Origin of the sequence: Dysgonomonas sp. 25 (genome assembly GCF_010501075.1) — a bacterium.
GTDB lineage: Bacteria > Bacteroidota > Bacteroidia > Bacteroidales > Dysgonomonadaceae > Dysgonomonas.
Genome location: NZ_QVMN01000003.1, coordinates 57,672 through 288,357, shown reverse-complemented (window position 1 = coordinate 288,357; position 230,686 = coordinate 57,672). Strand labels below are relative to the sequence as shown.

The following is a 230,686-nucleotide window of genomic DNA, read 5'->3' as shown; positions in this document are numbered from 1 at the left end:
TCGCTCTTAAATCCATTCCTGCCGAATATGGGGTAGCGTATTCCGGCAAATTATGTCGTGAATGATTGATAATTTTGATTTTCATGTTATAATATATAATATTCCAAAGTTGCGAAATTAGTTAATTCTTTGCAATATATATCTGCAAATTGATAAAAATTAAGATATTAAATTAGGCATGGTATATATCGACAAAATATTTTTTTGAAATTTTTATCGGAATCTTTTGCGTATATAAAAAATTCGCTTACCTTTGCCACGCATTTGAGAGAAAATGCAACAATTCAAAAACAAGGGCGTTTAGCTCAGCTGGTTCAGAGCATCTGCCTTACAAGCAGAGGGTCGGCGGTTCGAATCCGTCAACGCCCACCAAGATAAAACAATGATAGTTAAGTGATTACAATAATAAGTAATCACTTTTTTTGTGTTTACACCCTATCTGTTGACACATGATGCACACCCTATTCTAAGCTATTCTAAGGTGGGTTGAGCAGAAATGTTTACCAATAGTTTACCAATAAAGTTCTGGAATAACTAATAGTTTACAGTCGATTTAGAAGTTTACAAATAATTATTTATTGTAAAATTTAATTCTAAAAATTATGGCAACTTTTAAAGCTGATGTGAAAACAAAGCGTAGTGATGGAACTTACCCTGTGTATATTCGTGTGACTCATAACCGAAAGATAGCATTTATAAGAACGGATATGTATGTACATGACCGTAGTTACAAAAATGGGGAAATTATCGACCAAATGGTATTAGCTCAATGTGGTATAAAAATTAAAGGGTATTTGGATAAACTAAATGCCAAAGAAATTGAAAGATGGACAGTGAAAGAAGTCGTGGAATTTATAACGTTGGAAAAAGAAACCATCTCTTTTACAACTTTCTGTGAAGGATTTATACAAGGTCTGAGAAATCAGGGAAGGGAAAGGACTGCGGATGGGTATAGAGATGCCTTAACATCGTTTAGAAAATTTTTTGGTGAGGATATTGCTTTTCAAGATTTAACTTCCGCAAAAATAAAAAAATGGATTGAATCCTTAAAGGACAGCGCAAGGGCTAAACAGAAATATCCTACAAACATAAAATCAATGTTTATGGCAGGGGATGAAGAATATAATGATTACGATAGCGGCAGGATTCGATTCTCAAACCGACCTTTTCATGGTATAAAGATACCGAAAGCCGATATTCCTCCAAAAAGGTCAGTAGATGTCGATAAATTAAGGGTATTATTTTCAACTACTCCTGACACGAAAAGGTCTGTATTTGCAAAAGATGTAGCTAAAATTATGATATATTTAGTTGGAATAAATGCTGTGGATTTATATTACATGGAAAAGATGCACTTAAAAGAGGGAAAACTTTGTTATTTCCGGCACAAAACAACTTCTACCAGAGAGGATAAGGCTTATTATGAAATAAGTATAAAACCCGAAATAATTGATTTATTTGAGAAATATAAGGGAAAAGAGGAAAGTGATTACTTATTCGATTTCAAGGAAAGATATTCTGATGAACAAGATTTTGTGAAAGCAATAAACAAAGGACTAAAGAGACTTTGCGAGATTGCGAATATTGAAAAAATGACTACCTACACATTACGTCATACATGGGCAACAGTAGCACATAGAAAATGTAAGGCTTCTGATGAATTAATAGGCTTTTGTCTGAATCATGCTTCGGCGCATAGAACAAGTCGAATATATATTGATGTGGACTTTAGCCCTATTGATGAACTGAATAATCAAGTTTTGGATGCGATATTTAGTCCGAAGGAGGAAAGACAGGAAGAAATAGGGGGAGCTAAGACTGGAGGGAGTGAAATAATAATGAAAAAGGCTAAGAAAGTCGCATAATATTATGTAGATATAAATGAATACAAAATAACAAGTAAGGAGAGCATATTTTGCTCTCCTTTTTTATTGGGAATAGTAATGTATTTGCATACTTCGATGTCGGACAAGGATTTTTACAGCTAATTACCTTTTTCTTGGTCTGGGCTATTTCCGAAGAAAAAATTATTAAAGTCAATATTCATGTCATTAAGTATTAGTTTGCGCCGTAACTTGCATGTCGGACAGTCGGGGTCGTCACAAAAATCCCTCTCCATAAATTTCTTTTTCAAGTCGGAGGGCATATTTTGTATTATTTCGTTTAGTAAATCTGGTGGTAAGTCGTCTAAATTCTGAATATCAATATTGTTGCTAATTATATTTTTCAATAGGTATAGTGCATCTAATGGGGAGTCCACCGATAGCTTTACGACTTTGACGTTTTTATTTGTATTATAAGTGTGATACGCTGTAAAAATGAGCTTGGCAATCAATTCGCTTTCCTTCATGGTATTTACAAGTGATTGCATAGCTGAGTCAAATATTGGGGGATTGTTCAGGTCGCCGACTACAACATTAATACAGTGCATCGTAGTTTCGTCTTTTAAAGCACCACCTAAAACTATCGAAAATGTAGTTTCATCGTCATTTGCCTGTATGTACTCGTGTAATAGCTTTACACTTTCAATTACATTATCAAATGCAATGTTACCTGTTCTTTCGTTTTGGTTTTCCATACCCATAATAATTCGTTTAAATTTTTTAATATATATCGAGTTTGATTCTCGGCTGCTTAATTATCCTTTAGTACCATGAAGGGATTGTTTATATAGCTATTTGGAACTGATTTACATAGTCCATAGCCAGATTGTTCTTCCTGAAAGCACAACATAGATAGCCTTGTGTAATTTTGACATCGCTATGCCCCATCAGCGTAGATACGAGAAAGAGGTCTAATGTTTTCAGGTATATGTTGGTTGCAAAGGAACGCCGTGCTGTATGACTGGAAACAAATTCCCACTTCTCGCCTGTTTCTGTTTCTCCACCTCGAACTACTTTCACCTTGCTATTGATTCCTGCTTTTTTGCAGATAATCTTAATTTGTTCGTTGAATTTCCATGCGGGATAGTATGTGTTTTCTTGTTCTGCTATCAGAAATTCGGTTACGGGACTACTTATGGTTGTTACGGCGGTCTTTGTTTTTATTGCTACATAAACGATTTCTGAATTGTTCAGATTGGTAGCGTCCAAATTTATCACATCGGAGAACCGCATACCTGTGAGGCAGGAAAGAAGAAATTGATTCCTGATAGCGTGTTCCATTTCGCTTTCAGGTAGATAGTCGATAATTTGTTGTATTTCTTCGGGTGTGAGGTAAGTATTGATTACACCTGTCTTTTTCAGCGAGAGTAATGGAGCATAATCTTTACAGGGGATTTCGATTTCTTCCGAGTATTTGTTCAGGAGGCTTTTTAGGTTCGCACAATATGTTCGTGCGGAGTTGGGTGATAATGTTTCTTTAAAATATTCTACTAATTCAATTAGGAAAACTCTCGTAAAATCACACCATTCGGCATGTTTATTATTATTGAATTTTTTTATATGGTCGAGTATATATTTCTCACGAGAGAATTTCCGATTAAATGCGTCTTTGAATGATATTTTTGTTTTCATTTGTTTTCATTTGTTTTCGCCAAGTTTCCAGTTGGAGAACTTGTACTAATTCAATAATTTTCGGATGATATTTTTCTGGCAATTTAATTGGCTTGTTGGTCTTAGCTTCTATGATTCCGTTCATTGCTGCGGATATATCCCTACGGCTACAACCTACAAATTCTGCTATTTGAGATTTCTGTAATCCCATATCGCATAAGAATTTCAAGTATTGCCATGCTTCGTCAAAGTTAAGTTCTATTTTCCTCATAATTAAAAATTTACGAAAAGTTGTTGGTAAAAATTTAGCTTACAATGTTTTAAGGTAAGCCATTTTGTTTATTTTCTTCCGTAAATTTAGCAAAGTTATTTCAGATATTCTTTTACGGAGGGGATTTATCATAGCTAATATAGTTGTCTGGGTTGCCTTTTTCGGGGTTAGTAGATAGTTTACCAAAGCGAAAGAGGTGGAAGGCTCGTTTCAGGGTAAAGCCGTATTGGGTTTTCCGTCCGTTCTTAGCCATAAAGAAATAACACATTGTATTGGTGTACTTATTGAAGCATGGCTGATATGTTCCGATTCGTTGTTTATAGTTCTGGTCGGTTGTTGAGCCGTATAGGGTTGGTTTTTCTTTTATAAATTCGAAGTAAGTCATAATCGTTCGGTTTAATGTGATATAGCGTGTATTTGTATCAATCGTAAGTCGCCGTCCCAACCGCAAGCCCATTGTGCAACTTCTTCTTCCGAATAGGCTTCGTTGTCGGTCATTATATCAAATGCAAGTCGCATTTCTTCCTCACTTCCTGAATGGATAGTGCCGTTGTTATCTATTATTTCCCACATCGTTTTATTGTTTTATCTGTCCTCAATATCTATTCCGTTATGATAAATTAGGTTGTCGGAGCTATTATTGTCAATATAGATTTCAATAGTAGCGAAGCCGTTGTTATCGTCCATCGTTAGTATTTCGGTTCGTTCGGAAAGTATCTCACTTTTTCCTTTTTCTGTTTCGTTCATATTTTCGATGTAAACAGCATTTTCGCTTTCGAACTTCTTAATTGCTTCTTCTTCGTTTTCTGCTTCTATTGTAAAGTGGGTACGTTCCCAGATGATTAATTTTCTATCTTGATAAAAATTGAATTGTGGCATAATTTTATATTTATGAAGGGCGATTTCTCGCCCTTCGGATTAATGATTATCGTTTTTCGAGGACAACGATTTCACAATGAACTTTTGTCCTTAAAAATTCTTCGGTCATTGGCTCGCTGTATAATAGCCTATATTTTGCCAATATATCGGCTGTTCTTTTGGGTCGGGTTTTATCAATAAAACCGTTCGGGATAAGCAGGATTAGTGTACCATCGTCCTCCAGAATATTGTATGTACACTCAAGAAACTCGGTAAGCAATGGCACTTCATACGGAGGATTCGACATAATATTTTTGTACTTCACATTGAAGCTCTGGAAGTCAGTGTGGGCTGCATCGCATTTGGTGTATTCTTTGAATAATTCTACCATTTCGTAAGAAAAATCATAGCCATAAGCCTGAAAGCCCTCTTTAAGCAATGCCCTTGTTAATTGTCCGAAACCGCAACAGGCATCGAGGACGGGCTTTTCTTCGTCAAAATAATCAAAAGCTATTTCAGCCATTCGCTCTGCGGTGGCATCGGGTGTAAAGAATTGCGAATGATATACACCGTTTCGTTTCTGATACTCGCAATAGCAGTCATAAAGCCAATTATCGCCATTGTAAGCGAACGGCAGTTCTCCATGTTGTTTGTAATACAACAATACTTCGTAAGGAGTAACAGGGCGTTGAGAATAGCCTCCATAGTTACCTTTGAAATACGAATTGTTCAGTGCATACTTCTTTTTTACTGGATTGAATGTTTTTGTTACCATTTTTGGTCGGGTTTAAAAAATTAATAAAATTGGTCGGGTTATTTATTTAATTCGCTTGCAGTGGCTAACATTACCATAAGCCCTGCTTCGTTTTTTGATTCTGTACTGTTAATTATTCCATTTAGTCGATTTAAGAAGGGGTCGCCTTCTCCGTGTTCGTTCATCGGGTCACAGGTAACACATTCGGGCATGAGGATTTTTATATCATACCATTTGCCAATCGTTCTTACTGATTCGGTATCGCCCCTACCTTTGGCTACCTTTTTGCCGTAGGCTATCGCTTCTTTGCGTTTATTGGCAGGGAAATAAGAGGTATTTCGGATATTGGAATTATACCAATTTGTGACAGACAATGATGTACCACCGTGATTGTGACCTAATCCGAAAGTATTAATTACATATCGTGGTTCTCCGACAGGTTGGCAAACATATTTGTCGATAATCAGATAGTTGCTTATATATTCCTGTAATGCTTTCATTTGATAAGCCTTGTCGCAAAGTATATCGCTGTCATTGCGAAGGACTCTGCCATGTTCAGCATAATAAGGAAGTGTCCGGGCGGTGTGTTGTACATACCATATCAGTTCTTTTAAGGGATAATAGCCATTTTTACTGTGATGCTTTTCGTGCCATTTAATTTTTCGCCAAAGTTGCTCATTGTGCGAGTAATAGCTTTCTTTTCCTCTGCTGCCTTTTACAATAAAGGCTATTTTTTCTTCGCCTTTTTCTACAATAGGAATACTAACTTTTAGCTTTTCCTCCTGTATTTGGGTATGTTGATATTTGTGTCTCTTACTTGGATAGTAAGGGACTTCGTATCGGAGGACGACTTCGATATTTAATTGCTTCATTTGGTCGGGTTTTTATAGTATTTTATTCAAAATCTTCTTCTATCAATTTTTCCAGTTCCTCATATTTCCTATGATACAATAGACCAACATAAGTATGAAAATTAATGTCGGTTAATCGGTATTCAATTAATGCTTTATCGTACTCATTCGCTATTTTATGCTTTCGAGTTAGTTCGATTATTTCTTCTTTAGAAATAGCCCATTTGTTTTTTTCGTTCAGATTGTTCATTTTTGTCATATCTGAATCTTTCAATTTTACTTCCATTATATTTTGTATTATAAATTCAGTACCAATACCCAGACTGTTAGGCAGAAAGCAATCTCTATGGTTAGTTATTTTAAATTGTCTGCCGTGTCTATGACTGTTGGTTCTGAATCGTTCTATTATTATTCGTACCGTATATCCATATTTTCGAGCATGGCTTTAACTCTCGGCTCTGCTGACATATATGCTTGCCAACAATCGTTGTTGTATGACCACCTGAAACCGTTGTTGCTTAGTTCCCGCCTGTTTTCCTTTACAGGTTTACGAGGAAAGAATAGTTTTACACGGTTTTCGGCAATATCAAGTTCTACCCGAACGCCTTTAACTTCGTATTCTTCGTTGTCTTGTCCTTCGGCTTCCAATCTGCGTTCGAGTTCTTTGATACGGGCTTTGGTGTTCCTGATTGTGGCATTGTTGTTTGACAGTTGCCAACCCTGAAAGCCTTTTTTCTCGTATGAATAGCGAGGATTGAGAAGTTTATGGATAGTTTGTTCGGAAAGCCCATATAAAACTGTCAGTTCTTCGTTAATCTCAATCTCAGACAGCTTTTTGCTTCGCACAATCTTATTGATTGCCTTCATTTTTTCTTGCCAATCTTGAAGCTCGGATAGCTTTTCATGTTTTTCTTCTATCTCGGAACTGAGGGAGTAGTTTTTCTTTTTCTCCCATCGTTTTACACGTTTGACAATGTTTTCACGCCAATCGGAAAAGTTTTTGTAATGATTGTCAGCCCATCCGTTTAGTTTCTGCATCCTTTTGGCAGGATAATTGGAACGTCCCGAAATGAAAGGGGAAAAGATAGAAGTTTGTGAGCTTAACCACTTACTCAGCAACGAAATATACTTTTCTCTTACCCACGAATGGTAATCGGAAGGGATTTGTTCGAGTAAGTCGTTCAGGTCGTTCGTATAATCCTCTACAAATTTGGTCGAAGTGTATTCGGGATTTGAGTAAGTACCTCTGTGAGCGTCATACGCTAATTGTTTTAAATCTTGAATTGTTTTCATTTTTTGGTCGGGTTTTTATTGATTAATAATTATTTAACCTTTGGTTTTAGTGATAATAATTCGTTTTTACTATCCTCGAAGCGTTCGGCAACGACATCGCAGATGGCTTGTAGTTGGTAATAAGTCGCCTCTTTTATCCAATCGTAATTATTATATACAGGAGTTACAACTACATTTCCACCTTCCCTCATGTCGAGAGCGATAGGCATTGCTCCGTCTCCTAAGTCGGCAATAATAGATACATACCTGTAATTGAGTTCGATAGCCAAAATGTCAACTGTAACAGGATTAATATCTGCATTTCTCCAAGTTGTACAGGTTTCATTATCTTTAAAATTGACACGGTATAATTGTGTCATTGTCAGGTTATAACCTTTTTCTTTCAGGTAATTTTCTAAAAAGTTTTGAACTGTGATTCCTGCATATCCCGTTTTCAAAGCTACATCGCCGTCTTTAACTTCATATTTGGATAGCTTTTGCAATGTGAATGTTTCTTTGTACAGATTTATTTCGTGATAAACGTGTGCTGTATCAATGGTGTTTATCGCATTTGATATACTTAAATCACTGTTTTTGTCAGCCCAGAAATCATATCCTGCTGCTTTGCATATTTCCCGAAGTTTTATTGTCTTATAATCTGATTGGCAGATGAAGTATTTATATGCTTCTATCCTGAGTTGCTTGTCAGCTTTGCTTTTTTCGTTGATAGCGTCTAATATCTTGTTGCAGAGGATTTTTTTATCCTCATAATATTGTTTGCTTTCGATATATTGTTCAACTGTTTTTCTAAAGCTGTCGGAGGCTGCTAATAATTCTTTGTATGTTATCTTTTTCATAATTTGGTCGGGGTTTTGTTGGTTATTTGAATGTTAGCCAGAATTTAATATCGGATTCGTCCAGATAATATTTTTCTTTTACAGAATGGATAAATGCGGTATATTGCTTAATATATTCGGCGTTGTGTTCCTCCAAGTTTTTCGGGTGCGGGTGTTTCTCTCTCCAATCGCTTATAAATTTTAAATTTTCCTCCAGAAATTCACGGTACAGGGTTATTTCCTGCGGTTCATCATCTTCTTCGGGCAAGTGGAAAACGCTTAATTTGTGGAGGTTTCCAGTGTCGGGGTGTCTTGACCAAAGGTGCTTACTGTCGTTCATTTGGATATAGGTATCAGTTATCCCGAAACGTTGTTCCAGTTTCGGGATAACGATATTTGAATACCAATATCCCTTTTCTTTTCTTGTCAGGTGTTTTGTGTACTCTGATTTTTTCAATACTACTTTTGGGTTTGGTAGTGGTTCGGTTTGATTGCAATATTCATCTAATGTCATTTGGTCGGGTTTTTAGTTTATTATTTTTCGAGTTGTTCTTTAATCTCTCTTTTTGAGATTGTTCGGATGATTAAGCCTGATTTTCTATGCTTTATCAATGTTGATTTGTACAAATCTTCAAAATCAGTGGTGTTGTAATTGTCGCCAGTGATTTTTTTTAACCTGATTGGATAAAGGGCTTTCATCACTGATTAGCAGTGTGCAGTCGGGAACGATTATATTCTCTGTAAGGAAAGAATTTTTAATATACTCGATTGCATCGGCTTCTCTTTCTGGCTCAAATTGTCCGTAGACTGTGCCGTCAATAATTGCCTGATATTTGCCCCATAATGGATTGAATTGTACTGACGCTTTGATAATTCCATCGGCTGTGTTTACAAAATATGTATTCATCGTTTTATTGTTTATTGTTATGACAATGTTACTCCATTGCTATTTTTGCAAATATTTTTCAAAATGGAAGTTTTCGGAATTACGAAATCTTTTTTTTATAACTTTGTCTTAATTAATTAATTCGTTTTGGTCGGGTTAGTTAGTTAATAAAAGAGGTGCGCTTCCTTTGGTCGGGTTTGCGCACCTTGTTTGTTTAAATATATGATTTGTAGTATTGAATAATTGAATCTTTATTAGTGTATAGAAATCCTTTTCCGTCTATTGTCATCGCCTGCATCCAATTATTATTTGCGTTCACACAAAATATATCGGAAGGCAAATTTTCAATTTCTTCCCATTTTGTAAAACCGTTGGGAGTTTTTTCTCGTTTGTAATATTTAATCCCTTTATTCATTTTTATATTCGATTGTTAGATATTGATATTTCCACTTTGCCACGTCCCCAATCGTCCAAACGGCTTTCGTACCTATTTTTACGTCAATTTGTTCAGGTGTTCGATTGGTTATTTTGTAGCTTTTTGTTTTGGGTAGATTGATTGCTTTCGTCCATCCTCTTTCGAGCATTTTTGTTATTGATTTTCGTTCGGCCGCCGTAAGATGATAACCTTTGATTATTTTTAGTTTCATTACAGTATGTTAGATTTAAGAAAGTTTTATTTCGGTAGATGTGTTTAAGTCGAATATTGCTAATTGTTCGTTATTTACTCCGAAAATTGCTGCATCGTTAAGGTTCTCAAATACTTGCGAACAATCAAAATAATATTGTCCGTTATCTGTGTTGTACCATCCACCGATAACAGAAGCACCAATTAACAAAGCGTATTTTATAACGTTTTGAAGCCCTGATACTCCAAAACTATTTTGTGTTTCTTTATAGGCAGCCACAAAGCCAGTATTGACAAGCTGCATTGTTTTTAAATTGAGGGTAAAGCCAGAAGGGTTGTTGTTGGCTATTCGATATACTTCGTTTGTCAATGAAGTAATTATGTCGGAAGTTTTTAAATTGGTAGAATTTTGCATAAATTTGCTCCGTGTAAGGCGGAGACTCGTTTTTCCCTTACATGAAAGTTAATAGCTTTCGCAGGGTTGACAGTCGCCAAACTTCGCAACCCTGCTTTTTTTATCTTTTATTTGTTCCCCAATGTTAAACCAATAACAGAAGGGAGGCAAGCGATTTAAAAAGTCGTTTTGTCGCTTTTTAGTCGTTCGGTTGTTCATCACAAGCCAGAACAAAAAGACTTAAACAAAGGAGTTTTTAATGCTGCATATTGGCAATATTTAAAAAATACAATACCCTATAATCATAAACGTTGCCAGTCGTTTGTATTTTGATAGCATGTATTTATAATAGTTCAAATAGTTAAATGTGTATTTTGTTCCGTTATAAGTCGTTACATTTGTAAGATGTTTACTTATACGTTTTGACTAAAGCAACCTAAACACACAAAATAAGTCGCTTTGCCCTCGCTTTTTAGAGTTGTTAGTCCCCCCCGTTGTTCTTTCTACATACGAGCCGTTAATATTTCTCACTTAACGATACGAGCCAGATGCGGTGGTCTGTTTATCTGCTTATATTCCGCCCAATACGATAAATAACGCTAACCTTCACGGAGGATAAACGGTTCAATCCGTTTTTTTCAGTCTATTGCTCGAATAGTCCGACATGAGAGTGTAACTGGTTTTAACGTGCTTGGCAGGTCGCACAGCCTGAAAGGTTTTTTGACGTTATATGTACCTTTAAAACGGACTTTGTTTTCATCAGTTACAACCGTGTAACTCTCTCATTTTGATAATATAAAGATACAACATAAACCCGAACAACCCAAACGATTTCGTTGGGGGTTTTTAGAGAAATAATCTGTATTTAATATTTCTTAACAATGTGGTATTTTCTTGATAATGAGCAAGTAAGCAATGCACGAGAATAGCCCGAAACAAGCCAAATAAGCCCCCTTGCAAGCCACCACAGAAAGAACTATCTTTGTTTAATACTAAAGAGGCACGCAGCCCGAAATGATGCATAAATGCACCGTTTCGGGCTTTATTCGTTAATAGCCCAAACAACACAAACCAAATAAGAAACACAGATGGCAAATATTAAAATTCCAAAGACAGCACAGGAGCGACAAAAGGAAATAGAGAAGCTTTCTATATTAGAGCGTTTTTGTTTAGATGCTTATATAGTTAGTAAGTTACCAACAAGCAAAAAAGTTGTAATTGCATACGAGCAGAGCAGACCGAGCAACAGCCAAGCCAACCGACAAAGCATATATACACAAGCTCGAAATTGGATAAATGCGGATAAATGCAAGTTCTATATAGAGGAACGAAAAAACGAACTATTTGCAACCGACCAGAACCGACACAGCACAACCCAGAACGAAGGGAACGGAGCAGGAACGGAACAGGGAAACAACACACAGGAAACAAACCGCACAAAGACCGAAACGATAAGCGAATTAAATAAACTTGCCGATAATACACACGATGCAAAATTGAAAGCTGAAATACTGTTAAAAATATCAGACTTGGAAGGGTGGAAGAAGGAAAAGGAACAGACAGACGACAATACAATAAGATACTATCTGCCGTTAAGATGCAATGTTTGCTCACTTTACAAGGCTGCACAGGAGAAAAAACAACAGGCAAATAGTTAAATAATTGATTTACTGTTTATCCTTGCTTATATGTATAAGCGAGGGAAGGAAAGAGACAAAAGGACAGGGAGCAACCCCAACCGAAAAGCGGCGCAAAGGGTAGCCCCCACCCCCTAACGAAATGAGCCAAAATCCCATTTCGATGTAGCTAAATTTTTTTGGTTTTTTTCTGGGAGAAATTCCTTTAGATTTTACCCATTTATTTTTCCAATGTAAAATGTTAAAAATATAGATAAACTGTGATAGTACAGATTAATGGCATGTATATAGTATGTTCTCTTTATTAAGATATATATAAGAAAAATGTAATTTATTGATAAACAATTATATGCATGTTTAAAATATGCTTGGTTTGTACATGTTAGCTCTACAAAATGAGCATAAAACCTGAGTGACATGAAAAAGTTTAATGAGAATAATCCTTTTATTGGTTATTTGGATAGCCTAAAGTTGGGAACAAGAACTGCGGTTTGTGCCAGAGGTAATACTGTCTCAATGGTAGATGAAGATACAGGAGAGATAAGAGGGCATGGCTATAATGCTGTTATCAGAGAGAAGCAATATGATTCGGAACGCTTTGTAAAGATGTATGCTGCGGGAAGAAAGGTATTACCGAAGCTCAGTGCGGCAGCTACAAGGATTTTATTGTTTATCATCGACCACATGGGCTATGATGATATAATAACACTAAATATGGCGAAGGCAAAAAAAGAAACAGGTTATAAAAGTGATGCGGCAATCTATCGTGCTATATCAGAACTAAAAAAACATAATGTATTAGCTAATGCTTATCGGAATGGAATTTATTATATAAATCCTACTATGTTTTACAGAGGAAACAGGCTAAAATTATTTTTATAATAATATCTTTATCTTTAGGTTTAGAAATAATTTTATACTATGGAAAATATAGACGACACTTTGACGAAAGCAATATCTAATAATGAACCAATTAAGGGAAAAGATATTTTAGTAGGACGGGTACTTGAAATTATACATAAAAGCTACAAAGGTTTTAGTGATAAGGAATTTCTTGATGTGATGAAGGAGAAAATCATGTCAGGCAAAGAACTTACAGATTATGAAAGACATATTTTTGTCGATGTTTTAATGTTTCATAGAAAGATGGAGGATGAATGTAGAGACGATACCGAAATTACGCCAAGAAAAGATAATTGAAATAAATAATTAATATTACTTTATGAATATTGCAATAATTAAGCCCATTTAACCGAAAACCCCTTTTGGAAATATGGACTTAACTATTGCGGTTCAAAGTATAAAATTGCCCCGTTATTGATTAGATTTTTCTTTAAAAATAGTATTGATTTCGATAGGTGACATTCCTGCAACTGACAATTTATCACGAATCGTTGCTATGCGATATTGCATATCTTCTTCATTATACTCAAAGCCGAGCATATTGGCAATGATTTCAGGAGGATTTTCCAAAAAAGCAAGGTGCATAATCCGTAGTTCTTCATTGGAAAGAGAAAACATAATATTGTTGCTGCATGGATGCGTTTTCAAATGATTTTTTAACCATTCATCAAAAAGTTCATCCGCATTTTTTCGTATTTTTTCGAAAAGTTCATCAATTTTTTTTCTCTCTTTTTCATTATATATCGCATTCCAAATCTCTTTACGACTCTTGAATATATCTTCATAAGTATTAAGCGTTGTTCGTAAACTTACACACTGTTGTTGGATTAATTCATTTTCCAGCTTGAAACGCATCTTTTCTTTGGTCAATAATTTATTTTCCAACTCAACCTGTCTTTTTTTATGTTTGAAATACATTATTATGCCGATAATAACTAATAGAGCAACCAACAATAAAGCACACGTCCAGATTCTTTGACGTGTCAGAGCTTCTTCTTGTAGGATTAGTGTAAATCTTGCATTGGCATCTATTAGCTTATCTGCACTCTGCTCATTAAGTATTTCATCATTTATTTGATTACGAAGTTCCATATAACGTCGTGATTCCTCATGGTTGCCGATTTTGGTATTGTATTCTGATACCAAACGGTATATTAGCCGTAAAGTAGGCTTATAGGTCACATTCTTAGCATTATTCGTGACAATTTTGGAAAAATATTGTACCGAATCAAGCTTATTTGTGCTATTATATACCCGTGCCAAATTCAGATATAGCCTTATCGAATCCGCACTATTAGTAGCTAAGGGCAATGCTTTGTAAAGATAATGCTTCGACTGAGTATAGTCGGTGGCATCACAATATACCGAACCTATATTATTCAGAAATTCGGCTAATAGCTTATTATTATTTTGCTGACTCGCCATTGATGCAGCTTGCTGATAAAGATTTATAGCTGTATCATAGTCACTATCCTTATAATGTAGCAATGCCATTGAGTTTAGGAGACTCATTTGCATATCTTGGGTATTGGGACAGGCTTTATATACCTCGATAGCTTTATCATAATAAACAGTTGCGCTGTCAGATAAACCCTGATAGAAATATATTACTCCGATACCATGTTGACTTTTACCCGTCAGTAGCAGATTCTTAGATTTAGCAGCCTTGTAATTTGCCATTAAATAGGATTCGAGGGCTTTATCATATTGCTTATTGTCATAATAGTATGCTCCTGTATAAAAATGGGCATAAGCTCCTTTCTCTATATTTCCTTCTTGGTCATAATAACTACTTATTCGCAGAATAATAGAATCATTTTTAATATCGTCATACGTCCTGTCTTTCGCTTCTATATAAGCCAGTTGGTATTGCATATAATCCGCTTCAACCATATTGTCAGGGTTCGGGATATTATTTAGAAGCTCTTTTGCTTTTTGAGGGTCATTTTCTAAAATACTAAGGGCTTGCTTCAGTTCATCTGGCGTTTGTCCTCGGTCTTTACATGAAAAAAATAGTAGTGTAGCCAGAATAGTAATCGTGTATAAGGAATTGAATCTATACATTTTGCTTGAGTCTTTTAATATAAAATAAAGGAAGGTTCGGGAAAAGTACCGAACCTTTGTGTATTAAGTAATATGATTAATTGATGAAGAAATTTGCAGAAAGAATTTCGCCACTCGCTTTTTTCTTAAACTTAATTTTGTATTCTCCATTTGATAAAGTAGAAATATCAATACGTAATTGGCAACCTGTCTCTACTGTATCAATAACTTGTCTGTCTCTTACAAAACCCATACTGTCTGTAATTTCTATTTCCACGACTCCGTTTAATTGGAAAATTACATCAATATATTTATTGGATTCAATGGTAGCGTTCACAAATGGGACAGAAAACATTTTCATTCTTGGTCTTGTTCCGGGACTTGCACCTCCAGTACCGTCATTATATAGTGATAAAGTTTCACCATATAGAGAAACGGAAGCTGAGGCATTGGTGAGGGTGAAGCTTATTGCCAATAGTAGTACAATTTTTTTCATAAATAATGAATTTTTAGGTATTGAAATGTAAAAATATGTTTTTTTCGCCCCAAAAGGGTGTATTGACAAATGTTATATAGTTTTTTTATCATAGAGAATTATTTACAGTGCTTATACATAGGTGATTGACTTTCGTTACTCTTTGACAAAACACAGTTTTTTCTTATCTCAATTCATATTCGAAAAGTGGTACACCAATCCTATATTTGTTGTATATATACTTTTGGAAAAAAGGGGTATGTTAATTTTAAGTTAAAACAGAATATCTTTACAGTGTTTTTGTAAATTTTGATACATTTGCTTTAACAAATTACAAAACGTTTGTTACCCAGAGTGGGCATTTGGCTTAATTTAAGCAGCACAATATAGAGAGAAAACTAATTGACCCACGACCTAAATAAGTTCTTATAAATACATTATTACACATTAAAGTATGGCTATTGTTAAAACCTCAAAAGAAAATAGTCGGTCGTATCCGTTTATTGATACACGTAGACTTACGAAAGCATTTTTGCAAATAGATGGTAAAGAGATTCAATTCAGGGAGCTATCAGTTGAACAGCCCTATGGAGAACATCACTCTTTCACCGTAGATGTCCCTTTCAATATTTTGAAAAAGGAACTGTTTATGAATAAAATCTCCGAAATCTTTGAACTGGTAGGGAAGAAAGTATTAATCACTTTTCAGAAAGGGGACGATATTAAGGATGACTATGCCTTCAAAGGCATTGTTACCCATGTCGAACTGAACAGCGTTGATGGTACGGACGGATTTATCCTTATCAGAGGCAAAAGCAGGACGGTACTCTTGGATTCAGGGAAGCGTTATGCCGTTTATTCAGGCTGGACGCTTAAAGGGATTCTTGCTCAAATAGAAAGGGGCTATCTATATTTAGAACAGAATTTGAGTATTGTGCATGACTTTGAAGATACCCCCTCTTTAGATATAGCCATTCAATACAACGAAAGCGACTGGGAGTTTATCAAAAGGCTATGCTACGAATACGGAATAAACATGTACTTCACAGGCTCTCAATTATTTATCGGAAATCCAGAAGAATGGAAACGACAAAGTTATGTAAACGGAGCAGATATATCAAGGCTCTCATTCGGCACTCGATTAATCCCTAACCAATACAAGTATATCGGTTATGACCCCCTGACCGATTACCAAATGGAAAAAGAGACAGGGCAATCACAATCCTTTCGCAATAAATATTTAGATTTTGCAGCAGACACCAATAAAAAGTTTGCCTCGAAATACATAGCTCAACAACCTTTTACTACACTCAATGCAGGATATGCAGACGGGGGAGAGCGAATCGAAATTGAAGAATCCCGTATTGCCGGAAAAACTGTTTATGTTAGCGGAGAATCCAAATCTTACTGGACTACTATCGGCAGACCTATACAGATTATCTCCGATGAGAGTAGTTTAGGAACTTTCAGAGTTACAAAATCAAAACATATAATTGATTCAAACCATGTTTACAGGAATGAATTTGAAGGTATCCCCGCATCCCTGAAATATATACCCATAGATGAACCCGAAAGACCTGTCGCCAACTCTTTACGAGGCATAGTAACCAGCACGGACGACCCCGATAATAAAGGACGGGTACAAGTGGAATTTCCCTTATTGGAAGATGTATCACGGGCATGGCTAAGAGTAATGACACTCGATGCAGGGTTGACGGAAGATAAAGAAGTGAACAGGGGATTAATCTTCGTACCCGAAAAAGGCACACAGGTTATAGTCGGCTTCGAAATGGGTAATCCGAATTTTCCTTACATCGCAGGAGCTTTGTTTCATGGTAAGAACAGAGAGGGAGGAAAAGAAAACAATTACATCAAAAGTCTAAGAACCACATCAGGACATACACTGGAATTTAATGACGGCAAAGACGGTTGGGGTATCGCCCTTTATGATAAGAATAAGAATCTCTTACATATAAATTCGAAAGATAATAAAATAGAAGTATCGGCAGTAGAGGAAATAATACTAAACTCAAAGAAAATCACAATTAACGCCACAGAGGAACTGAATCTTATCGGCAGTAAAATCGCCGAACATGGAAAAGAACACGAAATACTGACCGAAGGTACTTACAAAGTCGAAGCCAACGAGCAGAAACTAAAATCCAATAACTATACCCAATCCTCTACAAGCAATACGGAAATCATATCGGGTAACAACGTGGATATAAAAGGCAGTGCTATTAATCTGGATATGGGAGGCAGTGCGCAAAGCCCGAAAGCTCCGGCAGAAGCAAGGAACATGATTGCTTTCACTCCTGCCCCGCAAAGCATATTGGAAAGTGAAATCTTACCAGAAGAAACGAATGTAGAGGAACAAGGCAAGAATCCGCAGATAGTTTCCATTAAATTATTTGATAATAGCGGACAAGAGACTGAATTTCTGTCCCGTTCTACAAATGTGGAAGTAGAAACTAAGGATATGGCTGGACGAACAATCGAATTGAAGTTGAAAGATAAAGAAACTAATGAAGATGTTCATTTAGGAGATTTCTTTATCCCAACAAATGATTATATTTTGAAAACATCGGTGAAAAAGAAAGAGCATCATGTTGCAAAATCAAAGAAACGTTATAATTGAACACAAATAATACAGGACAGAATAAACATTAATTATGGAAAAAGGACTTGAAATAATAGCATGCGATACAAAAGATACATCACAAGAAGTAAAAACCAAACCGAAATCATTGGGGCGATTTCCGGGCGTTGTGACTTTTTATCATTCACAAGAACAACGGGAAGGAAAATATGGAAGTGATGATAGCATTGGAATCCCTCAATTTGGATTTGATACCTATATACCTAAACTATATGGGGTGAAAGATAAATTAAGAGAGGAATACAAAAAAAGTGACATAATCGTATCGGGATATACAGCAATTGATGAGAATAATAATGAGTCAAAGATTTGTGTATATCCTCCAGTGCATGAGATAGTTCACGGCACAACACGAACATTGGGAACGATAAAAAACGGTTTTGAATATGAATACTATTATCAATGGTTGAACCCTGTAAAAGAAACAATGGATTTATTCGTATTAGTAAACTACCCTGACCCACATACGGAAATATCGCCAAAAGATGAGTTTATCAGGTATAAGGATTTAGATACCGAAAATAAGGACATTGAAAAAATCTTCTTCAAATTGGTGAAGGTTACAAAAGATTGGAAACCTATTGAAATAAAAAAAGGAAGTTCCCAATATTTTGGGATTGCACAGGAATTAGAATTAACTAAAGAACAACAAGAAAAACGTAATACTTTGCCGAATAAAAAGGCTGAAATAGAGAATCTGAAAGCAGATGTTGAAAGACTAAAAAGCGAAGCAATAACAATACAAAAGTCTATTGACAATTTGGAAGCTCAAAGAGTACAGGAAGATGCAAAGAGGAAAAAGAAAATTACAGAGTTCAATGATGCTAAAAAAGAACATGGATATCCCAGTTCAAAAACGACATTTAGGTCGGATGAAGCGGGATATACGGAAATAGTAAAACTTAATGGTGATATAGAAACTATTAATAAAAGTTTAGTTACAATAGGGAATAAGAAAACAACAAAAGAGGGCGAGTTAAAACAAAAAAAGACAGCTTTAGATAAAGTTGAAAAAGAATTGGCACAAAAGAAAACTTCTGTTGATAAAATAGAAGCTGAAATAGCCGAAGAAAATAGTTTCAGAGAGAAAGATGAATATTTGAGTATTGACAGCCAAGATTACTTCGACTTTCATTTCAGAACAGCCACTAATTCCGAAAAGGAATTTAAGATAACACTAAAAAATAAAATGGATGACAAGAAAAAGCCATTAAATAGAAATGCCGCCCTTATCGCCTTTTGTAAAAGAGATGAAGAAATAGAAGTAACGGACGAAAATGGTACGAAAAAGAAAGAGAAGGTAAAACGGGAGATTATTGTCGGACAGGTCAATATATTAGCTGGCGATTATTACAAAAGTGTTCCATTAGAGGATGTAACAGAACATCGTACTATTGAAATGCTTTTTAACCCGATGCCTATACATTTTGTGAAAATTCGGGTAAAAGATGTAAACCAGAGAAATGATGGTAGTTTTGATATAGCTCCAACTTCAAGAAATTGGGAACCTCCTACTGATTATAGGAGTATTGTGACGAAAATTAATGACTATTTTGTATCAGCAAATATAAGTTTCAGCCTAACGAAGAATCGGCTATGTACGGAATTGGAAGTATTTAAGATTAAATACAGAAATCATAGCGATAATGACCGCCGAGTAAATGAAAAAACGGTTCTGAGGGTTGCTGGAACGGATTTTATACTTGACGAAAACTATTTAGCGCAAGGAGAAAGTGATAAAGGAGGTTTACTTGGGCAATTGAAGCTGTTATTTAGAAAATACCTGATGAATAACGACCTGTATGATAAAAGTGTAATTTCAGATGCTAATTTTTGGGAAAAAGATTATATCTTGCCAAATGGCAGTGTACCAACAAGTCCTAAATATAATAGTATAATAGATTCTTTCCCTGAGTTGTTCCCTCAAAAAATTGAACAGGGGATATTCAAGAACCGTAAAGTCCATGATGCCAAATTACTTAGGGAAAGAGCAAAAGCAATAACAGATTTTGTTGTGGAAAATACCTGTGTTGTATTTATGATAAATGATTTGGTAGCAGAAAGAGACAATAATTCGACATTTACAGCAGCTTATGCTTCATTGGGATATAATGGTGTCGTTATGTTTGGTAATGGTATCAATTCATGGGAAGATACCCTACCCCATGAATTAGGGCATACACTTGGACTTCAACATACGTTCCATGCCGACTGCCCGATGTTTCCCGATAGTGTCTGGTTTAATTCTTCTGACTGGAACAACAAAATAGTATTTAAAAAGAGTCTAAAAGATGCAACTAAAGATGATGATTCTGAGGCTTACGCTGCTACTCATACTAATATAATGGATTATGCAACATTGTCAAATGATAGTAATAAAAATACGTTGTTTAAGCGGACACAGTTTGTTAAATGGCAATGGTTAAAAATGATAGAGAATATAAAGAAAAAATCGTACAAAGTAACCATTCCAAGTGGTTATGATTATGGATTAACAGAAGATTTATCAAAAGTATATGGCATTAACTCAGAAGAAAATTTAAAGAAATTAGCAAAAAAACTTCAAAATATATTAGGATAATGAGACGATTAGTATTAGTAAGTTTATTTATAGTTTTTGCTGCTTATTGCAATGGACAACACAGGAATAGTCCAGAAGATGAAAAACGTATTAGGCTATTAGAAGAATGTTGGTGTCCGAGACAAACATTTAATACAGATTCGATATATAGCTTTTTTCAATCAAGCCCTATCTTCAAAAAAGGATATGTTTCTTTTGAAGTTGAAGATGAACCGATGCCTTGTGATACTGTAATAATGGAAATCGAAAAGCAGTATATGTTATTTTCATTATATCGGTACTATATGGAAGATAATGAAATAATACCTTCCAAGACTTTAAAAAAAATGCTTTCAGCAATAATGGACTCTACGACTCAATATACTGTCCCGATAAAGAAATGGAATTGTGCTGAGTTGGGAGAGGACTGGCTGACAAAATCGAATAAGCAATATTATGATATTTTATTAGATAAAAGAATGATGGAATCTAATAAAAAGAAATATGAAAACTTTATGTGGACTTATGGAGAAGCTAATTCACCTATTCGAATAAAGATGTCAATACCTGTATTCGATGAAGATTACAGATATGCTTTTATGGTTTTTAGAATGTATGGTGAATCTTATGCTAACTTTGCATTATTTGAGCGAAAAGAAGAGGGTTGGAAGCCAATATTAGTATCTAAATGTAAGCGAACGGGAAGAATAGACAAAGACTTTAGTCCTTGTGAAAAAATCATGCGATAAAACTTAGTAAAAGAACTCCAAAATATATTAGAATGAAAAAGAGACTAATGATAGGAATAATATTTTTCTTGACAATATATAATTGTTATAGTCAATTAACCATAGGGGATTATAACCAAGAGAACCCACTCGAAAAATCTGATAGTTCGGAGCAGATATATACGATTTTAGCTGTTCACTCCTTAGAAGATGAAAACTTATCAGAACATGATTGTTTGGAGCAAATGATTTTTAATACTGACTCAGTATATAGCTTTTTTCAATCTCGCCCATTTAAACCGATAGAGAAAAGACTTGTTTTTTTTGAGGTTGAAGATGAACCGATACCTTATGATACCATTATCGAAAAAGTAAAGAAAGTATCTCTTTTAAATTTTTCAGAGTCACTTTATAAAGATGATAGTAATAAAAAAATCCCGTTCCCAACCTTGCTTAAAATGATATTAGCGGCATCCGACTCTACTACTCAATATACAGTTCCAATAAGGAAATGGAATGCTGCCGAATTAGGAGAAGAATGGCTGACCCGTTCTAATCATAAATATTACGATTTTATATTAGATAAAAATATGGCTAAAGCTAAAAAGGAAGAATATAAGAATTTTTTATGGTCAATGGATAAAGCGAATCGTCCTATTCGAATAAAGATGTCAATACCTGTATTCGATGAAGATTACAAATATGCTTTTATGGTTTTCAAAATGAACAACAATACTTATGACTTTGCCATTTTTATACGGGATGAAATAGGTTGGATTCCTTACAGAGTGTCGAAAGCACACAAAATAAGTAATGATTTTAGTAACTATTAGGGTATTAATAACAAAACAATAGGCATTTGTTTGTCTTATATTTTTTAATTGTATAAATAATCATTATGTCAAAAATAATAACAAACGGGGCAAAAATGGAATGTACTCTTGGCGCATCGCCAGTGCCAATAATAGTGACAAGCCAAACCTTTGTAAAAATAAATGGCGGTATAGTTGCTACCGAAGCGGATAAAGCACCAATGGCAAACGTCCCTACATTCGGAGCTTGTAAATGTGCGTCACCCAATCCCCCATGTGTTCCCAGCCCAATAGCTTGGTTAAAGACATCGCTTATCCACAGCATCAATGGCAACAAGAGCCTTACACAAGAATCATTCTGCATGTGTGCCAATGGAGGAAAAATCACATTTGTAGATACAGGAAGCAATAATCATGTGGAAACAAAATAAGATGTTTTATACTTCAAGCGACCATCTAACAAAAAGTAATTACATTTGTTAGAATAAAAAATGAAGGGGAACTGAATTGTTCCCCTTCTGGTGCAAACTCATAAGTGATTACGGTAGCCTATGAGTTGCCCTTACAGAAGGTGTTACAAAGAAATTGTAGCACCTTTTCTTGTCTCACGACAATAATTATCAGGTTATCGTACACTTCCTGCGTTGGATTAGTACAAATTTATATGTCTTATGCTGACAAACCGAATTGCAGAATAGTAAGTTTTCGTAAATCCGAAAACTATCACAAACTTGCAATCAATTGTTGTTTTGAACTATAAATTTTACCCTCTGATACCCAAAAGCAATCTTCAAGTGTAGGGTTCTCTTTTTTTAAACACCAATCTTTGATAAAGCAATAAATGGTTTTTTGTTCCTGATTGATGGATTGGGTACGAAGCCCTGCGATTTCCCGTTCTACGACTCGCCCTGTTTTGGGATTTATTAGCCAAACTGTATCTCCTTCGTTGAATTGCGTTTGAAGTGTCATAATTATTGTCTCTTAAATAGGTTATACTTTTCTCTTTCTTCGTTAATAATCTGCCAATCGTCATTTTCAGATAATTCCTGATTAGCAGCAGAGATGCGGTCTATACTATTTTGGTAGGCTTTCAATATATCTTCGAAAAAGATATTGTCGGGAACTCCACTACATACAGCATAGTAGGCAGCAAAAACATATTGAAGTATCTTTTGTCCTTCTTCGGATTTAATCTGGTTTAAAATCCATTGATAAAGAGAATTGTCCTCTCTAAAGCGAATGTTCCAGTTACCCGAAGCTGCCATTATCTTGACTGACTGAAATTGTCCTTTCTCGAATGATACAAGAAAATTTCCGATTTGTGTAAATTTCCCTTTATTGGATTTTAATTTACTTGGTTTGTTACTCATAAATTGATGCGTTTTGTTGACGTGGAAAAATAATGTCAAATAAATGTAATATATAAATCTGGATGATGCAATTTGTGTTATTGACAGAAAAGAATTACATTTATAGAAACCATAACACAAACTATACTTTGAAAATAAGAGCCGCTTTCGATGTCGGAAAAGATGGGGCTATTGTTATTTTTCGGGAGGAAAAATTAGTATATAAGGGAGTAATACCAACCATAGGGAATCAAATAGATTTACAGGAAATCCGAAAGATATTATTAGCTGAATTTGACTGCGATAATTGCCATGTCGTAGTGGAAGATGTACATGCTATCTTCGGAGCTTCGGCAAAATCTACTTTTAATTTCGGTTGGTCACTCGGCATACTGGAGGGGATGCTTGCGGGTATGGGAATAGCTTATACGAAAGTGGCTCCGAAGGAGTGGCAGAAAGAAATGTGGCAGGGAATATCGCCCATATATAAATCAGGAAAGGCAATTGATACGAAAGCGACTTCATTGTTGGCCGCAAAACGGTTGTTCCCGAACGAAGATTTAAGGAGGTCGGAGCGAGCCGTAAAAGCACATGACGGGATTGTGGATGCTATGCTTATGGCTGAGTATTGTAGGAGGAAATTTTGAATTTTAACCCATCTGTTTTTGAGACAAATCAAAAAAAAGTTTATGTTTTGAGGACATAAACACTTGACACACAAGGAACGTTTTAAATAAAAACTGTGCACGCCTCTTTTAACCCAACATTTATCTCATCTATTTGATAAATTTGTGCCCCTGTTATCCGAACTACTAATTAGAAGTAGAGACAAACTTTATGAAACAACTATTTCCGGTCGAGATACAGCATAATACTGTACAGAACCTTTACGTCAAGAGACACAGTAAATCCAAGATAATATATCTGGTAGTAATAATTGTGCTTTTGTTAGTCTGCATAAGCCTTCCATTTATATATGTAGATATATCTTCGCAAAGCAGGGGGATTATACGAACACCACATGAAAACAACACACTCCAATCTGCTATTTACGGAGAAATAACTTCTATCAATATTTATGAAAATAAACCTGTTAGCATAGGCGATACCCTAATTTGTTTGAGGAGCGATGAATTAGAGGAACAGATTACACGGAACAGACAAAAGCAAATTGAAAATAATGAGTTCATTAGTGATTTATCCAATCTAATATCAGGTAGAAACAATCTCATTAGCCCCAAATACAAAAGTGAGTACGCCCAATATAAGGCTAAATTATCCGAACGTACCGTGTCACTAAATCAAGCAAAGAAAGAATATCAGGTTTCTAAAACGCTATATGAAAGAGGTGTAGAATCAAAATTTGACTTTGAACAGGTTGAAAGTAAATACCAAAGCGAACAATCACTGTTAAGCTCCCTGAAACAGCAACAAATTAACACATGGCAAGCGGAGAAAACCCGCCTTGAACATGAAAACAGGAACTTACAATCGGAAGTATTTCAATTAGAAAAGCGAAAAACACAATATTGTATAACCGCCCCCGTAAGTGGAAATATCGTTCAATATACAGGTTTGAAAGCAGGAAATTTCCTCTCCCCTTCACAACCAATTGCTTTGATAACGACAGGTGACAGCCTTTTAGTCGAATGTTATGTAAATCCTAATGATATAGGCTATATCTATAAAGGGCAAAACGTCAAGTTTCAAGTGGATGCCTATGACTATCAACAATGGGGACTTTTGGAAGGAGAAGTCATTGACATAATATCCGATGTGGCACAAATGGAAAATCAATCGTTTTTTAGGGTACGCTGTTCGCTGAATAAAGATTATCTGGAATTGCCGAATGGTTATAAAGGGACTCTAAAGAAAGGGATGTCCCTGACAGGCAGATTCTATCTGACCGAAAGAAGCCTCGCTCAATTATTATTTGATAGAATAGACGATTGGATAAATCCAAAAATTATTACAAATGGGAATTAAAATAAAACAACGGGATATAACAGATTGCGGCGCAGCGTGTTTGGCTTCCGTAGCAGAACATTACAAACTAAAAATGCCTGTTTCAAAAATAAGGCAGATTGCCGGAACAGACCGAAAAGGGACTACTATTAAAGGAATGATTCAAGCTGCCGAGAAGCTGGGTTTTGAAGCTAAAGCATTTGAGGGAAAAATTGATTTTTTATCAGAAATGCCACTTCCTGCGATAGCGCATGTTATTGTGCGTGATATGCTTCGACATTATGTTGTTATCTATAAAGTATCGCAAAAAAACATTACCTATTTAGACCCAGAGGATGGCAAAATACACACATTACCTATCAACGAATTTGAAAAAATATGGACAGGTGTTCTTATCCTGTTAATACCAAGTGAAGATTTTCAGGCGAAGGACGAAAAAATATCCAATATCAGTCGTTTTTTCTTCTTGCTTAAACCTCATAAAAGCATTTTAATACAATGCTTAGTCGGTGCGATTCTTTATACTGTATTGGGTTTATCTACGTCCATATATATAGGGAAAATAACCGATTACGTATTAGTTGGGGGAAATACCAATTTACTCAATCTTATGAGTATCGGTATGATTGTAATCCTGCTGCTTCGGGTATTCTTAGGTGTCGCACAAACGGTATTTATGCTAAATACGGGGCAACAGATAGATGCCCGTCTGATATTGGGTTATTACAAGCATTTATTAAAACTTCCGCAACAGTTCTTCGACTCCATGCGTGTCGGTGAAATTCTTTCCCGTGTAAATGATGCTGTTAAGATTCGTGCATTTATTAATGGTACTTCCATATCCTTAATTGTAAATATATTTATTTTAATCTTTTCGTTTATATTGATGTTTGTATATAGCTGGAAACTGGCATTAATGATACTGATAACAGTTCCATTATATCTTGCGATTTATTTGGCTGTAAATAAGCTGAATAAGAAATACGAGCGTAAAGTAATGGAAGATTCTGCCGACCTTGAAAGCCAGTTGGTAGAATCACTGAACTCAGTAAGGACAATCAAGCAGTTTGGAATAGAAGATTTTGAGAATCTTAAAACGGAAAATCGTTTTATTCAACTATTACGGACGGTTTACCGTTCTGCTATCAATTCTATATTTTCTTCTGAATCATCGGGGCTTGTCAGTTCTGTCTTTACCATCGTATTGCTTTGGGTTGGTTCGTATTTGGTATTGGATAATGAGATAACAGCAGGGACACTTCTTTCCTTCTATGCTATAATCGGATATTTTACAAGTCCTGTATTATCGTTAATCGGTGCAAATAAAACAATACAAAATGCGGTTATCGCCGCAGACCGTTTGTTTGAGATAATGGATTTGGAACGGGAAAGTGATGAAAACAAAATGGATTTTGCCAAACACTTGAACGGAGATATACGATTTGAAAAGATTTCTTTTTCGTATGGAGCTCGTGCCAAAGTATTTAAAAACTTTTCTCTACAAATCCCACAAGGGAAAGTAACGGCTATTATCGGGGAAAGCGGTTCGGGGAAAACAACTCTTGCCGTATTGCTGCAAAAACTTTACACTCTGAATGCAGGAAAGATTTATATAGGGGAGCACAACCTTGACTATTTCAGCAATAGTAGTATGCGGGAAAATGTAGCTACTGTACCACAACAACTCGATTTGTTTTCGGGAACAATAATCGAAAATATTGCTTTGGGTGAATATTCTCCCGATATGGAACGCATTGTGACAATCTGTAAAGAGTTAGGTATAATATCTTTTATCGAAAAACTTCCGAGTGGATTCCAAACGTATGTTGGTGAGCATGGAGTCGGATTATCGGGGGGAGAGAAACAACGGATAGCGATAGCCCGTGCCTTATACCGCAATCCTGAAATACTGATATTGGACGAAGCAACATCTTCGCTTGATTCTCAATCGGAGCATGATGTACAACAGGCTATCTATAATTTTAATAAACAAGGTAAAACAGTCATTATTATCGCCCATCGCCTTAGTACAGTGATGTCAGCCGATAAGATAGTTATTCTGGAAAAAGGGACGCTAATAGAAGAAGGAACGCATGCCGAATTATATACAGAAGGAACACGATACTATGCCATGTGGCAGAAACAAATACCCATTCTTGAATAAACACGTAATATTATGACAAAAATATTTGAAATGATTGAAAGGCTCGAGATCTTACACGACCTTATTAAAGGAGGCAGGACTGGAACGCCTGATGATTTGGCAAAACATTTAGACATCAGCCGTGCCACTTTATATAGATTATTTGATTACTTGAAGTCCAAAAATATAATCATCACTTATTCAAGGAGAAAAAGAAGTTTCGTATATGCAGAAGATATTGATGTAGAGATACTTTTTCCTATTAAAGTGATAAAAGACGAGGACAAATTAATGAAAATTAACGGAGGTAGTACACTTTTTTCGTTCCGTATGCATTATGAGACGGAAGGATGATATATTTGTAAAATAAGTAGAGTTCGAACATATACTTAAAACAAACTTATTTATTAATTTTAAAACTAAACAAATATGATGAATTTGGATTTAGAAAAGTTAGGGCTTAGAGAACTAACAGAAGAAGAAATGATTACAATTGAAGGTGGTAGCATTTTTACTAAAGCATGGGACGGTATCAAGAATGCAGCAGAAGCTGTTGCTGATTTTGTTGTAGATAAAATAGTTGCTCCAGTTGTAAAATGCGTAGTTAATAAGGTTGCTGACGATATGATGAACATGCCTTCATAATTCCTATTATTCTCGCATCCACGAGCATTCTTGGATGCGAGAATTTTATTCACTTAATTCCAATAATTATGAAAACAATTTATACCCTACTATTAATTAATTTACTGGCTATTAGTATTTCAGCTCAAGGAATAGATTGTGTTGTATGTGATATAAATGACAAGCCATTAGAAATGGTAGAGGCAAAAAATATTAGGTCTAATAAAATTTGTTTTTCGGATAAAAATGGTACTATCAAACTTGATGGAAATAATAGTGATACTATAATATTCATTTTAAATGGTTACTCTCCAACAGAACTAACAATTAATAATATTTTACATTCACAAAATACGGTTTATTTGTTTCCTCAAATGCAATTGACTCTATCGGAAGTAACTATTACACCAATAGATATATATGCAATATATGAAAAAGCGGTTATTAATTTGAAAGACAAACTAATTAAAAATAAAGAATATACCTACAAATGTATAGGTACAGAAAAAGAAGTAAATAAAGGTAGTAATCGGAATATCGAATTTCTGTACACTGCAAAACTAAAAAAAGCAAATATTAAAAAATCAGAATTGGATTATATATATATGTTGTCTCAACTAAAAAGTAGTGTTGACTCTGCAAACAGCGCAATTATGCAAAATAATAATCATCATATTTCTTTGTCTGCGGACTTTATCAGGAAAGATATAACTCGCTCCGAAAAAAATTCATTTCACATTTCCGATTCCTCAATTATAATTTATAATAAAAGCCATGATTCTGGTATTATTGCATATACAATTAATAAAGAAGACACTACACTTGTAGGTATTGATTATGAATTGATAAATTCTCAGAAGAAATATATGCAAAGAAGGACATTCGATGCAAAAAAGATGTATAGTTCCATATCTATCAGATATAATAAAAATGATGAAGGATATTATTTGCATGGCTTTACTCAAATATATGACACATCATTTTTATTAGGGAAACCTCAGAGGGAAGAAAGAATAATATGTACATATAAAACAGTTAGCATTGATGATGATATTAAAGCAGATTTAAAATTTATTCCTAATACTAAAAATTTATATAAAATGCAAAATTACGGTATTTCAGATGATGGTTCTTGAAATAGAAATGTTTGAAAATTTAATTCTCGATTATATCTATCCTATGGAGATAATATAGTAACTTTTTTTTTAGGATATATACAGGGTCTTTGTAGTCTTTTGGCTGTTTTATCATTTCTATAATCCGTTTTCCTTTTCTATTCCAATACATAATATCCACAGTAAGCGTTACACCAGCTTTTACACATATTTTTTTCGTCTCAGTCTTTATCTTGGTTTTGAGCCTTTTTTTTACGATTTTCTTCTTATATACTGGCTCTATAAGGGTAAAAGTAATATTACGCTTCAAATCTGAAATCATACCTTTTTCCTGCATATCGGAAAGATAGCTATACCTGTCTGCTTCTGCCTGTGATTTGAAAGGTAGATTGTCCTTTCCCTGCCTGATTTTAATTAGTTTCATATAATACGGTTATATAAATTGGTAACATAATACAGCAACAGCGAGGATGCCACCCATAGAAGAACTCGTCTTTGGAATGAAACTCTCCTATATGGTCGTCACAGACGGCACATGGATAGGAACTGCCCCTGACTGTGTACCAACCCGCAATGTTCTGATTGTTGAGCCAGATGGAATTGATAGCATGATTGTAGGCTCTCATAGTGGAATCCTGCCTAAGCCGAACGAGATTATTATGTGCTGATTTGTACTTATTCTTTTTGTTGAGATTCCCTTTCTGTAATATTACTTCGGCTTTATATCCCTGCTTTCTGATGGCTTCGAGAATCAATGGTGAGGCTAACGGATTTTTGAAAAAAGTGAGATAGTAATTGAGAATCTGTGTAGGATTCAGCCCCTTGCTAATGCCAATCGCTATATATGCTTCTATCTCGTCCCGGAACTGCCTTGCGTAAAGACTAATTCTATCTTCGATAGTCTCTCCTGCTACTTGCATGGCAAGGAACGCAAGCAAATATTTGTCGGTATGCTTCTCGTTCTCTTTTTCGTGCGCAATAGCATCGGCATTATAGCAATCCATGTAGATAGCATTGAATATCTGCCTTTGTGTTTGCCGCAATATATCTGTCGTTATCTGGTCTAAATCTTCATTAGCTGAAAAATGAAAAGCCGACCCCAGATCCTTATAGGAAAATGATTTCTCTATCAGCTTTTTTGCATTGTTGCGAATAATATCCTTTATGCCGGCATCGGATAGAGCCATAATATCTATGACTCTATCTATATACTTCTTTGCTTCTGCTTTCTGGGCTTCTATTTTGTAAACAGGAATCATTTAGCTACAATCTGCCGTTGTACATTTTTCTCATTCATACCGTTATTCGCCTGTTGGCTCGTGATAGCATCCCTTTCGTCCTGTATCTCCTGCTCCTTCTGTTTTTGCAAACGATTAGGCTCATCCTCTGCGGAATAGATAGAACGTTCCTGCGCTGTCTCAATAGAGGTGAATCCCGATGTAACACCCATGACCAAATTGTTGATTATCTCGCTATCATTCTGATGTACATAAATTGATATATCACCCCTAATATCCAGCTTCTCGAAATCGGAAACGGAATTGTCTTTTTCCAAAGCATAGCCTTCTTTGAACAACGATATAATATTGTCTATCGACTTGTTATAAAAATTCTTGTCATTAAGTCCCTGCTCAATGGCGGGAGAGTACATAATCTTAATGGTAACACTTGGAAGGTCGCCCTGTGGCGTGTCGGGTGGCAATACGGTAAAGCTACCCATAAGAATGTATTTGAGTGTTTCTTGTAGTTGAAGCTCAAAGGAGGAACTGGCATCGGCTTTCTCCATAAAGTGTGCATCGCCTTCGTCATTATTAAATAACATGGCTCTGGCTTGCCCTTTGAGGTCACCTTGTATTTCGACATCGCCTTTTACCACCATTATGCGGAAAGCATACGCTTTGTTATTCTCGAATAGCTGAGAGAGTGCCAGTTCGAGTTTGTCAATCAAATCCTGTACTGCCGACCAACATGCTCCTTCTTCGCATTTGAGATATACAATAGGTATTTTTCTAAAGCCATGTTTCTTCGGTTCTTCTACTACTACCCAACCATCGGTATCGGGTACGTCACTCAAAATCGGCTGAAAAGTCTTACTGTCCCACGCTATTGATTTGCCGTTTTTGTTATCGGTAGAGTATGTAAGTAATGTGCAATAGGTGTCGTCCCAGACTTCCATATAAGGGACTTCTTCTTTCCTTGCGTAATCGTAGGCACTGAAACCACGTCCGAACAAGCGGAGATTCCCTTTTGAGTCCCGTATAGGATGCAAGCTGTCGCCTTTCATATAAGAAAACACACGGTAGTTGAATTGCCTGTCATTCATATAGGCGCAAAATGCACCATCGCCAGTAGCTTTGATGGATTGACAAAACTCGAATTTAGCTGTCTCCATGTTCCGCTTTTTCCATCCCTGTTTAAATTTGATGTATGTCTGGGCTTCGGTTGTGGAAGGATTGAGATTGTGATGTATAAATTTGATTTCCTCACCGCAAAGATGTGTGAGGTGCTTTTGTAGGATAACCTTTTGCAATGGAACTGATACCCTCTCGATGGGAACTTCTACAATCTTTTTCTTTCCTGTCGGTTCGTTGTTACTGTCAAGAATCGGCATTTCCTTTTTTATATCCTCGTAGTATGTCGGGTCATTTATTTTATGACCATTCGGGTCTAATTCGGAGAGAAATTCCGATTGATATATTTCCTTACGGAATAGCTTATAGTTTTGCGTAATGCCCCGATTAGGGAGATTACGATAAAACCTCTCTCTTGTTCCATAGATTTCGTCTGGTGTAATAGTTTTGATTTCCATGTATAATGTGTTAAGTGTTATAAGAGCCATACGCCTGTGCGTCTGGCTTTGGCTGCTTTTATCTCGAAGAACTCACGCATGAAGAAACTTTCGATAAAGTCGGGGGAACGCCCAATGAGTTTTTTCATTTCGGGCTTTGATATGAGCTTCCAGTTCTTATCGGGGTCTTTGTCGTCTTGGGCTACTGCTTTTCGCTCTTTTAGCAGTATGTTCTCCAGTGATACATTTTTGTAGTTCTTGCCAGAGAATTTTTGTTTAAGTAGTGAGGCTTCGATGCTGTACCCTTTGGCTTTCATGCGTTGTACAAACTTGTAGGCACATTCAGCTTTCAGGTTCTCGAACATTGTCCTGTCGCCGTTGGTAGGCATTTCTTTATTATTGAATGGTCTGGCACGGGACATAAATCCTTTGAATACTTGCCCCAATCCGTTTACGTCATAGCAGAAGTTTTCCTCCAATACTCCATGCAGTTTCAGGAAATCTTTTGCATAAGCTACCGTAAGTTTGGCATCGACAGATATAACTCTTACGTCTCTGGCATGATAGCCTTCCCAATACCACATAACACATTTGTCCCCGCCCTCGAAAGCCACGTCACAGGTGACACAGCGTAAGCTATCATTCTGATACGAGTTGTTGAAGAAGTTTTCCATGTCCTCAAAAGTGAGTAGCCCGAATCCTGCCGTCTTAAACTTCCAGTTCCCGTCCAAGTCACGGGCGACTTGCTCGTCTGACTGATTGGCGAGGTTTCCGAGATAGTTGGGGTCGGATTTTAAGAGTTTTGTGTTTTCTTCCAGTTTACCGACAAGAAAGGTTACAGACTTTATAAATATGTCCTCTTTGTTACCAAAAGCCTCATATTCTTTACGCCAGAGCTTGTCGATACGCTCTTTCGCTTGCTCGTACACTTCCTCCTTAGTGTCACCCCAATAGATTTCAGATACAGTTTCACCATACATAAAGCAGTATCGAAGGACTCCGTTGCGTTCCGGCAATGGCATCCCGTCCTCACCAATCCACCAATCAATGAAATGCGCTACCCACGAGTCGGGGTCAGGGTTACAAGTTCCCCTAAAACGGTTCTTTATCTTATGTGCATTACGGTTGGAAGTAAGGAGGTATTTGAAATATTCGTATGGCATGTGGGTAATCTCGTCCACTCCAATAAAGGAAAGCTCCAAGCCCTGAAAACGCTTTTTGAAATCCTCGAAGCCATCCGAATAGTAGTCGAACTTTAGTTTTCCCCCTGCATGAAAGTTCCAAGTCATGTCTTGTTGAGACTTATTATATACGCCATATTGCGCATATATGCCATCGGACTTATCAATAATACCACCTGTCTTGCGGCTATCCTCTTTTTCCTTACGAAGCAATGAAGCATAGAAATTCGGATTGCGTACATCTGGTAAGGCTTCCATAAGTAAGGAAAAGGTTTTTGAACCTCCCCGCATGCCTCCGAATATGCAAATGTCGGCTTCGCACGCCAAGAATAGTTCCTGACTCCCTTTCTGGGCTATGATATTCAAAGATGAATCTTCCTCCCTCAGATGGTTTATATAATCTAAGGTGTAGACGGGTTCAGGAAAAGTGTTGTCAAGTTGTGTTATATTTTCCATGTGCAGAATAAAAAAGCCCGATACTCCCCCTAAAGGGAACATCGGGCTATCGTGCCTCTAAATGTATATTTATACATGCAAATATAGTAAATATTGTATATTTTTGCGAATATACAGTCTAAACCGCCCGATATTTGCATATTAATACATTTGTATGTATATTTGTCGAAACGAATGACCTTAAATGGATAGGTTCAAAAAGGATACAGAGACACAAACAGGAAAATGCAACTACACTTATTCCTATACGAAAAAACAAAATTGGGTAGTATGCCCGCAATGCGAGAAAAGGCTTTTTGAAGTCCTCAAAGGAAAAGATTTTGCAATAGAAATAAAATGCCGTAGTTGTAAGAGAGTAGTATTGATAGAACAATAGCGGGAGTATTGATTGCTGTTCTCCACCAGCAAGGCTTGTAATACATACCGCTAAGACATAAGGGAGTAGAATCCCAATTAAGAGGCTATAAGCCCGAATGTAACTGATAAACAGTTGTATTCGGGCTTTTTCGGTCTTAGACCGCAACATTTTACGAGTACAAACACAAACTTACAAACTACATGGAGAAAGAAAAACTTTCAACGGAACTAAAAGGAATGGTAGGAGAAAACAGCCTTTCCGAGAGAACATGGAACGATTATCTGGATAATTCAGTTATGCCCTTTCTTCCGAGCGAGGAAGATAAGAGAGGCGAGTATCTGGCTAAACATGCGAATGTGCTAAAGTCATTTAACGGACAACTGAATAATGAAGTGGCGACACGGGTCAATGATTTCAAAAAGAATTACAAACCGGATCCGCCGAAACAGACAATTGAACCACAGAAGCCAGAAAAAGAGGATGAAAAACTTAGTGACATCGAGTCACGCCTGAAAAAGTTTGAAGACGCTGAACTGGCTAAACAGACCGCCGCAAAGAAACAAAAAATGCTTGACGATGCAGTCATGCTAATGAAGGAGGACGGAGTTTTGGATGAAACAGTATTGGAACTAATACTTCCCTTGCTGGAAATAAACGAAAATACTACTGTTGAAGATTTAGCAAAAGCGGGAAAAACTAAGTATGACAAGGCTTACGCTAAATTGAATATCGACAGCTATGTCCCTGCTTATGGAGGCGGTTATGGGGGTGGAATAAGTAAAAAAGATAAAGATGCTTATATGGATCACCTCAAACAAACAGGTAGAATAACCGAATAAAAAACTAACACAAACTATTACAAAACAATGGGAACATTTAACACCTACGGTCAAAAAAAGAAAACCTACGGAGGCTCAAATCCCGTATGGCTGACCGTGAGCCAAAAAGAGAGAGGTGGGGGCGTTCTTGAAGAACTTCCTCCTATCGGAACTGTACTTCGGGCAGGAACATTGGTACATCTTGATGACAATGTGGCGAAGGTTATTGAAACCTTCGAAGTTGCCGAACCTGTGTCTGCGACAGATACAGAAGTGAAGGTATTTGCACACGGCAGCGTACTCAAAGACGGATTGAACCTGATGAAATCCCCTGCTGCGCTGACTACTGCCGGAACTGGCGTAACAGTTTCGGGGACTGCACTTGATTCTGGAAATAACCTGTACAAATTCACCATTGCTGCAAACGCTTTCGGCGTATTGGCAAAAGGGGACATTTTGGTAAAAGCATCCAAAGCGGGTACGGGAGCGAAAATTTTTGCCGTGCCGACAGGGATAACAGAAAATGACGTATGGGTAGAGGACGGAGATAAGGCTGCGACAGTTGCTTCCGTATATCACGGCGAGGTAATGGAGGACAGGATTCAGCCTGTTCCAGAGTGCGTAAAGGCAGTGCTGCCAATGATAAAATTCGTAAAAGGAATCTAAACTATGACACCAAGAGACAACACACATTATGACCTGATAAAGTATGGCTTCGCCAATGAATCTTATCAGGAATTTGTAGACACCTATCTTGCCAATCTACACAATGGAAAGAAAACTGATGGATTTGAATGGGATAGTGACATTCAGATTGACTTTACCTATCATCAGATACAGGCTGAATTGGGACTAAACACATTGCCTACTTATGTAGACGTGGATTCTCCAAGCGTGTATAAACACCATGAAGGTTTCGAGCTTAGTTCCGGCACAATACCGAGAATGAAGCACGGGTACGCATTGAACGAAAAGATACTCCGTGAGGAAATGATTTTCGCACAAAGAACAGGTAAGTTCTCTACGAACCTGAGTACGAAAATGCGTGACCTTGTGTTTGACCACACATCAAAACTAATTGGTGGGAACTATAACGCTATGACTTATCAGCGTGACCAAATGGTTTCGACAGGGACTTTCGTTCTGGATGCGACTAACAATCCTGCGGGAATCAAGAACATTACTTTCTCTGCAAGAATCCCAGACAAAAACAGAACTGTACTGACTGCGGCAAAACGCTGGTTTACGGATGATAACAACACGGAAGGTACAGCGTCAGACCCAATCAGAAACTTGAAAGACCAAGTGTATGACCTGAAAAAGCGTGGTGTAGCTGCAATGCACTTCGAAGTAGATTACCTGACTTTTCGTAGATGCATCGAACACTCGAAAATCAGAACTGCGGTAGCCCTGAATATCCATCCACTTGCCGACCCTGCTAATATTGCAGCATTAGGAGCAGTATTGGATGAATCCGTAATCAAATCGAAACTGGAAGGTATTATCGGCTGCCCTATTAAGGTAATTGACAATATCGTAGCAGTTGAGAAATTTGACAAGACAGAGGGTAAGGTAGTAAAAGACCAAATGAGGTCTTTCAAATCTGATGTATGGGTACTCGTCCCTGACGGAAAACTTGGAACGATAAAAGCAGTAGAGCCTATTGCCGTTCCTGACCCTGCGGCTCGATTCGCATGGTATGACAGAGGACGCACAATATTGAAACAATGGTATGATACCAAAACCAATACTCAGTATATCGAGTCCGAGCTTACTGCATTAGTTGTGCCTGATAAGCCACAATATATGACGTACCTAACTATTGCGTGATAAATGGCTTTAGTAATAGACATATTGGGAGAAGGAAAAGTGGAAAAGGTGGTGGAATCCAATTCTGCCACCCTCACCGCTACTCCTGATGATGGTTGGGAATTTAAACATTTCGTATGTGACGATACTATCATCCCTGAAAATCCGAAAACAATATCATTTACCTCAAATACCAAAATTGTAGCAGTATTCTATATCACAATCGAGGAATATCTGAGAGGTCTTGTTGGATTTGATGTGCCTGATAACGTCCTAAATTCAATCCGTGCTTATCGAGAGGTAAAAAAAGCTACTGATACAAACGACCTGACAGCAAAAGAGAAAGACTTGCTTTATGCAGACCTGTTGATGTGGGCGTCTACAAGCCCGACCTCTTATACGGGTACAAAGGAATCTGACGGAGGATGGTCGAGAACCGAATCAAACAAAACGGTATCGGTAACGGATAAAAAACGGTTTGAAAATCTGGCAATGTCTATTTACAAAAAGTATCTGGATAAGAAATACAATTCGAATATCAAGATAGTAAACCTATGGTAAGTCAATGGCTAATACGTCAATTTGAAAATTAGCAAATGACTATCATTTAGAGCCTAAAGTAATGGAGAATCCAAGATTTCCGCACCATATTGAAATAAAAAGAGCCAAAACCGACCTAAACGGGACACCAATAACCGACCCTGACACGGGAGAGGAAATATTTGAAACAGTGTTTGAGTCGGAATGTGGGCTTCGTGATATGGTAAGGGGATGGGATATTGACGTAGAGGTTCTGAAAGCTGATTATAAGTTGGCTTTGCCGAAGCATAGCTTCATTATAAAAAAAGGTGACTATGTGGTATTTACCAATAATATCCTGAATGAAGTGAAATATGGCAGGGTGGAAGAATCGAAGGTCTTTAATCTGGGTGCAAATATCTGGTTTAACGAAAACGGTAATGGCTAAGGATATAACGAAACAGTTTGAAGCAATAGAGAATGAAATACATAAGAGTATGTATTATTGCATCGTGCCTCAAATGACACAATTCGGAATACGGATGGTGAATCATATCCTACCGAATCAAACCGAGTTTCGAAACCTGACAGGAAATACTATCACATCTTTGGCTTTCGGGATTTATTATATGGGAAATCTTGAAATCATGGGATTCAATAAACATTACCCGCCCCCTATCAGGAATAAGCTGATTAAAGGTGAAGAATTATTCGATTTTGAGGACTATGACGGAGCAATACGAAAGTATTACTGCGCCAAAATACATACGGATGCAGGCTACGGTCAGAATACTTCGATGGATTTCCTGAAAAGCTATAAGTCTACAAGGCAGTTCGAAATGGTATTTACAACGGGAACTGAATACTCGGTATATCTGGAAAACAAACGCAAACTAAATGTCCTATCGGAAGGATATGAATATTCAATCTCTGCATTTCTAAAGAGTTTCAAACCAATCAAAAAGTGAATCTGAATTTCGACATAGGGAAAATAGAGGAAGTCCTTGCCAATGCAGTCAGGACAGGCAATGTTACCGAAAAGGTTTTCAAAGGTCAGCGACCGAATGTTGAAGCCAAGATGAATGATTTTGCAATCGTCTCGGTTGCAACACGAGTCACAGACAGGGGAGCTTTAGGAAGATGTACCTGTCGGATAGAACTTTTTGTCAAGAACCTGTCGAACGGGGAGAAGAATAGTACGAAACAAACAATCATGTATGAGAAACTATTATCCATATTTCCTATACAAGACAATACTTATTTATTCGACATTTATCCTGTTACCATTCCACTTGGAAATGACGGGTACGGGTATAATATCATAGCAATCCAATTCCATACACACATCAAAACTTTATAACACATGGCAGCAACATTAACCAAAGCGGCTTTAGACAAGGTATTTGTCGGAATCTCGAAAATACAACTCGCTCCAGTGGGTACACTGGCCGCAACGACTTTTGACAATTCGGATGAAATATTTACTGTAAAGGACAGTGTAAGCTTCTCTCAGGCACAACCTTCTAAAACAGAGATAAAGGTAGACCAATTCAGTGCGCCAATTGCAGCACTTTATGAGTCGGGCGAGTTTACCATTGAGGGGAGTATTCCTTCTGTGGCAAAGGAAATTTTGCAATATTTCTTTAAAACAAATGCAGCCACCAATCCGAGTATTACAGGATTTACCAAGAGTACAGCCGTAGACCTTGAAAATAAGATTATCAATGCGATGGTCAAAATTACAAGTGCTGACGGAACGATGGCAGTAGTAATTCCACGATGTGAGTTTATAGCGAACTTCGACTGGAGTTCCACTTCGTCCAATGCCTTTGCGGTAGCATTTACGGCAACGCCGAAAATCAATCCTGACGGAAAAGGTGATGTTCTTTTCTACGAGAAATAAGACTCCTAACCTTAACACAATCCCACAGGGGGAGGGAATCTTCCCTTCCCTTTTTCTTTTAACTCAAACTTCACAATCATGCAAGAACCAAGCATACAAGATGAAAAGGATTTACTGTCAATCCAAAACAATGAAAAAGAAGATATAGTCATTCCACGTACTAACAAAATATTGAAAGTAGGATGGATGAAAGGTTACACATTGGAAAAACTATCAAAACTGGAACTGAAAGAAGGTCTGAAAGAAAATGATGCCGATTCGGAAAAGGTTATCGAACAACGGTCAAAATTCATGGCGAAAGCGGCTTCTCTCTGCCTATTGAATGGTATAAAGATTTTCTTTTTCCATTGGTTCTACTGGCGATACTTCTACTACCTGAGAGGCTACACCTTTGACCAATTAGAGCCTATCCTTGTACTTGCTAAAAAAAAAGTTCCTGCGGCAAGTTGGTACATCGGTTTAGCGTTGGTCGCACGTATGAAAATAACGAATATGACAATGACGATGGAGGAAGCCGAGCGATTCCGACACGTACTTTCATCGGAAGCCGAGCAGCAATAGGAAAAGACCATGCTTGGGTGTTACAGCCATTAGTCCTCTTTTTCGGATTGATTGTCATTCCTGAATATATGTACAGATTTAAAGGGTCTGTGGCAAAATATGAATTGATGATACTTGATGTAACACGAGTGGTATATGACAAAGAAGATACACACAAACGAAAATTTGCTGACCAAGAAAGCATCCGGCTAAATGAGGAATCGCTGCGAAAAGCGAGAGAACGAAACAGAGATAATGAATGGCAGGAAAAGAAACTGTCTGAGCTTACCTAACACAAACACATAATATACGATGGCAAATATTGGAAACCTAAGTTTCGGTATTGGCGGGGATGATAAAGAGTTGCGAAAAATTCTGGAGGCAAGAAAAAAGGATGCGGTAGAACTGCAAAATATTCTATCCTCTCTGAATTTAAAAGGCAAAAATTCCATGACATCACAGTTAACCGATGCCGTAAGGAAGAAAGAGCAGTTGAACCGACTGGAACAATCGAACCTCAGACTACAACAGACACAGGACAAGGCAAATGCAAATTCTATCATCAATCAGGAGAAAGTCAATCAGGCTAAGGAAAAGACACGGAAACTGAATATTGGTAATCTTCGCCTTGATAATGAAAGAGTCGCATCGGAGGAACGAGCAAAAGCCGCAGCAGAACGAACCGAAGCCGTGAGAAAAAAGAGTGCTGCCGAGTTAGCCCGGATTGAACAAGCCCGAAGGAATGAAGAAAGGCTCAATAATCAGCGATTATTAACTGAGGTACAACGAACGGAAGCTGCCAGACGCAGGGCTGCTCTGATTGGTGTGCAGGGAGAAAACGACCTGAATAGAGCCGCTTTATTGGCAAACAAGACATTTTTCAGTCAAAAGGTTTTGTTGTCTCAAATAGCAACTCAATTGGGAGTCTATTTCTCTGTTTATCAGCTCGGGGCTTTCGTGAAGGAACTGGCAATGGTTTCGGGGGAATTTGAGAAACAACGATTATCCCTTGCGTCAATTCTACAAAACAAACTGGCTGCCGACAAATTATTCGGGCAGATAAAAGACCTTGCAGTATATAGTCCGTTCAACTTTAAAGAGTTGACAGATTATGCCAAGCAGCTTTCGGCATTTTCATTTCCGACTGATGAATTATTCGAAACCATGACACGCCTTGCAGATATATCGGCAGGGTTAGGCGTAGATATGGGGCGTATAATCCTTGCGGTGGGACAGGTACGTGCAGCCTCCGTTTTGAGAGGTCAGGAACTCCGACAATTTACCGAAGCGGGGATTCCGCTTGTAGACGAGCTTGCGAACAAATTTACCAAGTTGGAAGGACGGGTAGTTTCGGCAGGCGAAGTGTTCGACAAAATATCGAACAGGGAAGTTCCTTTTGCCATGATAAAAGAAATATTAGAGGATTTGACTAATGAAGGTGGCAAATTCTTCAATATGCAGATGATACAGGCAACGAGTTTGGCGGGTATGATTTCCAATCTTCGGGATGCCTATGATATTATGCTCGACAGTATAGGATCTGCCAATAGTGATATGCTGAAAGGTGCAGTCGGCGGTCTTGTGGAAATCATGGATAATTGGGAACGGTATTGGAATATCCTTAAAATGATAATAATTGGATATGGCTCATATAAGGCTGCAATAATCGCCGCAACTGTCGCCAGTCAGGGACTTGTGAAAACAATCCGAACTCTGACCATCGTACAGACTATATTTAACTCGTTATCGAAAATAAATCCTTATGCTCTTGCTTTTGCAGGGCTTATGGCTCTTATCGGTGGTTTGGTAACATTCATAAATCATCAGAATGAAGCTAAAGAGAAATTACTGGAAACCATTACAGTAATGAATAACCATGCCGAATCAGTCAATGAGCTAATAGACAAGTTAAAAGACCTGACTAAAGCCAATGAGAATGATAATGGTGCGGAAGCGGAAAGGGCAAAAATCATAAATGAACTGGCAAAGAAAGAACCTGAACTTGCCAAAGCCATTAAAGAACATGCCGATAATTTGGAGTATCTAACCGAAATTCAGGAGAGATACAATACTTTGATGGATGCCAAAAAGTTTGCCAAATATGCCATAGCAGAGACAGACGGTTTCTTCTCAAACGGTATTGTGGATAATCTAACTGATATGGAGAAAGCCAAGAACAAGGCAGACATGTTAGCTGTGTCATTAGATACCACCTATACAAAATTTACTGAGGCATGGAAAAAGATAAAAGAGAATGGTGGTGTAGATACTCCTTTAGGAAAAGCTGTGGTAAAGGAAGAAAGGATAAATCAGATAGACACTATCCTCGCATCACAAAAAACGCATGCCGAAAAAATGCTCGAAATCTATTCTCTGGTTGAATATGCAGGGGAAAGAGCTTTCAACTCCATGAAGAAAACTGATATTGGAGACGCTAATCTTGCCAAAAGGATTATAGGCGATGATAAAGATAAAATAAATGAATACAGTGCGTCATTATGGGATTTAGAACAAATTACCAAAACTACAAATGATGACCTGACCACTTTGGCTAATACTCTTTCAACACATTTCAAGAACAAGGGCATAGATGTCCTCAATCCAGAAAATGCGAGTATGCTCCGTGACTATATCAAAAGCATGGAAGAACTTGGAACATACGGACAAAAAGAAATCCTCTCGAAATGGAATATCGAATTTACAGTAAACGGAAAGAATACCGATAACCTTGACGGTTGGCGTAAAGAACTGAGAGATACACTCGGAACTGCGATTACCATAACTACCGACAGTAATTTCAATGATATAGTCAAAGAAATGAAAGAGAAGTACAAAGAGGTGAAAACCCGCATGGAAGAACAAAAGCCCATTTTAATCAAAGGTGAGTACGATTTCAAATTAAAAGCATTTGCTAAACCCGAAGAAATCAGCAACTCCTTAAAGCAAATGGCAGAGCAATTTGATTTGGATTCTAAAATAAAGGATGCCATCGAAGCCGCAGGGAAATTGATGGGTTTGACTCCGGCAGATTTATCTCCCAAACCCAAAGGGGGTAGCTCAAAGAAAGATGTTTATACCGAAGAACTGAAACGTCAGGTGGAACTTATTAAGGATGCCAAGAAGCGATACGAGGATTTGCGGAAAATAATGTCGAAAGAAGATGCTGTCAAAGCCCTGACTTCTGTCGATGAATATAAGCATGTGGATGAAAAGCATTTGAGCGATGAAGGATATGTAAGTTATCTGCGTGAACAACTGAAAAAAATAGAGAAAAGGAGTAGTGATGCTGCCAAAAATGTACGCATAGTATGGAACAAAGAAATCGGAGCTATTGAGATAGAAAAGCTAAGTAAAACAGCTTTGTTAGAAATCCAAAGATTAGAGAAGTATTTGTCCCAATATAAGGATAAATATAATCTATACCGCCAAATCTCTGATATTACCGGCGACAAAAAGCTGGCAAGCAGTATCGCTTTTGAGAACCCCGATGAAGTAGTGAAATCCTACATAGATGAATTAAAAGCAGCTTTTGAGGCTCAAAGCGGTATCTCCTATTCGGATTTTCTAAAACTGGAAGATGGAGATAGAGCGAAACTGTTTATCAACGAACAGGTGAAAAAACTTTATACATCTATCGAGGAAGCCGAAAAAGAAGAAAAGAAGCGGAAGCAGGATATTTATACTTCGACATTGAAGGACTATCTCAGTATGGAGTCGAAGCGATTGGCTATAACACAGGAATATGAGGAAAAAATCAGTATTGCCCGAAGCAATAATAATGAGCAACTGGCTCGAAAACTCGAATCCAAGTTAAAAGGAGAATTGATGAAACTCACGCCTGAGTATAACAAATTCTTCACTGCGATATATAGCCTGACAAAAAATGAAGCCTTGCAGATAGGCAATCTGATAAAAGCAAACCTAAAAGAACAGCTTGATAAGGGTGTAATTAGTGCGGATGAATATTACAATAGCATCAAAAAGATAGATGAGGAATTGAAGAAATCATCCAAAGGGATAAATCTTTTTATGAAGTATCAGGATGGAGGTTTGGAAAATGTCCTTAATGCGATTAAAGAGAAGGCAGATTCGGACTTTGCTTCATCTTCACAGGATTTACAAAATTTTACCAAGCAATATAATTCTGCTTTAGCCAGTGGCGATGAGAGTGCAGCTAATTTAGCTCAAAGTAATATGCAAGCAGCCGAAGGCTCAATGCAGGCAGCCGAAGGTATGCAGGCTTTCGCTGGTTCTGCGATGGGTGCTGTTTCTTTTGTAGATATGATTGTTAAAGCTATTGACCAAACGATAAGGGGATTACAGGAAATTATTGATAATATCGCTGAACTTGCCGAGTCGAGAGGTATTGATACGGATGATGGCACATGGGGAGACGTGAAAGGTTTTATGAGCGTTTTGAGTGCTGTTAACGGCAAAGCAAAGGCAGCTTGGGATTCTGCGAAGAACGGTGATGCGGTAGGTGCTTTGGCGAACACAGTGGGAATTGTCACAAGTGGGCTGAGTGCTATCAACCAATGGCATGATAATAAATTGAATAAAGCTATCCAAAAATCTCAGTTCGAAGTCAAAAAATTGGGAATAGCTTATAATGATATTTTGAAAACCATTGACCGTCAATTGGGTGCTGTCACACGTACTCAATCGGAGGATATGATAAAAAATCTCGAAAAACAAAGGGATGAAATCAAATCACAACTTCGTAATGAGGAAAAAAAGAAGAAAACGGATAAAAACGCAGTAGAAGATTACAAAGAGCAAATAAAGGAACTCGAAGAACAAATCAGATATTTCTACGAGGACTTAGCCGGAGAACAGTTTGGTGTAAAAATAAAAGATTGGGCTAAGAGTATTTCTGATGCGCTTGTAGATGCTTGGTCAAGGGGTGAAGATGCGGCAGAAGCATTTGACAAAACAGTAGCAGATATAATGAGAAGTGTGTTCAAAAATGTACTACAACTTCAATATATAGAGCCTGCTATGGCGAATCTTCGTAATTATCTATTCGGTAGTGATGGCAGAGGGGGGATTCTCGGTGACGGAGAAATGAGTAGATATGATATGAACGGCTTGGTCAATGAGTTAGCCAAACTAAAAGGTAATCTCAACGATTGGCAAAAGGCATGGGAGTATTTGTACGATGCGGCAAAACAAGCAGGGATTGACTTGGAAGAATCGACTTCGGGAGATACTTTATCGAAGGGCATACAGGGAGTCACAGAAGATACAGCAAACATTCTGGCAAGTTATATAAATGCTATGCGAGCCGATTTATCCATGCAGTTATCTTATGTCGGACGTATTATGTCGTATTTCGAAAATGGTAATACAAATTTTGCCCTGATGCAAGCTGATATTATGCTTATCCAAATGAATACGCTACGAACCGCAAACAATACCGACAGGCTTGTAGAATTATCGGAAGATACTTACTCTATCCTGCGAAATGCAAGCATTAACGGTAGTGGTGTTAAGTTTAATATCAATTAGTTTTTCACAATTACGGAATTGTGAAAGAGTCAAGAGCTTTATAATTCCCCTCCTATACTCGTTTTCATACTTTTGGTATGGTATTTCAAGAAGTAGATATTTCATAAGCAGAGCAGCCTCATCAGTGATTGTGTGGGCTGCTCGAAATTCTTAAAACCAAAGACACCCTTCTTATAACAAGTTCTGGGGAGTTAAATATTAGAACGAGATTCCTGAAGGAGTCAAAACCGAGTGGCAATACCCTTACTATAATGTCCTGCTCTGTCCTACAAGCCGACAACAGGCAACACCATAAAGCGTAAGCGAAAAAGTAAGGTCAGTGTGGGGACTGTGTGTATTGAACTCTGAAAATTTTGAGAAACAGCCATTTAGAGTGCTGAAACCAGACAAGAAAAGAGGTCACGGTGTTATTTCTCATCATTTTTCACCCTTATCCATATACTTATGGTGGGGAAAGGCTTGTCATATATAAATAGATAATATGAAAACAAAGGAGGTATCGAAAGTGCTGAAAAAAGAGGCCGTAAAGCTTGGTTTATGTGTTGCATGGACTAATAGTTGGGGCAGCCCGACTAAAGAACAAATGGCTGATATGTATATTGAAGGACTTGATTTCTGCATCCTGAATAATTATCCGTCCAATGAGTTTATTAAAGAACATTTCGGGGCAATTGCAGAAAGTAAAGGTGTCTTTACTGATACAAAGGTAAATTTGGTGAATCCCGACATTGCTATTTTGAACGGGAACTGCTCAGGAAAAATAGAACTGACGGGGTTTGCTTCCCGTGATATTCATGTACGCCATAATAGTAAGGTAAAGGTAATAATCCGTGATAATGCAAAAGCATTTATCCGAGTGTACAACAATGCACATGTAATAGTGGAGAACCTAACGCAAGGGAAATCGTATCTGTATTTCAGAGGTGGCGGTACTGCAACGATAAGCGGAAAAGTGAAAACACGAAATTACGAATTGAAGGACGGGGATTGGAAAACAATCTAAAAATTTGGGTTAATTTGGGTTAATTTTAACAAGAGGAGACATCTTCATTTTGTCCCACATTTAATTAAATTCTATGTGAAAATAGTGTAATATGCTTATTTTCAGTATAGCCTTTTATTAAAAATCTATATTTCGAACATACCAAATAGGATTGTTAACGTTTAGTTAATACATTTGTATTTAACATAAAATATTACAAAACGGATAAACTAAGCCTGTCATGCTAAGGAACAATTATCTTCATCTGCTAATAATCCTCCTGATTAATATAATCTATACCGCAGGATTTAATTATTTCATCCAAACGGATGATTTATATTATAGCTTCTTATTAGAAAATTACCCTGATGAAATAGCTGAAAGGGTATTTCAAGTATCACAGTCATATAATTTCTTGGTTTATTTACTTCCTCCAGTCTTAATCATTCTACGAACACTTATTTTTGCAACTATACTGGATGCGATATTAGCTTGCAAAGATATTTTCAGAGAAGGACAGATTAGCCAAAAGTATAAATTCGAACACTATTGGAGGATTTTTATTTGTGCAGAATGGAGTTTTATCATATTTCTTATTGTAAGGTTATATTGGTTTGGTTTCATCAACACAGAGTATGGCTATAAAGATTTGACCGATTTTAGCCCTTTGTCTTTATATAGCCTGATAGGTTATGAGGGTTTGGAAGATTGGCTCATATTTCCACTGAAAACCATAAACTTATTTGAAGTCATATATATCGTATTAGCTGTAATAGCATGTAAAAAAATATTGAAAATTAGTTATTTTGACAGCATATTTTATATAAATCTATCATACGTTATGCCATTTATTTTATTTATAGTTTTTATCGTTTATCTCTCTTTATATCTACAATAAAATGAAAAAAGTATTACTAATCATTTTTGCTTTATGTCTTGTAGGAGTAATGATATTACTTGTTGTTAAAATACAGGAAAAGAAAAATGATATGATGCTTACAGAGAGTGTAGTAGAAAAAGTACCACAAATAGAAGTTTATAACTTGAAAAACGAGGTTGTAAAACTGAATGATATTTGTACAGGAAATACTATAATTGTCTATTTCAATACCACTTGTGAAATCTGCCATATAGAAATAAAAGAGTTTTACAGATTGCGAGGGGAACTGAATGATAGCCAAGTTATTTTTATTTCAAATAATACAAATGAAGAAATTGGAGAATTTATTGCATCATATAATCTGGACGATAGTCAATTTCAATTCCTCCGTGATAAAAATTACTCATTCATAACCAGCTACGATATTCCTACTACTCCTTTTACCTTGTTGTATGTCGATGGAGAATTGTATAAAACATATAAAGGGGCTGTAAGAGTAGAACAGATAATAAAAGATAAGAATGATAGGAAAAGTTAAAAAATCATTGTTCTTCCAACACGATAAAGCCGATTGTGGTATTGCCTGCCTGATGATGGTTCTGAAATACTATAATAGGAGCAAATCTATTGAAGAACTCCGATATTTAAGTGGGACGACAAAGGAAGGGACTACTTTAGCGGGGCTATACCAATGTGCCAATAAAGTAGGTTTTAAATCGGAAGGTTGCATAGGAGATACCGAAGAACTCGAAAAAAGCGTCTATCCTATTATTTTGAGAGTATCAATAGATGGCTTTTTGCATTATGTCGTTTTCTTTTATTACGACAAGAAGAGTGAAAAATACATAATTGGCGACCCAGCGAGAGGAATACAGAAACTAAATAAAACCGAATTGGAAACAATCTGGGAAGGACAATATTGCCTGACGGTTATCCCCGATGAAGATTATGAGCATATATATGAAATAAAAAATTACAAAAAGGATAAACGTAAGTTTATCACCAATCTCATAACCAAAGACAAGAAAATTCTATTTCACGGACTCTTTTTCAGCCTTATCATTTCTATATTGGGGCTATCCCTTTCGGTCTATTCACAGCAGCTTGTGGATAATATTCTACCTTCTCAAAATTCAACTAAGATAATCGGGAGTATAATAGTTTTGGGTATATTACTAATAACTCGAACAGGCTTGGCTTATATAAAAGGTACTTTATTTAACTACCAAAGCCGCCAGTTCAATAATAGGATAACCAATACTTTTTATGAAAACCTCTTGCTCCTACCAAAACCATTTTTCAATACTCGGAAGGTTGGGGATTTAGTAGCCAGAATAAACGATACCACCAAAATACAATCTGTAATACAACTGTTTTTCAGTAACTATATAAACGATATACTTACGGTTATTGTTGCGGTTATATTAATATTTTACTATTCTGTTCCAGTAGGAATAATTGCTCTTTGTTTTATTCCTGTTTTGGTTTGTCTGATTATGATAAAAAGTAAAAATATTGTCAGCAGACAGCGAGAAGTTCAAGTATATTATGCTCTTACCGAAGCGAATTATATTTCCACAATTTCAGGAATATCGGATATTAAGAACATGAATCGAGAAGAATATTTTGCCCAACACAATGGTAAGCTATTTGAAGAATACCAAGCCAAGAGGTTTTCTTTAGCCAGTATCTATGTAAGTTTAAATGCAATAATCAGTATTTTTTCGACAGTTTTTTTAATTAGTATTATCAGTTTGAGTATTTATTATATTGGCTTAGGTTTGCTATCAATTGGCGATTTAATTGCATTATTGAGTATTTCAGGTCTTATTATATCTTCCACAACAAACTTTTCTTTACTATTTATTCCATTTACAGAAGCAAAAATATCATTCGAGCGAATGTACAATATAATGAATATAAAGAAAGATGAAGTTGACAATACTGAGGAAATCGCTGGGGTTATCGAAACAATAAAGGCAGAAAATATATCCTTTGGATATGCAGGCATTGCCAAAAGCTTATACAGTAAGGCGACTCTTGAATTGAAAAAAGGGACAATTACCACCTTGACAGGGAACTGCGGTGTTGGAAAAAGTACATTGCTCGATATATTATTAGGTAATTATCAGGTGAATGAAGGGCATATCTTTTACAATGATTTGAATTTATCTGATATAGATAAGAAATATATAAAAGATAGGATAAGAGTTGTGCCTCAGAATGTGCATATTTTTAATGGAAATATACTCTTTAATATTACAATGACTAAATCTTTAGATGTAGATAGGATTAATTCACTCATTCAAGAATTGAACCTGCTTACTTTTTTCAATGATTTTCCACAGAATATATATACAGAAGTTGGAGAAGAAGGGATAAGCCTGTCAGGAGGACAAAAGCAGATAATAGGAATACTCCGCGCTTTATATGATAATCCGCAAGTATTATTTCTGGATGAACCAACATCATCATTGGATAAAGATTCAGCAAAAATAATATACCAATTATTAGCAAAAATAAAGCCGAATCTTATTATACTATTTATATCACATGACATTTCAATATTCGATTCAATAGTAGACAAAACATATAGAATCGAAAATAACCGGATTATTGACTTGATTCAATAATATATCAATCTACTAATTTTTTAATTTAAAACTTACGGTGGTGGTTAACCGTAGATTATTATGAAAACTTTATCTTTGGAACAAATGGAAGTGGTACGTGGTGGTGCTTGTGCATCAGAATATGCGGGCTGTATGATTGCTGCTGTAGGCTGGGCTGCATCTTTTGGTACAGGAATTGGGGCTGTTATCGGGGCTGCTGGTTTTGGATATGCTTATTATCAATATATGAGTTGTATAAACCAAGCTGTTAGTTAATGTAAAAATGTCCTGTAAGGAGATTTCTCCTTACAGGATTTGATATTGAACATAAAATAAATGGGAAAAAGTCTTATTGGATTATTTATAATTTTAATTAAACATAGGTGTCTTTCTTCTTTTAGAAAAGAAGAAAAAGGTATGTTAGTGTTCAAAATATTATTAGTAATGATTTTATTCTTTGCTTGTTGTTACTCGTTAAAGATTATTACCTATTCAGTACATGGCTTTTTACTCCCTCTAATAGTTATAATATCAGATTATACCCTTAAATTCTTCTTTAAGAACACCTATATAAAAGTTATACCATATTGGACATTACCATTTAAAAGAAATAATTTTTTAAATTGTATATTATTATTAGAGATAATAAATGTATGGATATTCTGTGATATAGTGATTTTATTTTATCTAATGTCTATACTTTTTGAAGGAGATAGTACAACTGTTACACCATTGTTTTTCTTAAATTATTATTTTCTTATTATTGTAAATACCTACTGTATATTTTTTATTAATAATTTTGTTAGTAAGAATGTCTCTTTTCTATTATACTTAGCATTTTTACTCCTAATTGTTTTAGTTTATTCTTTAATTCTAATAGATGAGTTGTTTTTCTTTCTTCTAATCTTATTTGGAGTAGGAATTTTGTTGATTGACAGGCGTTTTTTAAAAAAAGCAATTTACACCCAATTTGAGGAATCAAATGTTTAATTTTTGAGTATATGAAATTCGAGTTAGCGTTAATATTAAGAAATAAAAGGCTCAAACAGACTTTGTTAATATCTGTTTATTTTATAGGTTTTATCTATTTTCAAATCTTTTCAAGTGATTTTTTTGCTAATTCTGCGATATGCAGAATTGTCTTTTACCCAATGGTTATTTCAATGGCTGGCTGTATATATGCTCAATATTTTTTTAGTATTGAAGCCAATTACATTAACAAATTATTAACTATACCTCTATCGTTAGAAATAATTTTGTACAAAAAATATTATTTATACTCTCTAATCTCCTTGATAATGGTGATATTATTACTCCCCACCTCCATACAAGGAGTGACAATTCTGGAATTTATTACATATTATATAATGGGTATCGGAATATTGTTATTTATTGCTTTTCAAACTTCACGTTTTAGCACTAAAAAATTAGACTTACAAATGGGTAATTTTATGAACTGGCAAGGTACAAATATGAGTCAATATTTAATATCCTGCATTGGATATATCATATTCTTTTTGATTGTGATAGGACTGAGTTTTTTGTTAACAACAGAAGAATTATATTATACGATGATTATTTTGTCCTTTCTTCTTATTATTACACACAGAATATGGTTGTCAAATTTGGCGAAATATTATATAAAGAATAGATATAATAAAATAAAGATGGGCAATGAGGATTGAATTAAAAGACATTACTAAAAAATTCCAACAAGAAGTTGAGAGCTTAAACATTCCGACTCTATCCATTCAAACCAACCAAACGGTAGGTTTCATAGGTAATAATGGTTCGGGAAAAACAACTTTGTTCAAATTAATTCTTGATTTGCTAAAACCGACAAATGGAGAAGTATTAATTGATGGTAAATCCGTCGGAGAATCAAATAAATGGAAAGAATATACAGGTTCGTATATTGATGAGAAGTTTTTAATAGATTTTCTTTATCCAGAAGAATATTTCCATTTAATAAAAGATGTATATAAGATTAGCGATAATGATTATGTTTCAAGAATAGAATTATTCGCGGATTTTATGAATAATGAAATCCTTGACAAGAAGAAATATATCCAATCCTATTCTAAAGGAAATAAACAAAAGATAGGCATCATAGGAGCCATGTTACCCTTTCCGGACATTCTAATATTGGATGAACCTTTTAACTTTTTAGACCCTACTTCTCAATCAATACTGAATAAAATAATAAATGCTTACGGCAAAATGAATAATAAGACAATCTTAATATCCAGTCATAATATTAACTATATAAATGATTTATGTGATAAAATAATTTTACTTGAGGCAGGAAAAATAAAATACAATATAGACAATATTAAACATGACAATTCTGAAATATTAAATGAATATTTCAGAATATAGTATAAACTATCTAAACTTAAAAATAATGTATATTAACCCAAACAGAATTGTTATAAGTAACTCTTTAAGTATGTAAGATATTTTATAGAGAAACAGCCTAATTATATTTTCAAGTTCTATTTCCATCAGTATAATACTTCAGGGTATTGTTTTTGTATATACAAAGAGGAGAAAGTTGAATTTGTGTTTCTCGAAGCAAATGTCGACAAATTGACAATAAGACCTCTTTCTAAAATAACAGATGTTAATCTATTAAATTCAGAATTTAGATTCAATTATTAATACGAATCAGCTTGAACCTATTTGTTATTTTAGTGAACATTGACTTTTTGAATATAAATAGAAAATAACTATCTTTGTATAGATAACAGAGGCACACAGCCCGAATTGGAGTAAAATCCGGTTCGGGCTTTTTTATTTGACACAAACGAACTTATGCAAAACTATAAACCTTGCTTTTTTCAAAAGTTGGCAGGAAACATGGCTGTAAGGGATAGTATGGAATGGGGTATTTATGTAAAGAGTATTCCATTCAAACTATTTCCCGACTTGAAAGATATTCCTTCCCGTAATTGGATGGACGAACAGGGGGATGATGAATATATCCCTGACACACCTTATTTCAAAGCCTACGAAATGGAATGTGAATTTGTCTATGTAGGAGTACATAGAACCGCTAATACCCGGATAAAACAATTCCTCACTTATCTGGCTTCGGGTGGGAGCTTCAATATATACGACACTTATACCCGAATAGGTAGAACCAATGTGCGATACATGGGTTATTCCGAAGATGTGTTATACAGGCGTGACGGTCAGGACGATATTGTCGTATTCTCTGTGAAGCTGAAAGTTAATAATCCTATTGCAGATATAGTCTTATTCAAATGAAAGTTACACTTTACTCAAAAGACGGGCTTACTCCAAAAGCCGAACTACACAAACTTACTTATAACGGAACTTTCTTAGGAGAGTGTTTTGTCTCGGCAAAATTTGAGTCTCCTACACCGATAGATTTTGAAATCGGAGATTACTTTCATTTCAGGAATGAGAAATTTGTCCTGAATTATATTCCTCCCAAACAGAAAAAAGCCCGAAAGGGTACTTACGGGGCAGCATTTGTCTATGATAACATAAAGTTCAACTCATTATCGGACGAACTGACACGAGTGGAATTTTTGGACGTTGTTCTTTTTGATAATAAAATCCATTATACCAGCCTTTCGGAATTTTCATTCTATGCGAACAGTGTGCAGGACTTAGCCGACAGGTTACAGGCAAACCTTGACAGGGTATATAGTGGCGATGAAAAATGGACTGTTATTGTTTCGCCTGACTCTGTTACTTCTGATAAAAATATTACAATCAATAAAATATCATGTTGGGAAGCATTGGGATTAGCCAACTCTGAGTTCGGTGCGAACTTTATTATCAGAAACCGTACTATAACAATCGGAACGGCGGGTATTGCGGTAGGAAAGGTTTTTGGTTACGGCAAGGGAAAAGGCTTATACGACATTCAGCAAACAACGAATCAGGACGCTCAAATAATAACCCGACTGAGAGCTTATGGCAGCACCCGAAATATTCCTCACAAGTATTATAACAAGCTAAAAGACGGAAGCGGGAAGCAATATATAAAGGATAGTGTGTATATCCCTAATTTGATGTTGCCTGAGTTTCCGATTGTGATTTCCGACCCTTCGAAAGTATATCTCGATTCGAATACTATTGCTGAATATGGCTTACGTGAAGGGAGTATCTATTTTGACGGTTCAGACAAAGAACTACCTGATATTTTTCCTTCGTTGGAGGGTATGACACAAACGGAACTAAACAATGCGGGAATAAGTGTAAGCCTGAAATATGGAGACAACGGCAATATTGATGAAGTGCTAAGTGCCGAGAATCCGACAGATAGCGGTGAGATTCCACAAAAGGGAGAAGGCGAAATTCCTGAATCATTTACTATTTACCTGAAAGATTTAGGTTTTGATATTGCCGCCAAAGACAGTGACGGGCAATACAAGTATGCTACCACCGATACAATGCAAATAGCGATGAAAAGCGGTATGTGTGTCGGAAGGACTTTCGATATATTGGAGAGAGGAATAACCAAAGATACATCACTTGGATATACCCGATATGTGGTAAGGTGTAAGCGTTTTACCGATGATGCGATTGGTGGCGGTGTCGCATTTCCTAACAACAATTATCAGATACATGCTGCCGACAAATTTGTTATTTTGGGAATTGAAATGCCCGATGTGTATATCAAAGCTGCGGCACAACGACTGAAAGTAGCGGCTGAGGAATATTTATCGGAGAACGACAAAACGAAATTCACCTATACGCCTAAGATAGACGAGATATTCATGGCTAACAATCCTGAATTGGGCGAAAGCATAAAGGAGGGCGATATTCTGAATTTCGATGATACAGACCTGAATATTGACGCTTCGGTTATTATTCAATCTTTAAAAATAAACATCGGCACTAAACTCATACCGACATACGATGTAACACTGAGCAACGAACAAGTGGCAGGAACATTGGATAAAATTCAAAATTCCATTAACCAGCTTATCACAAACAATACAGGGGTAACACTGGAGCAAGTAAAGTCGCTGATACTTTCATTGGGTACGCATTATTTTCTTAGCCGATTGAAAGATGATGATGCAGAGGGTAATCTGCGGTTTATACAAAGTTTATCTATTGAAAAGGATTTGACGGTACACAAGGACATCACGAGCAAAGGGCAAGTCATATCCAATCAGTTCGGGAACGATACATTTACGTCAGGTCAATTTGGCTCAGGTTTTCGTATCTGGAAAGATGCCAATAACGGTCAGTCATACGCCGAACTCGATAATCTGTTCGTAAGGCGTGAGACGACTTTCAGCACTCTTTCTGTCGCTGAAATAAAGAGCGTAGGAGGTCAGATTTTAGTTTCCCCTGCCAGTATGGTATGCTCCAAAGTGGAGATTCAGACTGATGGGTATAAGTGTTTCTTCGAGACAGATAACGGAAAAATACTAAATCAGTTTGTCATAAATGACCAAGCCATTTGCCGAAAATTCAACGGTCAGGACATGAAATATTATTGGAGGCGGGTTCTGGCTGTGGGAAGTGATTATATTGTATTATCAAAAACGGATGCTGACGGGTCGGACATACCGACTAAGGGGGATGATATAATCCAATTCGGGAACAGGACAGATGCTAAAAGGCAATCGGCTATCATCATTTCCTCTTATGGCTCTGATGCCCCTTCTATCAAACAATATGCTGGTATAAATTCCTTTAATCTGACAGGCAAAGAGGTTACTGTTATATCTCCTTCCGGGAATAAATTTAAAGGAAATTTTATCATTGAATCTACGGGTAAGTCTGTCGAATCGGAGTTGAAAGTCCTGAGTGATTCTGTTTCTTCGAAAGTAAGCCAAACCGATTTCAATTCCCTGCAAGGCAGAGTATCAACTACGGAATCGAAAATAGAGCAACAGGCAGGGCAGATTTCATCTACTATAACAAAAGTGGAAGGCAAAAATTCTGTCTACAAATCTTATACTTCTGCTGCCACAGACCGCCCGACAGTACCATACGCCAAAGGCGATTTGTGGGTAACTTATGACGGAACGATAAAGCAAAGCCAAAATACCCGTACATCGGGGGCGTTTGTCGATTCGGATTGGAAAATTACAACTAAATATACGGATGATACGAAAGCTAATGCAGCGCAAACAGCCGCTAATAACGCCCAGACATCGGCTAATACGGCAAATACTAAATTATCGGAAATAGCGAATGATAATCTGTTAACACCAAGCGAGAAGCAGGAAGCGTTAAAAGAATGGAATATAATCAAAGGGGAATATTCGACAGTGGTAGCACAGGCGAACACTTACGGCGTAGCGACTACAACTTACGTTAATGCCTACAATGCACTGAATAGTTATATTACCCCTTTGTTGACAAACCTTACAATAAACAGCACTATTGCAGGTACTACATTCCGAAATAATTTTAAAGTCTACTATGATGCTAAAATTGCATTATTGAAGGGTGTTACAGATAAGGCAAAGGCTTTGGTTGATACAGCACAAACAGTCGCTAACAACGCTCAGGCATCGGCTAATTCAAAGAATCGCACCTATTATTCTGATACGACACCCGCAGTTCCCGAAGGCGGTCACAGAGTTGGCGACCTGTGGTATAAGATAAGTCTTACTGATGGTTGTTATTTAACTTATCGCTGGAATGGCTCTACGTGGCAACAGATTAACGTATATGTCAGTAAGAGTCGAATCGAGCAGACGGATAGCCGCATAACATCGGTTGTCGAGAAAACAGGCGTAAATTCATTAGGTAATGGCGAAACTTTGTACTCGAAGATAAATCAGACAGCCAGCGACATACGCCTCGAAGTGAGTAAAATACAGGTGGGAGGAAGGAATTATGCTTTAAAGACATCGAAAGATTGGAGCAATATGGTAACTCTTACCAATACTATCAATCAGTGTCTTTTCGGGCATACTGTCAATGCCGAAAACTGGCAAGCTGGTGATGTAATAACGGTGTCTTTCGACTATAAATTCCAAAATATAGTAAAAAATGCAAACCCTTATTTAACCTTTCAAGGTTCTGGAAATGTGACAGGCTGGACGGCTGGATTTACAAGTCATAGTATAGTAAGTAGAGTTAGCGGAACGGGTGAGATAAAAGTAGCATATTCTTTTACCCTGTCTGCTCAACAAGCTACAAATGCCACTTTTAGCATTAATATGCGACATGATAATATGACAGGTTCGGTTGCTATAAAAAACCTGATGATAGAGAAATCGACCAAGCCTTCTGATTGGCAGCCAGCACCAGAAGATATAGGGCAAATTGCGGGTTCGAGCCTGACATTGACCGACAATAAAATTTCTTTAGGGGCTAAAACAATAGAGCTAAACGGACATACGATTGCTAAAGCTATTGAAGCACAAAATCTATCTGTAAAGACGGCTGACGGGACAAGTGTGTTCGAGGTACAGAATAATGGTCGTTTTTACTCCAAGAGTGTAGCGGATGGTCAATCATTGGAAATAGACAGCCAGAACAGAAAAATCGAATTTCAGAACAGCCAGACGATTTACACCGAAACTAATGGGCTAAAGACTGTAACACAGACTACTAAGATTGATGCTTCGAACGGGGTATTTGAATCGAGAGACAGTGATTACAATACGGCATATATGAGTTCACAGGGTATTTTGGCTAACCGTGCGGGGGTAAGTCCTTATTCCGCAACCACAGGCTATAATATAAAAGCTTCTATTGCAGGATTGGGGTTTGGGGCTATGAATAAATCTTACTTCAACAATTGGGGGCTTGTGGGCGTTTTTGGACGGGCAAGCAATTCAGCCTCGAATCCCGCCCCTGCATACGGAGGATGGTTTGATATACTGAAAGCTAATGGTTTGTGTTTCGGCGTAAGACGCATATCTGCGACAACAACATTAAATCAGGGTGATACTTATGTATCATGCTATAACAGCACGAGCGATATAAATCTTTTTTTGCCTGCTAATCCGTATGAGGGAACGTGCATACTTATTAGACGGGTTAATGCTAAAAATATTCATATTTACGGCAATGGCAAACAAATACATACTGATGGTAATATAGTTAATGATTTGTGGCACAGAAACGGAAGGGGAGACACGAGCGTAGTTATCTTTGACGGGCAATACTGGATGTTTAATTACTGGCCTCGATAACTAAATCAAAGAGCAACCCTTCACGGGTTACTCCATGATTATCTGCAATCGTTAGAGGGCGTGTGTAGCATTGAAAATTGGTATTAAGGTCTAAAGTTGAAAGAAATATCTGTATAGAGCAATAAAAGGGGCGCATTAATTGCGCCCCTGAGCTTAATCAATGTACCTTATCAATTAAGCGGTGCTTGTAGATATGCATAAAAAAAAGACCTCTTTTGAAAAGACCGTTGTAAAAAGGCAGTGAGCAAGCTCGACTATTTTGGTATATATTGACAGGCTGGATTATATGTTTTGCGTATGCTACAATCCTTCTACAACATCAGGGTTTCGACTCCGTATAAGCCATTTTGTTAATACTGACAAATGTAATTGAAATATTTTGATAATTAACTATTCGGTAAAAATGACTAATTGGTTGAGTTATAGCTGTTTAATTATTTTAACAATTTATGATTGCGAAATTATGTTAATTTCAGATTATATATAGTAATTTTGGAGTAAGCATATTATACTTTTATTGTATATATTTGAAAAAAAGAAAAAATATGAGTGAAATTGTAGAAAAACCAATAAATAAAAAAACTCATCAGGGCAGATTGTTGAGAGCAATGAGAAGTTATAAGGGAAGAACCCAATCACAAGTTGCCAAAGACAATAATATGACTCAAAGTAGAATTTACGAGCTTGAAATATCGGAGACTATTTCCGATGAAATATTACAACAATTTGCTAATTACTATGAAGTTCCAGTAGAGTTTTTAAAGGAATTTGATTTGGAAGAAGCAGCGAAGAATTTTACATACAACAATAGTGCTACATTGTCTGATAATGCTATGATGAACGCTCCCCAAGCGGATAGTTTGAATATTATCAATCCTGATTCTTCTAAGGATTTAAAAGAGGCTTATGACAAATTAAGTCAAGCAAACCTGAAAATCGGAAAATTAGAGGCGACAGTAGATTACCAGAAAAAAGATATTGATGCACTAAAAGAACAGTTGAAGAATACGCAAAAATAGATACTTGTAAAGCATAGAAAAAAGCATTATATTTACAGTATAAATAGAGGCACATAGCCCGATTTGGAGTAAAATCCGAGTCGGGCTTTTTTTACCTAACACAAACTACAAGACATTATGTTACAAATTACGAACATCGTCACAAACAAGGATGCTCAGGTGGTAAAGGGAAAGATAACCTATGCCATTCATTACATCATCACAAACGGGATGCTGACTTCTGTGCAGTGTGCTATTTCGGAAGAAACAGACGAACAGTTCTTGCAAATAGGGTATATAAGGAAGGAAAACGGGAGGATTAACACGGATTTCAACGATGATTACTCTATGTTAGACCATCTTTCAGTTTTTGATGAATTAATGACGGAAATAGAGGCTGATGCTACTCCAGTAGCTCCTGCTCCTACAAAAACAAAATAATAACCCATGCAAGAATTTCTCACTACATACTTAGAACCAGTCCTGACATTTATAGCGGGAGGCGGTATTGTTGCTTTAGTGAAATGGCGTTCTATCAAGAAACAAGCCGAAGCGGAAGCGATGAAAGCCGTACAGGAAGTGTACCAAGAGACGATAAAAGACCTTCGTGACGATAAGGAAATGATGAAACGGGACAACTCGGAACTGCGGGCTACCGTTGGGGAACTGCAAAAGATAGTAACCCAGAACTCGAAGGATATTAGCCTACTGAAACAGTTTAAGTGTGTTGTGACGGATTGTGCGTTAAGACGAAAGGAATGAAACTAAGTCCAAAAGTATTTGTCAATACCTATCTCCCATTTGCAAAGGAAACAGAACTGAAAACGGGAATAGATGCCATGTTTACGCTGGCACAGGCGGCTCTCGAAAGTGAGTGGGCGAACAAAGCCCCTCGAAATATGTTTTTCGGGGTGAAAGCAACAAAAGATACCCCTGCCGATAAGCGTCAACTGCTTACGACCAGAGAGGTACTGAGCCATGAAAACGGCGTATTTCCACAAATTATATCGAAGAAAAAAAGAAGTGACGGAAAGTGGGAGTATAAAGTAAAGGATTGGTTTAGAGCTTATGATTCGCCAGAGGAATGTTTCAGCGACCATGCGGAATTTTTCTTTAAAAATAAACGTTATGCTAAGGCTTTGGAGGTGCGGCACAATCCGTACAGATTTGCGGAAGAAATAGCGAAAGCGGGATATGCTACCGACCCCAACTATGCTACTATACTGAAAAATGTGATAAGGACTATTGAAAGGAATATGCCATGAGAAGGTTTCTTCGGAATGTATTGATTACTGCTTTACTTCTTGTATTGCTATGGTTTTTCGCTTCGTGTCGAAGCACAAAGAAAGAAAGGGCTGAACAGAAATATACAGGTTCAACCCAACAGAATAGTAATATAGAGGCGACTCAAGAACAGGAACTCCGAGCCGAAATTGAAAAAATAGTGAACAAGGCTTTGTCGGAACAAATGAATGTCAACTACAAAGAGACTGAATACGACACCGACAAGCCTGTTAATACTTTAACAGGTAAACCTCCAGTGAAGAAAGAAAAAGAGACTTTCTTCCAAAAGAAAACAGATAAAAATGCTCAAATGACAGAGCAAGCAAAGGTTAACCAACAAGGTTGGGAAAAAACCAATGACAAGTCAAAGTCTATAAGTAAAATTAATAGCACAAATTCGACAAAATCCGAAACCAATACACAAAAGGAATCTGATATATTCCTGAAATGGATTGGTGGACTTACTCTCTTTCTGGTAATTTCAGGTCTGTTTCTTTATATTCTTCGCAAATATTTAAAAAAGAAGCTACATGATTTTTTATGATTTGCATCTCTGGCGTAATTAGATTCTGGGAACTGCCAGTTTTGATAATCGGTGTTATCAAGTTGGCAATCTTCTTAACTCCATATCCTACACCTGAGATTTGTTTATCCGCTACGTCAGCAATATGTTTTAGTTTGACATTTGAAAATTTATTTTTCACACAATAGTAGAAAATATGCCTGTAAGTAGGGAGATTATTGTCCCGTGATTCCCCCTTAAAATCCAAGATATTAACTCTAAAGTGGGTACAATAACGAATTAATAGATTATTCATTTACTACTGTTCTTGTACACGAAAAAAATTCATTATAACCTCCATTAGTGCGTCTGCTACTTCGCCAAAGCCTTCCGAAAACTCAGGTGACGTGTGGGTGTCCACAAAACGTACCATGTCGGCTGCATGATTGCGGATTTGCCGTATTGACCTTTGGAACTGTAACTCTAATGTGGGGTCTGCCACTTTCAGAATTTCACTGATTTCCATAGAAAGCCTCTCATTTACATCAGCCACAGCATGACATATATTTATCAACATTGCTAATCTTTTAGCATCAATGCCACTGTTCTCCAATATAACATCATCTAAGGGCTGCTTCTTTTCAACTACCCTATTTACTCTCTTTGCCCTCTTTTGATTTGCTAACTTTGGGAATTTTACAGTATTGGGAATAAAAATTTTATTTTTTCTATAATTCTTTGCCATGATAATTAATCCAGCCTATAACACATTTTTAATAATACCTCCACTTTAATACACCATTATTAATTTTTCTTTGGTGTGTACATAAATTTCATTGAATTTCCTTTTAAATGCTCAATTATTATTTTCGTTATATCAATGTGGTTTTGCCGAAAATAGGCAATGATAGAAGCCATAATGCCGACAAGAATTTCCTCCGATAGAAACATTGTGCGGTATAAATGGGGGTAATCATCATTACCAACATGAAGTAGGTACTCTCCATTATCCATTCTGCCAACTATGATATTGTCCTTGTCATTATATTTGTATCTGATATGATTAATGACAATAATTTCATCTTGATTTTTTTTGGTTGTTTTTTCCATATCTATAAGCTATATTAAATTGTATAAAATATTTAGGTAATAATTCTTTTGTATATGATTGTCCTTTTCATTCTGTCGTTTTGATTTTAATATATAGATTTTCGTAGATTTGCCTCACTAATTGAAAATAAGCTAAGTCGAATGATTATAATTATAATCCTAATATTCATAATTTTAGCCCTTAGTATTCAGTAAAAGTATCAAAACTTTTATTCAGAATGTTAATTTTGCAGCAATATAAATCGTATTTCCGAAAAGTTTTTTAACCACAACATTATTAAATTTGATTATTTAGGGGTTGAAAATCAAATTTTAAATATTGATATTCAGTATATAATAGAATAAAACTTATTTTTGTATAAATTGGCATACGGAATTACAGTCACACAAAAGTCGATTAAGAATTTAATTAAAACTTTGATTATAAAATTTATCTAACATGGAAAATCAAGACAAGTTAAAAGAGTTGTCAATTAGGGAAAGGTTAATCTTATTTTTGAAATTAATAGGGGAAAGTCATAAGGGTTTCTATGAAAAGACGAATTTATCCAAGAGTTTTTTATTGCAAAAAAAAAGCTGTATAAATAGTGATAATTTGAATCTTATCTCGAAAGTTTATCCAGAAATAAGCCTTGAATGGCTTATCACTGGACATGGCTACCATAAAAACCTGTTGTTTCACAATACTAATATGCGGGTAAAGCTCAAAGGAGAAGAAGAAGTAGCCGAAATATCAGCAAATGAACTTACAGAGATTATCAAATATTTATCCCTTGCTTTGGGTAATATACAGATGTATAGCCAGAATCAAACTTCGGAGATAACAGTTTTGCGTAAAAACAAAGAGGAATTACAAAAATGCGTGGAAAAACTCAGAGAGGAAAAAGAGAAAAGCGAATGTTCGGATTAATATAGCTTATCATGCCTGTACGGACGATATTTATTATATTTCAGTTTTAATTCTACATGTTTCCAGAGATTTATGTTTAGAATTTTACATAGTTCTTCTATTTTTCGGATAGCACAAAATACCGCTTCTTCTTCTTCACATGCAACTAATTCTATGATTATATCCCAAATGCTTTCAGTAAAAAGGCTATTCCTTTTTTGGTTGGAGGAAAACGGAATATTGCTAAGGTCGTAACTCCTTGCTCCTGCAAAGTCGAACAAGCGTATTACTGCGTCAGCTAATTCATCCTCGACTGTATCTTTAATATACTCCCTGAAATATTTGGGGAACGTAGCATCTTTATCCTCTTTTGCCACTTTATCCATACAAAATTCGTATTTAAGCAAGTTGGCTCTACGACCTTTCCTATCGGCTTCGATGGCTTCCATGAGTTCACTGACAATAAGGCAAAGGTGATGCTTGTCGGGGTGTATAGTATCGTGAAATCCTTTTAGTTTGTTGGCCTCGTAAACTTGTTTGCTGAAAGAGTTAAATTCAGGTTTACTCGTGGAAATGAAATTGGGATTAATATTGAGTATATCAAAAATCCGAATGACGCTTTTATCGCCAACCGAAAGAGCGTCTTTCAGCCGACTCATGGAGGTGTTTATTGCAGAAGGCTTGCGGTTGAACAACCGACCTATTTGCGTCTGTGTATAAGTAGGGTACATTAGATAAGAAAAAACAGCCCGATACAATGGTAGGGGCTGTTTTTGTGATGTTCCTGAAAGCTCGGATGGCTGGATATGCAGCTTGCAGCAAAAATCTTCTAATTCTTTATTTATCATCTTCTTTAGTTTTTAAAATGTTATCAATACAATGTTCGAGTAGAAGGGCATTAATCTTCCTGATATTTGTAAATCGGACATTTTCGTTCAGAAAGTCTTGGGAATATAGCAGTACAATTTCGCAAATGGGTTTCAGGAATTGTGTGGTCATAGCAATCAGTCCGCCACAATCGACAGTTACCCGCTTACCATGATAGAGTTTCTTGATAATCCTGTCCCGAATCTTTTCGCCTTGCTTATGGGTAATAGCAAGGTTCGATTTTAATATAGTAGCTATTTTCATATCTGTTATCTTTTATAATTTTCCCAATCGGTTGAATAAAATATCGCTTTGCGGTTGACATAGCGAGCAAAGCGTTTTTGTTCCGGCAATGGTTCTTTGTTATTGGAAAAGTCCCTGTACGGTTGAGCGAATGGCACGATTCCAAGTTCTTTGAGAATTTGGCTACGTTTGTAGGCATCTTCTACGTCCTTGACAAGCAGATAGGCAAAGACTCGCCTATTGAATCCGTGTTTTCTGAGTTTGTTTAGGGCTTCCTTCAAAGGTGCTACGGCTGCCATTGTATCACAGGCAAAGCGTATGTATTCTATCCATCGTACTTGCGATAGCATTTTGGCAATCTCGTCCGTCACCAAACGGCTATCCAAGCCTTGATTGAAGTCTACCCGATAACGAAGTTTGATTATCTTCTCAATTTGCTCCAGACCATAATCGGAGGCAAGAATATTGTTATCCATCAGTATTGCCGACTTTCGTCCTTGCATAACTTCTTCAATATCTCGATATGGTTTGACAGTTCCTTCTTTCTTGGGGACAATACACCACGAACAGTTGCGGATGCAGCCCCTTGTAAGGAATCCGTATGCTTCTTTATACATGGGGTATATCGAATAGTCGGGCTGTATGGAATCGCAAAAGAGTTCTTCAAAGGAGTTGTAGCCTGTACCGCCTTTTATAATCTCAGTTGCTTGGATATGGGTGGTATCGTCAGGGGTGAAAGTAAATACTTTGGATTTATATACTTTGTCGTACTGCTCGAAATGGTTGCACCATTCAACGGTGTCACCTTCCTGTCGGTGGTAGGCTGCAATTTTCATCAAAGCGAGGTTTGGAAAATTGCGACCATCTACGTCAATAAGTCCTATTTTCATAATTTAAAATTGTAATTGGGCGTATGTTTTTTTTGCATGCCATGTTTTTATATTGTCTCTACCTATCCACCAATCGAATACACTCTCGGCAGAATCAAACGAAGCATAGCTTCCCATTGCCATGATTTGCCTGATTACAGGGAGGTAGAATCTCTCGGCAAAGCGTGGGAACTGTTTAAGCATTAAAGTCTTTTCCCTTTTGGATGCCATCGGGCAAAAAAGACAGCCTAAACGTTGGTGTCCTTCATCATAAAGATTGCAATACGGAATATTGTTACCTCGAATGAAAGTCCAGACATCGTTGTCAGTCCAAGAAAATATCGGAGATAAGATTATCTTGTCAGTACCTTTGACGCATGTAACAACTGTTTCGGTTTTCATATCGAATAAGTCGAACCCGCCTACTTTTTCCACCAGACTTGTCCCGTCAATTTCGTAGACAGGTTTATATGCTGGCTTTCTTTTCAATTCCTTTTCGATTGGTTGACGCTTCGCTCTGTTGACACTTTCGGCTGCACGTATTCCGACACAGGTGCATGTGCCACTTCCTGCATGTTCCTTTAATTCCTTACAACAATACCTTGCCCTGCGACTTGGCAACATACGTTTCTCGATTATAAGTTCTCGCATAGTTTTCTTAGGAAGGTGTAACTGAACCTCTGGATACTGATGCCGAACAAAGCGCATTAACTGAGGCGGGTCGATTGTGGTCACTTGCATGTGAGCCGTAAATTTGCATCCCGAAAGCTGCATTAGGTGATAAAGCGTTTGTGAATCTTTCCCACCAGAGAAAGCCACATGAAAGCCTTCGTCACTCATTGACAATGCAAGGTCTGAGGCTTTTCGGATAAATTCGATAGCCTTACGTTCTTTTTGTAAGAGTTTCATTATTTAAGGAGTGGTTTTGTAAAAGTGAATGGTTTGGGAAGTTTTATTATTCTTAGTTATATATTGCTTTTCTTTGCCTCTCGATACTAAGCCGAACCGTGCGAATAGCATCTTCACGCCCTTCGAGGCTTCTTTCGTAATCGAGTAGTTCTGCCTCTGTCTGGGCGATATAATATCCTGCCGATGTAGCGATAAGCGCAGGAACGAGGTCGTTAATCCGTATGTAGTTAATGATTTTGCGAACCCGTGTATCGGATATTTTATGTCCGGGACTCAGGGATTTTACTATCTGCTTATTTGTTACTGCGTATTCTTTCCCTATTCTCGCTCTTAGACCTTTAATGAGTATCGGCAACAAAATATCCTTTTCGTATGCTGATAATGGTTGGGTTTCTTTATCAAAGCCTTTTATCATAATTTTACTTAGATTAATTTTATTACTACTTTCTTCGTGATTCGCCTCCCAAATGGATAATGTTGTACATTTCCCGTATGCGGTCTGAAATAAATCTGTCGTTAGGGCTATCATACAGGGCATGTATTTCATCTGCATCGCAGTTGGTTGTGATATAGGTTTGCACTCCTTCGGTTCTCCACAGGTTGTAGCGGATATGTAGTATGTGCTGCATGACATTGAGCTTCTGCCCGAAATGATTGGCTGGTATGGTTTCCCGCCCTAATTCATCAAATGCCATATCTACGGCTCGGCGACTATATCCATTTTGATTGTATGTGTAGACATCGAGGTCGCCATTGATTGCGTAATCGTTGGCTACTTTGCTGCAATCAAATATTTTAAATCCATCATATCTTCTTTTTCCGAACTCCGAAAAGATTTGTAACAGGCTTGTTTTGCCGGCTCCATTTCCTCCCATAAGCCAAATTCCTTTACGGAGGTTGTAATCGCTAACCTGTCCTGTGTAGTACAGGAACAGGTTGGCAATTACGTCCGTGTTGAGGTCGTCATATATGAAGTTGGGAATTTGCTCTTTGATTATGTTGGATAGAAGTATGCGTAGTCGTGATATATATTCGGGTGACAGGACTTTTTCAGAATCCTTTGCCATAGTCTTTTGGTTTCGAAAAATCTGACCTATTTTCATTATTTTTCCTGCTTTGTTCCCATGTCCTTATTGCGGCTTTCCAGTCCTTCATTTTGTTTTTGCCAATCATCCAACCTTTAGCGGAATAAAAGTCAATAAATTTCTGAGGGTCGATAGTGTTTTTTCGCTCTAAGCAGTAGGCTTGGACTTCCTCGAAAGTAGGAGGAATGAAGGTCTTTCCCCGTGCCTTTTTTGGTGACGGAGTTTCGTTCAATCCTTTACTGGAAGCGAAGAAAAGGGTATCGGGGGTAGTGTCGGAGATAGTATCTTTCTTGAAAGAGTATTGACCTACGCTTCTTGTACTTCTGCCAACTTGATAGACAATTATTCCTGCTTTTATTAGATTCTTCCTTGCTGTATAAAGACTACTTTCTGCAATATTCAATCGGTCTGTCAGTTCTGTATTGGAGCAATAGATTATTTCTGAATTGTCCGACTTATGTATTGCCAATAGTTCGTAAAACAAGGCTTGTTCTACTGCGGTGAATCGAAATTTCTTACGAATCTTCCGCATATAATTAATCAGTATTGTTTCATCCATAAGTAATATTTTATGCTGCTTGTCGATTATCTTCGGTATCAGGGTTGCTATAAAAGAGCCTGATGGCATCAGCTTTCTTATAGTTTGTCAGTAACCTTTTGCCTATCATTTCAACCATTTTTGCGGTGACAGCATTGCCTAATAGTTTATATCGCTGAGTTTTTGGCAATAACTTGATTTCTCCATTATAGTCTCCGTATCGAGTCCAGTTGTCAGGAAAGCCTTGTAGTCTTTCGCACTCTATTTCGGTTAGTCGGCGAATATTGTTTACGTAAGGAATGTTATCTCCTCCTGTACCATAACTTGCCTGAATGGTCGGTGTCACTTCTGTATATATCCGTTGTTCCTTGTGGAAGTGTACAGGGTCGCCAACGAAAGTGTTATGCGATGCTATAAGGGGGCTACGAGAGTCTGTGGGTATCGCAGGGCTAATGCCATCAGTACCATAAATTCGATTTTGTTGGTATGGCTGTTTATTATTGCTTTCGGTGGAAGGATTGAGTTGTACTACTACTCCTTGATAGCAACGTGTATCTAAAGTGGGTGTGATACCTTTTCTATTGACATTGCCACGTTTATCCTGATTTACGGATTTGAGGTCTATTGAGTCTCCGATTTCAATATTATCTTTTTTATCTGTATCAACTAATATTATGGGTACGACTCCATGTCCTACAACTATTGTTGATGATAGACCTTTATCGTTAATGACAATCCCATCTTGTCCTTTTCTAATCCTACCAACCTTATTTATTTTGGAGTTTTCAGATTTTATGCGGCTTGTCCTGACGAATGTGTCGTCTGCTCTTTGTCCGTAGTTACATCTGATTGTTGTACAATTTTCGGTTTGTGATTGTCGCTTGTCTGTTCCGTCCTTTTTGTGAGATATTCCTTCATCTTGTGTGATAGGAAATACGTTTCGCCAATTTCGGAAAGAGGTTGCAAGATGTCCGACAAGATATATTCGCTCACGATTTTGGGGTAATAGCCATGATGTATTAACAAGTTGCCATTCGATTGCATAACCCCCAATGTCGGCAAACGCTTTGATAATCGCCCAAAAGTCTCGGCGAGAGTTTGAGCTGAAAGCTCCTTTAACATTTTCCCAGATAAATATGTCTGGTCGGAAGTGAGATATTGCGATAATTGCTTCTTTGATAAGGGAGCTTTTATTCCCTGCAAGTCCTTCTCTGTTTCCAGCAAGCGAGAAATCTTGGCAAGGCGAACCGAATGTGATAATGTCTGGTCGTCTGATTCCCGACTGAATGATATTTTCAACTGCTCCGATGTATTCTGCATTTGGATAATTGTATTTATAGTTTGCGATTGCGTGTTTATCTATTTCTGAATAATATGTTTTCTTGAATTGGAAGCCTGCATCGGCAAGTCCTTTATGGAATCCACCTGTGCCGGAAAACAAATCAAGTAATACTAATTCTTTATTTTCATTTGATGCCATATACGTTGTGATTTTTTACTGTATCAATCTTTAACTTCCCTTCTTTATCGAGGTATCGGGAGATACGCTTTTGCTTTTCTTCTTCGGGAAGCCGCTTGTCTAAGAGAATCTGTGTTTTCGGACTCTTACAAATTAGGACAGTAACAAATTGTTTTTCACTATTCATTAAAAATTCATTTTTAGTTGTTGCTGATGCGTTTTCAATCTGTTAATTGCGTCATTGAAATATGTTTTGTCCTTTTCTATGATTGTCAAGTCAAAATCCAAATCGTGACAAGCTATTGCATGAGAAAAAGAACCTCCATGAGTATCAAGAATCGAATCGCCTTTAGTCGCATAATTTCCCAAAATCCACTTATATAATTCTATCGGCTTTTGAGTCGGGTGTATCTTTAAGTGCCATTTTCCATTATAGTCGGACATATAATACACATAGATTTTTCTTAATGCCCGATTAAAAGATGTATATAGTAACTCGCAATCACTGAAATCGGCATGGTTTCCTTTGTCCCAAACAATCCATCCCATTGAGGGTTTTAAATATTCAACCATATAATTAGCCCCGAATATTATTTGATTTCTGGAAACTCTGAATAACTCATCAAAGTAAGATTTGTCGGGTATAGACTTATCCCACTCGGAACTATCTTTATATCCGACTCTGCTAACCTCTCCTTTTCTCCTCCTATTTTTATCCTTACCTCCTTCGCCTATTCCATAGGGCGGGTCAACTATTGCTAAATCATAAGTATTGTCTGGCAATGCCAACATATAGTCCATGCAGTCACCTCTTATTGCTTTTATTTTTCCGAGTTGATATATTCCCATTTTTTGTATTTTTCGTTATCTATTTCGAAATCCCCTTTGCCATTCTTTTTCGCTTCGCAATACCGCAAGCCAAATACAACGCAAAAAGAAAGGTGCGAGCAATGCCACATGTATTTAAAGCGTTGGTTTTCGCCCTGATTATGTAAGCAGTATTCGCACCTGACAGGGATTCCGTTCTTGGTTTCAATCCCCTTTTTTGCCATTAACCTTTCACGACTTTAAACCAGAAAAATTCTGTATCGTAAGCTTTTAGTAATGATTCTCCACAGATATATACATAGCCTTGTTCCATAATCTTCACATAGTCCATAGGGTTCTGAATATCGGGTGTTATGGTGTTGGGGTTATTCTTTGTTCTAAATGCTATATCTTTTGGTTGTAGGTCTTTATAGTTGCAGGGAATAAGTACGCAATCGACTTTTTCAAAGATTTCTGATTGAAAATGATATAGTCCGTAGGTCTTTTCTGAGCTTAGAAGTATCACCGAGTCGTTTTGTGTTCCAATTCCTAACTGCTTATCATTATATCCCAATTGGAAGATGTTGATAGTATCAGGGACAATTAAGAGTTTATCGGTCTGGAAAATAATCTTCTGTGATTCAATCCAACAGAGTTTGTTTTTCTCCAATTCTTTAAGCATGAATATTTTTTCTTCGGAAGTGGCTTTGCGGTTGATGTAGTCAACCAGAAACCAATCATCGAGATTCAAAAGTTTAGCCGTTATGTTGTAATTGGCGTGGTAATACACTTTGTCTCCTTCGATATGGGAAACAATACAGAGCCAAATGGAAGTTGGCGACTTGCAGAATAGTACATCGCCTTTTTTTATATTGGGTATAGGAATCGGGCATTTATATTTACCCGCCTCGAATATTTCTTTTTCTTTATTATTCATATTATTTCTCTTTTTAATGAAAAAGGGCTGATGTTTCACAACAGCAGCCCCTCAAATAGTTTACTTGATTTAGAATTACAAAAGTGTTTATACGTTAGAATGGCAAATCATCTTCTTCTTGTGTTGTTCCTTGCTGAGAGGAACTTGTACCATCCCAAGTTTTGAGATTACCAATATAAATAGTCCTGTCATTGGGTTGACGTTGCTCTTTAGGGACATTGACAATGACGGCATGTGTGTCGCCATATTTACCTTTTTCTTTTAGCTGCGATATGCCAATATTGAGATATTGTTTGCCATTTTTTTCGCTTTTTCTTATCAGTTCTTTTGGTATGTCTGTCAGGCAGATAGAGCCATACAGGAATTTATTGTCATTCATAATTGTTGGTTTTAAAATTTGGGTGTGAAACGTGCTGTATCTTGTTCGAGTGCTACTCTTAGCAGGGAGAGCCTGTCTTTAGTTCTCATTACCAAACTCGAAATGTTACTTATATCCTTCTTGCTTAGTTGAACAACGGTGTCGGGCGTAACATCATAGACGAGTAGCGGATTGGCTGTATTTTCGGGACGGTAGGAAATGAAGTGTAGTGTTTTGAGGTTTTTCAAAACGGTAAAATACATGACTATCTGCCAGATATATTCTTGTATCATCAACATAGGGTTGCGGAGATAGGCTGTATGTGTGACACGGTTGGGGCATTTAATTTCGATAGCTTCTGCCATCCTTTTGCCGATTATACCATCAGGGCTTAGTCCTGCTATGCCGTTATCCATTTCTATCCATCCGTACTGTGTAACCTTTTTCTCATATACTCTCTCGTATTCCATACGGGCAAGTGGCTCATAAATATTGCCTCGCTCCATATCGTTGGACGTAAACATTTCTTCGAGTTCGAAAGGTTCGAATCGTGTGGATAAGAGTTCGTCATATATGGCACAATCCCGAACATCTTTGTCTACCATGAGTTTTTTGAGGGTAGAACCTCCAATCTTCCCATATTTGAGCAAGAACCATTCTTCGGATTGTTGCAAAAGCTCTTTGTATATCTTCATTTCAATACTTCTTTTAGCCTGTCTTTTACAGTTACTATTTTCGTGTCTTTACGGTGCTTGAGACTCATATACACTTCTTGTAGTTCTGCAAGTGTTTGACAGGCTTCCAATTGTTTTTTGTCGGCTTCTATTTCTGCATCAAAGGTTGTTTCTTTTGGCATGACGGGACGCACTCGCAGACATTCAACGACTTCTCCTGCAACTTTTGTCGTTGTAGGGTAAAGTGTTATCTTTTTACCTACCCAATCTTCAATGTATGGGCTTCCGTAGATTTTGGTAATGGTTTTGGCATTTGTCCTGTTTATTATGAAAGGTTTTTGTCCTCTCAACTCGGCAACGGTGCAATCTTCTTCTTTACCTCCTTCCCCTTTTACTCGCCGTACTTCTACTTTAGTTATTTCAACTGTGAGGTCTTGACCATCGAGCGAATATGCTCCGATGTAATCCAAATTGACCAACCGCTTCCAATGCGTTTTTCCTTCATTGCTCATAGTTCTCAATTATTGTTTTTTATTATCGGTATTTAGTTTGATAGTCTCTTTTTCGATATATTCGGCAAACTGTCTCAACTGTTGCGGAGTAAACCAAATCATTTGCACTGTTTCGGAGTCAAGGGTAGTGGTGTCATAATCCTCGCAGAGTTGTATTGCCCTTTTGAGGTATTTTTTGAAGTCGTTATTTGTCATTGGCTGATTGGGGTTAAATGTTTACTTTATCTAAACTGATTAATTTCTTTTTGGAGATATACTTTACGGATGTCGCATTTGTCCCTGTGTTGATTTGCTTTAGCAATCCTAAATTGATTAGGTGTGTGACTCTGCTTCTTCCTCTAAGTTTGTATGCCTGTCTGGTGCTAATCAAGTCAGGATCAATATTTTTACCCTTTCTTTGAGGCTGTCCCTTAATATATTCAGACATGACTTCGGCTATAATTTCGAGTATAGCTTCTTTTATGGCTTGTTTGATATTTGTAGATAACGACATAGCTTTATTAATGAGTTTATTATGAAATTCACGCCCTAAAGCTGGCTGGAATTAGGACAAAAAAAGGCGTACTAAAATGAATTAGTACGCCCGAAGGTGTCAGTTATATAATGTTAAGTATTGGTATTTTACATGAAGAAGTTTAGAGTATCAAATCTTACTCCTTCTAAGTCTTTTATATTAGAATTGTAAGCGTTCCATGCGGTTGATATGTGACTTGTTTTTATTTCATCTGTTATCCCTGTTTTTTTATTTCTTCTATTACGATTTGAGTTTCGGATATTAACAAGTCTACGGCGTGCTTCGTCAATTGCTTGGTACTCGCAGTGTTCGAGTGTTGCAAACTGATTGAAAAAAGCCAATACTTTTTCAACCGATTGCCCTCTATTTCTTATTAAGAAAGACATGAATCCGCAATAGTCGGTTGTAGTAAGGGTATTAAATGCTGAGTTCAATTTTAATCCTTTCAGCAATATATCATCCCAATGTTCTTTATTGCTTTCATATTCTACCAATTGAAGGCTTGGTGTTATCTTATATTTCTTTGAAGATTTATGAAAATCCAAACTATCTCTTAATAATACCATATATCTTTTGGTTATTGCTGCTAATTGTACATGGTAAGGATAGCCTTTTATTTTAAATGAATCGGCGGCAGTCCTTGTCCTTTGTGTATCAAGAATCTCAAAGGCTTTTTCGTCTACATTGCTAATTGCTAATAAGTTTTGTGGTACTCCTGAGACAATTATGCCTTGTAAGCGTTGCTGACCATCAACCATCCTCATATTTTCATCGAACTTAATAGCCAACCCGCTTTTTTCAACCCATAAACCACTCGTCATTTGTGTTGCTAAATAGTTTACATGAATGTTATTCATGTCCCGATTGTGGGTGTTATATTTACCAAGCAATTCCTGAGCTAATTCGGGTGTCATATACACTTCTTCAATGTACATACCCAATAGCCAAATGCCTGTTCCAGTACCTAAGCCTATTGATTTTTCCATAGTTTACAAAATATTAAATTAATTAAATTGTTATTCTAATTCAAAGGTATCGTATGCTTATTCCTTGCTGTAACTTGGATTCTAAAAGTTTTCGGAAAAAATTTAACATTTCCGATGTATTAATGGAATACTTTTTGAAATTCAGCAATTTAAGCGAGAAAAAAGTTTTCGGAAAGTGGGAATAGTCAGGCTCGAACTGACTGTACTCCTTTTGTATATTCCCTAAGTATCAAAATGATACTATATATTAATCGCACAGGGTTTTATTATCCGCCAACCCCGAAGTTAATAGCCATAAGGCAGTGCGTAAAAGTGTCGTTTTTATACAAAACCACTCCACAACCCAATGTGGAAACTGTCGTAACAGGGGTTTGTTTTTCCAATACGTCAAAGAACCATAGACCAATATTGTTGGTCATTCTGTATTTCTTTTTCTTGTTCAATTATTAGCTTATACTCAATATTCCTATCCTCGACCATTTGAGCTACATATTGCATAAACTGTTCGCTGATTTCAGGTATTAACTCCCATTCTGAGTTAAGTATTTCGGCAGTTTCGAGTATTACTTCATCATCTTTGCCTAAGAACTCGACTATGCAGCGAAACCCAAATATGCAGTTATCGAAGTTTTGTGGTATTGGCTCTGCAAGCGATTTAGCTATCATTGATTTTGCAACATTTATCATAGAAAATAGCCCTTGCATGAGTTATACTTTATAGTTTTATTCTCATCTTTAGTTATTTTTTTATACTAAAGATGTTGGGATATTAACAAAATCCTGTATCTTCGCATTAAAATGTTCTATTTGGAACTTTTCAGAAGCAAAGAAAGTTCAATTTAGAACATTATGCAAATAAAAATGTGCCAAATGGAACATTTTTAATAATATTTCACTATTTGATTACGGTATTTTTTTGATTACGGAAAGAAATGTCTAAGGAAACAATTGATTACGAAACGTTTGATTTTAAACGAATCAAACAGCACAGAAAATTCTTAGGTATAACACAGGATGAACTGGCTGAGTGGTTGAACGCTGGACGTACAACTATTATCAGGTATGAGAAGGGGCGTATTCCTATCGAAGCTATGCCAAAAATAACCCGATTCTTAGATGTAAAAACCAAAGAGGAACTATATGGTGTTCTTGTTGATGATTTCGGTTTGGAATACAAAACACTGTCAAATGGAGAGTACCAAATCAGTATTCCTTATATTCCTATTTCATCTTACCAACAATATGCTAATACATTTGAATTAGGGGATTTGCAACTCGGTTATGTAGTGGATAATATCAATACAGGATTGTATGTTGCTTTTGAAGTAAAAGGGGAGGCAATGGATAATGGCAGTAGGCGAAGTCTTACAAAGGGAGATATTGCCATAGCTAAAGAGTTGGATAAAGATAATCTACAAATGGATGAAATAAATGGCGAAATTTGGGTTGTAATTCTGGAGGGGGATATTCTGTTCAGGAAGGTAGAAAAATTCGTCAGGAAAGATAATAAGATTGTATTTCGGGCTTTAAACCCGTCAAAAGAATATGCAGATTTCAGCCTAAATTTAGCTGAAATAAAAAAACTATATAGAGTTATAGAGAGAAGAACAAATTTCTAAATCGAGAGCAATTTAGAATCTGTTATACTAATAGTTTACCAGAATTTTGTAACACGCTAATTATCAGTACAAAACAACCTGCCTTACAAGCAGAGGGTCGGCGGTTCGAATCCGTCAACGCCCACTTGAAAATCAAAGACTTACGAGAAATCGTAAGTCTTTTTTTATATCCATAACTTAGCAGAGGATATACAACAGAAGTATTTACAGTTCAGACGATGCCAAGTTGTGATCAGCTTTCAAAATTTCGAGAATCAGAATAGAAAAACCTGCAACGACCAATTGCAGGTTTTAAATATATTCATTGTTATAATAGATGAAAGCTGTTACCCTTTCAACAGTCTTTTCAGTTACCAGAAATACCAGTAGAATAAAGCGCAGAATGCAACAACACCCAAAGAGGCGATAACATCCCATTTGCTCCAGCTTTTTCCGATTTGTTTCTTATAATCATCTGTGAAAGTGATAGCTTCAATCTGCTGTGCCGTTGGTTTCTTCGTGAACAATGATACTACAACCATCAACAATATGATGAAGACAAGTAACCATATCTCGAAGATAAGCCAGTTAGTTTGCCAAAACCAAGAAGTATACTCCCAAAATCCGCCTGTCATCACGGCTTTACCTGTATCAGTGAAAATATTGGTCAATAGGCGCAACATACCGATAAGGAAACCGGCTATCATACCCACTTCACCGGCTTTTGGCGTAATCCTCTTGGAGAATATACCAAGGGCAAATACAGCCACCATCGCAGGTGCAAGTAACGATTGGATGCCCTGCAAATAATCGTAAAGGCTACCAAGGCTCATCATAATCGGTATCCAGACAATACCAAGCACCACAACGACCATTGTTGCAACGCGGCCTACCATCACATATGTACCTTCGCTCTTATTTTTGAACATCGGTTTGTAGAAATCCTCGGTAAATAGCGTAGCACAAGAGTTGAAGAATGCAGCTAATGAAGCGACCAATGCCGAAATGAAACCGATAGTTACAATCCCTTTAACACCGGCAGGCAAAACAAATTTCACCATAGAACCGAATGCCGTATCAGGATTGTCTAATGTGAAACCGCTTTCAGGACGTGCGGCCAATGCAGCAGCCACCATTCCCGGAATCAAGAACATAAATACAGGCAATAATTTGAAATAACCGGCAGCAATAGTACCTCTACGGGCACGTTTCATGACTACTTCGTTCGATTCACCTTTGCGCTGTCCAAGTACACGCTGAACGATATGTTGGTCGGTACACCAGTACCAGAAACCGATGATCGCCGCTCCGATAAATACCCAAAAACCCGGATAGTCGTCATATAGCGGATCGCCTGTACTAAAGTGGAACATATGATTTGTACCGTATGCAACGCCGTCTGCTCCTACGTTTAGCGTTTTGGAATAGTCAATCATTGCATTCCAGCCATCGGCTATACTTCCACCGCCCAACGCAGATAATCCCAAGAAAAGCACAAGGAATGAACCAAGAATAAGTATAGGTGTCTGTATTGCCGATAGTGTCATTACACCCTTCATACCGCCCATAACGGTAAAGATACCGGTCAAAACTATCAAGCCAATAGCGCCATACCAGAAAGGCAATCCAAGAAGGCTTTCCATAAAGATACCACCTGTAAAGGCCGTTACACTCACTTTGGTCAATACATATGCTATAAGTGTGATGATAGATAACCACGAACCTGTCTTGGGTGTATAACGATATTTAAGGAAATCGGGCATGGTGATGATTTTACCCATCTTATTATTCATAAGTTGGTAGAACGGCACGAAAAGCCATCCCAAAATAAGTATCATCCAACCTTGCATTTCCCAGTGTGCCATACCTACACCTGATTTCGCACCGGTACCAGCCAGTCCGACGAGGTGCTCCGAGCCAATGTTTGCGGCAAAAATGGCAGCACCAATTATATACCATGGCTCGCCTTTACCAAAAAGGTAGTCTTCGCTGTTAGCACCTTGTTGCAGGCGTTTGTCTTTCTGCACAGAACGCCACACAGCCCATGTTATAGCCAGAATTCCGACTGTGATAACAACCCAGTCGAGCCAGATAAATTCATGTGAATTCCAATTCATATTTTTTTAGATTTAAGAAAATAATTCAGTTTCTGTGAACTTGCCAAGTTTTTGGTATTTTTCGTATGCAGACATATATACGCGGTGATTATCCATATTGGGAGTATATACAGATGCAAATCCTTGTCCCATCGCTTTTTGTGCCGCATAAATATCAGGATGTTCGCCTGCTACGACTGCGGCAAACATTGCTGCTCCAAATGCACAGGCTTGTTCCGACTTGGCCACTTTGATCGGCATGCCCAATACATCGGCAAGCGTTTGCATCACAAGAGGAGATTTCAAGGAAATACCTCCGATGCCGATAACGCTTTCTATCTCGATACCATTTTGCAGGAAACGGTCTACAATAGCTTTAGAACCGAATGCAGTAGCTTCGACCAATGATTTGAATATAATCGGTGCAGAGCTTGCCAGATTAAGACCTGTAATAGACCCTTTTACCAATTGGTTAGCATCAGGTGTGCGTCGTCCGTTCATCCAGTCGATTACAAGAACAGAACTGTCAGATACTGGTATTTTAGCAGCTTCAATAGAAAGCTCAGGTATAATTTTATCAAGAGCTTCTTCGATAAGTTTATCTTTTGTAGCCTTATCTATCAAATCGGATGAGCCGACTAATTTTTCCAAAGGCCATGCCAACACAGACTTGAACCATGCATAAATGTCTCCAAAACCGGATTGCCCCGCTTCCAAACCAATCATTCCCGGAACAACCGAACCGTCTACCTGTCCGCATATTCCCGGAACTAATTTTCCGTGCATCTCGTTGTAAGGCACTATCATAATGTCGCAAGTCGATGTACCTATCACACGTACGAAAGTTTTAGGACCTATTTCGGCGCCTACTGCTCCCATGTGACAGTCGAACGCACCTACCCCTACGGCTACATTAGTCGTTAATCCCAATCTTTTAGCCCATTCAGGTGTGAGGTTTCCCACTTTTACATCACTTGTATGTGTTTCGTGGAATAATCTGTCTTTGAATCCTTTGAGTAGAGGTTCAATTTCCACCAAGAAATCTTCGGACGGAAGGCCATCCCATTCTTTCAGCCACATTGCTTTGTGTCCGGCTGCACATCTACTTCTTACAATATCCGCTGCCTTTGTGGTACCTGTTATCAAAGCCGGCATCCAGTCGCAATGCTCTACCCAACTGTAAGCATCTTTTCTGATTGAAGGGTCTACTTTCAGTACATGAGCCATTTTTGCCCATACCCATTCGCTCGAATATATTCCACCTTCGTAGGCAGTATAGTCAATAGGCCAGCGTTTCGCAATCTCGTTTATCTTAGCTGCTTCTTCTACGGCAGTATGATCTTTCCATAGCACAAACATGGCATTTGGATTTTCGGCATACTCAGGACGCAAAGCCAAAACCTGTCCTTCTTCATCGATAAGTGCAGGCGTAGAACCTGTGGTATCGAATGACATCCCGACTACCTTTTCGGCAGTTCCTTTTGGCGCTTTGCTTAAAGCTTCTTTTACAGACTCTTCCAAAGCTTCTATGTAGTCAAGAGGGTGCTGTCTGTATTGATTATTTATCGGATCACAGTATTTGCCCTCTTTCCATCTTTTGTAATATTTTACCGAAGATGCTATTTCCTCTCCATTTTGAGTATTAATAATTACCGCCCGACATGAATCGGAGCCGTAATCCAGGCCAATTGTATATTTCATAATATTTTAATTTGTAAATATGAAAATCAGCAGATTAGCAAATGCAAGAATATCCGAAATAAAATTATATACCAATTCTCACATTTGCTAATTTACTCATTAACTTATCTTAAAGCTTTGTTTAGCATGTAATACACCTCATTGTTGCGCAAATCCTGACGGAACTGGCGAATAGTAGTGTCTTTGTCGATAATCAACAATTCGATGTCTGCAATTTCAGCATAATCCTCTAACATTTCGGTTGTTACCGCGAAAGAGAAACTTGAGTGGTGAGTACCTCCGGCCAGAATCCATGCACCTGCACCGATTTCGAAGTCAGGCATCGGTTTCCACAATGCACATGCAACAGGAAGTTTAGGCAGCGCTTTAGGTTCTCTTACTTCCACTTCATTCACTATCATACGAAAGCGGTTACCCATGTCTACTATTGTAGCGGCAACGCCTTCACCCTTGTGCGCCTGGAATACGAGGCGGGCACATACTCCTGCATCACCGATTCCTAAGAAATGTACTTCTACGCGAGGTTTTACTCCTGTAATGTCCGGGTTGATTTCCAACATATGTGATTGAAGGATGGTGCTGTTATCTCCGTCGAAGTTTAATGTATAATCTTCGAGGAACGATTGTCCGCCCGGCAATCCTCTACCCATTACCCACATAGTGCGCACGAGTGCTGCTGATTTCCAGTCTCCTTCCGCTCCGAATCCGTACCCCTCAGCCATCAGGCGTTGAGAAGCGAAGCCCATCAACTGTTTCATGCCTGACAATTCGTTGAAGCTTGTTGTAAACCCTTTCGCGCCTTTGTCTTGCAAGAAACGACGGAGTCCGATTTCCTGAGCGGCTGCGTCACGTACAACCTGATGTTTTTCCGTACCCTTTTTACAATCGTCGGCAAAGTCGTAAATCTTTTCATATTCAGCTACAAGAGCATCTATTTCTGCTTCTGCAACAGCCTCTATATAGGGTACTAATGTCGCGATAGGAGCATTGTCGACATGATAACCTAAGCGAATTTCGGCTTCAACTTTGTCACCGTCTGTTACCGCAACATTGTTCATATTATCTCCGAAACGGATAATAAGCATGTCTTGCGAATCTGCCCATCCGGCACAAACACGCATCCATGAGGCTATTTTGCTTTGAGTATCTTTATCTTTCCAATAACCTACCACCACTTTACGAGGCTTGCGCAAACGGCTGGTAATATGACCGAATTCACGGTCGCCATGAGCCGATTGGTTGAGGTTCATGAAATCCATATCGATTTCACTCCAAGGAATTTCTTTATTGTATTGAGTATGAAGATGCAGAAGCGGTTTTTTGTAATCCATCAAGCCGTGTATCCACATTTTAGCAGGCGAGAATGTGTGCATCCATGTAATCATACCTACACACTTTGTATCGCCGTTTGCTTCACGCATGATTTGAGAAATCTCCGCCGAAGAGTTGGCAGTTCCTTTATAAACAACTTTTATAGGAAGGATTCCTGAATCGTTCAAGCCTTTTACCATTTCAGTTGAGTGAGCGTCAACTGCTACTACTGCGTCGCCTCCGTAAAGAAGCTGTGCGCCGGTTACAAACCATACTTCAAAGTCTTTAAAATCCATGATATTAAATTTTTATAATTAGTAAATCAGATATTTTTATTCTCATTGTCCGTAGTAAGCATCCGGACCATGTTTTCTGAAAAAATGTTTCTTGATGAGCTCGTCGTTCATCTTCAATTGAGGATTGACATTGTATGCGACGAATGCCATTTTGGCTACCTGTTCCATTACAACTGCATTGTGAACTGCATCGTGAGCATCTTTGCCCCATGAGAAAGGGCCGTGATTATTGACAAGTACACCCGGTGTGTAGTCGGCATTCAGGCCTTCGAAACGTTCGACTATAACATTTCCTGTTTCCAATTCATATTTGCCTTGTACTTCTTGCGGTGTCATTTGGCGTGTGCAAGGGATGGCATCTTTGAAGTAATCGGCATGAGTTGTTCCGATATTCGGAATATCGCGCCCTGCCTGAGCCCACGCAGTCGCATATGTGGAGTGTGTGTGAACTACTCCTCCGATATTCGGAAATGCCTTATATAATACAAGGTGTGTTGCCGTATCGGAAGATGGTTTCAATTTGCCGTCTACTACATTGCCTTCGAGGTCTACGACTACCATGTCTCCGGCTGTCATCGTATCGTACGAAACTCCTGACGGTTTGATAACAACAAGCCCCGATTGGCGGTCTATCGCGCTGACATTGCCCCATGTGAAGATGACCAAACCATGCTTCACAAGGTCGATGTTGGCGTCGAATACTTCTTTCTTTAATGCTTCTAACATGCCTTTCTCTTTATTTTTTGAGATATAATCTTGATTGCTTATATAAGTGTATTGATTACACTTGATTATGCAATATTAATAATAAGTGTTTATTTATACACTTATTTAAGCATGTTGTAAAACATATTTACAAAAAAAGAGAGCTATGCGCCCTCTTCTAAATTGTATATATCTTATATTGTGCTTATTACAGCGAGAAGTAAAAACCTTTCCTTAGCAGTTCGTTATATTTTTCTTTTCGGAATTCGTAGTAAAATGCACCACGTTTGGAGCTGGATTTATCCTTATCTTCTTGTTTCTCGAGTATGTCCATTTCCAGAATTTTCTTGCGGAAGTTGCGTTTATCCAAGGTTGTTTGATAAATAGCCTCATATAAGGATTGCAGTTGCGGCAGCGTGAATCTCTCTGGTAACAGATTGAAACCCAACGGTTGCGTTGCTGCTTTTTTTCTCAATATGTCCATTGTGTCGCTTAACATCTGGTTGTGGTCAAAAATAAGTTTGCCTACTTTTTCCAATTCTTCCCATCGGGCATTATGTTTTTTGCAAAGCTCTTCATCAAATAATTCCAGATTAATAAGAGCATAATAGGCCAACGAAATAACCCGCTCGCCTTCATCACGGTTAATTTCCCCGTAGGCGCCTACCTGTTCCATAAACACATCCTGTATACCTGTATATTCAAAAAGGACGCGGGTAACCGTTTCGGACAGGCTTTCATCAGACCGGACAAATCCGCCCATAAGCGTATCCTGACCTTTTAGTGGCTCGAATTTCCGTTTCGAAATAAGTAAATAGAGCTTGCCTTCTTTAAATCCGAGTATTATGCAGTCGACGGATACGAAAAACTTTTCCTGTTCAATATAAAATGGTGACATCTGAGAATTTGAGTTAGTGTAAAAGTGTATTCTATACATTATAACGCGACAAAGATAATGTTTTATCTCTATTCGGGTTTTTATTCAGAACTTAAAATTCTAACTTCAACTATTTTAGGAGTCATCAGGTTAGAATTGCCCGATATTTTGATCTCCAAAAATTCATTATCAATATCTTCAGGTATCTCCAGTATTTGAACCTGCATATTGTTTCCATGATTTCCTTCAAACCTTGCCGAACCTACAATCTGATTCTCTATCGATATATCGAATGCTCGCGCTTGATCTATATCAAAATACTTCAGGTATAAGTACTTTCCTCCTCTATGCGTATTCTTCATCCGGTAACTGAACCAGCCGTTTGCTTCGCGCCAGTGGATATCTTCAATAAATCCTGTCCACGAATCCTGTGATTGGATGAAATGGTCGGATTCGGGCTGTTGTTCTCCACACACAACTTTATCGATTGTTTTGCTATCCAATATTATCTGCTCTCTTTCTTCCTGTTCTATTTTTTCCTGCATTTTCTTTAGTCCTTCGCTTGTAGCCTGAGGCCAGTATATAATATAGCGGGATTCGTGCAGACGATAGAATGGTATGAGCTCGAGGGTTGAGGGATATTTTTCTGAATAGAGACTCGTCAAAGTAAATGTCAGGGATTTATCTTCGACCGGATTTACCAAAGAAGTAATCTCTGAAGGCTCACTGACAATGACAGGCATATCCTTCATCGGTACTTGTCTTCCATGTGCAACATGGCCGCCACGGCTGTCATCCGCAAAAAGGCCGTCCATATTATCCGTTTCGGTTTTTGCTGCCAGCACAAGAGGCCCATACATAATCGAATAGTAGTTGGAATGATCCGGCAATTGTTCGGTGGATATTTTCATTGGCATTTTCATCACTATTTTGTCTCCTTTTTTCCATTTGCGGTGGATAGAAACGTAGCCTGCTGAGTTTTCGGATACCGGATATTCCTTCCCGTTAATGCTGATTCTTAGCTCACCTTTGCTAACCCATGCCGGATAGCGTAGTTGCAGTGTGAATTCAGTTGTTTTTTCAGGATTGATTGTTAACTCCGTCTCGGGTTTGTCGGGGAAGTTATTCTCCTGTACAATAACAACTTTTTTCTTTCCCCACGTCAATTGAGAGGGGATAAACAGATTTACGAATAGTTCATTATCTGTATGTGCATATATCATTTCTCCGTATTTGGAATGGTTCTCTATCCCGGAGCCTACACAGCACCACATACTTGTCTGGGGTTGAGAATATACCCTATAGTGCCCCGGCCGCATTTGCGTAAAATATACCAATCCTCCGGTTGTCGGATTTTGAGAGGACAATATGTGATTATATAACGCCCTTTCGTAATAATCGATGTAGCTTTTATCCTTCGATGTCTGATAGAGCATGCGGGTCAGGCGAAGCATATTGTATGTATTGCAGGTCTCGGGACCTTCGATACTTTGTATTACTCTCGAGAAATCGTTTGTAGGGTTGAAATGCTCTCCTACACTGTTTCCTCCTATACACAGCGAGCGATGTTTTACAACTGTTTCCCAAAAATAACGCGAAGCCTCTGACCATTCGGTGTTTCCTTCAATATCGGCAATACGTTTGAATCCAAGTACTTTCGGAATTTGAGTATTGGCATGCATCCCGGTTAATTGGTCTTCGTGTCTGAGCAGAGGATCAAGTATGAGCTGTTGAGAGAACTGACGTGCCAGTTTGAGATATTTCTCGTCGCCGGTTATTACTGCCACGTCGGCAAAGGTTTCGTTCAGGCCTCCATATTCACTGCGGAGCATGTCTTGTATCTGCTCTTCCGTCAGTTGAGAAACCAGACTGATAGCCCAATCGGACATTTTGACAAGCATCTCTCTGGCTGGCTCGCTCTGTGCATAAAGCCAGGCATCGCGTAGGCCTGCATAAGTTTTGTGTATATTGTATAAGGGAACCCACCTGTCATTGAGGTTGAAACTTCCGGCTCGAATGTTTCCGTCAGCTATTTCTTCCCATATTGCTTTTCCTTCCGGAACTCCACCTATATAGCCATTTCCGTTAGCCTCCTGACAGCGATGCAATTCGGAAAGCATATAGTCAAGCCGCTGTTTGATTTCCATGTCTCCTGTTGATGCGTACATTAGCGATAATGCCGAAAGGTAATGCCCTCCGATATGCCCGTCCAGACCCGAGTTCTCCCAGTTTGTATAGCTTTCGGCTTTGAGTGCGAATCCTGCTTCGCGCAGAAAAGGAGCAAGTAGCCGGTCAGGATTTAATTCTAACAGGTATTTTTTGTTCAGATCCTGTGCATGCTTAAAGGGACTGTCTAAAAGCCTCACATCCTGCAAATCGAAATATTCGACTTGAGTGGTCGGTTGGGCGCAAATAAGCAACGATAATGTAAGCAGGGCTGTTGCTATGAGGATTCTTTTCATGGTTGTTTATTATACTTTTTGAAAAAGTATCCGCTGCAATTCTAATTGAACAACGGATACTAAAGATTTAAAATGAACACAGAGTCTATTTACACAATAAGCCTCTCACCTGCTTATATACATTTTCGGCTGTGAATCCGAGTTTTTCGTCCAGTATTTTGTAAGGAGCAGAATATCCGAATGAATGCATACCCCATACTTTTCCATTATTGCCTACAAGCCCTTCCAACGTGACAGGCAGCCCGGCTGTCAGACCGAATATTGTTTTGCCCGCAGGAATTACATACTCCTGATATTCCTTGCTTTGTTTTCGGAAGAGGCCTTCAGACGGGACAGATACAATACGGGACTTAATGCCATCGTTTGCCAACAGTTTAGCTCCATCAACCAAGGTAGACACCTCCGATCCCGAAGCTAATAGGATGATGTCATAATCGCTTTCGTCTTGTATGATATATGCTCCTTTCTCAGCTTGCAAAGCTTCTTGATAACGATTTGTGTTAGCAGGAAGATCGTTGATATTCTGGCGTGAAAATATCAATCCTGTTGGCGTCGACAGATTCTCCATAGCCATTTTCCAAGCTACGGTAGCCTCCGTTACATCAGCAGGACGAAGTACCAGCATCGAATTGTGTCCGTGATGATTTTGCAGTTTCTCCATCAAACGAATCTGAGCCTCTTGCTCTACAGGCTCGTGTGTCGGTCCATCTTCTCCCACACGGAAAGCATCATGTGTCCAGATAAATTTCACCGGAAGCTCCATCAATGCTGCCATACGTATGGCAGGCTTCATATAATCGGAAAAGACGAAGAATGTCGCGCAAGCTGGAATTACGCCTCCATGAAGAGCCATCCCAATGCTTAAACAAGCCATTGTCAATTCACAAACGCCCGTCTGCAAGAATGCTCCTGAAAAATCCCCTTTGCGAAGGCTGTGTGTCTTTTTGAGGAATCCATCCGTTTTGTCTGAATTGGATAGATCGGCGGAAGATACAATCATATTCTCTACCTTTTCGGCCAGTACACCCAAAACTGTAGCAGAGGCTGTGCGGGTTGCCTGATTGGGCTTCTGCTCAATGGCTGTCCAGTCTATCTCGGGGATATAGCCTTTGAACCATCTCTCCATTTTCTTAGCCGATTCGGGATTTGCCTTTGCCCAAGCCTCTTTTTCGGCATAGCGTTCAGCAACTATTTTTTTCAATTCGGCTTCCCGTTTCGCATATAATTCTTTCACTTCGGGGAAGATAGCAAACGGATTTTCAGCATCTCCACCCAGACTGGTAATTGTTGTATCGAAACAAGCACCGGCTGCGCTCAATGGCTGTCCGTGCGTTTCGGTTTCGTTTTCAAAACTCGATCCGTCATTTTTCAAACATCCCTTGCCCATTATAGTGTTGCCTATAATCAGGGTCGGTTTTGCGTCCTCTTGTTTTGCCTTTTTCAAGGCTTCCCGGATTTCATTTGCGTCATTTCCATTTATAGTGATAACACGCCATCCCCATGCCTGATATTTTGCCGCTACATCTTCGGATGTTACTTCCGATGTTTTAGTGGATAATTGTATGCCATTGGAATCGTAGAACATAATGAGATTGTCCAGCCCCAGATGTCCTGCTATACGTCCTGCTCCCTGAGATATTTCTTCCTGAATACCGCCATCGGAGATGAAAGCGTAGATAGTCTGGTTCATCCTTTCGCCAAAGCGAACTTTCAGATATTTAGCAGCTATGGCGGCACCTACAGCAAATGTATGTCCTTGTCCCAACGGCCCTGATGTATTTTCAATCCCTCTTTCGAGATCTCTTTCAGGATGCCCGGGTGTTACACTACCCCATTGACGGAATTGCATCAGATCATCCATCGAAAATTTGCCGGTGAGTGCCAGTGTCGCATATAACATCGAAGACATATGCCCGGGATCGAGGAAGAAACGGTCACGGCCTTCCCATTCCGGATTTTGCGGATCATATACAAGAAATTCACTATATAAGACATTGATGAAATCTGCTCCGCCCATAGCTCCGCCCGGATGCCCGGATTTAGCCTTTTCGACCATCGATGCAGATAATATGCGGATATTGTCTGCCGCTTTATTTAGTAAAGAAATAGTATTCATATTGTTTTATAATTTTTGCTTCGTTAGAATAAAGAACTCCGGAAGTCTCCTTGGATTACAGGATAACATTCCGGATGTCCTTTGATAATCAATTAAAACCTTATTTTATACACATTGAACGATTGTCCTTCTGCTTTTATATTCAGCGTATTGCCATTGAGGATTGCCGTTGTTTTCTCCGGCACAATATTCTGAGGATTGTCTAATGTATTTATTGTATTCAGGTTGTTATCCTGCATCGATACACAATCTCCTAAAGTAAATGTCTGATTCTTTTTTGCGCCTTTCAGTTCAATTTGTATATCTTTTGCTTCGTTGCTCGTATTGACAACTTTGATGATATAACCGTTCAGTTCTTTGTCGAATACCGCCGACGCATATAAACTGTTTTGCCCTGTAAGCGGTTTCCCGTTCATCGTCAACTTCATTACGTTTGTGCCTTTGTTACGGGCATATAGCTGTTGTACGTAATAATTAGGCGTCTTCATCGAATGGAGATTGTCAAACCAGATCATATCAGGATTCCATTGCCATGCCTCTACATGAGCAAACAGCGGAGCATACGTACACATATGAACGATATCGGCATTTCTTTCCAGCCCGGTCATAAAGGCTGCCTCATATAGCGCCGATTTGAAATTATTATCTTTTCCTCTTGAATAATCGTGGCATGCATATTCTCCCGCAAAAACAGCAGGCCCTTTGCGATCGTAATTATCATAGCGGTTGGCACTGTTCAAGAACCACTCTGGTTCTTTGTAGTAATGCTCGTCAACCAAATCAGCCTCCAGTCGTTTCATTTCAGGCCACAGATAATCGAACTCTTTGCCATCAGCCGAAGGTCCCGAGCTACCAATGATTTTTATTGCCGGATATTTTGCACGGATAGCTTTAATGAACGGTTCGAGGCGTTCAGGGTATTCTTTGCCCCATTGCTCGTTTCCGATTCCGATATATTTCAGATTAAAGGGTGCCGGATGTCCCATTTCTGCGCGCACCTTACCCCAGGTAGAAGTTACAGGACCGTTAGCAAATTCGATAAGGTCTAATGCATCCTGAATATAAGAATCCAGTTCTCCGACAGGGACATGGCAATGCTCTTCTCCGTTCTGAAACTGGCAGGCAAGTCCGCAGCTTAGTACGGGTAGAGGTTCGGCTCCCATGTCTTCGGACAGGAGGAAATATTCATAAAATCCTAATCCGTAACTTTGATAATAGTCAGGATAGAAACGGTGAGGGAATGTGTAGCGCCATCGGTTTTCGTTCACAGGCCTGTTTTCTACAGGGCCAACACTTTTCTTCCAGTCGTAGCGAGAGTCCAGATCTGTTCCTTCCACTATACATCCTCCGGGAAAGCGGAATACACCCGGATGAATATCGGTCAAAGCCTGAGCAAGATCCTTTCTCAATCCGTTTTCTCGTCCTTTATAAGTATCGCTTGGGAAAAGAGATACATGTTCGAGAGCAACCGAACCTTTTGATGCGAGGAATATTCTCAAACGGCCTTTTTCCTCTGTCTCCTGCGAAGTCAGCGTTACATCATATTTTCTCCAATCGTTTGAAGTAATTGTAACTTCCTGATTTGCTATAATATCATTTTTAGAATTTATAAGCTCTACACGTATTTTTTGAGCTTCGTTTGTATTCATATTCTTTGCCCAAACGGAAAAACGGTATGTCGCATCCTTTACAAAGCCCATTCCCCTGAAACCTTCATTTTCGATTCCTGTACGTTTATGTTCGTGCCCCGGATCGGAAAGAACTACATATGCAGGATTGCGTTCAAATGGGGAATTGTCTTTTCTGACATCAACGTTCCCGAAGGTATACCATCCCATCAGATTCTGGGGAAAATCGAACGAACGGTTTTTTACCAATTCCGCATAAAGTCCCCCATCGGCGGCAAAGTTTATGTCTTCGAAGAAAAGACCGTACATCGTGGACTGAACCGGAGCTCCGATCTTTTTTGTATCCAACGAAAATTCGTAAGATTGCTGCGCAACTGCTGATGTGCAGCATGTGAGCAATGCAGATAAAGCTAAAATTTTGCAGAAATTCTTTTTCATGATTATGATTTAGATATTATTCCGTTATATAATAATCGTTATTTATTGATTTAATTTTTTGACCACTCTGGCAGGATTCCCCACAGCCAATGAATCGGAAGGAATATCCTTGGTTACGACAGAACCTGCACCTATCACAACCCTGTCGCCGATAGTCACGCCCGGACATATAGTTGCATGCCCTCCTATCCAGCATTCCTCGCCGATGGTGACAGGCAGGCAATTTTCCCAAAGCCTGCGCTCGGCTACCTCGACCGGATGTTGTGCGGTGTATATATGTACTCCGGGCGCAATGAGTGTTTTACTCCCGATAGTGACTTTTGCTCCGTCAAGGATAACGGCGCCGAAGTTGATAAAGACCTTATCTCCGGCATAAATATTTTCGCCGTAATCGCAATAAAAAGGAGGTTCGAGATGTATGTTTTCGGCCGAATTGGGGCACAGTTCATTTATAACATGCTGAAAATTTTCAGTATAATATTCTGTCACATTCAATTTGTGGAGAATTCTTTTGACTTTAGTGCGTATGGCTATCATTTCTTCGGTATGCGCCTTGTATGGTTCTCCGGCTAACATTTTTTCTTTTTCACTTTTCATTATGACGGTAGGTTTTTATATGGTTCAACGCAGGATTGGTATAATAAACGATTCTATTGGTCACGTTCGATTATCATATTTCTCAGATTTGAGCCTGCAAGATAATAAATAAGTGTACAATTGTACACTTATTTATTTATGTTTTAAAGCATGAAAAAATAGGAATCTTTTTAGTTAACCTTTTTACCCCACAAAGAAATACCCCTGTCGGTCAGTCCGCTATATACAATAGTTGGTACTCTCGGATTTACTTCCCAGTCCAGTTCACGTTGCACAATGACTTTGTAAGAACCTATGGTCAATACCTTTTTATCGGCATCATAGCTCCATGTACCGGCTATAGCCCCCGAAGCTTTTTTATCTGCTGACAGGGTGAGACGTGCAGAAGTTTGTTGTGTCTGATATTGATAATTGAGATAAATATTTTCCCAAGTCCCGATGAGGTCATCTTCCATAATCTCATCCTGAGGAACATTTGCGAAGCGTTCGGGCAATACGACAGGCCATCCGTCTTCAGTCCATTTTATCACTCTGACATGCCCCATCATAATAGCATTGCTGTATGGATTATTACTCATATTGGCAGGTAAGCGTCCTTGCGAAGCATAATACCATTCGTTTGTCTCGGTATCCCGAAAAACACAGCAGTGCGATAAACCAACCCATCCCGAATGATTACTGAATTTATAGGGATGCGTAATCACCGGCCAGCATTCACCTCCCTGAGTGATATCCTTTCCGTCGTATCCTGTATAAGGCCCGGTTATATTCCGCGAACGGCATACCCGTGTATTATAGGCAACGGACAGTTCGTCGTAAGCAAGAAAAAGGTAATAGTAGCCTGTTTCGGGATTATAAACTATTTCGGGAGCTTCTTGCGCCTGCCAGCGGTTGTTGTCGTTATTTTCCCGGCGGGCTATGCAAACACCGAAATCGGCAAGATTATCCAGATTGTACGGCTTACCTGTTTCGGGATTCAGTTCTACTGCAGCAATACCCGAGTGCCACGAACCATAGATGAGCCATTGTTTGTTATCAGGAGTTACGATCAAAGATGGATCAATCGCATTCCATTTGAAATAGGCATTCCAGTCATCCAGATTGCTACGAGACCAATCAGTTCCCCTATCAGTGGATGAGTGAATAACCATTCCTTTGTCGCTCCATGAATTGCCGGACAAATCGTCTGTTTCCATCATACCGATGAAAGCATGTTCGGTCCATGAACCATCGAAATTACTTACTGTATTCTGCTTCCCACTTTGTATATAGTTATCTACTATAATGCTGTAATACAGACGGTACTTATCTCCGACCTTGCGCACTACCGGTGCCCAATGTCCGTATACAGGATTGCTGACAGGAGGCAGGCCGTTCTTTCCTCTTATGCTATTGAGCGTATCTCTTACCCAAACCGGAGTTTCCGGCATAGCCGTTCCCCGGAATTCCCAATCGACAAGATCCTTTGAGCGACGAACCATAAAATGGCCATTTCCTGCATGAGCGTCTCCGTACGAAGCATCGGTAGAATACATATAGTAGTAATCTCCACATTTTTCTACACTCGGATCGTGTACGTTTGCCAGGTTCCATTTTGTCCGGAGGCTCCAATCAGCAATAGTAGAATAATCGTCGGAGTAGGATGGTGCTTCATATTGGTCTTCGATATCCGTATCTCCCCCGTCAGGATTATCGAGAGGATCACTGTCGGAACAGGAGAGCGATACAAGCAGAATTGTGGCAGTTATGAATATATTCTTGATTTTAGACATAGGTTGTATTGTATTAATAACTAATCATGCTCCCAGAAAGTGGAAGCATGACCAGTTGATATGATTATCAGTTAAGATATAGTTTAAAAGGAGGAGAATAAAGGAGTGCAGATGCCCCTTGGATCTTTATCCCTACGCGGGCATAAATAAAATTGTATTTCAAGAGGTTACTCTCTACGATTGTTTTGGTGATAGTATTACTTCCGTTACTGACACTTGCCAACCTTCCGTTGATACTGTTATCCGCATTCGTAGTATTTACACTGTTGTTCGAAATGTCAGTTATAGCATTCGGGAATAAACATAGTTGGGCATATTCGACTCTCGAACCAAGTTGAACTTCTTCTACATCGAAGTTTGCAGTAACTATATTATTCAACACCTGAATATTGGTGTTTTTTATCAAGTAATAAGGCCTCACTTCAATGTTTTGAGTAGTATTGCCTTTTGCTGTGAATGTAATCGTATCGGATGAAGTAGGCAACTCCCATGCTCCTATCGAGGAACGTATTAGTTTATAGGTTTTTCCTCCGAAAACGCTCGAACTAAACTTTCCGAACTGATCGACGTATACAGTGACATAAGTAGATGAGGATGTAGCCCATCCCGGTTCGAATAGTTGCAAAGATATTTCTCCGTTCTTCAGATACAATGTATCGCCTTGATACATGATAGCGCCTGTAAGTGTGGCATTTGGTGCATCATAATTATCTTTTTCGCACGAAGGGAACAAGATTGCAGCAACTGCGATGAGTGATATATATATAAATTTTTTCATGTCTGTTTATTTTTAGTTTTGAAGTGGGTTTCTGACTAATTTAGGATTATTGTTCAATACAGTAGCATCCAAGGCTGTGTAATAGCTTCCTAACCTGAAATATCGGGGTTGAGTTACACGAGGTGCTCTTTGACGCACAAATATGAATTTGCCATCCTGAGGTCCGCCTACTACACGGTATGGATACAGAGCATTGACATTTGCTGTTTCGTCCGATACAGATCCTGTCCATAAGCGGTGGGCAATTCTCCATCGTTTCAAATCCCAGAAGCGGTGATCCTCGAACGCCAATTCGCAGCGGCGCTCATTTTGTATTTTCTCCAGTGTTAGCTGAGAGAGGGTAAGACTGTTAGCGCCAAATCCGGCTCTGTAGCGAATGTCATTTATGTATTGGAGGGCTTTGGCTGTCTGTCCTAATTCGAAGGCTGCTTCAGCTGCATTCAGATAGATTTCGCCCATACGGTTGTATACCCACCACATAGTACTACCTGTAGTATTGATAGATGAACCGGGAGTTTTATCAATATACTTCCGTAGATAAAAACCGGTATTCGAAACATCGTTCAGTCTCTGATGAGGCCCGTCTGCACCTACCAGCAATTTTCCGTCGGAATAGACCGAACCCAAAGTGTCGCTGCTAACAATAGCATAGCTGCTGCCATTCCAAGCATAAACTCCGGCTTGTATTTCCAATGCGCTGTTGAATGTACTGCCCGGACGCAGGATAGTTCCGTCTAATCTGGCATCTCTGTTCTGGAATGGTTCGTCGATAGAGTTATAGAAGATATAATTCCCACCCGAGTCTGTCGTTTCTATCCTACCGGATGTTCCATCCAGAAAATCGTAACTGTCGACCAAATTCAACGAAGGAGTTATGCTCGAACCGGAGTTTGGTGTTTCGCGTTGTGAGCGTGCAATATTCAAATAGGTGAATGTTGTAGCATAAGTCGATGAGTGCTTGCGGGCAAAGATAACCTCGGTGTTGTTGTCTTCGACACATACGGCATCGTAGAAATTAGCAGCATCTTGTTTAGTATCCATCAGCTTGAAAACCCTGTCTGTAATTATCTTTTCAGATGCTTCCAGACTTGCTCTGTAATACACATCAGGATCTGCGCCTACCATAGCAACTTCGCCAGTAGAAAGAGCATTAGCGATTTCGGGCGTATTGATTTGGCTGTATTTAGCGATAGATGCAGCATATAGCATTGCTCTCGATTTCAGGGCAAGAGCAGCATATTGATTGGCTCTTGTACGTGAACCGTTGTTCGGAGCTAAATCATCATGGATAGCATCTATTTCTCCGGCGATGAAATCATATATGCCTTGTTCTGTTTGTCTTGGGAATTGAAGATCTCCTACATCAGTAGAGCTCTCATAAGTATATACTTCTTTAATAAGTGGAACTCCACCCATTCTTTTCGCCATCTCGAAGTATAGCAAAGCACGTATATATCGGAACTCTGCCTTGAACGTAGCCAGTTTTGTCTGATCTGTCAAGGTGGAAGTTTCGCTGTTTTTGATTGCCAGATTGATTTCGCGCATTAAAGTATAGTCCCAGCAATAGAACCAATTGTAGGGATAAGTCCCGAAAATATTGTTATTCTCGTTTCCTGTACTTAGTCCCGACCACATAGCATCGTCCAGAATAACATGTCCGGCAAGTTTAGTTTCGCTAAGTGTTGCTTCTTCCGGGAGGCGGGAGTATATATTACTCAGATTTCGGAGAATCAGATTCTCACTACTCCAAACGTCAGGCTCTGTTAAGATTTCGTTCGGTTTTGTGTCGAGCCAATCACTACACGATGAAGAATAGATGCAAAGAATGGCTAAAAGCGTATATAATATTGTCTTTTTCATATCTATTTATTAATTAAAAGGTTAAATTAAATCCAAAATTGAATGTTCTGACAGTTGGGCTGGCCAAACCTGTATCCATTGATAATTCAGGATCTACACCAAAGTCGTGTGTGTTATCTAATGAGAACAGGTTGTAGCAGTTGACATATAATCTCAGGTTCTGAACTCCATAAGTAGCCAAAAACTTCTTAGGGAAGTTGTAACCCAATTCCAGAGTTCTGAGTTTTAGATAATTGATATTTGTCATCCAGAACGAACTTGCACGGCTATAGTTAGAATGAGCGCCTATATTTGCACGGATAGCAGGGTATTTACCGGCAATCCAAGGACTATTGGCATCGGTAGGATCAGTATGTCTCCACGAATTTGTAAGTAAATATGAAGGTGAGTTATTCGCTCCGCCCAATAATGGAACACGCAATTCCCATTGTCTTATATACGATTGCATAGAAGCGCCGGTAAAGTCCATTTTGATGTCAAAATTATTCCATTCGGCTTGTAAGTTGAATGCATAGTTGAGGTATGGCAAAGTGCCTGTAGCATACCCTATCGGACGTTCGTCGAGTTCATTGATAATTCCGTCACCATTCACGTCCTTGTAAATCAAGTCGCCCGGAAGCAATGTAGAGTTCCCTTGACCATCCATATCGACCAGGCAGTTCTGGATATCTTCCTGTGATTGAAATTGTCCGACAACCTGATAGCCCCAGAAAATATTTGCCCAACGGTTACTTGTATTATTTCTGTAATTGTCCCAGCTACCACCACGATGGTTAGCGCCTTCTACATAATTGTTTTTCTGACGGGCAAGTGTAACATTCGTCCCTATCTGATAGTTCACCTTGCCTATCTTGTCGCGCCAGATGAGAGATGCCTCAACACCCATATGGGTATCGGAATTCAGGTTTTCAGATGGCAATGTGAATCCCATCTCTGACGGAATGATGATAGATTGGCTGATAGCAGGTATTCCTGTACGTTTGCGGTTGAAGTATTCCAGCGTACCACTCAGGCGGGCATTGAATAAGTCGAAGTCCATACCGACGTTGAACATCTTTGACTTCATCCACGATACGGTAGTTGTAGGAAGTCCGCGGGACTGTATCCCTGCAAGGGTTTGCCCGTTCAATACAGATGCTCCCTGATTCCAGTTATAACCTTCCATGTAGGCATATGGAGCAACGATATATGATCCATCGGAATTTTTGTCGTCTCCCGTTTGGCCGTAAGATATTCTGAATTTAAGATTGGTTAGCCAAGCTTCTTTCAACGAAGCCATAAAAGCCTCTTCCGAAAGTCTCCAACCTGCTGATATTGCCGGGAATAATCCCCAACGATCGCCATCACGGAAAAGCGACGATCCGTCGTAACGTCCACTCAGTTCCAAATAATACCTGTCTGCATAGTCATAATTCGCTTTGAAAACGAAGCCTGCACGGGTAAATTCATTATATGTATCACTCATACCATTCATCTCGTCCAAATCGAGCGGATAGAGCGAGTTGTTAGACGGATTTCCTTGTATCGAATAATATTTATTCTTGTTTTTATAGGCTTCTGCTGCAAAAACTCCTCCTACATTATGAAGGCCGAATTTATTCTGATAGTTGATCTGAAGCTGATATGTTATGTCTTCGAGATCATTGGATATCCTGCGTTTCCACCCCGAATTTGCCGAAGCATTATTCGATATGTAAGAGTCTGTTATAGCATCGTATGTATACGCATCCCAGCTATACTCGTGGCGGTCTTCGTTGCGGTGAGCATACCAGTAAGACATGCTTCCTTTAGCAGTAAGCCCTTTTACCGGAGTTTTATATTCTGCGAAAAGGGTTACCTGTCCTACTTTCCATATATCGTCTGTGTATCCGGAAATCCCCCTGTCAAATGAAGCCGGGTTCCATGAGCCTGCACTGGTTTGAGCGATATAATCAGGATTGTTATTAGCGTACATCGATTCGGTAGGCTTGTTCAGGAACATGGCATAGTATGGCCCCCAATAGTTATCCTGATTCATGCCCGGTACACTTACATTGTGACGTTCTTCGATACGTCCGTTGATTTTGGTACCTACTTTGAAGTTTTTGGTGATATCGATATCGAAGTTAGCCTGTACATTGGTACGTTTGAAGTTGTACCCTTCGAAAACGGCCGCTTGATTGATGTGAGACATAGAGAGATAATAGCTACTCTTCTCCGAACCACCGGTTGCATTTATGTTTCCGTAATAAATAGGCGCATTATTTCTGACTATTTTGTCATAATAGTTTTCGGAACGATATGTTCCGTTGCGCCAGTTTTCGAGGTCCTGTGCTGTGTAGTTCGTGCTACCTTGAAGGTTCAGTCCGCTTTCCATTAAACCTTTCACATAGTTGTATGCATTAGCTGGTTTCGGATAGCGCGACATGTTCTGGAATCCTGCATATCCCGATGCTGTGATTGTATTTTTCTCGTTTCTGCGACCACTTTTGGTTGTGACCAAGATAACCCCATTAGCGGCTCTAACTCCATATATTGCAGCCGAAGCATCTTTCAAAACGGATACATTCTCGATATCGGTAGTACTCAGGTTATTGAATTGCCCTTCATCTGCCGGCATACCGTCAATGATGTAGAGGGGTGTACCCATGTTACGAATCTGGATAGTTGTGGATGCCCCCGGACGTCCGTCGCTTTGGCGGGCGGAGATCCCTGCAACTTTCCCTACGAGGGTACCCGATGTAGTAACAGCAGCAGTACGTGTCAGCTCTTCGGAGCGAATGTTGCTGATAGCACCGGTCAACGAGCTCTTCTTCTGTGTTCCGTATCCTACAACGACCACTTCGTCCAATATTTCTACATTCTCTTTCATGGTTATGTCTATTACCGATTGCCCGTTGACAGGCACTTCTTGTAATGCGAAACCGACATAGCTAAATACTAATGTTTGATTTGTACCTGCCACGATGGAATATTGTCCTTCAAGGTCTGTTGTCCCCACGTTTTTGCTTTCTTTCACTGTAATCGTTACACCGATCAACGGTTCACCATTGATATCGGAAACTGTTCCCTTCACCGTATTGGTTTGGGCTGATAGTGGTATACTGAAGAGCAGCATGCTCGTCAATACCATAAATAATTTGAAAATGTTTTTCATTGCTGTTCCAATTTAGTAAACAATAATTTTTTGATTGAATGTTAGTTAACAATAAGAACCAGGCTTATTTTATCTTTTTGCCCCATACAGAGTATGCGTTATTATCTAAGCCTGTGAAAAGAATAGTTTGCTTCTCGTTCTCCCAGTCCTGTCCAAAAAACACGACTAATTCTTTTACCGCTTCGGATGTCTCCAAAGTCAGTATATTATTATTCGTATCCAATTGCCATTTTCCGGAGATTGCCCCTTCTATGCTTTGTTCCTTTGTGAAGGATAGGATAAGAGATTCATTCTTTTCATTTTCTTTTAAGAGATTCTCACCCCACAGTATTTGTCCTGCTTCGAGTTCTCTGTCAGGAGCATCTCCGTGGATGATTATAATTTCCCATTCGCCGACAAGTTCTTCTTCCTTGATACTTCTCTGCTGAATACCGGCATATCGCTCGGGAGAGACTACCGGCCATCCGTCTTTTGTCCAGAACATCTTCCTCACATGCAGATCCATCATGTGATTGTGCGGTGCAAGACGTGCCTGATGAGCCATGTAGAAATCACCTTTGCTGTCATGGAATGCGCAACAATGTGCCGTCCCCGACCATCCTGCATGATTCTTGAATTGATAAGGATAGGTAAGGATAGGATAGTTGTCTGTTTCTTCCCGCATATCTTTTCCGAAGAAATCGAAGAATGGACCTTCCGGTTTATCCGAACGCCCGACACGGACATTGTAAGTCGTCATTAACGGATCGTAGGAGACGAAGAGGAAATATTGCTTTAACTCTGGATTGTAAATAATTTCGGGAGCTTCGATATTATTCTTCTTCCCGTTGAAACGTCGGGCAGTAAGGTGTCCTTGATCGTCTTTTTTGAGTGTCAATCCTGTTTCCGGGTTGAGCTGCACACAATGAAGCCCTCCAAAGTATGATCCGTAGTGCATCCACTGCTCACCGTTTTCAGGATTCGTAACGATGCTGGGATCGATAGCATTCATTACATCCCCCTTCTTGGTTTTTACAACACAACCTTTCAATTCCCAAGGCCCTTCGGGCGAGTCCGATTCGGCTAAGCCAATATAAGAAGTTTGCAAGGCAAAAGCCGAAACACTATAGTAGAGGCGATATTTTCCGTTATGCTCGAGAATGTAAGGTGCCCATATGTTTGTGGCGCCTTTTCCTCCGCTTTGTTCCCATACCCACTCTTTAGCTTCCCGAGGGATCTCGTTGAATGCCCATCCGGCAAATTCCCAGTTGACAAGGTCTTTCGATTTACGAACCTGAATGTATCCGAAAGGAAGATTTTCACTTTTGATTACTGTACTATCTTCTTTGTAAATAGCATCGGTAGAATACATATAGTATGTGTCGCCAATGAGCAGGCACGACGGATCGTGTACGTTATATGTACCCCATTGTTGGTAATCTCTCATGCCAGATTGCTCTGAATAGTCGTCTACCCATGGATTTTTGTTCGCAACGGGTTCGAAAGGCTTTTGTGAACAAGACATGAATATGGCCGTACACCCTATAATAAGGGCATAAAATGTATGGTATTTCATAGTGGTCTATTCTATATATTTACTGATTCAGCGCTATAGTTACCAATGATTTTGCCGGAATTTTAACCGTTAAGATTCCGTTCTTAATAGTTGCCCCCTTGAACTCCTTCAACGTTACATTGCCCGGATTGTCAAATGTATTGTGAGAATCAACTTTCGGAGCCGTAATAATGTTGCCTGAAATCAACCGCGCTTTTTTCATATCTTTTACATTGCAAGTGATATCGACAGATTGTTTAGGGTCGATATTAACAAATGAGATATGGACTTTTCCCTCACTGTTGATAGATGCGGAAGCTGATACAGACTGGATCTCTTTGCCTAAACGGCTGTATGTAGGAGACGTAATATCCAGAGGCAACATAGTCGCTTCTTGATGTACTTTGTACATATCGAATACATGATAGGTAGGAGTCAATAGCATTTTGTCTCCTTCTGTCAGGAAGAGTGCCTGCAATACATTCACCAGTTGGGCGATATTCGCTATTCTCACGCGGTCGCAATGCTTATGAAAAATATTCAGAATGCTACCTGCCAGCAACGCATCCCGTAAAGTATTCTGTTGGAACAGGAAGCCCGGATTTGTTCCCGGTTCCACATTGTACCATGCGCCCCATTCGTCGACAATCATGGATATTCTCTTTTCAGGATCGTATTTATCCATTATCTCACTATGCTTGGTCACGATTTCGTCCATTCTCATACCATGCTCTAACAGTGAGAAATACTCGTCTTCGTTGAAACCTAAGGCGTCTCCTTTATTCTCCCAACTGTATGTGAAAGAATAATTATGCACCGATACGCCTGACATCATGTGATGAGGTATATTTTTCATCATCACCTCCATCCAGCGGTAATCGTCTACGTTCGGGCCACCCGCTACTTTGTACAATCTGTTTTCTCCGTAGTTTCGGCAATAAGTAGCATAGCGGCGATAATTTTCGGCATAACCTTCTGGAGTCATGTTTCCTCCACATCCCCAGTTTTCGTTTCCTACACCCCATAGCGAAACTTTCCATGGCTTTTCGCGACCGTTTTTCTTGCGAAGGTTCGACATCGGGCTTTCTCCGTCAAAAGTGATGTATTCTACCCACTTAGACATTTCTTCTACTGTTCCGCTACCCATGTTACCGCATATGTAAGGCTCAGTTTCGAGAGCTTCGCACAAGTTCAGGAATTCGTGCGTTCCGAAGCTATTGTCTTCTACTACACCTCCCCAATGTGTATTGATCATGCGTGGGCGTTCACTGCGTGGGCCTATGCCGTCCATCCAATGATATTCGTCAGCAAAACATCCGCCCGGCCAGCGCAGGTTCGGTATTTTTATGTGCTTCAGTGCGTCGATGATGTCTTTCCGCACACCGTTGACATTGGGTATGGCCGAGTTTTCTCCGACCCATAACCCGTCGTAGATACAACGCCCGAGGTGTTCGGAGAAGTGGCCGTAAATGTGTTTGTTGATTTGATATTTTCCTTCATTGGTATTGACTGTTATCTCAGCCTTTTGTTGAGAAAAGGCCGTTATACAGACAAGTAGAGATAAATAAGCTAATAAAATTCTTTTCATGGTGATCTAAATTATCAGTTATGATATAGTTAAAATTATATTCATTCATTGGCTTCGTTAGAGGCAATGCCTTCCGAAGTCATTTGTAGACGCTGCATTGTTCCGTCCTCATTATAATAGAGCCGGTCGATACAGACTGATCGCCGGAAGCTCCCTCCTTGAGTAGGAATCGCTCCATTGTGGTATATGAAATACCATTGTCCTTTGAATTGGATGATAGCCTGATGATTTGTATTGGAATTACCTGCTATTTCATTCAGAATACCTTTGTATTCCCAAGGCCCGTTTATGCTTTTACTCATCGAATATCCGATTTTCTCGGGAAAGTATTGAGCATACGACAGGTAATACCATTCACCGTGCTTATGTATCCACGGAGCTTCAGTAAAGTTTGGCAGATCTATCGTCATGATAGGACTGTCTAACTCTATCATATTGTCTTTCAATCTGGCATAGTAACATTGCGTATTTCCCCAAAAGAGATAAGCTTGCCCGTCATCATCTATCCATACGGTAGGGTCTATATCGTCCCAGCTTATCGATGTGTATCCGGTAGTCATATCATTTGTTATCAGAGCAGATCCCCGGGCATCCTTATAGGGACCTAATGGATTGTCGGCAACGGCAACTCCAATTGATTTGCCTTGAATGGCATTGTGTTCGACAGTAACATACCAATAGAATTTACCGTTCCGCTCTATAACTTGCGATGCCCATGCTTCACCTTTTGCCCACTTAAAGTCGGAAGCTTTTAAAGGAACCGGGTGCTCTGTCCATTCCACAAGGTTGTCGGAAGAGAATACCAGCCATTCGTTCAACAGGTAATGATTGTGCGGAGGAGGACATTCGTCGTGTCCCGCATATAAATATACTTTATTATTATGGACTAATGCAGCCGGATCTGCTGTATATTTGTGGCGAATGACAGGATTGCCGTCAGCCCTGAATATGCTGTCCTGAACTGCTCCTTTTATCTGAAATATAACGAATGATAATAATAGCAGAAGTTTTATTCTTTTCATGGTATTCAAATTTTTCTAAAATTGAAATAGTTTCGGTTAACCTTTTTCTATAATTCCCTCCAATCTCTGTACGCAAATATAAATTACTTGTTTATTTTAGAGGTGGACAATTGGCCCTTTCAGGTGGACAATTGTATTTTTTACACTTAACCGGGTGCTTTTTCAAAATATTATCATTAATTTTAAAAAAACAAACGACCTGTACTATGAGAAACACATATAATTGGCTATTGATAATCATGCTCATACATATTCTGTCTACTCATTCAGCCAGTAGCCAGAATTCAGTTTCGTCTGAATGTATCTTCAGTTCGATAACAGTCGAAAATGGCCTTTCCGGCAATTTCATAGATGATATATTCAAGGATACACATGGCTTTATCTGGATATCTACTCAAGGTGGAGGATTGTGCCGTTTCGATGGTTACGAGTGCCTCCAGTTCGATGTCAATAGTAGCCCCATAGCTCTCAAGAGTAATTTCATAAAAAAGACTTGTGAGGACGATTACAACCGATTGTGGGTGGCTTCGACTTCGGGCATCGATGTTATAGACCTGAAAATGATGACTCAGTCCGATATTGCAAGCGGGAAAGAGTTCCTTGCCCGCATAGCGGATGTTTCAGCCTCTTTTATACTGAAAGATACAAAAGGTAGTATCTGGATTTTGTCAACGACGGAACTACTCAAAATTGATTTTGACGAAAAAGGCTCGATAGAGAATATTTCTTCGACGAATGAAGCAGATTCGAAATCTTCTTTTTCGTTCACTACAATCAGTGAGATAGATGGTGAAATGTGGGTTGGGAGCGCAGGTGCCATCTATCACATTCTGCCCGGCAAATCGGGTATCTTAGTCCCCGTCTTGGTTAATGATATACCATTAAGAAACCCAAGTGTTTTTATTTCGAGTATACTAAAAAAAGAGAACCATATCTGGATAGGTACCGAAGGAGCTTTGTACAGATATAATCTGACAGATAAAAGCTTCCAGGTATTTCTCCATGATGCGAACGATCCGGCATCCTTGTCGCAGAATATGATAACAGATCTTGCTCTCACCGGAGATGGGACATTGGTTGTGGGTACTCTCAGAGGGTTGAACTTTTATGATCCCGCTTCAAATACATTTGAGCATGTCTGTCACGGAAAAGATGAGTCATCACTCAACAGTGACTTTGTCAATTGCTTATTGGCCGATGATAATACCCTGTGGATAGGTACCGAAGCCGGTGGTGTGAATAAAATGTCTCTCCGGAGATTGGCTATTCGTAACTATATTCATGATAAGAACAATCCTAAGAGTATTTCTCCCAATCCAGTAAATGCTATTCTGGAAGATAGCAAAGGTAATTTATGGGTAGGGACTGTAGAAGGAGGTTTAAACTTAAAACTGAAAGGTAAAGATGGATTTTTACATTTCACGACAGCAACGAGCAGCATTAGCCACAATTCGGTAAGTACCCTGGAGGAGGACGCTTCGGGAAATCTTTGGATAGGGACATGGGGTAAAGGCATTAATATACTGCCTCTGAATAAAATCCAACAAAAAGCATTTGAAATACATAATGATGTGGGACTGGATTATATAGCTGTGCTCAAGTACGATTCTATAAATAGAGGTATGTGGGTAGGTACGAACAGAAATATATTCTTCTTTGATGATGAAACCCATACAATGAGACAACCTTTACCCGAATCCATTACTAAAAACATTATGGGGGTATTGGGCTGCCTGATAGATGAAGACGATTGTATGTGGCTGGGTACATCTAAAGGTTTGCTCCAGATCGACCTGCACCAATTCGATCGTGATACATTTACATGTCCAGCCCGCTATCTCACCATAGAAGACAAAATCAGTGAATTGTTCTTCAAAACCATCACATCCATATATCAAACTTCCAAAAAGGATATTTGGCTGGGGAGCAATGGATATGGTATATGCAGGCTGACAAAAGAAAACGGAGAGTATATTTTTAAGGCATATACCCAAAATCAGGGATTGGTAAACAATGCTGCATTTGGGATTTTGGAAGACGAGCAAGGATTGTTGTGGATAGGCACAGGTTATGGATTGTCTTGTTTCGACCCCGAGACGTCTCATTTTGTAAACTATACGAAATATGACGGGTTGGTCAATGAGCAGTTTTACTGGAATGCGGGATATAAATCGCCCACCAATAAGAATCTTTACTTAGGTAATATGGGGGGACTTAGCGAGTTGAAAGGTAACAATCAATACCTTTTCCCCAAAAGGGAGAAAGTGACATTCACTAAGTTGCAAGTATTGAACAAAACGGTGTGGAGCAACGAAAAATACCTTGAAACGGATATTGTATATGCAGACCATATTGATTTGCACGAAAGAGATAAGTCCTTTTCAATTGAATTTTCGGCAATGGATTATGATAATCCATCGACAGTGGTCTATTCGTACCGGTTGCTCGGATTCGAAGATGATTGGGTTGACGTGCAGGCAGACCGTCGTTTCGTCAGCTATACCAATCTGAAACCGGGAGCTTATACCTTGCAGGTGAGAAGTATGTCGGGGAATCATGATTGGACAGATAATATAAGCGAAATCGATATTACCGTCCATCCATTTTTCTATAAGACAGGCTGGTTTATAGCACTTTGCGTGTTATTTATCTTTATTGGGATTGTATCATTTTATCGCTGGCGAGTACAAAGTTTCAAAAAGCAAAGAGAGATTTTACACAAAAAAGTAGAAGAACGGACTCAGGTGCTGAAAGAGCAAAAAGCATTATTAGAGGATCAGGCGATGGAATTGAAGTTTCAGAACGAAATGTTAGTCTCTCAGAATGAGAAGATTCTTTCGCAGCAGAAGCAGCTGATTGACATGTCTAAAAAGGTACAAGAAGCAACATCAGACAAAATATCATTTTTCACCAATATAACTCACGAATTCCGAACGCCTATCACCTTGATCATCGGGCCAATCGAGAGAGCCTTGAAATTGAGTACAAATCAAAAGGTTATTGAGCAACTTCAATATGTAGCCCGTAATTCAAAGCATCTTTTATCTTTGGTGAATCAGTTGATGGACTTCCGAAAGGTGGAATCGGGTAATATGCCTTTTAATCCTGTTACAGGAAACTTGATTAATTTTCTGAACGAAATCTTATATCCTTTCGAATCTTATGCTAACGAACGCAATATAGTTATCAGGAAGTTCTACAGGCTCATACATCCTTATGTATTGTACGACGAAGAAGCTATCCGAAAGGTTGTAACAAATCTGATGTCGAATGCGATAAAATTCACACCTGACAATGGTGTCGTCTCAATATATCTGACGTCATTAGCGGATAAAAATAACAATACAGAGACATTATATCTCTGCATACAAGACACAGGCATAGGTATACGCGAAGAGGACAGAAGCAGAATATTCAACCGCTTTTATCAATCAAAAGATAATGAGCAATATCCTATATCGGGACAAAGTGGAACAGGTATAGGCTTATACTTGTCTAAGAAAATTATAACTATTCAGGGTGGTAGTATTGAAGCAAAAAACAATCATGTAAAGGGAGCTTCGATCAGGGTTTTACTACCTCTTTTCAGAGAAAAATCTGTCACATCAACAGAAATAGATGCAACGATGGATGATAAAGCGATTGACATGGAAAATGATCCTCTGAAAAATATATTAGGTGAGCAAAAACTACATATTCTTGTCGTCGAGGATAATCACGATATGCGAAAATATATCCGATCCATCTTATCCGATTATTATAAAGTATTAGAAGCCAGTAATGGAGAGGAAGCGTTGGATATTATCAAGTCCAAAAATATCGATTTTATTATAAGCGATCTGATGATGCCTGTAATGGACGGACTCGAATTATCGAAAAAGGTGAAATCGGATTATACGATATCACACATACCGTTTTTGATGCTTACGGCAAAAACAAATGTTGAAACGCGCATCTGTAGCTTTAAAACAGGAGTAGATGAATTTATCTCCAAACCTTTTGATGAGGAATTGCTATTGACGCGGATTAATAATATATTAGAGAGCAGGCGGGCATATCAGCGCAGATTCAGTTTAAAAATGGACGTTAACGAACTGAATATTGCAGAAGAATCCATTGATGATAGATTTTTACGGAAAGCTATAGAAATTGTAAAAGAGAATTATAGGAATCCAGAATATGAAGTTAGTGATTTCATAGACGCAATAGGCATGAGTAAGAGTGTTACGAATCGAAAAATGCATACCTTGGCAGGGCAGTCTCCAGGCAACTTTATTCGTAATTATCGATTATCTGTTGCATATGAATTATTGCAAAACAGCAAGGGTAATATGAGCATATCTGAAATAGCGTATGAGGTAGGATTTAACGACCCGAAGTACTTTACCCGTTGTTTCACGAAACATTTTGGTACAGCCCCAAGTGAGATAAATAGAAAGGAATAATCATTGGAGCAGAATATTTTGTTTACTAAATTTGTAACTTAGCAGAGGATATACAACATTAGAACGAATGAACAGTGAAGAGTTAAAGTTGTAATTAGCTTTCAAAATTTGTAACTTAGCAGAGGATATACAACTTGCAACTCCGATATATTTCGCTCCATCAAGTTGTAATTAGCTTTCAAAATTTGTAACTTAGCAGAGGATATACAACATAGAGGCTTATGAGATTCTGTTTTTTTCGGTTGTAATTAGCTTTCAAAATTTGTAACTTAGCAGAGGATATACAACATATCCATGCTTCTGAAAACTCGGGACTATGTTGTAATTAGCTTTCAAAATTTGTAACTTAGCAGAGGATATACAACAAGAACTTGAAAAAAATCTAATGATTTTCTGTTGTAATTAGCTTTCAAAATTTGTAACTTAGCAGAGGATATACAACAAGCAAGATTATTTCCATTTATTTCCATATGTTGTAATTAGCTTTCAAAATTTGTAACTTAGCAGAGGATATACAACAAAAAGAAAGTTCGTGATTTATTGACAGCCGTTGTAATTAGCTTTCAAAATTTGTAACTTAGCAGAGGATATACAACTCGTTTCTTCTGCCATAATTAAATTGTGTTGTTGTAATTAGCTTTCAAAATTTGTAACTTAGCAGAGGATATACAACTAATAAAATGGGTTTATTTCGTTCTGTAAGTTGTAATTAGCTTTCAAAATTTGTAACTTAGCAGAGGATATACAACAAATCCGTCTTTAAGCGTACCTATCCGTTTGTTGTAATTAGCTTTCAAAATTTGTAACTTAGCAGAGGATATACAACTATGACATACGTATACCGGCGCAAGATCCTGTTGTAATTAGCTTTCAAAATTTGTAACTTAGCAGAGGATATACAACTATGATTTGAAAACGAAAGCACGTTTGGCGGTTGTAATTAGCTTTCAAAATTTGTAACTTAGCAGAGGATATACAACATACCCTCATTATTAAGGCTATATATCAAACAATTACAATAAAATTTAGGATCAGAAAAAAGTGTATATCCAAACAGAAAAATCGGGAATACTCCCGATTTTTTGCTTTCTAAAATAACTCTAACTGTTGGTATGGGGTAGAAATATTCTTTTCTTCTTTCTCATAGAAAAGTTCCATCGCTTCAAATTGTTTATCCGTAACACATAAAATTCCAATATAACCTTTAGGAGGTAAACTCTTTTTAACCCGTGCAATATGTACAGCGGCATTTTCTCGGCTAACGCAATGACGTAAGTAGATCGAAAACTGAAACATCGTAAAACCATCTTGTATAAGCTTCTTCCGAAAGTCCGAATACATTTTTCGTTCTTTCTTTGTCTCGGTCGGCAAATCAAAAAATACCATTACCCACATAATTCTATATTCATTTAATCTGGACAAGCCCATTTCGATCAGACAATTATATCAGGATATACAATCTTCCGAACTTCCCCCGAAAAACATTTATATAAACTTGCTGCTGTTTGAGAGGCTGCGACCAGTAAAGGACGGCGTTTGCCATTCATCACCACATCATGTCCCGGGATAGATAAAAGTGTTTGCTTTAGTTCAATATCCAAGTCGGAGATATCAACCCCAGAAGCAACAATATCAATTACAACCTTATCTACCACCGGACGATAAGGTTCCATAATGTCATCGGCCAAACAATAGGCATTGTATTTATTCCGATGAAAAATACCCAAAGACGGCAACATGCCAGCCGAAACAATAGCACGGGCTATAACTGCACGCAAAATAGCATAACCATAATTCAACAAATTATTGGGAGGAACTCCTTCCCTGTGACGACGGAAGTCCGGAATATCAGGAAAGATATTCATCCAGAAATAGGCGGCAGCCTGTGCCTCGTAATTATCAGGATCTCCGCTCTTTACATCATCAACCCATTTAAACATCGGCGTAGCATCTACATTTCGCGTAGATTCGAGAAGGGTTGCCTGATTTTTTATCTTCGCTTTGACTGTTTGTTGCCAAAGCTGCTTCTTGAGTGGCTGGGTAGCCTCGATTTGCTCACGAAAATGCTCTGTTTGCGTTGAATGTCCGCAAAGAGGGAGCATTAACCCGACAGGCATTCGCGAGGAATCGCAAGTTACAAGGGCTACATTATTATCCAATAATTCTTCTATCAGTCCGTGTGTAATCGTTATCCGTTTATTGTCCAAAATAACGACCCCGATATCTTCTATCGGAATACTCGCTTTAGAGCGTTCTTTAAATGACTCCGGAACATCTGCATTTTCTACTTCCGGCAATTTCACTATCATCTGCTTATTTGCCATGCTAAGGTAGGCCGGGTTTCCGAAATATAGGGTCTTTTTGATCATAACTTCATATAATTATTTAATAATCAGAATATTTACACTTAAAACATGATCGCTTTTTTGAAAATGTAATAATTTTTATTTTTTTAACAATTTAACAATAATCTTTTATGACTTCATATTATATAATAACTTATATTTGTAAATATAATAATTACTCAAACAAATAAGTAATCATTATTCATTACATTTGTACTATTCATTAATAGACTATGTAAGAACTATCTCCTCCTCATTAGGGGAGTTAGTAGATTTAGCAAATTGAGTAGAGCAAAATATAACTGAGTATTACTTTCATAAAGAATATTAATATGAAGTCAGTTGTGATTAGCTTATGTGCTCTACTTGATTTGCTTTATTTCTCCTAATCTATCTATTTCTATTTTTAAACAAGTTTCCTTTATCATTTCGCCTGACCAAGCTCGTTGAGCCTTATTATTTGCCCCTAACTCTGTTACTTGAATAATAGGCCATGCAATAGAATAAGGAATAAAATGTACTTCATTTCCTGTACAGCTCACAACTTTATATATCCTGCTCTTGTTCCCTGCTACATCTTTTATATCTATATTTCCCCGCTCCAGTTGATCCTCGGTTGGCACATATACCAAATCATTAGGAGAAAGGGTAAATAACAATTTATCTCCATCATTATTTGTAGTAGGAACAGCGCTCTCTCCTCGTTTAAGATTATCTATAACGATCTCTAACGGAATCGTTTCAAAACTTCGCTTACTACTATCTTTTGATTGATAAATAGCAAAGAAGAGATTTGTACCTTTGGCTGCAACGACATACTTCGCCTTTTTGTTTCCCCGTTCGCCGACATTGAATTTGCTTCCAAGCGCTTCGGATACCCGAACCTTATAAATTGGCTTATGGTACTTCCCATTATTTAGCGTCCGGATATGTTTATTCATATCCTCAAGCCCTTCGGGAGAGAAAGCATTTTCGGTATCACCTCCGTATTTTTCGAGATGGCGAAGCAATATCTGCCGGATGCCTGTATCTGTTACCGAATTTATATTTTTAAGCGTAAAGGTGCTGTCCAGAGCTTTGCGGGTAGCGACCAACGGTTCTTTCTCGTCGCTATAATAATACACTTCGAGCTTGGATATATCCTTCCGTGCATAACGATTATCCAGTTTTTTGAAATAGGCTAAGATTTGCTTTTTATCAAACTTTTCGCTAACCAATTGCTTTATCTTATCACGGACTTCCCTATCGACAATCATTTGCCAGTTGTCCAATGCCACAGAAAGAGTTACTGTTCTTTTCAATTGCAGATTTACCCGGCCATAGACAGTTTCTTTATGCAAAGGCTTGCGAATAGCCCAATTGTCACCGCCTACCTGATGAACCAATTTCTTCGTACCTCCTTCGTATTTCTGATACTTATTGGTCGATTTATTAATCACACGCAAGTTCTGTTTGAAACTGATAATGATATCGCCCATAGCTTTCTGTGTGTCCTCCGTAAAGGTATCCCATGGCTTGCGAAGCAGTTTCTTCCCTCTATTTTTCTCAATAAACAGTTCTTTTTTCTCTCTTTCTCTCTTTTGGGAATCTCCCTCTTTTGCAGACTGATTATTCAGATAATTGACATGCGAACGGGTTGTGCAAGCTATGACAAGGGCATCCATCGCATGATGTCGATGGTCGATACGTTTCTTACTGAATCCTCGTTGATTTTCTTCCGGCACCTGTATTTTGAATGTTTGTCTATCTACCCAATATCCATAACTGTTTGATTTTGTCAGCTCATTAAGCCGCTCGAAACGAGGGGTTATTATTTTATTCCAAACATCATTCAATCCCCAATCTTCTTTCAGTTTGGCTGTTATTGCCCCTGTAACGGGAATTAGGTTTTTCGATGTTGCTTCCTGTTCGTTCTCTTCCCTTACAATATTCGACAATAAGCCTTTCACATATCGGCTGATATAGCGGGTGTCGTTCATCTGCCTATCAATGAAACTATCAGGAATTTCGTCCATCAGCAACTTTTTCTTTTTCAATGGCGAGTTCTTGAAATTGCGCTTAACAAAGTCCTCATAAGCTTCGTATCGCAAGACTTCCCTTTTATCTCCATTACCCAAGTCAACCCATGTACCGCCTTTTTGTCTGATATATTCACATGCCAGCAGATTACCTTTATCCCGGTTGACAGCACTTTCGCAAATTATTTTATTAGTGAACGAATCGTCGTAATAGCGAGCCTGCGGAATGACATGTTCTATATCATATTCACTTGTAAAGAGCCGTCCCAGCGGAATAGGCTTTCCGGTGTAAGGCGAACAATATCCCTGTTCCAGCCAGCATTTATAACGGATGATTTCGGATTGTGTAGGCTGTTTCTGGCGCGTAATCTTGATAATATCTTCCGGGATTTCGATAGCTGAGCCAAGAACTCCTTCCTCATAGATTTTGAGCCGTTCTTGTTGCGACAATGAATCGGGACGGACATCTTTTCCTTCATTCCTCATCTCTGTCAACAATGCCCTTATACGCATGTTCGTATTTTCGTTCTCCTGATTCTTGCGGGTTATCTCCTGCCGTTTATTGGCGGGACTTTTCATTTCCCGAGCTAATTCGAGATGGATTTCCGATAAATCGCCATATTTCTCCCAAACATCACGAACGACACGCAATGTTTCGGTCACAATTTGCTCTACCACCGGGTTGCGAAGCGAATGTTGCCTGAAGTCTTTCAAGAAATCATCTATATCTTTCGGCGACTGCCACCGGGCAGTTTCGCTGGCTTCGGAGTGACGGTTATATACCACATAGCAGGCCAGCCAAAGCGGCAATCCGCTGAATAGGGAGATATTCAAATCCTGACCTAATTCCTTTGCCACCTTTTCCCTGACACCTTCACTTATCGCTTCGCAGTCTTCGCCATCAATAAGCCTGTCGATGCGTTCTTTTGTCTTTGCGTCAAATGCATTCTTATCCCAATATTTTCCCATCCGCATCAGCGGGAGGAGCTTCTTCATAGCTTTGGACGAATAGGAAGCATATGCCTTATCGAAAGGTTTAACCTTCTTAAACTCGGCAACAAAGTCTTCTACGTTAGCTATTTCATATCTGACAGCAAACGACTTCAATGCCTGCACCAATTCGCCCTTGTCACTTACGGAGTACAGGATATGCCACAAGTGTTCTTCGACCTCCGCCGTAAGGAAGCTATCATCCAATCCCACTTGTTTCAGGCGGCTGACAAACTCGGCATGTGTTGGGCACATAGGCAACGAACGGTCGCCATAATTCCATTCGTAAGCATCCTCTTTGAGCTTGGCACCTTTGATGGATGACAGGAACGACTTACGTGTGACCTCTTTCTTTTCTTTCAATCGGTCAAACAAAGCAACATAGGCCTCTTCGTCAGGAAGATAGAGAGCAGTCACATCCGAGGTATCACCCTTCGCAATAATCTTTACATTCTTCAGGAACTGCCACAACCTGAACTCTTCGAACAGCGGATGCGACCGGGATATACATTTCAGATATACCTTTTCTACTATCCCTGTCGCAGGATGTTTATAGGTTCTGTATTCATACTGGCAATCCTCTATCAGCGACTTCTTACTTTTCAACGGACGTTGATAGAATATAATATCGTCGATAAAGAGATATACAAAATCCTTGTTCTGAATACTGTTGCGATATGCCTCGTTGCTCCGGTACAAATCCTTGATGCAAAGCGTGTATAGCTCGGGATTATTCAGTTCGGGATGAAATTCTCTCTGTTTCTTCAATATCTGGTTAAGCTCCTTACGGTAGAACTTACGCTCTATCGTCTGGATGAGTTTTCCTTTTATCTTCTGATTCGGATCAGACAGTAACCTATCATAGATAAAAGTACCCACCGACTTATGCGATTCGTCGATTTCTTTCTCGGTACGTTTTTTTACCAACGTCCAGTCGTCGGCAGTAGGGATACTGTACGAGCGCTTCTCGTTGTTGTCTTTATCAAGCTTCGTTGTGACGATAAACTCTTTTGTCTTACCCACCCAATCGAGCGGAATTTTGCTCTGTCGTTTATAAACATCGCCATTCTCCAGCAGCACGTTATACCATATAGCATCTCCTTTTCTATCGCCGGAATCCTCGACACTCACAACCTGCAATTTCTGATACTCTTTCGTCTCATTTATGTTTATATCTTCCTCTTCGCCTCGTTGCTGATAGTAGCCTCTCTTTTGATTAAAATGCAGAATCAGCCATGCCAGCTCTTCCTTTGCTATTTTCTCCGTCAATGCTTTCTTCCGTAGATAATAGATAGTCCAGTCATAAGGCACTTTCTTTCCGTCCTTTACAAGGTCAGGCTGCTTTTCAAGAAAGTCCTGTATCATTTCGGCAAACGACTCCTTGAAACAGAAGTCATATTTGCCTGTTTCTTCATTCAGCGAATAAGCCATTTTAGGCTCCGAATCAAGCAGGAACTTCCCGGGCTTTTTCCCGAAATCAATATACTTAGCATAATGCTCCGGCAAGAAACCGATGATGTTCAATACCCTATGAAGGCGCTCTCTTCGCAATAAATAGCGTTCGTGAAGGCGGCGGACACCACGATATCTTGTTCGTTCTGCTGTTTGCGTTTTCAGGTTTCCATTGTCGAAGTCGCTCAACATTGCAGCGTCCATAGGTATTATACGGCTACCTAAGCCTACGATTCCGGAAGGAGAAAACCCTTCTGTTTCAAGATTTTTAATGTATTCTACTAAAGCCCATCCGATAGAGTTTGGTCCCAGGTCTAATCCCAATACGTTCTTTTTCATAATTAAGGTCTAAAAATATTTTGCCTAATTTAAAAAGAATATTTGGATTTTAATGCTATTTGATCTATATTTGTTAACGAAAGCTAATCACAATAAGGATTATTCCGTTGTGAAAACAAATAAGGCGGCGGAAAGCGATTTCCGTCTTCTTCTTTTTTAAAAGAGCTCATAATCTACACAATTACAAGCTCTTTTCTTATTCTTCGGTGAATACCTGCTATAACTTTTTCAATCCTTTAATCTGTTCCTTACTTGCTACGGGAAAGATACTGATGGCATACCCTCCGCCCGGAGCCGAATATTGTTTCAATTTAGACTTACTGGTAACAACTACTTTACGTATCTCATAGGCTTGAGGATTCGTTTTGTAGTGGGCATTCTTGGCATCGGAATAGATAGTCGCGATGTATTGTTTTCCCGGTTCGAGGAAATCGAATTGGATATTGGAAGTAAAACCCTTCTCGCCACAAACATTTCCTACAAACCAATTATCTGTCCCTTTTGCTTTACGGGCAACAGTCACATATTCGCCCGGCTCGGCTTCGAGATAGTTGCTTTCGTCCCAATCTACGGCTACATCCTTAATAAACTGGAAAGCGTCCGAAAGGCGTTCGTAATGCTCGGGGAAATCCGCCGCCATCTGCAAAGGGCTATACATGGTCACATACAGCGCCAATTGGTTGGCAAGGGTAGTATTGACATGCGATGTATTGTTGGGGTTGATTTTCTCGATATCCATCTCAAAAATACCCGGCGTATAATCCATCGGCCCTCCTATCAGGCGCGTAAACGGAAGGATGGCTGCATGATTGGGCTTGCTGCCTCCAAAGGCTTGGTATTCTGTTCCACGGGCAGATTCGTTCCCTATCAGGTTAGGCCATGTACGGCAAAGCCCGGTCGGGCGGGTAGCTTCGTGCGCATTCACCATGATTTTATGTTCGGCTGCTTTCTCTATCGCATACTGATAGTGGTTATTCAGCCATTGACTGTAATGGTATTCTCCGCGGGGAATCATATTGCCTACATAGCCTGACTTCACCGAGGTATATCCATTTTCGTTCATAAAGGCATATGCTGCCTCCAAATGACGTTCGTAATTACGGATAGCACCCGATGTTTCGTGATGCATCATCATTTTCACACCTTTGCTCTTAGCATAATCTCTGATACCTTTCAGGTCGAAGTCAGGATAAGGTGTCAGGAAATCGAAAACATAGTCTTTCGAATTGCCAAACCAATCTTCCCAACCGATATTCCATCCCTCAACCAACACAGCATCGAAGCCGTGTTCGGCAGCAAAGTCGATGTAGCGTTTCACATTTTCGGTAGTTGCACCATGTCGGCCGTGAGGCTTCACTTTCGAATAATCGGTCACACCCAGTTGTACACTCGGCAAGTCGTACGTATACGACCATTCGCTTTTCCCGGTAATCATTTCCCACCAAACACCTACATATTTCACCGGCTTAATCCACGATGTATCTTCTATTTTGCAAGGCTCATTCAGATTCAGCGTCACGTTAGACGCCAGTATATCGCGCGCATCGTCGCTCACGAGGATAGTTCGCCAAGGCGTATTGCAGGGCGCTTGCAGATGCCCTTTCGTCCCGTTAGCATCGGGTGTCAGCCACGATTCGAAGACAAAATTCTTATCATCCAGATTCAAGTGCATACAAGAGTAGTTAATCAAAGCCGCTTCGTGCAGATTGATGTATATACCCTCATCGGTTTTCATCATCAGCGATGTCTGTACCCCTGTTGGGGAAAATACTGTCTGCGAAGCATTGGGCGTAATAGCGCCTTTCATCAGTCCGCTGATTTCGGACAAACGCGACATGGTATAATCATATTCCTGCGTATCATAATCGCCCGGAATCCAGTAAGCCGTATGGTCGCCGGTCATGGCGAACTGCGTACGCTCCTCTTTGATAACGAAATAAATCAGGTTCTTTTGTTGTGGAAATTCATAACGGAATCCCAGTCCATCGTCGAACAGCCGGAAGCGGATAAGCATCTGCCTGTCCGTTCCTTCCTGATTCAGCGTTACGGCTAATTCGTTGTAACGGTTGCGGATATCTTTTGTTTCGCCCCAAACAGGCTGCCATGTTTCGTCGAAAGAGGACGTTCTGGTATCTACGATACGGAAGTTGTCGTAAAGCGAGTTTTTGGGGTCTTTATCCTCCGATTTTATATCCATTTCCGCGCCAAATTCTACTTTGGTCGTATTGCCAATCAGTTCCAGTCCGAGTTTACTCGGTTTTATTATTTGTTTGCCTTTATAGGCCAACCGATAAGCCGGCACTCCTCCTTTTTCGAGGGAGAAGGTCATCGACAGGTTGCCATCGGGCGATTTTAGTTCCTGAGCATGTATCATACTTATTGAAACGAATAAGCACAATAGAAAGATTAATTTTTTCATTCTTTTAAATATATTATTTTTCACAAAGCTGTTATGTATGCGAATCACTAATTAGCTTCCTACCCTAAAAAGCCTCTAAAGTGTCGCTTTCCTGTACCACTTTTAGTTACTTTTTTTCGAGCAAATCCAAATAAAACAAACTAATTACCAACATCTTATATTTTAAAACCGGTACAAATAATTCTGTATTTTTTGTTGGGTTACTTTTTATTATTTAACCACAGAGGACACGAAGGTTCTACACCAAGTTCACTAAGTTCTTTAAAGAACGCTTTTCCGAAAAAGTAACATACCTCTACTCATTTTCGATGTTTTTGACGAGTTACTTTTTTTCTTGTAACTTGTAACTGTGCGAAGCACAAAGTAACTCGTAACTATCATAACATTGATAAACTTATAAGTATAATTGTACCAGTGATTCACATTATTTTTTGACGATGACTTCTACCCCTTTCCTTTTGTCCGGGAATTTCACCCAACACTCCAATGTAGCCTCATTCCACGACCATTCCACCGAAGATACATTATCCAGTTTATCGGCAATAGCCCGTTCCTCTACTTGTTTGATGGATTTACCGTCTACCGATACACCCGACGGTTTTTCTTCCAGATGATATTTGAGGACAATATTCCGCTTTTCGGATTGCACAAAGCCTTTGTCTTTCGGCGTAATTACAGTATTGTAGCCTTCCGCCAACGTCGTACACGAGAAGTCAGTCTTGGAATAAATATCTTTCAGATAATCGAGATTCTCGCCCTCATCCTCATACAATTCGAATGTTGCACTTTCGTCCTCATAGTTCGGGAAAATATGGATGAACAACGGATAATCCTTTTTCTCATGTATATACTGCATCACAGGCATCATCGGGATGATAGAACCTTTCTTTACAAAAATCGGGATAACACCCAGCGGCGCGCGATAAGCGACCATCTGGCCGCCCAGATAAACCGTTTTCTTATCATTAAAGTCTATCCATTCACCATCAGGCAGATAGACACGTTTCACGCGTTCTCCTTTTTTCAGTACTGGAGCAACCAATATCTCTTCGCCGAAGATAAATTGATTATCCACTTTGATAGCCTGTTCATCGTTCGGATATTCCATAAACAAGCCGCGTGTAATAGGCAATCCCGTATCGTGTGCTTTGCGCGAATAGGTGTAGAGATAAGGAAATAACTGGTATTTCAGTTCGATAGCTGCTTTGCTGTTCTTCTCGGCTACTTCGCCGAACATCCAAGGCTCTGCCGCATTATCGCCTTCGTGATGCGCACGACTCAACGGGCAGAAAATACCGAACTGCATCCAACGGGTATATAGTTCCGCCATAGCAGGATAGTCGGTTATATCTCCGCAATAGCCCGATATATCGGTTGTCCAGAAAGGGATTCCACCCAATCCGGCAGAAATGCCGACAGCTACCTGATTTTCTAATTGTCCCCATCCTTCCAGGACGTCGTTGCCGTTACCACTATCGTTCGTCCAACCGAAGGTATAGCGTTGAAGACCTGCATAAGCCGAGCGTGTCATCTGGAATATACGGCGATTGGGGTTGCGTTTTTCGAACTGCTCTTTCACAACCTTATCCCACGTCAATCCATATACATTGTGTATCTCGTCGTGCATACCGATGTGGTGTTTCATGTACAAGCGATCAACATCCTCTTCGTTACTCCATGCCGGTTCGCCCATATCCGTCCAGAATCCGCTTATGCCGTCGTCTATCGGCTTTTGCTGATACTTGCCCCACCAGTCAGCCACTTCGGGGATGGTGAAGTCTACCACGCCACAGTTACCTCCCCACGGCCAAGGCATATCGTACGATTTACCGTTGCGGATGTCTTTCACCAAATAGCCCAGCTTGTCCGCTTCCACCCATTGCGGGTTTTCGCGTTGCGAAACAACCGGATCCTGCGACACTATCATTTTAAAACCTTGCTTCTTCAAAGTTTGCAGCATTCCTTGTGGGTTCGTATAGTTTCCCTTTCGCCAGGTGAAATCCTGCAAATTCTGTGTCCAGCCGATGTCCTGATAAATAATATCACACGGTATCTGCCGCTTACGGAATTCGGCAGCAATCTCTAATGCTTGTATCTCTTTGGTATACAACCCGCGACACTGGGCAAATCCTAATGCCCATTTAGGAGGCATTATCGGTTTCCCTGTCAAGGCAATATATTGTTCTTGTATTTCTTTGTAATCTTTTCCGAAAATGAAATAGTAAACAAACGCCCCGTCAGGCGCTTCGAACGAATAATATTCATCCGACTCCGTCCCGAATTTGAATTCGGTTTTGTACGTATTGTCCAGAAATATTCCGTAGCGATAACTACTCATAAAAAACGGAATACTTTTTGCCAGCGGATCTTCGGTCACGCTGTAACAAGGGCGGTCGCTGTTCCACATTTTGTACGAACGTCCGCGACGGTTCAATGGTCCTGTTTTTTCGCCCAGCCCGAAGAATTGCTCATCGCTGCGTAATACTTTATGAGCCTTTACCGCAGTAGCGTCGGAAACGTGTCCTTTTTCCTGAAAATCGCTGAAGACTAACTTCTGCCACTTGTCGAATATCTGCAACTGCATCGGATTTTTGTTTACCCGGATGCGCAGTTTCGACGTAAATATCTCGTAGCAAGCGGGCTCTTCGTTCACATTGATTTCGCCTACATCTTCCAATTGTTCATTCACGACCGCGAACGATTCGTTGTTGCGGACGAACTTCCCTGATTGATCGAACCATACTTTAACAACCGAGCTGCTATTGATTGTCAGTGATAATCGCGAACCGTCTTTACAGTTGAATATCACCTGATTTCCTTTCTTCTCATACGAAATACATTCTCCGGCAATCGCTATTGCCGAAGAAAGTATTAACCCTGAAATAACCAATAAGATTTTCTTTATCATAACCTCTAACCTTAATATTCTATTACTACCATATCCCAATATTTCAGCGACGGAAGGGTGAACGTCAACTCATTGCCCGACTGAGTGAATTGTACATCCTGTGCAACTCCACCGTTCACGTCAGGCGATGCAAACCAAACTTTGTTTGCCGTACCATTCACTGCGATTTTAATTTCGGCATTCGTTACCAGCAGCGGTTCTTTTTGTGTTCCGTTCGTGTCTCTCCAATCCATACTGTTAGCATCGGAAAAATTAATCAGATGAATCAGCTCTTTCCCTATGAATTGCTTGCCTACGACAGCCACGTCTCCCTGTGCAGCAGGCCAGTTGCTGAACGACAGTTGCCCATCGACAGATTGCACTGCATTATTAGCAAACGCTCCGCCATCGCGCAACAGATTCTGATACGCCACCAGAAAGTCATAATAATGCACAAGCGCTGTTCTCAATCCGCCTTTCATTTGCAGGTTCGAATTAGGGAAATACTCGTTCGCCAGATAATGCTCTCCCAACTCGAGGTGCGACCCTCCGAAAGAGAAAATAACAGCATTCGCCAGCAGCACCCCGGGAGCATTCATATATCCGGCGGAATTTGATCTGCCATAGTTCATATAAGCAGCGAGAACGGTATTTTTCGTACGGCTGCTGTATGCATTGTTATCCAAAATGACCTGCGATAATTGCTCGAATGTTTTGCTTTCGTCCCAGACTTCGGTATAGAGAAAATCGACATCCGAAGCGGCTATCCCTGCCTGCCCGTACTGGCTGACAGCATTCATCACCAAACGTTTGTCGGGGCTTGCCTGTTTCATCGCCGCAATAAAAGACGGATAAGCTGCAGGCAGATTCACAACAGTACCATTGTAATCGTATAGTGTTCCGCGGTTTCCTAATTGGTCGATATGGTAGCCATCGAAATCAAAGACTTCGTACACATCCTTGTGGCGTCCGGCAATGTATTCCTGCCACTCGGTATTAGCGGGATTGGTCAGGTAAATACTGCTGCGGAAAGGTGCATCGAGGTGATGATTGTCTTTTTCGTCGTGATTGGTGTCTTTAAAGAGGTACCATTCTTCTTTCACCCCGTCGGAGGCGGCATTCTTCAACGCACCGAAGGCAAGGTTATAAAACATCGCTTTCATTCCTCTGCCGTGAGCAGCAGCAATATATCCTTCTACGGTCGATTTATAGTTCATCCGCCCGATAAGATCAGACCACGATGCCAGCGGATTATCTGCCGTTCCGGCTAAAGGGCGTTGATGATCATACATCCAGTCGTAGAATTGTATCCCGTTGATATGGTAACGGTTCAGCGTAGCTATGTTATCCGATATCTGCTTCTCCGACAGTTTGCCGTAAGAGGAGAGGAAGCCATAGCGCGGGAATTTCTTCCAGTCGGAAGATACGTCTACGGCTATGCTGTAGTATACCTTTTCGGCGCCTTCCACTGTTCCATATACATCGACCATATAACCTTTGTAATCGTCGGCAGGAACCGTCCAGCTCCAAGCGTCGCCGGAGAGTGATTCCTCTTTCAGCACCTGCCCCAGATGAGAATAGCGGACTGTGAGGTTCGTATTGGGTGTTTCTTTTAGCGCGAACTGCACCGTTTCACCCGGACTGTAAACTGCCTTATCCGTACTTATGTTGATACTCATATAGCTATCGCCATAGGTCACAGGATTATGCTTTGTATCGTAAAAATCGTCGCACGCAGCAAACAAAAGCAGCGAAAGGGCGGCTACGATATATGTTATTCTTTTTTTCATAATGTTATTCTTTTAGAGCATCCACTGTACCGGCCGCAACCGGCACAGTGAATATATTTAGTTTTATTGTTTTACGATACTCACCGTTTCGTTCAATTGATCCAGTTCGATGGTATACGTTCCGGCAGCTGTTATTTTCCACTTATAATCCACTCCGGCGCCCGGATAGTTGAATATCATCTGTTCTTCCGTTCCGGCAGGGGCTTTATCGGCTTCGGAGGCAATAAACCATGCTCCGTTCCAATCGCTTTGCTTATCTAAGGTGAACTTCATTTCGCCCGCGCTCAGGTTACCCGTCCAAGTGAATTTATTCGGATCCGAAGTTGCTGTCATCGGCGTAGCATTATCTATATCCCATCCGTTAGGCGTGGCATCACCGACAAGATACACCATCGCATAAGGCGTGAACGGCGCAATATCAATTTTCATATCGCGTGTGTCGAGCTTGATTTTATACACTCCGCCTGTGATATTCCATTTGTTATCAGGATTTCCGGCCCACTTGTCCACATCCAGATTCATTCCCTCTGCTGTCTGATCGACTTCCGGACGATAGAAAGCGGCATTCCAGTCTCCGGCAACCGTACCGATTTTGAACTCTCCACCCGCAGCAAGATCGCCATTGTAATGGAACACAAACGGATCGAGCGGATTGACAGTCATCGGCTCAAACGACCATCCCGTAGGATTCCCGACAAGCCACAATTCGGTATATTCAGGGCCTTCGCCTCTTGTAATGGTAATAAGCATGGTTATCAGATTCACTTTGATGGTATAAGTTCCACCCTGCGTAATCTGGAACTTATCGTCATACGGATCTGAACCGCTTTCGCGCAGATACAGTTTTGTATCATCTGCACCCTTGTTATACGACGGAGTAAACTCACCCAAGGTAGTAATAAACTTAAATTCACCCGGCGAAAGGTTTCCTGTCCACGAAAAGCCTTTGGCAACATTGGTTATCGCCTTCAGCGGAGTAGCATCGCCGGCGCTCCATCCGTTAGGCGTAGCATCGCCAATCAGATACAAAGTCTTTGTTATCGGCTTGTGCGTTTTCACTGTTATCGTTTGAATGTTAGATATGACAGGCGCAACGTTGTCGTCGGCAACAGTCGCTATTATGCGGCTTTCCAACGTAACGTCCGTATCGATGGCTATGCCGAATTCGTTGAGGAGGATATCGTTCAGTTCCTCATTTTTGTATATCTTCTCATATACTTCACGCCCTAAATCGATGGATATTCCTCCGGCAAAATCATTGCCTTGTATGTCCATCTGGAAAGTGTAAGTGATAGCTGCATCCGTCCCTTGGTTAGAGCCGGAAGTCCACGTAAATTTCAGGGCATCCACTTCGGGGTTTTCGTCATCCAGTTCGATCTGCTCGCCGGAAGCTGTTATTTCCAACGGAGCATTTCCTTTGTTATACTCTATATTATCGTCATCCGAGCATCCCGTGAAAAATGTCAGGCAAAGAGCCAACAGGAATGGTAATAATTTATATGATTTCATAATGTGCTGTTTTTTAGATTTAATATCCTGTGTTTTGTGATAAGTTTGGATTAGCATCTCTCTCTTTCTGTGGGATAGGGAACAGGAGATGTTTTCTCGTCGCATTTATTTTCCCGATACCGTGCAAAAAGTCTAACGCATATTGCCCGTTATCCCAGCGTACCATATCGAACCAGCGATGCCCTTCGAATGCAAGTTCGATGCGGCGTTCCTGTCTGATTTTTTCGCGCATCTGGTCGTCGGTCAATCCTTCGACATCGGCGCGAACTGTCAATCCAGCTCTTTTCCTTACCTGATACAGCGGCTCTTCGGCATCGGTTGTCCTTCCCAGTTCGTTCAACGCTTCGGCCTTCATCAGCAATACATCCGCAAAACGCAGGACAATCACGCTCGCCGAGTTTGTATTGTAATCCGGCGAAACGGTCAGCGGCACCAAGAATTTGCGCACATTGTAGCCCGTATTAGACATAGTCGATCTGTAGGTTTTGCCATCGAATGCAGGGCAACCTTCGTAGAGAACGGTCTTGTCCTTGCGCAAGTCTCCCGGCTCGTATTGGTCGACAAACTCCTGCGTCGGTTGATTCCATCCATAAGCGCCCCCTACCCATCCGGTATTGCGAGGCCCCATATAGGTACTCAACCAGCAAGCCTGATTTTCATCGTCCCAGAATCCGGCTTTGGTCAAGCCATAGTATTGTATCTCGAACAGCGATTCTGCTGTATTCTTATTTCTGTCCTCTCCTCCGAAACAGTCGCTGTAATCGGGGTTCAAAACATAACCCAATGTCTCAACCATTTCGCACATATCCAGTGCATCCTGATGCCTGCCCAATGTCAGATAAACCTTAGCCAGCATTCCGGCAGCCGAACCTTTCGATGCGCGACCGATATTGTTGCCCGAGTATTCCTCTCTCACCGGCAACAGGTCTATTGCATCTTTCAGGTCGGGGATGATTATATCGTTGTAGATAGTCATTTTATCCTCGCGGGAAACATGCAGGTTATCGCCCGGCTTAGGCGTTTCGACTGCTATCGGAACATCGCCGAATAGCTGCACCAGCAGGAAATAATAGTGCGCACGCAGAAATTTCGCTTCGCCGATACATCTGTCTTTCAACGACTGGCTGATATTCATGGATGGCACACTCTCCAAAACGGTATTGCAATACAGAATGCCCGGGTTAGGTCCACGCCAGATATCCAATGCAGCAGCATTGTCGGCCGTAGCCACAAAATTGGCAAGTGTAACGGTTTCTATTCCGTCCGTACCGCCTCCGGCACCTACTTCGCTATTACCGGCAATAATATCCAATGTCCAGATACGCATATTGTACAGCTTCGGACGTTGAAGCGGCTGATATGCTCCGTTTACCAGAGCGATAGCCGATGCTTCGTCTTTCAGTGCTTCGGCACTGGGATCTTCGTATGGTTCTTTGTCCAGAAAGTCGGAACATGAACCGAATAACGTTAATGCGGATAGTAATCCTATATAAATTATCTTTTTCATAATGCTATTTTTCACGGGTTAGAATTTTACGTTTACGCCAAGGCTTATTGTGCGTGTCACCGGGTATGTCCCCAAATCCACTCCACTCGTACCGACTTCCGGATCGAATCCCGAATACTCGGTCAATGTGTAAAGGTTCTGGCAAGAAAGATATACACGTGCCATGCCCAGATGCGCTTTCGCTGATAAATTCTTAGGCAAGGTATATCCCAACGTGAGGTTTTTCAGACGGAGGTAAGAACCATCTTCGATGAAGCGGTTCGAATGGCGCGCATTCTGGTTAGGGTCGCTATACACAGCACGCGGAACTTTGTTGCTTGTTCCCGGTCCTGTCCATCTGTCCAATACCTTCCGCGTCTGATTTTGAGGAACAGACATGCTCTCTTGCCATATCCGGTTGGCATTGTAGATATCGTTTCCGGCAACGCCTTGCAGGAATATCTGCAAATCGAAATTCTTATAAGCAAAGCTGTTGTTCATCGAGAATGTCCATTCGGGAGAAGGATTACCGATATAGGTGCGGTCGTCGGAATTAATCACCCCGTTATTATCCAAATCCTTGAATTTGATGTCGCCCGGAGCTGTTCCCCCTGCAACCTGTGTCGCATAATTATCGACTTCCTGCTGTGTCTGGAAGATTCCATTGGTCACATAACCATAGAACGAGCCGACCGGTTTGCCTTCCGCACTGATGCGGATTTTAGTCATATTGATATCGTCTCCTACAAACAACGGAACGCCGTCATTCATCTTTACGACTTCGTTCTTGTTGTATGATACATTCAGATCGGTATTCCATTCCAGTTCCCCTTTCAGGTTGCGCGAAGAGATTGTCAGTTCCACCCCTTTATTCCGTACTTTTCCGGCATTGATGCTCGGCACATAGATATCCGAATAGCCCGTTGTAATAGGCACCGACATCGGCACAAGCATATCGGTTGTATTTTTGATATAGGCATCCAATGTCAGGTTGATACGCTGATCGATCAAGGTAAGGTCGATTCCTGCATTGAATTGTTTCACCGTTTCCCATTTCACATTCGGATTCGACATCACCAGCGGATAGAGCGTAGAAACAGGCATGCCGTTGAATACATATTGTCCCGTTTTCAGTCGGGTGAAATAGGCGTAATTATCTATACCATCCTGATTTCCTGTTTCGCCGTAGCCCACTCTTAATTTGATGTCATTTACCCATTTGTTGCGCTTATAGAATGCCTCTTCCGACAGACGCCATGCTCCCGAGAAAGAAGAGAACGTTCCCCAGCGATTATCTTTCGAGAAACGAGATGATCCATCACGGCGAACGGTTGCCGTCACCATATACCTATCAGCATAATTATAGTTGGCGCGCGCCATGAATGACAACACAGCCCAGTCGTTTTTCGTTCCGCCCACCGTCGGGTCAGTCAAACCGTTATTCAGCTGATTGTTATTGTCGCTCAGGAAGCCCTGCACACTGGCATTCATTCTATTGTATACATTGTTCTGAGCACTGGAGCCAATCATCACATTCACATGATGATCTTCTTTGAATGTATCCATATAGGTGAGTGTGTTATCCCACAGATAGGTCAGGCTCTTATTCGATTCTTCATAGAGATATGATTCGGGTTGCGGAATAGGCTTCCAGTCATATTTCGGGCTGAAGCTGTTTTTGTCCCAGAATTTGAAGTCGACGCCTCCCAATGTTTTGAAGGTGATTTTATCTATCGGCTTAATCTCCGCATAGATATTCCCCAAAACATTGTAGCCGTTTGTCTTATCGCTACTCATTTTAGCGGCGCCAACGGGATTTTTTATATCACCATACTGATACGCAGGATCGCCCGGTCCTGAATAGGTTCCGTCATCATTATAAATCGGTTGTGTAGGCAAAGCACCCATTGCAGAGCGGATATCATATCCTCCCTGCTTTTTGACGTCATGACTCAAGGTCACATTGTTTCCGAATTTCAGCCACGGACGCACTCTCGACTCACCGTTGAACTGGATTGTATAGCGGCGATAGGAAGTATTGATAACAATCCCTTCCTGATCGAATACTCCGCCCGAAACATAGTAATTGCTTTTGTCGCTTCCTCCCGAATAAGACACCGAATAGTTCTGCATCCATGCGGAACGGAACAAGGCATCGAGCCAGTCGGTTCCTTTTCCCCAAGAGGTAGGATCGGCAAAATCGGGACGTTGCATCAGGCTACCACCCATCGTATTGTTGTAATTGCTTATCATTTCGTTGTGCAACGAAGCATATTGAGAAGCATTCAGCATCTTAGGCATATCGGTTGCGCTCTGAATACCCCAGTTAGCGCTGAACGAGACTGTTCCGTTTCCCGATTTTCCTTTTTTGGTCGTCACTAATACAACACCATTTGCCCCGCGCGATCCGTAGATAGCGGTTGCCGAAGCATCTTTCAACACATCCACCGTTTCTACGTCATCCATATTGAGGGCATTGATACCCAAGTCGGTAGGGACACCGTCTATCACCAACAGCGGTTCGCTATTATTGATGGTGCTGATACCACGTATGCGGAAGGAAACATTATCGCCCGGCTTCCCCGAAGATACAACCTGTACTCCGGCAGCACGCCCTTGTAGCGCCTCGCCGACACTGGCCACGGGTTTTTCTTTCATAATGTCGCCCGATACGGAGGCAACAGCACCCGTCAGGTCTTTCTTTCGCATCACTCCGTAACCGACTACAACGACCTCGTCCAATACCTGAGCATTCTCTTTCAGGACGATTTGGAAGTCGCTTTTTCCGGCAACGGATATATCCTGCGACAGAAAGCCGATATAGGATACGGTCACAATGGCATTATCCGGAACATTCAGCGAGAAACTGCCGTCTATCTCCGTCATGGTGGCATTGGTAGTCCCTTTCACCCCCACAGATGCTCCGATAATGGCTTCGCCATTTTCGTCGGACACTGTCCCGGTAATTGTTTTCTGATTTTGAGCCGAGAGGTTGATCGTAAAGATCAGAGACAGAATAAACAAGCATATTCTGCCCAGATAGGCTCTTTTTGGTTTTAGATTTTTCTTCATAGCCTCTTCTATTATTATTTTTAATTAGATGGTTAACATGCGTTATCCGGTAGTACTAAGACAAGAGGGAAACCCTCGATTACAAAAATATGTTAAGGATATGGTCAAAGAAAACCTACATGGATAAAATATAGATTAGCATTACAATCATAATGCTAATTATCAATAAAATAAGGATTTATTTAACAAAAAAAATATAGATGCCGTACGAGTTAATTTTGATTTATAACCCCTATTTTCATCACCCTGTTTTCGAACTGATCGCGGGGAACTGCCGCTTTATTACGGACTCTTGTGCGATAGCTGTATATGGTATTGGCCGAATAGTGGAGGAAGTTTGCAATTTTGGAACTGTCTGTTATGCCCAGACGTATAAGGGCAAAGATGCGCAGTTCGACATTCAGCAACTCATTCGGCTTGAGGATAAAGCGCTCTTCTTCGAGCAAAAGGGAATTGAATTCGTCTACAAAGTTGGGATAGAGATGCAGGAAGATATTGTCGAAGTTCTCGTATAATTCCTTCAACTCGTTATCTATCATATCCTTCGATTTGAGCATCTTATACAGCTCATCCAGTTTTTTCTCCACCGCTTTTTTGTTGAGCGTATTCTGGTATTTCTCCAGTTTATTGATATAGGTCGAACATAGGTCGAGGAAATGGCCGATATAGGTTTCTTTTATCTGGTTGGCTTCCGAAAGTTCCTTGTTCACATCATTCAGCAGGCTATTGGAAGATTGCAAATCGTGATTAAGCTCGTTCAGCTTCACATTCGTGCGGTAGAGTTCCTTTCGTATGCGGGCAACCCTTTTCATCTGCCTGTAAACGTACACTACCGCGATTATGAGGAATATGGATAGTATGCTGACCAGAATAAGGAATAGCTGCAACTCCGATTTCTGGCGGTTCACATTCTCCTGATAGGCAGAGTCGATAATCGGAAATATCTGCGAGACTTCGTAAGTCCTCAGGCGGGCATTGCAAAACATGGCATCTTCCATAGACGATTTGATGCAGGAATATGCCCGTTCGATGTCGCCCGTTTCGTAAAAGACGGAGGCTAACGCCTGCATGGAAGCGTTTTCCTTTATCGCATTCTTGATGTCGCAAATGGCAGATATGGCATAGTATTGTTTTTTCAGTTCCGTATTGCCTTCTTTGTTATAGACATTGGCAAGTGCATAGGCAAGAACCGCCCGTTCGTGGTTCTCCTCCTTCGACTCTTTGAGCAATGTCAAAAGAATGGTTTCGGCCTCTTCCAGCCGGTTTTCGTCGTATAGCTTTTCGGCGTATACTATCTTGTAATGGTTCGATTCGTTGTCGAGCACCTGCAACAGCGAATCCCTGTACAGATTGCTCTTCGGGGTATATACGGCTGTGTAGAGGTTATTGTAGGAATAGGAATTATAAAACTGTTTATAGCAGTCATAGTATTTAATCAACAACCAATCCGGCAGCTGCTTTTTATCGATGGATTGCAGGATATTCATCGATTCGATATACATGCCTGCAATAATATACAGCGAAGCTAAGGTTAATTCGGATTCGTGAATCCACAGTGGATTCTTCAAATCCTTTGCAATGGTGACATTCTCGCGCGCATAGTAGATAGCCGAATCGGTTATATAGGTTTTATATTCGTTGTAAAGCTGGCGATTGATATCGTAGCACTGTTCCTTGCTGATGTCCGGAGTGTTCAGCATCTTTTTGGTGCCCGATATATTATCCTCTTTCGCCAGCATATAAGCGTCTTTATCTTTCATCAACTTGTACAAAGTATGAAAGATGGTATCTCCCGCTGTCTCGGGATAAGCATAGTTGCTGGCTATGAGTGAGAACAAGATGATTAAGGCAATTTTTTTCATCGGTTAACTATCCGGCTTTTTACAAAAATATAAAACAATATGCAATTATCCGTAAATACCTCGATTATATTCCATGCCGAAAGAGGTATTCCTCTATATTTGGCAAAGAATTTCGATAAAACTACATCTTCCATCTACGAATATAGCCCCTTCGTCTATTATTTTATGCAAAAAAGGATATTCGTACTATATTTGTATAGGAATACAACAACGATATGAACATGACTGATAAGCAAAAAGAGGGCTCTACTTTCCACGATTTCCTGATAGGAGACCGCTACCGGATATGGAGGCATCTGCTATTGATAGGAGGAATGATATGCATCGCAGCCGAGCAGACAAACAACTATCACATCTTGGACAGGACATCTACCCAGTCTATTTTGTCTTTGATCGTCGTAGCTATTATTCATCTATCCATAATCTATATCAACCTGTACATTTTAGCGCCGAAACTCCTGTATACCAAAAAATACCTGAAATATATAATTTGGACTACATCATCCATTATCGTTCTGTATCTCACTCTTGGCATAGCCGAATATCTTATATACGGGCAAATAAGCCTTACGAGAACATCTGTGTATAGTCTGAACTTTTTGAACATTGCTGCACTTATCGACTTCGTCTTCGTTTTCGCTTTAGCGCTTGTCTGTTTATCAGGGATTTTATCGACCTCCGTATTGCGCCAACTCGAAATTGAGAATGCCAACATCTCGCAATTGAAGAAGGACTACCTACTCTCTGAAGTAGAGCAATTGAAAGATCGCATATCTCCCGATTTCCTATTCGCTATATTAAACAATGCGGGAAAGACAGCCACAGAGGACCCCGAAGCTTCGTCCATATCCTTAGTCAGGCTCAGTAAGATATTGCGATATCAACTCTATGACTGTTCGCGGGATAAAGTATTGCTCAAATCGGAGATCGCCTTTATCGAAAACTTCCTCAGCCTGTACCAGTTTCATAACAAAACGTTCAGGTACGATATAACAACCGACGGTGATACGGAAAAAATATTCGTCCCCCCGTTGCTCTTTATTCCACTGATACAGGTAATGGCTGATACTTCGCACGAATCCATCCTGTATATAAAGTTTATTATCACCGACAATACCATCGGTTTTATCTGTAACTCAGACAGTAAAGACAACGAACGTTTCAATAATGCCGATTTTTCCGGTATACAACAACGATTGGAATTCTTGTATCAGGATTCGTATATTCTCACCATCAATAGCAAAATGATCGTTCTACAACTGAATGCCTTATGAAAGAAATCCTGAACGATAAAATAGTCCTGCGTTTCTTTGTATCGAAAGATTTTCGAATCCTCCGCCACTTATTCCTACTCATAACGATAGGTGTCATCTCGTTGAGTTTTGTATGGGGTATCGAGGATTTGCATGTACCCTCCATCTATAAAGCATACGGATGGCTCATCTATTTTGGTACATTAGCAGCAACAATATATGCAAACATCTATTTTTCAGTACCGCGATTTTTGCTGCGGAACAAGATACCCCAATATTCTCTTTCTATAGTTCTTTCCATCCTTATGGCAATGCTATCCATACTTGTCGTTCAATATGCGCTGTTGGATATGGAGCCTATCCAGGATAGGAGTTTACCTCTTCTGCCCGGACGGATAGCATTGAATACCATTGCCGTTTCCTTCCTGTTCTCATTCTTCTTTATGGGGACGACCACCCTCTTTCTGCTCAAGCGGAAGATGACGGCAGATATGAAAAAATCGGAACTGGAATCGTCTTTGCTGGAATCGGAACTAAAGCTTCTGCAAAATCAGGTCAACCCGCATTTCTTGTTCAACATGCTCAACAATGCCAATATGTTGTTGAAAAAGAATCCGAAACAAGCCTCGGAAGTACTGTTCAAACTGGAAGATCTGCTTCGCTACCAGATCCACGATAATATCAATAAAGATAAAGTTTCGCTCGCCTCCGAAATATCCTTCCTGAATGACTATCTGAATCTGGAAAAGATAAGGCGCGATGATTTAGATTATACCATCTCGGCTGACGAGAGCTGTCACCAATTGACCATCTCGCCGCTGCTGTTTATCGTATTTGTCGAGAATGCTGTAAAACACAACGTCGACAACGAGAACCGTTCGTATGTGAACCTATCCTTCAAAGTACGAAAAGACCGGCTCGAATTTATCTGCGAGAACTCAAAGTCCGAATATGCTGCACCCCCTCAAAAGGCTGGCGGGTTAGGCTTGAAGAATGTGAGGCGCAGGCTCGAACTACTCTACCCCAACAATCATACACTGGATATTAAGAAAGAGAAACTAAAATACACCGTAAAATTAACTATCTCATTATGAATTGCATAATCGTTGACGACGAACCATTAGCTCGCGAAGCAGTCGAACTGCTGGCCAAAGAAGATGATCGGCTAAATATCTTGGAAACATTCAATAATGCCCGATCCGCTGCCCTGTTTATGGAAGAACATCCGGTAGATCTAATCTTCCTCGACATACAGATGCATGGCATGACCGGCCTTGAATTTGCCCGCTCTATCTCCAAAAATACATTGGTCATATTCACTACCGCCTACTCGGAATATGCATTAGACAGCTACGAGGTAGAGGCTATTGACTATCTGGTGAAACCTATCGAAGCTGACCGTTTCAAAAAAGCGGTGGAGAAAGCCATTTCCTACCACAACCTGCTGCTGAAAGAGGAGAAAGAAAATATCGAAGACATCACCACAGATTTCTTCTTCGTGAAATCCGAAAGAAAATACCTCAAAGTCAGCTACAAAGACATCCTCTTTATCGAAGGACTGAAAGACTACGTTGTGATACACACTGAGAATAAAAAGATTATCACCAAGATGTATCTCAAGACTATTCAGAACCTGCTGCCCGAAAACATCTTTTTCCGCATCAACCGTTCCTACATCGTCAACCTGCAACATATCGAGTCGTTCGATAATAACGACATCGTCGTCAACGGTCAGGAGATAGCCATCGGAAACGGACACCGCGATGCCTTCTTCCAGCTATTCGCTTCGAGAAGGATATGACCGGCGAATATTAAAACAACTCCGGATAATTTCTTTCCGAGATACAATGGGTCAGGCTTTTGACATTGTCGTCTACGATTGAGTGCCAACCCAGTTCGTCGAAACGCTTTTCGAGCGTCCGGCAAACCGCGAAATCTTCCTCCGAAACTTTGTAGACCTGCCCGTCTTTGCTTCCGGAAACAGAAATCTCGAAGCGGTCGTTCAAAACCCAGATATGCACTTTATTACCGAACAGCTCTACATACTGGGGCTGTTCCCATTCTGGGTATTCGGCAATCGTTATTTTCAGATTGTCCAAATCGTCGAGGGAATAGGACTTGAAAGGATCGAACGAAAAATCGCCATCGCCTACCCTGTTCAATGCAACACCTATCTCCGCCAGCTTAGCTGTCAAATCATCCAACCCGTCATAATTGAAATACACCGCAAAGGAATCTCCTTCGCAATTATGCCCTCCACGGGCACGCATATAGTGAAAATAGTGCAATCCACTGCACCAACGCATTATTTCTTCTTTCGTATTGTTCTGAAATAATCGTTCTTCCGAAATCTTATCTATCCTGTCCATTGCATATTAGTTGTTTATTGTTTCTCCGTCAGGTACTTCCAGAAGCGGCGAGGCATATGTTGCCGTTGCAGTTTCAGGTTGATGCGCTCTTTTATCGTCATGGCCTTGAAATAGCCTTTCCACAACTCCTGAAACAGTTTTTCGTCCTCCGCCATCAATGCTTCATCCAGCTTCCCGCTCAACAGATGCGTATCATCGTCCAATGTCATTTCCACCACCTCTTTCAAGTCGTAGTAGAAGCCATAATGCCGCTTGGTGTCGTATATCACCCATTTCTGGTCGGAGAAGCGGTCTTTGAAATGCTCCACGACCAACGGAAGGGCATTGAATATAGGCGAAACGGGTGCAAAGAAGATATCATCGGCCGCCTTCTGAAAGCGGATAAACTGTGCCAGATAATGCTTCTCGTGCGACACCTTCCGTGCCAGCTTATGCACCTCCAATACATCGGGATCGCCGAAATTGGTCTCTATCGAGGTCTTCGTATCAAAGGTCTTGCGTATGTAGCGGAACAGCAGATCGTCGCTCCCTTCCTGTTCGGACAACCATACGTGTGTGAGCATATTACATGCCAGTTTGCTCATCTTATCTTCCAGCGACTTCCACACTCTCGAAACCTTATCGTCCTGCGTAACGACAGTATAACTGTCTTCCATAAACAAGGGAGCCACATCGCCTTCCGCCAGCAACTTGTCAGGGAAGACTTTGCGGCTGTAGGCATCGAATACGGCTGTGAGCAAGCCTTCGAATGTTTTATCGTAGAAGAAGACTACCATATTACTCAATCGGGGAAGATGATACTCAACTGGTTCTGGTCTGCTGCACCTTTTCGTTTCTTGCTCTCGGCCAACACCTTGCGCACGTATTCCGGCGTAGCCTCATTCACCGTGTACATCGGCAGTTCGTTGCAAGTGATGAAGTATTGTGCTTTCTTCATCACGATGCCCATCTTCTTGAGCTGCGAGGCGTTCAACTTGCCGTAGCGGCGGGAAGTCACAATCAATTTGGCCGACTTCACCCCGATACCCGGCACACGCAATATCAGCGAATAATCCGCACGGTTGATATCCACGGGGAACGATTCGGGATGCCGTAGTGCCCAAGCCAGCTTGGGGTCTATCTCCAAATCGAGATTCGGATAAGCATCGTCGACAATTTCGTCGGCACGGAACTCATAGAAACGCATCAGCCAATCGGCCTGATAGAGACGGTTCTCGCGAACCAAAGGAGCCTGCTTCAATGCAGGCAAGCGTTTATCGTAGCTATTGACAGGGATAAAGCCCGAATAATACACTCGCTTCATGCTCGGACGGCGATAGAGTGCCGACGAAACGGTGAGTATCTGCTGATCGCTCTCATCCGTCGCCCCTACAATCATTTGCGTGCTCTGTCCGGCAGGGACAAAGCGGGGCGCTTTGCGAAATTTCCGCCTGTCTTCGATGCTTTGCAGCATACCCTGCTGAATGTATTGCATCGGCTTGTACACACTCTTATGGTCTTTCTCCGGCGCCAGTAATTTCAGGTTCTGCGGAGTTGGGATTTCTAAGTTCACACTCATACGGTCGGCATACAACCCCGCTTCGTTCACTAATTCCTGACTGGCATCGGGGATGCTTTTCATATGAATATAGCCATTGAAGCGGTGTATCGTCCGCAATTCCTTCACCACACGCACCATCCGCTCCATCGTATAGTCGGGATTATTGATAACCCCCGAACTAAGGAACAGCCCTTCGATATAATTGCGGCGATAGAACTCGATAGTCAGCTCCACCAACTCCTTGACGGTAAAGGTCGCGCGCGGAAGGTCATTGCTCCGGCGATTGATGCAATAGGCACAATCGTAGATACAATTGTTGGTCAGCATGATTTTGAGCAACGATACGCACCGTCCGTCCTCGGTAAAGCTGTGGCAGATACCCATTCCGCCGACGGTATTCCCCAGCCCTCCGTCCTTGTTGCGGCGAACCGTACCGCTCGAAGCGCAGGATACATCGTACTTGGCCGATTCTGCCAGCACTTTCAGCTTTTCGAGTGTCATATCGTTTATCATATCTACAAAGAAAAGCAATTCATCCTACAAGGTCGATATAAGAATTCTTAAAATCTCACCTATTGTTGAAAAATTCCTACCCTCTGCAAAAAGTGACAACCACGTCACGATATTGTATTAGATCTGTCATCCGCATCAAATAGATTCACTGCTGACAATTAAGTATTTAACTACTAAAAAACTTTACAATACATTTTTTCATGAAATGTATTTTGCTTCATTTTCAGCCACGAGGAGTACAAAGTAAAAGAATCGTCTTGTCATGCTGAGCCTTTGGCGAAGCATCCCATGTCGTTACTGGAACGAGACCCCTCGCATCCGCTCGGGATGACAATCTATATGTCAACTTGTTTACTCGTCTACTTGTTAACTTTTCTTATATAGATAAAGTTTCTTTTTATTGTTCGTTTATCTCTACCTTTTCCCGCTGTACTCTCTCAATCCCGGACACAACGGATCGATTTCCATCGTGCTGCAGATAAAAAAGTTATTGAATGAGCAGTTAACGCAGGGTTATTAGCTCCCAATTGGCGGTAGTGACAAGTAGTAGAGCCTCCGGATTCGACAACGGTAGAGGACCACCAAGCGGTGGTAAGACCAAACCAAGAACCATTGTAATATTCGATCCAACCGGATGGCACGGCATCGAAGCCGGATGGCTCCGGGGTGCCGCCGTCGCAACAGCCCCACGCAATATTAGCATATCCATTGGCATCGGTGTAGAACTTTCCATATTTGTCCGCTTTGCGCATTTTCCGGGCGGCATCAGCTGCACCACCGAAAGCATCAGCCAGCTTATCCCATTCGTCATTGTCGGGCACATGCCAGCCCATAGGGCATATAGTCTCTAATTGTAGTGGTGCATATCTGTGGTTGTAATATAACCCATATTCTTTAGCAAAATCCAGATAGCTTGTTTCAGGGTTGTTCTGGAGCACCCCCCAGGTATCGCCTATTCCCCAAATATTGGCAGGGATACTGTTCCCCGTCAGGTCTGATACGCTACTAATAACCGCTGTTGTACCGCCTGCAATACTCAACTTAACGCTATTGGAAGGTAAGGGATTCCCGTCTTTGTCGCGGGTAACGTACAGATTGCTGGTCGTCCAATAAGCACCATCGCACAGGTCTACTCCAAACCATCTGGCATTGTAGACGTTATCGTCGATATCGGTCATGGTTATATCCCTTCTGCCCTGATAGGGAGGTATAAGCGGCTCCCATTTTTCGCCATCCCAGATAAATACACCTGGATCAACTGCCGGATAGAAAACATTCGCTATGCACGTAGGTTCCATCTCCTGCATGTTGTAGACCAACAGCCCGAGATGCTCGTCTTTGTCCCAACTGTCACTGGCTTCTGTGCCGTCGATGGTTTGTGCCAGCGTCTTGCCGGCAGGGATAGTCAGTGATGTCAATTTCACCCGCGGAAGCGCAAGGCCTTTGTCAGCATTGCCTCCAGCTAAATTTTTCAGGTCGAGCAAAGCGCCGGCATTAGGCTGTTGCCCGCTACCGATAGTCACCTGCGCTTGCAGGTTGATTGTTGTTGTGAATAAGGCTAACAGTACGATAGCCTGCGTTAAGATTCTTTTTTTCATGTTATAAAAGAATAAGCCACCTCCCCCTGCCCCCTCCACAAGAGGGGGTAACAGAAAAAGATGATGTGAATAAATAGTTGATTTATAGCTTTTAGCCATTAGCCGATAGCTATTAGCTTTATTGTCATCCCGAAACGGAGTGAGGGATCTCGGTGCGTTCTTACTAATTGTCTTCACTTTTAAGTGGAGGTCTCGAAAGGTTGGTTCAAAAATGGCTTTAGCCAAATATCTTTTGACTAAAGTCATCTCCTGAAAGATGCAACTATATCCACGCCTTAAAAGGCGTGGCAACATTAGACTGTTATCCGTTGACTGATAGCTGTTAGTTTTATTGTCATCCCGAGTGGATACGAGGGATCTCTTTCCGATAACGGGGCGGGATGCCTCACACAAGGTTCGGCATGACAAAGTATTGTTGTTCACTGTTGATTGATAACTGCTGACTGAAAGACAGCCCCTCGCTCCCCCTCTTGTGGAGGGGGCTGGGGGGAGGTAGGTACGGCTGTCGCAGCCGGAAATACCCCTGACATTAACACAAGCATATCTTAAGTGGACGAGTAGACGAGTTGACCAGTAAACAAGTTTATACCATTCTTGTATACTCGTATACTTGTCTACTTGTTTACTTTTCCTTAAAAAAACTACCCTGAAAATTTGGAGGTCTAAGAAATAATCACTAAATTTTCGTGTGTGTGTATGTGTGCGTGTACGTAGAAACCGCAATATATCATATTAGAATACAATATATTAACTAATAAAATAACCTTATATTCTCTGTTTATTAGCACGATATTTTCGTTATATAACAATTACAAAGGAAGTCATTTTGAGGAAGAATGACAAATATTTTCATAAAAAAACAGGATTATCTACATTGAGACAACCCTGTTTTTGATTTTTTTCTACCCTACAGGCTTACTTGCCTGTATAATATTCCAAAGCTTTCGGTAGATTTTCGTTTATCTTTTTGATACGGGTAGCATCCGACGGGTGAGTGCTGGTAAATTCAGGCACACCGCCACCGCTCGCTGCGGACATACGTTCCCAGAATGATGCTGCCTGACGCGGATCGTATCCCGCCATCGACATAAATATCAAGCCCAGTTCGTCGGCTTCCAATTCCTGCTTACGCGAGAAAGGCAAGGTCACGCCATATTGCGAACCTAAACCGAAAGCAACAGAACCAATCTGCTGTATCTGAGCCGATTGCTTATCCAACGCCATACCCAATGCCTGCGAACCGTATTCGGTAAGCATTTGCTGGCTCATACGTTCGTTCGAGTGTTTGGCTACAGCATGTGCAACCTCGTGTCCCAAAACGACAGCCAGACCTGTTTCGTCCTGCGTGATAGGCAAAATACCTTCGTATACGACGATTTTTCCGCCCGGCATACAGAAAGCATTCACTTCGTCACTTTTGATAAGGTTGAACTCCCATGAGAAGTTAGCCACCAAATCGCCCATACCGTTGTTGTTCATATAAGTTTCGACAGCATTGGCAATCCTGCGCCCTACTTTTTCTACCAATGCCGTATTTTTGGCATTAGCCGACTTAGGAGCCGATTTGATATACTCGTCATACTGCTGAAGGCTCAATGTAAGAACCTCGCTGTCGGAAACAAGCAACACTTGTTTACGCCCCGTCACGGGAACACTGCTACACGCTGCCACCAAAAGGAGCATTGCAGCGACAATAAAATAAGATAGGTATTTCATATGCATAGTTAAAAAGTTTGAAATCGGAACAAAAATAAGCATTATTTCTTTTCCTTCAATATATCCCTGATTTCGGTTAATAAAACTTCTTCTTTACTCGGGGCAGGAGGAGCCGCCGGCTCTTCTTCTTTCTTCGTGCGGAGCTTGCTTATCCCTTTAAGGGCGAAGAAGATAACTGTAGCGATAATCATAAAATCAAATACCGTCTGCAAGAATGTCCCGTAGTTGATTGTTACCGCAGCAGCATCTGCCGTAGCCTCTTTCAATACAATGCTCAAATCGCTGAAATCGACCCCCCCTATCAATATTCCGATAGGAGGCATGATGACATCGCTCACCAAAGAGGAAACGATTTTACCGAATGCACCACCGACGATGACACCGACAGCCATATCGACTACGTTGCCTCGCATCATAAAATTCTTTAATTCTGTAAGGATTGATGTTTTTGCCATATTCATTATTTATTTAAGTTTTTCTTTTTCATACTATTTCGAACACCCAACAGGACTACGATATTCAAACAAAAACAGATAATTGCTTCGTATAAGTTTATTTCTGTGACTTTAGAAAGCTAAAAATAACTACCTTTATTCTCCGTTAAAAGAAAAAACTGATAGCATAATATTCCGCAAATATACATGAAAGCTCTTATTATTAAAGAATTAAAATCGGTATTTTGTTCTCCCGCAGGAGCTTTTTTCGCTGTATCTTATTTACTGATAAGCGGTTGCGTGCTTTGGCTTTTTTCGGGAAGCTTCAATATTCCCGAGAGCGGATATGCTTCGCTCCAACCGTTTTTTCACCTCTCCCCTATCCTGCTGGCGGTACTGATTCCCGCACTCACAATGCGCCAGTTTGCAGAAGAGCGCCGCCTGAAAACACTGAATATTTTGCGGGCTCGTCCGGTAAGTTTCGGCAACATCTATTCCGGCAAAGCGTTGGCGACTATCGTATTCATTCTCATTACACTTGCCACCACCTTGATATATGCCTATTCCGTCTATCGATTAGCCAATCCCGCCGGGAACGTCGATTTGGCAAGCATCGGGGCATCGTATATATCCCTGCTCCTTATTTCGGCAGTATTTGTGGCTATCGGACTGTTCACATCTTCCATCAGCCAGAATCAGATAATTGCCTTGCTGACAGGTATATTCCTCTGCCTGTTCTCCTTTTTCGGGTTCGAACTTATTTCAGGCTTATTCTTATCAGGAAAAACGCAGCTGACACTATCTTCGCTGGGGCTGAATTACCATTACAGCGTAATGCAGCGAGGCGTTATGCCGGTAGGTGGAATATTGGTCGCGGTGAATTATATACTGCTGTTTTTTTTCCTGACATTATTGGTCTGCCAAGAAAAGAAATCGCTAAGGCTGCCTCTCGCATTGCTGGTGGCTGTTAATGCCACTATCCTGCTGACGCCCAATATCCGATTCGACTTCACCGAAGAGAAGCGCTATACGTTAAGCGATTACACAAAGAATCTACTATCGGAGGTAAAGGAAAAGCCACTGCAAATCGACGTCTACCTCGAAGGCGATTTGAATGCAGGCTTCCTGCGATTGCGGAACGAAACATTCGACATCCTGTCGGATATGAACCGTTATGCAGGAAATAATCTGACCGTAAAACCGATAAATCCGTACCATATATCACGCCAACCCAACCAATCATTATACAATTACATGGTGCAAAAAGGCATGGACGCCATCACACTGAACGAATCCGACCGCGAAGGAAAAATCAGCCGGAAAGAGATATATCCGTATGCACAAGTCATTTCGGGCGAGGATACGCTTGTTGTCAGCCTCGGCAAATATATGCCCGGATATACTGCCGACGAGAATATCCATGCCGCCATCGAAAGCCTCGAGTTCGAGTTTACAGATGCTATCCGCCTGCTCGTACAGCAGAAACAGAAAACAGTAGCGTTTATCGAAGGGCACGGCGAATTGCCGCGCGAATACCTTTATAACGCGGAGGATTTGCTGGCCAAATATTACGATGTCATCAGGGGCGAAATATGGTACGACACGTCTATCATGAATTTCGATGCACTTATCATAGCAGGCCCCCGCTCCGGATTCTCCGAAAGGGAGAAGTATGTTATCGACCAATACATCATGCACGGAGGAAAAGTCCTGTGGCTTATCGACGGTGCCTACTATTCGTCCAACGACCTGAGGCAGACAGGGACGTCGGCCAGTATGAAAAATGACACCAACCTCGACGACCTGTTATTCTCTTACGGCGTACGCGTAAATCCTGATTTTGTGCAGGATAAACAATGTGCCTCCATCTATTTGGCAACAGGCGGCAACAACAATGCACCGGCATTGATGCCTTGCTACTACATCCCTTATCTGATGCCATCAACAGACAATCCTATCACCAAATATGTGCGGGATATACGGGCGCCTTTCAGCAGTTCGATCGATATTTTGAGATCGTCAGAAAAAGCAGAAAAGAAAATATTGCTCACAACGGCGAATAATTCGCATATTGTCAAAGTTCCCGAATTGATTACGTTCGATGTGGAAGAAATACAAAACAATCCGGCCTATTTCGATCAGGCATTTATTACGACTGCCGTTTCGCTCGAAGGGGTTTTCAACTCGGCATTCACCAACCGCCTGATTCCAACCGACGAAGAAATAGAGATAACCCGCCAACGGCTGAACGAAAGCAAGCCTACCCGCATGATAGTAGTTTCGTCCAGCGAGATTATCCGCAACTATCTGCACCGGGACGCCGATAGCCCGCAACCGCTTTTCTCGCCGATGGGCTACGATCCGGTAGAGGATCGCATTGCAGGAAATCGCGACTTCTTTGTGAATGCGGTCAACTGGCTAACCGACGACGATGGCATCACCCGGTTACGCACCAAACAGCAGCAGTTGCGCACCTTAAACAAAAAACAGGTTTACGAGGCATACAATCAATATGCAGCCCTCAATATTGCCCTGCCTATAGCCATAATACTCGGTATAATGGGATGCACCTATTTTTATCGAAAACGAAAATATGAAAAGTAGGGTATCGTAAGAGATAAATTTTATCTTTGTGTTAACAAAATCTCGTAACTCGTGACTGCCCGAAGGGCAAGTAACTTGTAACTATAATTAGACAAAACTAATTTCATGGATTCCGTAAAACAGCAAATCGACCAGCTCCGGGACGAGTTGAACAGGCATAATTATGATTATTATGTGCTGGCTAACCCCACTATATCCGACTATGAGTTCGACCAGAAGATGAAAGCCCTCACCGAACTGGAAGAGGCACATCCCGACTATTTCGATCCCAATTCGCCTACACAGCGTGTGGGTAGCGATATAAACAAAACATTTGCACAGGTACGGCACGAGTATCCGATGCTTTCGCTGGGAAACACCTATTCGCGCGAAGAAGTATCGGAGTTCTACGAACGGGTGCGAAAGGGGCTCAATACCGATTTCGAGATGGTATGCGAACTCAAATACGACGGAGTATCCATTTCGCTGATATATACCGACGGCGAACTGACACAAGCCATCACGCGCGGAGACGGCGTTCAGGGCGACGACGTAACGGCCAACGTGCGGACGATACGCTCTATACCTTTGAAGTTGCAGGGTAACGATTACCCTAATAGATTCGAAATACGCGGCGAGATATTGATGCCTTGGGCAGTCTTCGATAAGTTAAACGAAGAACGCGCCGAACAGGAGGAGCAGTTGTTTGCCAACCCACGTAATGCCTGCGCAGGAACACTGAAACAGCAAGATCCCAAAATTGTGGCTTCGCGCAAACTGGATTCATACCTATATTATATGTTAGGGGAAGATCTTCCGGCGGATGGACATTACGAAAACCTGATGAAAGCCCGCGAATGGGGATTCAAAATATCGGACGCTACCAAAAAATGCAAATCGTTAGACGAAATATTCGACTTTATCGACTATTGGGATGCCGAGCGGAAAAACCTTCCTGTCGCAACAGACGGTATCGTACTGAAAGTAAATTCATTGCTACAACAACGAAATTTGGGCTCGACGTCTAAATTTCCGCGATGGGCTATATCCTATAAGTTTCAGGCCGAAAAGGCATTGACGCGCTTGTTGTCGGTTTCGTATCAGGTAGGACGCACGGGCGCTGTCACACCCGTTGCCAACCTCGAACCGGTAAAGCTTTCGGGGACAACCGTCCGGCGCGCTTCGCTCTACAACGAGGATTATATCAACCAACTCGACCTGCATATCAACGATATGGTATATGTGGAAAAAGGCGGCGAGATTATTCCTAAAATCACGGCTGTGGAAACATCGAAGCGAGACTTGTTCAACCAGAAAGTCTACTTTATACAGAACTGTCCCGAGTGCGGTGCTAGCCTGACGAAAGCCGAAGGGGAAGCAATCTTTTACTGCCCTAACGATGTGCATTGTCCGCCGCAAATCAAAGGGAAGATGGAGCATTTCGTCACCCGCAAAGCGATGAATATCCAGTGCGGCCCCGAAACCATCGAGCAGTTGTACAATGCCGGATTCCTGCATAATGTCAGCGACCTTTATATCTTATACAGCAAATCTTCGCTGATAAAGAAAATGGAGGGTTGGGGCGAACGCAGCCTGCAAATCCTGCTGGACAGCATAAACAAATCGAAGGAAGTACCTTACGAACGTGTCCTTTATGCGCTGGGTATAAGATATGTAGGCGAGACGGTTGCGAAGAAACTGGCCAAAACATATACCAATATCGACAGCCTGATGGCTGCGACTTACGAAGAACTGATAGAGGTAGAAGAAATCGGGGGAAAGATTGCGCAAAGTATTATCAATCACTTCGAAAAGGAGGAAAACCGAATCCTGATAAAGCAATTGAAGGCTCGCGGGCTGCAATTCGAACTGAGTGAGGATATTATTTCGCAACAAACCGATAAACTAAAAGGGCTTATAATTGTTATAAGTGGTACATTCGAGAAACATTCGCGCGACGAATACAAGGCGCTGATTGAGCAAAACGGCGGCAAAAACAGTGGCTCCATTTCGTCCAAAACCAGCTATGTGCTGGCGGGCGAAAATATGGGACCGGCGAAACTCGAAAAAGCCAACTCTCTTGGAATCAAGATTATCAACGAAGACGAATTCTTAGAGATGATTCAGTAACAACCAAACAAATTTACGCCCATGTTTAAGTATCTGCAGAACAAAAAACTAAAATCGGCAATCCACAAGAATGACCGCCAGCATGTTTTTTTAGATTTCAACAGTATCAATAATATCCTGATCCTGTTCGAAAATAAGAATCTGGACGAAGTTGAACATATCGTAAAGGATCTCTCCAAATCCGGAAAGAGCGTATATCTCTGGACGCACAACCCCGACAAAAAGGCTGTTGCGCCACAACGGCAATCGCTCCCGCTGCAGACGATTACGGGCAGGGATGTATCGGCATTCGGCAGCATCAGCGACGAACTGTTGTCGGTCTTCCGCAACCAGCAATACGACACGGTGATAGACCTCACGCTCAACAACGAATACCCGTTGCAGTACCTGCTTGCCAACAACAAAGCCGTATTTAGTGTAGGCATCAGGGAATCGGAGGAAAGGCTGTATGATTTTGTCCTGCTGAAAAATGACGAAATGAACCTGAAAGATACGTTTACGCAGATCAAATTTTACCTGAACAATATGTGGAAGGGAACAAATAATTAGTAACTTTGTTCCTCGGATGACAACTGAAATTCATCTGCACCTAAATATTATTAACGAAAACTTATGCCGAGAATAAATCTCCGGGGAATGGGGGTTGCACTGATAACTCCTTTTAAGGAAGACGAAAGTGTCGATTACGATGCCTTGTCTTCGCTTGTCGATTATCAATTGCAGAACGGAACGGATTACCTTGTCGTTCTGGGAACCACCGCCGAAACTCCTACGCTGACAGAGGATGAAAAACATCAAATCATCGATTTGGTAGTAAGCAAAGTTAACGGGCAAATCCCGATTATTTTAGGTGAAGGCGGAAACAATACAAAGGCGATTGTCGAAAAGCTCAAAAAGAACGATTACAACGGGATAGATGGTATATTGTCTGTCGTCCCTTACTATAACAAGCCTTCGCAGGAAGGTATCTACCAGCATTACAAGGCCATAGCCGAGGCTTCGGAATTACCTGTCATCCTGTACAATGTACCGGGACGCACGGGTGTGAATATGTCGGCCGATACGACTATCCGCCTTGCCAACGAATTCAAAAACATCATTGCCGTAAAAGAAGCTTCGGGCAACATGACGCAGATGGACGAAATCATCAAGCGCAAACCGGAGGATTTCGATGTCATTTCCGGAGACGATGGGGTGACATTCCCCTTGATTACGTTGGGTGCTATCGGAGTTATCTCGGTGATTGGAAACGCTTTCCCGAAAGAGTTCAGCCGTATGACACGCCTCGCACTGGAGGGTGATTACCAAAGTGCACTGACAATCCATCACAGTTTCAGCGAATTGTTCAATCTGCTTTTTGTGGATGGCAATCCGGCCGGCGTGAAATGTATGTTGAGCATGATGGGCTATATCAAAAACAAGCTGCGACTGCCGCTTGTGCCTACCCGCATCACTACTTACGAGAAAATCCGCGAGGTACTTATCGATTTGAATATTAAGTGTTAAAGCCTTTCGCTATGAAAGAAGAATCAGATTTCATCAAACAAGAACGCAAAAGAAAGATTATACGGAATAGTATTTCTGCTGTTCTCCTTGTCATAGCCTTAGGGCTTCATTTGTCAAATCATCTATAATACAGTAAAAAGGTGTTGCAAAAGAACTTACTCAAGAACTTTCATGAATACCATAAGCCCAAATAGGATCAAAGACGCAATTACTATATTGGAGACTGGCAATCCATTCCAAATCGAAAATCTCATTTTTAGGTTAGAAAAGAAAAAGTTTCTCAATTTTACGGGAAAGGATGTTCTCGTGGTTTTAGCATATACAAAATATCTTGAATTAGAAAATTTAAATAAACCCCAAATTATATCTGAACTGGAGTATATAGAAAAAACTTTTGTACAGTTAAAGAATACATTTGACAATTTCAATACTTTTTGTCAACATAAGAGTATTGAATATATATTAAGTTACAATTATGGGATGGGAGCAATTGGTATTGCGACAAAAAAAGGCAACAAAATCCATTATATATACGATAAACTAACATAGCATATTTATTTATCAACATAATAAAACCCTCAAATCCTTTCGGACTGAGGGTTTCCTTTTTATAATCGAGCTGAAATTATTTCGCTTGACCTTCGCTACCTAACACATCTGTAATTTTGTGTTTGTATAGCTTTTTCGCATTTTCGCGAGCAGGGCCCAAGTATTTACGTGGGTCGAATTCTGCCGGTTTAGTAGCAAATACTTCGCGGATAGCAGCTGTCATCGCCAAACGGCTATCTGAGTCGATATTGATTTTGCATACAGCCGATTTAGCAGCTCTGCGCAATTGATCTTCCGGAATACCAATTGCATCTTTCAATGCACCGCCGTATTTGTTGATTGTTGCAACTTCTTCCTGTGGAACTGAAGATGCTCCGTGCAATACGATAGGGAATCCTGGAAGTTCTTTTTCGATAGCTTCGAGGATATCGAAACGCAATGGCGGAGGAACCAACATACCATTTGCATCTTTAGTACATTGTGCTGGAGTAAACTTGTTAGCTCCGTGAGATGTACCGATAGAGATAGCCAATGAGTCGCAACCTGTGCGAGTAGCAAAGTCTACTACTTCTTCCGGTTGTGTATATGTGTGATGTTCGGCAACAACGTCATCTTCAACACCTGCCAATACGCCAAGTTCTCCTTCCACAGTTACATCGAATTGGTGAGCGTAGTCAACAACTTTCTTTGTAAGTGCAATATTTTCTTCGTATGGAAGGTGTGAACCGTCGATCATTACAGACGAGAAACCTGCATCGATACATGATTTACAAGTCTCGAAAGAATCACCGTGGTCTAAGTGAAGAACGATTTGCGGTTTTTCCCATCCGAGGCTTTTTGCATATTCAACAGCTCCCTGAGCCATGTAACGCAACAAGATAGCGTTAGCATATTCACGGGCACCTTTCGACACCTGAAGAATTACAGGTGATTTTGTTTCTGATGCAGCCTGAATAATAGCTTGCAACTGTTCCATGTTGTTGAAGTTGAACGCAGGAATTGCATATCCGCCTTTGACAGCTTTAGCAAACATATCTCGCGTGTTCACCAAGCCCAAATCTTTGTAATTTACCATTGTTTTTGAGTTTATAATTATTATTACTGGTTTAGTAAATTTATTCGCTACAAAAGTATAAAAATAAACTGAGATTAGCTGTCTGCTAAATCATTATATTATACAAATTAGCTATAAAATCAGTTTTTCCACAGCGGCGACGGATATTCTCCTGTTTCGACCAATTTCTTCAATTTATCCACCACCGACGGACGGTCTTCGGCATAAGTCACGCCGAACCATTTGGATGGTGTATCGAGGACTTTTACGTCGGCCTCTTTCGTCGAAATAAGGTGTTCTATCATCAGCGGAATAAAGAATTCGGCTTTGTTGTTATTGATATTTTCTTCAAGGAACTTCACGAAATATTTGTGCGAATGCTCGAAATAATCAGGTGTCAATCCCCACATATTCATCGATACGGGAGTATTTTCCGCTAAATCATACCAATAATTTTCAGCATCCTTATATTTGATAACGCCGTCTACACGCTCGATATGCGTGCGCTCTACCACACTGGTCAGATAACCGTTGCTGTCGGTCTCGCAAACTCCGCGGGCTACTGCGCCGCTTTCTGATAAGGTATTGCTCAAACGGTATCCTACCATGCAATAATGTCCTGTTTTTCCATCGAGTTCCTGCAACTTTTTCGCTAATATCGCAAAGCTCTCGCGTCCGTAGAAGTCGTCGGCATTGATTACCGCAAACGGCTCATTGATAACACTATGCCCCATCATCACGGCATGGTTGGTTCCCCATGGCTTTTCGCGCTCGGGATTCAGGGTAAAACCTTCGGGTAGTGTGTTCAATTCCTGAAATACAAGTTCCACGGGAATATGGTTTTCGTACTTGGAGATGATTTTTTCGCGAAAATCGTTCTCGAACGTACGGCGGATAACAAATACCAGTTTTCCGAATCCGGCACGCACAGCGTCATAAACGGAATAGTCCATAATTGTTTCGCCATTCGGGCCTACGCCGTCGAGTTGTTTGAGTGATCCATAGCGGCTACCCATTCCGGCAGCAAGAATAAAGAGTGTTGGTTTCATCTATTTTATTTTTTTAAGAGGTTTAATTAATTTAAGATGCACAAAATTACAACCATTTCCCGAACAATCAAGCAAAACGCTCTCTAAAAACGGGACATCCGTGTCAATTTATTGTATTAAACCTGCCACTCTTGTCAAGCACATGTACTCCTGTTAATAAGCAACTTAAACATCAAAAAACTTTACAATACACATTTTTCTATGAAATGCATTTTTTTATTTTAAGCACGAAGGGCTCAAAAATTCCACACCAAGGGCAGAAAACGTTTCTTTACAAGACTGATATCGCTGTCAAGTTATGTCAAAAACCTTATTTCACTGATTATCAATCGAATTTTAGTTAAAACTTGACACTCTTGACAGATTTGACGCGATACAGTGTTTTTTGTCTTGTCATTTTTTTATTACTAAACCACCAAGGGCACAAAGTAAAGAACATAGGGAAACAGCTTACAGTTATCTGTTAACTGCTCGCTGTTAACTGTATTACTTCTCCCTGTATAGATAAAGTTATTCAATTAATTTGCTAATTAGCTAATGTGTATAATGCCGTTTACTCACTTACCCTTAAATTGCAAAGCTATAAAGAAAGAGATAATTTGCGAAAGATGTAAGATTCACCCTGTTTATCTATATACAAGGAAGTAAGATATATGCAAGAATTTATAATATTTTATCATTTAAGGATTTATTAAATTTAGATATAAAGAGATTAATTATTACTTTTGTACACTCGAGTTATGGTAGTCTGTTCTTTTTCGGTAAACGAAATATAGATAATGAGGAAATTATACAGTATTATTTTTTTAATATCGGGTCTTTTTTTTATGTATTTTCCCTTGATGGGGCAAAATACAAGAAATGATTCACCCCCAATACAAAAAGATAGCCTGCTGAATGAGATTACCGATATCAACAAAAAGGTTCAGGAAGTAACACGCATCGACACTATCGGCGGACGAGCATTCAGGCAAATGCTCGACACATACCTCAACGAACTGTCTAACCAACCGATATACCAATTAAACCGGAACGAAAAAGGATTGCTAAATGTGCCGCGGGATGAGTGGACGCCTTTTGACGATCATATCAGCTTCAACGATACGGTTATATTGAATCCGGCCTATCTGCCTGTCATTTTCGACGGACGGTTGTTACCGGAGAAACTCAGTTTTCTTTCGGCCGATTCATCATACGTGAACCCGGCGGATTACTCATCTACATACCGGTTGATAGCTCCCGACAGTACATTTTCTCCCGAAATAGAACAAGTAAAGCAAGCGAAAGCATTAAGGCGTTCCTACTATGTGAGTAATCCGACAAGCATAAATTATAACGGCTTGGTTTTCGATAAAAACCCTGTACTGAAAGAGCAAAACATCAAAAGGTCCAGCATTTTCGATGATTTATTAGCGACGGAAGATCCCATCGGAATCAGTGCTCCGGCGTTGGATCCGCTGAGAATAAAGAAATCGCATTGGAAGTTTACGGGAAGACACGAACTGAAATTCACTCAGAGCAAAATATCGAGCAACTGGGAATCGGGTGGAGATAGCAAATATAGCATCTTAAGCGATCATAAGATAACACTGGATTACAAAAAGAATAAAATCAAGTGGAACAACTCGTTTGAGTGGCGATTAGAACTGGAACAAAACCCAGCAGACAAGGAACATAGTATCAATATAACAAACGATTATATAAAAGCATATAGCGTTTTCGGCTTAGAAGCTTATAAGAAATGGTCGTATTCCTCGAACCTCGAAATTGCAACTCCTCTCTTATCCGGATTCAAAATAAATTCGAAAGATAAATTGAGGTCTTTCCTTGCTCCTTTGGATATTACTTTTGGTGTTGGTATGAACTACGAAGCCAAACATCAATCAAAATCGGATAAGTACAAAAACTGGAAATTATCAATCGATTTATCCCCTTTATCCTTAAAATACAGGTACATAAGCGATGTATCCGTAATCAACGGATCTACCGGTTATGGTATGAAAGAGGAAAACATCGAGATAGAAATTGCGCCAGGGGTGAAAGTACCTATGAATAAAAAGAAACTCGCCAAATTAGATATCGGTTCGGATATCAAAGCAAACATGGATTGGCGGTTTAACAGGTACATGGTATATAATGGGCGTTTCAGATTCTTTACCAGCTACAAGAAAGTATTGATAGAGAATGAAAACAAGTTCACATTTGAACTGAACCGCTATTTGGGCTTTACAGCATCTGTATATCTCCGCTACAACGATGAAGCAAACAAAAAAGGCAAAGCGGGATACTTACAATACAACGAAAATTTCCGTTTCGGGATTAATTACACTTGGTAACTCCCTCCTATCATCCTATCAACCAGCCAACAAACTTTTCTTTAGAAATAAAAGTGTAAATTATTTTGTTTTCACGCGAAATTATCGTACTTTTGTGTCACAATATCGCGGGGTGGAGCAGTGGTAGCTCGCCAGGCTCATAACCTGGAGGTCATCGGTTCGAATCCGGTCTCCGCAACACAGAAAAAAGCAATTGAATATTCAATTGCTTTTTTTGTTTTTAAGAGATTTAATAACATTATTAAAATTATCAATCATTATGGCAACAAAAGCTGCATTTATCTACATTGCTCCGGAAAATGATCCCGCAAAGCATCACGCATTTATAGATTCCCCGGTAATCAAACTCTCTATAGTGGGAGTGGTAGATTACAATCAAGCCGAGGAAATAGCCCTCAAACTGGTATCAGAGGGAGTTACTGCAATAGAACTATGTGCAGGTTTCGGCAACGAGGGCACTGCACGTATTGCTAAAGCTGTTGGCAACAAAGCAATCGTAGGAGTAGTCCGGTTCGACTTTCATCCGGCTTTTAATCATCAAAGCGGAGACAAACTATTTTAGGACGCGACATTCATGCTAATAAAGGAAAGCAATCGGTATAGCCGGTTGCTTTTTTTCTGGGGGGGTATACTATCAGTCAATGAGTTCTATTTTAGAAATTCCAATATTTGTTTTTTTCTTTTAGGCACATTTATAATATTTGACACGAATAATCCCCAATCGAAATCCTCTTCTTCCTCCATTGTAATTTGATAAAATTCATCAATTGTATATTTAAACGATAACAATAATTTTTCCCTTTCGTAAAGCATAAATTGTTTTTCGTACAATGCCAAAGATGAAGTCGAGTTTATAAGCGTTGGTGTTGAAAGCTTTACAGTGACATCTGAATCAATAATAATATTTGTTTCATTGAATGAAAAGTGTAGAGCATCATCTTTCAAATATAGTGATGAGAAAGCATTCTCCAATTCACAGAACCATCCTGCAATTTTTATTGGCAAAGAGTTATCAATATGCTCTTGCTTACTTGAGCTTTCAATATATCTACCAAATCGGCGAAAATCCTTCAGCAGTTTCATATAATAATTATTCTTGAATTTAGATATATACAAAAATTACAATTCTTTCTCCTAATTCCTCAATAAAACCGTTCGATAATTCGATAGAGTATTTAATACAGAAAGAAGTAGTTGATTCTTTTTTTGGTTTATATCAGGAGGTCGGATAGTTCAATAAATTAATTTTTAATCGTTAGATAAGTTACCAATTATAGTATCGGGAGAAATATATTTTTTATCTATTGGCTTTTGGGTGCAAGCTCGAAGACGATCTTCTGTTGTTGTAGCATATTGCTTTAATTCTTCAAGTTTTTCATCTATAAACGAACGCCATATATAGTAGGCATTTTCTTTTTTTTGCAAATAGACATCATTCGTGTATTCTTTAACAAGTTTGTCTCTATACTTTTTAGTATCATTACTTACTGTACTGAACATAATGGATATTGTCCCGTATGGGCTTCCCATCTTTTTCTGATATTCCTCAAGTTGCATTCGTGCATGTCTTGCTGACAATTCATATATATCAAAAACAATCTGTTGCTTTTTTATATACAGGGAGTCATTTTCGGATAATATATATGAGGTTGGTTTTTCAAACATTGGCACAAAATAAGCTTTCTCCAACAACCGTCCCCTGTCTTTTTCCGTTTTAGGTATATCAAGAACTGCATAAACTCCAATAAAAGCCACACAGCACATATCCAAAGAATCACAATAAAGCCTACTCTTATCATAAGCACTACCATTTCCCTGAAAATCTTTTTCTGTTAGCAATTTATCCTCTTGCCAGAAAATATGTGTACTTGTTTCGTTATAGTCTTGGGCATTTACTCTCAAATAAAATAAGAACATTAAGATAAGTAGTAAAAAATACTTTATTTTCATTAGAAATAGCAATTTATATTTTCTCAAATATATACATAAAATCCTATTATTCGTTTCCAATTCTCAATAAAACCGTTCGATAATTCGATAGAGTGTTCAACAAAAGACATTCTTTTTATACAAGCCATATCAGGATCGATAAATTTTCATATCTTCGCACAAGTAAGAGGATGAGCTAAAGATTTAGCAAAAGAAGAGGTGTATTCGCCTCATACACTCATGTTCTTTCTGGGGATTTAGGCGTAATTGTATGTTATGTGCTAAATCTTACAGATTATAGATAACATACAATTATGCCTAATAGTAAACACTCATCCTCTTTTTTGCTTTTTCCTGTATGACCGGACTTGTTATCATATCAGTTGCCGTTATCATCATCTGGCTTATCTACAAATACAGCCGGAAAGAGGATGATTACAGCCGTACAACCGACCATTACAACAGGAATCCCAAAGGATATAACAAGGAGATCAACACCTCCCCCTCCTATGCCAATAACAGAAAGCATAGTACACCACCCCCAAAGGTGGAGAAAAAAGGAATATTCTCGCAGCTATTCGAAAGAAAACCGAGCCTTCCCTTCGATGATAAAGCCATAACATGGTGCGCCAATTTCTTGTCAGTAGACGAAAATGCTCTCAGGCTAATCCTCGCCTACCAGAGCAATTATTACAAAAAATTCCTGTTAGGTAAGCGAAGCGGAGGCTACCGCACCATATCCGCCCCGCAGGAGCCATTGATTTCCATTCAGCGAACCATCTACCGCCGCATCCTTGCTCCCGTCAACATCCATCCTGCTGCCACGGGATTCAGGCACAAAAAGTCGGTTGCCGACAATGCCAGACCGCATTTAGGGAAAGACTATATGCTGAAAGTGGATATTATCGACTTTTTCGGCTCGATAAAACGGGATACCATCCGGAAAACATTCCAGAAAATCGGTTACCCGCTCAATATTGCCGAAGTCCTGACTTTCTTGTGCTGCCTGCGAGGACAGTTGCCGCAAGGTGCGCCTACAAGCCCGGCACTCAGCAACATAGTAGCATACGAAATGGATCAGCAGCTATATGCTTTAGCCACCGAAAACAATTTGACCTATACGCGTTATGCGGATGATATAACCCTCTCGGGCAATAGCTTGGCAAAAGACGAAATATTACCTGCCATACAAAGGATAGTCGGAGAGGCGCGATTCAGAATAAAACACAAAAAGACAAGGTATATGACACCCAACAGACGGAAAATAATCACAGGCATATCCGTCAGTTCGGGCGAAAAACTGACAATCCCCAAAACAACCAAACGGGAAATACGAAAAAATGTACATTTCATCACGACCCGCGGACTAAACCGCCACCAACAGCACATCAAATCGCAAGATCCGTCGTATCTGAAGCGATTGATCGGGCAACTCTGCTTCTGGCATTCCATAGAACCACAAAACGAATACGTCCAGAAATCCCTCGATGTGCTAAAAAAGATAGAAAAACGTATCAGGTAGTGCAATTCAGCCAATCAAAGCCCTTCCTGCTTCCACCTTTATATATCCCCTTTCCAGAGCAATCTTCAACCCTCTGTGCATGGCCGCATCTACGTTCGCTCCGCTACGCGAAAATCCGAATAAGTGAGCCACCAAGCGGGATAAATCGGTCGTAGGCAGGCTTATTTCATCTTTCAATAACTGCTTCATAGCATTGGCAACCTCCTCGGGAGGCAGCTCCGTAGCATCCCGCCCCGAGTTGATGCGGTAGGTACTATACCCGTGGTATTGTTGCTCGTTGTTCCACAGGAATACAAGTCCTTCATTTTCGGATTGATACAATCCCTTTTCCGAAAGCAATTCTCCGATATAAGTATCGATGCGGCTTCCCATACGGGAGATACCCCACGCTGCAATAATCCTTTTACACAGCAAAGCGCGGCTTATTGGCGCTTCATGCTCCATAATTTCATCTATCTGTTTCAGTATAAGGGTTCTGTGTTCGGAATGGAAGAATGCTTCCGTCGGTTGATGGACAAGGCGAAGCGGCGTAGGCGTATAAGCGGTCGCAACCTCCTCTGTCGGCTTTGTGGTAACTATTATCGGTTCGGGAGTTTCCAGCGGCTCGGTCTCTACACTTGCAGCAGTCACAGCTGAAATATCCACAGCCTTTCCGGCATGCTCGATAGCCTCGAGTATAGAAGCAATGACAGCTTCGGCATTTTCCCACCAGTCCATTGTCCACACACGGATAATATTCCAGCCCAGCTGTTTCAATACAGAAGTCTGCACTATCTCGCGGTCGCGCATCGTTTTCGTCCGTTTATAATTCTCCCCATCACACAGAATACCAAGCACATATTTCGACGGATTCGCCCTATCGACGACCGCAATATCTACCCGGTAGCCCGAGCACCCGACATTGGTATGGATGGTATAGCCCGAGGCGTTCAACCTGTCGGCTATTATATGCTCTATACTTCTACTCACATCGTTCTGTATAAGAGACTTATCCGAAACAAAACGCTCTCCCCTTTCGGCATATTCGAGGAAACGTTTCAATCCTGCCACCCCAACCGCAGAAGTACGATTCAAATCTATCTGCTCCGAACGAAGCGTCGAATAAATAATCATCTCATAACGCGCCCGCGAAACGGCTACATTCAGCCGCCGCTCACCACCTAAGCGATTCAAAGGCCCGAAGTTCAGACTTACCTTTCCGTTCTTATCCGGCCCGTATCCTACCGAGAAGAGGATTACATCCCGCTCGTCGCCCTGTACATTTTCCAGATTCTTGATGAATACAGGCTCTTCCCGTTCATAAGCCAACGCTTCCAGTTCGGGATGGGAAACAAACAATTCGGACAATAAGTCCTCGATAAGCGACTGCTGCACAATGCTAAAGGTAACGACGCCGATACTCTTCGTCCGTAGCTCCTCGTCCCGCAAACGTCGGGCTATTTCGGAAACAACAGCCTGTGCCTCTGCCCTATTTTGGCGGCTTTTCCCTTTATCATAATGCCCTTCGACAGGTACTAAGCGGACTTTGGACTCGATATTATCGGGCGACGGGAAAGTCAGCAATTTATTATCATAATACTCGGAATTGCTAAAGGCAATAAGGCTTTCGTGCTTACTGCGATAATGCCATAGCAGGTATTTCGATGGAACAGACAGCGACAGGCAATCGTCGAGAATGCTCTCTAAATCTTCCATTTCGATATAATCTTCATCCACCGTATTAGTAGAGAAGAAATTAGTCGGAGGCATCTGTTTCGGGTCGCCCACAATCACAATATTCGCTCCGCGTGCGATAGCGCCTACCGCCTCGTAAGTCGGCATTTGCGATGCCTCGTCGAAGATAACCAAATCGAACTTCTCGGCATCGGGATCGATATATTGCGCCACCGAGATAGGGCTCATCAGCATGCACGGGCACATACGCGAAAGGAGCGTCGGAATCTGGTCGAACAGACGACGGATAGAGATACCCCGTGCCCGATTACGGATGTTGCGCTGCAAGATGCCGACTTCCGAGTTTTGTGTCGCCTCACGTGTAAAGTTAGGAATGCCAGACGCCAAGCGAGCAAATAATTCCTTCCTTGTCAAGTCCTCGAATCGGGCTATTAAAGCCCTGTATTTGAGAATAACGTCATCGAACAACTGCCCCTTGAATAGTTCCAGTCGGGGCTCTTTTTCTAATATATGCTCTATAAAAGCCTTGTTCAATCCTTTGATGAATATATGCTTTATTTTGTCCGTGGGGATATTGTTTTCTTTGTAGAAATCGGCAACAAAAGCGATATTCGCCGCTTCCATCCTCGCATAAACCGCCAGCCACTGATACCAGTCTTTGAGCTTATCCCAATTCGACAGCCAGTTATTCAATTTCGACAAGGCTGTATCTATCCATGCCGTAGAATCGGAATATAATATATCGGCACCCACCGACAGCTTAGTATTCAACTGATTTTCAAATATGTTCAACTTATCCAGCAAGCTATTTACTTCCTGCAACGAATTGGCATGAATGGCTCTGAACGAGCCTATACCTTCGGACAGCTGTTTTGCCAACGCCTCCTTTATAGATGCCCCTTTTGCTATATCCTGCGCATAGTTCAGGATAAGCGAATTGATAATGGACGTATCCTCAACGATTTGCCCGATAACAGCCCAATCCTCGATACCTTTCCTGCCGTATCGCCCGAACAGTGCCGGGAATCGCTCTGCACGTGAATTCAGATAGGCTTCCTCCACCTGATAAGCTATCAGTTGCTCGAGCGAACCGCGAACGGCTGCTGCCTCGATTTTTCCTGTCTTAGCGTATGGTTTCAGTAGCTTCTTAACCTTTCGTTGCCCGAAGAATTTAGGTAAAAACCATTTTGCCGAAGATACGTCCCAATCCACCAATAAGCGGGCAGCATTATCCAGAGTAAGGATTTGCTCCGAGAACGAACCCAAGAGTTCTTTTTTCAGCCCATCCCTTTTTTCGCCGTGCGGGATAACCTCGCGATATTCTTCCAGTGCCTCGTGCAAACGCGGAGCGGTCAGCAATTCGGGCGTAAGTTCGGGGATAGTCAATAGTTGACCGACCAGCTTGGAGATTACAGCAATCTGCTTCTTATTATACTGCGTCCCGCTTTCGCCCAACAAATCAGAAAAGACCTGTATCTTACCTTTCAGCTCCGACAACAACCCGATAGCATTGGAAAGAAGCTGCTGTGTATCGTCCTTTATCACTGCCGAATAATCGGTTATCCTGATTCCCGTGAGCGGATGATTGTGAGGGTGTCCGTATGCCTGCGCCACGCTTATCATTTCCTCCAGCGCATCATCCCACTCTGCCAGAAGCTCTTTCGTAACAATCTCCGGCAATGTTTTGGGAACAGCTATTTCAACATCCGAATCAATTGACAAATAAGCCGTTATAGCATCATAGAGTGACGTCCCGAAAGGATATTTCTTATGCAAAGTATCGACATAACCATTGATTTGTTGGCGCAATGCCAGTATGCGGTCGGCTTCCTGCCGGAAATCTTCGGGAGAAGAGGTTTTCACAACTTCTGTCGTTTGCCGCAACTGTTCGAGTATCAATGTTTTCTTCGTCTTATTCGAGTGCAGTTCGAGGCAGAAAGGCGCTAATCCGATAGCCTCCAACCGCTTTTGCACGACCGACAGAGCAGCCATTTTCTCGGCAACAAACAGGACACGTTTGCCACGGTACAAGGCATTGGCTATGATGTTCGTTATCGTCTGGGATTTACCTGTCCCCGGAGGGCCATGCAAAATAAAACTCTTGCCATTGACGGCTTCGTATATTGCCTCCAACTGCGACGAGTCGGCATTTATCGGCAGCACAATATCGGCAGGCGACAGCTCCTTATCCAAGTCCGAAGCGTCTTTCATATCCTCGGCTACCTCCCACTCTATCTGCCCGTTCATCAGGCTCGAAACAAGCTTGTTTTCTATCAGTTTATGCGCATTATGGTGGATATCATTCCACATAATGAATTTATTGAACGAGAATATACCCAATATCGTCTGCTCCCGCACATCCCATTTCCGCTGATTCTTGATACCATTGCGGATGATGGAATAAATAAGCCGCACATCTACCCCACTTTCGTCCACAGGCAAAGGGTTGAGTCCATTGATGGTGATTCCGAAATTCTGACGGAGCATTTCGAGCAAGGTGATGTTCATCATCGTCTCTTCCTCGCGGCTACGGATAACATAACCTTTACTCGCCGATTTGCGGATGATTTCGACAGGAAGCAGGAGTATAGGCGCATAGCGCGGACGCTCGCTGCTCGGCGTTTCATACCATTCCAGCAAACCGAGTGCGATGTAGAGGGTATTCGCTCCGTTCTCTTCCATCGCCGTACGCGACGAACGATAGAGATGTGTCAGCGCATTCGCCAGTTCCCGCTCCGTAAAGTAAGAACGCAAACGGTGTTGCCCCAATTCGGACTTCACCAAATCCAGCACCGGATCGGACGCCGAAAGCGGATGATACAACCCAAAGTTATACAAGGGGTTATCCCAATCGGTAGGTTTGGGCAGAATCATGAACTCCGCCCCATCAGCCAACGCATCCTCGAAATGAGGCAGGTCGGCAGAAATAATTTGCAGCGTATTCTTGGTCATCCTGATATTCAGCAGGTTATTCCGCAAACTCAAGTCGAGCAATTTCCGCTCCCACAGGAGTTGTTTGGTCATTACCACTTCCTCGCTGATGCCCGAAAGGTCGTAAGGGGAAATGCTCTCCGGTGCTACCGGCGAATCGGTCGGCAGCGGTGTATTATCTTCCTGTATCTCCCACAATATACCATTCAATATGCGTTGAGGGATAGGACGTATTCCCGAGAAACGGGCACGCTTGACATCGATAGCCAATACAAAATCGGCCTGGTTCAGTAGTTTCTTATCAGCTATATCTACGGCCGCATCAAATCCGGCGCTGTTGCCCATATTCATGCAGGTTGTTTCTACAAGGGCTATCTCGTTGATGCCATCGGCAGCACGTTTTGTCAGAAAAGCAGCATCGTCGATCGCGCTATCGGGGAAAGTATCGGGGATGAGCCATGCCCCGGCAAAAGCATGCCCGTTCGTCACCACAATAAGCGGATGAAGCCCGATTGCTTCGAGGCACGAAACATAGAGTAGCGTCATATCCAGACAAGTAGCCAGTTTCTGCGCCAAGATGGTGTCTACAAGGCGGATGCGTTGCCCATATTCTTCGAAGCTGGCGGGGATGGTGCTGTATATTATATCCTGCTCTCCTATGGCCGCATACACGGCAGCCATCTGCTTGCGCACACGGTCGGGGTTGCGGCTCTGATACTCGTCGAGCGAAGGATTTTCTGTCCATTGTTCCAGAATCATGGCCGCCCGTTTCAGGATGGGAGCGATTGCCGGATGGTTGGGGGTAACAAACGCCGAAAGCATTTCGGGCAAAACGGCAAGTCCTCCCCACTGGTCGTATGCCAGTATATCGACAGGATAAGTCTGACGGAAAACGGATTCTTCGCCGGCTGTAATTTCCAAGGTAAAATGTCCCGCCAGGCGTTCGGTCAACTGCGTAAAGAAATCGGCAGAGAGATTAAGCAAATCGGCTTCTATCCGGACAGTCTCGTTTGGCGGTATCGCTTCCACAACATAAGGTACCGGTGTACCGAAAGCGGGTTCGGGTGTCAGTGTTATCCGGACGTTTTCTAAGCGTTGTCCTGTTTTATTTTCGATGGATAGCTGCCGTACGATTGCAATCCGGTTTTGCTGCATGGCAAAATTGATTACCGGCAGGTAAGTAAATGCTACATGTATAATTTCTGACATATCGTTTTTGCTGGTCTAAGTCGTATAGCCTTAATTTAGTTAGTGTGATTTGTGTACGTAAAAATAAACAATTATTCTTTCTTATGCATATTTAATCGACGGAATATTCAATACCTAAAAATGGTGAGCCTGCAAGAGATTATTACCTATTATTGGGGATTGCCCAAAACTCCTGAATAAACGAAATTTGCACATCATTAAGATTTATCTATGAATAGATATATACTACTTGTTATCTTTCTCGTAGGATTCGTTCAAGCGACTTTCGGTCAACACAATACAATAGCCGGAAAAATAATCGGCAAAAAGGATAAAAAGCCTGTTGAATTTGCGACTATTTCGCTCCCCGACAATGAGTTGTGGACGCTCTCGGACGAAAAGGGGGAGTTCAGCCTGCAACGTGTCCCCTCCGGAAAAGTATTTTTGACAGTGCATAGCCTCGGATACGTAAAAACAACTTTCGAAGTGAATGTCGACGGCGATGTAATAGGCCTGATATTGTCCCTGCCCGAAGACAATTTAGCGTTGAACGAGGTAGTCGTTACGGCACAGCAAAAAACCGAAGCGCTGACCACCTCGTATACGATAGACCGCACAACGTTAGACCACGCACAGATACTGAACGTCAACGATATATCAAGCCTCTTGCCCGGAGGTAAATCGCGGGGTGATCAGAATCTGGCTTCTAATGACGACAGATTTTCTTTGCGCGGGGGATCAGGCGAGAAAGGAAATCCCTCATTCGGCACAGCCATCGAGGTAGATGGCGTCCGCCTGCAAAACAATTCGGAGTTTGGAGAGACGAAAGGTATAAGCACCCGCAATATCAGCTCTATCAATATCGAATCTATCGAAATCACTCCCGGCATTGCCTCAGTGGAATATGGCGATATGACGAGCGGGATAGTCAAGATAAATACCCGCAAAGGAAAGTCGCCGCTCATCATAGAAATGGCGACAAGACCGAATACCAAGCAGATAGCCTTAACCAAAGGTTTCTCGCTCGGGGATAAGTTCGGTATGCTGAATACAAGCCTCGAGCATACAAAATCGACATCCGATATTGCTTCTCCTTATACGTCGTACGACCGCAACGCATTTTCGCTGACCTATTCTACTTCTTTCAATAAAGCCAATAACAGACCTGTCACCTTGAGCGTGGGCTTCACCGGAAACGTCGGCGGATATAATGACAAATCCGATCCCGACAAATTTACCAATACATACCTGAAAGCGAAAGACAATGTCTATCGCGGGCATTTCAAACTGAATTGGTTATTAGATAAATCGTGGATTACCAACCTCGAAGTATCGGGTTCGATCAATTATGCGGACAAGTTACAGAAGAAGAACGAAAACAAAAGCAGTTCTTCGGCGCAGGCAGCCATTCACACAACGGAGGAAGGTTATTTTATCGCTACCAAGTACGATGAGAATCGCGATGCGCCTATTATATTCCTGCCCGAAGGGTATTGGTATCAACTGCTTTACACCGAAAATAAGCCTATCGATTATGCCGCCAAAGCGAAGGCTTCGTGGGTACGCAAATTCGGTAAACTGACCAATAAGGTATTAATAGGTTCCGATTTCACCAGAAGCGGAAACAAAGGAGACGGAAAGTATTACGACGATATGCGCTATGCTCCCACATGGCGTGCCGACAAATACAGCGATAAACCCTATATGAACAATATAGCCCTGTATGCCGAAGATAAAATAACCCTCCCCGTAAATGACCTGTCCACCTTCCAGCTGACAGCAGGTATCCGTGCCGACATAACCAGCATAAAGGGTTCGGAATACGGTACAGCGAGCGGTTTCTCGCCACGGTTCAATGCTAAATATACTTTCTGGGAGAACGCCGAAAAGCCTGTTCGCAGTTTGAGCCTGTATGCCGGATGGGGAAAGGCGATAAAGCTCCCTTCGTTCGAAGTGCTCTATCCTTCGCAGAATTATGCGGATAAGCTTTCTTTTGCTTCTACAACGGCACTCAATAACGATTCGTACTATGCATACTACTCCATGCCCTACGAGGCAATATACAACCCTGACCTGAAATGGCAGTACAACAAGCAGATGGAGATAGGATTAGAGGCTAACATTCTGGGGGCGAAAGTAAATATATCGGCTTTCCGGAACAAAACCTACAACCCCTATACGGCAGTCAATATATATACCCCTTATACGTATAACTATACAAACGGTAACATTCTGGACGATACTTTTCCTATCCCTTCCAACGACCGGATATTTTCGATAGATCAAACAACAGGCCTTGTCACCGTATCCGACCGAAGCGGGATTCATCCTAACATGCAACTTCCGTATGTAACCCGCGAAGAGTTCAGGGCAAGGAAGAAGTTCATTAACGGTTCGACCGTAAAGCGCAGCGGAATCGACTGGAGTATCGACTTTGCACCCATATCGGCTTTGCGTACTTCCATCCGGTTAGATGGTAATTTCTACCGCTACAAGGGTTTGGAAGAGAACCTAATAGAATGGAAACCAAGTTCGCCCGACGGAAATCCATACAAATACATTGGCTATTATGTGGGAACGTCTAATTATTCTACCGAATCGGGTGGCGGTGCAAGTCCCAGCAACGGAAGCATCACAAAAAGAATCAATACCAACCTGACTATCACTACCCACATACCTAAAATACGGCTTATTATTTCCGCTAAGATAGAAAGCTCCTTATACAACTACGACCGCAGATTAAGCGAATATAACGGCAGCAATTGGGGCTATGCGCTCGACGATATTTCAGACGATTTCAGTGCCAACACTGACATCTACAGCGGCGACAAATATGTAGCCGTATACCCGCTCTATTACTCGACATGGGACGATCCTGATACGAAGATTCCTTTTGCCGACAAATTCAAATGGGCTAAGGACAACGACTATAATCTGTATCTGGAATTGCGCGATTTAGTGAGGAAAACAAATGCCAAGAGTTATTTCAAGCCCGAAAAAATATCGGCTTATTTCTCGGTTAATATAAGTGTGACGAAAGAAATCGGCGATTTTGCTTCCATCTCTTTCTATGCAACCAATTTCCTCAACAGCATGAAAAGGGTGAGAAGGTCGCAGAATAATCTCGAAGTCTCTCTCTACGATAGCTCTTATATACCTAAGTTTTATTACGGATTATCACTCCGGTTGAAATTATAATTATATGTCTAACTAATTAATATTCAAAATTGTGAAAAAGTATCTTTATTTAATTTTAAGCTGCACATTGTTCCTGTGCTATTCATGTAGCGACGACGACGATGGATATAAAACATTCCCTGTGTCCATACAGTTGGTATATCCTACCGACGGGCAATTGTCTGCAACAACAGGCGTAAAAGTAACCCTGACCGACACAAACGAAAAGGCGTACACCGTAGAAACCGACGCCGGCGGAAAGGCTGATTTCATCCTTCCTTCGGGGGTATATAATGCTTCCGTAACCGACAAACGGGCTATCGACGGATACAGTTATACCTATAACGGATCGAAAAACGGTATCGCCCTGACAGATCTGTGGACTGGTTTAGAGCCTGTAGAAGTAACGCTGAGCGAGGTAAAAACCGGCCAGATAGTTATCAAAGAGCTTTACGTAGGCGGATGCCAGAAAGATGACGGGTCAGGGGTATTCCAGATGGATAAGTATGTGATATTATATAACAACTCCGACCAACAAGCCAAATTAGATAATTTATGTTTGGGTATGGTACTACCTTACAATTCGCACGGCTCGAACAATGACTACGTAGGAGGTTCGCTATTGTACGCAAACGAAGGATGGATTCCTGCGGGCAATGGTATCTGGTATTTCCAGAGCCGAATGACCATGAAACCGGGCGAAGAGGTTGTTATTGCGCTGAACGGTGCAATCGACCACACACCGGTATATAGTAATTCTATCGATTTTGCTAATCCTGACTATTATTGCACATACGATCCTGCCAGCGGTTACAGCAATACATCCTATTATCCGGCACCTTCTTCCGTAATTCCTGCTTCTCACTATCTTTTAGCCAAAATGTATGGTGCAGGAAATGCCTGGGCATTGAGCACGCTTTCTCCGGCATTCTTTGTCTTCCACACCGACGGTGTCAGCCCGGCCGACTTTGTGGACGATCCGGCAAACGAAAATTACTACGGAGGAACAGTGAGCAAAGCAAATGCCCGCAGGAAAGTTCCGACCGAATGGATATTAGATGGTATCGAGGTATTCACGGCAAGTAGCACAGCCAACAAAAAACGCCTTACGCCTGCTGTAGACGGAGGAGCGGTATATTTGGAACACCAGCATGGACACGCACTTTATCGCAATGTGGATAAAGAATCGACCGAGGCATTAGCCGGGAATCAAGGTAAATTGGTTTACAGTTACAGCATGGGCACAACTATCGACGGAAACGAAAGTACCGACCCGAGTGGCATCGATGCCGAAGCATCCATCCGCAACGGTGCGCGTATCATCTATCAGGATACCAACAACTCGACCAACGATTTTCACCAACGTAAACAAGCCTCTTTAAGAGATTAAAAACAGAATGTCAGACTCACTGAAAATATTACTACTGATGCTGCTTGGCGGAGTGTTATGCTCCGCCAACATGGCAGCACAAAACGACAGCATCCGCTGGCAGGATTTTTCTTTTATCAAGCAATCGGATATTCGCCTCACGGGCTACAATGCTGCCGGAATGAAGCATTTACCTATCGATTACATCTCATCCGCAGCGATAAATGCAACCAAGCAAAACGGGGATTTTATCAACTACCACCAATCCGAAGATAACTACACCTTAGGCGCACAGGTAGAATCTTTTTACAGGCTCAACCCGCAAATCGTTTTCTACGGAAAGGTGAGCTATAATTACTTCGAAGGAAAAAATATGGGCGGTTCGGCCTTTATCAATCCATACGACAATCCGTTCGACATCGTAGAGTTTGCCGATACAACACGCGGAAACAAAGAACTCGAAAATTACCACCTGACAGGCGCTATCAGCGCAGACGTCTACAAAGGGCTGACCTTAGGTGCTAAGGTAGATTACCGAGCAGCAAACTACGCAAAAACAAAAGACTTACGCCACAAAAACAAACTGATGGATTTGCAGGCCACGGCAGGCGCCAGCTATCCGCTAAGCAAATCGGTCGAGATAGGCGCTAACTATTACTACCGTCGGACAACCGAAGAATTGACTTTCAAAGCATATGGAACGACCGACAGAATCTATACCCCGCTTATTTCGTACGGGGCTTTCTTCGGCGTATTAGAAACCTATCAGGAGAATGCCGGCCAAGGTTATACACAGGCAGGAAGGAGCAATCCTATGTTCAATGAATTTCACGGAGGATCGTTACAGGCGAATGTACATCTAAATAATGGAATCAGTTTTCTGAACGAAGCCACCTATAAATCCCGCGACGGCTATTACGGCAGAAAATCCAGCAGCACGATTGTATATAGCGAGCATAGCGCCAGAATATGGGAATACAGGGGGATGCTATCATTCGCACAAAAGAGGAACAAACATGTATTGGAAGTCAATATCGACAACGAACAGTTAGATAATTACGAGAATATCTACGAAAAGCAAACAGTGCCCGGAGAAGGCTCTACCTCGATTATCGTATATCACGGTAATCTGAAAGTCGGTGACAAAGAAACTTTCAACGCGCGGGCGCAATATACCGGGTATCTGGGTATCGAAGACTACAACCCTGCATGGGTAGTGTCGGCAGGCGCACAATTCTGGCAACGCAGGCAAACGGCCTCTTTGTATCCTTACTACCGCAAACAAACAATCCGCTATACCCGATTCAACTTACAGGCAGAGCGGAATATCGTCAACGGATTGAATATGTACAGTTTCCTGCTGGGAGCATCGTATCAGACAGGAAGCGGAACACCAAAGAACGACGGTTTGTATGCTACTCCATCGGAAACAACGCCCAAGAGCAGCGATCTGAACCTTTACAGGGAATATGAATACCTCACCAACAATCAGATAAGGAGTGATATCGGTTTCCGGTATTCGCGGTTGCTAAAGCATATCGGAGTGAAAGGGTATGCTTCGCTGCGTTACAGCCTGAGCAAAGCTTCGGATGTTCAATACCTGAACGGCGACAAGCTGAACGAACTGACATTCTCCGTCGGCTGCACCTTCTAAGCCAGTATCACATACACGACAGGGATGATAATGCCCACGATGAGATACCATTTCCCGCGACGGGCAACGCCGTGTTTGCCTTTTACGATGAAAATACCCGATACGGCAAAAAAGATAAGCGACACGGCAAATATATCCGCCATCACGCTCCATCCCTTTACTTTGTTATAATGGAGTTTGTTTATCCAGAAAATAAACTCGTTCTTGGAATGGGTTTCGTAATCCACAATACCCGTAGCCGAGTTATAAACACCGATACCGCCATTGAGCATCAGGCGTGAATGCACATCGTCGATAGCCATAATCCGCTTCAACTCGGGCAGTTTCTTGTCAGCCCATATCACTTTCAATTCTTCGTTGGTCAGGCTCTTATCCAATTGGATAGATTCCTCCGTGGTGGTGAAAGCAGGATCCTTGCCATTCATGTGGTTGAGCAAGAATCCCGATATACCGTAAACGAGGCATACACCGACCATCAGAAACCCCAAATCGCGGTGTATGATACGCAGCCAACGGCTTATTTTTTTCGGCTTCTTATTATTATCCTTCGATGACGTCATAGCTTTCTCCGTCGATGTAGTAAGTTGAATAATAATCTTTGTTATTGGCTTTCATCCAATCGCGCATGCCGTTTATATTGCTCAGTTCGGCCTCACAAGTCTCTGCCGAGCCATCTTCCTGAGCTTTCTTTTCCTTTACTTGCTCCTCGTACTGGTCGATGTATTCCTTTGTCATCCGGCGCTCTTTCAACACCCCTGTGATAGCCAGTTCCGAACCGATAAGCTCGCGGTTGAAGCCGCCGATTTCGCCTTTAGCCTCCACACGGACAGACGTTTTCTGGTCGTCGCCGACAATAAAGCAACGTTTGCCCGAATGTTTACACGTATGCGTCACGAAACCGCGTACTGTAACCGTTTTGTCGACCATCTGATCGGCTATTACCAACAAACTGTCGAGTTTATATACCGGAGCTCCGGCTACTGCCGAAGCATCTTCGGCCTGATCAGTCTGTTCTGTCTTATTGCTGTTGCACGATGCAGCCAAAAGAAGAACGGCCGCGAATAATAATAACTTTTTCATCTTGAATATCATTTTCTATATTTAGGTAATACTAATAGCGCTACAAATCCGGCAAAGCCTGTCAGTAATATATACAACGCGTTAAAAAATCGCTTATTTTTAGTCGAAGGTACTAAAAAATAACCAATTACAGCCAAAAACAAATATATTCCGAATCCCCATATTCCCGTGAAATGGAAGTATGGGCGGATGTAATCGGTATGGGCGTCTTCGAATGTCAGGTAATAAGGAAATAACCATCCCGAGATTTTATCCCAGTTGTTTTCGGTTCTTTCCATTGTATAGGCATCCACCTGTTTGAGCGTTTCCGTCTCCAATGCATAAAAATTCCGTCCTTGCGGCGTTGTCACCGTAACCGTCCAATAGAGCAGGTTACCTCTGATATTCAGCTGGTCTTGCTTTATATCTATTGCCGGAACGTCCAGCTTCACCGGAATATATTTTCCCTCGTTCGCTTCGAGGATATAAAGCTCTCCACTACGGCTGAACAGGAAGCCATAAAACCTTTTGTCGCTGACTTCGAGTATCGAGAAATGGGCAATATCGATGCCGTCGCTCGCATGCGTATTCCGCACATAAGGACGGCCGTTCACCATTTTCAGATGATACAATTGCCCGTTGGCATCGAGGATAAAATAGCCTTCGTCGTAAGGCTTCATCGTCGTAGGGTTGCCAATTGCCCATTGAGCCGGAAAGGCAAAGCCTTCTTTCTCCAAAGCCCGCTGGAATGTTTCGCTTTTCTTCGTATCGACGGTATTCGTTTCGGTATGGATAAATTCGATTTTGTCTTGCAGGCGAAAAACATCTTCGGGCATCTCCAGCCCTACCCGCTTCGGCATCGACTCGAACAGGATATACAGCCCTACGTTGGGTGTCTGCACATGATTAGGCCTGTACGAGAACATAACGCTTTTCGACCTCAACAGCGGAGGCGTCAGTTCATAGCCTCCGAGGCTATCGGGCAGGCGTCCGTCAGACATCAACTGGCGATAGTTCAGTAACGGCATCAGCGAATCGAACTGGGCTGTCGTATACTTATTCCCCTGCCGGTCGGTCAGGGGCGTCTGTTTATCTTTGTAATCGATAAAAACCAGCTCCTTCAAGATAGAACTCTGATAAACAAACGGATAAACATCAGGCGAATATGTCGCTTTGCGGACAAGCGAAGGAATTATCCACAGCCCGACGAACGTAACAAACAGCAGGATAAGGTAATATATTTTCGATTTCTGTTTCATCTTTTCTTTTTCTTATTTATCTGGCTTAACGTTGCGCCCCATCTTTGAAACGGGCTGCCGAATAGAACGGAAAACTGAATCCGGCGACCAAAACAAGGAGCAAACAAGGGACAAAGTATATATACCCGCCCGATTTGGCACTCATATAATACATTGACAATCCGGCTATTGCAATCAATGCGTTGAGTACGCGCTGACGCCATACCGGCTCTAAACAAACCCACGCTGCAAAAAAATAGGACAACAGCCCGCCGATAAGCCACGGCAGCATCTGCCAGGTGGTGGCAGCAAGTATTTCCGATGGATAATAGCAGGATAGCCCAATATACAGAACGGCATAAAACACGACCAATACCGCCAGCAATATAAGCATGCCATACAATAACATAGACGACAATATCTTCGTCTCGGGCAAGGGCAGGTGTAAAGTCAGTTTCAGGCGCTTATCGGTCATCTCGGGGATGAACTGTACCAGTCCCAGCAACAGCCCTGCCATGAGTGGAAACCATCTGACAAACTCGGGCAAAAGCGGAAAATCCTTCGTGATGATATTCACCCATACCTGCACTGCACCGCCCACGCGAAACAGCTGCCCGGTATGGATAAACGTATAAATAAGCAGCGAAGCCAACACAACCCCCAGCAGGAAAATTATGCGCCTCGTCTTAATCCATTCTTTATAAAATAATGCGTTCAACATCTTCTTTCTTATTAATATTTTCCCGTTAAACCGATAAAAGCATCTTCGAGGGATATTTGTTCTTCGACCAGACCCGAGACACTGTAAGGTGCGAGCAATTGCTGCACTTCCTCACGCGGGAGGAACGAGTATGTTTCCCACGAATTGCCAATCCGCTCGGTATTCCACAACTCGCCGGTCGTTTCTATCGAATCGGCAGGAGAGGTAAACCGGTAGCGCTTGAAATTATTCAGAATCTCGGCAGTCGGCCTATGCAGCAGGATGCGTCCATAGTCGAGTATGATGCAATCGTCGATTAGCATTTCCATATCCTGTATGATATGCGACGTGAGGAAAATCGTCTTGCCCTCGGCAGTGGCATATTCTTTCAGATATTCCACAAACAGGCGGCGATAGCCGGGATCTAACCCCATGGAAAAGTCGTCGAGGATCAGCAAATCGGGATCTTGCGCAAACAAAAGCCCTAATGCAATCTGCGAACGTTGCCCACACGACATGGTACTGATTTTCTGGGTAGGTGTTACCTGCAGCTTTTTCAGCAATTCGTAATATGCCTCCCTCTTCCAGTTGGGGAAGAAACGGCTGTAGAATCGTTCTATCTGTTCGATATTGAAATAGGCATGCTGAATATGCCCTTCGAGGAGCAGCCCGACACGCGCTTTAGTTTCGGGCGAGAGATTTTCCATGTCTTCGCCGAAAATACGACAGACACCCGAACGGGGTTTGAGATAACCGTTCAGTATGTTGATAATGGTGGTTTTTCCCGTTCCGTTTTTGCCTAAAAGTCCTAAGATTTTACCCTTCTTTACGTCGAAATTCAGGTTCTTATAGATTAGCTTCTTCCCATAATAATGGGTTATATTGTCGCACTGAATAATTGTATCCATCAAGGCTTGGTTTGCTTTTTTTTCAAAGCTCAAAGATACACCTTCCACACAACACCAAAAATACCTATATATAGGTATTTAAGCCGCCCCAAATACCACAATCAGGGTATTCCGCTAATCCTCTACCCGATTGCTTCGCTTCCAGTCCCAAGTGTGCTCTTTCCAGTTGTACGTACCGTTTTTGTCGCGGAGAACACCCTCTTCTATTACTTTCAGCGTTTTTCTGTCCAGCCCGACATCCTTGAGGCGGTATTTGTAAGCGGCTCCGGCATGGTAGATTTCGTACAGGAAATCTTTGTCGACATAGAATATATCGCCCAGATAAGTAATAGGATTATTCAGGGAGGTGCGCTTTCTCGTGGCATCGTAAATGCCTGATTTATCATAAGCCGAGCTGTCTCCTACCTTGCGTATCAGGAAGAATGTGAGAGGGTCGGCACCGGGGATAACCTCTCCCTCAAAATAGACATGATTCTTGTCTTTCGCGTATTTGCTGTTTATCACCTGAAAAGACGAGCGGTCAGCACCCTCTATCCGCTTTATGGCTTCTATATGCGGTTTTTCGTGCCAAAAACGCTCTTGGGCACCATCGAAAAGCCTCAACAAACCGATATAGAGATGGTCTTTATCCTGGAAGTAATTATCCTCGAAACGCGTGATTGTCTCGCTATCGACAGCAGTCGTATTCACCTTATTGTCGAAAAGATGATATCTTGGAAGCCAGTAAAGGCTGTCCTTATCCTTGTACCAATCGTCGAAGAAGTGCGTCAGCGTAGCGCCATCGACTTTTGCAACCTGTTTGTTATAAGAATATACATTGTTTTTATCATACGAAACAGGATTCTCTATCAGGCGGAAGGTCGACGGATCACAGTCGGGCAGCACGCGCCCTTCGCGGTAAACATGGTCTTTATCCTTCGAATATGTATCGTCTATGATGCAGAACGAAGAGGCATCCGCGCCTTCTATCCACCTATATTTATAGAAAAATTTATCATCGCTGACTGCATAAAACGAATCTATCGGCAGCATAATTTTCGGGTCGGCATAAGGTAAAGAGTAGCTCTGATAATAGCACCGTTTCTTGTCCTTCGCCCAATCATCTTGTATAACCTCGAACGTGGCATAGTCGACATGGCTGATATAAGAAAACTGAACGCTACGCTGCCCGGTATGCAAATAGTAAATATCTTTCGAATCTTTGGCATATCTCTCCGAGATTCTCGTGAACCCCTCATTATCACAGCGTTTCTTTTCCATAGTGTTATACTCCTTACTGAAAGCATAGATGTACTCGTCGTCGGTATACAAGTAATCCCCTATTTGCCTGAAAGAAGCCGTATCGACCTCGCAACGCAGCGAATACCCCCACGAGTCGTAGAGTTCGTTACCTACAAAATAGAATTTTGAAGGATAATTCTTCTCCACCAAAGCCCGTCCGTCGTCTACCACATCGCCCCAATAGTAAGTTAACTTATCGTCTTTGCCATACCCGTATTTACCTTCTATAGTCCCGAAAGTTTCGGTATCGGCATAATTTAAAGTCTCGTTGTGATAAAAAACCTTATCATTGTTAATCAGGTAGCCATAGTCCAATACCTTTATCTCTTTTTGCGCATCGCTCTCGTACAGTTCTTTTCCATCGTAATAAATCTTATTCTTATCTTTAAAGAATCGGTAATACTCTTCTATTATAGCAAATGTTGCGGCATCGGCGCCTTCTATTACATCAGCATGGTAATAGACCTTATTATCAGCAATTATATAACTATTCCCCAATAGGGTAGCGTCCTTATAATCAACACCCTGCAACACCTTACCCTCATCCGTAAAGATCACTTCCCCGTTGGTATAGTAATAATACGACAATTCGCGTATGCCATCCTTACCCTTAGGGGATACTCCGGGGATTCGCTTTCCACGACAGAAAAAGGATTTTTTATCTATCGCGAAGTCACGGTTGAATAGCGTTTTTATAATCTTGAACGACTTAGGTTCGGCACCTAAGACAATCTTACCTTCGAAGTAAACCCAGTTCTTATCTTTGGCATACTTATCGCCTAAATACCGGAAAGTACGGATATCGGCACGGTCGACAAACTCCCTTTTCATACAATGTCCCATGCAATTTTCTTCGTAATATACCTTATTGTTGCGGATGGGATAGGATATTCCCATGTCGCTGCTCCGGCATGAGACCCAATTTCCGTCTATATCCTCTATTATAAGAGGATTTTCTTCGACTTCCATAACTTCCTCAACGACAACAGAATCCTGTTCGGTTTGTGCGGTTAAACTTGCAGCTATGCAAAAAAATGAAAGGATTAATAAAACAGCTGATTTCATAGTATTTTTTCTATTATAGAGTTTGGTCAAGGAATAATTCCATAACGGAAGGTAAAGATAAAGCAAATATTTGTACAATATTGCTGAAATGTGCCGAATAGTATCCGAATAAATGCGGAATATAGCCAAGTATCTTAGACAAATGTTAGGGCTATAAGCAAAAAGTATGTAAATTTGTCATTCGAATGATTCTGTATGGCTAAATTTCTGAAATATACAACCTTGCCGCTCATAGTGGCTATCGTCATCTTCTATCTGTGTTGCCTGATAACGGGTGACGATGTGCCCGAGATAGACGACTTTTTCATCCCCTTCGACAAGTTCGCGCATTTTATGATGTATCTGGGGTTGGCAGGCTCGGCATGTTTCAGCTATATATTCTTTGCGAAAGGGCGCGTTATCATCCTGCGGATGCTGTTTTTCTGCATCCTGCTCCCCATCCTGTACGGCGGATTAATCGAGCTCGTACAGCACTACTATTTCGCCGGGAGAAGCGGCGACTGGTACGACTTTCTGGCTGATGCGCTGGGCGCATTCACGGCTATACCTTTTGCCCTGTTTTTCAGAAAGCTAATTTTAAGGAAACAATTAAAAGAACAGATATGAAAAAGCTATTCGCCCTATTGTTATTCACTCTCTTTTGTACGCTAAGCAGCAATGCACAGGAAGGCGTGGATTCGATGTACATCGTCCGTGTGGGCGACATTGCCCCCGACTTCAGAATGGAATTGCCCGACGGGAAAACCGTCCGCTTATCCGAGCTGCGCGGCAAGGTGGTTATGCTGCAATTCACTGCCAGTTGGTGCGGTGTGTGCCGCAAAGAAATGCCTTACATAGAGAAAGATATATGGCAGAAGCATAAAAACAATGCCAACTTTGCCCTTTATGGGATTGACCGCGACGAACCGGTGGCCACGGTACTGAAATTTGCCGAGACAACGGGTGTGACGTATCCTATCGGCCTCGACCCGAAAGGGGGAATCTTTGAATTGTATGCCAAACCCAATGCGGGTATCACGCGCAATATCATTATCGACAAGGAAGGTAAAATCAGGATGCTCACACGACTTTTCAAAGAGGAAGAGTTCGGCAGCATGGTGAAACTAATCGATAAATTATTGGAGGAATAAATGAACTGGTTCTTTCTTATTCTGGCAGGACTATCCGAAATCGTCTGGGCATACGGCCTCAAGATGACACATGGATTTACGGACATAAAATGGAGCATCATTACCATCTGTTTTATGTTTGTCAGTTTTCTGTTATTTGCCAAATCCATGCGGACAATACCGATAGGGACGGCGTATGCCGTATTCACGGGAATCGGGGCGGCCGGAACGGCAATTGTGGGAATAGTCGGTTTAGGAGAAGAGCTCGGGGTGATGAAGGTCATTTCTTTATCTATCCTTATCGGCGGCATTATCGGGCTGAAAATGATTGATAAAAAAACCGCCAAAACGGAGGATGCTGCCAAATGATGACAGATTGGTTATTGCTATTCGCAGGAGGCTTGTGCGAAGTAGGTTTCGTCACGATGATGAAGTTGTCGGACGGTTTCCGCAAGCTCAAATTCTCGCTCCTGACAATCATCTTTATGGCTGTCAGTTTCTATACCCTGTCACTCGCCCTGAAAGCCATCCCCATAGGCGTCGGGTATGCCGTCTGGTCGGGTATTGGCGCTGTGGGTAGCGTACTGGTGGGAATTATCTTTTTCAAAGAGGCCAAAGACATAAAAAAAATCCTCTTTATTGCTATGATTATTATAGGAATTGTAGGTTTAAAGCTATCAACACATTAGAAAATGAGTATCGTCATTATAAAATACAACGCCGGAAATATATTCTCTGTCGAACATGCATTTAAACGGTTCGGTGTGGAGACTATTATCACTGATAATAAAGACCTTATCCGCAAGGCCGATAAAGTAATCTTCCCCGGAGTTGGCGAAGCCAGTTCGACTATGCGCTTTCTACGGCAAGAGGGCTTGGACACGCTTATCCCGCAGCTTACGCAGCCTGTTCTGGGCATCTGTCTGGGCATGCAGTTGATGTGTGCGCACTCCGAAGAAGGCAATGCCGACTGTTTAAATATATTCGACGTAGACGTGAAGCGTTTCGTACCGCACACACATGCCGATAAAATCCCGCACATGGGATGGAATACCATTACCGATGTCAATAGCAAGCTATTCGATGCATCGCTGAATAATGGGTACGTATACTTCGTGCATAGCTATTATGTGCCTGTATGCGAGCATACTGCGGCAACGACCGATTACATACACCCATTCAGTGCAGCATTGCACAAAGATAATTTCTATGCTGCCCAGTTCCACCCCGAAAAGAGTGGCAAGGCAGGCGAACAGATATTAACCAACTTTTTAAGCATCTGACAATTATGGGACAATACGAAGATTTACAGCAACTCGAGCAATTACGTGCAGAAGGTAAAATTTCGGATGAAGAGTATCAGGCCGCCCGCGATACTATCCACAATGCCTATCCCAAAATTTGGGGTATGGAGCAGAATAACTTCCTCATGCTGATGCACTTTTCGCAACTCACGGGATTTGTATTGCCGCTTATCATGTGGCTTCTCAACAAGGAAAATCCTGTTGTGAACAAGCACGGCGAGAATATAGCCAATTTTATGATTAGCATGTATATCTATATGACGGTAGCAGCCTTTTCGATGATTGTGCTTATCGGATTCCTTTTGCTGCCGGCTTTGCTAATTATACAACTCATCTATATCATCCGCATCGCTATGGATGCGAATAAAGATATTTATACCGAATATCCGTTTTGCATAAAAATATTCCCTGCCAAATGATAGAAATTATACCCGCCATCGATATTATCGACGGAAAGTGCGTCCGTCTCTCGCAAGGTGACTACAACGAGAAAAAAGTGTATAACGAAGACCCGTTGGAAGTCGCCAAAATGTTCGAAGATGCAGGAATCAAACGCTTGCATCTGGTCGATTTAGACGGAGCGAAGGCTAAACGCATCGTCAATGTAGGGGTATTGGAAAAAATTGCTGCCCGCACAAGCCTCATTATCGACTTCGGAGGGGGCGTGCAAAGCGACGAGGACATTCAAGCAGCATTCGATGCAGGAGCTTCGATGGTTACAGGGGGGAGTATTGCCGTCCGCAACAAAGAATTATTCCTCGGGTGGCTCGAAAGATACGGCAACGACAAAATAATACTGGGAGCCGACTGCAAAGATCATAAAATAGCCGTCTCGGGATGGCAGGAGGAAACATCGCTGGATATTATCCCTTTCATCGAAGGGTATAAGGAGCAGGGAATACAGAAAATCATCTGCACCGACATCAGCAAGGATGGTATGCTGCAAGGTCCTTCCATCCAGTTGTATAAAGAGATTCTATCCGCATTCTCCGGTATATACCTGATAGCCAGCGGTGGCGTGGGCTGCATGCAGGATATTCACGATTTAGAAGCCGCCGGAGTGCCTGCCGTTATTTTGGGTAAGGCAATATATGAGAATAGAGTGACGATGAGAGAGTTAACAACCTTTGTGGTTAAGTAATATGGAAAATTTAGAAATAAAACTATTAGATAAAACAGCAACACCCCCTTATGATTTGCTTACCTTGGCAGATCCATCGGAGGAAGCCGTTGCATACTACCTCGACAGAGGCTATTGCTACGTCGGCTATCTCGGGCAAACGGCGATAGGCGAATATGTACTTTTGCCGACACGCCCTTTCACGATCGAACTGGTCAATCTGGCTGTCGATGAGGCCTATCAAAACAAGGGATATGGCAAAAAACTTATAGCGCATGCAATCGGCATAGCCAAAGAAAAAGGTTTTCACGTATTGGAAGTGGGGACAGGTAACGCCGGAATCGGGCAATTGGCTTTGTATCAGAAGTGCGGATTTACGATTACCTCCGTCGATATTGATTTTTTCCGTAAACATTACTCCGAACCGATATACGAAAACGGCATCGAATGCCGTCACATGGTTCGTTTAACAATGGATTTGTAATTATGTTAGCAAAAAGAATAATACCCTGCCTCGACGTGAAGGACGGAATGACCGTGAAAGGAACGAACTTCGTCAACCTCCGCGAAGCAGGCGATCCCGTGGAATTGGGTATCCGTTACAGCGAGCAAGGGGCGGATGAGCTTGTCTTTCTGGATATAACAGCCTCGCACGAAGGGCGGAAAACGTTTACCGAACTGGTAAAGCGTATTGCGGCCAATATCAATATACCTTTCACCATCGGTGGCGGGATAAACGAATTGTCGGACGTCGACAGGCTCTTGAATGCAGGAGCTGACAAAATCTCGGTCAATTCGACAGCCATCCGCAATCCCCGAATAATAGAAGAGATTGCAAAAAACTTCGGTTCGCAGGTGTGTGTTTGCGCAATAGATGCTAACTTTGAAAATGGCGTATGGTCGTGCTATACCAGCGGCGGACGCAACAAGACGGATAAGGAGTTATTCGCATGGGCGAAGGAAGCCGAAAACCTCGGTGCGGGAGAAATCCTCTTCACCAGCATGAACCACGACGGCGTAAAGCAGGGCTTTGCGAATGATGCGCTTCGGCAGTTATCCGAGACGCTCAATATCCCGGTCATCGCGTCGGGTGGAGCGGGAACAATGGAGCATTTCCGTGATGTATTCACCGAAGGGAAAGCCGATGCTGCTTTGGCGGCAAGCGTATTCCATTTTGGCGAAATCGCCATACCGGACTTGAAGGCTTATCTGAAAGTTGAAGGGATAAACGTAAGATAAATGTGAACGAGTAGTAGAATTATAAGGGTAAGTTTATCAATGTTTAGTTACGAGTTACTTCGTGCTTCGCACAGTTACAAGTTACAAGAGAAAGTAACTCGGCAAAAAACATCGAAAAGAAGTATACTTGTGTTACTTTTTATTGTCACTTCGAACGGAGGTGAGAAGTCTCTTCAAAAGTGCAAAAGAGATACCTCAGTAAACTTCGGTATGACAAAAAAACATCCCCATGGAGAGGTTGAGAAAAGCCAAAAAGTAATTCGATAAAAATACTGCTTTTTTACATCGGAAAACCAAGCTAATTTACTCATAATGAAAGAAAAACAAGAGTAACAACCGGGACAAAAAATGGTACAAAAAAGCGACACTTTAGAGGCTTTTTAGAGGTATAGAATCAACTATTGATTCGTTTTGATTAAGATAAGAATAGTATATATTTATGCATATGAAACTTGATTTTGATAAAGTTGGCGGGCTGATTCCCGCGATTATACAGGATAGCCGGACAAGCAAAGTATTGATGTTGGGCTATATGAACGAAGAAGCCCTTGCCAAGACAAAGGAAACAGGTAAGGTCACCTTTTTCAGCCGTACCAAAAACCGCTTGTGGACAAAGGGCGAAGAAAGTGGCAACTTTCTGCATGTGGTCAGCATCCAAGACGATTGCGACCACGATACGCTGCTTATCAAGGCCGATCCGGTAGGGCCTGTATGCCACACTGGTGCCGATACCTGCTTCGGGGAAGAGAACAAAGAGGATATCCTGTTCTTCAAGTATCTGCAACACTTTATCGAGAAACGCCATAGCGAAATGCCCGAAGGTTCGTATACCACGTCGCTTTTCCAGTCCGGCATCAACCGGATGGCGCAAAAAGTGGGCGAAGAAGCCATAGAATCGGTTATCGAGGCTTGCAACGGAACGGACGAACGCCTCGTTTACGAATCGGCGGATATGCTCTATCACCTCATCGTATTGCTGACATCCAAAGGGTTGAGCATCGAAGACCTTGCCCGCGAATTGCAAAAAAGACATAAAATATAATTTGCCTTATGGAAGACAAAGAAAAAGATACCATCATCCACTACAAAGATGTAGACCTCAGCCGCGACGGGAACACCATCCTTTCGGGTGTAAATATTTCCATTTATGAGGGGGATTTTGTTTACCTTATCGGCAAAGTAGGTTCGGGCAAAAGTACTTTCCTGAAAAGTGTATATCAGGAAGTGCCTATCGAAACAGGTCATGCCACCGCGCTCGACTACGATTTGGAGACAATCAAGAAGAAGGAAATCCCTTTCCTGCGCCGCAAAGTAGGAATTGTTTTTCAGGATTTTCAGCTATTAATCGACCGTTCGGCAGAGAAAAACCTCGAATTTGTGCTCCGCGCTACGGGCTGGAACAACAAAGACCTTATCAAGCACCGCATCAATGAGGTGTTGACCGAAGTCGGCATGCAAAGCAAGGGCTACAAGATGCCTCACGAGATGTCGGGCGGTGAACAGCAACGTATTGTGATTGCCCGCGCCTTGCTCAATTCGCCCGAGATAATCCTCGCCGACGAGCCGACAGGAAACCTCGACCCCGAAACGGGAAACCAGATTGTGCAATTACTGCATAAAATATCGCAGGAAGGGACAGCCGTTATTATGTCGACGCACAATTATGCGATGGTGCAGAAATATCCGGGACGCATCATCAAATGCGAAGACGGGCAATTGAAGGAGATGAAAATCGCCGCGCATCAAGAAGAACAAAAAGCATAGAAAATGTTGATATTACGTAATTTAGATATAAACAACCCGAACGAGCTATCTTTTGTCGAAAAGCTATATACCGAATCCTTTCCGCATAGCGAGAGAAGACCGCTTGACAGAATGCTGGAATTGTATGCCGATTCCGACAAATTCGTTATTCAGGTTATAGTGAAAGACGATATACAAATCGGCTTCCTTACTTTCTGGCATTTGTCGGATTTTACCTTTGCCGAACATTTTGCCATCGCTCCCGAAGCCCGCAACGAAGGCGTAGGCGGCGAAGTGATGAAATCATTTATGGCAGAACAGACGATGCCTATCGTATTGGAAGTGGAATTGCCTACCACGCTGATAGCCGACAGGCGGATAGGATTTTACCAGCGGCTCGGGTATAAACTGTGGGAAAGTGTATCTTACTATCAACCGCCTTATCACGCGGGCTATAACCCTATTGCCATGTACCTGATGAGTTTCGGGGAGATAGATGTAGCCGAACGCTTTATGTCTATCAAAGAAGAATTATATACCGAAGTCTACGAGTGCTGACCTCGTCTCTGTTTTACTCCGGATCTACCCAGTCGCCGTTGTCTTTTATCAGCTGAACGAGCTTATCTACAGCCTCTTCCGAAGGGATATTCTTTTCTACAACGTCTTTCTTCTTATACAGTGAAACCTTTCCGGCAGCAGCGCCCACATAGCCGTAGTCGGCATCCGCCATCTCGCCGGGACCGTTTACGATACAGCCCATGATACCGATTTTCAGGTGTTTAAGGTGCGAAGTTGCATCTTTGATGCGGGCAACGGTCGTCTGCAAATCGAAAAGGGTACGTCCGCAACTCGGACAGGAGATATACTCCGTCTTGCTCGTCCGCACACGCGCCGCCTGCAAGATACCGAACATATACTTATCCAGCTCTTTTTGAGCTATCTGACCTTTATTAGCGAGCATAACACCATTGCCAAAGCCATCGAGCAGTATTGCCCCGAAGTCAGCTCCCGCCTTTATCTGGATGTCTTCCGCGTCACTCTCCTGATAGCAGCGACTGATGACAACAGGCGTTTCGCAGCCATTATTCATCAGGGCATGGATAAAGGCACGCTGCTCCCCTACCCCGTTCGGGTGGCTGGTAGCCAGCAGGATAACGATGGAATGGTTGCCTTTCAACAGGGATAAGACTTCCTCATTCAAATCCGTATAGGAAAGGCGCAGGAAGTTGATAGAGGCTGTACTTGCCGCTATCTGCTGATAGTTAGACACATCGAAGAGCGGATAGGTATTCGCTTCGCCCGCCCAGACGGCAGCATCCATTATCAGCGGAATAGCGCGGGGAGTCCGCTCCGTCAGATTAGAACCGATATAGATATAGTCGGGCATAAAATGGACATCGAAGCTGAAATCATCGTCTGTCCTTTCAGAGATTACAACAGGCAAGCTATCGCCACCTATATTCCCCACGGTATATGTCTTACGCCTGTCGGTCGAGAAAGGCGAAAATGTGTTATTCAACTGCCCTGCTATCTGCGGATGATGCGCGCGAGAGGTGATGTAATCGACCAACTTGCGGGCAACAGGAATTTCCAGTTCGGGATCTTCGCTGAGCGAAACCCGTATCGTATCGCCTATCCCGTCAGCCAGCAAAGAACCAATCCCCACTGCCGACTTGATGCGTCCATCCTCGCCGTCGCCGGCTTCGGTAACGCCCAGATGGAGAGGAAAATGAAGGTTCTCTTTCTCCATACGGTCTATCAGCAATCGCACAGTCTTGGTCATCACCACCGTATTAGACGCTTTGATGGAAATCACAATATCGGTAAAATCCTCATCCAGACAGATATGCAGAAACTCCATGCAAGATTCTACCATCCCTTCGGGCGTATCGCCATAGCGGCTCATAATGCGGTCGGAGAGCGAACCGTGATTCACCCCTATACGGATGGCTGTTTTATGCTCCTTGCAGATATCAAGCAATGGAATCAGTTTCTCGCGTATTTTATCTATCTCTTGGGCATACTCTTCGTCGGTGTATTCGAATGTGGCAAAGGTCTTCACCCTGTCGGCAAAGTTACCCGGATTGATGCGCACCTTCTCCACAATGGCTGCTGCTGCAAGCGCCGCACGAGGGTTGAAGTGTATGTCGGCAACAAGCGGCGTCTGATAGCCTTTGCTGCGAATGAGATCTTTTATATTCTGTAGATTTTCGGCTTCCCGTACCCCTTGAGCGGTCAGGCGGACATATTCGCCACCGGCTTCTATGATGCGTACCGATTGTGCAGCACTGCCTTCGGTATCGTTGGTGTCGGTATTGGTCATCGACTGGATGCGGATAGGATTCTCTCCGCCAAGAGGAGTATTCCCGATATGGGTTACGGAAGTTTTCCGCCTTTTATAGTTGAAAAAATCTGTCATCGTTGCAATGTTATCAGTGGCTGGCACAAAGATACAGCTTATTTCCTATCTCTAAATAAAAAGGCAGCATCTTTAAGATAAAATAAAGATGCCGCCGGTTGTGCTAACAAGGTAAAGAACAAGTATCCTTATGTCTATTCGAGAAAAGTAACCTTTCCGGTTTTCGTATTATAATTATAGTTGTTCGCTGATTTCGAATACAAATATATAATTTCCGTTCATTATATTGCGTATTTCTTACACAATATTAAGCAACAACTATCTTGATTAAGAAAAGGGATTATAAAAAAACGAGATAATGTTAATTTATACTAAAATAAGGATAAAGATGTAATCTTTTAGAATAATATCAGTCATATAGATGTGAGAAGGAAAAAATAATAACTTTGTGTCTTCTGAATAAGAATTCCTAAATAACAACAACGTGATAAAAATCAGAGATTTAAACAAGACCTATTATAGCGGATCTCCATTACATGTATTGAAAGGTATCAATCTGGACATTGCAAAAGGTGAATTTGTTTCCATTATGGGAGCTTCGGGTTCGGGTAAATCGACTTTGCTTAATATCTTAGGCATATTGGATAACTACGATACCGGCGAATATTTTCTGAATGACGTATTAATAAAAAATCAGCGGGAAGCGAAGGCTGCCGAATTGCGCAACAGGATGATCGGGTTTATCTTCCAGTCATTCAACCTGATTGCGTTCAAGAATGCCCTCGAGAACGTAGCCCTCCCGTTATACTACCAAGGGATTCCCCGAAAAAAGCGGAATGCCATAGCATTGGAATATCTGGATAAAATGGGGCTGGCAAGCCATGCGAATCACATGCCGAATGAATTATCCGGCGGACAAAAACAACGTGTAGCCATCGCCCGCGCCCTTATCGCGCAACCGCAAATCATCCTTGCCGACGAGCCTACGGGAGCATTGGACAGCCGCACCTCTTACGAAGTGATGACACTGATGCGCGAGATAAATGAAAAAGACGGAATCACAATGATTATCGTCACACATGCCCAGGAAGTCGCCGATGCCACCGACCGCGTTATCCACATCAAAGACGGGCTGATAGGCTCTATCGAAATCAACGAAAATCCAGTCATAAATTTCGACTTATAATTATGTTTGATTCACTAAGAGAAATCTATGCAACTGTCAGTAAAAACGTCTTACGGACAGTATTGACGATGCTGGCTGTTGCATGGGGTATACTCATGCTCATCCTGCTGATGGGTGTAGGAAACGGATTCAGCAATTCGGCCAAAAAGAACTTTTCCGACCGCTCGGCAAACAAAGTATATATGTGGCCGCGCTGGACATCTATGCCGCACAACGGGTTGGCTTCGAACAGAAAGATTACTTTCCGCGAGACGGATGCACATTTCCTGATGAGCAGCTTTCCCGAAATACAACTGTTGACTCCTATCATATACCGCAGCGAGACCATGTCTTATGGCAACGAATATGGTTCGTGGCAGATGCAGGGAGTTTGGGCGGATGCGAAAGACATCAACGCCGTCAAGATAAAGAAAGGACGTTTTGTCAATGATATAGATATAGCCAACCGCCGCAAAGTTATCGTTATCAATCCGGACATGGAGAAAATCCTTTTCAAAGGAGGAGATCCTATCGGCAAAGATATCATAGCCGGAAATGTAGTATACACCGTCATCGGGGTATCGGACAATGCCAACCAGTTCAATAATGAACAACCGACTTATATTCCGTATTCTACGGCACAGACGCTCTACGGAAGCGGGATAAATGTCGACGAGTTTGTTTTCACGGTCGAAGGCTTAAATACGGAAGAAGCGAATGATGAATTTGTCGATCGCCTCCGCTCCAAAATGGGTGGACTAAAAAGTTTCAACCCCACCGACCGTAGTGCAATCGGTGTCTGGAATACGGCTGCACAATCGATGCAGGCCAATAATATATTTACGATTATCAGTATTTTCATCAAGATAATCGGAGCAGCCTCACTGATTACGGGTATCGTGGGTGTAGGCAATATCATGCTCATAACGGTAAAGGAACGGACACAGGAAATCGGCATCCGCAAAGCTATCGGGGCAAGGCCACGTTCTATCCTGAGCATGATAATCACAGAAGCGGTTATCATCACTTCCATAGCCGGATATATAGGACTGTCGCTGGGTATATTTATTCTGGAAATAGTCAATTATGCAATGACTGCGATGGGAGGAGAAGGAGGGCCACCTTCCAACTCACCGATACAGGATATGAGTGTCGATCTGTGGACGGTATTGGGCGCAACGGTCATACTTATTGTTTCCGGAATTGTAGCCGGCATGATACCGGCAGTAAAAGCAGCCCGCGTAAGTCCGATAGAATCGATGAGGGCAGAGTAAAATAAAACAGTAACAGAAGAAAAAACGGATGTTTGATTTAGATTATTGGGAAGAGATATGGAGTACGATTACGCGCAACAAAGTGCGTAGTATCCTGACCGGTTTCGGTGTATTCCTCGGCATATTCATGCTTATCCTGTTACTCGGGATAGGAAACGCCTTCAAAGGGGGTATGATGAAAATTGTGCAAGGGGTAGCTCCTAATTCATGTTATTTCTATACCGACCGCACCAGCGAAGCCTTCAAAGGATTCCGCAAAGGGCGCTATTGGAATATGAACAATCAGGACCTTGTTTTATTGAAAGAGAAAGCCAAAACGGTAGAACACATATCTCCGATGCTTTTTGGTGCGCGTTCGGATAAGAACATGGTGCGCGGAAGAAAATCAGGTACATATGGCATGATGGGCGTCTATCCGGCTAACTTTATCGTACAAATTCCTGAAATCATTTATGGGCGCGTTATCAACGAGATGGACGTGAAAGAAAACCGAAAGGTCTGCGTCATCGGTAAAGATGTTTACGAATCGCTGTTCGAAATAGGAGAAAACCCTATCGGCAGCTATATACGGGCAAACGGGATTTATTTTCAGGTTGTGGGGGTTGTCAATTCAACATCCGAAATAGCCATCGGAGGAAAGGTCGAACGTACGGTTTATATCCCGTTCTCTACCATGCAAAAAGCCTTCAACCAAGGAGATGCAGTCCACTTCCTGGCCGTTACGGCTAAACCGGGATATCCGGCAGCAGTGGTCGAGCAGGAAGTAAAAGAAATTATAAAGGCCAACCACAGCATAGCCCCGACAGACGAAAAGGCAATGGGTAGCTTCAATGCCGAAATGATATTCAATATATTTCAGGCAATCTTTTTGGGAGTGAACATTATCGCCATATTCGTAGGGGGAGGCTCGCTACTCTCGGGGATAATAGGTATCTGTAATATTATGCTGGTAACCGTTCGCGAACGTACCCGCGAAATTGGTATCAGGCGCGCATTGGGCGCTAAGCCGATGACCATTGTCAAGCAGATACTCAGTGAGAGTGCTTTGTTGACAGCTGTTTCGGGGATTGCCGGATTGCTGACGAGTGTTACCATACTCATCGTCATCCGCTATCTGATGGAGAATGCTCTTATAGAAATACCGCTGTTTGTTCCGCCTTTGGTATCATTCGCCACAGCATTACTGGCAATGATTGTACTGATTTTTTCCGGAATACTTTCCGGTATATTACCTGCATTCAGAGCGTTGCGCATAAAAGCGATAGATGCTATTAGAGAAGAATAATAAAATTAAAAACAATATATAATAATTTGAATGTAATATGAAAAAGTTTCTGGGAATAGGATGTCTTAGTTTATTAGGGATTTTCTTGATAGGGATGCTTGTCTTCCTTTTCATCAAATCCATGCCTAAAGAAGTGGTATATGAAATAGTAACGGTCGAAAAAGGCAGTATCGAGAATACATCGGTTGCCACGGGAAAAGTTTCTCCGCGCGACGAAATCCTTATCAAACCACAAATCTCCGGCATTATCGACAAAGTGCTGAAAGAGGCCGGTGACTACATCCAGCAGGGAGAGGTGATAGCAACCGTGAAGGTAGTACCCGAACTATCGAACCTCAACTCGGCCGAATCGCGTGTGAAAGTGGCGCAGATAAACCTCAACCAAGTGAAAGCGGAATATAGCCGCCAAAAGCAACTCTTCGAAAGAGGTGTTATCGCCCGCGACGAGATGGAAAAATCCGAAGCCGACTACAAGAAGGCGGAAGAAGAGCTGAACAATGCCAACGAAAGCCTCGACATCGTCAAGACAGGTATTTCTAAAAGTACGGCTAAGTATAGTAATACGCAGATTCGCTCCACCATCACAGGTATGATACTCGATGTGCCTATCAAAGAAGGTAACTCGGTAATCATGGCCAATAACTTCAACGATGGTACGACTATCGCAACCGTAGCGAACATGAACGATATGATTTTCATCGGTAATATCGACGAAACCGAAGTCGGGCGCATACACACAGGCATGCCGATGAAGCTGTCGATAGGGGCTATCGAAAATCAAAAATTCGATGCCAACCTCGAATATATCGCCCCTAAGGGGACAGAAGAAAACGGAGCTATCCTCTTCGAGATAAAAGCAGCTGCCCGCATTCCCGACAGCGTATTGGTACGCGCAGGATATAGCGCCAACGCCGAGATTGTTCTGGCGAAGGTAGACAGCGTATTGGTTGTCCCTGAAAGTACCGTATCATTCAGCAACGACTCGTCATTCGTGCACGTACTGAAAGATGAAAAAGCTACGCCTCAGGAGTTTGAGAAGAAATATATCAAAGTCGGCTTATCTGACGGAATCAAGGTCGAAATCAAAGAAGGTTTAGCCAAAGGCGACAAAGTCAGAGGCAACGAACAAACAGATAAACCACAGACGCCAAACCCTCAAAATTAATCTAAGATGAAGAGATTAGTCATTATAACCACTTTACTCGCTTTGTCGATCGGCATATATGCGCAAAAGCAATGGACATTGCGCCAGTGCATAGACTATGCAATCGAAAACAATATCGAGATTAAGCAACAAGAATTACAAGTCAAGAACTCCGAATTGAACTTGAGTACCAGTAAGAACAGCCGCCTACCTAACCTGAATGCCGACGCCAGTGCCGGAGTGAATTTCGGGCAATATGTAGACAAAAGTACCAATAGCGCCATCACATCCAACGCATCGGGTGCATCGCTCAGCATTTCTACATCCATTCCCATATTCACAGGATTCAGTATCCCCAACCAGATAAAACGGGACAAACTCGAATTGCAAGCGGCAACCGAAGGATTGAAAAAGGCGAAAGAAAACCTCGAATTGCAGGTAACGTCTTATTTCCTCGAAGTGTTGTTCAAAAAAGAGATACTAAAAGTATATCAGGATCAGGTAGAATTGTCAAAGAAACAGGTTCTTAAAACGGAAGACTTAGTTGAAGCCGGCAAAGTACCGAAATCACAATTATACGACATCAAGGCGGAACTGGCTAAACATGAATTGAATGTAACAACGGCGCAGAATAATTACGATTTGAATGTATTAAACTTATCGCAGCTCTTGAACCTCGAAACGGATAAAGGTTTCAGCATAGTCGAACCTTCGTCGATCAATGGTGACGTTTTAGCCGAAAATATGAGTAGCATCATTCCGCCCGATCAGATTTACCAATCGGCTATCGAAATCAAACCGCATGTAAAAGAAGCTCAATATTTAGTCGAAAGTAAGAAGAAATCGTTGAAAATGGCGCAGGCCAATTATTACCCGACATTGAGTTTCAGTGCCCGATACGGAACAAGCGTACAACGCCTGTACGGGTCGATGAACCGTGACTTCTCAGACCAGTTCAAAGACAACGGTTCGGAATATATTGGTGTTTCGTTGAGTATTCCGATATTCAACCGTTTCCAGACGCGCAATCGCGTGCGTGCCGCAAGGCTCGACATCAGTAACCAGCAACTACAATTGGATAACGTAAAACTGGCACTCTACAAAGAGATACAACAAGCCTATCAGAGTGCAACAGCCGCACAGGCGGAATACATATCTACGGAAAAAGCATACGAGGCCGCTAAGGAATCTTTCAATTATGCCGACGACCGCTACTCGATAGGTAAGTCTACCGTATTCGAATACAGCGAAGCTCAAACCAAACTATTTTCGAGCAAGTCGGAGCAGATACAGGCGAAATACGAATTCCTGTTCCGCGCTAAGATTCTCGACTTCTATCGTGGTATAGAAATAGACATCCGATAAGAAACTTTTCAGATTATTATATACCGAAGACCGGCCTTGCGAGGCTGGTCTTCTCTCTTTTACAGAAAGACGAGAAGCAATACCTGTGTGAGGATGATACGGGCAAACATGGCTACGGGGTAAACTGTTGCATAAGCTGCGGCAGGCTCGTCGCCATCTACGGTGGAATTGGCATAGTCCAGCGCCATAGGGTTAGCCATGCTTCCGCTCAGCATGCCGCAGGTCTTTTCGTAGCTGACACCCATTATTTTGATAGCAACAAAGCCAACAAGGGCGACAGGCAGTATAGTCAATATAGCTCCCACACCCACCCAAAGAGCCCCCTCGGGACGGAAAACCGTATCGAAGAAATCTCCTCCGGCACTGATGCCCAGACAGGCTAAATAGACGACAATACCAAACTGGCGCATAAAAAGGTTTGTACTTTGCGTTGCATACGTCGTCACATGGAAGCGAGGACCGTATGCCCCCATCAATATCCCGATAATGATAGGCCCGCCTGCAATACCCAGTTTCACGGGGATACTCAATCCCGGGAAAGGCAAAGGAATAGCACCCAGTACCAACCCCAATGCTATACCCACAAAGATGGCTATCAGGTTCGGCTTTTGAAGGCGTTTGATTTCGTCGCCCAATATCTTGGCTACAGCATTTATGGCGCCGGTCTCTCCTACTACAGTCAGCCGGTCTCCTATCTGCAACGTCAAATCGGGGGATGGATAAAGGTCGAATCCTGCACGGTTGATACGGGTTATGTTGATATTATAGGTGTTCCGCAGGCGTAATGTGCCGAGTTTGACACCATTGATTTTGCTCTTGGTCACAATAATCCGGCGCGAAACCAACTGGCTGTTATCGATATGGTTCCAGTCGATATCTTCCTTGTTCCAGTCTACGTTTTCCTGCTCGCCCAATAATAGTTTGATGGAATCGGTATCCGACTTTATAGAGATAATCAGTAAATGGTCGTGCAGCTGCAACTGTGTAGTGGAAATGGGGATAGTGACTTTGCCATCTCTCCAAAGTCTCGATATAACAAACTTCTTGGGCGATTGCTTCATCAGCTCGCCGACTGTCAGTCCGTCTACTGCAGGATTGACAATCAGAAATTCGCTGACGTAGGTTTCCGTATCCTTCTTCTGGTGCGAGACATCGGAATCCTCTTTTGGCCCCCAGAAAACACGCATCACAGCAACTGCCAGAATAACACCGACTACACCCATCGGATATGCCACAGCACATGCCGATGCCATGCCCGAAAGAACGGAAGAATCTTCGGTAGCGATTTGCGTCATTGCTTCCTGTGCCGCCCCAAGTACGGGTGTATTGGTAGTCGCTCCCGAAAGGATACCTATCAGGTTGGGCAAGGAAATATCGGTCGCATAACTGAATATAATTGTCAGGATGAAGGAGGTCAGTATCAACCCGAAGGATAGCATATTCAGCCTGAATCCACCTTTTTTCAGCGAGGAGAAAAAGCTCGGCCCGACTTGCAATCCGAGTGCATAGACAAAGAGTACGAGCGAGGCATTCTGGGCGTATTGCAACATATCTTTGTTCATATCGAGGTCGAAATGCCCGACAATAATCCCAACGAAAAAGACAAAGGTAATACCCAGCGAAATGTTGAATATCTTAATCTTGCCCAATTGCAGCCCTATAGCACTGACAACGGACAAAACAATAACCGCCTGAATGCTCGACGGTAAAAGGAGCGTCTCTGTTAACCAATTCATACCTTTCGGCTTAAATTTATGCTACAAAATTCGGGCGTCAAAGGTATCTCCTTAATTCCTCAAAACCAAACCTTTTAACGTAAAAGTGAAGATATTGCCTTTTCCGAACAAGACAGCATTGCAAAACGTTTCCCCTTAATAGCTGATAATAATAGCCGAAGATTCGGTATATTTGTAGAATATAGGATACGCCTCGGCAATTTCAGGCAAGCTTGATTGCACTCGGCTTTCACTATATTTGAATGATATCAGAAATAAGAATAGAACTAAAACAAACAACACTATGACGTACAGAATATTCGCTTTATCTTTTCTTTCGGCCGTTTTACTTTTGATTTCGGGCTGTAGTACACAAAAGCAGCTGACAGGCTCTGTCAATCCTGACAACTGGGTTCTGATGGCAACTGCCGACGATGTAGACATACTGGTAGATACCACTTCCATCCGCCGCGAAGGGGCAACAATCTTTGCCATCGAGAAACGGGTATACCTGACTTCCGAAAGGAAGTTGCGGGAAATAGACAAAATCCGAAAGGAATATACCAAAATGGGCAAGCCGGAAAAAGCCAACAGATGGAACGACCTCAGCTATAGTATCCATTATAGCGAATACGATTGCGTAAACAGCCGTTTGCGGGTATTGTGGGTCGAAGATTATGATTCCACCGGCAAGCGTATCGTGCGTACAACTCCCGCCAAAGGCAAGGAAAGATGGGTGAACGTAGGCGAAGAAACGGTAGGCGACTATACCTTCTTCTACATCTGCGATTTCGGGAATTAGTATAATAAAAGCTCCACAATAATGCGGAGCTTTTTCTATTATAAAGAGAGTATTTCGATTATCTTTCATCACCCCATAATGTAGGGCTGTTTCCCATATTCTTACGCCATTCGTGGCGCCACCTGTGGATATCTTCCACACTGATCAGCTTTTTCAATTTGCGTTGCTCTTTCGATGGTGCAGAAGGTAGCTTACAAGCTTCGGACTGATACCAATAGGCTACTGTAGCCAAATCCAAGGTCAGGTTGTTTTCGTGCCCCGATTCTACGGTGGCTTTCAGGCTGGTTTCGAAATATACGGGATCGTTGATAAAGAAACGGTATACGTGTGTCCGCCCCAGCCATCCTACATCATTGTTTACGCGCGGATAGCCGAAATAAGGATGATAAAATTCCTCCTTCGGGCACCACGAAGTATTGAAGAAGTCTTCAGTCCCCGTTCCAATCAGCGATGGGGTTGTTTCGCCGTCTATAAACCACATATCGTCGCCTTCGCCATACCACATAGGAGTAGGACAATGCACATAATAGTTGATGCCAACAAAGTGTCCTTTACCTTTTATATCAGCAAACACATAGTTGCGCGCGCCGCTTTTGTTTTCGCCCTGCGCACCCGTTACCGCCCATTCGTTTTCGCCTTGCGGCAAAGCTTCGGTCAGATTGTGATTGTACCATGCGTGGAAGCGCCCCAAACCGGCAGGTAACTTCTTGGTTTCGTAATAGTCGACATAAAAGTAGAAACATTCTATCCTATGCTCCGATTGATTCTCTATCTCTATCTTCGTACCTTTGGCAAAAGGCATCAGGAAGTAAGACGACAATCCTGTACCTTTGGCCGGCCCGGCGGAAAGAGGGAGGGACGCGAAGTTATATTGCTCGTTCCATCCCTGACCGAAGAATGGCCCGATAGGAGATTCGACAGACGGATATTCATTGCCGTCCCAATACATCCGTATTATGATGTCGTTACGGTTCAGGCGATCCGGCCCCGGAGACATGGTTATCCAGATATGGTTTATCATACCTGTTCCTTCTATCTCGGCGATTGTCCGTTTCTCGCCTATCTCGATATTAGTGAGGTGATCGCGGTTGTTGCCCGAACGGTCGTAACTGCTGATGCGGCGGTTGCGCATTCCGTTCTGCATCTTGACTAATTCATACATTTGCCCCGGAGGGTTTTGTGCATAATCCGGGATAAAACAGAATAGCCCGAGAAGTAGTAATAGTGTGCTTTTCAGGAAGGTTTTCATAGCGTTTCAGTTTTATGGTATATTAATTAAGTTATCGTCTTGCCAAACGGGAACAAGGCCAAGCGGATCATCTTGAAGTGCTGCTTGCCAAACGGGATTCCGATGATGGTAATGCAAAATATGATTCCCCAGAAGAGATGTGTAAGCGCTATCCAGAATCCGCCAATTATTATCCATATAATGTTCATGACGACATTGAGCAATCCTAACGGCAGTGGCTTATTATACTTCTCCACTTTCTGCCCGAAAGGCCACAGAGCCAGCACGCCCAGCTTTATACACTGAATACCAAAAGGTATACCTACAATTGTCAGCATCAATGTCAGTCCAGCAAGGAAATACTCGATAGCAATCATCACCCCTCCGAAAATGAACCAAATTATGTTCCCGATAGTCTTCATAATATTCTTTTTGATTGGTACTTGCTACAAAGTAAAGAATTTATCTGTAACTTGCAGCCGTTATTATGTATCTTATATCAGGTAATGAAGTATTATTTTCTAACAACTCTTCTAAGCCTTATTATTTTTGCAGCCTGCAAGCCCTATAACAGTACCGAGAAGAATAAGGAACTGTTGCAGGGAAAATGGCGTTTGAAAGAAATATCTTACTCTTCGCCGGGAATGGAGAAGCCGAAAGAATTGTCCGACGTCGTTTATCTTTCGTTCGTAGGCGATACGATTATCGAAGAGGTAAACGGGCAACTCCAGAGGAAAGACCTTTTCGAGGTGAAAAACTATAACCTGATATGGGTAGAAAAAGGCTCTTCTTTCGCTTTCCAGATCATGCTGCTCAACGATTCGGTCTTGTCCCTGAAATCGAAGAATACCTGGTTACTCGAAAAAGAAAAAGCAGCGTAATTACGCCGCTTATATAGGGATATTATATCGTACAAATCTTAATCTATCCTTTCGTAATAAGAGTATTGGCGTAGAATTGTAAATTTCGCTGTAGAAGAGAAAGTCACATCCTCCCGGTACCAGATAAATGAGTTCTCTTTTTGCTCCTGTATTCTCATAACTGTTTTCATCGGAACATTATTCGGACCAAGATAGTATAAGTGGACAACATCGTCAATCAAACGGTAATCACCTACAGCGCCTACATTCCCATTCGGGCCGACCTCTTCGAATTCCCGCGATGCTTTTCTAAACTCGTAAGTTGATCCGTTTGCTTCGGTGTATATATCTTCCAGATTGCTCCAACTTACCCCGTCGGTACTTCTCCGTTCCATCGTCTTCATGAGCACCCATTTGCCATTGATATAATCATTCTTTACGAATTCTTCTTTTTTGCCGGTCTTTATCAAACCGAATGTTTTATCTGGCTTGGTAACCGGTAATCTTCTGAAATATAAGTAGTCGGTAACATTATACAAGATCGACGTATTCGCTGTATCTTTCTTCGAGTATCTTTCCTTGCGGATCATAATGTTAGGCGTCAACTGATGGATAAACGCATATGTCGTTGTATCTTCTCCTGTTATAGGGCTTACAAATACGAACTTCAATGAGTCTTGTTTTTGTCCACCGTTCACAATTGAATAATATCCCGGTTCATCCAGACCGTCCTCACCTAAGGAGTTTTCCTCGGTATATCTTCCATTCGAAAGGAAATCTACAGTTGCCCCATCGTCGGAAGGCTCACGCATTTCTCTTGTGGTATTCACCTTCTTGCTCGTATAGAAAAGCTCCCATGTTCCTTCGATGTTTTCCTTCGATATAATAAGATCCTCTCCGATATCTGTCAGATCTGGGTTATCTCCGGGCAAAACGGTTCCGCCATTGTTAGGATTATCACTATTATTTGTACAACTTGAAAAAGCTATAAGAAAGGAAGTGAGTAGAATTATTAATGAATATTTTTTCATAATTAAAATTACAAGCTCTTTAGTTTGTGAAATTTATGTAATGTATTTCTTACAAAGATACGCAAATTTCATTACAAATCCGAAGACTTTCGGCAACATTAACAATAACGTTATTTTTTTATCTTTATTTTATATAGATTTGTAAAAGGTTTTATCTATATTCGAAATGTCTAAAAAGCAGAAACGTAATAAATGGGAAATTATTTTTCAGAAAAAAGAAGATGACAGCGTCTTATCTACGCATTTTCACATCTTTTAAATATTTTGATATAGATTCTATTTAACAATATACTATATCTTTGTATACATTTCAATTTACATACGACTTTTTGCTAATTAAAAATCAGAGAGCGAATTTGACTTGGAAACCAATTTGATATAAACCAAATTAAAAATAAATGAAGAACCTTACTTATGTTATCAATGGCGTGCTTGTAGTAGCCGTCATTATTCTCTTTGTGCTATTTTTTACTTCCAAAAACGGCGCTGACGGATCAGACCTCGGAGCTTCGGGTGCAAACGATTCCACAGCAGCCATTTTGCCTGTTGCCTATGTTACAGTCGATTCGCTTTTGCTAAACTACGATTTTGCGAAAGACGCAAATGACAAATTAATCAAGAGAATGACCAGTATCGAAGCTAATCTATCGAAAAAGCAAAAAGATATTGAGAACGCACAAGCCGAATTCAACCGGAAAGTGCAAAAAGGACTTTTCCTGACAGAAGAAAGAATGCAGCAGGAATATGCCCGCATAGCCAAGATGGCTACCGATTTCCAGGAAACATACCAACGCCAGCAAAACGAATTGGGAAAAGAGCAAGAGGAAACAACAATTCAGATATCCGATTCTATCAAAACCTGTATAGAAGAGTACAACAAAACAGCTAATTACGAATTTATCTTCCTGAATAACAGACACGACAACATCATCGTTGCAAAAGGAGGATATGATATAACGGACAAAATATTGACGATCCTGAATCAACGATATGCTGCCGTTCCGAAGAAATAAAGGACATATCAAAGAAGAAGAATAAACATACAAACACTTCCCTCACAGGGAGGTGTTTTTTGCTTCCGCAAACAAAGAAAAAGTCGTATCTTTGTACATAACAATAGCCAAAATAAACAAACTATATCCACATAATGAAAGTAACAGATCTCAAGACTGATAACTTCTTCCTCATGGCAGGCCCATGCGTGGTCGAAGGGGAAGAAATGGCACTGCGCATAGCCGATGAGCTGGTAAGAATGACATCGAAATTGAACATACCACTTATCTTCAAAGGCTCGTACCGCAAAGCAAACCGTTCGCGCGTAGATTCTTTCACCGGAATCGGCGACGAAAAAGCACTAAAGATATTGCAGAAAGTAGGACAAACGTTCGGCGTACCTACTGTGACCGATATACACGAGACAACCGAAGCGGCTATGGCTGCCGAATATGTCGACGTGCTCCAAATCCCCGCTTTCCTCTGCCGCCAGACGGATTTGTTGATTGCCGCCGGAGAAACAGGCAAGATTGTCAACATCAAGAAAGGGCAATTTCTGGCTCCTTCGGGAATGAAATTCGCTGCCCAGAAGGTAGTGGATTCGGGCAACGACAACGTGATGATAACCGATCGCGGAACATCTTTTGGCTACTCCGATCTCGTTGTTGACTTCCGTGGAATACCCGAAATGAAAGCGTTCGGATTCCCTGTTATTCTGGATGCAACCCATTGCCTGCAAAAGCCGAATCAGGCTTCGGGCGTTACGGGTGGACAACCGCAACTAATCGAAACCATGTGCAAGGCAGGTATCGCCACCGGCGTAGACGGCTTGTTTATGGAAACGCACTTCGATTGTGCCAATGCCCTATCGGATGGAGCGAACATGCTACCGCTCGATCAGATGGAAGGATTATTGACACGGCTTACCCGCTTAAAAGCAGCGTTGTAAGATGACAGTAGATGTTTGCTTCTCTCCCGCCCTCTATCCCTACTATGCAGGCGATGCGGACAAGGTGGTAGTTGTGACCGATATTTTCAGGGCTTCGACTACGATGTGCGCCGCACTGAATAATGGAGCGAGCTCGGTTATTCCGGTCGCCTCCATCGAAGAAGCGAAAGCATATAAGGAAAAAGGCTACTTGGTAGGAGCAGAACGGAATGTCAAGCGTTGCGATTTTGCCGATTTCGGAAATTCGCCTTTCGATTATACTCCCGAGAAGGTCGGAGAAAAAGATATAGTCTTCACCACGACCAACGGCACACAGGCCATAGAACAGGCAAAAGACGCTTCGGAACTGATAATCGGGGCCTTTGTAAATATCAGGGCTACGCTCGATTTCTGTCTGGAACAGGGTAAGGATGTTATCATCCTGTGTGCAGGGTGGAACAACCGCTTCAATATGGAAGATACCCTCTTTGGCGGAGCTTTAGCTGCCGTACTTAAATTTAAGGGCTGGCAGTCGGCGTCCGATGCTTCGCTTATTGCCATGCAGATGTGGCGCGAAGCTAAAAATGATATACGGAAATACGTCGGGCAATCGGAACACATCAAACGGCTGGAAAGTAATGGTCTGTTGAAAGATGCCGACTATTGCCTTACGCTGGATGCTATCGATATTGTGCCTGTGTATGACAAGGCAAATAAAAAGCTTGTCCCTTATGGCTAACCATAACGAACTGGGAAAGTTGGGCGAAGAGGCTGTTGCCAAGATGCTTCGAGAGCAAGGTTATACCATCATTGCCCGCAACTGGCACTACGAGAAGTACGAGATAGATATTATCGCCCGCCACGAAGAGTGGATAGTCTTTGTCGAGGTGAAAACCCGTACATCCGACCAGTGGGGCAATCCGGAAGAGGCCATATCAAAAGGCAAAATAAAGCGGATTGTCGAGGCGGCCGATTTTTACCTTCGGGATAATGATATCGATTCGCCTGCACGCTTCGATATAGCAGCCGTAACCCTCAACGGGAAAGGGCTGGACATCGAATACATCGAAGATGCCTTTTTGTCGCCTATTATGTAAGTCTTAATATCATGAATATCGAACAACTACGCGAATATTGCCTGCAAGTGAAAGGAGCTGCCGAATGTTTCCCTTTCGACGAAACGACCTTGGTTTTCAAGGTAATGGATAAGATGTTTGCCTATATCGGGCTGGAACCGAAAGACGGCGATTTTTTCGTCAACCTGAAATGTGATCCCGAAAGGGCGGTGGAGCTGCGCGAACAATACGAAGGTGTAAGGCCCGGCTATCATGCCAGCAAACTGATGTGGAATTCGGTCTATTTGCACAGCGATATTTCGGATAAGCTATTGAAGGAACTAATAGACCATTCGGTAGAAGAAGTCATCAAAAAGCTCCCCAAAAAGTACCAAGAGATATATAAGAACAGTTAACCCGATGCCTCAAATTATCCACCTCACGGAAACGGATTCGACCAATACCTACCTGAAAGAATTGGCTCTGAAAACACCTGTGGACGAAATGACTATCGTCCGCACCGATTATCAATCGGCAGGGAAAGGCCAACGGGGCAACGTATGGGAATCGGAGAGGGGGAAAAACTTACTGTTCAGCGTCTTATTACAACCCGGCTTCATACATGCCGATAAACAATTTATCCTTTCGCAGCTGGTATCATTAGCCATCAAAGACGTGTTGAGCGAGCACACCGACGGCATAACCATCAAATGGCCGAACGACATCTATTGGCAGGAAAAGAAGATATGCGGCATATTGGTGGAGAACAACCTCATCGGCAATAAAATTGAGCAATCGGTGATAGGTATCGGCATAAACATCAACCAGGAAACATTCGTAAGCGATGCCCCGAACCCCGTTTCGCTGCAACAAATTACCGGCAAAGAATACAATATCGAACATATCCTTTATGGAATAACAGATAAGATTGTACTCTATTATAATAACCTGAAAGACGGGAAGACAGCCGATATTATATCAGCTTACAAATCCGCCTTGTTCAGGCGCGAAGGCTATTATTGGTACGACGATGGCACACAGCCTTTCGAAGCAAGGATAGCCGATATCGAAGATACGGGTATCCTGCATCTCGAAACGAAAGATAAGCAAATACGAAAGTTTGCATTCAAAGAAGTAACCTATATTTCCAACAGTTAAAACACCTAACTAAACACACACAATGAAAACTAAAACGACAGCCTTATTACTATTTCTCTTTCTGCCTCTGTATCTATTTTCGCAGGGCAGCCTGTATGATGCGCGCGAATGGAAAACCCAAGGCGATGAGAAATATGAAATCATACAGGAGGAACTTGACAAAGAAATGATAGGAGGGAAAAGCGACTACGACAGAATGTATTCGGCGCTGAAAGAGGCTTATTATCTCTATGTCAAATCCGACCTGATGGCTCAGAACCTTGAGGATAACGATATGGGCAACAATATTCATGTGCAGGATGTTGCACAGAAATTGCAGAAGATACGCGCCTATTTTGCGAATGCAGGCGTATATTATAATGAGAAGCAAGAATATATCAAATCAGCAGAATATTTCGAAATATATGCAGACTATCCTTTTCTCAGAATATTTTCGGACGAACGGGTAGACTCATTGCAGACATCCGAAGTGGATGCTTATGCTTTGTATTATGCAGCCATTTGTGCCATACAGTCTAATGACAATAAAGAGATTACCCGCCTGCTCGAACGGGTAATTGCCGAACCATATGTACCGAACGAGATATATAAAGAAAGTGATCCTTACGAGCTTTTAGCTCTCAACTACCAAAACGCAGGTGACAAGGATGCTTATATGAATATACTGTATAAGGGAACATCCCGGTTCCCCGATAATTTATACCTTGCCTCTACGCTTATCAATGAGTATATGCTGGCAGAGAATTACGCCGATGCTATGAAGTTTTTGGATAACCTAATCGAACGGAATATAGGGAGCTCGGACGAATATATCACTGTCAAAGCAACTATTCTGGTACAAGAGAAAAAATATACAGAGGCTGAGAAGGAATATAAAAGAGCCTTGCAGATAAATAAGCAATGTTTACGGGCTTTGAATGGGCTGGGCGTCTTGTATGCCATCCAAGCACAGGAACTAAATGACACGGATAAAAACCAGTTGAAGAAAAAGGCACGAAAAAAGCTCAATAAAAAAATCATCGGCTTATATCAGAAGGCGCTTCCATACATGGAAGAAGCTTATGCCGTAGTCCAATCGAAAGACAATACTCCGGACATAAGAAGTGCTTTGTATAAATTGCAAAATGTCTATTTCAACATGACACAACTGGGGATAGATAAGCAAAAAGAATATGACCGCGTCACAGGCGAATTGGATACACTAAGGTAAGCGCAGACCTACCTTTCAACTAATTTAACCATAGGACCGAAAATTTCTGCTTAAAAAGATATGAATATGCAATTTTATGTATATTTTTGCATTTAAATCGTATATTTATACAAATGACAAAAAAATACAGACACGAAAAGATAAAGGAAATTATCAGGACGAACGAAGTGCACAATCAGGACGAACTGTTGTGCATGCTTACAAAAGCAGGGTTTGTATTGACTCAGGCAACCCTTTCGCGCGACATCAAAGAGCTGAAGATAATCAAGATTCCCGGAAAGAATGGTGATTACATTTATCAAATGACGGATAATATAGCCCACATGCAGGAAAAGACAAGTATCACTTCCTATGGCTTTGTCAGCATCGAATTCTCGGGACATCTGGCCGTTATCAAAACCCGCCCCGGATATGCTATGGGCATTGCCGCCGAAATAGATAATAAAGCAACCGATACGATTCTGGGGACAGTAGCAGGCGACGATACGATACTGGTTATACCGCGCGACAAAAAGAGCAAGCAGGAAGTCCTTCGTTCATTAGCTGCCTTTATCCCTATCAAGTAGGAAGGAATCATAAAAAAATGGAACTGACAACATTAGACACTATCAAGAATATCATGCCGCATACAACAACCAGTACTCCCGAGATAATAGTAAGGGTGGCAACCGACGATGATATTGTATTTGTACAAACGATACTCGATACCATCGAAGCGGCAGCCAAAGTGCGCGGCACAGGTATCGCCAAGCGTACACCGGACTATATCGAACTGAAAATGAAGGAAGGCAAAGCCATCATCGCTACGGTGGATGGCGAGTTTGCCGGATTCTGTTATATCGAGTCGTGGGGAAACAAACAATTTGTAGCCAATTCGGGGCTTATCGTTGTAGAAAAGTTCCGCGAACACGGCTTGGCAAAACGGATTAAGCGTACAGCCTTTGCGCTGGCACGTACGATGTTTCCCGATGCTAAAGTATTCGGTCTGACATCGGGTGCTGCCGTGATGAAGATAAATTCGGAACTGGGATACGTACCCGTAACCTTTGCGCAACTAACCGATGACGAGGCTTTCTGGCGCGGCTGTCAAGGATGTGTCAATTACGACATCCTGCAACGTACCGACCGCCGCTACTGTATTTGTACGGCTATGCTTTTCGATCCGGCTAAGCATAAGGAAAAGAAGGAAGTAAAAGAAATAATGAAAGAATTAAAGAAAAATATAAAGAAGAAATGAAAAAGAAAGTGGTTCTGGCATTCAGTGGGGGATTAGATACATCGTTTTGTGCCAAATATTTATCTGCCGATTTAGGCTACGAGGTGTATACGGCGATTGCCAACACCGGAGGCTTTTCGCCTGAAGAATTGAAGGTTATCGAAGAAAAAGCCTATAAACTTGGCGCGGTAAAGCATGTATCGCTGGATATTACACAGGAATATTACGAGAAGAGCATCAAGTATATGATTTTCGGCAATGTCCTGCGAAATGGAACATACCCTATCTCTGTAAGCTCGGAACGCATCTTTCAGGCGATAGCCATTATCAATTACGCCAAGGAAATCGGTGCCGACGCAGTAGCGCACGGTAGTACAGGCGCAGGAAACGACCAAGTCCGTTTCGACCTGACATTCGATGTGCTTGCTCCGGGCATCGAAATCATTACACCTACGCGCGATATGATTCTTACCCGCGAGTACGAAATCAACTACCTTAAAGAGCACGGCTACGAAGCCGACTTCTCCAAGATGGAATATTCTATCAATAAAGGACTTTGGGGAACGAGTATCGGCGGAAAGGAAACATTGAAATCGAATCAGACATTGCCCGAATCGGCTTATCCTTCCCAATTGACAAAGAACGGCCACGAGACATTGACTATCGAATTTGCAGAAGGAGAGATAGCCGCCGTTAACGGGGAGAAATATACAGACAAGGTTAAAGCAATTCAGAAGATAGAAGAAATAGCTTCGGCCTATGCCATCGGGCGCGATATGCATATCGGCGATACCATTATCGGCATCAAGGGGCGTGTAGGCTTCGAAGCGGCTGCCCCGTTGGTGATTATCAATGCGCACAAAATGCTCGAGAAGCATACGCTAAGCAAGTGGCAGCAATACTGGAAAGAGCAGGTCGGCAACTGGTATGGCATGTTCCTGCACGAGGCGCAATACCTCGAGCCTGTGATGCGCGACATCGAGGCGATGCTCGAAAGTTCGCAACACAATGTGACGGGTAAGATTATCGTAGAGTTGAAACCTTATCATTATACATTGGTAGGGGTAGAAAGCGATTTCGACCTGATGAAAGCGGACTTCGGCGAGTATGGAGAAATCAATAAGGCCTGGACGGCTGACGATGCTAAAGGTTTCACGAAAATCTATTCTATCCCGAACAAGATATACCATAACGTGCAAGAAAAGAATAAGAAATAATCTTTTTTAACCACGGAGTCGAACGGAGTTATCCACTGAGTTTCACAGAGTAAAAACAAACAAAAGGATGTTAATAGAAAAGGACTTAACTCAAAAAATATTGTCTTGTGCATATACTGTTCATAGCGAATTAGGTCCCGGACTACTCGAAAAAACATATGAGGAATGCCTGAGATACGAGCTTTTTCAATCGGGTTTATTTGTAGAGCAACAAAAAGAATTGCCATTGGTCTATAAAAATGTCTCTATTGATGCGGCCTATCGAATCGATTTATTGATTGAGAATAAGGTCATTATCGAACTAAAATCAGTGGAACAGCTAACAGATGTTCACACAGCTCAACTTCTGACATATTTGAAGTTATCTGATTGCAAAATTGGTTTTCTGATGAATTTCAATGTTCCTTCTTTGAAAAACGGGATTAAAAGATATATAGTATAATAGCGGTACACATTGAGTGAAAACTCCGTTTACTCTGTGACAGAACTCAGTGTAACTCCGTGTTTAAATATAATAGAACAAGAATGAAAATAAAAGCAGGAATTATAGGTGGAGCAGGTTATACGGCCGGAGAGTTGATACGATTGTTATTGATTCACCCGAAAGTAGAATTGGTATTCGTCAACAGTACCAGCAATGCCGGAAATAAACTCTACGACGTTCATGGTGGCTTATTGGGCGATACGGAGATGTCTTTTACCGACCAGTTGCCGTACGAGCAGATAGATGTACTTTTCTTTTGCACGCCACATGGCGATACGAAGAAGTTTCTGGAAGCAAACAATGTTCCCGATCACCTGAAAATTATCGACTTATCGACTGATTACCGTCACAAAACCAAAGGCAATAAATTCGTCTACGGCCTGCCGGAAATAAATAAGGAGGAGATAAAAAAAGCAAACTATATCGCTAATCCAGGCTGCTTTGCTACTGCTATTCAGTTGGCATTGTTGCCATTGGCTAACGCGGGATTATTGAACTCCGAAATACATGTAAACGGTATAACCGGCTCGACAGGTGCAGGCGTTAAGCCGAGCGCTACCGGGCATTTCAGCTGGCGCGAGAACAATATCTCTGTTTACAAGGCATTCGATCATCAGCATCTGAAAGAGATTGCTGAATCGTTGGTGCAATTGCAAGAGGATTTCGCGTCCGATATTAACTTCATTCCTGTTCGCGGGAACTTTACACGTGGCATATTCACCTCTGTATATGTCGATTATGACGGAACAGAAGAGGATGCCGCAAAACTCTACAACGATTTCTATGCCAATGCGCCTTTTACGGTGGTGACGGATAAAAATCCCGACCTGAAACAGGCTGTCAATACCAACAAATGTATTGTACATGTAGAGAAACACGGTAAGAAACTGCTTGTTCTGTCTTGCATAGATAACCTATTGAAAGGGGCATCCGGACAGGCTGTCCAGAATATGAACCTTATCTTCGGACTGGACGAAACGGAAGGTCTGAAGTTGAAAGCAAGCGCTTTTTAAAAAATGGAATTATATCTGTTAAAAAATCTGTTAGATAAATCAATTGAAGAAAAAAGGATTTATTGTTTCCACGAATATGGAGATAGTAGCTTTTTTTGTGGATATGTACTAAGCTATAATAAGGATACTGTCCAGATACAGCATTATACCAAATATGGCGAACAGGATGGAAGCGTTAATCTACCTTATTCCAATATTCGTTTAATTAGTATTAAAGGAGAATATATCGATCGCATACAGTATCTGATAGAACATAATAAAGAACTTAGCACATCCGGAGATGCATCAAAGTACTTTAAGTTGAATTCTGCTTCAGAAGGTATACTGCCTATATTGCACGAATGTTTGAATGACAGAAGTCTTATATTACATTTTGAAAGTAATGGGGAATTTTATACAGGTTTTGTGGAAGATATTATAAGCAGTACTCATTTTGTTTTTACAGAAATAGAAAATTCAGGAAACATATATGAAACAGCTGTTCATAAAATAGAAGATATTTCCGCTATCAGAATAAACGATAAGGTTGCACGCAAGAATTTATTATTATACAATTGGAAAAAAAGTAAAGGACAATGAAACTATTCGACGTATTCCCGTTATTCGATTTAAATATAGTAAAAGGAAAAGGCTGTTATGTATACGATGAAAAAGGCAATGAGTATCTCGACCTGTATGGCGGGCATGCTGTTATTTCCATCGGGCATACACACCCTTACTACGTAGAAAAACTGACCGAACAACTCAACCTCATAGGCTTTTATTCCAATTCGGTTATAAACAAATTGCAGGTCGAAGTCGCTCAAAAGCTGGGAGAACAATGCGGTTATCCCGACTACGACTTATTCCTCATCAACTCGGGAGCAGAAGCCAACGAGAACGCAATAAAACTGGCATCTTTCCACAATGGACGTAAGAAGGTGCTGGCTTTCAATAAGGCATTTCATGGGCGCACATCGGTGACGGTGGCGACAACCGATATACCTGCCTACTCCGCCCCTGTAAACCAAACGGAGAATGTTGTCTTTGCTCCGTTCAACGATATTGAGTTCGTCAAAAAAGAACTGGTATCGAAAGAATATTGCGCTGTCATCATCGAAGGGATACAAGGCGTTGCCGGAATACAAATACCACAGGATGATTTCCTTCAACAATTGAGAGACGTTTGTACCGAAACCGGTACCATCCTCATCCTCGACGAAATACAGTCCGGTTACGGACGTTCGGGTAAATTCTTTGCCCACCAATATGCCGGCATTAAGGCAGACCTCATCACTGTTGCCAAAGGAATCGGAAACGGTTTCCCGATGGCCGCCGTGTTAATCAATCCGATGTTTAAGGCTGTATATGGGCAGTTAGGAACGACCTTTGGCGGCAACCATCTGGCTTGTGCGGCAGCTATTGCCGTATTGGATGTGATGAAGAAGGAAAAGCTGGTCGAAAATGCCGCAACTATCGGCGCTTATCTGATGGAAGAGTTGAAAAAATTCCCTCAGATAAAAGAGGTTCGCGGACGCGGATTGATGATAGGCATGGAGTTTACCGAGCCGATTAAAGAGAAGCGTACCAAGCTGTTATTCGAAGAAAAAGTCTTTACCGGTGCAACGGGTACACATGTCTTTCGTCTATTACCCCCTCTTTGCCTGACAAAAGAACAAGCTGATATTTTCTTGGAAAGATTCAAGAAAGTATTATCTTAGCACTTAAATGAAGAAAAGACTTATTATCCTTTCAATTATTACAACCCTTATTGTTGCTGCCATAGCAATAATCGGCATTCGTTATGCTTTCTATCAGGGATATATACGGATGAATTATCCTTCGCTGGAAGATTATCCCGTACAGGGAATAGATGTTTCGCACCATCAGAAAGATATCCGATGGGAGGTGCTGGATAAACAACGCGTACAATATGCCTTTATAAAAGCAACAGAAGGCGGCGATCATAAAGATTCTTTATTTGAGCACAACTGGAAACAGGCCAAGGCACAAGGTATAGCAGTAGGAGGATATCATTTCTTCACTTTCTGTAGATCCGGCGAGGAACAAGCCCTGAACTTTATCGCCTCTGTGCCGAATGACAGTACCAATATGCCTCCCGCCATCGATTTAGAGTTCGGAGGTAATTGCAGAAAAGAGAATCAGGTAGCCGACTTGATGGCCGAAATAACCACCTATATCAACATGGTAGAGCAGCATTACCAAAAACGGGTTATTATCTATTCGACCAATGAGTTTTATAAGCAATACCTAATCGGACAGTTTCCCGAAAATCCGGTCTGGATAAGAGATATATTGTCTACCCCTTCGCTCCCTGACAAGAAGGAATGGGCATTCTGGCAATTTGCCAACAGAGGACATTTAGAAGGAATTGAAACAGAAGTCGACCTGAATGTTTATAAGGGAAGCCAAGCCGATTTTGAGCGATTTGTATCGACTAAAAATGTGAATTGAAGTAGGTAAACGGAGTGAAAGGAATATTGCGCAACAGGAAGAATAGCAAGATAGCTCCGAATATCCAGATAGCATAAGTCAGTGTAAAGACAATACTTTGCTCGTATTTCCTATTTTTCATTATATATACCTGTACACAAACGTAATAGAGGTATATAAAAAGAGGAGCTAACAAGACAAACAAGGCATTATACCTCAATGCCTGTATAGGATGTCCATGTAGAAAGAAATAGACTGCGCGCTGGCCTCCACACCCGGGACATTCCCATCCTGTGGCCTCGTGGATGGCACAAGGTTCTCCGTTATAGGTAACACCGCCGTCCGTACTGAAAAAGAAATAGTAGGACAGCAGGAACAATACCGGCAGCAGAATAGCGAGTGATAGTAAGATATATCTTTTCATGTATATAAAAACAGAAAGGTAATTGCTGACGAATTACCTTTCCTTTATTATATCGGGTAGGAAGGATTAATATCCTTGCATTTCCATTTGTCTGTTGAATTCCTCCATAAATACCGGACCAGAAGTGATTAAGATAATGATTAGGTATAGGAGCGCAAGACCGCCCAATGCAATAGAAATGAAACCACATATCTTAGCATTCTTCGCAGCACTTTCTGCACCATCGATATCTCCGGCGTTGAATTTAGATTTTACTTGTGTAGAGAACACAATAGAAACAATCCCAAGGACTAACCCTGGTATCCACCAGAAGAAAGTACAACAAGCAAGTACACTTATTACTGTACCGGCAATACCCAACGCCATATTGTTCTTAGGCATTACAGCATCATTGAGGTCATTGCTTGATGCCGGCTTCTCATACATCGAAGTATATCCTGATGTAGGAGTTGGCGATGCAGGCGGAGGTGTTTGCTGCGGAGGCGTAGTATTGTTAGTTTCGGCCGTTTGGTTTTGCGCCTCATTGTTTTCAGCAGCCGATTGTGGCTCTTGTTGAGGCTGATTGTTTAATTCTTCTGACATAGTTTTATGAGTTTTAGTGACTAATTAATTTTCTTTTTCAAAAATATACATATTTTTCGATATATCAAGCCTGCCGAAGCTATTTTATAGTGAATTAACCTTTTGGCACAATGTAAAGTAAAAAAATACCTGCTATGATAATTTAGCAGGTATCTCCTATATCTTAAAAATCGATATTACTGATTATTCTGATTGTTATCCGGCGAAGATGGGAATCCCGGAATATTGTTTTGCTGAACCGGAGCATTTTCCAATACCGAACTCTCTTTCGCCTGTCCTTTCACACGAAGAGTGACAGAAGCAATGCTCAGGATAATAATGAATCCTGCAAGCGCCCAAGTCGCCTTCTCAATGAAGTCGGTTGTCTTACGGACACCCATGATAGCATTTGACGATGAGAAATTCGATGCCAAACCTCCACCTTTCGATTTTTGGACAAGTACAACTAAAATGAGGATGATAGATGCTATTACAATCAATACGGTAAATACAGTCGTTAAAGTCATATTTTATCTTTAAATTTCGAATTTATAATCAATTTTTCGAGAAAACTCAATTGGTCTGCAAAGTAAACATTTTTTTTCGGATAATTCAAACTTAAATGTTTAATTATTTTATAGGCCTTCTCATACTTCCGCTGTTTTATATAGATTTTAGACAGCGTTTCGGTGAAGAACAAGTCGTCGTCCAGTTCTTCTTCTTTTTCGGAAGCGGTGTCGGGAGCTATATATTCCTGACTGTCAGCCGTGATGCGTATACCGCCTTCTTCTTCCGATTTCTTGATAAACGAATCGATGATAACCTGATGTTTCAGGCTTTTATTCCCGGATGTATCGGTTGAACCGCTTTCTTCTGCTCCCGTCTGCTCGACTTTCGCCATATAAGTCAGATAATCAGACGATATCAAAGACGAATAGCCCAGCTCGTATTCCGGTATAGTATCTGATTCCTCATCTTGGCCTTTTGCCTCAAAGAAAGCGTTAAGTAACGCTTCTGTCTTATCTTCGGGTAGTTCCTTTTTCTTCGTCTGTGAGGTGTATTTTTTATATTCCTCTCCCATTATAAAGAAAAACAGCGCCTTACGATCCGAAACAGCCATACTCAACCGTTCGAGTTCGGTTCGGAACAAATCGATATTATCGATATACAACGATTTCAGATACAAGAATACAGCTGCCTGAAAATAAGGATATTCCCCGACAAGAGCTTTCAAGGCGGATTGGTGCGATTTGTCCAATTGCTCCTCCCCTTCTATCAAGCTGTATAGTTCCTGTACGTCCATCCTTACCAGTCAGAAAGGGTAGAGTTAAATATCTGGTCTATAATCTCCTTGTTCAATTGAGGTATTAAGCGGTCTTGTGCTTCGGACACCAGCGAACTGGCATCGAAGTCGCGGTATGCCGTGAAAGTTTCCTCTTTGTCCTTTTCGGGTTGCTTATTATTCCGGTAGCGCACGCGAACACTCATTGTGAGGCGTGTTTGAGCGGCAAATGCATCTTCTTTCACATCCAACGGCGCAAAATCCCAGCGGATAATCTCTCCTTCGAATTCGATGTCGGGATTGACATTGGTGAAATTCAACTTGGTATTGCGGGTAAAGAAATCGCGCATATCTTCATTGAATTGCTGCGTCAAAGGAGCATACACTTCTAATGCCTGATTCTGGAAATCGTGTATCTGGATGGTTTTCAATACGTCGTAGTCGATAGAGCCACTCGTGAAGCCATAAGAAACTTTACAACCTCCCACTAAGAAGGGGATAATAAGTATTAATAACAGGTTCTTTTTCATAAATCTTCAAGATTGTAAGCTTTTATTTTACGGTAAAGGGTTCGTTCCGATATCTTCAAATCCTGCGCTGCATTCTTACGCTTCCCGTTGTGGCGCTCCAATGCTTTCTTTATCATTTCCTTTTCGACTTCTTCCAAAGAAAAGGAATCCTTTTCGGGATCTTGAATATCGATTATTTCTATCTCATCCTCTCCGGGATGAGTATTGTTATCATTCTTCGGATGGATGATTGCAGGCAGTTCCGATTTATTAACGACAATCGGCGTCAACGAAACTTCCTTCTTCACATCTGCCGCCGACAAATTGCCGGCAACCATATCGCGCACCACCTGTTTCAGGTCGTTCACGTCTTTCCGCATATCAAACAAGAGCTGGTATAGGATTTCGCGCTCATTGTTGAATGTCCGGTATTGCTCATCCTTCTCGCCATAGCTGAGCGGAATCATCCCCACCTCGTTGGCAGGAAGATATAATTGTAATATCTCGGGCGTAATTTCCCGCTCTTGCTCTATGATAGAGATTTGGTCGGTAATATTCTTCAATTGGCGGATATTGCCCGGCCAGCGGTATTCCTTCAACATCGTGCGGGCAGCATCGGTCAGCGTCACCGGAGGCATGCTGTACCGCTCGGCACAATCGCTTGCGAACTTGCGGAAGAGCAAAGGAATATCCTCCTTGCGGTCGCGTAGAGCCGGAATACGGATAGGAACGGTGTTTAGCCGATAATAAAGGTCTTCGCGGAACTTGCCGTTCTTGGTTGCCTCTATCATATCCAGATTGGTAGCTGCCACCACGCGCACATCGGTTTTTTCCACTTTCGACGAGCCGACTTTGATATATTCTCCCGTTTCGAGTACGCGCAAAAGGCGCGCCTGAGTAGAAAGCGGAAGTTCGCCTACCTCATCCAGAAAGATGGTTCCTTTATTCGCATATTCGAAATATCCTTTTCGCTCGCCCGTAGCTCCTGTAAAAGAGCCTTTTTCGTGTCCGAAAAGCTCCGAATCGATTGTTCCTTCGGGTATCGAACCGCAATTGACGGCGATATAGTTTCCGTGTTTGCGGTGGCTGTATTGATGAATCAGTTGCGGAAAACTCTCTTTACCAACCCCACTTTCGCCCGTAACAAGGACAGACAAATCGGTGGGAGCAACCTGCAAAGCTATTTCGATCGCCCTGTTCAGATCGGGATTGTTCCCGATAATCCCAAAGCGTTGTTTAACCTGCTGTATATTGGGTAGATTCATAAACTCACTTTAATTAAGAAACCTGACAAAATTACATATTTTATTCCAAATCTGTCAGTATAATTTTATAAAGAATGTGAATCATGCGCTTTCTATCGCAACCATCCTGTTATATTGTCGAAATGGACAGGATGAATTCAGTGTAAAAACACGAACACATTGATTATCAAGCGAAATTTAGTTAAAACTTGACACACTTGACAGATTTGACGCGATACAGTGTTTTTTGTTTTGTCATTTTTTTAATATTCCCCAAAAAGTAACAAACCTCTACTTCTTTTCAATGTTTTTTATCGCGTTACTTTTCTCATTGTACCTCAGTGTCTTCTCTGTGAACCTCAGTGTTACCTTTTTCTCGTAAACTCATATACTTGTTTACTTGTCAACTTAATAATTACTTAACCACAAACAACGTTCGAGGAGCGTAGGCGACTCAAAGGTCTCAAAGATTCTACACGAAGAACACGAAGGTGTAGACGCGACTATCATGCCGAAGTTTATCTGGGGCATCTCGTCACACTATCAGTGAGAGCTCCCTCGTATACACTCGGGATGACAGGGAAAAGTAACTCTACTTACCTCCATCGCTTTGGAGCATTTTTTCTCCCCCTCTTGTGGAGGGGGCAGGGGGAGGTGACTTTACTCGTCAACTATTTCAGTATAGATAAAAAAAGTGCATCATCCTTAACAGAACAATGCACCTTCCTTCAATATATTTTTACTCCGGCTTAAAATATTCTTTCTAAATATCCCGCCATTTCTTGTTGTATCTTCTGCGCTTCGTGTTTTGCTGCACGGGCAAAATCTATCGTATTGTCGGCATAAATAATCCCACGGGAAGAGTTTACCAGCAATCCGCATTCGGCAGTCATCCCGTATCTCACCACTTCCTCGAGGCTTCCACCCTGAGCACCCACTCCGGGAACTAACAAGAAGTGATTCGGTACAATCTTACGCACTTCTTCAAACAGCTGTCCCTGCGTAGCACCCACAACATACATCATCTGATCGTCCGCTGCCCACTCCTGCGATTTCTTCAAAACTTTTTCGTACAAATGTTCGCCTTTGGCATCTTTCAGCATCTGAAAGTCCTGCGAACCTTTGTTTGAAGTCAAAGCCAATAATATAACCCATTTTTTAGGGTATTTCAAGAAAGGCTTCACACTATCCTCGCCCATATAAGGAGCTACGGTCACGGCATGCGCTTTGAGGTGCTCGAAAGCCGAAGCAGCGTACATCTCGGACGTATTGCCTATATCTCCGCGCTTTGCATCGAGGATTATAAATTGGTTCGGATATTTGGTTCGGATATATTCAATTGTTTTTTCTAACGAAAGAATCCCTTTCAGCCCCATACTTTCGTAGAAAGCCATATTCGGCTTATATGCCACGCAATACCCGGCAGTAGCATCTACAATTGCCTTATTGAAGGCATAGAGGGGATCTTCTTCTTCCAATAAATGTTGCGGGATTTTCTTTATATCCGTATCCAACCCCACACATAAAAAGGATTTCTTTTGCCTGATGTTTTCGATTAGTTCTTGTTTAGTCATATTGTATTTGGTTACTTAAAGTTCGTTTTCTTTGAGACGCTCGGCATTCTCGGCAATAATCAACTGGTCGAGAATCGGTTTAATCTCACCATCCATTATAGCAGATAAGTTGTACAACGTGAGGTTGATACGGTGATCGGTCACACGCCCCTGCGGATAGTTATAGGTACGGATTTTGGCCGAACGGTCGCCGGTCGAAACCATCGTCTTACGCTTCGATGCAATATCCTCCTGATACTTAGTCAACTCTATATCATAAAGTTTCGCACGTAGCATCTGCAAAGCCTTTTCCCTGTTAGCCAACTGCGAACGGGCTTCCTGGCACTGAATCATGATGCCTGTCGGCTTATGCGTCAGCTGCACCTTCGTCTCCACCTTATTTACATTCTGTCCTCCCGCACCACTCGAACGGGCAGTTTGCCATTCCAGATCGGCCGGATTTATTTCTACGTCTACCTCCTCGGCTTCGGGCAATACAGCCACCGTAGCGGCCGATGTATGCACACGTCCCTGCGTTTCGGTTGCCGGAACGCGCTGTACGCGGTGTACACCCGATTCGTATTTCAGAATACCATATACCCCCGCGCCTGCAACGGTGAAAATAACCTCTTTGTATCCACCCGATGTACCTTCTGTACAACTGCTCAATTCGGTTTTCCAACCCATAGTTTCGCAGAATTTGATATACATCCGGTACAAGTCGCCCGCAAAAATAGCCGCCTCGTCACCTCCCGTGCCTCCACGAATTTCGACAATGGCATTCTTTTCATCCTGCGGATCGGCAGGGACTAAAAGCATTTTTATCTCTTCCTCTAATTCGGGTAACCGATTAGACGCTTCGTCCAGTTCTTCGCGTGCAATCTCCCTCAATTCGGCATCATTTTCCGAATCGAGTATCTTTTTCGCCTCGTCGATGCTTGTCATCACCTGAATATACTCCGAGCGGGCGTTCGATATTTTTTCTAAGTCGCTGTATTCCTTGTTGAGCTTTACATATCGTTTCATATCCGCTATCACGGCGGGGTCGGTAATGAGTTTGCCTATCTCCTCGAAACGGATATACAAAGCGTCAAGTTTCTCTAATAAAGACTGTTGAGACATGTTCGTTTTATCTACTTATTTCAGGCGTCAAAGGTAAGCAAATAACTTCAATTGCCGAAAGAAAAAATCAGTCCGGCGCTGTTAAAAACGAAAGGGTGATAGTTCTTATCTTTTAGGGAGATTATCGATTATCCGATAATCAGTTTTCTCTTCGAACGAACTTATGAACTGCTCTTGTTGCAGTTTCTTTTCCTTACTGAATGTATAAAACAAGGCTATCAGCATCAGAGTACCCGAAAAGGCACCGATAAGATAATTAATAAAATAGGTCTTTGCCCTCTCCAGATTAGTAGCAAGAGTTACGTCTATCGATGCGGTCAGCAACAAAATCACTACCCCCGAAATGGCAGATATCAAAAAAGCAATAGCCAGAAATACAAAATGCCCTCCCCTCTTATTTTTAAGGAATAACAAGATCGAAAGTGTCAGATAAAGGGCTGAAATAACGGATGAGATTATCGGATAGATGCGGGTTGACAATTCATAAGAGAATTGCCCGTTATCCCTCGTAACTGTAACCATGACTAAGAATGAGAGCATTGTTTCTATAAGGAATATCCCTACCAGAAAGGCGACGAGATAACTCGCCCATTTTTCCCCGGCATATTGCAGGCATTTGAATAAAACAAACAGGCACACCGCAAAAGAAACGAAGAATGCCATATTCACTACAAAATTCAAGACATACACCATCTTGAAAAAATAGCCTCCAAACAACAATACAATGCCCATTATTGCAACCAATTTTCCGATGGAGAAATAAAAGTCTTCGAGAGGTGTTTTTCGTATGGAGTTCATCATTGTATAGCTTTTTTAGTAGTGAATATGAGCTATAAAGATATACATTTTTTTTAAAGAGAAAAGAAATATCAGGTGAGGTATATAAAAACAGAAAGCCCGCGAAATCAACTTCGCAGACTTCCCAACCTTAACACAAACTTTACAAAACTACACAATAGAGCTGATTGCAGCTTTATAATCAGGTTCCTGAGTAACTTCAGGAACTAATTCTTCATATATTATCTCCCCTTGGGGATTAACAATAACTACAGCACGGGCTAATAAGCCTTTGAGCGAGCCATCTGTCATTAATACACCGTATTTCTGCGCAAATTCAGGATTACGGAAAACAGAGGCAGGAACTACATTTTCGATTCCTTCTGTCGTACAAAAACGTCCACTCGCGAAAGGCAAATCCGCCGATATTGCCAGCACAACAGTATTTGACAATTTTGCTGCTTCACTATTGAATTTACGAACCGAAGCCGCACATACTGCAGTATCCAAACTTGGGAATATATTCAATATAACATTTTTTCCTTTTAGGTCTCTCAAACTCACCTCCAACAGGTCACTCTTTACAAGTGTAAAATCAGGAGCTATTGTTTTCATCTGGGGCAACTCTCCATTTGTATGAATATCCGTACCCTTAAATGTTATTTTTGACATATAAACTTTCTTTCAGATTCTTTACTGTTGATACCTCAAAGTTATAACAAAAAGTTGATTCCCCTAACAGAACAGGCTAATATTTTACAATTATTCACTGTTTTTTTTAGTTCTTTCACATTTTGTGATTTTTGAAGCTATTTTTCTTTATTTACTTGTTAAAATTCCGATTTTAGGAACTTGGCTGTATGACCTTCTCCTTTTTTAATAATTTCCTCCGGAGTTCCTACCGCAACAACTGTTCCGCCGCCGGTACCGCCATCCGGTCCCATATCGATTATATAATCGGCCGATTTTATAACATCCTGATTATGTTCGATAACGATGACCGTGTTTCCACGTTCCACCAGACGGTTCAATACATCGAGTAGCATTCTCACATCTTCGAAATGCAGCCCCGTGGTAGGCTCGTCCAAAATGTATACCGTATTTCCCGTATCCGTGCGGGCTAATTCGGTTGCCAGCTTCACCCGCTGCGACTCTCCACCCGAAAGGGTAGTAGATGGTTGCCCCAGTTTGATGTATCCCAGTCCTACATCTTGCAGGACTTTGATCCTATTCAGTATATTGGGTATATTCTCGAAAAACTCAACTGCCGCATTTATTGTCATATCCAATACATCGGCTATCGACTTTCCTTTGAATCGTACTTCGAGGGTTTCGCGGTTGTAACGCTTTCCGTGGCACTCTTCACATGGAACAAACACATCGGGCAAAAAGTTCATCCCGATAATCTTATAACCGTTCCCTTTACAGACTTCGCAGCGCCCTCCGGCAACGTTAAACGAAAAACGCCCAGGCTTATAGCCTCTTATTTTGGATTCGGGAAGGTTGACAAATAAATTTCTTATATCCGTAAAAACACCTGTATAAGTGGCCGGATTGGATCGTGGCGTGCGCCCGATAGGCGACTGGTCGACACTTATCACCTTATCGACGTGCTCCAAGCCCGAAATGGACTTATACGGCAACGGGTCGGCAAGCGAACGATAGAGGTGCTGGCTCAACACAGGCAGCAATGTGCCGTTGACAAGGCTCGATTTGCCGCTGCCCGACACGCCCGTGACACAAATAAACGTGTTCAGCGGGAATGTTGCCGATACATTCTTGAGGTTATGCCCTTTAGCTCCTTTCAGCACCAACTGCTTACCCATCCCTTTGCGCCGTGTTTTCGGGATAGGGATTTCGAGCCTTCCATTCAGATAATCGGCAGTCAGCGTATTAGCTTTCATCATCTCATCCGGCGTTCCGGAAAAGACAACCTTTCCACCCTTACGTCCGGCAAAGGGACCTAAATCGACTACATAATCCGACTCGAGCATAATATCCTTGTCGTGCTCTACGACTATAATCGAGTTGCCGGCATCGCGAAGTCTCTTCAACGAAGTTATCAAGCGGTGATTATCCCGCTGGTGCAGCCCTATACTCGGCTCGTCGAGGATATACAACACATTCACAAGCTGCGAACCGATTTGCGTTGCTAAACGGATACGCTGCGTTTCTCCACCCGAAAGGGTGACAGATGCCCTGTTCAGTGAAAGATAACTTAACCCTACATCCAGCAAAAAGGTGAGACGGGATTGTATTTCTTTCAGTATCTCCGACGCAATAGCATTTTGCTTATCAGACAATTTCGAAGGAATATCCAGCACCCAATTGTAGAGTTGCTGTATATCCAGCGATGCCAGTTCGGCAATATTTCTCCCGTCTATCTTATAATGTAATGCTTCTTTATTGAGGCGTTGTCCGTCACATTCGGGGCAAACATCGGTTTTTATATACTGCTCTGCCCACTTCTGCGCCGTTGCCGATGCATCGCTTTCCTGCTGCATCTCGATGTATTTGGCCACCCCTTCGAAAGTTACCAAATAGTTGGATGAGCCGCCCAGCGATTCGTTTTTGATTTGCAGGCGCTCGTCCGTACCAAACATAATATCGTCTATCGCCTCCTGCGGCAAATTCTTGATAGGCGTTTTGATGGTCACACCGTATTTTTCGCAGATAGCTTCTATCTGCCAGAAAAAGAGTGAGTTTTTATATTTCCCGAGAGGAGCGATACCTCCGGCATAAATACTAAGGTTCGGCTTCGGTACTATTTTGTCTATATCTATCTGGTTGACATATCCTAAGCCTTTGCAACGCGGACATGCTCCATGCGGCGAGTTGAAGGAAAAATTGTGCGGAGCTGCTTCGCTATACGAAAGCCCCGTCACAGGGTCCATCAGCAAGCGGCTGTAATGCCTTACTTCTCCCGTTTCTACATCCTGAATCATTATCAGCCCGTCGCCTTGTTTCATGGCTGCCCGCAAGCTCTTTTTCAAGGTCTCTTCCTTATTCTTCGCAATAAAAAGCTTATCGACAAGGATTTCGATGCTGTGCATCTTGTATCGGTCGACGCGCATGCCGGGCAATATCTCGCGCAGCTCGCCATCGACACGGACAGTGAGGTAACCTTTTTTCGCTATCTGCTCGAAAAGCTCCTTGTAATGCCCCTTACGATTGCGTACGACAGGGGCAAGCAAGTAGACTTTCTTGTTATTGTATTGTTCGAGGATAAAGTCGATTATCTGCTCCTCGGTGTATTTCACCATTTTCTCGCCACTCAGGTAGGAGTATGCCTCCCCTGCCCGCGCAAAGAGCAGACGAAGAAAGTCATATACTTCGGTAGTCGTGCCTACGGTGGAACGGGGATTGCGGTTGGTCGTCTTTTGTTCGATAGAGATAACGGGGCTTAGGCCTGTAATCTTATCCACATCGGGACGCTCCAGATTTCCTAAGAAATTGCGGGCATATGCCGAGAAGGTTTCGATATAGCGCCGTTGCCCTTCGGCAAAGATAGTATCGAACGCCAACGACGATTTTCCGCTGCCGCTCAATCCGGTCATGACGACCAGCGAATCGCGCGGAATAGAAACATCTATATTTTTGAGGTTGTGCACACGGGCACCATATATATCTATCGACTCTTTTTCGATGTTGTTTAGTTCCATATTGTATGTAGCAGTTAATCGCGGGTTACCCAGCGATTGTCGTAAACGTTGATTTTATCACCCTTTTTATAATATAATGATTGTTTTGTCGGAATCAGGATTGTATATTTTCCTTTATTCTTCTCTGTAATAGTCAGTTTCCTGTCGCGAAGCCACGAATTGAAATCTTTCAGTTGGGCATAGGTAACACCTTTTTCTTTGGCAAAGGCAGCCAAATCGGCAATTGTTTCTTTCATCTCTACTTTCTCAAATTCCATCGGTTTATACAGCTGGTGCGATTCTATGACGAAACCATATTTATACGGATTCTCCATAACCGTTTTGGCGGCCAGCATACGGAAATAATAGCGCGACGTTTCGTCCACCACCCAGAGGTCGAGCCCGCTGTCAGCCTTTTGCTTACTCTTTTCCGTCGTAATACGCCCTTGTCCGGCATTATACGAAAGCGCGACATCTGCCCACGAGCCATATTTCTCATAAGCTTCCAGGAAATATTTACAGGCGGCCTGCGTCGATTTTTCGACCGAATAGCGCTCATCTACCTCGCTCGATACAGTCAAACCGTAACTGGGCGCTGTCGTTTTCATAAACTGCCACAATCCTGCCGCACCCGCCGGAGAAACAGCACGATGATTCAGGTTGCTCTCGATGACAGCTAAATATTTGAAATCTTCGGGAACGCCGTTTTCTTTCAAGATAGGCACAATTATGGGGAAATAGCGGTTTGCTTTTTTTATCAGCATCATCGTAGTCGAGTGCCAATAAGTGAACGAATTGATTTCGCGGTCGAAGCGTTCGTGGAAGTCATATCTGTCCAAAGCCAATTCTTCACCGGCAAATTCTATTTTATCCGGCACATCCACCGACTTGGTCATCGACAACACTACCGGGTGCTTTTCCTCTGCCCTTTGAGAAGTCTGAGTGGAAATAAGCCCGAAAGCAAAAGAAGCTAAAAGTACAGGGATAGCAATATATATCAGTTTTTTCTTCATTCTTTCCTCAATTAAAAAGAGAACAAAGATACGATATTTCTTGCGAAGAATAAACTTTGAAATAGTGTAATACCGAGACTTTAAGAATCTCTAACAGTTGAACGAGTGCATACATAAAAAAATAAGCGTGCACTGTATGTACACGCTTGTATATAAATAGATTAAAGGCCTTAATAAGCGCGGGCAAAAACGACGCGTTGCACCGACGGTTTCCCAGTAACCATACACTTACCCGGAGTTTTATCCCCTTCGAGTGGGATGCAACGGATGGTTGCTTTTGTCTCGGCTTTTATCTTTTCTTCCGTTTCGGGCGTTCCGTCCCAATGAGCCATGATGAATCCGCCTTCTTCTATCTTTTCCTTGAATTCATCATAGGTATCGACCGAGATTGTCGATTTTGCCCTAAAATCAAAGGCTTTCTGATAGATATTTTGTTGAATATCATCCAATAATTGTTTGATATATTGGTCGATTCCATCCATCGAAACAGTTTCTTTCGTCAACGTATCGCGACGGGCTACTTCTATCGTATTATTCTCCAAATCGCGGGCACCAAGCGCCAAACGAACAGGAACACCTTTTAATTCGTATTCCGAGAATTTCCAACCCGGTTTTTTATTGTCGGCATTATCGTATTTAACACTGATACCTAAAGCTTTCAGCGATTTCACGATACCGTTTGCTTTCTCATTTATCATTGCCAACTGGTCATCACCTTTATAAATAGGCACAATAACCACTTGGAACGGAGCCAATTTCGGAGGCAACACCAAACCGTTATCATCAGAATGCGCCATAATCAGCGCCCCAATCAAACGCGTGGAAACGCCCCACGAACTTGCCCAGACATAATCCATTTTACCTTCTTTATCGGCAAACTTCACATCGAATGCTTTGGCAAAATTCTGTCCTAAGAAGTGGGAAGTACCTGCCTGTAAAGCTTTCCCGTCCTGCATAAGAGCCTCGATAGCATATGTTTCCAATGCTCCGGCGAAGCGCTCGTTAGCCGATTTTACACCTTTCACAACAGGAACAGCCATATACTCTTCGGCGAAAGTGGCATATACATCCAGCATCTTACGCGCTTCCTCTTCAGCTTCTTCGCTCGTAGCATGTGCCGTATGTCCTTCCTGCCACAGGAACTCTGCCGTGCGAAGGAAAAGGCGCGTACGCATTTCCCAACGGACAACGTTCGCCCACTGGTTGCACAGGATAGGCAGGTCGCGGTACGACTGAATCCAGTTGCGGTAAGTATTCCATATAATGGTTTCGGAAGTAGGGCGAACTATCAGCTCCTCTTCCAGCTTAGCTGCAGGGTCTACAACGACACCCTTTCCGTCAGGGTCGTTCATCAAGCGGTGATGGGTTACGACTGCACATTCTTTGGCAAATCCTTCTACGTGCTCGGCCTCTTTGCTAAGGAACGATTTGGGGATGAAGAGCGGGAAATAGGCATTGACATGACCTGTCTCTTTGAACATATCGTCTAACTGACGCTGCATTTTTTCCCAGATGGCATATCCGTACGGCTTGATAACCATACATCCACGCACAGCCGAATTTTCGGCTAAATCAGCTTTCAGTACCAAATCCTGATACCACTGGCTGTAATCTTTACTTCGCGAAGTAAGCTCTTTTAGTTCCTTTGCCATAATAATCTTAATTCTTTTTAATCAGGCTGCAAAGTTAGTAAAATGACTTTAATCCGTCATACTTTTGATGCGGGATTTTTAGTACCTTTGCAAACACTCGTTCAAAATGCAACCACAATGAAATATTCTGCCATATTTATCGATTTCGACGATACATTAATCGACACGATACAGGATACACAAAACACTGTAGAAGCTATTTATACCGACCATCGTTTGGATAGCTTTTTCGATTCGTTCGAAGATTATTATGAAAACTTTTTCCGTCCGAATACAATCGCTATCTGGCATCTGTACGAACAAGGCCTGATTACGCGGGACGAATTGCTGGGGCAACGGTTTCGGAATACATTCAAGCATCTGCCCGAAATAGAGGCAGAGAGTATCGAGAAAATCAATAAGGATTACCTCGCCCGCATCGTAAAGGCTACAACACTGCTCCCCGAAGCCAAAGATTTACTCGATTACCTGAAAGGGAAATATCCTCTCTACATGGTTTCGAACGGGTTTGCCAATATGCAATACACCAAAATCGAGACGGCCGGATTAGAAGGATATTTCGATGGCGTCGTTCTATCGGACGAAGTAGGTATAAGCAAGCCCGACCGCCGGATATACGAGGCTGCATTAGCAATGGCAGGCGTTCCGGCTGACAAAGCAATTATGATAGGCGACAATTACAAGACCGACATAACGGGGGCTCATAATGCGGGCATCGACCAAATATGGTTCAATCCGAGAAAGATAGAAGCCTCTGCCTTCGAACCAACTTATATGGTTGATTCTTTAGCTGCGATACAACACATCCTTTGATAAAGATAGTAGCCGGCGTTCTCGCGAAAACCGGCTACTAATGAAAAAACCAATTAATAAACCTTAAAGCCTAATATCGTTTATCTCCTACTGCTTCTTGCTGTTGTCCTTGTATTATTAACCATTTGATAGTTGTTTGTACGAGAAGCGTTTGAAGTACGATTTATTTCTTTCCTATTATTCTCTTTTCTATTATTGTTCGGTGCATAGTGCCCGTTATTATTTTTGTGGTTCCCTGTCGAAGGGCGACTCACCTGATTGTTGTTCGTACGGCCATTATTATTCGGGCGCTGAACGTGATTGTTATTTGCCGGGCGACTAACGTTATTATTATACGAGCGGTTACTTCTGGTGTTATTGGACCATACTACATGGTTGTTACGGCTGGTATAATAACGATGGTCGCGGCTGTCGCGTATTACCATCTGATTGCGATATGTTCGGTAAGAAGCATAGTTGCGATAGTGATAAGCATTGTTCAACCAAGGATTGTGGGCATTCAATACTACCTTGTATGTACCGTACAAATCGTAGCGGCTATAGTGATAAGGTAAATAGCGAGCCGAGATCCAACGTCCGGAATCGAAGTAGACAAAAAGTCCGCCATTCACGTCATAGTAGCAATTTAACTCAGGGAAGTAGTAGTAACCTACATAATCGTATCCTGTCGGACCCCATGCCGGCTGGCTATTTATATTGATGTTTACATTTACATATTGTGCTGAAGCCGTATTCGCTACTGAAGCTAACCCTGTCAATAATGCGAATATAATAATATACTTTTTCATGACTCGTTATTTTTAGGTTGTGAATACTCTTGTTTATTTACTCTTTGTATAGTTAGAATATGATTCATCGAAAAGGATTAATCCCTATTATTCTATTTAAGATTTATTAAGATTTTCATTTACTCTTTGTTCCTTAACCACGAAGAGCACTAAGATTCTACACCAAGGTCACAAAGTAACAAACGTATATTCATTTTCGATGTTTTTTATCGAGTCCCTTTTTCTCGTTTACTTGTATACTTATAGACTCGTAAACTTTATAAATACTGATAAACTTACAGACATAAATCAAATGATATGCGTATTTTTCTTTTCTTTGCAAAAGTCAATCGTCAATACTAATTCTAAAAATATTACTATGGAAATAAAATTTTGCCAAAGCTGCGGAATGCCGCTCAATGCCGATGCCGACCACGGAACAAATGCCGACCAAAGCCTGAACGATGAATATTGTACTCATTGCTTTCAGAACGGGGCATTTACGAGAGATTGTACAATGGACGAAATGATAGAAACATGCCTGCTATATTTAGACGAGTTCAACAAAGACTCCGACAAAGCCTATACCAAAGAAGAGGCTCGCGCCGGAATGAAGGAATTTTTCCCTCATCTCAAACGTTGGGCTAAGGCATAAATGTTATAGATAGGAATATCCAAACAAAAAGGTGGACTTTTATAGCCCACCTTAATTATATACATATATTTCCTTATATTATTCTACTTCCTTCCACCATCTGACAAGACTGTCATTTTCAAATTCGAAAAAGAAATGATTTTTATACCTGTCGACATATTCCAATGTTTCCACAATATCATTTCCATACCGCTGCTGCCCTGTGGTTTGATACTTATCCCCCATCAGATTCACCAGTTGGTCTCGTGACATCCGAAGTTCGATTTGTTTAAGCTGGGTATTATATGCTTTTGTATTGCCACACGACGAGAGCACGGTCAAAGACAATACAAGGACTAATAATGCTAAAAATATTTTTTTCATAACTCATGTTTTTTGTTTCTGTTACCTATTAAACAGCTAATATAAGAAGTTGTTCAAATAAGAACAACCAAAAATGAAAATTATTGCATGCCGATTGCTCAGCAATAAAAATTCTCTGTACTTTTGCTGCCCTGATTATAATGACAAAAGGATGAAGAACGGGGTTCGCGACCTGACCGAAGGGCCTATTTTCCGCACACTATTGCGATTGGCATTACCATTGATGGGGACAAGTTTCCTGCAAATGGCCTACACACTCATGGCTATGTCGTGGGTGGGGCGATTGGGCACCGAAGCTAATCCCGAGATAGCAACCAAATCCGAAGCTGCGATAGGCGCTATCGGCATGCTGATGTGGTTTACAGGCTCTATTGGCTATTTAGCTATGATAGGCGCCGAAGTAGCTGTCGGCCAATCCATAGGGGCACGCGACCTGAAACAGGCATCGGCCTATGCTTCGACTGCAACCACCGCAGCCATCATTATCGGTACCGTCTGGACGCTCTTCCTGCTATTATTTGCCCCCCTCATACTATCCTTTTTCAGACTACCGGCAGACGTAACAAGCAGCGCAGTCACATTCCTGCGAATCATTTGCATCTATTTGCCTTTCCAGTTTATGACCTATTGCTTTGCCGGTATTTACAACGGCTCGGGACGAAGCTCCGTTCCGTTCCGCAATTATGCCTGCGGACTGGTATTGAATATGATACTCGACCCCATACTGATGTTCCCCCTTGGAATGGGATTGCACGGAGCAGCCGTAGGGCTTGTCATATCCCAACTTTTCGTATTCGGCTTATTCTTTTATCAGATACGTTTCGGGAAAGGCATCCTCAACGGATTTCAGTTTTTGGTCGTCCCCCGGTGGGTTCACCTCAAACGAATCCTTTTTCTGGGTGCACCGGTTTCCGTTATGAATAGTATTCATGCTTTTATCAACATGAACCTTGCCCGCATAGCCTCAAGCACAGGAGGTCATATAGGGCTGATGACACAAACAACCGGCGGGCAGATAGAAGGTGTATCGTGGAACACATCGCAAGGATTTTCTACTGCACTTAGCGCCTTTGTCGCCCAGAACTTCGCGGCAGGAAAACCCGAAAGGGGCAAGAAGGCTTATACCAACACACTGATAGTGATGGTAACCTATGGCATATTTGTCAGCCTTGCCTTTATCTTTTTCGGCGGACAAATATTCGGCATCATCGTGCCCGAAGAAAATGCCATTGCAGCCGGAGCTAAGTACCTATTTGCCATGGGGCTGGTACAGATATTTATGATGTTCGAATTGACGACGCAAGGCATGTTCAACGGGATAGGAAGAACGATAGAGCCGGCTATTATCAGCATCTCCTTCAATGCCTTACGCATCCCTTTGGCATGGTATATGTCTTCGCAGATGGGTATTGTAGGCGTCTGGTGGGCTATTGCCATTTCCACCGTGTGCAAAGGAATTATTTTACCTCTTTGGTTTGCTGTCGTTTACAGACGGGTAACAAAAAGAAAGAAATATCAAAAATTTAGTTAACTTCGCTATTGTTGAAAACAATATGTAGAATAATCAGACTATCCAATCGCCTATGAAAAAGACTTTTCTAATACTATTTGCTACATTCGTAGCGACTTGTCTATGTGCTCAAAATTACCAAAAGGGATACATCGTAACGAACGAGAACGAGACAATCCGAGGCTATATTGACTTCCGTACTGACGAAGTAAATTGCAAGCAATGTACTTTCAAAAAGGAACTTAATGCCCAACCCGAAATATATTATCCGGAAGACATACAAACCTATCGGTTCGATGACGGAAAATATTACGTAAGCCGAAATGTAAAGATCGGTGATACGGAATCGACCGTCTTTCTCGAATTCCTCGTCGAAGGGATTATGAACCTTTATTATTACACTAACAATAATCAGAAATACTATTTCTTCGAAGATGAGAAAGGGGAAATGACATTGTATACGCAACGACCGGACAGAATAAATGACGAGAACCAAGTTGTTACCGATTACAAATACAGAAACCTGATACAATACTATTTTCGTGATAATAAAACGATTATGAAAAAAGCCGTAAATATGAAGTTTAACCAGAAATCATTCATCGATGTTGCAAAGCAATATCATCAGGACGTGTGTACAAGCGGAGAGGATTGTATCGTATATGTCAATAAAAAACCGGATGAAAGTTCTATCAAATTAAATTTTTCTTTATATGCGGGAATACAGCAATCAACTTATATTTTTGATGTGGCGGGAGCAGTCGGTTACAACATCGATTCTAAAAAACACACCTCCAAGAATATTGCTCCCGTCATAGGGGCACAAGTAGACATAATGAACCCACGCTGGTCTAAATATTTTAGTATCCAAGCAGGATTGCAACTTTCTCAATTCAAGAAAAAAACACCCGAAATAGAAATACAGAAGAATATTTCAAGCATTTATTATTACAGCTTCGATTATAAAGGAATAACAATCTCCCCTAAATTAGGGGTAAAATATACATACCCTGAATACAGGCTCCGCCCTTCGATTAGCGCAGGAGTATTATATACCATCTTCGCAAATCCATCCTTTGAGCAAACTATAAGCCAAAACAATGGATTAAATCCGATAATTTCGGATTACAAAATGAGAAAAACTCATTTAGGATATTATATCAGCTTAGGGATAGACTACGAAGTGAAAACTGCAGGAAGCATTTTCATAAGAGCATCACTGGAGAATTACACGAAAAGTGATGCAAGCCAATTCCATGGAAAAGATAAAATAAAAACTCCTAATATCGTTTTAGGATATACGTTCTAAAAAATACTTATCTTTGCATCCTAAAATAAGGCTTTATGACAAAAAAGTATAAAAGAACACTTGTTACCTCTGCCCTACCCTATGCCAACGGCCCGGTACATATCGGCCACATGGCAGGTGTATATATTCCGGCAGATATTTATGTACGCTACCTGAGACTGAAAGGCGAAGACGTTTTATTTATCGGAGGTTCGGACGAGCATGGTGTACCCATCACTATCCGTGCCAAGAAAGAAAATACAACTCCGCAGGCAATCGTAGACAAATATCACGAGATAATCAAAAAATCGTTCGAAGATTTCGGTATCTCTTTCGACGTCTATTCGCGTACAAGTTCTGATATACACAAAAAAACAGCTTCGGACTTCTTCAAAAAACTCTACGACAAAGGAGAATTTGAAGAGCAAACAAGCGAACAATATTACGACGAGGAAGCACAGATGTTCCTTGCCGACCGCTATATTATGGGCGAATGCCCCCGTTGCGGCAATCCCGACGCCTATGGCGATCAATGCGAATCGTGCGGCTCGTCGCTCAACCCGACGGATTTGATAAATCCGCGCTCGACCATCTCGGGCTCTGCCCCTGTAATGCGCGAAACAAAGCACTGGTATCTGCCTTTGGATAAGCACGAAGCATGGCTTCGTCAATGGATTCTGGAAGACCATAAAGAATGGAAATCAAACGTTTACGGTCAATGTAAATCATGGCTCGACACAGGACTGCACCCGCGCGCTGTAAGCCGCGACCTCGACTGGGGTGTGCCTATCCCTTTGCCGGAGGCGAAAGGAAAAGTCTTGTATGTCTGGTTCGATGCACCTATCGGCTACATATCGAATACCATCGAGTTGTTGCCCGACAGCTGGGAAACATGGTGGAAATCGGAAGATACCAAACTGGTACATTTCATCGGAAAAGATAATATCGTTTTCCATTGCATCGTCTTCCCTGCTATGCTGAAAGCCGATGGCTCGTATATCTTACCCGAAAATGTCCCTGCAAACGAATTTTTGAATCTCGAAGGGGATAAAATATCCACTTCGCGCAACTGGGCAGTATGGCTGCACGAATATCTCGAAGATTTCCCGGGAAAATCGGATGTATTACGTTATGTATTGACAGCCAACGCTCCCGAAACGAAAGATAACGACTTCACATGGAAAGACTTTCAGGCACGCAACAACAATGAATTAGTTGCTATTTTCGGCAACTTCGTCAACCGAGCTTTAGTCCTCACACAGAAGTATTTCGACAATAAAGTTCCTGCGTGCGGCGAATTAACCGATTACGACAAGGAAACAATTGCCGAGTTTAAGAATGTCAAAGAGACAATCGAAAATTATCTCGGCAACTACCGCTTCCGCGATGCCTTGAAAGAAGCTATGAACTTGGCGCGTATCGGGAACAAATACCTTGCCGACACCGAACCCTGGAAGCTGGCAAAAACGGATATGGAGCGTGTAGCAACCATCCTCAACTTGTCATTGCAAATAACAGCAAATCTGGCAATAGCCTTCGAACCGTTCTTGCCGGATAGCAGCAAAAAGATACTCCAATTCCTGAATACCAATAACTTCGGATGGCATCAGTTGGGTAACACAGCATTATTGCCTGCCGGACACCAATTAGGTGAGGCTTCGCTCCTGTTCGAGAAAATAGAGGACGAAACAATCGAGAAACAAGTACAAAAATTGTTAGATACTAAAAAAGCCAATGCCGAAGAGGAAGTAAAGATAGAAACGGCTCCGCAGAAGGCTAATATCGAATTCGACGACTTTGGTAAAATCGACATCCGTGTAGGAACGATACTCGAATGCCAGAAAGTCCCGAAAACAGATAAGCTGTTGCAATTCCTCATCGATGACGGAATGAAGAAGCGCACAATCATTTCGGGTATTGCTGCATTCTACAATCCGGAAGAACTGGTAGGTAAGCAGGTTTGTTTTATTGCCAACTTAGCCCCCCGCAAGCTTCGCGGAATCCTTTCGGAAGGGATGATTCTGTCAGCAGAGAACAGCGATGGAAGTTTAGCGCTTATCCAACCTATCAAGGAAGTTAAGCCGGGAAGCCAGGTAGGATAAATCTTTCTTTATAAGACAGAAGTCCAAAAAAAATCAAGACTGCACCCCACAAGTTCGATAAAAACTTTTGAGGTGCAGTTTTTTATATTGCTTCGACTTCAACGCCAATATGCCCTTGACAAGTGGAATAAATCGAAATCGCTGTATACGATTCGATCGGTTTCGGAGATGTAGTTAGATCTATAAAAAAAGAGGCTTACAATCTCTCGTAAACCACTCATTTTCAAGAATCTGAACGGGGGCCTGAACCCCGGATCTCATGATTATGAATAATAAAATAATCAATTTTCTCATCTTTAATATTTTTGATTTTATTTTATTATCATCTACATATCAGATATTTAATAAAAATATTTTCTTGTCATATTTTTGTGATATATATGCTTTTTTACCTATATTTGCACGAGTAGTATGTACATAGTATGTACATCATTTCGGCTTTAACAGAAGATTTGAATGTAATTTTTCAACAGTTAGTATGTACATAAGATAACCTAAAGTATATGAAAGAAAAAATAGAAACCATCAACCAAAAGCAAAAAGATAATGTAAAAGTTGCAAGTTTTTTAGATACCAGAAGAGCTAATTATGATGGATTATATTTTGTCAGAACGAGAGTTACTTTAGTAAAAAAACAAAAATATTACCCCACTGGAATAACTATGTCCATTCAGGATTGGCAACGACTTCCCAAAGCAAGAGATCCCAAACTTGTAGAAGATAGACGAAGTATTGAAGCATCCTCACAAGTAATATTTAATGCCGTTAAACAACTTTGCGAATTAAATGCTTTTAGTTTTGAGAGATTAGAAACTTTGCTAGGAAGAGGTAATAGACAAAGCGTAAACACTGCTTTTAAAAATAAGATTCAAGAATTGACAGATGCCAATAAACTGAATACTGCCGAATTCTATCAGGGTGCCTTAAATGCTTTTGTATGTTTTAAATGTGGTAAATGGTGTGAGCGAAAAGAAATGCAAAAATGCAGCAAAGATTTTATTGAATTGACTTTCCAAGATATTACAGCCGAACAAATGCAGCGATTTGAGAAAGAAGCTTTATCTCATGGATATACTAAAACAACAATAGCAATGCGTATGCGTGCAATGCGCACCATTTGCAATGTAGCCTTGAGTGATGGAATAATAAGACCAAGCGATTACTGCTTCAAGAAGGGTTCTCAAAGTTCATATACGATAAAAAAGACTGGAAGTAGAAAGATTGCACTAACATTAGATGATATCAAGATAATAGCAGAGGCTTCCATAAAAGAGCGAAATCGAAAAATGTCAAGAGACTTGTTTTTATTCTCTTTTTGGGCGAATGGAATAAATTTTGCCGATTTGATTCGCTTAAAGTGGTCTGATTATAATAGAAAAACAAACGAATTCACCTTCGTGCGTGAAAAAACAAAAAACACCGCTACAGAAGATATGTATATATCTTTCCCTTTGTTTCCAAAAATGAAAGATATAATAGCGGAATGGGGTAACAAAATGAATAAAGATAGCTTTGTCTTCTCTTTCTTAAAAGGTGGCGAATCTTATGCAGATGAAATAAGACTAACCAAGAATATCACTTATGTTGTTAACAGCAATATCAAGAAACTGATTAAGTCTATAAATCTAAATTTACCAGAAGAAGAACATCTCCCTGAAACTGTGAGTACATATACTGCCCGACATTCTTATGGAACAATATTAGCACATAATCGAGTTCCTGAATCTTACATTGGTTTCGCTCTCGGACACTCTCGAAAATCCGTTACAGATTCATATATTGAAGAGTATACTAAAGAAGACAGATTACAGTACAATTCGTTATTACAGTTCTGATTAAATAATTACCTTTGAACAACCCACACAATTAAAATAATATGACTGATATAATAAAATCTAATACTGACTATAAGCAATGGTTAATCGACCTGAAAAATCGAATAAAACAAAGTCAGCTAAAAGCTGCCGTTAAAGTCAACGCAGAACTGATAACCTTATATTGGTCGATGGGAAAAGATATTATTGAGAAACAGGAAAAAACTAAATGGGGTGATGGTTTTATTGTGCAACTTAGTAAAGACCTTCAAGAAGAGTTCCCTAATATACAAGGCTTTTCAGTTCGTAATTTAAAATATATTAGACAATGGTATTCGTTTTATAATCAAAAAAATATATTTGGGAAACAGGCTGTTGCCCAATTAGAGAAGGGAAATATGCAACAACTTGTTGCCCAAATTCCATGGGGACATAATCTCAAAATCGTCTCAAAATGTAAAAATATTGACGAGGCTCTATTTTATATCAATAAAACGATAGAACTTGGTTGGAGTAGAGATATGTTAGATGCCCACATAGGATTAGGTGAATATAAACGTGTGGGAAGCTCTACAACTAATTTTAATTTAACCCTCCCTCCTATCCAAAGTGATTTAGCACAACAAACACTAAAAGATCCATATAACTTTGACTTTCTTGTTTTATCCGAAAATTATAAAGAACGGGAACTAGAAGATGCACTAACTGAGAACATAACACGATTCCTCTTAGAACTAGGTGCTGGCTTTTCTTATGTAGGGAGACAAGTTCCCTTGAATATTGGAGATAAGGAATTCTTTATTGATTTACTTTTCTATCATCTGAAATTGAGATGCTATGTAGTTATTGAACTAAAGGCTGTGGAATTCATACCTGAATTTGCAGGAAAACTAAGCTTTTATTTATCTGCTGTAAATGATATTCTTACTCATCCAACTGACAATCCCACTATCGGATTAATGATATGCAAAAGTAAAAATCATTTTATTGCCGAATATGCTCTTAAAGGAATCAACCAACCTATTGGAGTATCCGAATATGAACTAACAAAACACTTCCCCAAAGATTTCAAAGGTAGTTTACCTACAATAGAAGAAATAGAGGCTGAATTGGAAGAATAACTGTTATAAATTGTATATTTCTTTTTTAAGAAAAAGGGTGTTTGCTTTTGTGAGAAAGTATTGATAAACCAGAATGATCAATTCTGTCTCTAAATATTTTGAAACCTTCAGCTTTTGGACCAAAGAATAATTCTGTTACATAGTTTTGATTTTCCTTTCGCTGACATAAAGGTAAATAATCAATATACATTCTAGATTTACTCTCATCTACTATCACATCTGAATTATTAAAAAGTTTCTCTACTCTAATTATTCTGCATTCTTGTTCTTCTTTGAAAGCATAATGCTTCACTAAATATCTTAAATGTGTAAGTAGCACAGGTAAACAATTCCAAAAGAAATATTTTCTTTGTTTATCATCCTCCTCTATTATCTGATCATATAAATCATTCGTTTGATTTATTAAACTTATCAATTCACTAATTACAGCTTGTTCCTTTTGTGAAATATTCTCTTTGTAATCAGCCACAACTAAATCTACATCTTCATACAAATAACTTTCTCTATAAAAGACACAACTTTCCTTATGTCCTATAGAAATAACCCTGCTTGTTTGAGGATCGATGTATATACATCTAAACAATGATTCTTTAGATTTCGGTTTTAATAAAATGTTCTTTTTGTCATTATTTATAATGTTTCTATTTATAACAGGCTCGTCTTCAAAAAAATCATCCTTTACGACAATACTTACTCCCGTGGCTTCAACTTGATCTAATTTTCCGTATAATCTGAATTGATTTAAGCTATCATAATTAAAAGTAAAACAACCAACAAATGCTTGATATTGTGAATCAGTATTTCTATGAGGCAAGTTCAATATTTGAAGTAAGGGTAATCCTTCTTCTGGATCATTTGCGGTAGCTATAGTATTTAATCTAAAAGGAGATTCAGAAAATAATAAAGCTTCGGCTGTAGCCTTATTTGTATAATGTCCAAATCGATTTTCTCCATCTCCTGTAATATGGAGTAATGATATAACTTTTAGAGACTGGTAATATATATTTTTATATTCTTCTCGATCACTAGAAGAACCAATTGTTTCATTAAAGAAATTATCGCTTTCTAGCATTTTAAATATTATTACTTTTGTATCCTCGTCACATAGATTATCGTCTGCAATATCTGTTAATACACTAATTACACTTCTTTGCCCTCTTGCAAATATCTCTCCAACCTGCTCTAAATCGCCCTCTGTTGTTATTTTTTCTTTTATAATACAATTGTACAAACAGCTTCCTAGATCAGCCCATAAGGAAGGAATGTGAGGAGCTATATCTTTGGCTCTTTTGGCGTATTCCAAAGCTTTCAAATACTCTTCTTTCTCTTTATATAATAAGCTTATATTCGATAATGCAGCATGATAATTATTCTTAATCTCTAGAGATTTGAACAAATTTTCTTCAGCTTTTGAGTAGTCTTGTTTTGCTATATAAATAAAACCTAAACTATTATAAGCATCAAAATTATTATTATCTATCTGAATAGATTTATTTAAAAAGTCTATTGCCTCATCAAAATAACCTAATTCAAAAAACAAATTACCTTTAGAACTCCATAATACAGAATCATTTGGAGTTAGGGCTATTGCTTTTTCAATATATAATAATGCAGAATAAAACTCTCCTTTTTGATAAAACAAAGAACAAAGATTATAATATGCAAGGACAGAATGCTCCAATTCTATTGACTTATTAAAATGGTTATATGCTTCTTCATATTGCCCGATTTGAAAATAGTAAGCTCCAATATTATTCCAGATAAGAGCGATAGAATTATCTATTTTTAAAGCTTTTTTATAACAAGATAAACCTAAGTCTAATTGTCCCTTAGAGACTAACGTTAACCCTTTTCCATTCCATGCTTCAGCTGATTGTTGATTCTGAACAATCGCTTTATCATAGAATTCTAACGCATTGTCAAAATCAGAAGACTTATAATATGCATCTGCTTTACTAATCAAAGAGTGCAAACTCTCTCTCTGTTTCTTACTCATAACAATTAAACATTTTAAGCTTCTAACTCTTTTAGGAAAGTTCTTAAATGAACATTCCTATATTCTGGAATTTGGAGTAGGGAGTCGAAAGTATCCATCGATCTTTCTAGTATGTCATTATCCTGACTATATTCTCTCATTCCATTATAAGCTTCTATAAGTACATTTAGAGGACTTTTATCATAAAAATGGACTGTTATCTTTTCAGGTTGAGAAGATAAAAACCAAGTTAAACATTGTTTAGCATCTAAAGGAATAAGTTTTCTCAAAAAGTCATAATAATAATTACTTTTGTAATTTCCCATTGGAGATTTTAAATACTTATTTATAAATGAAATAGTTTGGGAATCCATGTTAGCAGGAATATGAAGGAAGCAATTATTAAATCTTTCCCCCAACTGTTTATCATCAATATTCAATAATATATTTATAACACTCCATCCTTTTGCTGAGTGTTTTCCCCCTAAAATATGCGCACAGATTTCCCATGTAAGCTTTTGTCTTGAGTGAGGATTATTCTTTAGTAGAACTTTAAATAGAGTAAAAGCCTTAGGACGATTGTTTATATAAGCATTAAAAAGGAAAAAAGACATTGCTTCTCCAGCTTCTTTAATAGTGATTGCTTTTTCAAAAAAAGCAGTAAGCCGTTTAAAATCAACATTCATAAGATATACTAGAGGATGTCCATCATGGAATGGAATAGCCAGTAAATATGGATTGTAATCTTTGACCAACCTTAAATAAAGATTAAAGGCTTTTTGTTTATCTAGGTTGATAAGCCATGCTCCTCGAAAAATAACGCAGGAACGAGTTATTTCATTAGCAGTGTCGGCAATATATTCTAATGTTTCGAAAATCGTCTCTTTATACTCTACTAGAGAATAGCAACCGACTAATAATTCTACGGACATACCTCTTATTGAATTTATGCCTGCTGTAACAACTTCCATTCCAATATCGTCACGTTGAATTACATCTTTGGTAAACTCTCTATCTGGAGTTTGATAAATAATACCTATAATAAAATCAAAGATTTCTCTATCTAAAGTCTTGTTGCCATTCACAATGTAGTCTAGTACTCTAAGGAAAGTTGGCAAATATCTTTCATCAAGTTCTGCTTTTCGTAATTTTATAATCCCCAAACATAAATGCTGAAAAGATTCTTTGCTATATTCTGCTTTTTTTAGCCCTTCTAGTCCAGACAAAATATATTCAATCTCAATAGCTTCATCATCTATAAGATTTTTAATAAATTCATAGAACTTATTAGGTTCTTGTGACACATGCTGTTCAAAACTTCTTGTATTTCCACCTTTAGATGGTTTATGCCAATCATCAAATGAACGTTGCTCTGTATTGAGTTTAATGAAAGAATTTCTCCAGTCATCAAGAGTCATATTATCATATGCTTTTTGTGGATAGCTACGCCAACCAGAATATGTAGTAACTACACTAGGAGGTTCATTCTCTACTTTTTCATACTTTCGAAATCCTTCTTGATATATTTTTTTCATTTCTGGATATTCGTTGATACTCTTTTCTGGCAAAAGGGAGACCAGACTATATGCCTTTTTTAAATAAGTTGAATAAACTTTTTTCTTTGTATAGAAAGTCTCGTAAGTCCAATGATGATACTGTTTTAAAGTAGACAATATTATTTGATTAAGAACTATTTGTTGTTCTCTATCAAATAAAGGATAGCATTTGGCGACTAATATATTGGAATAATACCCCAAGAGCTCGGAAGAGTTCGATTTAATTAAAAAATCAGGGTTAGACAAAAGTTTAAATGCTGTTCCTATTTCTTGTTCTTTATTCTGTATCAAGTAGTAAACTCCAAGCGTTAGTACATTTGCATACTGTGAATTTAATGTTTCCCTGAGCAATGAAATAGAATTAGCATCTAATTTCTTCTCTTTTATACTATAGAAAATAGTATCATATAGATCTTTGTAATCATGAAAATCAAAGTCGTTTTTAAGGTTTGGTCTATAGTGAGAGAATGCTCTACTACTATAAAAAGAGTCACTTAATTCATACGATTTTGATTTTTCGATCTCAGTTATAATATGAATGAAGTATGGTATTGCCTTATTGGGGTATTGTTTATATAATTCACTATAAATCTTCAAGCCAGAATGAGAACCTGGAATATAGTTATCATCAAACCAATCTAATTTATAAATATTTTCGTAAAAATCTCTTTTAAGCTCCTCAATAACAAAGTCTGGATCAGCCTTCAAGGCTTTCTCTAAATAGTAATATTCTCTTCTAGTATT

206 protein-coding genes, 2 tRNA genes and 1 CRISPR repeat array (2 of these 209 only partly in view) are annotated in these 230,686 nt (G+C 40.9%); of the genes, 99 read left to right on the top strand and 109 right to left on the bottom strand.

All coding sequences use genetic code 11. The features are described 5' to 3' along the window. Nucleotides 1-85 carry the 5' portion of a dUTP diphosphatase gene (gene dut / locus D0T66_RS06905; RefSeq protein WP_163356521.1) on the bottom strand. Its footprint begins 350 nt before the window's first position, so only the first 85 of its 435 coding nucleotides appear in the window; the start codon lies at nucleotides 83-85; the stop codon falls past the left edge of the window. Nucleotides 86-294: 209 nt separating this feature from the next. Here dut and D0T66_RS06900 point away from each other — a divergent pair. Next, nucleotides 295-372, top strand: a tRNA-Val gene (locus tag D0T66_RS06900). Nucleotides 373-602: 230 nt separating this feature from the next. Beyond that, nucleotides 603-1,865 (top strand): phage integrase SAM-like domain-containing protein, encoded by a 1,263-nt coding sequence (locus D0T66_RS06895; RefSeq protein ID WP_163356520.1) that lies wholly within the window; start codon nucleotides 603-605, stop codon nucleotides 1,863-1,865. Nucleotides 1,866-1,984: 119 nt separating this feature from the next. Here the strand turns inward: D0T66_RS06895 and D0T66_RS06890 are convergent, their stop codons facing one another. The 15 genes from D0T66_RS06890 to D0T66_RS06820 all read right to left on the bottom strand — a co-directional run bounded on the left by D0T66_RS06890 (nucleotide 1,985) and on the right by D0T66_RS06820 (nucleotide 10,262). Beyond that, nucleotides 1,985-2,584, bottom strand: a complete 600-nt coding sequence (locus tag D0T66_RS06890; protein ID WP_163356519.1) for a hypothetical protein — start codon at nucleotides 2,582-2,584, stop codon at nucleotides 1,985-1,987. An 82-nt stretch (nucleotides 2,585-2,666) separates the two neighbouring features. Continuing rightward, nucleotides 2,667-3,515 carry a site-specific integrase gene (locus D0T66_RS06885; RefSeq protein WP_163356518.1) on the bottom strand — a complete coding sequence of 283 codons (849 nt, stop codon included), beginning with the start codon at nucleotides 3,513-3,515 and terminating at the stop codon, nucleotides 2,667-2,669. Beyond that, nucleotides 3,481-3,765 carry a hypothetical protein gene (locus tag D0T66_RS06880; protein WP_163356517.1) on the bottom strand — a complete coding sequence of 95 codons (285 nt, stop codon included), beginning with the start codon at nucleotides 3,763-3,765 and terminating at the stop codon, nucleotides 3,481-3,483. The genes D0T66_RS06885 and D0T66_RS06880 overlap by 35 nt, the downstream gene beginning before the upstream one ends. 112 nt (nucleotides 3,766-3,877) lie before the next feature. Beyond that, the gene (locus D0T66_RS06875) at nucleotides 3,878-4,150 is read right to left on the bottom strand and encodes a hypothetical protein (protein ID WP_163356516.1); all 273 of its coding nucleotides are present in this window, start codon (nucleotides 4,148-4,150) and stop codon (nucleotides 3,878-3,880) included. Nucleotides 4,151-4,161: 11 nt separating this feature from the next. Beyond that, nucleotides 4,162-4,338 (bottom strand): hypothetical protein, encoded by a 177-nt coding sequence (locus D0T66_RS06870; RefSeq protein ID WP_163356515.1) that lies wholly within the window; start codon nucleotides 4,336-4,338, stop codon nucleotides 4,162-4,164. Nucleotides 4,339-4,350: 12 nt separating this feature from the next. After that, nucleotides 4,351-4,644, bottom strand: coding sequence for a hypothetical protein (locus D0T66_RS06865; protein WP_163356514.1), 294 nt, complete (start codon nucleotides 4,642-4,644; stop codon nucleotides 4,351-4,353). Between the two features lie 46 nt (nucleotides 4,645-4,690). Then, nucleotides 4,691-5,398, bottom strand: coding sequence for a bifunctional 2-polyprenyl-6-hydroxyphenol methylase/3-demethylubiquinol 3-O-methyltransferase UbiG (locus D0T66_RS06860; RefSeq protein ID WP_163356513.1), 708 nt, complete (start codon nucleotides 5,396-5,398; stop codon nucleotides 4,691-4,693). A gap of 38 nt (nucleotides 5,399-5,436) precedes the next feature. Beyond that, nucleotides 5,437-6,249, bottom strand: a complete 813-nt coding sequence (locus D0T66_RS06855; protein ID WP_163356512.1) for a hypothetical protein — start codon at nucleotides 6,247-6,249, stop codon at nucleotides 5,437-5,439. A gap of 22 nt (nucleotides 6,250-6,271) precedes the next feature. Next, nucleotides 6,272-6,514, bottom strand: coding sequence for a hypothetical protein (locus tag D0T66_RS06850; RefSeq protein WP_163356511.1), 243 nt, complete (start codon nucleotides 6,512-6,514; stop codon nucleotides 6,272-6,274). 122 nt (nucleotides 6,515-6,636) lie between these two features. After that, complete coding sequence (locus D0T66_RS06845) at nucleotides 6,637-7,521, bottom strand: hypothetical protein (protein ID WP_163356510.1); 885 nt, start codon at nucleotides 7,519-7,521, stop codon at nucleotides 6,637-6,639. 29 nt (nucleotides 7,522-7,550) lie between these two features. Further along, nucleotides 7,551-8,357, bottom strand: coding sequence for a hypothetical protein (locus D0T66_RS06840; protein ID WP_163356509.1), 807 nt, complete (start codon nucleotides 8,355-8,357; stop codon nucleotides 7,551-7,553). A 22-nt stretch (nucleotides 8,358-8,379) separates the two neighbouring features. Beyond that, a complete protein-coding gene (locus tag D0T66_RS06835; protein WP_163356508.1) occupies nucleotides 8,380-8,850 on the bottom strand; it encodes a hypothetical protein in 471 nt (156 codons plus the stop codon). A 123-nt stretch (nucleotides 8,851-8,973) separates the two neighbouring features. After that, a complete protein-coding gene (locus D0T66_RS06830) occupies nucleotides 8,974-9,243 on the bottom strand; it encodes a hypothetical protein (protein WP_163356507.1) in 270 nt (89 codons plus the stop codon). A gap of 386 nt (nucleotides 9,244-9,629) precedes the next feature. Continuing rightward, a complete protein-coding gene (locus D0T66_RS06825) occupies nucleotides 9,630-9,869 on the bottom strand; it encodes a hypothetical protein (RefSeq protein WP_163356506.1) in 240 nt (79 codons plus the stop codon). 15 nt (nucleotides 9,870-9,884) lie between these two features. Then, the gene (locus tag D0T66_RS06820) at nucleotides 9,885-10,262 is read right to left on the bottom strand and encodes a hypothetical protein (RefSeq protein ID WP_255489753.1); all 378 of its coding nucleotides are present in this window, start codon (nucleotides 10,260-10,262) and stop codon (nucleotides 9,885-9,887) included. Nucleotides 10,263-11,329: 1,067 nt separating this feature from the next. Here D0T66_RS06820 and D0T66_RS06815 point away from each other — a divergent pair. The 3 genes from D0T66_RS06815 to D0T66_RS06805 all read left to right on the top strand — a co-directional run bounded on the left by D0T66_RS06815 (nucleotide 11,330) and on the right by D0T66_RS06805 (nucleotide 13,078). After that, on the top strand, nucleotides 11,330-11,899 hold the full coding sequence (locus D0T66_RS06815; protein WP_163356505.1) for a hypothetical protein: 570 nt from the start codon (nucleotides 11,330-11,332) through the stop codon (nucleotides 11,897-11,899). A 396-nt stretch (nucleotides 11,900-12,295) separates the two neighbouring features. Further along, nucleotides 12,296-12,760 (top strand): replication/maintenance protein RepL, encoded by a 465-nt coding sequence (locus D0T66_RS06810; RefSeq protein ID WP_163356504.1) that lies wholly within the window; start codon nucleotides 12,296-12,298, stop codon nucleotides 12,758-12,760. A 39-nt stretch (nucleotides 12,761-12,799) separates the two neighbouring features. Further along, nucleotides 12,800-13,078, top strand: a complete 279-nt coding sequence (locus tag D0T66_RS06805; protein ID WP_163356503.1) for a hypothetical protein — start codon at nucleotides 12,800-12,802, stop codon at nucleotides 13,076-13,078. Nucleotides 13,079-13,192: 114 nt separating this feature from the next. Here D0T66_RS06805 and D0T66_RS06800 read toward each other — a convergent pair whose 3' ends face one another. Further along, entirely contained in the window at nucleotides 13,193-14,845 is a 1,653-nt protein-coding gene (locus tag D0T66_RS06800) for a lipopolysaccharide assembly protein LapB (protein WP_163356502.1), read from the bottom strand. 76 nt (nucleotides 14,846-14,921) lie between these two features. Beyond that, nucleotides 14,922-15,320, bottom strand: coding sequence for a hypothetical protein (locus D0T66_RS06795; RefSeq protein WP_163356501.1), 399 nt, complete (start codon nucleotides 15,318-15,320; stop codon nucleotides 14,922-14,924). Between the two features lie 433 nt (nucleotides 15,321-15,753). Here D0T66_RS06795 and D0T66_RS06790 point away from each other — a divergent pair, with 433 nt between their 5' ends. The 5 genes from D0T66_RS06790 (at nucleotide 15,754) to D0T66_RS06770 (ending at nucleotide 22,489) form a co-directional block, all read left to right on the top strand. Then, on the top strand, nucleotides 15,754-17,937 hold the full coding sequence (locus D0T66_RS06790; protein WP_163356500.1) for a type VI secretion system Vgr family protein: 2,184 nt from the start codon (nucleotides 15,754-15,756) through the stop codon (nucleotides 17,935-17,937). Between the two features lie 34 nt (nucleotides 17,938-17,971). After that, the gene (locus D0T66_RS06785; protein WP_163356499.1) at nucleotides 17,972-20,539 is read left to right on the top strand and encodes a M43 family zinc metalloprotease; all 2,568 of its coding nucleotides are present in this window, start codon (nucleotides 17,972-17,974) and stop codon (nucleotides 20,537-20,539) included. Further along, on the top strand, nucleotides 20,539-21,267 hold the full coding sequence (locus D0T66_RS06780; RefSeq protein ID WP_163356498.1) for a hypothetical protein: 729 nt from the start codon (nucleotides 20,539-20,541) through the stop codon (nucleotides 21,265-21,267). Before D0T66_RS06785 ends, D0T66_RS06780 begins: the two co-directional genes overlap by 1 nt. Before the next feature lie 32 nt (nucleotides 21,268-21,299). Further along, entirely contained in the window at nucleotides 21,300-22,079 is a 780-nt protein-coding gene (locus D0T66_RS06775; RefSeq protein WP_163356497.1) for a hypothetical protein, read from the top strand. A gap of 65 nt (nucleotides 22,080-22,144) precedes the next feature. Then, nucleotides 22,145-22,489 (top strand): DUF4280 domain-containing protein, encoded by a 345-nt coding sequence (locus D0T66_RS06770; protein ID WP_163356496.1) that lies wholly within the window; start codon nucleotides 22,145-22,147, stop codon nucleotides 22,487-22,489. Between the two features lie 292 nt (nucleotides 22,490-22,781). Here the strand turns inward: D0T66_RS06770 and D0T66_RS06765 are convergent, their stop codons facing one another. Both D0T66_RS06765 and D0T66_RS06760 read right to left on the bottom strand, forming a co-directional pair. Next, nucleotides 22,782-23,027 (bottom strand): hypothetical protein, encoded by a 246-nt coding sequence (locus D0T66_RS06765; protein ID WP_163356495.1) that lies wholly within the window; start codon nucleotides 23,025-23,027, stop codon nucleotides 22,782-22,784. A gap of 2 nt (nucleotides 23,028-23,029) precedes the next feature. Further along, entirely contained in the window at nucleotides 23,030-23,428 is a 399-nt protein-coding gene (locus D0T66_RS06760) for a hypothetical protein (RefSeq protein ID WP_163356494.1), read from the bottom strand. A 128-nt stretch (nucleotides 23,429-23,556) separates the two neighbouring features. Between D0T66_RS06760 and D0T66_RS06755 the strand changes: the two genes are divergently transcribed. From D0T66_RS06755 to D0T66_RS06730, 6 genes are all read left to right on the top strand, one after another. Continuing rightward, nucleotides 23,557-24,054, top strand: a complete 498-nt coding sequence (locus D0T66_RS06755; RefSeq protein WP_163356493.1) for a hypothetical protein — start codon at nucleotides 23,557-23,559, stop codon at nucleotides 24,052-24,054. Nucleotides 24,055-24,244: 190 nt separating this feature from the next. Then, nucleotides 24,245-25,393 carry an HlyD family secretion protein gene (locus D0T66_RS06750; protein WP_163356492.1) on the top strand — a complete coding sequence of 383 codons (1,149 nt, stop codon included), beginning with the start codon at nucleotides 24,245-24,247 and terminating at the stop codon, nucleotides 25,391-25,393. Beyond that, nucleotides 25,383-27,536 (top strand): peptidase domain-containing ABC transporter, encoded by a 2,154-nt coding sequence (locus tag D0T66_RS06745; protein WP_163356491.1) that lies wholly within the window; start codon nucleotides 25,383-25,385, stop codon nucleotides 27,534-27,536. Before D0T66_RS06750 ends, D0T66_RS06745 begins: the two co-directional genes overlap by 11 nt. 12 nt (nucleotides 27,537-27,548) lie before the next feature. Continuing rightward, complete coding sequence (locus D0T66_RS06740) at nucleotides 27,549-27,869, top strand: winged helix-turn-helix domain-containing protein (protein ID WP_163356490.1); 321 nt, start codon at nucleotides 27,549-27,551, stop codon at nucleotides 27,867-27,869. Between the two features lie 75 nt (nucleotides 27,870-27,944). After that, a complete protein-coding gene (locus D0T66_RS06735) occupies nucleotides 27,945-28,160 on the top strand; it encodes a hypothetical protein (RefSeq protein WP_163356489.1) in 216 nt (71 codons plus the stop codon). Nucleotides 28,161-28,228: 68 nt separating this feature from the next. Then, nucleotides 28,229-29,275, top strand: a complete 1,047-nt coding sequence (locus D0T66_RS06730; RefSeq protein ID WP_163356488.1) for a hypothetical protein — start codon at nucleotides 28,229-28,231, stop codon at nucleotides 29,273-29,275. A gap of 19 nt (nucleotides 29,276-29,294) precedes the next feature. Here the strand turns inward: D0T66_RS06730 and D0T66_RS06725 are convergent, their stop codons facing one another. Genes D0T66_RS06725 through D0T66_RS06710 form a run of 4 tightly spaced genes read right to left on the bottom strand, consistent with a single transcriptional unit; the run spans nucleotide 29,295 to nucleotide 33,679 of the window. Next, nucleotides 29,295-29,678, bottom strand: a complete 384-nt coding sequence (locus D0T66_RS06725) for a hypothetical protein (protein WP_163356487.1) — start codon at nucleotides 29,676-29,678, stop codon at nucleotides 29,295-29,297. After that, a complete protein-coding gene (locus D0T66_RS06720; RefSeq protein WP_163356486.1) occupies nucleotides 29,665-30,513 on the bottom strand; it encodes a hypothetical protein in 849 nt (282 codons plus the stop codon). The genes D0T66_RS06725 and D0T66_RS06720 overlap by 14 nt, the downstream gene beginning before the upstream one ends. Then, nucleotides 30,510-32,063, bottom strand: coding sequence for a phage portal protein (locus D0T66_RS06715; protein ID WP_163356485.1), 1,554 nt, complete (start codon nucleotides 32,061-32,063; stop codon nucleotides 30,510-30,512). Before D0T66_RS06715 ends, D0T66_RS06720 begins: the two co-directional genes overlap by 4 nt. Before the next feature lie 17 nt (nucleotides 32,064-32,080). Beyond that, nucleotides 32,081-33,679, bottom strand: a complete 1,599-nt coding sequence (locus D0T66_RS06710) for a terminase large subunit domain-containing protein (protein WP_163356484.1) — start codon at nucleotides 33,677-33,679, stop codon at nucleotides 32,081-32,083. Nucleotides 33,680-34,237: 558 nt separating this feature from the next. Between D0T66_RS06710 and D0T66_RS06705 the strand changes: the two genes are divergently transcribed. From D0T66_RS06705 to D0T66_RS06595, 24 genes are all read left to right on the top strand, one after another. Next, the gene (locus D0T66_RS06705; protein WP_163356483.1) at nucleotides 34,238-34,876 is read left to right on the top strand and encodes a hypothetical protein; all 639 of its coding nucleotides are present in this window, start codon (nucleotides 34,238-34,240) and stop codon (nucleotides 34,874-34,876) included. Between the two features lie 27 nt (nucleotides 34,877-34,903). Beyond that, on the top strand, nucleotides 34,904-35,521 hold the full coding sequence (locus tag D0T66_RS06700; RefSeq protein WP_163356482.1) for a hypothetical protein: 618 nt from the start codon (nucleotides 34,904-34,906) through the stop codon (nucleotides 35,519-35,521). Between the two features lie 3 nt (nucleotides 35,522-35,524). Continuing rightward, complete coding sequence (locus D0T66_RS06695; RefSeq protein WP_163356481.1) at nucleotides 35,525-36,685, top strand: major capsid protein; 1,161 nt, start codon at nucleotides 35,525-35,527, stop codon at nucleotides 36,683-36,685. Between the two features lie 3 nt (nucleotides 36,686-36,688). Next, nucleotides 36,689-37,225, top strand: coding sequence for a hypothetical protein (locus D0T66_RS06690; RefSeq protein WP_163356480.1), 537 nt, complete (start codon nucleotides 36,689-36,691; stop codon nucleotides 37,223-37,225). A 61-nt stretch (nucleotides 37,226-37,286) separates the two neighbouring features. Continuing rightward, entirely contained in the window at nucleotides 37,287-37,631 is a 345-nt protein-coding gene (locus D0T66_RS06685; protein WP_163356479.1) for a hypothetical protein, read from the top strand. Beyond that, a complete protein-coding gene (locus D0T66_RS06680; RefSeq protein WP_163356478.1) occupies nucleotides 37,624-38,151 on the top strand; it encodes a hypothetical protein in 528 nt (175 codons plus the stop codon). Before D0T66_RS06685 ends, D0T66_RS06680 begins: the two co-directional genes overlap by 8 nt. Beyond that, complete coding sequence (locus tag D0T66_RS06675; RefSeq protein WP_163356477.1) at nucleotides 38,148-38,543, top strand: hypothetical protein; 396 nt, start codon at nucleotides 38,148-38,150, stop codon at nucleotides 38,541-38,543. Before D0T66_RS06680 ends, D0T66_RS06675 begins: the two co-directional genes overlap by 4 nt. A gap of 3 nt (nucleotides 38,544-38,546) precedes the next feature. Next, the gene (locus D0T66_RS06670) at nucleotides 38,547-39,086 is read left to right on the top strand and encodes a hypothetical protein (RefSeq protein ID WP_163356476.1); all 540 of its coding nucleotides are present in this window, start codon (nucleotides 38,547-38,549) and stop codon (nucleotides 39,084-39,086) included. 78 nt (nucleotides 39,087-39,164) lie between these two features. After that, entirely contained in the window at nucleotides 39,165-39,647 is a 483-nt protein-coding gene (locus D0T66_RS06665) for a hypothetical protein (RefSeq protein WP_163356475.1), read from the top strand. A gap of 17 nt (nucleotides 39,648-39,664) precedes the next feature. Continuing rightward, nucleotides 39,665-39,919 carry a hypothetical protein gene (locus D0T66_RS06660; RefSeq protein ID WP_163356474.1) on the top strand — a complete coding sequence of 85 codons (255 nt, stop codon included), beginning with the start codon at nucleotides 39,665-39,667 and terminating at the stop codon, nucleotides 39,917-39,919. 19 nt (nucleotides 39,920-39,938) lie between these two features. Continuing rightward, on the top strand, nucleotides 39,939-45,134 hold the full coding sequence (locus D0T66_RS06655) for a tape measure protein (protein WP_163356473.1): 5,196 nt from the start codon (nucleotides 39,939-39,941) through the stop codon (nucleotides 45,132-45,134). 481 nt (nucleotides 45,135-45,615) lie between these two features. Next, nucleotides 45,616-46,137 carry a hypothetical protein gene (locus D0T66_RS06650; protein WP_163356472.1) on the top strand — a complete coding sequence of 174 codons (522 nt, stop codon included), beginning with the start codon at nucleotides 45,616-45,618 and terminating at the stop codon, nucleotides 46,135-46,137. Between the two features lie 878 nt (nucleotides 46,138-47,015). Continuing rightward, nucleotides 47,016-47,534 (top strand): peroxiredoxin, encoded by a 519-nt coding sequence (locus D0T66_RS06645; RefSeq protein ID WP_163356471.1) that lies wholly within the window; start codon nucleotides 47,016-47,018, stop codon nucleotides 47,532-47,534. Next, nucleotides 47,518-49,629, top strand: coding sequence for a peptidase domain-containing ABC transporter (locus D0T66_RS06640; RefSeq protein WP_163356470.1), 2,112 nt, complete (start codon nucleotides 47,518-47,520; stop codon nucleotides 49,627-49,629). Before D0T66_RS06645 ends, D0T66_RS06640 begins: the two co-directional genes overlap by 17 nt. Before the next feature lie 60 nt (nucleotides 49,630-49,689). Next, nucleotides 49,690-49,884, top strand: coding sequence for a hypothetical protein (locus tag D0T66_RS06635; RefSeq protein WP_163356469.1), 195 nt, complete (start codon nucleotides 49,690-49,692; stop codon nucleotides 49,882-49,884). Between the two features lie 725 nt (nucleotides 49,885-50,609). Continuing rightward, nucleotides 50,610-51,293 carry a DUF5687 family protein gene (locus tag D0T66_RS16435; protein ID WP_221412183.1) on the top strand — a complete coding sequence of 228 codons (684 nt, stop codon included), beginning with the start codon at nucleotides 50,610-50,612 and terminating at the stop codon, nucleotides 51,291-51,293. Beyond that, nucleotides 51,283-51,987 carry an ABC transporter ATP-binding protein gene (locus D0T66_RS06630; RefSeq protein WP_163356468.1) on the top strand — a complete coding sequence of 235 codons (705 nt, stop codon included), beginning with the start codon at nucleotides 51,283-51,285 and terminating at the stop codon, nucleotides 51,985-51,987. Before D0T66_RS16435 ends, D0T66_RS06630 begins: the two co-directional genes overlap by 11 nt. Before the next feature lie 435 nt (nucleotides 51,988-52,422). Then, entirely contained in the window at nucleotides 52,423-52,878 is a 456-nt protein-coding gene (locus D0T66_RS06625) for a hypothetical protein (RefSeq protein WP_163356467.1), read from the top strand. Continuing rightward, nucleotides 52,875-57,755: a hypothetical protein gene (locus D0T66_RS06620; RefSeq protein ID WP_163356466.1), complete on the top strand. Its 4,881-nt coding sequence runs from the start codon at nucleotides 52,875-52,877 to the stop codon at nucleotides 57,753-57,755. Before D0T66_RS06625 ends, D0T66_RS06620 begins: the two co-directional genes overlap by 4 nt. Before the next feature lie 545 nt (nucleotides 57,756-58,300). After that, nucleotides 58,301-58,774, top strand: coding sequence for a helix-turn-helix transcriptional regulator (locus D0T66_RS06615; protein ID WP_163356465.1), 474 nt, complete (start codon nucleotides 58,301-58,303; stop codon nucleotides 58,772-58,774). 117 nt (nucleotides 58,775-58,891) lie between these two features. Continuing rightward, the gene (locus tag D0T66_RS06610; RefSeq protein ID WP_163356464.1) at nucleotides 58,892-59,194 is read left to right on the top strand and encodes a hypothetical protein; all 303 of its coding nucleotides are present in this window, start codon (nucleotides 58,892-58,894) and stop codon (nucleotides 59,192-59,194) included. 6 nt (nucleotides 59,195-59,200) lie between these two features. Further along, entirely contained in the window at nucleotides 59,201-59,515 is a 315-nt protein-coding gene (locus D0T66_RS06605) for a hypothetical protein (RefSeq protein WP_163356463.1), read from the top strand. Beyond that, nucleotides 59,512-60,018: a glycoside hydrolase family 73 protein gene (locus tag D0T66_RS06600; RefSeq protein WP_163356462.1), complete on the top strand. Its 507-nt coding sequence runs from the start codon at nucleotides 59,512-59,514 to the stop codon at nucleotides 60,016-60,018. The genes D0T66_RS06605 and D0T66_RS06600 overlap by 4 nt, the downstream gene beginning before the upstream one ends. Further along, nucleotides 60,015-60,581, top strand: a complete 567-nt coding sequence (locus D0T66_RS06595) for a hypothetical protein (RefSeq protein WP_163356461.1) — start codon at nucleotides 60,015-60,017, stop codon at nucleotides 60,579-60,581. The genes D0T66_RS06600 and D0T66_RS06595 overlap by 4 nt, the downstream gene beginning before the upstream one ends. Before the next feature lie 277 nt (nucleotides 60,582-60,858). On the opposite strand, the gene D0T66_RS06590 is transcribed toward D0T66_RS06595, so the two are convergent. Together D0T66_RS06590 and D0T66_RS06585 are read right to left on the bottom strand one after the other, a co-directional pair. After that, the gene (locus tag D0T66_RS06590; RefSeq protein ID WP_163356460.1) at nucleotides 60,859-61,284 is read right to left on the bottom strand and encodes a hypothetical protein; all 426 of its coding nucleotides are present in this window, start codon (nucleotides 61,282-61,284) and stop codon (nucleotides 60,859-60,861) included. A gap of 59 nt (nucleotides 61,285-61,343) precedes the next feature. Next, nucleotides 61,344-61,649 carry a hypothetical protein gene (locus tag D0T66_RS06585; RefSeq protein ID WP_163356459.1) on the bottom strand — a complete coding sequence of 102 codons (306 nt, stop codon included), beginning with the start codon at nucleotides 61,647-61,649 and terminating at the stop codon, nucleotides 61,344-61,346. Nucleotides 61,650-62,088: 439 nt separating this feature from the next. Between D0T66_RS06585 and D0T66_RS06580 the strand changes: the two genes are divergently transcribed. After that, complete coding sequence (locus tag D0T66_RS06580) at nucleotides 62,089-62,559, top strand: hypothetical protein (protein WP_163356458.1); 471 nt, start codon at nucleotides 62,089-62,091, stop codon at nucleotides 62,557-62,559. Here the strand turns inward: D0T66_RS06580 and D0T66_RS06575 are convergent. The 18 genes from D0T66_RS06575 to D0T66_RS06490 all read right to left on the bottom strand — a co-directional run bounded on the left by D0T66_RS06575 (nucleotide 62,556) and on the right by D0T66_RS06490 (nucleotide 74,001). Continuing rightward, entirely contained in the window at nucleotides 62,556-63,386 is an 831-nt protein-coding gene (locus D0T66_RS06575) for a hypothetical protein (RefSeq protein ID WP_163356457.1), read from the bottom strand. The two genes, D0T66_RS06580 and D0T66_RS06575, sit on opposite strands and share 4 nt — an antisense overlap. Continuing rightward, a complete protein-coding gene (locus D0T66_RS06570; protein WP_163356456.1) occupies nucleotides 63,376-63,669 on the bottom strand; it encodes an STAS-like domain-containing protein in 294 nt (97 codons plus the stop codon). The genes D0T66_RS06575 and D0T66_RS06570 overlap by 11 nt, the downstream gene beginning before the upstream one ends. 5 nt (nucleotides 63,670-63,674) lie before the next feature. Continuing rightward, nucleotides 63,675-64,538, bottom strand: coding sequence for a radical SAM protein (locus D0T66_RS06565; RefSeq protein ID WP_163356455.1), 864 nt, complete (start codon nucleotides 64,536-64,538; stop codon nucleotides 63,675-63,677). A 3-nt stretch (nucleotides 64,539-64,541) separates the two neighbouring features. After that, a complete protein-coding gene (locus tag D0T66_RS06560; RefSeq protein WP_163356454.1) occupies nucleotides 64,542-65,426 on the bottom strand; it encodes a phosphoadenosine phosphosulfate reductase family protein in 885 nt (294 codons plus the stop codon). Nucleotides 65,427-65,478: 52 nt separating this feature from the next. Further along, nucleotides 65,479-65,841: a hypothetical protein gene (locus D0T66_RS06555; protein ID WP_163356453.1), complete on the bottom strand. Its 363-nt coding sequence runs from the start codon at nucleotides 65,839-65,841 to the stop codon at nucleotides 65,479-65,481. Between the two features lie 25 nt (nucleotides 65,842-65,866). After that, nucleotides 65,867-66,493, bottom strand: coding sequence for an ATP-binding protein (locus D0T66_RS06550; RefSeq protein WP_163356452.1), 627 nt, complete (start codon nucleotides 66,491-66,493; stop codon nucleotides 65,867-65,869). Continuing rightward, complete coding sequence (locus D0T66_RS06545) at nucleotides 66,477-67,070, bottom strand: hypothetical protein (protein ID WP_163356281.1); 594 nt, start codon at nucleotides 67,068-67,070, stop codon at nucleotides 66,477-66,479. Before D0T66_RS06545 ends, D0T66_RS06550 begins: the two co-directional genes overlap by 17 nt. A 10-nt stretch (nucleotides 67,071-67,080) precedes the next feature. Then, on the bottom strand, nucleotides 67,081-68,529 hold the full coding sequence (locus tag D0T66_RS06540; protein ID WP_163356451.1) for a DNA cytosine methyltransferase: 1,449 nt from the start codon (nucleotides 68,527-68,529) through the stop codon (nucleotides 67,081-67,083). A gap of 165 nt (nucleotides 68,530-68,694) precedes the next feature. Then, on the bottom strand, nucleotides 68,695-69,357 hold the full coding sequence (locus D0T66_RS06535) for a DNA methyltransferase (protein WP_163356450.1): 663 nt from the start codon (nucleotides 69,355-69,357) through the stop codon (nucleotides 68,695-68,697). Beyond that, nucleotides 69,330-69,560 (bottom strand): hypothetical protein, encoded by a 231-nt coding sequence (locus D0T66_RS06530; protein ID WP_163356449.1) that lies wholly within the window; start codon nucleotides 69,558-69,560, stop codon nucleotides 69,330-69,332. The genes D0T66_RS06535 and D0T66_RS06530 overlap by 28 nt, the downstream gene beginning before the upstream one ends. Further along, nucleotides 69,560-70,252, bottom strand: coding sequence for a hypothetical protein (locus D0T66_RS06525; protein WP_163356448.1), 693 nt, complete (start codon nucleotides 70,250-70,252; stop codon nucleotides 69,560-69,562). The genes D0T66_RS06530 and D0T66_RS06525 overlap by 1 nt, the downstream gene beginning before the upstream one ends. A 94-nt stretch (nucleotides 70,253-70,346) precedes the next feature. Further along, nucleotides 70,347-70,631: a hypothetical protein gene (locus tag D0T66_RS06520; protein WP_163356447.1), complete on the bottom strand. Its 285-nt coding sequence runs from the start codon at nucleotides 70,629-70,631 to the stop codon at nucleotides 70,347-70,349. An 11-nt stretch (nucleotides 70,632-70,642) separates the two neighbouring features. Continuing rightward, on the bottom strand, nucleotides 70,643-71,305 hold the full coding sequence (locus D0T66_RS06515; RefSeq protein ID WP_163356446.1) for a YqaJ viral recombinase family protein: 663 nt from the start codon (nucleotides 71,303-71,305) through the stop codon (nucleotides 70,643-70,645). Continuing rightward, on the bottom strand, nucleotides 71,302-71,796 hold the full coding sequence (locus tag D0T66_RS06510) for a hypothetical protein (RefSeq protein WP_163356445.1): 495 nt from the start codon (nucleotides 71,794-71,796) through the stop codon (nucleotides 71,302-71,304). The genes D0T66_RS06515 and D0T66_RS06510 overlap by 4 nt, the downstream gene beginning before the upstream one ends. A gap of 9 nt (nucleotides 71,797-71,805) precedes the next feature. Beyond that, entirely contained in the window at nucleotides 71,806-71,991 is a 186-nt protein-coding gene (locus tag D0T66_RS06505) for a hypothetical protein (protein WP_163356444.1), read from the bottom strand. Nucleotides 71,992-72,004: 13 nt separating this feature from the next. Then, on the bottom strand, nucleotides 72,005-72,289 hold the full coding sequence (locus tag D0T66_RS06500; protein WP_163356443.1) for a hypothetical protein: 285 nt from the start codon (nucleotides 72,287-72,289) through the stop codon (nucleotides 72,005-72,007). A gap of 128 nt (nucleotides 72,290-72,417) precedes the next feature. Continuing rightward, on the bottom strand, nucleotides 72,418-73,296 hold the full coding sequence (locus D0T66_RS06495; RefSeq protein ID WP_163356442.1) for a hypothetical protein: 879 nt from the start codon (nucleotides 73,294-73,296) through the stop codon (nucleotides 72,418-72,420). Between the two features lie 387 nt (nucleotides 73,297-73,683). Beyond that, nucleotides 73,684-74,001, bottom strand: coding sequence for a hypothetical protein (locus D0T66_RS06490; RefSeq protein ID WP_163356441.1), 318 nt, complete (start codon nucleotides 73,999-74,001; stop codon nucleotides 73,684-73,686). A gap of 227 nt (nucleotides 74,002-74,228) precedes the next feature. Between D0T66_RS06490 and D0T66_RS06485 the strand changes: the two genes are divergently transcribed. Then, nucleotides 74,229-74,915, top strand: a complete 687-nt coding sequence (locus D0T66_RS06485) for a helix-turn-helix transcriptional regulator (protein ID WP_163356440.1) — start codon at nucleotides 74,229-74,231, stop codon at nucleotides 74,913-74,915. Between the two features lie 350 nt (nucleotides 74,916-75,265). Here the strand turns inward: D0T66_RS06485 and D0T66_RS06480 are convergent, their stop codons facing one another. The 16 genes from D0T66_RS06480 to D0T66_RS06405 form a co-directional block, all read right to left on the bottom strand. Beyond that, nucleotides 75,266-77,011: a sodium:solute symporter gene (locus D0T66_RS06480; RefSeq protein ID WP_163356439.1), complete on the bottom strand. Its 1,746-nt coding sequence runs from the start codon at nucleotides 77,009-77,011 to the stop codon at nucleotides 75,266-75,268. Nucleotides 77,012-77,023: 12 nt separating this feature from the next. After that, a complete protein-coding gene (locus D0T66_RS06475) occupies nucleotides 77,024-78,691 on the bottom strand; it encodes a ribulokinase (RefSeq protein WP_163356438.1) in 1,668 nt (555 codons plus the stop codon). Between the two features lie 104 nt (nucleotides 78,692-78,795). Next, nucleotides 78,796-80,298, bottom strand: a complete 1,503-nt coding sequence (gene araA, locus D0T66_RS06470) for an L-arabinose isomerase (RefSeq protein WP_163356437.1) — start codon at nucleotides 80,296-80,298, stop codon at nucleotides 78,796-78,798. Between the two features lie 42 nt (nucleotides 80,299-80,340). Further along, nucleotides 80,341-81,024 carry an L-ribulose-5-phosphate 4-epimerase gene (locus tag D0T66_RS06465; protein ID WP_163356436.1) on the bottom strand — a complete coding sequence of 228 codons (684 nt, stop codon included), beginning with the start codon at nucleotides 81,022-81,024 and terminating at the stop codon, nucleotides 80,341-80,343. Between the two features lie 187 nt (nucleotides 81,025-81,211). Next, nucleotides 81,212-81,901: an NUDIX domain-containing protein gene (locus D0T66_RS06460; protein WP_163356435.1), complete on the bottom strand. Its 690-nt coding sequence runs from the start codon at nucleotides 81,899-81,901 to the stop codon at nucleotides 81,212-81,214. Between the two features lie 80 nt (nucleotides 81,902-81,981). After that, nucleotides 81,982-84,342 (bottom strand): glycoside hydrolase family 127 protein, encoded by a 2,361-nt coding sequence (locus D0T66_RS06455; protein WP_163356434.1) that lies wholly within the window; start codon nucleotides 84,340-84,342, stop codon nucleotides 81,982-81,984. A gap of 85 nt (nucleotides 84,343-84,427) precedes the next feature. Then, the gene (locus D0T66_RS06450) at nucleotides 84,428-86,458 is read right to left on the bottom strand and encodes a transketolase (protein WP_163356433.1); all 2,031 of its coding nucleotides are present in this window, start codon (nucleotides 86,456-86,458) and stop codon (nucleotides 84,428-84,430) included. Nucleotides 86,459-86,550: 92 nt separating this feature from the next. After that, nucleotides 86,551-88,524, bottom strand: coding sequence for an alpha-L-arabinofuranosidase C-terminal domain-containing protein (locus D0T66_RS06445; RefSeq protein WP_163356432.1), 1,974 nt, complete (start codon nucleotides 88,522-88,524; stop codon nucleotides 86,551-86,553). Nucleotides 88,525-88,566: 42 nt separating this feature from the next. Beyond that, nucleotides 88,567-89,121 (bottom strand): sugar O-acetyltransferase, encoded by a 555-nt coding sequence (locus D0T66_RS06440; RefSeq protein WP_163356431.1) that lies wholly within the window; start codon nucleotides 89,119-89,121, stop codon nucleotides 88,567-88,569. Between the two features lie 170 nt (nucleotides 89,122-89,291). Next, nucleotides 89,292-90,893 (bottom strand): arabinan endo-1,5-alpha-L-arabinosidase, encoded by a 1,602-nt coding sequence (locus D0T66_RS06435; RefSeq protein ID WP_163356430.1) that lies wholly within the window; start codon nucleotides 90,891-90,893, stop codon nucleotides 89,292-89,294. A gap of 67 nt (nucleotides 90,894-90,960) precedes the next feature. Beyond that, the gene (locus D0T66_RS06430) at nucleotides 90,961-91,671 is read right to left on the bottom strand and encodes a DUF3823 domain-containing protein (protein ID WP_163356429.1); all 711 of its coding nucleotides are present in this window, start codon (nucleotides 91,669-91,671) and stop codon (nucleotides 90,961-90,963) included. Between the two features lie 12 nt (nucleotides 91,672-91,683). Then, nucleotides 91,684-93,531: a RagB/SusD family nutrient uptake outer membrane protein gene (locus D0T66_RS06425; RefSeq protein WP_163356428.1), complete on the bottom strand. Its 1,848-nt coding sequence runs from the start codon at nucleotides 93,529-93,531 to the stop codon at nucleotides 91,684-91,686. 13 nt (nucleotides 93,532-93,544) lie between these two features. Continuing rightward, complete coding sequence (locus tag D0T66_RS06420; RefSeq protein ID WP_163356427.1) at nucleotides 93,545-96,667, bottom strand: TonB-dependent receptor; 3,123 nt, start codon at nucleotides 96,665-96,667, stop codon at nucleotides 93,545-93,547. 64 nt (nucleotides 96,668-96,731) lie between these two features. Then, the gene (locus D0T66_RS06415) at nucleotides 96,732-98,222 is read right to left on the bottom strand and encodes an arabinan endo-1,5-alpha-L-arabinosidase (RefSeq protein WP_163356426.1); all 1,491 of its coding nucleotides are present in this window, start codon (nucleotides 98,220-98,222) and stop codon (nucleotides 96,732-96,734) included. A 19-nt stretch (nucleotides 98,223-98,241) separates the two neighbouring features. Continuing rightward, nucleotides 98,242-99,789, bottom strand: a complete 1,548-nt coding sequence (locus tag D0T66_RS06410; protein WP_163356425.1) for an alpha-N-arabinofuranosidase — start codon at nucleotides 99,787-99,789, stop codon at nucleotides 98,242-98,244. A gap of 41 nt (nucleotides 99,790-99,830) precedes the next feature. Further along, nucleotides 99,831-100,811 carry a glycoside hydrolase family 43 protein gene (locus D0T66_RS06405; RefSeq protein WP_163356424.1) on the bottom strand — a complete coding sequence of 327 codons (981 nt, stop codon included), beginning with the start codon at nucleotides 100,809-100,811 and terminating at the stop codon, nucleotides 99,831-99,833. A 206-nt stretch (nucleotides 100,812-101,017) separates the two neighbouring features. On the opposite strand from D0T66_RS06405, the gene D0T66_RS06400 reads away from it, so the two are divergent. Next, entirely contained in the window at nucleotides 101,018-105,256 is a 4,239-nt protein-coding gene (locus D0T66_RS06400) for a two-component regulator propeller domain-containing protein (RefSeq protein ID WP_163356423.1), read from the top strand. Nucleotides 105,257-105,283: 27 nt separating this feature from the next. After that, a CRISPR array of direct repeats spans nucleotides 105,284-106,236; the repeat unit is 30 nt; unit sequence AAATTTGTAACTTAGCAGAGGATATACAAC. A gap of 109 nt (nucleotides 106,237-106,345) precedes the next feature. Here the strand turns inward: D0T66_RS06400 and cas2 are convergent. The 10 genes from cas2 to D0T66_RS06350 form a co-directional block, all read right to left on the bottom strand. Further along, nucleotides 106,346-106,651, bottom strand: coding sequence for a CRISPR-associated endonuclease Cas2 (gene cas2 / locus D0T66_RS06395; protein WP_255489750.1), 306 nt, complete (start codon nucleotides 106,649-106,651; stop codon nucleotides 106,346-106,348). Nucleotides 106,652-106,689: 38 nt separating this feature from the next. Then, the gene (gene cas1 / locus D0T66_RS06390; RefSeq protein WP_163356421.1) at nucleotides 106,690-107,625 is read right to left on the bottom strand and encodes a type II CRISPR-associated endonuclease Cas1; all 936 of its coding nucleotides are present in this window, start codon (nucleotides 107,623-107,625) and stop codon (nucleotides 106,690-106,692) included. Between the two features lie 338 nt (nucleotides 107,626-107,963). Beyond that, nucleotides 107,964-112,400, bottom strand: coding sequence for a type II CRISPR RNA-guided endonuclease Cas9 (gene cas9 / locus D0T66_RS06385; RefSeq protein ID WP_163356420.1), 4,437 nt, complete (start codon nucleotides 112,398-112,400; stop codon nucleotides 107,964-107,966). Nucleotides 112,401-112,617: 217 nt separating this feature from the next. Next, a complete protein-coding gene (locus D0T66_RS06380; protein WP_163356419.1) occupies nucleotides 112,618-114,819 on the bottom strand; it encodes a glycoside hydrolase family 97 protein in 2,202 nt (733 codons plus the stop codon). Nucleotides 114,820-115,243: 424 nt separating this feature from the next. Beyond that, a complete protein-coding gene (locus D0T66_RS06375; protein WP_163356418.1) occupies nucleotides 115,244-117,727 on the bottom strand; it encodes a glycoside hydrolase family 31 protein in 2,484 nt (827 codons plus the stop codon). 11 nt (nucleotides 117,728-117,738) lie between these two features. Further along, nucleotides 117,739-119,496, bottom strand: coding sequence for a glycoside hydrolase family 66 protein (locus D0T66_RS06370; protein ID WP_163356417.1), 1,758 nt, complete (start codon nucleotides 119,494-119,496; stop codon nucleotides 117,739-117,741). A 63-nt stretch (nucleotides 119,497-119,559) separates the two neighbouring features. Continuing rightward, nucleotides 119,560-121,005: a SusF/SusE family outer membrane protein gene (locus D0T66_RS06365; protein WP_163356416.1), complete on the bottom strand. Its 1,446-nt coding sequence runs from the start codon at nucleotides 121,003-121,005 to the stop codon at nucleotides 119,560-119,562. Nucleotides 121,006-121,024: 19 nt separating this feature from the next. Beyond that, the gene (locus D0T66_RS06360) at nucleotides 121,025-122,512 is read right to left on the bottom strand and encodes a RagB/SusD family nutrient uptake outer membrane protein (protein ID WP_163356415.1); all 1,488 of its coding nucleotides are present in this window, start codon (nucleotides 122,510-122,512) and stop codon (nucleotides 121,025-121,027) included. Between the two features lie 18 nt (nucleotides 122,513-122,530). Further along, the gene (locus D0T66_RS06355) at nucleotides 122,531-125,563 is read right to left on the bottom strand and encodes a TonB-dependent receptor (protein ID WP_163356414.1); all 3,033 of its coding nucleotides are present in this window, start codon (nucleotides 125,561-125,563) and stop codon (nucleotides 122,531-122,533) included. A gap of 212 nt (nucleotides 125,564-125,775) precedes the next feature. After that, a complete protein-coding gene (locus D0T66_RS06350) occupies nucleotides 125,776-127,425 on the bottom strand; it encodes a DUF6377 domain-containing protein (protein ID WP_163356413.1) in 1,650 nt (549 codons plus the stop codon). 221 nt (nucleotides 127,426-127,646) lie between these two features. Here D0T66_RS06350 and D0T66_RS06345 point away from each other — a divergent pair, with 221 nt between their 5' ends. Genes D0T66_RS06345 through D0T66_RS06335 form a run of 3 tightly spaced genes read left to right on the top strand, consistent with a single transcriptional unit; the run spans nucleotide 127,647 to nucleotide 130,479 of the window. Further along, nucleotides 127,647-128,699 (top strand): sensor histidine kinase, encoded by a 1,053-nt coding sequence (locus D0T66_RS06345; RefSeq protein WP_163356412.1) that lies wholly within the window; start codon nucleotides 127,647-127,649, stop codon nucleotides 128,697-128,699. Beyond that, nucleotides 128,696-129,772 carry a sensor histidine kinase gene (locus D0T66_RS06340; protein WP_163356411.1) on the top strand — a complete coding sequence of 359 codons (1,077 nt, stop codon included), beginning with the start codon at nucleotides 128,696-128,698 and terminating at the stop codon, nucleotides 129,770-129,772. The genes D0T66_RS06345 and D0T66_RS06340 overlap by 4 nt, the downstream gene beginning before the upstream one ends. After that, nucleotides 129,769-130,479 (top strand): LytTR family DNA-binding domain-containing protein, encoded by a 711-nt coding sequence (locus D0T66_RS06335; RefSeq protein ID WP_163356410.1) that lies wholly within the window; start codon nucleotides 129,769-129,771, stop codon nucleotides 130,477-130,479. Before D0T66_RS06340 ends, D0T66_RS06335 begins: the two co-directional genes overlap by 4 nt. Before the next feature lie 10 nt (nucleotides 130,480-130,489). Here D0T66_RS06335 and D0T66_RS06330 read toward each other — a convergent pair whose 3' ends face one another. The 6 genes from D0T66_RS06330 to mscL form a co-directional block, all read right to left on the bottom strand. Beyond that, nucleotides 130,490-131,047: a hypothetical protein gene (locus D0T66_RS06330; protein WP_163356409.1), complete on the bottom strand. Its 558-nt coding sequence runs from the start codon at nucleotides 131,045-131,047 to the stop codon at nucleotides 130,490-130,492. A 14-nt stretch (nucleotides 131,048-131,061) separates the two neighbouring features. Next, entirely contained in the window at nucleotides 131,062-131,823 is a 762-nt protein-coding gene (locus D0T66_RS06325; RefSeq protein WP_163356670.1) for a TIGR03915 family putative DNA repair protein, read from the bottom strand. 5 nt (nucleotides 131,824-131,828) lie between these two features. Further along, entirely contained in the window at nucleotides 131,829-133,097 is a 1,269-nt protein-coding gene (locus D0T66_RS06320) for a putative DNA modification/repair radical SAM protein (protein WP_163356669.1), read from the bottom strand. Nucleotides 133,098-133,537: 440 nt separating this feature from the next. Then, a complete protein-coding gene (locus D0T66_RS06315) occupies nucleotides 133,538-134,698 on the bottom strand; it encodes an FISUMP domain-containing protein (RefSeq protein ID WP_163356408.1) in 1,161 nt (386 codons plus the stop codon). Between the two features lie 915 nt (nucleotides 134,699-135,613). Next, entirely contained in the window at nucleotides 135,614-136,414 is an 801-nt protein-coding gene (locus tag D0T66_RS06310; protein ID WP_163356407.1) for a M48 family metallopeptidase, read from the bottom strand. Between the two features lie 41 nt (nucleotides 136,415-136,455). Then, nucleotides 136,456-136,869 carry a large-conductance mechanosensitive channel protein MscL gene (gene mscL / locus D0T66_RS06305; RefSeq protein ID WP_163356406.1) on the bottom strand — a complete coding sequence of 138 codons (414 nt, stop codon included), beginning with the start codon at nucleotides 136,867-136,869 and terminating at the stop codon, nucleotides 136,456-136,458. Nucleotides 136,870-137,055: 186 nt separating this feature from the next. On the opposite strand from mscL, the gene gldG reads away from it, so the two are divergent. The 5 genes from gldG (at nucleotide 137,056) to D0T66_RS06280 (ending at nucleotide 143,616) form a co-directional block, all read left to right on the top strand. Further along, nucleotides 137,056-139,452 (top strand): gliding motility-associated ABC transporter substrate-binding protein GldG, encoded by a 2,397-nt coding sequence (gene gldG / locus D0T66_RS06300; RefSeq protein WP_163356405.1) that lies wholly within the window; start codon nucleotides 137,056-137,058, stop codon nucleotides 139,450-139,452. A gap of 105 nt (nucleotides 139,453-139,557) precedes the next feature. After that, nucleotides 139,558-141,561, top strand: a complete 2,004-nt coding sequence (ligA, locus tag D0T66_RS06295; RefSeq protein WP_163356404.1) for an NAD-dependent DNA ligase LigA — start codon at nucleotides 139,558-139,560, stop codon at nucleotides 141,559-141,561. A gap of 21 nt (nucleotides 141,562-141,582) precedes the next feature. Next, nucleotides 141,583-142,110 (top strand): hypothetical protein, encoded by a 528-nt coding sequence (locus tag D0T66_RS06290; protein WP_163356403.1) that lies wholly within the window; start codon nucleotides 141,583-141,585, stop codon nucleotides 142,108-142,110. A gap of 63 nt (nucleotides 142,111-142,173) precedes the next feature. Then, nucleotides 142,174-143,067, top strand: a complete 894-nt coding sequence (gene dapA / locus D0T66_RS06285; RefSeq protein WP_163356402.1) for a 4-hydroxy-tetrahydrodipicolinate synthase — start codon at nucleotides 142,174-142,176, stop codon at nucleotides 143,065-143,067. A 171-nt stretch (nucleotides 143,068-143,238) separates the two neighbouring features. Further along, nucleotides 143,239-143,616 (top strand): hypothetical protein, encoded by a 378-nt coding sequence (locus tag D0T66_RS06280; protein ID WP_163356401.1) that lies wholly within the window; start codon nucleotides 143,239-143,241, stop codon nucleotides 143,614-143,616. Between the two features lie 76 nt (nucleotides 143,617-143,692). Here D0T66_RS06280 and D0T66_RS06275 read toward each other — a convergent pair whose 3' ends face one another. Both D0T66_RS06275 and D0T66_RS06270 read right to left on the bottom strand, forming a co-directional pair. Further along, nucleotides 143,693-144,691, bottom strand: a complete 999-nt coding sequence (locus D0T66_RS06275) for a class II fructose-bisphosphate aldolase (RefSeq protein WP_163356400.1) — start codon at nucleotides 144,689-144,691, stop codon at nucleotides 143,693-143,695. Between the two features lie 119 nt (nucleotides 144,692-144,810). Further along, entirely contained in the window at nucleotides 144,811-145,719 is a 909-nt protein-coding gene (locus D0T66_RS06270) for a nucleotidyltransferase (protein ID WP_163356399.1), read from the bottom strand. 827 nt (nucleotides 145,720-146,546) lie between these two features. Between D0T66_RS06270 and D0T66_RS06265 the strand changes: the two genes are divergently transcribed. From D0T66_RS06265 to D0T66_RS06255, 3 genes are all read left to right on the top strand, one after another. Beyond that, nucleotides 146,547-148,055, top strand: a complete 1,509-nt coding sequence (locus D0T66_RS06265; RefSeq protein WP_163356398.1) for a DUF3078 domain-containing protein — start codon at nucleotides 146,547-146,549, stop codon at nucleotides 148,053-148,055. Nucleotides 148,056-148,161: 106 nt separating this feature from the next. Then, nucleotides 148,162-148,233, top strand: a tRNA-Met gene (locus tag D0T66_RS06260). Between the two features lie 81 nt (nucleotides 148,234-148,314). Beyond that, the gene (locus D0T66_RS06255; protein WP_163356397.1) at nucleotides 148,315-148,617 is read left to right on the top strand and encodes a DUF6506 family protein; all 303 of its coding nucleotides are present in this window, start codon (nucleotides 148,315-148,317) and stop codon (nucleotides 148,615-148,617) included. A gap of 86 nt (nucleotides 148,618-148,703) precedes the next feature. On the opposite strand, the gene D0T66_RS06250 is transcribed toward D0T66_RS06255, so the two are convergent. Together D0T66_RS06250 and D0T66_RS06245 are read right to left on the bottom strand one after the other, a co-directional pair. Next, on the bottom strand, nucleotides 148,704-149,138 hold the full coding sequence (locus D0T66_RS06250; protein WP_163356396.1) for a hypothetical protein: 435 nt from the start codon (nucleotides 149,136-149,138) through the stop codon (nucleotides 148,704-148,706). A 165-nt stretch (nucleotides 149,139-149,303) separates the two neighbouring features. Continuing rightward, nucleotides 149,304-150,005, bottom strand: a complete 702-nt coding sequence (locus tag D0T66_RS06245; RefSeq protein ID WP_163356395.1) for a hypothetical protein — start codon at nucleotides 150,003-150,005, stop codon at nucleotides 149,304-149,306. Between the two features lie 337 nt (nucleotides 150,006-150,342). On the opposite strand from D0T66_RS06245, the gene D0T66_RS06240 reads away from it, so the two are divergent. Beyond that, the gene (locus D0T66_RS06240; RefSeq protein WP_163356394.1) at nucleotides 150,343-151,506 is read left to right on the top strand and encodes a retron St85 family RNA-directed DNA polymerase; all 1,164 of its coding nucleotides are present in this window, start codon (nucleotides 150,343-150,345) and stop codon (nucleotides 151,504-151,506) included. A gap of 6 nt (nucleotides 151,507-151,512) precedes the next feature. Here the strand turns inward: D0T66_RS06240 and D0T66_RS06235 are convergent, their stop codons facing one another. Beyond that, entirely contained in the window at nucleotides 151,513-157,320 is a 5,808-nt protein-coding gene (locus D0T66_RS06235; protein ID WP_163356393.1) for a DUF3320 domain-containing protein, read from the bottom strand. Between the two features lie 210 nt (nucleotides 157,321-157,530). On the opposite strand from D0T66_RS06235, the gene D0T66_RS06230 reads away from it, so the two are divergent. The 3 genes from D0T66_RS06230 to D0T66_RS06220 are packed head-to-tail and all read left to right on the top strand — an operon-like array spanning nucleotide 157,531 to nucleotide 163,499. Then, on the top strand, nucleotides 157,531-160,497 hold the full coding sequence (locus tag D0T66_RS06230) for a TonB-dependent receptor (protein WP_163356392.1): 2,967 nt from the start codon (nucleotides 157,531-157,533) through the stop codon (nucleotides 160,495-160,497). A gap of 31 nt (nucleotides 160,498-160,528) precedes the next feature. After that, complete coding sequence (locus D0T66_RS06225; RefSeq protein WP_163356391.1) at nucleotides 160,529-161,866, top strand: DUF4876 domain-containing protein; 1,338 nt, start codon at nucleotides 160,529-160,531, stop codon at nucleotides 161,864-161,866. A 7-nt stretch (nucleotides 161,867-161,873) separates the two neighbouring features. Further along, complete coding sequence (locus D0T66_RS06220; RefSeq protein WP_163356390.1) at nucleotides 161,874-163,499, top strand: DUF6850 family outer membrane beta-barrel protein; 1,626 nt, start codon at nucleotides 161,874-161,876, stop codon at nucleotides 163,497-163,499. Here the strand turns inward: D0T66_RS06220 and D0T66_RS06215 are convergent. The 6 genes from D0T66_RS06215 to D0T66_RS06190 form a co-directional block, all read right to left on the bottom strand. Next, nucleotides 163,496-164,059 carry a PepSY-associated TM helix domain-containing protein gene (locus D0T66_RS06215; RefSeq protein ID WP_255489749.1) on the bottom strand — a complete coding sequence of 188 codons (564 nt, stop codon included), beginning with the start codon at nucleotides 164,057-164,059 and terminating at the stop codon, nucleotides 163,496-163,498. The two genes, D0T66_RS06220 and D0T66_RS06215, sit on opposite strands and share 4 nt — an antisense overlap. After that, nucleotides 164,040-164,579 carry a hypothetical protein gene (locus D0T66_RS06210; RefSeq protein WP_163356389.1) on the bottom strand — a complete coding sequence of 180 codons (540 nt, stop codon included), beginning with the start codon at nucleotides 164,577-164,579 and terminating at the stop codon, nucleotides 164,040-164,042. Before D0T66_RS06210 ends, D0T66_RS06215 begins: the two co-directional genes overlap by 20 nt. An 8-nt stretch (nucleotides 164,580-164,587) precedes the next feature. Then, complete coding sequence (locus tag D0T66_RS06205; protein WP_163356388.1) at nucleotides 164,588-165,817, bottom strand: DUF4857 domain-containing protein; 1,230 nt, start codon at nucleotides 165,815-165,817, stop codon at nucleotides 164,588-164,590. Nucleotides 165,818-165,842: 25 nt separating this feature from the next. Beyond that, a complete protein-coding gene (locus D0T66_RS06200) occupies nucleotides 165,843-166,517 on the bottom strand; it encodes a hypothetical protein (protein WP_163356387.1) in 675 nt (224 codons plus the stop codon). An 11-nt stretch (nucleotides 166,518-166,528) separates the two neighbouring features. After that, a complete protein-coding gene (locus D0T66_RS06195) occupies nucleotides 166,529-167,404 on the bottom strand; it encodes an ABC transporter ATP-binding protein (RefSeq protein WP_163356386.1) in 876 nt (291 codons plus the stop codon). 114 nt (nucleotides 167,405-167,518) lie between these two features. Continuing rightward, entirely contained in the window at nucleotides 167,519-169,750 is a 2,232-nt protein-coding gene (locus D0T66_RS06190) for a DKNYY domain-containing protein (RefSeq protein WP_163356385.1), read from the bottom strand. 195 nt (nucleotides 169,751-169,945) lie between these two features. On the opposite strand from D0T66_RS06190, the gene D0T66_RS06185 reads away from it, so the two are divergent. The 12 genes from D0T66_RS06185 (at nucleotide 169,946) to D0T66_RS06130 (ending at nucleotide 176,823) form a co-directional block, all read left to right on the top strand. Next, nucleotides 169,946-170,356, top strand: coding sequence for a VanZ family protein (locus tag D0T66_RS06185; protein WP_163356384.1), 411 nt, complete (start codon nucleotides 169,946-169,948; stop codon nucleotides 170,354-170,356). Further along, entirely contained in the window at nucleotides 170,353-170,880 is a 528-nt protein-coding gene (locus tag D0T66_RS06180) for a TlpA disulfide reductase family protein (protein WP_163356383.1), read from the top strand. Before D0T66_RS06185 ends, D0T66_RS06180 begins: the two co-directional genes overlap by 4 nt. Beyond that, nucleotides 170,881-171,228 carry a multidrug efflux SMR transporter gene (locus D0T66_RS06175; RefSeq protein ID WP_163356382.1) on the top strand — a complete coding sequence of 116 codons (348 nt, stop codon included), beginning with the start codon at nucleotides 170,881-170,883 and terminating at the stop codon, nucleotides 171,226-171,228. It abuts the gene before it with no gap. Then, on the top strand, nucleotides 171,225-171,548 hold the full coding sequence (locus D0T66_RS06170) for a multidrug efflux SMR transporter (protein WP_304487039.1): 324 nt from the start codon (nucleotides 171,225-171,227) through the stop codon (nucleotides 171,546-171,548). The genes D0T66_RS06175 and D0T66_RS06170 overlap by 4 nt, the downstream gene beginning before the upstream one ends. A gap of 3 nt (nucleotides 171,549-171,551) precedes the next feature. Continuing rightward, nucleotides 171,552-172,142, top strand: a complete 591-nt coding sequence (gene hisH, locus D0T66_RS06165; protein ID WP_163356381.1) for an imidazole glycerol phosphate synthase subunit HisH — start codon at nucleotides 171,552-171,554, stop codon at nucleotides 172,140-172,142. Between the two features lie 5 nt (nucleotides 172,143-172,147). After that, the gene (locus D0T66_RS06160; protein WP_163356380.1) at nucleotides 172,148-172,582 is read left to right on the top strand and encodes a DUF4870 domain-containing protein; all 435 of its coding nucleotides are present in this window, start codon (nucleotides 172,148-172,150) and stop codon (nucleotides 172,580-172,582) included. Next, on the top strand, nucleotides 172,579-173,304 hold the full coding sequence (hisA, locus tag D0T66_RS06155) for a 1-(5-phosphoribosyl)-5-[(5-phosphoribosylamino)methylideneamino]imidazole-4-carboxamide isomerase (RefSeq protein ID WP_163356379.1): 726 nt from the start codon (nucleotides 172,579-172,581) through the stop codon (nucleotides 173,302-173,304). The genes D0T66_RS06160 and hisA overlap by 4 nt, the downstream gene beginning before the upstream one ends. A gap of 1 nt (nucleotide 173,305) precedes the next feature. After that, nucleotides 173,306-173,767, top strand: coding sequence for a GNAT family N-acetyltransferase (locus tag D0T66_RS06150; protein WP_163356378.1), 462 nt, complete (start codon nucleotides 173,306-173,308; stop codon nucleotides 173,765-173,767). A 2-nt stretch (nucleotides 173,768-173,769) separates the two neighbouring features. Further along, entirely contained in the window at nucleotides 173,770-174,522 is a 753-nt protein-coding gene (gene hisF, locus D0T66_RS06145; RefSeq protein ID WP_163356377.1) for an imidazole glycerol phosphate synthase subunit HisF, read from the top strand. A gap of 445 nt (nucleotides 174,523-174,967) precedes the next feature. Continuing rightward, nucleotides 174,968-175,564 carry a bifunctional phosphoribosyl-AMP cyclohydrolase/phosphoribosyl-ATP diphosphatase HisIE gene (gene hisIE, locus D0T66_RS06140; protein ID WP_163356376.1) on the top strand — a complete coding sequence of 199 codons (597 nt, stop codon included), beginning with the start codon at nucleotides 174,968-174,970 and terminating at the stop codon, nucleotides 175,562-175,564. A gap of 8 nt (nucleotides 175,565-175,572) precedes the next feature. Next, on the top strand, nucleotides 175,573-176,286 hold the full coding sequence (locus tag D0T66_RS06135) for a cell division ATP-binding protein FtsE (RefSeq protein WP_163356375.1): 714 nt from the start codon (nucleotides 175,573-175,575) through the stop codon (nucleotides 176,284-176,286). Between the two features lie 3 nt (nucleotides 176,287-176,289). Continuing rightward, the gene (locus D0T66_RS06130) at nucleotides 176,290-176,823 is read left to right on the top strand and encodes a GNAT family N-acetyltransferase (protein ID WP_255489748.1); all 534 of its coding nucleotides are present in this window, start codon (nucleotides 176,290-176,292) and stop codon (nucleotides 176,821-176,823) included. 13 nt (nucleotides 176,824-176,836) lie between these two features. Here D0T66_RS06130 and D0T66_RS06125 read toward each other — a convergent pair whose 3' ends face one another. Further along, nucleotides 176,837-178,684, bottom strand: a complete 1,848-nt coding sequence (locus D0T66_RS06125) for a 4-hydroxy-3-methylbut-2-en-1-yl diphosphate synthase (protein ID WP_163356374.1) — start codon at nucleotides 178,682-178,684, stop codon at nucleotides 176,837-176,839. Between the two features lie 424 nt (nucleotides 178,685-179,108). Between D0T66_RS06125 and D0T66_RS06120 the strand changes: the two genes are divergently transcribed. The 5 genes from D0T66_RS06120 to D0T66_RS06100 are packed head-to-tail and all read left to right on the top strand — an operon-like array spanning nucleotide 179,109 to nucleotide 184,857. After that, on the top strand, nucleotides 179,109-179,810 hold the full coding sequence (locus D0T66_RS06120) for an ABC transporter ATP-binding protein (RefSeq protein ID WP_163356373.1): 702 nt from the start codon (nucleotides 179,109-179,111) through the stop codon (nucleotides 179,808-179,810). Between the two features lie 2 nt (nucleotides 179,811-179,812). Beyond that, nucleotides 179,813-181,063 (top strand): ABC transporter permease, encoded by a 1,251-nt coding sequence (locus tag D0T66_RS06115; RefSeq protein WP_221412181.1) that lies wholly within the window; start codon nucleotides 179,813-179,815, stop codon nucleotides 181,061-181,063. A 28-nt stretch (nucleotides 181,064-181,091) separates the two neighbouring features. Continuing rightward, the gene (locus D0T66_RS06110) at nucleotides 181,092-182,348 is read left to right on the top strand and encodes an ABC transporter permease (RefSeq protein WP_163356372.1); all 1,257 of its coding nucleotides are present in this window, start codon (nucleotides 181,092-181,094) and stop codon (nucleotides 182,346-182,348) included. A gap of 37 nt (nucleotides 182,349-182,385) precedes the next feature. After that, nucleotides 182,386-183,513: an efflux RND transporter periplasmic adaptor subunit gene (locus tag D0T66_RS06105; protein ID WP_163356371.1), complete on the top strand. Its 1,128-nt coding sequence runs from the start codon at nucleotides 182,386-182,388 to the stop codon at nucleotides 183,511-183,513. 6 nt (nucleotides 183,514-183,519) lie between these two features. After that, nucleotides 183,520-184,857 carry a TolC family protein gene (locus tag D0T66_RS06100; RefSeq protein WP_163356370.1) on the top strand — a complete coding sequence of 446 codons (1,338 nt, stop codon included), beginning with the start codon at nucleotides 183,520-183,522 and terminating at the stop codon, nucleotides 184,855-184,857. A gap of 59 nt (nucleotides 184,858-184,916) precedes the next feature. Here D0T66_RS06100 and D0T66_RS06095 read toward each other — a convergent pair whose 3' ends face one another. Further along, entirely contained in the window at nucleotides 184,917-186,593 is a 1,677-nt protein-coding gene (locus D0T66_RS06095; protein ID WP_163356369.1) for a putative transporter, read from the bottom strand. A 283-nt stretch (nucleotides 186,594-186,876) separates the two neighbouring features. Here D0T66_RS06095 and D0T66_RS06090 point away from each other — a divergent pair, with 283 nt between their 5' ends. Continuing rightward, nucleotides 186,877-187,374, top strand: coding sequence for a surface-adhesin E family protein (locus D0T66_RS06090; protein WP_221412180.1), 498 nt, complete (start codon nucleotides 186,877-186,879; stop codon nucleotides 187,372-187,374). 58 nt (nucleotides 187,375-187,432) lie between these two features. Here D0T66_RS06090 and D0T66_RS06085 read toward each other — a convergent pair whose 3' ends face one another. Together D0T66_RS06085 and D0T66_RS06080 are read right to left on the bottom strand one after the other, a co-directional pair. Then, nucleotides 187,433-188,623, bottom strand: a complete 1,191-nt coding sequence (locus D0T66_RS06085; RefSeq protein ID WP_163356368.1) for a glycoside hydrolase family 172 protein — start codon at nucleotides 188,621-188,623, stop codon at nucleotides 187,433-187,435. Between the two features lie 26 nt (nucleotides 188,624-188,649). After that, the gene (locus D0T66_RS06080) at nucleotides 188,650-189,024 is read right to left on the bottom strand and encodes a YccF domain-containing protein (RefSeq protein ID WP_163356367.1); all 375 of its coding nucleotides are present in this window, start codon (nucleotides 189,022-189,024) and stop codon (nucleotides 188,650-188,652) included. Nucleotides 189,025-189,108: 84 nt separating this feature from the next. On the opposite strand from D0T66_RS06080, the gene D0T66_RS06075 reads away from it, so the two are divergent. Then, entirely contained in the window at nucleotides 189,109-189,483 is a 375-nt protein-coding gene (locus D0T66_RS06075) for a hypothetical protein (RefSeq protein ID WP_163356366.1), read from the top strand. 38 nt (nucleotides 189,484-189,521) lie between these two features. Here the strand turns inward: D0T66_RS06075 and D0T66_RS06070 are convergent, their stop codons facing one another. Then, nucleotides 189,522-190,493, bottom strand: coding sequence for a hypothetical protein (locus D0T66_RS06070; RefSeq protein ID WP_163356365.1), 972 nt, complete (start codon nucleotides 190,491-190,493; stop codon nucleotides 189,522-189,524). Nucleotides 190,494-190,891: 398 nt separating this feature from the next. On the opposite strand from D0T66_RS06070, the gene D0T66_RS06065 reads away from it, so the two are divergent. From D0T66_RS06065 to D0T66_RS05995, 15 genes are all read left to right on the top strand, one after another. Next, the gene (locus tag D0T66_RS06065; RefSeq protein ID WP_163356364.1) at nucleotides 190,892-191,506 is read left to right on the top strand and encodes an OmpH family outer membrane protein; all 615 of its coding nucleotides are present in this window, start codon (nucleotides 190,892-190,894) and stop codon (nucleotides 191,504-191,506) included. 134 nt (nucleotides 191,507-191,640) lie between these two features. Then, the gene (gene kdsA, locus D0T66_RS06060) at nucleotides 191,641-192,435 is read left to right on the top strand and encodes a 3-deoxy-8-phosphooctulonate synthase (protein WP_163356363.1); all 795 of its coding nucleotides are present in this window, start codon (nucleotides 191,641-191,643) and stop codon (nucleotides 192,433-192,435) included. Nucleotide 192,436: 1 nt separating this feature from the next. Then, complete coding sequence (locus D0T66_RS06055) at nucleotides 192,437-193,153, top strand: 2-phosphosulfolactate phosphatase (protein WP_163356362.1); 717 nt, start codon at nucleotides 192,437-192,439, stop codon at nucleotides 193,151-193,153. Beyond that, complete coding sequence (locus D0T66_RS06050; RefSeq protein WP_163356361.1) at nucleotides 193,146-193,511, top strand: YraN family protein; 366 nt, start codon at nucleotides 193,146-193,148, stop codon at nucleotides 193,509-193,511. The genes D0T66_RS06055 and D0T66_RS06050 overlap by 8 nt, the downstream gene beginning before the upstream one ends. A gap of 11 nt (nucleotides 193,512-193,522) precedes the next feature. Further along, complete coding sequence (locus D0T66_RS06045) at nucleotides 193,523-193,885, top strand: MmcQ/YjbR family DNA-binding protein (protein ID WP_163356360.1); 363 nt, start codon at nucleotides 193,523-193,525, stop codon at nucleotides 193,883-193,885. 4 nt (nucleotides 193,886-193,889) lie between these two features. Beyond that, the gene (locus tag D0T66_RS06040) at nucleotides 193,890-194,627 is read left to right on the top strand and encodes a biotin--[acetyl-CoA-carboxylase] ligase (RefSeq protein ID WP_163356359.1); all 738 of its coding nucleotides are present in this window, start codon (nucleotides 193,890-193,892) and stop codon (nucleotides 194,625-194,627) included. A gap of 22 nt (nucleotides 194,628-194,649) precedes the next feature. Continuing rightward, the gene (locus D0T66_RS06035) at nucleotides 194,650-195,837 is read left to right on the top strand and encodes a lipopolysaccharide assembly protein LapB (RefSeq protein WP_163356358.1); all 1,188 of its coding nucleotides are present in this window, start codon (nucleotides 194,650-194,652) and stop codon (nucleotides 195,835-195,837) included. Nucleotides 195,838-195,950: 113 nt separating this feature from the next. Then, nucleotides 195,951-196,403: an arginine repressor gene (gene argR, locus D0T66_RS06030; RefSeq protein ID WP_163356357.1), complete on the top strand. Its 453-nt coding sequence runs from the start codon at nucleotides 195,951-195,953 to the stop codon at nucleotides 196,401-196,403. 53 nt (nucleotides 196,404-196,456) lie between these two features. Then, nucleotides 196,457-197,074 carry a GNAT family N-acetyltransferase gene (locus tag D0T66_RS06025; RefSeq protein WP_163356663.1) on the top strand — a complete coding sequence of 206 codons (618 nt, stop codon included), beginning with the start codon at nucleotides 196,457-196,459 and terminating at the stop codon, nucleotides 197,072-197,074. Next, the gene (locus tag D0T66_RS06020) at nucleotides 197,071-198,270 is read left to right on the top strand and encodes an argininosuccinate synthase (RefSeq protein ID WP_163356356.1); all 1,200 of its coding nucleotides are present in this window, start codon (nucleotides 197,071-197,073) and stop codon (nucleotides 198,268-198,270) included. The genes D0T66_RS06025 and D0T66_RS06020 overlap by 4 nt, the downstream gene beginning before the upstream one ends. 67 nt (nucleotides 198,271-198,337) lie before the next feature. After that, nucleotides 198,338-198,712, top strand: a complete 375-nt coding sequence (locus tag D0T66_RS06015) for a GxxExxY protein (RefSeq protein WP_163356355.1) — start codon at nucleotides 198,338-198,340, stop codon at nucleotides 198,710-198,712. Nucleotides 198,713-198,795: 83 nt separating this feature from the next. Then, a complete protein-coding gene (argC, locus tag D0T66_RS06010; protein WP_163356354.1) occupies nucleotides 198,796-199,767 on the top strand; it encodes an N-acetyl-gamma-glutamyl-phosphate reductase in 972 nt (323 codons plus the stop codon). 3 nt (nucleotides 199,768-199,770) lie between these two features. Continuing rightward, nucleotides 199,771-200,346 carry a hypothetical protein gene (locus D0T66_RS06005; RefSeq protein WP_163356353.1) on the top strand — a complete coding sequence of 192 codons (576 nt, stop codon included), beginning with the start codon at nucleotides 199,771-199,773 and terminating at the stop codon, nucleotides 200,344-200,346. After that, the gene (locus tag D0T66_RS06000) at nucleotides 200,343-201,467 is read left to right on the top strand and encodes an aspartate aminotransferase family protein (RefSeq protein ID WP_163356352.1); all 1,125 of its coding nucleotides are present in this window, start codon (nucleotides 200,343-200,345) and stop codon (nucleotides 201,465-201,467) included. Before D0T66_RS06005 ends, D0T66_RS06000 begins: the two co-directional genes overlap by 4 nt. 7 nt (nucleotides 201,468-201,474) lie before the next feature. Next, complete coding sequence (locus D0T66_RS05995) at nucleotides 201,475-202,221, top strand: GH25 family lysozyme (RefSeq protein ID WP_163356351.1); 747 nt, start codon at nucleotides 201,475-201,477, stop codon at nucleotides 202,219-202,221. Here the strand turns inward: D0T66_RS05995 and D0T66_RS05990 are convergent. From D0T66_RS05990 to proS, 13 genes are all read right to left on the bottom strand, one after another. Further along, nucleotides 202,205-202,624 carry a DUF2752 domain-containing protein gene (locus D0T66_RS05990; protein WP_163356350.1) on the bottom strand — a complete coding sequence of 140 codons (420 nt, stop codon included), beginning with the start codon at nucleotides 202,622-202,624 and terminating at the stop codon, nucleotides 202,205-202,207. The genes D0T66_RS05995 and D0T66_RS05990 overlap by 17 nt on opposite strands. 66 nt (nucleotides 202,625-202,690) lie before the next feature. Then, nucleotides 202,691-203,206, bottom strand: a complete 516-nt coding sequence (locus D0T66_RS05985; RefSeq protein ID WP_163356349.1) for a CD225/dispanin family protein — start codon at nucleotides 203,204-203,206, stop codon at nucleotides 202,691-202,693. Nucleotides 203,207-203,382: 176 nt separating this feature from the next. Further along, nucleotides 203,383-203,712, bottom strand: coding sequence for a preprotein translocase subunit SecG (gene secG / locus D0T66_RS05980; RefSeq protein WP_163356348.1), 330 nt, complete (start codon nucleotides 203,710-203,712; stop codon nucleotides 203,383-203,385). After that, on the bottom strand, nucleotides 203,709-204,488 hold the full coding sequence (locus tag D0T66_RS05975; RefSeq protein ID WP_163356347.1) for a hypothetical protein: 780 nt from the start codon (nucleotides 204,486-204,488) through the stop codon (nucleotides 203,709-203,711). Before D0T66_RS05975 ends, secG begins: the two co-directional genes overlap by 4 nt. A gap of 2 nt (nucleotides 204,489-204,490) precedes the next feature. Beyond that, the gene (locus D0T66_RS05970) at nucleotides 204,491-204,997 is read right to left on the bottom strand and encodes an LptE family protein (RefSeq protein ID WP_163356346.1); all 507 of its coding nucleotides are present in this window, start codon (nucleotides 204,995-204,997) and stop codon (nucleotides 204,491-204,493) included. Continuing rightward, a complete protein-coding gene (locus D0T66_RS05965) occupies nucleotides 204,994-206,241 on the bottom strand; it encodes a sigma-54-dependent Fis family transcriptional regulator (protein ID WP_163356345.1) in 1,248 nt (415 codons plus the stop codon). Before D0T66_RS05965 ends, D0T66_RS05970 begins: the two co-directional genes overlap by 4 nt. A gap of 728 nt (nucleotides 206,242-206,969) precedes the next feature. Then, the gene (pyrF, locus tag D0T66_RS05960; RefSeq protein ID WP_163356344.1) at nucleotides 206,970-207,794 is read right to left on the bottom strand and encodes an orotidine-5'-phosphate decarboxylase; all 825 of its coding nucleotides are present in this window, start codon (nucleotides 207,792-207,794) and stop codon (nucleotides 206,970-206,972) included. A gap of 15 nt (nucleotides 207,795-207,809) precedes the next feature. Then, entirely contained in the window at nucleotides 207,810-208,895 is a 1,086-nt protein-coding gene (prfA, locus tag D0T66_RS05955) for a peptide chain release factor 1 (protein WP_163356343.1), read from the bottom strand. Nucleotides 208,896-209,000: 105 nt separating this feature from the next. Continuing rightward, nucleotides 209,001-209,696 (bottom strand): hypothetical protein, encoded by a 696-nt coding sequence (locus D0T66_RS05950; protein ID WP_163356342.1) that lies wholly within the window; start codon nucleotides 209,694-209,696, stop codon nucleotides 209,001-209,003. Nucleotides 209,697-209,843: 147 nt separating this feature from the next. Next, nucleotides 209,844-210,344, bottom strand: coding sequence for a thiol peroxidase (tpx, locus tag D0T66_RS05945; RefSeq protein ID WP_163356341.1), 501 nt, complete (start codon nucleotides 210,342-210,344; stop codon nucleotides 209,844-209,846). Nucleotides 210,345-210,502: 158 nt separating this feature from the next. After that, nucleotides 210,503-213,334 carry an excinuclease ABC subunit UvrA gene (uvrA, locus tag D0T66_RS05940; protein WP_163356340.1) on the bottom strand — a complete coding sequence of 944 codons (2,832 nt, stop codon included), beginning with the start codon at nucleotides 213,332-213,334 and terminating at the stop codon, nucleotides 210,503-210,505. Nucleotides 213,335-213,348: 14 nt separating this feature from the next. Next, nucleotides 213,349-214,326 (bottom strand): lytic transglycosylase domain-containing protein, encoded by a 978-nt coding sequence (locus tag D0T66_RS05935; protein ID WP_163356339.1) that lies wholly within the window; start codon nucleotides 214,324-214,326, stop codon nucleotides 213,349-213,351. 170 nt (nucleotides 214,327-214,496) lie between these two features. Next, nucleotides 214,497-215,978: a proline--tRNA ligase gene (gene proS, locus D0T66_RS05930; RefSeq protein WP_163356338.1), complete on the bottom strand. Its 1,482-nt coding sequence runs from the start codon at nucleotides 215,976-215,978 to the stop codon at nucleotides 214,497-214,499. A gap of 117 nt (nucleotides 215,979-216,095) precedes the next feature. Here proS and D0T66_RS05925 point away from each other — a divergent pair, with 117 nt between their 5' ends. After that, nucleotides 216,096-216,791, top strand: a complete 696-nt coding sequence (locus D0T66_RS05925; protein ID WP_163356337.1) for a YjjG family noncanonical pyrimidine nucleotidase — start codon at nucleotides 216,096-216,098, stop codon at nucleotides 216,789-216,791. Between the two features lie 80 nt (nucleotides 216,792-216,871). Here the strand turns inward: D0T66_RS05925 and D0T66_RS05920 are convergent, their stop codons facing one another. Next, a complete protein-coding gene (locus D0T66_RS05920) occupies nucleotides 216,872-217,579 on the bottom strand; it encodes a hypothetical protein (RefSeq protein WP_163356336.1) in 708 nt (235 codons plus the stop codon). A 358-nt stretch (nucleotides 217,580-217,937) separates the two neighbouring features. Here D0T66_RS05920 and D0T66_RS05915 point away from each other — a divergent pair, with 358 nt between their 5' ends. After that, nucleotides 217,938-218,213 (top strand): zinc ribbon domain-containing protein, encoded by a 276-nt coding sequence (locus tag D0T66_RS05915; protein ID WP_163356335.1) that lies wholly within the window; start codon nucleotides 217,938-217,940, stop codon nucleotides 218,211-218,213. A gap of 78 nt (nucleotides 218,214-218,291) precedes the next feature. On the opposite strand, the gene D0T66_RS05910 is transcribed toward D0T66_RS05915, so the two are convergent. After that, nucleotides 218,292-218,576, bottom strand: a complete 285-nt coding sequence (locus D0T66_RS05910; protein ID WP_163356334.1) for a hypothetical protein — start codon at nucleotides 218,574-218,576, stop codon at nucleotides 218,292-218,294. 151 nt (nucleotides 218,577-218,727) lie between these two features. On the opposite strand from D0T66_RS05910, the gene D0T66_RS05905 reads away from it, so the two are divergent. The 5 genes from D0T66_RS05905 to D0T66_RS05885 all read left to right on the top strand — a co-directional run bounded on the left by D0T66_RS05905 (nucleotide 218,728) and on the right by D0T66_RS05885 (nucleotide 226,411). Beyond that, a complete protein-coding gene (locus D0T66_RS05905; protein ID WP_163356333.1) occupies nucleotides 218,728-220,107 on the top strand; it encodes an MATE family efflux transporter in 1,380 nt (459 codons plus the stop codon). 52 nt (nucleotides 220,108-220,159) lie between these two features. Beyond that, the gene (locus D0T66_RS05900) at nucleotides 220,160-221,395 is read left to right on the top strand and encodes an outer membrane beta-barrel protein (RefSeq protein WP_163356332.1); all 1,236 of its coding nucleotides are present in this window, start codon (nucleotides 220,160-220,162) and stop codon (nucleotides 221,393-221,395) included. 35 nt (nucleotides 221,396-221,430) lie between these two features. Next, the gene (metG, locus tag D0T66_RS05895; RefSeq protein WP_163356331.1) at nucleotides 221,431-223,476 is read left to right on the top strand and encodes a methionine--tRNA ligase; all 2,046 of its coding nucleotides are present in this window, start codon (nucleotides 221,431-221,433) and stop codon (nucleotides 223,474-223,476) included. Between the two features lie 503 nt (nucleotides 223,477-223,979). Continuing rightward, nucleotides 223,980-225,311 (top strand): tyrosine-type recombinase/integrase, encoded by a 1,332-nt coding sequence (locus tag D0T66_RS05890; protein ID WP_163356330.1) that lies wholly within the window; start codon nucleotides 223,980-223,982, stop codon nucleotides 225,309-225,311. 41 nt (nucleotides 225,312-225,352) lie between these two features. Further along, on the top strand, nucleotides 225,353-226,411 hold the full coding sequence (locus D0T66_RS05885; protein ID WP_163356329.1) for a YhcG family protein: 1,059 nt from the start codon (nucleotides 225,353-225,355) through the stop codon (nucleotides 226,409-226,411). Nucleotides 226,412-226,436: 25 nt separating this feature from the next. Here D0T66_RS05885 and D0T66_RS05880 read toward each other — a convergent pair whose 3' ends face one another. Next, on the bottom strand, nucleotides 226,437-228,407 hold the full coding sequence (locus D0T66_RS05880; RefSeq protein WP_163356328.1) for a tetratricopeptide repeat protein: 1,971 nt from the start codon (nucleotides 228,405-228,407) through the stop codon (nucleotides 226,437-226,439). 14 nt (nucleotides 228,408-228,421) lie between these two features. After that, nucleotides 228,422-230,686, bottom strand: partial view of an NACHT domain-containing NTPase gene (locus tag D0T66_RS05875; RefSeq protein WP_163356327.1) — the 3' portion only. The gene runs 1,950 nt beyond the window's last position; the window shows 2,265 of its 4,215 coding nt (coding positions 1,951-4,215); the start codon falls outside the window, past its right edge; its stop codon occupies nucleotides 228,422-228,424.

Bases quoted from the DNA above. Each gene is read 5' to 3' on its own strand.
- D0T66_RS06895 (WP_163356520.1), top strand. From the start codon at position 603: ATGGCAACTTTTAAAGCTGATGTGAAAACAAAGCGTAGTGATGGAACT.
- D0T66_RS06890 (WP_163356519.1), bottom strand. From the start codon at position 2,584: ATGGGTATGGAAAACCAAAACGAAAGAACAGGTAACATTGCATTTGAT.
- D0T66_RS06885 (WP_163356518.1), bottom strand. From the start codon at position 3,515: ATGAAAACAAAAATATCATTCAAAGACGCATTTAATCGGAAATTCTCT.
- D0T66_RS06880 (WP_163356517.1), bottom strand. From the start codon at position 3,765: ATGAGGAAAATAGAACTTAACTTTGACGAAGCATGGCAATACTTGAAA.
- D0T66_RS06875 (WP_163356516.1), bottom strand. From the start codon at position 4,150: ATGACTTACTTCGAATTTATAAAAGAAAAACCAACCCTATACGGCTCA.
- D0T66_RS06870 (WP_163356515.1), bottom strand. From the start codon at position 4,338: ATGTGGGAAATAATAGATAACAACGGCACTATCCATTCAGGAAGTGAG.
- D0T66_RS06865 (WP_163356514.1), bottom strand. From the start codon at position 4,644: ATGCCACAATTCAATTTTTATCAAGATAGAAAATTAATCATCTGGGAA.
- D0T66_RS06860 (WP_163356513.1), bottom strand. From the start codon at position 5,398: ATGGTAACAAAAACATTCAATCCAGTAAAAAAGAAGTATGCACTGAAC.
- D0T66_RS06855 (WP_163356512.1), bottom strand. From the start codon at position 6,249: ATGAAGCAATTAAATATCGAAGTCGTCCTCCGATACGAAGTCCCTTAC.
- D0T66_RS06850 (WP_163356511.1), bottom strand. From the start codon at position 6,514: ATGGAAGTAAAATTGAAAGATTCAGATATGACAAAAATGAACAATCTG.
- D0T66_RS06845 (WP_163356510.1), bottom strand. From the start codon at position 7,521: ATGAAAACAATTCAAGATTTAAAACAATTAGCGTATGACGCTCACAGA.
- D0T66_RS06840 (WP_163356509.1), bottom strand. From the start codon at position 8,357: ATGAAAAAGATAACATACAAAGAATTATTAGCAGCCTCCGACAGCTTT.
- D0T66_RS06835 (WP_163356508.1), bottom strand. From the start codon at position 8,850: ATGACATTAGATGAATATTGCAATCAAACCGAACCACTACCAAACCCA.
- D0T66_RS06830 (WP_163356507.1), bottom strand. From the start codon at position 9,243: ATGAATACATATTTTGTAAACACAGCCGATGGAATTATCAAAGCGTCA.
- D0T66_RS06825 (WP_163356506.1), bottom strand. From the start codon at position 9,869: ATGAAACTAAAAATAATCAAAGGTTATCATCTTACGGCGGCCGAACGA.
- D0T66_RS06820 (WP_255489753.1), bottom strand. From the start codon at position 10,262: ATGCAAAATTCTACCAATTTAAAAACTTCCGACATAATTACTTCATTG.
- D0T66_RS06815 (WP_163356505.1), top strand. From the start codon at position 11,330: ATGGCAAATATTAAAATTCCAAAGACAGCACAGGAGCGACAAAAGGAA.
- D0T66_RS06810 (WP_163356504.1), top strand. From the start codon at position 12,296: ATGAAAAAGTTTAATGAGAATAATCCTTTTATTGGTTATTTGGATAGC.
- D0T66_RS06805 (WP_163356503.1), top strand. From the start codon at position 12,800: ATGGAAAATATAGACGACACTTTGACGAAAGCAATATCTAATAATGAA.
- D0T66_RS06800 (WP_163356502.1), bottom strand. From the start codon at position 14,845: ATGTATAGATTCAATTCCTTATACACGATTACTATTCTGGCTACACTA.
- D0T66_RS06795 (WP_163356501.1), bottom strand. From the start codon at position 15,320: ATGAAAAAAATTGTACTACTATTGGCAATAAGCTTCACCCTCACCAAT.
- D0T66_RS06790 (WP_163356500.1), top strand. From the start codon at position 15,754: ATGGCTATTGTTAAAACCTCAAAAGAAAATAGTCGGTCGTATCCGTTT.
- D0T66_RS06785 (WP_163356499.1), top strand. From the start codon at position 17,972: ATGGAAAAAGGACTTGAAATAATAGCATGCGATACAAAAGATACATCA.
- D0T66_RS06780 (WP_163356498.1), top strand. From the start codon at position 20,539: ATGAGACGATTAGTATTAGTAAGTTTATTTATAGTTTTTGCTGCTTAT.
- D0T66_RS06775 (WP_163356497.1), top strand. From the start codon at position 21,300: ATGAAAAAGAGACTAATGATAGGAATAATATTTTTCTTGACAATATAT.
- D0T66_RS06770 (WP_163356496.1), top strand. From the start codon at position 22,145: ATGTCAAAAATAATAACAAACGGGGCAAAAATGGAATGTACTCTTGGC.
- D0T66_RS06765 (WP_163356495.1), bottom strand. From the start codon at position 23,027: ATGACACTTCAAACGCAATTCAACGAAGGAGATACAGTTTGGCTAATA.
- D0T66_RS06760 (WP_163356494.1), bottom strand. From the start codon at position 23,428: ATGAGTAACAAACCAAGTAAATTAAAATCCAATAAAGGGAAATTTACA.
- D0T66_RS06750 (WP_163356492.1), top strand. From the start codon at position 24,245: ATGAAACAACTATTTCCGGTCGAGATACAGCATAATACTGTACAGAAC.
- D0T66_RS06745 (WP_163356491.1), top strand. From the start codon at position 25,383: ATGGGAATTAAAATAAAACAACGGGATATAACAGATTGCGGCGCAGCG.
- D0T66_RS06740 (WP_163356490.1), top strand. From the start codon at position 27,549: ATGACAAAAATATTTGAAATGATTGAAAGGCTCGAGATCTTACACGAC.
- D0T66_RS06735 (WP_163356489.1), top strand. From the start codon at position 27,945: ATGATGAATTTGGATTTAGAAAAGTTAGGGCTTAGAGAACTAACAGAA.
- D0T66_RS06730 (WP_163356488.1), top strand. From the start codon at position 28,229: ATGAAAACAATTTATACCCTACTATTAATTAATTTACTGGCTATTAGT.
- D0T66_RS06725 (WP_163356487.1), bottom strand. From the start codon at position 29,678: ATGAAACTAATTAAAATCAGGCAGGGAAAGGACAATCTACCTTTCAAA.
- D0T66_RS06720 (WP_163356486.1), bottom strand. From the start codon at position 30,513: ATGATTCCTGTTTACAAAATAGAAGCCCAGAAAGCAGAAGCAAAGAAG.
- D0T66_RS06715 (WP_163356485.1), bottom strand. From the start codon at position 32,063: ATGGAAATCAAAACTATTACACCAGACGAAATCTATGGAACAAGAGAG.
- D0T66_RS06710 (WP_163356484.1), bottom strand. From the start codon at position 33,679: ATGGAAAATATAACACAACTTGACAACACTTTTCCTGAACCCGTCTAC.
- D0T66_RS06705 (WP_163356483.1), top strand. From the start codon at position 34,238: ATGGAGAAAGAAAAACTTTCAACGGAACTAAAAGGAATGGTAGGAGAA.
- D0T66_RS06700 (WP_163356482.1), top strand. From the start codon at position 34,904: ATGGGAACATTTAACACCTACGGTCAAAAAAAGAAAACCTACGGAGGC.
- D0T66_RS06695 (WP_163356481.1), top strand. From the start codon at position 35,525: ATGACACCAAGAGACAACACACATTATGACCTGATAAAGTATGGCTTC.
- D0T66_RS06690 (WP_163356480.1), top strand. From the start codon at position 36,689: ATGGCTTTAGTAATAGACATATTGGGAGAAGGAAAAGTGGAAAAGGTG.
- D0T66_RS06685 (WP_163356479.1), top strand. From the start codon at position 37,287: ATGGAGAATCCAAGATTTCCGCACCATATTGAAATAAAAAGAGCCAAA.
- D0T66_RS06680 (WP_163356478.1), top strand. From the start codon at position 37,624: ATGGCTAAGGATATAACGAAACAGTTTGAAGCAATAGAGAATGAAATA.
- D0T66_RS06670 (WP_163356476.1), top strand. From the start codon at position 38,547: ATGGCAGCAACATTAACCAAAGCGGCTTTAGACAAGGTATTTGTCGGA.
- D0T66_RS06665 (WP_163356475.1), top strand. From the start codon at position 39,165: ATGCAAGAACCAAGCATACAAGATGAAAAGGATTTACTGTCAATCCAA.
- D0T66_RS06655 (WP_163356473.1), top strand. From the start codon at position 39,939: ATGGCAAATATTGGAAACCTAAGTTTCGGTATTGGCGGGGATGATAAA.
- D0T66_RS06650 (WP_163356472.1), top strand. From the start codon at position 45,616: ATGAAAACAAAGGAGGTATCGAAAGTGCTGAAAAAAGAGGCCGTAAAG.
- D0T66_RS06645 (WP_163356471.1), top strand. From the start codon at position 47,016: ATGAAAAAAGTATTACTAATCATTTTTGCTTTATGTCTTGTAGGAGTA.
- D0T66_RS06640 (WP_163356470.1), top strand. From the start codon at position 47,518: ATGATAGGAAAAGTTAAAAAATCATTGTTCTTCCAACACGATAAAGCC.
- D0T66_RS06635 (WP_163356469.1), top strand. From the start codon at position 49,690: ATGAAAACTTTATCTTTGGAACAAATGGAAGTGGTACGTGGTGGTGCT.
- D0T66_RS16435 (WP_221412183.1), top strand. From the start codon at position 50,610: ATGAAATTCGAGTTAGCGTTAATATTAAGAAATAAAAGGCTCAAACAG.
- D0T66_RS06630 (WP_163356468.1), top strand. From the start codon at position 51,283: ATGAGGATTGAATTAAAAGACATTACTAAAAAATTCCAACAAGAAGTT.
- D0T66_RS06625 (WP_163356467.1), top strand. From the start codon at position 52,423: ATGCAAAACTATAAACCTTGCTTTTTTCAAAAGTTGGCAGGAAACATG.
- D0T66_RS06620 (WP_163356466.1), top strand. From the start codon at position 52,875: ATGAAAGTTACACTTTACTCAAAAGACGGGCTTACTCCAAAAGCCGAA.
- D0T66_RS06615 (WP_163356465.1), top strand. From the start codon at position 58,301: ATGAGTGAAATTGTAGAAAAACCAATAAATAAAAAAACTCATCAGGGC.
- D0T66_RS06610 (WP_163356464.1), top strand. From the start codon at position 58,892: ATGTTACAAATTACGAACATCGTCACAAACAAGGATGCTCAGGTGGTA.
- D0T66_RS06605 (WP_163356463.1), top strand. From the start codon at position 59,201: ATGCAAGAATTTCTCACTACATACTTAGAACCAGTCCTGACATTTATA.
- D0T66_RS06600 (WP_163356462.1), top strand. From the start codon at position 59,512: ATGAAACTAAGTCCAAAAGTATTTGTCAATACCTATCTCCCATTTGCA.
- D0T66_RS06595 (WP_163356461.1), top strand. From the start codon at position 60,015: ATGAGAAGGTTTCTTCGGAATGTATTGATTACTGCTTTACTTCTTGTA.
- D0T66_RS06590 (WP_163356460.1), bottom strand. From the start codon at position 61,284: ATGGCAAAGAATTATAGAAAAAATAAAATTTTTATTCCCAATACTGTA.
- D0T66_RS06585 (WP_163356459.1), bottom strand. From the start codon at position 61,649: ATGGAAAAAACAACCAAAAAAAATCAAGATGAAATTATTGTCATTAAT.
- D0T66_RS06580 (WP_163356458.1), top strand. From the start codon at position 62,089: ATGGAAAATCAAGACAAGTTAAAAGAGTTGTCAATTAGGGAAAGGTTA.
- D0T66_RS06575 (WP_163356457.1), bottom strand. From the start codon at position 63,386: ATGATAAATAAAGAATTAGAAGATTTTTGCTGCAAGCTGCATATCCAG.
- D0T66_RS06570 (WP_163356456.1), bottom strand. From the start codon at position 63,669: ATGAAAATAGCTACTATATTAAAATCGAACCTTGCTATTACCCATAAG.
- D0T66_RS06565 (WP_163356455.1), bottom strand. From the start codon at position 64,538: ATGAAAATAGGACTTATTGACGTAGATGGTCGCAATTTTCCAAACCTC.
- D0T66_RS06560 (WP_163356454.1), bottom strand. From the start codon at position 65,426: ATGAAACTCTTACAAAAAGAACGTAAGGCTATCGAATTTATCCGAAAA.
- D0T66_RS06555 (WP_163356453.1), bottom strand. From the start codon at position 65,841: ATGATAAAAGGCTTTGATAAAGAAACCCAACCATTATCAGCATACGAA.
- D0T66_RS06550 (WP_163356452.1), bottom strand. From the start codon at position 66,493: ATGGCAAAGGATTCTGAAAAAGTCCTGTCACCCGAATATATATCACGA.
- D0T66_RS06545 (WP_163356281.1), bottom strand. From the start codon at position 67,070: ATGGATGAAACAATACTGATTAATTATATGCGGAAGATTCGTAAGAAA.
- D0T66_RS06540 (WP_163356451.1), bottom strand. From the start codon at position 68,529: ATGGCATCAAATGAAAATAAAGAATTAGTATTACTTGATTTGTTTTCC.
- D0T66_RS06535 (WP_163356450.1), bottom strand. From the start codon at position 69,357: ATGGGAATATATCAACTCGGAAAAATAAAAGCAATAAGAGGTGACTGC.
- D0T66_RS06530 (WP_163356449.1), bottom strand. From the start codon at position 69,560: ATGGCAAAAAAGGGGATTGAAACCAAGAACGGAATCCCTGTCAGGTGC.
- D0T66_RS06525 (WP_163356448.1), bottom strand. From the start codon at position 70,252: ATGAATAATAAAGAAAAAGAAATATTCGAGGCGGGTAAATATAAATGC.
- D0T66_RS06520 (WP_163356447.1), bottom strand. From the start codon at position 70,631: ATGAATGACAATAAATTCCTGTATGGCTCTATCTGCCTGACAGACATA.
- D0T66_RS06515 (WP_163356446.1), bottom strand. From the start codon at position 71,305: ATGAAGATATACAAAGAGCTTTTGCAACAATCCGAAGAATGGTTCTTG.
- D0T66_RS06510 (WP_163356445.1), bottom strand. From the start codon at position 71,796: ATGAGCAATGAAGGAAAAACGCATTGGAAGCGGTTGGTCAATTTGGAT.
- D0T66_RS06505 (WP_163356444.1), bottom strand. From the start codon at position 71,991: ATGACAAATAACGACTTCAAAAAATACCTCAAAAGGGCAATACAACTC.
- D0T66_RS06500 (WP_163356443.1), bottom strand. From the start codon at position 72,289: ATGTCGTTATCTACAAATATCAAACAAGCCATAAAAGAAGCTATACTC.
- D0T66_RS06495 (WP_163356442.1), bottom strand. From the start codon at position 73,296: ATGGAAAAATCAATAGGCTTAGGTACTGGAACAGGCATTTGGCTATTG.
- D0T66_RS06490 (WP_163356441.1), bottom strand. From the start codon at position 74,001: ATGCAAGGGCTATTTTCTATGATAAATGTTGCAAAATCAATGATAGCT.
- D0T66_RS06485 (WP_163356440.1), top strand. From the start codon at position 74,229: ATGTCTAAGGAAACAATTGATTACGAAACGTTTGATTTTAAACGAATC.
- D0T66_RS06480 (WP_163356439.1), bottom strand. From the start codon at position 77,011: ATGAATTGGAATTCACATGAATTTATCTGGCTCGACTGGGTTGTTATC.
- D0T66_RS06475 (WP_163356438.1), bottom strand. From the start codon at position 78,691: ATGAAATATACAATTGGCCTGGATTACGGCTCCGATTCATGTCGGGCG.
- araA (WP_163356437.1), bottom strand. From the start codon at position 80,298: ATGGATTTTAAAGACTTTGAAGTATGGTTTGTAACCGGCGCACAGCTT.
- D0T66_RS06465 (WP_163356436.1), bottom strand. From the start codon at position 81,024: ATGTTAGAAGCATTAAAGAAAGAAGTATTCGACGCCAACATCGACCTT.
- D0T66_RS06460 (WP_163356435.1), bottom strand. From the start codon at position 81,901: ATGTCACCATTTTATATTGAACAGGAAAAGTTTTTCGTATCCGTCGAC.
- D0T66_RS06455 (WP_163356434.1), bottom strand. From the start codon at position 84,342: ATGAAAAGAATCCTCATAGCAACAGCCCTGCTTACATTATCGTTGCTT.
- D0T66_RS06450 (WP_163356433.1), bottom strand. From the start codon at position 86,458: ATGAATACTATTTCTTTACTAAATAAAGCGGCAGACAATATCCGCATA.
- D0T66_RS06445 (WP_163356432.1), bottom strand. From the start codon at position 88,524: ATGAAAAAGAATTTCTGCAAAATTTTAGCTTTATCTGCATTGCTCACA.
- D0T66_RS06440 (WP_163356431.1), bottom strand. From the start codon at position 89,121: ATGAAAAGTGAAAAAGAAAAAATGTTAGCCGGAGAACCATACAAGGCG.
- D0T66_RS06435 (WP_163356430.1), bottom strand. From the start codon at position 90,893: ATGTCTAAAATCAAGAATATATTCATAACTGCCACAATTCTGCTTGTA.
- D0T66_RS06430 (WP_163356429.1), bottom strand. From the start codon at position 91,671: ATGAAAAAATTTATATATATATCACTCATCGCAGTTGCTGCAATCTTG.
- D0T66_RS06425 (WP_163356428.1), bottom strand. From the start codon at position 93,531: ATGAAAAAGACAATATTATATACGCTTTTAGCCATTCTTTGCATCTAT.
- D0T66_RS06420 (WP_163356427.1), bottom strand. From the start codon at position 96,667: ATGAAAAACATTTTCAAATTATTTATGGTATTGACGAGCATGCTGCTC.
- D0T66_RS06415 (WP_163356426.1), bottom strand. From the start codon at position 98,222: ATGAAATACCATACATTTTATGCCCTTATTATAGGGTGTACGGCCATA.
- D0T66_RS06410 (WP_163356425.1), bottom strand. From the start codon at position 99,789: ATGAAAAGAATTTTATTAGCTTATTTATCTCTACTTGTCTGTATAACG.
- D0T66_RS06405 (WP_163356424.1), bottom strand. From the start codon at position 100,811: ATGAAAAGAATAAAACTTCTGCTATTATTATCATTCGTTATATTTCAG.
- D0T66_RS06400 (WP_163356423.1), top strand. From the start codon at position 101,018: ATGAGAAACACATATAATTGGCTATTGATAATCATGCTCATACATATT.
- cas2 (WP_255489750.1), bottom strand. From the start codon at position 106,651: ATGTGGGTAATGGTATTTTTTGATTTGCCGACCGAGACAAAGAAAGAA.
- cas1 (WP_163356421.1), bottom strand. From the start codon at position 107,625: ATGATCAAAAAGACCCTATATTTCGGAAACCCGGCCTACCTTAGCATG.
- cas9 (WP_163356420.1), bottom strand. From the start codon at position 112,400: ATGAAAAAGAACGTATTGGGATTAGACCTGGGACCAAACTCTATCGGA.
- D0T66_RS06380 (WP_163356419.1), bottom strand. From the start codon at position 114,819: ATGAAAAAATTAATCTTTCTATTGTGCTTATTCGTTTCAATAAGTATG.
- D0T66_RS06375 (WP_163356418.1), bottom strand. From the start codon at position 117,727: ATGATAAAGAAAATCTTATTGGTTATTTCAGGGTTAATACTTTCTTCG.
- D0T66_RS06370 (WP_163356417.1), bottom strand. From the start codon at position 119,496: ATGAAAAAAAGAATAACATATATCGTAGCCGCCCTTTCGCTGCTTTTG.
- D0T66_RS06365 (WP_163356416.1), bottom strand. From the start codon at position 121,005: ATGAAATCATATAAATTATTACCATTCCTGTTGGCTCTTTGCCTGACA.
- D0T66_RS06360 (WP_163356415.1), bottom strand. From the start codon at position 122,512: ATGAAAAAGATAATTTATATAGGATTACTATCCGCATTAACGTTATTC.
- D0T66_RS06355 (WP_163356414.1), bottom strand. From the start codon at position 125,563: ATGAAGAAAAATCTAAAACCAAAAAGAGCCTATCTGGGCAGAATATGC.
- D0T66_RS06350 (WP_163356413.1), bottom strand. From the start codon at position 127,425: ATGAAAAAAATTGCCTTAATCATCTTGTTCTCACTCATAGCCAGCAAC.
- D0T66_RS06345 (WP_163356412.1), top strand. From the start codon at position 127,647: ATGACTGATAAGCAAAAAGAGGGCTCTACTTTCCACGATTTCCTGATA.
- D0T66_RS06340 (WP_163356411.1), top strand. From the start codon at position 128,696: ATGAAAGAAATCCTGAACGATAAAATAGTCCTGCGTTTCTTTGTATCG.
- D0T66_RS06335 (WP_163356410.1), top strand. From the start codon at position 129,769: ATGAATTGCATAATCGTTGACGACGAACCATTAGCTCGCGAAGCAGTC.
- D0T66_RS06330 (WP_163356409.1), bottom strand. From the start codon at position 131,047: ATGGACAGGATAGATAAGATTTCGGAAGAACGATTATTTCAGAACAAT.
- D0T66_RS06325 (WP_163356670.1), bottom strand. From the start codon at position 131,823: ATGGTAGTCTTCTTCTACGATAAAACATTCGAAGGCTTGCTCACAGCC.
- D0T66_RS06315 (WP_163356408.1), bottom strand. From the start codon at position 134,698: ATGAAAAAAAGAATCTTAACGCAGGCTATCGTACTGTTAGCCTTATTC.
- D0T66_RS06310 (WP_163356407.1), bottom strand. From the start codon at position 136,414: ATGAAATACCTATCTTATTTTATTGTCGCTGCAATGCTCCTTTTGGTG.
- mscL (WP_163356406.1), bottom strand. From the start codon at position 136,869: ATGGCAAAAACATCAATCCTTACAGAATTAAAGAATTTTATGATGCGA.
- gldG (WP_163356405.1), top strand. From the start codon at position 137,056: ATGAAAGCTCTTATTATTAAAGAATTAAAATCGGTATTTTGTTCTCCC.
- ligA (WP_163356404.1), top strand. From the start codon at position 139,558: ATGGATTCCGTAAAACAGCAAATCGACCAGCTCCGGGACGAGTTGAAC.
- D0T66_RS06290 (WP_163356403.1), top strand. From the start codon at position 141,583: ATGTTTAAGTATCTGCAGAACAAAAAACTAAAATCGGCAATCCACAAG.
- dapA (WP_163356402.1), top strand. From the start codon at position 142,174: ATGCCGAGAATAAATCTCCGGGGAATGGGGGTTGCACTGATAACTCCT.
- D0T66_RS06280 (WP_163356401.1), top strand. From the start codon at position 143,239: ATGAATACCATAAGCCCAAATAGGATCAAAGACGCAATTACTATATTG.
- D0T66_RS06275 (WP_163356400.1), bottom strand. From the start codon at position 144,691: ATGGTAAATTACAAAGATTTGGGCTTGGTGAACACGCGAGATATGTTT.
- D0T66_RS06270 (WP_163356399.1), bottom strand. From the start codon at position 145,719: ATGAAACCAACACTCTTTATTCTTGCTGCCGGAATGGGTAGCCGCTAT.
- D0T66_RS06265 (WP_163356398.1), top strand. From the start codon at position 146,547: ATGTATTTTCCCTTGATGGGGCAAAATACAAGAAATGATTCACCCCCA.
- D0T66_RS06255 (WP_163356397.1), top strand. From the start codon at position 148,315: ATGGCAACAAAAGCTGCATTTATCTACATTGCTCCGGAAAATGATCCC.
- D0T66_RS06250 (WP_163356396.1), bottom strand. From the start codon at position 149,138: ATGAAACTGCTGAAGGATTTTCGCCGATTTGGTAGATATATTGAAAGC.
- D0T66_RS06245 (WP_163356395.1), bottom strand. From the start codon at position 150,005: ATGAAAATAAAGTATTTTTTACTACTTATCTTAATGTTCTTATTTTAT.
- D0T66_RS06240 (WP_163356394.1), top strand. From the start codon at position 150,343: ATGACCGGACTTGTTATCATATCAGTTGCCGTTATCATCATCTGGCTT.
- D0T66_RS06235 (WP_163356393.1), bottom strand. From the start codon at position 157,320: ATGTCAGAAATTATACATGTAGCATTTACTTACCTGCCGGTAATCAAT.
- D0T66_RS06230 (WP_163356392.1), top strand. From the start codon at position 157,531: ATGAATAGATATATACTACTTGTTATCTTTCTCGTAGGATTCGTTCAA.
- D0T66_RS06220 (WP_163356390.1), top strand. From the start codon at position 161,874: ATGTCAGACTCACTGAAAATATTACTACTGATGCTGCTTGGCGGAGTG.
- D0T66_RS06215 (WP_255489749.1), bottom strand. From the start codon at position 164,059: ATGACGTCATCGAAGGATAATAATAAGAAGCCGAAAAAAATAAGCCGT.
- D0T66_RS06210 (WP_163356389.1), bottom strand. From the start codon at position 164,579: ATGAAAAAGTTATTATTATTCGCGGCCGTTCTTCTTTTGGCTGCATCG.
- D0T66_RS06205 (WP_163356388.1), bottom strand. From the start codon at position 165,817: ATGAAACAGAAATCGAAAATATATTACCTTATCCTGCTGTTTGTTACG.
- D0T66_RS06200 (WP_163356387.1), bottom strand. From the start codon at position 166,517: ATGTTGAACGCATTATTTTATAAAGAATGGATTAAGACGAGGCGCATA.
- D0T66_RS06195 (WP_163356386.1), bottom strand. From the start codon at position 167,404: ATGGATACAATTATTCAGTGCGACAATATAACCCATTATTATGGGAAG.
- D0T66_RS06190 (WP_163356385.1), bottom strand. From the start codon at position 169,750: ATGAAATCAGCTGTTTTATTAATCCTTTCATTTTTTTGCATAGCTGCA.
- D0T66_RS06185 (WP_163356384.1), top strand. From the start codon at position 169,946: ATGGCTAAATTTCTGAAATATACAACCTTGCCGCTCATAGTGGCTATC.
- D0T66_RS06180 (WP_163356383.1), top strand. From the start codon at position 170,353: ATGAAAAAGCTATTCGCCCTATTGTTATTCACTCTCTTTTGTACGCTA.
- D0T66_RS06175 (WP_163356382.1), top strand. From the start codon at position 170,881: ATGAACTGGTTCTTTCTTATTCTGGCAGGACTATCCGAAATCGTCTGG.
- D0T66_RS06170 (WP_304487039.1), top strand. From the start codon at position 171,225: ATGATGACAGATTGGTTATTGCTATTCGCAGGAGGCTTGTGCGAAGTA.
- hisH (WP_163356381.1), top strand. From the start codon at position 171,552: ATGAGTATCGTCATTATAAAATACAACGCCGGAAATATATTCTCTGTC.
- D0T66_RS06160 (WP_163356380.1), top strand. From the start codon at position 172,148: ATGGGACAATACGAAGATTTACAGCAACTCGAGCAATTACGTGCAGAA.
- hisA (WP_163356379.1), top strand. From the start codon at position 172,579: ATGATAGAAATTATACCCGCCATCGATATTATCGACGGAAAGTGCGTC.
- D0T66_RS06150 (WP_163356378.1), top strand. From the start codon at position 173,306: ATGGAAAATTTAGAAATAAAACTATTAGATAAAACAGCAACACCCCCT.
- hisF (WP_163356377.1), top strand. From the start codon at position 173,770: ATGTTAGCAAAAAGAATAATACCCTGCCTCGACGTGAAGGACGGAATG.
- hisIE (WP_163356376.1), top strand. From the start codon at position 174,968: ATGAAACTTGATTTTGATAAAGTTGGCGGGCTGATTCCCGCGATTATA.
- D0T66_RS06135 (WP_163356375.1), top strand. From the start codon at position 175,573: ATGGAAGACAAAGAAAAAGATACCATCATCCACTACAAAGATGTAGAC.
- D0T66_RS06130 (WP_255489748.1), top strand. From the start codon at position 176,290: ATGTTGATATTACGTAATTTAGATATAAACAACCCGAACGAGCTATCT.
- D0T66_RS06125 (WP_163356374.1), bottom strand. From the start codon at position 178,684: ATGACAGATTTTTTCAACTATAAAAGGCGGAAAACTTCCGTAACCCAT.
- D0T66_RS06115 (WP_221412181.1), top strand. From the start codon at position 179,813: ATGTTTGATTCACTAAGAGAAATCTATGCAACTGTCAGTAAAAACGTC.
- D0T66_RS06110 (WP_163356372.1), top strand. From the start codon at position 181,092: ATGTTTGATTTAGATTATTGGGAAGAGATATGGAGTACGATTACGCGC.
- D0T66_RS06105 (WP_163356371.1), top strand. From the start codon at position 182,386: ATGAAAAAGTTTCTGGGAATAGGATGTCTTAGTTTATTAGGGATTTTC.
- D0T66_RS06100 (WP_163356370.1), top strand. From the start codon at position 183,520: ATGAAGAGATTAGTCATTATAACCACTTTACTCGCTTTGTCGATCGGC.
- D0T66_RS06095 (WP_163356369.1), bottom strand. From the start codon at position 186,593: ATGAATTGGTTAACAGAGACGCTCCTTTTACCGTCGAGCATTCAGGCG.
- D0T66_RS06090 (WP_221412180.1), top strand. From the start codon at position 186,877: ATGACGTACAGAATATTCGCTTTATCTTTTCTTTCGGCCGTTTTACTT.
- D0T66_RS06085 (WP_163356368.1), bottom strand. From the start codon at position 188,623: ATGAAAACCTTCCTGAAAAGCACACTATTACTACTTCTCGGGCTATTC.
- D0T66_RS06080 (WP_163356367.1), bottom strand. From the start codon at position 189,024: ATGAAGACTATCGGGAACATAATTTGGTTCATTTTCGGAGGGGTGATG.
- D0T66_RS06075 (WP_163356366.1), top strand. From the start codon at position 189,109: ATGAAGTATTATTTTCTAACAACTCTTCTAAGCCTTATTATTTTTGCA.
- D0T66_RS06070 (WP_163356365.1), bottom strand. From the start codon at position 190,493: ATGAAAAAATATTCATTAATAATTCTACTCACTTCCTTTCTTATAGCT.
- D0T66_RS06065 (WP_163356364.1), top strand. From the start codon at position 190,892: ATGAAGAACCTTACTTATGTTATCAATGGCGTGCTTGTAGTAGCCGTC.
- kdsA (WP_163356363.1), top strand. From the start codon at position 191,641: ATGAAAGTAACAGATCTCAAGACTGATAACTTCTTCCTCATGGCAGGC.
- D0T66_RS06055 (WP_163356362.1), top strand. From the start codon at position 192,437: ATGACAGTAGATGTTTGCTTCTCTCCCGCCCTCTATCCCTACTATGCA.
- D0T66_RS06050 (WP_163356361.1), top strand. From the start codon at position 193,146: ATGGCTAACCATAACGAACTGGGAAAGTTGGGCGAAGAGGCTGTTGCC.
- D0T66_RS06045 (WP_163356360.1), top strand. From the start codon at position 193,523: ATGAATATCGAACAACTACGCGAATATTGCCTGCAAGTGAAAGGAGCT.
- D0T66_RS06040 (WP_163356359.1), top strand. From the start codon at position 193,890: ATGCCTCAAATTATCCACCTCACGGAAACGGATTCGACCAATACCTAC.
- D0T66_RS06035 (WP_163356358.1), top strand. From the start codon at position 194,650: ATGAAAACTAAAACGACAGCCTTATTACTATTTCTCTTTCTGCCTCTG.
- argR (WP_163356357.1), top strand. From the start codon at position 195,951: ATGACAAAAAAATACAGACACGAAAAGATAAAGGAAATTATCAGGACG.
- D0T66_RS06025 (WP_163356663.1), top strand. From the start codon at position 196,457: ATGCCGCATACAACAACCAGTACTCCCGAGATAATAGTAAGGGTGGCA.
- D0T66_RS06020 (WP_163356356.1), top strand. From the start codon at position 197,071: ATGAAAAAGAAAGTGGTTCTGGCATTCAGTGGGGGATTAGATACATCG.
- D0T66_RS06015 (WP_163356355.1), top strand. From the start codon at position 198,338: ATGTTAATAGAAAAGGACTTAACTCAAAAAATATTGTCTTGTGCATAT.
- argC (WP_163356354.1), top strand. From the start codon at position 198,796: ATGAAAATAAAAGCAGGAATTATAGGTGGAGCAGGTTATACGGCCGGA.
- D0T66_RS06005 (WP_163356353.1), top strand. From the start codon at position 199,771: ATGGAATTATATCTGTTAAAAAATCTGTTAGATAAATCAATTGAAGAA.
- D0T66_RS06000 (WP_163356352.1), top strand. From the start codon at position 200,343: ATGAAACTATTCGACGTATTCCCGTTATTCGATTTAAATATAGTAAAA.
- D0T66_RS05995 (WP_163356351.1), top strand. From the start codon at position 201,475: ATGAAGAAAAGACTTATTATCCTTTCAATTATTACAACCCTTATTGTT.
- D0T66_RS05990 (WP_163356350.1), bottom strand. From the start codon at position 202,624: ATGAAAAGATATATCTTACTATCACTCGCTATTCTGCTGCCGGTATTG.
- D0T66_RS05985 (WP_163356349.1), bottom strand. From the start codon at position 203,206: ATGTCAGAAGAATTAAACAATCAGCCTCAACAAGAGCCACAATCGGCT.
- secG (WP_163356348.1), bottom strand. From the start codon at position 203,712: ATGACTTTAACGACTGTATTTACCGTATTGATTGTAATAGCATCTATC.
- D0T66_RS05975 (WP_163356347.1), bottom strand. From the start codon at position 204,488: ATGGACGTACAGGAACTATACAGCTTGATAGAAGGGGAGGAGCAATTG.
- D0T66_RS05970 (WP_163356346.1), bottom strand. From the start codon at position 204,997: ATGAAAAAGAACCTGTTATTAATACTTATTATCCCCTTCTTAGTGGGA.
- D0T66_RS05965 (WP_163356345.1), bottom strand. From the start codon at position 206,241: ATGAATCTACCCAATATACAGCAGGTTAAACAACGCTTTGGGATTATC.
- pyrF (WP_163356344.1), bottom strand. From the start codon at position 207,794: ATGACTAAACAAGAACTAATCGAAAACATCAGGCAAAAGAAATCCTTT.
- prfA (WP_163356343.1), bottom strand. From the start codon at position 208,895: ATGTCTCAACAGTCTTTATTAGAGAAACTTGACGCTTTGTATATCCGT.
- D0T66_RS05950 (WP_163356342.1), bottom strand. From the start codon at position 209,696: ATGATGAACTCCATACGAAAAACACCTCTCGAAGACTTTTATTTCTCC.
- tpx (WP_163356341.1), bottom strand. From the start codon at position 210,344: ATGTCAAAAATAACATTTAAGGGTACGGATATTCATACAAATGGAGAG.
- uvrA (WP_163356340.1), bottom strand. From the start codon at position 213,334: ATGGAACTAAACAACATCGAAAAAGAGTCGATAGATATATATGGTGCC.
- D0T66_RS05935 (WP_163356339.1), bottom strand. From the start codon at position 214,326: ATGAAGAAAAAACTGATATATATTGCTATCCCTGTACTTTTAGCTTCT.
- proS (WP_163356338.1), bottom strand. From the start codon at position 215,978: ATGGCAAAGGAACTAAAAGAGCTTACTTCGCGAAGTAAAGATTACAGC.
- D0T66_RS05925 (WP_163356337.1), top strand. From the start codon at position 216,096: ATGAAATATTCTGCCATATTTATCGATTTCGACGATACATTAATCGAC.
- D0T66_RS05920 (WP_163356336.1), bottom strand. From the start codon at position 217,579: ATGAAAAAGTATATTATTATATTCGCATTATTGACAGGGTTAGCTTCA.
- D0T66_RS05915 (WP_163356335.1), top strand. From the start codon at position 217,938: ATGGAAATAAAATTTTGCCAAAGCTGCGGAATGCCGCTCAATGCCGAT.
- D0T66_RS05910 (WP_163356334.1), bottom strand. From the start codon at position 218,576: ATGAAAAAAATATTTTTAGCATTATTAGTCCTTGTATTGTCTTTGACC.
- D0T66_RS05905 (WP_163356333.1), top strand. From the start codon at position 218,728: ATGAAGAACGGGGTTCGCGACCTGACCGAAGGGCCTATTTTCCGCACA.
- D0T66_RS05900 (WP_163356332.1), top strand. From the start codon at position 220,160: ATGAAAAAGACTTTTCTAATACTATTTGCTACATTCGTAGCGACTTGT.
- metG (WP_163356331.1), top strand. From the start codon at position 221,431: ATGACAAAAAAGTATAAAAGAACACTTGTTACCTCTGCCCTACCCTAT.
- D0T66_RS05890 (WP_163356330.1), top strand. From the start codon at position 223,980: ATGAAAGAAAAAATAGAAACCATCAACCAAAAGCAAAAAGATAATGTA.
- D0T66_RS05885 (WP_163356329.1), top strand. From the start codon at position 225,353: ATGACTGATATAATAAAATCTAATACTGACTATAAGCAATGGTTAATC.
- D0T66_RS05880 (WP_163356328.1), bottom strand. From the start codon at position 228,407: ATGAGTAAGAAACAGAGAGAGAGTTTGCACTCTTTGATTAGTAAAGCA.